184 protein-coding genes and 69 pseudogenes (1 of these 253 running past the window's edge) are annotated in these 230,686 nt (G+C 49.7%); 129 read left to right on the top strand and 124 right to left on the bottom strand.

What is annotated here, in order from left to right; translation table 11 throughout:
• Window positions 1-137: 137 nt before the first annotated feature.
• A complete protein-coding gene (locus LU633_RS13725; protein WP_046371791.1) occupies window positions 138-1,178 on the top strand; it encodes an IS481 family transposase in 1,041 nt (346 codons plus the stop codon).
• A gap of 471 nt (window positions 1,179-1,649) precedes the next feature.
• On the opposite strand, the gene LU633_RS13720 is transcribed toward LU633_RS13725, so the two are convergent.
• The 5 genes from LU633_RS13720 to LU633_RS13700 form a co-directional block, all read right to left on the bottom strand.
• On the bottom strand, window positions 1,650-3,140 hold the full coding sequence (locus tag LU633_RS13720) for a pyridoxal phosphate-dependent decarboxylase family protein (RefSeq protein ID WP_233485062.1): 1,491 nt from the start codon (window positions 3,138-3,140) through the stop codon (window positions 1,650-1,652).
• 14 nt (window positions 3,141-3,154) lie between these two features.
• Complete coding sequence (locus LU633_RS13715; protein ID WP_233485061.1) at window positions 3,155-4,540, bottom strand: diaminobutyrate--2-oxoglutarate transaminase; 1,386 nt, start codon at window positions 4,538-4,540, stop codon at window positions 3,155-3,157.
• Between the two features lie 457 nt (window positions 4,541-4,997).
• The gene (locus tag LU633_RS13710; RefSeq protein WP_233485060.1) at window positions 4,998-7,388 is read right to left on the bottom strand and encodes a virulence factor SrfC family protein; all 2,391 of its coding nucleotides are present in this window, start codon (window positions 7,386-7,388) and stop codon (window positions 4,998-5,000) included.
• On the bottom strand, window positions 7,385-10,366 hold the full coding sequence (locus LU633_RS13705; protein WP_233485059.1) for a virulence factor SrfB: 2,982 nt from the start codon (window positions 10,364-10,366) through the stop codon (window positions 7,385-7,387). The genes LU633_RS13710 and LU633_RS13705 overlap by 4 nt, the downstream gene beginning before the upstream one ends.
• Before the next feature lie 2 nt (window positions 10,367-10,368).
• Window positions 10,369-11,757 carry an SrfA family protein gene (locus tag LU633_RS13700; protein WP_233485058.1) on the bottom strand — a complete coding sequence of 463 codons (1,389 nt, stop codon included), beginning with the start codon at window positions 11,755-11,757 and terminating at the stop codon, window positions 10,369-10,371.
• 676 nt (window positions 11,758-12,433) lie between these two features.
• Here LU633_RS13700 and LU633_RS13695 point away from each other — a divergent pair.
• From LU633_RS13695 to LU633_RS13680, 3 genes and pseudogenes are all read left to right on the top strand, one after another.
• Window positions 12,434-13,756, top strand: coding sequence for a methyl-accepting chemotaxis protein (locus tag LU633_RS13695; protein WP_325175724.1), 1,323 nt, complete (start codon window positions 12,434-12,436; stop codon window positions 13,754-13,756).
• An 87-nt stretch (window positions 13,757-13,843) separates the two neighbouring features.
• A pseudogene (locus tag LU633_RS13690) lies at window positions 13,844-14,132 on the top strand (alcohol dehydrogenase catalytic domain-containing protein); the annotation flags it as partial.
• Window positions 14,133-14,336: 204 nt separating this feature from the next.
• Window positions 14,337-14,620, top strand: a pseudogene (locus LU633_RS13680) (alcohol dehydrogenase); the annotation flags it as partial.
• A 106-nt stretch (window positions 14,621-14,726) separates the two neighbouring features.
• Here the strand turns inward: LU633_RS13680 and LU633_RS13675 are convergent.
• A protein-coding gene (locus LU633_RS13675; RefSeq protein ID WP_233485057.1) for an IS1 family transposase occupies window positions 14,727-15,424 on the bottom strand; the annotation gives its coding sequence in 2 pieces (ribosomal slippage) (window positions 14,727-15,175 and window positions 15,175-15,424; 699 coding nt in all).
• 783 nt (window positions 15,425-16,207) lie between these two features.
• Between LU633_RS13675 and LU633_RS25945 the strand changes: the two genes are divergently transcribed.
• Together LU633_RS25945 and LU633_RS13660 are read left to right on the top strand one after the other, a co-directional pair.
• Window positions 16,208-18,157, top strand: a complete 1,950-nt coding sequence (locus tag LU633_RS25945) for a family 10 glycosylhydrolase (RefSeq protein ID WP_325175723.1) — start codon at window positions 16,208-16,210, stop codon at window positions 18,155-18,157.
• Between the two features lie 166 nt (window positions 18,158-18,323).
• A complete protein-coding gene (locus LU633_RS13660; RefSeq protein ID WP_233485056.1) occupies window positions 18,324-20,054 on the top strand; it encodes an FAD-dependent oxidoreductase in 1,731 nt (576 codons plus the stop codon).
• A gap of 610 nt (window positions 20,055-20,664) precedes the next feature.
• Here the strand turns inward: LU633_RS13660 and LU633_RS13655 are convergent.
• A protein-coding gene (locus tag LU633_RS13655) for an IS1 family transposase (RefSeq protein ID WP_233485055.1) occupies window positions 20,665-21,362 on the bottom strand; the annotation gives its coding sequence in 2 pieces (ribosomal slippage) (window positions 20,665-21,113 and window positions 21,113-21,362; 699 coding nt in all).
• 114 nt (window positions 21,363-21,476) lie between these two features.
• On the opposite strand from LU633_RS13655, the gene LU633_RS13650 reads away from it, so the two are divergent.
• The 6 genes from LU633_RS13650 to LU633_RS13620 all read left to right on the top strand — a co-directional run bounded on the left by LU633_RS13650 (window position 21,477) and on the right by LU633_RS13620 (window position 23,980).
• On the top strand, window positions 21,477-21,800 hold the full coding sequence (locus tag LU633_RS13650; protein WP_233485054.1) for a hypothetical protein: 324 nt from the start codon (window positions 21,477-21,479) through the stop codon (window positions 21,798-21,800).
• Complete coding sequence (locus LU633_RS13645) at window positions 21,779-21,979, top strand: DUF3164 family protein (RefSeq protein WP_233485053.1); 201 nt, start codon at window positions 21,779-21,781, stop codon at window positions 21,977-21,979. The genes LU633_RS13650 and LU633_RS13645 overlap by 22 nt, the downstream gene beginning before the upstream one ends.
• Window position 21,980: 1 nt before the next feature.
• A complete protein-coding gene (locus LU633_RS13640) occupies window positions 21,981-22,214 on the top strand; it encodes an ANR family transcriptional regulator (RefSeq protein ID WP_046372180.1) in 234 nt (77 codons plus the stop codon).
• Between the two features lie 249 nt (window positions 22,215-22,463).
• Window positions 22,464-22,685: a hypothetical protein gene (locus LU633_RS13630; RefSeq protein ID WP_233480662.1), complete on the top strand. Its 222-nt coding sequence runs from the start codon at window positions 22,464-22,466 to the stop codon at window positions 22,683-22,685.
• A 2-nt stretch (window positions 22,686-22,687) separates the two neighbouring features.
• Window positions 22,688-23,359 carry a DUF2786 domain-containing protein gene (locus LU633_RS13625; protein ID WP_233485052.1) on the top strand — a complete coding sequence of 224 codons (672 nt, stop codon included), beginning with the start codon at window positions 22,688-22,690 and terminating at the stop codon, window positions 23,357-23,359.
• A gap of 255 nt (window positions 23,360-23,614) precedes the next feature.
• The gene (locus tag LU633_RS13620; protein WP_233485051.1) at window positions 23,615-23,980 is read left to right on the top strand and encodes a DUF4406 domain-containing protein; all 366 of its coding nucleotides are present in this window, start codon (window positions 23,615-23,617) and stop codon (window positions 23,978-23,980) included.
• Between the two features lie 26 nt (window positions 23,981-24,006).
• On the opposite strand, the gene LU633_RS13615 is transcribed toward LU633_RS13620, so the two are convergent.
• Entirely contained in the window at window positions 24,007-24,270 is a 264-nt protein-coding gene (locus tag LU633_RS13615; RefSeq protein WP_233485050.1) for a hypothetical protein, read from the bottom strand.
• Between the two features lie 218 nt (window positions 24,271-24,488).
• Here LU633_RS13615 and LU633_RS13610 point away from each other — a divergent pair, with 218 nt between their 5' ends.
• Window positions 24,489-25,529: an IS481 family transposase gene (locus LU633_RS13610; RefSeq protein ID WP_046371813.1), complete on the top strand. Its 1,041-nt coding sequence runs from the start codon at window positions 24,489-24,491 to the stop codon at window positions 25,527-25,529.
• A gap of 34 nt (window positions 25,530-25,563) precedes the next feature.
• On the opposite strand, the pseudogene LU633_RS13605 reads toward LU633_RS13610, so the two are convergent.
• Window positions 25,564-25,910, bottom strand: a pseudogene (locus tag LU633_RS13605) (DUF2778 domain-containing protein).
• A 307-nt stretch (window positions 25,911-26,217) separates the two neighbouring features.
• Here LU633_RS13605 and LU633_RS13600 point away from each other — a divergent pair.
• The 14 genes from LU633_RS13600 to LU633_RS13535 all read left to right on the top strand — a co-directional run bounded on the left by LU633_RS13600 (window position 26,218) and on the right by LU633_RS13535 (window position 34,561).
• On the top strand, window positions 26,218-26,613 hold the full coding sequence (locus LU633_RS13600) for a gp16 family protein (protein WP_016169775.1): 396 nt from the start codon (window positions 26,218-26,220) through the stop codon (window positions 26,611-26,613).
• Window positions 26,613-27,062: a hypothetical protein gene (locus LU633_RS13595; protein ID WP_016169774.1), complete on the top strand. Its 450-nt coding sequence runs from the start codon at window positions 26,613-26,615 to the stop codon at window positions 27,060-27,062. The genes LU633_RS13600 and LU633_RS13595 overlap by 1 nt, the downstream gene beginning before the upstream one ends.
• Before the next feature lie 83 nt (window positions 27,063-27,145).
• Window positions 27,146-27,601, top strand: coding sequence for a lysozyme (locus LU633_RS13590; protein WP_016169773.1), 456 nt, complete (start codon window positions 27,146-27,148; stop codon window positions 27,599-27,601).
• Window positions 27,602-27,618: 17 nt separating this feature from the next.
• Window positions 27,619-27,870 (top strand): DUF2644 domain-containing protein, encoded by a 252-nt coding sequence (locus LU633_RS13585; protein WP_232426794.1) that lies wholly within the window; start codon window positions 27,619-27,621, stop codon window positions 27,868-27,870.
• Window positions 27,848-28,324, top strand: a complete 477-nt coding sequence (locus tag LU633_RS13580) for a hypothetical protein (RefSeq protein WP_232426793.1) — start codon at window positions 27,848-27,850, stop codon at window positions 28,322-28,324. Before LU633_RS13585 ends, LU633_RS13580 begins: the two co-directional genes overlap by 23 nt.
• A gap of 31 nt (window positions 28,325-28,355) precedes the next feature.
• The gene (locus LU633_RS13575) at window positions 28,356-28,517 is read left to right on the top strand and encodes a hypothetical protein (protein ID WP_233481919.1); all 162 of its coding nucleotides are present in this window, start codon (window positions 28,356-28,358) and stop codon (window positions 28,515-28,517) included.
• Window positions 28,518-28,519: 2 nt separating this feature from the next.
• The gene (locus tag LU633_RS13570) at window positions 28,520-28,786 is read left to right on the top strand and encodes a hypothetical protein (protein ID WP_016169770.1); all 267 of its coding nucleotides are present in this window, start codon (window positions 28,520-28,522) and stop codon (window positions 28,784-28,786) included.
• Window positions 28,786-29,307, top strand: a complete 522-nt coding sequence (locus LU633_RS13565; protein ID WP_016169769.1) for a DUF1804 family protein — start codon at window positions 28,786-28,788, stop codon at window positions 29,305-29,307. Before LU633_RS13570 ends, LU633_RS13565 begins: the two co-directional genes overlap by 1 nt.
• The gene (locus LU633_RS13560; RefSeq protein ID WP_016169768.1) at window positions 29,300-29,530 is read left to right on the top strand and encodes a hypothetical protein; all 231 of its coding nucleotides are present in this window, start codon (window positions 29,300-29,302) and stop codon (window positions 29,528-29,530) included. Before LU633_RS13565 ends, LU633_RS13560 begins: the two co-directional genes overlap by 8 nt.
• A gap of 10 nt (window positions 29,531-29,540) precedes the next feature.
• A complete protein-coding gene (locus LU633_RS13555) occupies window positions 29,541-30,404 on the top strand; it encodes a hypothetical protein (protein WP_232426791.1) in 864 nt (287 codons plus the stop codon).
• Window positions 30,323-31,234: a phage terminase large subunit gene (gene terL, locus LU633_RS13550; RefSeq protein WP_232426790.1), complete on the top strand. Its 912-nt coding sequence runs from the start codon at window positions 30,323-30,325 to the stop codon at window positions 31,232-31,234. The genes LU633_RS13555 and terL overlap by 82 nt, the downstream gene beginning before the upstream one ends.
• The gene (locus LU633_RS13545) at window positions 31,235-32,791 is read left to right on the top strand and encodes a DUF935 domain-containing protein (RefSeq protein ID WP_016169767.1); all 1,557 of its coding nucleotides are present in this window, start codon (window positions 31,235-31,237) and stop codon (window positions 32,789-32,791) included.
• Window positions 32,784-34,235 carry a phage minor head protein gene (locus tag LU633_RS13540; RefSeq protein ID WP_016169766.1) on the top strand — a complete coding sequence of 484 codons (1,452 nt, stop codon included), beginning with the start codon at window positions 32,784-32,786 and terminating at the stop codon, window positions 34,233-34,235. Before LU633_RS13545 ends, LU633_RS13540 begins: the two co-directional genes overlap by 8 nt.
• A complete protein-coding gene (locus tag LU633_RS13535) occupies window positions 34,235-34,561 on the top strand; it encodes a hypothetical protein (RefSeq protein WP_016169765.1) in 327 nt (108 codons plus the stop codon). The genes LU633_RS13540 and LU633_RS13535 overlap by 1 nt, the downstream gene beginning before the upstream one ends.
• A gap of 52 nt (window positions 34,562-34,613) precedes the next feature.
• Here LU633_RS13535 and istB read toward each other — a convergent pair.
• Together istB and istA are read right to left on the bottom strand one after the other, a co-directional pair.
• A pseudogene (istB, locus tag LU633_RS13530) lies at window positions 34,614-35,159 on the bottom strand (IS21-like element helper ATPase IstB).
• A gap of 63 nt (window positions 35,160-35,222) precedes the next feature.
• On the bottom strand, window positions 35,223-36,602 hold the full coding sequence (gene istA / locus LU633_RS13525; protein ID WP_233481918.1) for an IS21 family transposase: 1,380 nt from the start codon (window positions 36,600-36,602) through the stop codon (window positions 35,223-35,225).
• Between the two features lie 208 nt (window positions 36,603-36,810).
• Here istA and LU633_RS13520 point away from each other — a divergent pair.
• From LU633_RS13520 to LU633_RS13510, 3 genes and pseudogenes are all read left to right on the top strand, one after another.
• Window positions 36,811-37,445 (top strand): annotated as a pseudogene (locus tag LU633_RS13520) (phage tail protein); the annotation flags it as partial.
• Window positions 37,442-38,014 carry a tail fiber assembly protein gene (locus LU633_RS13515; protein ID WP_040465250.1) on the top strand — a complete coding sequence of 191 codons (573 nt, stop codon included), beginning with the start codon at window positions 37,442-37,444 and terminating at the stop codon, window positions 38,012-38,014. The pseudogene LU633_RS13520 and the gene LU633_RS13515, both read left to right, overlap by 4 nt.
• A gap of 60 nt (window positions 38,015-38,074) precedes the next feature.
• A complete protein-coding gene (locus LU633_RS13510) occupies window positions 38,075-38,227 on the top strand; it encodes a DUF1378 family protein (protein WP_016169759.1) in 153 nt (50 codons plus the stop codon).
• Window positions 38,228-38,296: 69 nt separating this feature from the next.
• On the opposite strand, the gene LU633_RS26230 is transcribed toward LU633_RS13510, so the two are convergent.
• Both LU633_RS26230 and LU633_RS13505 read right to left on the bottom strand, forming a co-directional pair.
• A complete protein-coding gene (locus LU633_RS26230) occupies window positions 38,297-38,425 on the bottom strand; it encodes an acyltransferase (protein ID WP_407647041.1) in 129 nt (42 codons plus the stop codon).
• 25 nt (window positions 38,426-38,450) lie between these two features.
• Window positions 38,451-38,807, bottom strand: a complete 357-nt coding sequence (locus tag LU633_RS13505; RefSeq protein WP_016169758.1) for an LbetaH domain-containing protein — start codon at window positions 38,805-38,807, stop codon at window positions 38,451-38,453.
• Window positions 38,808-39,009: 202 nt separating this feature from the next.
• Here LU633_RS13505 and LU633_RS13500 point away from each other — a divergent pair, with 202 nt between their 5' ends.
• Window positions 39,010-39,795: a DNA adenine methylase gene (locus LU633_RS13500; RefSeq protein WP_016169757.1), complete on the top strand. Its 786-nt coding sequence runs from the start codon at window positions 39,010-39,012 to the stop codon at window positions 39,793-39,795.
• Here LU633_RS13500 and LU633_RS13495 read toward each other — a convergent pair.
• Both LU633_RS13495 and LU633_RS13490 read right to left on the bottom strand, forming a co-directional pair.
• Window positions 39,764-40,000 carry a hypothetical protein gene (locus LU633_RS13495; RefSeq protein WP_016169756.1) on the bottom strand — a complete coding sequence of 79 codons (237 nt, stop codon included), beginning with the start codon at window positions 39,998-40,000 and terminating at the stop codon, window positions 39,764-39,766. The two genes, LU633_RS13500 and LU633_RS13495, sit on opposite strands and share 32 nt — an antisense overlap.
• Window positions 40,001-40,219: 219 nt before the next feature.
• Window positions 40,220-40,423, bottom strand: a pseudogene (locus LU633_RS13490) (hypothetical protein); the annotation flags it as partial.
• 303 nt (window positions 40,424-40,726) lie between these two features.
• On the opposite strand from LU633_RS13490, the gene LU633_RS13485 reads away from it, so the two are divergent.
• Window positions 40,727-40,930: a cupin domain-containing protein gene (locus LU633_RS13485; RefSeq protein WP_157275201.1), complete on the top strand. Its 204-nt coding sequence runs from the start codon at window positions 40,727-40,729 to the stop codon at window positions 40,928-40,930.
• A 12-nt stretch (window positions 40,931-40,942) separates the two neighbouring features.
• The gene (locus LU633_RS13480) at window positions 40,943-41,971 is read left to right on the top strand and encodes an SMP-30/gluconolactonase/LRE family protein (protein WP_016169754.1); all 1,029 of its coding nucleotides are present in this window, start codon (window positions 40,943-40,945) and stop codon (window positions 41,969-41,971) included.
• 59 nt (window positions 41,972-42,030) lie between these two features.
• Here LU633_RS13480 and ydfG read toward each other — a convergent pair whose 3' ends face one another.
• Window positions 42,031-42,783, bottom strand: coding sequence for a bifunctional NADP-dependent 3-hydroxy acid dehydrogenase/3-hydroxypropionate dehydrogenase YdfG (gene ydfG / locus LU633_RS13475; RefSeq protein ID WP_016169753.1), 753 nt, complete (start codon window positions 42,781-42,783; stop codon window positions 42,031-42,033).
• A 435-nt stretch (window positions 42,784-43,218) separates the two neighbouring features.
• Between ydfG and LU633_RS13470 the strand changes: the two are divergent.
• A pseudogene (locus tag LU633_RS13470) lies at window positions 43,219-44,220 on the top strand (IS110 family RNA-guided transposase).
• Between the two features lie 113 nt (window positions 44,221-44,333).
• Here the strand turns inward: LU633_RS13470 and LU633_RS13465 are convergent.
• A pseudogene (locus tag LU633_RS13465) lies at window positions 44,334-45,021 on the bottom strand (transposase).
• Window positions 45,022-45,413: 392 nt separating this feature from the next.
• Here LU633_RS13465 and LU633_RS13460 point away from each other — a divergent pair.
• A complete protein-coding gene (locus LU633_RS13460) occupies window positions 45,414-47,081 on the top strand; it encodes a methyl-accepting chemotaxis protein (protein WP_016169749.1) in 1,668 nt (555 codons plus the stop codon).
• A gap of 246 nt (window positions 47,082-47,327) precedes the next feature.
• A pseudogene (locus LU633_RS13455) lies at window positions 47,328-47,559 on the top strand (L-rhamnose/proton symporter RhaT); the annotation flags it as partial.
• Window positions 47,560-47,597: 38 nt separating this feature from the next.
• Here LU633_RS13455 and rhaR read toward each other — a convergent pair.
• Together rhaR and rhaS are read right to left on the bottom strand one after the other, a co-directional pair.
• Window positions 47,598-48,455, bottom strand: coding sequence for an HTH-type transcriptional activator RhaR (rhaR, locus tag LU633_RS13450; protein ID WP_016169747.1), 858 nt, complete (start codon window positions 48,453-48,455; stop codon window positions 47,598-47,600).
• An 8-nt stretch (window positions 48,456-48,463) separates the two neighbouring features.
• On the bottom strand, window positions 48,464-49,291 hold the full coding sequence (gene rhaS, locus LU633_RS13445) for an HTH-type transcriptional activator RhaS (RefSeq protein WP_016169746.1): 828 nt from the start codon (window positions 49,289-49,291) through the stop codon (window positions 48,464-48,466).
• A gap of 300 nt (window positions 49,292-49,591) precedes the next feature.
• Here rhaS and rhaB point away from each other — a divergent pair, with 300 nt between their 5' ends.
• The 4 genes from rhaB to rhaM are packed head-to-tail and all read left to right on the top strand — an operon-like array spanning window position 49,592 to window position 53,473.
• On the top strand, window positions 49,592-51,064 hold the full coding sequence (gene rhaB / locus LU633_RS13440) for a rhamnulokinase (RefSeq protein ID WP_016169745.1): 1,473 nt from the start codon (window positions 49,592-49,594) through the stop codon (window positions 51,062-51,064).
• The gene (locus LU633_RS13435) at window positions 51,061-52,317 is read left to right on the top strand and encodes an L-rhamnose isomerase (protein WP_016169744.1); all 1,257 of its coding nucleotides are present in this window, start codon (window positions 51,061-51,063) and stop codon (window positions 52,315-52,317) included. Before rhaB ends, LU633_RS13435 begins: the two co-directional genes overlap by 4 nt.
• Window positions 52,318-52,326: 9 nt before the next feature.
• Window positions 52,327-53,169: a rhamnulose-1-phosphate aldolase gene (gene rhaD / locus LU633_RS13430; RefSeq protein WP_016169743.1), complete on the top strand. Its 843-nt coding sequence runs from the start codon at window positions 52,327-52,329 to the stop codon at window positions 53,167-53,169.
• Entirely contained in the window at window positions 53,159-53,473 is a 315-nt protein-coding gene (gene rhaM / locus LU633_RS13425) for an L-rhamnose mutarotase (RefSeq protein ID WP_016169742.1), read from the top strand. The genes rhaD and rhaM overlap by 11 nt, the downstream gene beginning before the upstream one ends.
• 65 nt (window positions 53,474-53,538) lie before the next feature.
• Here rhaM and LU633_RS13420 read toward each other — a convergent pair.
• Window positions 53,539-53,768 (bottom strand): annotated as a pseudogene (locus LU633_RS13420) (sugar transporter); the annotation flags it as partial.
• Window positions 53,767-53,907, bottom strand: a pseudogene (locus tag LU633_RS13415) (sugar transporter); the annotation flags it as partial. The pseudogenes LU633_RS13415 and LU633_RS13420, both read right to left, overlap by 2 nt.
• 384 nt (window positions 53,908-54,291) lie before the next feature.
• On the opposite strand from LU633_RS13415, the gene LU633_RS13410 reads away from it, so the two are divergent.
• The gene (locus LU633_RS13410) at window positions 54,292-54,738 is read left to right on the top strand and encodes an RrF2 family transcriptional regulator (protein ID WP_016169740.1); all 447 of its coding nucleotides are present in this window, start codon (window positions 54,292-54,294) and stop codon (window positions 54,736-54,738) included.
• Between the two features lie 123 nt (window positions 54,739-54,861).
• Window positions 54,862-55,052: pseudogene (locus tag LU633_RS13405) on the top strand (helix-turn-helix domain-containing protein); the annotation flags it as partial.
• A gap of 33 nt (window positions 55,053-55,085) precedes the next feature.
• Here the strand turns inward: LU633_RS13405 and LU633_RS13400 are convergent.
• From LU633_RS13400 to LU633_RS13390, 3 genes and pseudogenes are all read right to left on the bottom strand, one after another.
• On the bottom strand, window positions 55,086-56,294 hold the full coding sequence (locus LU633_RS13400; protein WP_046371893.1) for an IS256 family transposase: 1,209 nt from the start codon (window positions 56,292-56,294) through the stop codon (window positions 55,086-55,088).
• Between the two features lie 439 nt (window positions 56,295-56,733).
• A pseudogene (locus tag LU633_RS13395) lies at window positions 56,734-57,775 on the bottom strand (helix-turn-helix domain-containing protein).
• A gap of 151 nt (window positions 57,776-57,926) precedes the next feature.
• Window positions 57,927-58,199, bottom strand: coding sequence for a putative quinol monooxygenase (locus LU633_RS13390; protein ID WP_016169738.1), 273 nt, complete (start codon window positions 58,197-58,199; stop codon window positions 57,927-57,929).
• A 349-nt stretch (window positions 58,200-58,548) separates the two neighbouring features.
• Between LU633_RS13390 and LU633_RS13385 the strand changes: the two genes are divergently transcribed.
• Complete coding sequence (locus LU633_RS13385) at window positions 58,549-58,821, top strand: putative hemolysin (RefSeq protein WP_016169737.1); 273 nt, start codon at window positions 58,549-58,551, stop codon at window positions 58,819-58,821.
• 42 nt (window positions 58,822-58,863) lie between these two features.
• Here the strand turns inward: LU633_RS13385 and LU633_RS13380 are convergent.
• Window positions 58,864-59,106 (bottom strand): annotated as a pseudogene (locus LU633_RS13380) (2-hydroxyacid dehydrogenase); the annotation flags it as partial.
• Between the two features lie 235 nt (window positions 59,107-59,341).
• Here LU633_RS13380 and LU633_RS13375 point away from each other — a divergent pair.
• Both LU633_RS13375 and LU633_RS13370 read left to right on the top strand, forming a co-directional pair.
• Window positions 59,342-60,046, top strand: a pseudogene (locus tag LU633_RS13375) (IS6 family transposase).
• Window positions 60,047-60,242: 196 nt separating this feature from the next.
• Window positions 60,243-60,779 (top strand): annotated as a pseudogene (locus LU633_RS13370) (Rpn family recombination-promoting nuclease/putative transposase); the annotation flags it as partial.
• Between the two features lie 122 nt (window positions 60,780-60,901).
• On the opposite strand, the gene LU633_RS13365 reads toward LU633_RS13370, so the two are convergent.
• The 6 genes and pseudogenes from LU633_RS13365 to LU633_RS13345 form a co-directional block, all read right to left on the bottom strand.
• Window positions 60,902-61,315 (bottom strand): carbohydrate binding domain-containing protein, encoded by a 414-nt coding sequence (locus LU633_RS13365; RefSeq protein ID WP_040465248.1) that lies wholly within the window; start codon window positions 61,313-61,315, stop codon window positions 60,902-60,904.
• Window positions 61,316-61,346: 31 nt separating this feature from the next.
• On the bottom strand, window positions 61,347-61,757 hold the full coding sequence (locus LU633_RS13360) for a carbohydrate binding domain-containing protein (protein WP_016169732.1): 411 nt from the start codon (window positions 61,755-61,757) through the stop codon (window positions 61,347-61,349).
• 147 nt (window positions 61,758-61,904) lie between these two features.
• Window positions 61,905-62,093, bottom strand: a complete 189-nt coding sequence (locus tag LU633_RS13355; RefSeq protein ID WP_152664162.1) for a hypothetical protein — start codon at window positions 62,091-62,093, stop codon at window positions 61,905-61,907.
• A 393-nt stretch (window positions 62,094-62,486) separates the two neighbouring features.
• Window positions 62,487-62,573 (bottom strand): annotated as a pseudogene (locus LU633_RS26225) (IS1 family transposase); the annotation flags it as partial.
• Between the two features lie 26 nt (window positions 62,574-62,599).
• Window positions 62,600-63,720, bottom strand: a protein-coding gene (locus tag LU633_RS13350; RefSeq protein ID WP_152664161.1) for an IS3 family transposase whose coding sequence is annotated in 2 segments (ribosomal slippage) — window positions 62,600-63,462 and window positions 63,462-63,720 — 1,122 coding nt in all. Because the reading frame shifts where the segments join, the coding sequence is not laid out codon by codon here.
• A gap of 66 nt (window positions 63,721-63,786) precedes the next feature.
• Window positions 63,787-63,891 (bottom strand): annotated as a pseudogene (locus tag LU633_RS13345) (IS1 family transposase); the annotation flags it as partial.
• A gap of 196 nt (window positions 63,892-64,087) precedes the next feature.
• Here LU633_RS13345 and LU633_RS13340 point away from each other — a divergent pair.
• Together LU633_RS13340 and LU633_RS13335 are read left to right on the top strand one after the other, a co-directional pair.
• Window positions 64,088-64,423: a hypothetical protein gene (locus LU633_RS13340; protein ID WP_052734695.1), complete on the top strand. Its 336-nt coding sequence runs from the start codon at window positions 64,088-64,090 to the stop codon at window positions 64,421-64,423.
• Window positions 64,424-64,431: 8 nt separating this feature from the next.
• A complete protein-coding gene (locus LU633_RS13335; RefSeq protein ID WP_046371891.1) occupies window positions 64,432-65,646 on the top strand; it encodes an IS91 family transposase in 1,215 nt (404 codons plus the stop codon).
• Window positions 65,647-65,801: 155 nt separating this feature from the next.
• Here the strand turns inward: LU633_RS13335 and LU633_RS13330 are convergent.
• From LU633_RS13330 to pspF, 4 genes and pseudogenes are all read right to left on the bottom strand, one after another.
• Window positions 65,802-66,316: pseudogene (locus LU633_RS13330) on the bottom strand (IS1 family transposase); the annotation flags it as partial.
• Between the two features lie 186 nt (window positions 66,317-66,502).
• Complete coding sequence (gene sapB / locus LU633_RS13325) at window positions 66,503-67,468, bottom strand: putrescine export ABC transporter permease SapB (RefSeq protein ID WP_016169730.1); 966 nt, start codon at window positions 67,466-67,468, stop codon at window positions 66,503-66,505.
• Window positions 67,462-69,093, bottom strand: coding sequence for an ABC transporter substrate-binding protein SapA (gene sapA, locus LU633_RS13320; protein WP_016169729.1), 1,632 nt, complete (start codon window positions 69,091-69,093; stop codon window positions 67,462-67,464). Before sapA ends, sapB begins: the two co-directional genes overlap by 7 nt.
• A 552-nt stretch (window positions 69,094-69,645) precedes the next feature.
• On the bottom strand, window positions 69,646-70,647 hold the full coding sequence (gene pspF / locus LU633_RS13315) for a phage shock protein operon transcriptional activator (protein WP_016169728.1): 1,002 nt from the start codon (window positions 70,645-70,647) through the stop codon (window positions 69,646-69,648).
• Window positions 70,648-70,811: 164 nt separating this feature from the next.
• Here pspF and pspA point away from each other — a divergent pair, with 164 nt between their 5' ends.
• The 7 genes from pspA (at window position 70,812) to tyrR (ending at window position 76,528) form a co-directional block, all read left to right on the top strand.
• The gene (gene pspA / locus LU633_RS13310; protein WP_016169727.1) at window positions 70,812-71,477 is read left to right on the top strand and encodes a phage shock protein PspA; all 666 of its coding nucleotides are present in this window, start codon (window positions 70,812-70,814) and stop codon (window positions 71,475-71,477) included.
• A gap of 41 nt (window positions 71,478-71,518) precedes the next feature.
• The gene (gene pspB, locus LU633_RS13305; protein ID WP_016169726.1) at window positions 71,519-71,746 is read left to right on the top strand and encodes an envelope stress response membrane protein PspB; all 228 of its coding nucleotides are present in this window, start codon (window positions 71,519-71,521) and stop codon (window positions 71,744-71,746) included.
• Window positions 71,743-72,096 carry an envelope stress response membrane protein PspC gene (gene pspC / locus LU633_RS13300; protein WP_016169725.1) on the top strand — a complete coding sequence of 118 codons (354 nt, stop codon included), beginning with the start codon at window positions 71,743-71,745 and terminating at the stop codon, window positions 72,094-72,096. The genes pspB and pspC overlap by 4 nt, the downstream gene beginning before the upstream one ends.
• 45 nt (window positions 72,097-72,141) lie before the next feature.
• Window positions 72,142-72,366 carry a phage shock protein PspD gene (gene pspD / locus LU633_RS13295; protein ID WP_016169724.1) on the top strand — a complete coding sequence of 75 codons (225 nt, stop codon included), beginning with the start codon at window positions 72,142-72,144 and terminating at the stop codon, window positions 72,364-72,366.
• Window positions 72,367-72,426: 60 nt separating this feature from the next.
• Window positions 72,427-73,824 (top strand): YcjX family GTP-binding protein, encoded by a 1,398-nt coding sequence (locus LU633_RS13290; RefSeq protein WP_016169723.1) that lies wholly within the window; start codon window positions 72,427-72,429, stop codon window positions 73,822-73,824.
• Window positions 73,821-74,861 (top strand): TIGR01620 family protein, encoded by a 1,041-nt coding sequence (locus LU633_RS13285; RefSeq protein ID WP_016169722.1) that lies wholly within the window; start codon window positions 73,821-73,823, stop codon window positions 74,859-74,861. The genes LU633_RS13290 and LU633_RS13285 overlap by 4 nt, the downstream gene beginning before the upstream one ends.
• 92 nt (window positions 74,862-74,953) lie before the next feature.
• Window positions 74,954-76,528: a transcriptional regulator TyrR gene (gene tyrR, locus LU633_RS13280; protein ID WP_016169721.1), complete on the top strand. Its 1,575-nt coding sequence runs from the start codon at window positions 74,954-74,956 to the stop codon at window positions 76,526-76,528.
• Window positions 76,529-76,577: 49 nt separating this feature from the next.
• On the opposite strand, the pseudogene tpx reads toward tyrR, so the two are convergent.
• Window positions 76,578-76,676 (bottom strand): annotated as a pseudogene (gene tpx, locus LU633_RS13275) (thiol peroxidase); the annotation flags it as partial.
• Between tpx and LU633_RS13270 the strand changes: the two are divergent.
• Window positions 76,668-77,106, top strand: a pseudogene (locus tag LU633_RS13270) (enolase C-terminal domain-like protein); the annotation flags it as partial. The pseudogenes tpx and LU633_RS13270 sit on opposite strands and share 9 nt — an antisense overlap.
• Here LU633_RS13270 and mpaA read toward each other — a convergent pair.
• Window positions 77,077-77,795 (bottom strand): annotated as a pseudogene (gene mpaA, locus LU633_RS13265) (murein tripeptide amidase MpaA). The pseudogenes LU633_RS13270 and mpaA sit on opposite strands and share 30 nt — an antisense overlap.
• Window positions 77,796-78,070: 275 nt before the next feature.
• Here mpaA and LU633_RS13260 point away from each other — a divergent pair.
• The 7 genes and pseudogenes from LU633_RS13260 (at window position 78,071) to LU633_RS26505 (ending at window position 82,417) form a co-directional block, all read left to right on the top strand.
• Window positions 78,071-79,681 carry a peptide ABC transporter substrate-binding protein gene (locus LU633_RS13260; protein WP_016169716.1) on the top strand — a complete coding sequence of 537 codons (1,611 nt, stop codon included), beginning with the start codon at window positions 78,071-78,073 and terminating at the stop codon, window positions 79,679-79,681.
• Window positions 79,682-79,786: 105 nt separating this feature from the next.
• The gene (locus tag LU633_RS13255) at window positions 79,787-80,116 is read left to right on the top strand and encodes a hypothetical protein (RefSeq protein ID WP_016169715.1); all 330 of its coding nucleotides are present in this window, start codon (window positions 79,787-79,789) and stop codon (window positions 80,114-80,116) included.
• 204 nt (window positions 80,117-80,320) lie between these two features.
• Window positions 80,321-81,345: pseudogene (locus LU633_RS13250) on the top strand (helix-turn-helix domain-containing protein).
• Between the two features lie 103 nt (window positions 81,346-81,448).
• A pseudogene (locus LU633_RS13245) lies at window positions 81,449-81,628 on the top strand (hypothetical protein); the annotation flags it as partial.
• Window positions 81,629-81,645: 17 nt separating this feature from the next.
• Window positions 81,646-81,768: pseudogene (locus LU633_RS13240) on the top strand (IS91 family transposase); the annotation flags it as partial.
• A pseudogene (locus LU633_RS13235) lies at window positions 81,751-82,146 on the top strand (transposase); the annotation flags it as partial. The pseudogenes LU633_RS13240 and LU633_RS13235, both read left to right, overlap by 18 nt.
• Window positions 82,147-82,258: 112 nt before the next feature.
• Complete coding sequence (locus LU633_RS26505) at window positions 82,259-82,417, top strand: Tn3 family transposase (protein ID WP_016169711.1); 159 nt, start codon at window positions 82,259-82,261, stop codon at window positions 82,415-82,417.
• A 277-nt stretch (window positions 82,418-82,694) separates the two neighbouring features.
• Here LU633_RS26505 and LU633_RS13225 read toward each other — a convergent pair whose 3' ends face one another.
• From LU633_RS13225 to rstA, 6 genes are all read right to left on the bottom strand, one after another.
• On the bottom strand, window positions 82,695-83,510 hold the full coding sequence (locus LU633_RS13225) for a trypsin-like serine peptidase (RefSeq protein ID WP_016169710.1): 816 nt from the start codon (window positions 83,508-83,510) through the stop codon (window positions 82,695-82,697).
• Between the two features lie 113 nt (window positions 83,511-83,623).
• Window positions 83,624-83,704, bottom strand: a complete 81-nt coding sequence (gene ydgU / locus LU633_RS26500; RefSeq protein WP_456151885.1) for a small membrane protein YdgU — start codon at window positions 83,702-83,704, stop codon at window positions 83,624-83,626.
• Window positions 83,705-83,789: 85 nt separating this feature from the next.
• Window positions 83,790-84,077 carry an acid resistance repetitive basic protein Asr gene (gene asr / locus LU633_RS13220; RefSeq protein WP_016169709.1) on the bottom strand — a complete coding sequence of 96 codons (288 nt, stop codon included), beginning with the start codon at window positions 84,075-84,077 and terminating at the stop codon, window positions 83,790-83,792.
• A 187-nt stretch (window positions 84,078-84,264) separates the two neighbouring features.
• Window positions 84,265-85,755, bottom strand: coding sequence for a carboxypeptidase M32 (locus tag LU633_RS13215; RefSeq protein WP_016169708.1), 1,491 nt, complete (start codon window positions 85,753-85,755; stop codon window positions 84,265-84,267).
• Window positions 85,756-85,782: 27 nt separating this feature from the next.
• Entirely contained in the window at window positions 85,783-87,081 is a 1,299-nt protein-coding gene (gene rstB, locus LU633_RS13210; RefSeq protein WP_016169707.1) for a two-component system sensor histidine kinase RstB, read from the bottom strand.
• Window positions 87,078-87,806, bottom strand: a complete 729-nt coding sequence (gene rstA / locus LU633_RS13205; RefSeq protein ID WP_016169706.1) for a two-component system response regulator RstA — start codon at window positions 87,804-87,806, stop codon at window positions 87,078-87,080. The genes rstB and rstA overlap by 4 nt, the downstream gene beginning before the upstream one ends.
• Window positions 87,807-87,983: 177 nt before the next feature.
• On the opposite strand from rstA, the gene LU633_RS13200 reads away from it, so the two are divergent.
• Complete coding sequence (locus LU633_RS13200) at window positions 87,984-88,397, top strand: hypothetical protein (RefSeq protein WP_016169705.1); 414 nt, start codon at window positions 87,984-87,986, stop codon at window positions 88,395-88,397.
• 214 nt (window positions 88,398-88,611) lie between these two features.
• Here the strand turns inward: LU633_RS13200 and ydgH are convergent, their stop codons facing one another.
• Complete coding sequence (gene ydgH / locus LU633_RS13195) at window positions 88,612-89,565, bottom strand: DUF1471 family protein YdgH (RefSeq protein WP_016169704.1); 954 nt, start codon at window positions 89,563-89,565, stop codon at window positions 88,612-88,614.
• Window positions 89,566-89,885: 320 nt separating this feature from the next.
• Here ydgH and LU633_RS13190 point away from each other — a divergent pair.
• The 3 genes and pseudogenes from LU633_RS13190 to pntB all read left to right on the top strand — a co-directional run bounded on the left by LU633_RS13190 (window position 89,886) and on the right by pntB (window position 93,813).
• Window positions 89,886-90,653: pseudogene (locus tag LU633_RS13190) on the top strand (IS5 family transposase).
• Window positions 90,654-90,881: 228 nt separating this feature from the next.
• Window positions 90,882-92,414, top strand: a complete 1,533-nt coding sequence (gene pntA / locus LU633_RS13185) for a Re/Si-specific NAD(P)(+) transhydrogenase subunit alpha (RefSeq protein ID WP_016169701.1) — start codon at window positions 90,882-90,884, stop codon at window positions 92,412-92,414.
• Window positions 92,415-92,424: 10 nt separating this feature from the next.
• Window positions 92,425-93,813, top strand: a complete 1,389-nt coding sequence (pntB, locus tag LU633_RS13180) for a Re/Si-specific NAD(P)(+) transhydrogenase subunit beta (RefSeq protein WP_016169700.1) — start codon at window positions 92,425-92,427, stop codon at window positions 93,811-93,813.
• Between the two features lie 105 nt (window positions 93,814-93,918).
• Here pntB and uspE read toward each other — a convergent pair whose 3' ends face one another.
• The 4 genes and pseudogenes from uspE to LU633_RS13160 form a co-directional block, all read right to left on the bottom strand.
• Window positions 93,919-94,866 carry a universal stress protein UspE gene (gene uspE / locus LU633_RS13175; RefSeq protein ID WP_016169699.1) on the bottom strand — a complete coding sequence of 316 codons (948 nt, stop codon included), beginning with the start codon at window positions 94,864-94,866 and terminating at the stop codon, window positions 93,919-93,921.
• A gap of 380 nt (window positions 94,867-95,246) precedes the next feature.
• The gene (locus tag LU633_RS13170; RefSeq protein ID WP_016169698.1) at window positions 95,247-96,002 is read right to left on the bottom strand and encodes an FNR family transcription factor; all 756 of its coding nucleotides are present in this window, start codon (window positions 96,000-96,002) and stop codon (window positions 95,247-95,249) included.
• A 406-nt stretch (window positions 96,003-96,408) separates the two neighbouring features.
• Window positions 96,409-97,634, bottom strand: a pseudogene (locus LU633_RS26215) (IS91 family transposase).
• Between the two features lie 8 nt (window positions 97,635-97,642).
• Window positions 97,643-97,978, bottom strand: a complete 336-nt coding sequence (locus LU633_RS13160; RefSeq protein ID WP_052734695.1) for a hypothetical protein — start codon at window positions 97,976-97,978, stop codon at window positions 97,643-97,645.
• A 194-nt stretch (window positions 97,979-98,172) separates the two neighbouring features.
• Between LU633_RS13160 and LU633_RS13155 the strand changes: the two are divergent.
• Window positions 98,173-98,823, top strand: a pseudogene (locus LU633_RS13155) (Tn3 family transposase); the annotation flags it as partial.
• Window positions 98,824-98,901: 78 nt separating this feature from the next.
• Window positions 98,902-99,501 (top strand): recombinase family protein, encoded by a 600-nt coding sequence (locus LU633_RS13150; protein ID WP_016169696.1) that lies wholly within the window; start codon window positions 98,902-98,904, stop codon window positions 99,499-99,501.
• Between the two features lie 70 nt (window positions 99,502-99,571).
• On the opposite strand, the gene LU633_RS13145 is transcribed toward LU633_RS13150, so the two are convergent.
• Window positions 99,572-100,612, bottom strand: coding sequence for an IS481 family transposase (locus tag LU633_RS13145; RefSeq protein WP_046371813.1), 1,041 nt, complete (start codon window positions 100,610-100,612; stop codon window positions 99,572-99,574).
• Window positions 100,613-100,755: 143 nt separating this feature from the next.
• On the opposite strand from LU633_RS13145, the gene LU633_RS13140 reads away from it, so the two are divergent.
• The 4 genes from LU633_RS13140 (at window position 100,756) to LU633_RS13125 (ending at window position 105,399) form a co-directional block, all read left to right on the top strand.
• Window positions 100,756-102,234: a PhoPQ-activated protein PqaA family protein gene (locus LU633_RS13140; protein ID WP_016169695.1), complete on the top strand. Its 1,479-nt coding sequence runs from the start codon at window positions 100,756-100,758 to the stop codon at window positions 102,232-102,234.
• 117 nt (window positions 102,235-102,351) lie between these two features.
• A complete protein-coding gene (uilS, locus tag LU633_RS13135; protein WP_016169694.1) occupies window positions 102,352-103,212 on the top strand; it encodes a UilS family quorum-quenching N-acyl-homoserine lactonase in 861 nt (286 codons plus the stop codon).
• Window positions 103,213-103,354: 142 nt separating this feature from the next.
• Window positions 103,355-103,594: a Smr/MutS family protein gene (locus tag LU633_RS13130; RefSeq protein WP_016169693.1), complete on the top strand. Its 240-nt coding sequence runs from the start codon at window positions 103,355-103,357 to the stop codon at window positions 103,592-103,594.
• Between the two features lie 479 nt (window positions 103,595-104,073).
• The gene (locus LU633_RS13125) at window positions 104,074-105,399 is read left to right on the top strand and encodes an MFS transporter (protein ID WP_016169691.1); all 1,326 of its coding nucleotides are present in this window, start codon (window positions 104,074-104,076) and stop codon (window positions 105,397-105,399) included.
• Between the two features lie 91 nt (window positions 105,400-105,490).
• Here the strand turns inward: LU633_RS13125 and LU633_RS13120 are convergent, their stop codons facing one another.
• Both LU633_RS13120 and LU633_RS13115 read right to left on the bottom strand, forming a co-directional pair.
• Window positions 105,491-105,925: a DoxX family protein gene (locus LU633_RS13120; RefSeq protein ID WP_016169690.1), complete on the bottom strand. Its 435-nt coding sequence runs from the start codon at window positions 105,923-105,925 to the stop codon at window positions 105,491-105,493.
• 66 nt (window positions 105,926-105,991) lie between these two features.
• Window positions 105,992-106,651: a class I SAM-dependent methyltransferase gene (locus tag LU633_RS13115; RefSeq protein ID WP_016169689.1), complete on the bottom strand. Its 660-nt coding sequence runs from the start codon at window positions 106,649-106,651 to the stop codon at window positions 105,992-105,994.
• 488 nt (window positions 106,652-107,139) lie between these two features.
• On the opposite strand from LU633_RS13115, the gene LU633_RS13110 reads away from it, so the two are divergent.
• From LU633_RS13110 to LU633_RS13090, 5 genes and pseudogenes are all read left to right on the top strand, one after another.
• Entirely contained in the window at window positions 107,140-107,475 is a 336-nt protein-coding gene (locus tag LU633_RS13110) for a hypothetical protein (RefSeq protein ID WP_016169688.1), read from the top strand.
• Between the two features lie 201 nt (window positions 107,476-107,676).
• Window positions 107,677-108,273, top strand: a complete 597-nt coding sequence (locus LU633_RS13105; RefSeq protein ID WP_046371890.1) for a hypothetical protein — start codon at window positions 107,677-107,679, stop codon at window positions 108,271-108,273.
• A 109-nt stretch (window positions 108,274-108,382) separates the two neighbouring features.
• On the top strand, window positions 108,383-108,640 hold the full coding sequence (locus LU633_RS13100; RefSeq protein WP_051124315.1) for a hypothetical protein: 258 nt from the start codon (window positions 108,383-108,385) through the stop codon (window positions 108,638-108,640).
• Window positions 108,637-108,810 (top strand): hypothetical protein, encoded by a 174-nt coding sequence (locus tag LU633_RS13095; RefSeq protein WP_157275200.1) that lies wholly within the window; start codon window positions 108,637-108,639, stop codon window positions 108,808-108,810. Before LU633_RS13100 ends, LU633_RS13095 begins: the two co-directional genes overlap by 4 nt.
• Window positions 108,811-108,923: 113 nt before the next feature.
• Window positions 108,924-109,965: pseudogene (locus LU633_RS13090) on the top strand (IS481 family transposase).
• Between the two features lie 58 nt (window positions 109,966-110,023).
• Here LU633_RS13090 and LU633_RS13085 read toward each other — a convergent pair.
• A pseudogene (locus tag LU633_RS13085) lies at window positions 110,024-110,831 on the bottom strand (transposase); the annotation flags it as partial.
• A 279-nt stretch (window positions 110,832-111,110) separates the two neighbouring features.
• Between LU633_RS13085 and LU633_RS13080 the strand changes: the two are divergent.
• On the top strand, window positions 111,111-111,317 hold the full coding sequence (locus LU633_RS13080) for a transposase (RefSeq protein WP_152664160.1): 207 nt from the start codon (window positions 111,111-111,113) through the stop codon (window positions 111,315-111,317).
• 165 nt (window positions 111,318-111,482) lie between these two features.
• Here the strand turns inward: LU633_RS13080 and LU633_RS13075 are convergent, their stop codons facing one another.
• Window positions 111,483-111,632 carry a hypothetical protein gene (locus tag LU633_RS13075; RefSeq protein WP_157275199.1) on the bottom strand — a complete coding sequence of 50 codons (150 nt, stop codon included), beginning with the start codon at window positions 111,630-111,632 and terminating at the stop codon, window positions 111,483-111,485.
• A gap of 114 nt (window positions 111,633-111,746) precedes the next feature.
• A complete protein-coding gene (locus LU633_RS13070; protein ID WP_016169684.1) occupies window positions 111,747-113,519 on the bottom strand; it encodes an exopolysaccharide biosynthesis protein in 1,773 nt (590 codons plus the stop codon).
• A 387-nt stretch (window positions 113,520-113,906) separates the two neighbouring features.
• Here LU633_RS13070 and LU633_RS13065 point away from each other — a divergent pair, with 387 nt between their 5' ends.
• The gene (locus LU633_RS13065; RefSeq protein ID WP_016169683.1) at window positions 113,907-114,695 is read left to right on the top strand and encodes a siderophore-interacting protein; all 789 of its coding nucleotides are present in this window, start codon (window positions 113,907-113,909) and stop codon (window positions 114,693-114,695) included.
• 96 nt (window positions 114,696-114,791) lie between these two features.
• Here the strand turns inward: LU633_RS13065 and LU633_RS25780 are convergent, their stop codons facing one another.
• Window positions 114,792-114,920: a hypothetical protein gene (locus LU633_RS25780; RefSeq protein ID WP_016169682.1), complete on the bottom strand. Its 129-nt coding sequence runs from the start codon at window positions 114,918-114,920 to the stop codon at window positions 114,792-114,794.
• 62 nt (window positions 114,921-114,982) lie between these two features.
• A complete protein-coding gene (locus LU633_RS13060) occupies window positions 114,983-116,023 on the bottom strand; it encodes an IS481 family transposase (RefSeq protein WP_046371791.1) in 1,041 nt (346 codons plus the stop codon).
• Window positions 116,024-116,195: 172 nt separating this feature from the next.
• Here LU633_RS13060 and LU633_RS13055 point away from each other — a divergent pair.
• Window positions 116,196-116,387: pseudogene (locus tag LU633_RS13055) on the top strand (hypothetical protein); the annotation flags it as partial.
• Window positions 116,388-116,518: 131 nt separating this feature from the next.
• A complete protein-coding gene (locus LU633_RS13050; protein WP_016169679.1) occupies window positions 116,519-117,538 on the top strand; it encodes an AI-2E family transporter in 1,020 nt (339 codons plus the stop codon).
• Here LU633_RS13050 and LU633_RS13045 read toward each other — a convergent pair.
• A pseudogene (locus LU633_RS13045) lies at window positions 117,531-118,181 on the bottom strand (transposase). The gene LU633_RS13050 and the pseudogene LU633_RS13045 sit on opposite strands and share 8 nt — an antisense overlap.
• A 177-nt stretch (window positions 118,182-118,358) precedes the next feature.
• On the opposite strand from LU633_RS13045, the gene LU633_RS13040 reads away from it, so the two are divergent.
• A complete protein-coding gene (locus tag LU633_RS13040) occupies window positions 118,359-119,681 on the top strand; it encodes an IS4 family transposase (protein WP_046371868.1) in 1,323 nt (440 codons plus the stop codon).
• Window positions 119,682-119,824: 143 nt separating this feature from the next.
• Here LU633_RS13040 and LU633_RS25775 read toward each other — a convergent pair whose 3' ends face one another.
• Both LU633_RS25775 and LU633_RS13035 read right to left on the bottom strand, forming a co-directional pair.
• Window positions 119,825-119,953: a hypothetical protein gene (locus LU633_RS25775; RefSeq protein ID WP_267921496.1), complete on the bottom strand. Its 129-nt coding sequence runs from the start codon at window positions 119,951-119,953 to the stop codon at window positions 119,825-119,827.
• Between the two features lie 83 nt (window positions 119,954-120,036).
• Window positions 120,037-121,088, bottom strand: a pseudogene (locus LU633_RS13035) (phage/plasmid replication protein, II/X family).
• Between the two features lie 167 nt (window positions 121,089-121,255).
• On the opposite strand from LU633_RS13035, the gene LU633_RS13030 reads away from it, so the two are divergent.
• Together LU633_RS13030 and LU633_RS13025 are read left to right on the top strand one after the other, a co-directional pair.
• The gene (locus LU633_RS13030) at window positions 121,256-121,708 is read left to right on the top strand and encodes a hypothetical protein (RefSeq protein ID WP_016169681.1); all 453 of its coding nucleotides are present in this window, start codon (window positions 121,256-121,258) and stop codon (window positions 121,706-121,708) included.
• 87 nt (window positions 121,709-121,795) lie between these two features.
• The gene (locus LU633_RS13025; RefSeq protein ID WP_016169680.1) at window positions 121,796-122,185 is read left to right on the top strand and encodes a hypothetical protein; all 390 of its coding nucleotides are present in this window, start codon (window positions 121,796-121,798) and stop codon (window positions 122,183-122,185) included.
• Window positions 122,186-122,388: 203 nt separating this feature from the next.
• On the opposite strand, the gene LU633_RS13020 is transcribed toward LU633_RS13025, so the two are convergent.
• The gene (locus LU633_RS13020; protein ID WP_046371887.1) at window positions 122,389-123,429 is read right to left on the bottom strand and encodes an IS481 family transposase; all 1,041 of its coding nucleotides are present in this window, start codon (window positions 123,427-123,429) and stop codon (window positions 122,389-122,391) included.
• A gap of 103 nt (window positions 123,430-123,532) precedes the next feature.
• On the opposite strand from LU633_RS13020, the pseudogene LU633_RS13015 reads away from it, so the two are divergent.
• The 3 genes and pseudogenes from LU633_RS13015 to LU633_RS13005 all read left to right on the top strand — a co-directional run.
• Window positions 123,533-123,757: pseudogene (locus LU633_RS13015) on the top strand (hypothetical protein); the annotation flags it as partial.
• Window positions 123,758-123,969: 212 nt separating this feature from the next.
• Window positions 123,970-125,010, top strand: coding sequence for an IS481 family transposase (locus LU633_RS13010; RefSeq protein ID WP_046371813.1), 1,041 nt, complete (start codon window positions 123,970-123,972; stop codon window positions 125,008-125,010).
• Window positions 125,011-125,493: 483 nt separating this feature from the next.
• A protein-coding gene (locus LU633_RS13005; protein WP_152664159.1) for an IS3 family transposase occupies window positions 125,494-126,614 on the top strand; the annotation gives its coding sequence in 2 pieces (ribosomal slippage) (window positions 125,494-125,752 and window positions 125,752-126,614; 1,122 coding nt in all).
• Between the two features lie 57 nt (window positions 126,615-126,671).
• On the opposite strand, the gene LU633_RS13000 is transcribed toward LU633_RS13005, so the two are convergent.
• The 3 genes and pseudogenes from LU633_RS13000 to LU633_RS12990 form a co-directional block, all read right to left on the bottom strand.
• Window positions 126,672-127,100, bottom strand: coding sequence for a WapI family immunity protein (locus LU633_RS13000; protein ID WP_046371885.1), 429 nt, complete (start codon window positions 127,098-127,100; stop codon window positions 126,672-126,674).
• An 8-nt stretch (window positions 127,101-127,108) separates the two neighbouring features.
• On the bottom strand, window positions 127,109-127,783 hold the full coding sequence (locus LU633_RS12995) for a hypothetical protein (protein ID WP_233481916.1): 675 nt from the start codon (window positions 127,781-127,783) through the stop codon (window positions 127,109-127,111).
• 338 nt (window positions 127,784-128,121) lie between these two features.
• Window positions 128,122-128,583: pseudogene (locus LU633_RS12990) on the bottom strand (type II secretion system protein GspD); the annotation flags it as partial.
• Window positions 128,584-128,887: 304 nt separating this feature from the next.
• Between LU633_RS12990 and LU633_RS12985 the strand changes: the two are divergent.
• Window positions 128,888-129,079, top strand: a complete 192-nt coding sequence (locus LU633_RS12985) for a hypothetical protein (protein WP_046371884.1) — start codon at window positions 128,888-128,890, stop codon at window positions 129,077-129,079.
• Between the two features lie 73 nt (window positions 129,080-129,152).
• Window positions 129,153-129,671 (top strand): superoxide dismutase family protein, encoded by a 519-nt coding sequence (sodC, locus tag LU633_RS12980; RefSeq protein ID WP_046371883.1) that lies wholly within the window; start codon window positions 129,153-129,155, stop codon window positions 129,669-129,671.
• A gap of 216 nt (window positions 129,672-129,887) precedes the next feature.
• On the opposite strand, the pseudogene LU633_RS12970 reads toward sodC, so the two are convergent.
• The 4 genes and pseudogenes from LU633_RS12970 to LU633_RS12955 form a co-directional block, all read right to left on the bottom strand.
• A pseudogene (locus LU633_RS12970) lies at window positions 129,888-130,661 on the bottom strand (IS256 family transposase).
• A complete protein-coding gene (locus LU633_RS12965; RefSeq protein WP_046371880.1) occupies window positions 130,600-131,085 on the bottom strand; it encodes a transposase in 486 nt (161 codons plus the stop codon). Before LU633_RS12965 ends, LU633_RS12970 begins: the two are co-directional and overlap by 62 nt.
• Window positions 131,086-131,524: 439 nt before the next feature.
• A pseudogene (locus LU633_RS12960) lies at window positions 131,525-132,566 on the bottom strand (helix-turn-helix domain-containing protein).
• Between the two features lie 560 nt (window positions 132,567-133,126).
• A pseudogene (locus tag LU633_RS12955) lies at window positions 133,127-133,321 on the bottom strand (hypothetical protein); the annotation flags it as partial.
• A 191-nt stretch (window positions 133,322-133,512) separates the two neighbouring features.
• Between LU633_RS12955 and LU633_RS12950 the strand changes: the two are divergent.
• Window positions 133,513-133,602: pseudogene (locus LU633_RS12950) on the top strand (IS5/IS1182 family transposase); the annotation flags it as partial.
• On the opposite strand, the pseudogene LU633_RS12945 reads toward LU633_RS12950, so the two are convergent.
• Both LU633_RS12945 and ttcA read right to left on the bottom strand, forming a co-directional pair.
• Window positions 133,599-133,748, bottom strand: a pseudogene (locus LU633_RS12945) (IS5/IS1182 family transposase); the annotation flags it as partial. The pseudogenes LU633_RS12950 and LU633_RS12945 sit on opposite strands and share 4 nt — an antisense overlap.
• 58 nt (window positions 133,749-133,806) lie before the next feature.
• On the bottom strand, window positions 133,807-134,703 hold the full coding sequence (gene ttcA / locus LU633_RS12940) for a tRNA 2-thiocytidine(32) synthetase TtcA (protein WP_016192643.1): 897 nt from the start codon (window positions 134,701-134,703) through the stop codon (window positions 133,807-133,809).
• A 392-nt stretch (window positions 134,704-135,095) separates the two neighbouring features.
• Between ttcA and LU633_RS12935 the strand changes: the two are divergent.
• Both LU633_RS12935 and LU633_RS12930 read left to right on the top strand, forming a co-directional pair.
• Window positions 135,096-135,585: pseudogene (locus LU633_RS12935) on the top strand (transposase); the annotation flags it as partial.
• A gap of 491 nt (window positions 135,586-136,076) precedes the next feature.
• The gene (locus LU633_RS12930; RefSeq protein ID WP_016192641.1) at window positions 136,077-136,601 is read left to right on the top strand and encodes a phenolic acid decarboxylase; all 525 of its coding nucleotides are present in this window, start codon (window positions 136,077-136,079) and stop codon (window positions 136,599-136,601) included.
• A 70-nt stretch (window positions 136,602-136,671) separates the two neighbouring features.
• Here the strand turns inward: LU633_RS12930 and LU633_RS12925 are convergent, their stop codons facing one another.
• The 4 genes from LU633_RS12925 to LU633_RS12910 form a co-directional block, all read right to left on the bottom strand.
• Entirely contained in the window at window positions 136,672-137,706 is a 1,035-nt protein-coding gene (locus LU633_RS12925) for an alpha/beta hydrolase (RefSeq protein ID WP_016192640.1), read from the bottom strand.
• A gap of 261 nt (window positions 137,707-137,967) precedes the next feature.
• The gene (locus tag LU633_RS12920; protein WP_046371879.1) at window positions 137,968-139,182 is read right to left on the bottom strand and encodes an IS91 family transposase; all 1,215 of its coding nucleotides are present in this window, start codon (window positions 139,180-139,182) and stop codon (window positions 137,968-137,970) included.
• 8 nt (window positions 139,183-139,190) lie between these two features.
• The gene (locus tag LU633_RS12915; protein ID WP_161796965.1) at window positions 139,191-139,331 is read right to left on the bottom strand and encodes a hypothetical protein; all 141 of its coding nucleotides are present in this window, start codon (window positions 139,329-139,331) and stop codon (window positions 139,191-139,193) included.
• Window positions 139,332-139,723: 392 nt separating this feature from the next.
• The gene (locus tag LU633_RS12910) at window positions 139,724-140,356 is read right to left on the bottom strand and encodes a recombinase family protein (protein WP_016192639.1); all 633 of its coding nucleotides are present in this window, start codon (window positions 140,354-140,356) and stop codon (window positions 139,724-139,726) included.
• 167 nt (window positions 140,357-140,523) lie between these two features.
• On the opposite strand from LU633_RS12910, the pseudogene LU633_RS12905 reads away from it, so the two are divergent.
• From LU633_RS12905 to LU633_RS12895, 3 genes and pseudogenes are all read left to right on the top strand, one after another.
• Window positions 140,524-143,493, top strand: a pseudogene (locus LU633_RS12905) (Tn3 family transposase).
• A gap of 291 nt (window positions 143,494-143,784) precedes the next feature.
• A complete protein-coding gene (gene xisR, locus LU633_RS12900; RefSeq protein WP_016192638.1) occupies window positions 143,785-144,033 on the top strand; it encodes an excisionase family protein in 249 nt (82 codons plus the stop codon).
• A 31-nt stretch (window positions 144,034-144,064) separates the two neighbouring features.
• Window positions 144,065-144,571, top strand: a complete 507-nt coding sequence (locus LU633_RS12895) for an Arm DNA-binding domain-containing protein (RefSeq protein WP_052734692.1) — start codon at window positions 144,065-144,067, stop codon at window positions 144,569-144,571.
• Window positions 144,572-144,605: 34 nt separating this feature from the next.
• Here LU633_RS12895 and LU633_RS12890 read toward each other — a convergent pair whose 3' ends face one another.
• Window positions 144,606-145,646, bottom strand: coding sequence for an IS481 family transposase (locus tag LU633_RS12890; protein ID WP_046371791.1), 1,041 nt, complete (start codon window positions 145,644-145,646; stop codon window positions 144,606-144,608).
• Between the two features lie 194 nt (window positions 145,647-145,840).
• Window positions 145,841-147,061 carry an ISL3 family transposase gene (locus LU633_RS12885; protein WP_046371806.1) on the bottom strand — a complete coding sequence of 407 codons (1,221 nt, stop codon included), beginning with the start codon at window positions 147,059-147,061 and terminating at the stop codon, window positions 145,841-145,843.
• A gap of 231 nt (window positions 147,062-147,292) precedes the next feature.
• Between LU633_RS12885 and LU633_RS12880 the strand changes: the two genes are divergently transcribed.
• Window positions 147,293-147,880 carry a tyrosine-type recombinase/integrase gene (locus LU633_RS12880; protein WP_016192636.1) on the top strand — a complete coding sequence of 196 codons (588 nt, stop codon included), beginning with the start codon at window positions 147,293-147,295 and terminating at the stop codon, window positions 147,878-147,880.
• 321 nt (window positions 147,881-148,201) lie between these two features.
• Here LU633_RS12880 and zntB read toward each other — a convergent pair whose 3' ends face one another.
• The 3 genes and pseudogenes from zntB to LU633_RS12865 all read right to left on the bottom strand — a co-directional run bounded on the left by zntB (window position 148,202) and on the right by LU633_RS12865 (window position 151,976).
• Complete coding sequence (gene zntB / locus LU633_RS12875; RefSeq protein WP_046371878.1) at window positions 148,202-149,185, bottom strand: zinc transporter ZntB; 984 nt, start codon at window positions 149,183-149,185, stop codon at window positions 148,202-148,204.
• 117 nt (window positions 149,186-149,302) lie between these two features.
• Entirely contained in the window at window positions 149,303-150,343 is a 1,041-nt protein-coding gene (locus LU633_RS12870; protein ID WP_046371813.1) for an IS481 family transposase, read from the bottom strand.
• A 311-nt stretch (window positions 150,344-150,654) separates the two neighbouring features.
• A pseudogene (locus LU633_RS12865) lies at window positions 150,655-151,976 on the bottom strand (IS4 family transposase).
• 171 nt (window positions 151,977-152,147) lie between these two features.
• Here LU633_RS12865 and bglF point away from each other — a divergent pair.
• The 3 genes and pseudogenes from bglF to LU633_RS12850 form a co-directional block, all read left to right on the top strand.
• On the top strand, window positions 152,148-154,043 hold the full coding sequence (bglF, locus tag LU633_RS12860; protein WP_016192634.1) for a PTS beta-glucoside transporter subunit IIABC: 1,896 nt from the start codon (window positions 152,148-152,150) through the stop codon (window positions 154,041-154,043).
• 2 nt (window positions 154,044-154,045) lie between these two features.
• A complete protein-coding gene (gene ascB, locus LU633_RS12855) occupies window positions 154,046-155,440 on the top strand; it encodes a 6-phospho-beta-glucosidase (protein ID WP_016192633.1) in 1,395 nt (464 codons plus the stop codon).
• A 178-nt stretch (window positions 155,441-155,618) separates the two neighbouring features.
• Window positions 155,619-156,654, top strand: a pseudogene (locus LU633_RS12850) (IS256 family transposase); the annotation flags it as partial.
• A gap of 39 nt (window positions 156,655-156,693) precedes the next feature.
• Here LU633_RS12850 and LU633_RS12845 read toward each other — a convergent pair.
• A protein-coding gene (locus LU633_RS12845) for an IS1 family transposase (protein ID WP_233481915.1) occupies window positions 156,694-157,391 on the bottom strand; the annotation gives its coding sequence in 2 pieces (ribosomal slippage) (window positions 156,694-157,142 and window positions 157,142-157,391; 699 coding nt in all).
• A gap of 375 nt (window positions 157,392-157,766) precedes the next feature.
• Between LU633_RS12845 and LU633_RS12840 the strand changes: the two genes are divergently transcribed.
• Entirely contained in the window at window positions 157,767-160,076 is a 2,310-nt protein-coding gene (locus LU633_RS12840; RefSeq protein WP_016192631.1) for an FdhF/YdeP family oxidoreductase, read from the top strand.
• A gap of 431 nt (window positions 160,077-160,507) precedes the next feature.
• Window positions 160,508-162,439, top strand: coding sequence for an exoribonuclease II (locus LU633_RS12835; RefSeq protein WP_016192630.1), 1,932 nt, complete (start codon window positions 160,508-160,510; stop codon window positions 162,437-162,439).
• Between the two features lie 158 nt (window positions 162,440-162,597).
• Here the strand turns inward: LU633_RS12835 and LU633_RS12830 are convergent, their stop codons facing one another.
• Window positions 162,598-163,134, bottom strand: coding sequence for a tyrosine-type recombinase/integrase (locus LU633_RS12830; protein WP_016192629.1), 537 nt, complete (start codon window positions 163,132-163,134; stop codon window positions 162,598-162,600).
• A gap of 81 nt (window positions 163,135-163,215) precedes the next feature.
• Complete coding sequence (locus LU633_RS12825; protein ID WP_046371876.1) at window positions 163,216-164,538, bottom strand: IS4 family transposase; 1,323 nt, start codon at window positions 164,536-164,538, stop codon at window positions 163,216-163,218.
• A 153-nt stretch (window positions 164,539-164,691) separates the two neighbouring features.
• Here LU633_RS12825 and LU633_RS12820 point away from each other — a divergent pair.
• A protein-coding gene (locus tag LU633_RS12820) for an IS3 family transposase (protein ID WP_152664158.1) occupies window positions 164,692-165,812 on the top strand; the annotation gives its coding sequence in 2 pieces (ribosomal slippage) (window positions 164,692-164,950 and window positions 164,950-165,812; 1,122 coding nt in all).
• A gap of 111 nt (window positions 165,813-165,923) precedes the next feature.
• Here the strand turns inward: LU633_RS12820 and LU633_RS12815 are convergent.
• A complete protein-coding gene (locus LU633_RS12815; protein ID WP_233485092.1) occupies window positions 165,924-166,103 on the bottom strand; it encodes a hypothetical protein in 180 nt (59 codons plus the stop codon).
• A gap of 5 nt (window positions 166,104-166,108) precedes the next feature.
• On the opposite strand from LU633_RS12815, the gene LU633_RS12810 reads away from it, so the two are divergent.
• The 6 genes from LU633_RS12810 (at window position 166,109) to LU633_RS12785 (ending at window position 170,641) form a co-directional block, all read left to right on the top strand.
• Window positions 166,109-166,456 (top strand): DUF1283 family protein, encoded by a 348-nt coding sequence (locus tag LU633_RS12810; RefSeq protein WP_040465817.1) that lies wholly within the window; start codon window positions 166,109-166,111, stop codon window positions 166,454-166,456.
• 52 nt (window positions 166,457-166,508) lie between these two features.
• Window positions 166,509-166,805 carry a DUF1161 domain-containing protein gene (locus LU633_RS12805; protein WP_016192626.1) on the top strand — a complete coding sequence of 99 codons (297 nt, stop codon included), beginning with the start codon at window positions 166,509-166,511 and terminating at the stop codon, window positions 166,803-166,805.
• Window positions 166,806-167,279: 474 nt separating this feature from the next.
• Window positions 167,280-167,942: an ABC transporter permease gene (locus LU633_RS12800; protein WP_016192625.1), complete on the top strand. Its 663-nt coding sequence runs from the start codon at window positions 167,280-167,282 to the stop codon at window positions 167,940-167,942.
• Between the two features lie 18 nt (window positions 167,943-167,960).
• The gene (locus LU633_RS12795; RefSeq protein WP_016192624.1) at window positions 167,961-168,845 is read left to right on the top strand and encodes a glycine betaine ABC transporter substrate-binding protein; all 885 of its coding nucleotides are present in this window, start codon (window positions 167,961-167,963) and stop codon (window positions 168,843-168,845) included.
• A 72-nt stretch (window positions 168,846-168,917) separates the two neighbouring features.
• Window positions 168,918-169,502, top strand: coding sequence for an osmoprotectant ABC transporter permease OsmW (osmW, locus tag LU633_RS12790; RefSeq protein WP_232426914.1), 585 nt, complete (start codon window positions 168,918-168,920; stop codon window positions 169,500-169,502).
• Window positions 169,502-170,641: an osmoprotectant ABC transporter ATP-binding protein OsmV gene (locus LU633_RS12785; protein WP_016192622.1), complete on the top strand. Its 1,140-nt coding sequence runs from the start codon at window positions 169,502-169,504 to the stop codon at window positions 170,639-170,641. Before osmW ends, LU633_RS12785 begins: the two co-directional genes overlap by 1 nt.
• A gap of 47 nt (window positions 170,642-170,688) precedes the next feature.
• Here the strand turns inward: LU633_RS12785 and bioD are convergent, their stop codons facing one another.
• The 3 genes from bioD to LU633_RS12770 form a co-directional block, all read right to left on the bottom strand.
• The gene (gene bioD, locus LU633_RS12780; protein WP_016192621.1) at window positions 170,689-171,360 is read right to left on the bottom strand and encodes a dethiobiotin synthase; all 672 of its coding nucleotides are present in this window, start codon (window positions 171,358-171,360) and stop codon (window positions 170,689-170,691) included.
• Between the two features lie 237 nt (window positions 171,361-171,597).
• Window positions 171,598-172,815, bottom strand: coding sequence for a sugar metabolism global transcriptional regulator Mlc (mlc, locus tag LU633_RS12775; protein ID WP_016192620.1), 1,218 nt, complete (start codon window positions 172,813-172,815; stop codon window positions 171,598-171,600).
• 128 nt (window positions 172,816-172,943) lie between these two features.
• A complete protein-coding gene (locus LU633_RS12770; RefSeq protein ID WP_016192619.1) occupies window positions 172,944-173,102 on the bottom strand; it encodes a type 2 periplasmic-binding domain-containing protein in 159 nt (52 codons plus the stop codon).
• A 102-nt stretch (window positions 173,103-173,204) separates the two neighbouring features.
• Here LU633_RS12770 and LU633_RS12765 point away from each other — a divergent pair.
• Window positions 173,205-174,242 (top strand): annotated as a pseudogene (locus tag LU633_RS12765) (MFS transporter); the annotation flags it as partial.
• 124 nt (window positions 174,243-174,366) lie between these two features.
• Here the strand turns inward: LU633_RS12765 and msrA are convergent.
• Window positions 174,367-174,807: pseudogene (msrA, locus tag LU633_RS12760) on the bottom strand (peptide-methionine (S)-S-oxide reductase MsrA); the annotation flags it as partial.
• Between the two features lie 951 nt (window positions 174,808-175,758).
• On the opposite strand from msrA, the gene LU633_RS12755 reads away from it, so the two are divergent.
• Both LU633_RS12755 and tus read left to right on the top strand, forming a co-directional pair.
• The gene (locus LU633_RS12755; protein ID WP_016192615.1) at window positions 175,759-176,160 is read left to right on the top strand and encodes an H-NS family histone-like protein; all 402 of its coding nucleotides are present in this window, start codon (window positions 175,759-175,761) and stop codon (window positions 176,158-176,160) included.
• A gap of 127 nt (window positions 176,161-176,287) precedes the next feature.
• On the top strand, window positions 176,288-177,217 hold the full coding sequence (gene tus, locus LU633_RS12750; protein ID WP_040465804.1) for a DNA replication terminus site-binding protein: 930 nt from the start codon (window positions 176,288-176,290) through the stop codon (window positions 177,215-177,217).
• Between the two features lie 64 nt (window positions 177,218-177,281).
• Here the strand turns inward: tus and fumC are convergent, their stop codons facing one another.
• From fumC to LU633_RS12735, 3 genes are all read right to left on the bottom strand, one after another.
• Window positions 177,282-178,679 (bottom strand): class II fumarate hydratase, encoded by a 1,398-nt coding sequence (gene fumC / locus LU633_RS12745; RefSeq protein WP_016192613.1) that lies wholly within the window; start codon window positions 178,677-178,679, stop codon window positions 177,282-177,284.
• A 278-nt stretch (window positions 178,680-178,957) separates the two neighbouring features.
• Window positions 178,958-180,172, bottom strand: coding sequence for an IS91 family transposase (locus LU633_RS12740; protein ID WP_046371874.1), 1,215 nt, complete (start codon window positions 180,170-180,172; stop codon window positions 178,958-178,960).
• An 8-nt stretch (window positions 180,173-180,180) separates the two neighbouring features.
• On the bottom strand, window positions 180,181-180,600 hold the full coding sequence (locus tag LU633_RS12735) for a hypothetical protein (RefSeq protein WP_052734691.1): 420 nt from the start codon (window positions 180,598-180,600) through the stop codon (window positions 180,181-180,183).
• Between the two features lie 1,264 nt (window positions 180,601-181,864).
• Between LU633_RS12735 and LU633_RS12730 the strand changes: the two genes are divergently transcribed.
• Window positions 181,865-183,415: a YdgA family protein gene (locus tag LU633_RS12730; protein WP_233485091.1), complete on the top strand. Its 1,551-nt coding sequence runs from the start codon at window positions 181,865-181,867 to the stop codon at window positions 183,413-183,415.
• 414 nt (window positions 183,416-183,829) lie between these two features.
• Here the strand turns inward: LU633_RS12730 and LU633_RS25770 are convergent, their stop codons facing one another.
• Both LU633_RS25770 and LU633_RS12725 read right to left on the bottom strand, forming a co-directional pair.
• Entirely contained in the window at window positions 183,830-183,955 is a 126-nt protein-coding gene (locus LU633_RS25770; RefSeq protein WP_267921519.1) for a hypothetical protein, read from the bottom strand.
• A gap of 215 nt (window positions 183,956-184,170) precedes the next feature.
• Window positions 184,171-184,365, bottom strand: a pseudogene (locus tag LU633_RS12725) (RHS repeat-associated core domain-containing protein); the annotation flags it as partial.
• Window positions 184,366-184,625: 260 nt separating this feature from the next.
• Here LU633_RS12725 and add point away from each other — a divergent pair.
• A pseudogene (gene add, locus LU633_RS12720) lies at window positions 184,626-185,594 on the top strand (adenosine deaminase).
• A gap of 629 nt (window positions 185,595-186,223) precedes the next feature.
• Window positions 186,224-186,514, top strand: a complete 291-nt coding sequence (locus LU633_RS12715) for a pentapeptide repeat-containing protein (protein ID WP_016192607.1) — start codon at window positions 186,224-186,226, stop codon at window positions 186,512-186,514.
• 198 nt (window positions 186,515-186,712) lie between these two features.
• On the opposite strand, the pseudogene LU633_RS12710 reads toward LU633_RS12715, so the two are convergent.
• A pseudogene (locus LU633_RS12710) lies at window positions 186,713-187,117 on the bottom strand (IS481 family transposase); the annotation flags it as partial.
• On the opposite strand from LU633_RS12710, the pseudogene LU633_RS26210 reads away from it, so the two are divergent.
• Window positions 187,016-187,518 (top strand): annotated as a pseudogene (locus tag LU633_RS26210) (hypothetical protein). The pseudogenes LU633_RS12710 and LU633_RS26210 sit on opposite strands and share 102 nt — an antisense overlap.
• Window positions 187,519-187,772: 254 nt before the next feature.
• On the opposite strand, the gene LU633_RS12700 reads toward LU633_RS26210, so the two are convergent.
• Window positions 187,773-188,729, bottom strand: coding sequence for an ABC transporter substrate-binding protein (locus LU633_RS12700; protein WP_016192604.1), 957 nt, complete (start codon window positions 188,727-188,729; stop codon window positions 187,773-187,775).
• A gap of 429 nt (window positions 188,730-189,158) precedes the next feature.
• Window positions 189,159-189,575 carry a cupin domain-containing protein gene (locus LU633_RS12695; RefSeq protein WP_016192603.1) on the bottom strand — a complete coding sequence of 139 codons (417 nt, stop codon included), beginning with the start codon at window positions 189,573-189,575 and terminating at the stop codon, window positions 189,159-189,161.
• Between the two features lie 455 nt (window positions 189,576-190,030).
• Between LU633_RS12695 and LU633_RS12690 the strand changes: the two are divergent.
• From LU633_RS12690 to LU633_RS12680, 3 genes and pseudogenes are all read left to right on the top strand, one after another.
• A pseudogene (locus tag LU633_RS12690) lies at window positions 190,031-190,651 on the top strand (IS256 family transposase); the annotation flags it as partial.
• A gap of 102 nt (window positions 190,652-190,753) precedes the next feature.
• Window positions 190,754-191,794 (top strand): IS481 family transposase, encoded by a 1,041-nt coding sequence (locus LU633_RS12685; RefSeq protein ID WP_046371797.1) that lies wholly within the window; start codon window positions 190,754-190,756, stop codon window positions 191,792-191,794.
• 56 nt (window positions 191,795-191,850) lie between these two features.
• A pseudogene (locus tag LU633_RS12680) lies at window positions 191,851-192,144 on the top strand (transposase); the annotation flags it as partial.
• A 145-nt stretch (window positions 192,145-192,289) separates the two neighbouring features.
• Here the strand turns inward: LU633_RS12680 and LU633_RS12675 are convergent.
• Window positions 192,290-193,327: pseudogene (locus LU633_RS12675) on the bottom strand (IS481 family transposase).
• 100 nt (window positions 193,328-193,427) lie between these two features.
• On the opposite strand from LU633_RS12675, the pseudogene LU633_RS12670 reads away from it, so the two are divergent.
• A pseudogene (locus LU633_RS12670) lies at window positions 193,428-193,721 on the top strand (transposase); the annotation flags it as partial.
• Between the two features lie 46 nt (window positions 193,722-193,767).
• Here the strand turns inward: LU633_RS12670 and LU633_RS12665 are convergent.
• The 7 genes and pseudogenes from LU633_RS12665 to LU633_RS12635 form a co-directional block, all read right to left on the bottom strand.
• Window positions 193,768-194,157: a Mor transcription activator family protein gene (locus LU633_RS12665; protein WP_016192602.1), complete on the bottom strand. Its 390-nt coding sequence runs from the start codon at window positions 194,155-194,157 to the stop codon at window positions 193,768-193,770.
• Complete coding sequence (locus tag LU633_RS12660; RefSeq protein ID WP_040465802.1) at window positions 194,154-194,582, bottom strand: gp16 family protein; 429 nt, start codon at window positions 194,580-194,582, stop codon at window positions 194,154-194,156. Before LU633_RS12660 ends, LU633_RS12665 begins: the two co-directional genes overlap by 4 nt.
• A pseudogene (locus LU633_RS12655) lies at window positions 194,572-194,773 on the bottom strand (hypothetical protein). Before LU633_RS12655 ends, LU633_RS12660 begins: the two are co-directional and overlap by 11 nt.
• Window positions 194,766-195,419, bottom strand: a pseudogene (locus tag LU633_RS12650) (DUF7168 domain-containing protein). The pseudogenes LU633_RS12655 and LU633_RS12650 overlap by 8 nt, the downstream one beginning before the upstream one ends.
• Window positions 195,406-195,669 carry a nucleoside triphosphate pyrophosphohydrolase family protein gene (locus tag LU633_RS12645; protein WP_016192600.1) on the bottom strand — a complete coding sequence of 88 codons (264 nt, stop codon included), beginning with the start codon at window positions 195,667-195,669 and terminating at the stop codon, window positions 195,406-195,408. Before LU633_RS12645 ends, LU633_RS12650 begins: the two are co-directional and overlap by 14 nt.
• Entirely contained in the window at window positions 195,666-195,854 is a 189-nt protein-coding gene (locus LU633_RS12640) for a hypothetical protein (protein WP_016192599.1), read from the bottom strand. Before LU633_RS12640 ends, LU633_RS12645 begins: the two co-directional genes overlap by 4 nt.
• A 77-nt stretch (window positions 195,855-195,931) precedes the next feature.
• A pseudogene (locus tag LU633_RS12635) lies at window positions 195,932-196,339 on the bottom strand (DUF3164 family protein); the annotation flags it as partial.
• Window positions 196,340-196,379: 40 nt separating this feature from the next.
• Between LU633_RS12635 and LU633_RS12630 the strand changes: the two are divergent.
• Window positions 196,380-197,220, top strand: a pseudogene (locus LU633_RS12630) (LysR family transcriptional regulator).
• Between the two features lie 238 nt (window positions 197,221-197,458).
• On the opposite strand, the pseudogene LU633_RS12625 reads toward LU633_RS12630, so the two are convergent.
• The 5 genes and pseudogenes from LU633_RS12625 to eptB form a co-directional block, all read right to left on the bottom strand.
• Window positions 197,459-198,155 (bottom strand): annotated as a pseudogene (locus LU633_RS12625) (carbonic anhydrase family protein).
• A gap of 528 nt (window positions 198,156-198,683) precedes the next feature.
• Window positions 198,684-199,381 (bottom strand): IS1 family transposase gene (locus LU633_RS12620; protein WP_233481913.1). Its coding sequence is split into 2 segments (ribosomal slippage): window positions 198,684-199,132 and window positions 199,132-199,381, totalling 699 coding nucleotides; the frame shifts between segments, so codons are not numbered across the junction.
• Window positions 199,382-199,785: 404 nt separating this feature from the next.
• Window positions 199,786-200,162, bottom strand: a pseudogene (locus LU633_RS12615) (helix-turn-helix domain-containing protein); the annotation flags it as partial.
• Window positions 200,163-200,354: 192 nt separating this feature from the next.
• On the bottom strand, window positions 200,355-201,551 hold the full coding sequence (gene fabV, locus LU633_RS12610; protein WP_016192590.1) for an enoyl-ACP reductase FabV: 1,197 nt from the start codon (window positions 201,549-201,551) through the stop codon (window positions 200,355-200,357).
• A 183-nt stretch (window positions 201,552-201,734) separates the two neighbouring features.
• Window positions 201,735-203,393: a kdo(2)-lipid A phosphoethanolamine 7''-transferase gene (gene eptB, locus LU633_RS12605; RefSeq protein WP_016192589.1), complete on the bottom strand. Its 1,659-nt coding sequence runs from the start codon at window positions 203,391-203,393 to the stop codon at window positions 201,735-201,737.
• Between the two features lie 581 nt (window positions 203,394-203,974).
• On the opposite strand from eptB, the gene LU633_RS12600 reads away from it, so the two are divergent.
• Window positions 203,975-205,249, top strand: coding sequence for a Glu/Leu/Phe/Val family dehydrogenase (locus tag LU633_RS12600; protein ID WP_016192588.1), 1,275 nt, complete (start codon window positions 203,975-203,977; stop codon window positions 205,247-205,249).
• Between the two features lie 476 nt (window positions 205,250-205,725).
• On the opposite strand, the gene LU633_RS12595 is transcribed toward LU633_RS12600, so the two are convergent.
• The 3 genes and pseudogenes from LU633_RS12595 to guaD form a co-directional block, all read right to left on the bottom strand.
• Window positions 205,726-206,172: a DUF441 domain-containing protein gene (locus LU633_RS12595; protein ID WP_016192587.1), complete on the bottom strand. Its 447-nt coding sequence runs from the start codon at window positions 206,170-206,172 to the stop codon at window positions 205,726-205,728.
• 163 nt (window positions 206,173-206,335) lie between these two features.
• A complete protein-coding gene (locus tag LU633_RS12590; protein ID WP_016192586.1) occupies window positions 206,336-206,539 on the bottom strand; it encodes a hypothetical protein in 204 nt (67 codons plus the stop codon).
• A 113-nt stretch (window positions 206,540-206,652) separates the two neighbouring features.
• Window positions 206,653-207,850: pseudogene (guaD, locus tag LU633_RS12585) on the bottom strand (guanine deaminase); the annotation flags it as partial.
• Between the two features lie 156 nt (window positions 207,851-208,006).
• Between guaD and tnpA the strand changes: the two are divergent.
• The gene (gene tnpA / locus LU633_RS12580) at window positions 208,007-208,468 is read left to right on the top strand and encodes an IS200/IS605 family transposase (RefSeq protein WP_046371869.1); all 462 of its coding nucleotides are present in this window, start codon (window positions 208,007-208,009) and stop codon (window positions 208,466-208,468) included.
• A gap of 3 nt (window positions 208,469-208,471) precedes the next feature.
• A pseudogene (locus tag LU633_RS12575) lies at window positions 208,472-209,678 on the top strand (IS256 family transposase).
• A gap of 55 nt (window positions 209,679-209,733) precedes the next feature.
• Here the strand turns inward: LU633_RS12575 and yciH are convergent.
• The 5 genes from yciH to pgpB form a co-directional block, all read right to left on the bottom strand.
• Entirely contained in the window at window positions 209,734-210,060 is a 327-nt protein-coding gene (yciH, locus tag LU633_RS12570; protein WP_016192581.1) for a stress response translation initiation inhibitor YciH, read from the bottom strand.
• Complete coding sequence (gene pyrF, locus LU633_RS12565) at window positions 210,060-210,776, bottom strand: orotidine-5'-phosphate decarboxylase (protein ID WP_016192580.1); 717 nt, start codon at window positions 210,774-210,776, stop codon at window positions 210,060-210,062. Before pyrF ends, yciH begins: the two co-directional genes overlap by 1 nt.
• Before the next feature lie 198 nt (window positions 210,777-210,974).
• The gene (gene lapB / locus LU633_RS12560; RefSeq protein ID WP_016192579.1) at window positions 210,975-212,144 is read right to left on the bottom strand and encodes a lipopolysaccharide assembly protein LapB; all 1,170 of its coding nucleotides are present in this window, start codon (window positions 212,142-212,144) and stop codon (window positions 210,975-210,977) included.
• A gap of 98 nt (window positions 212,145-212,242) precedes the next feature.
• Window positions 212,243-212,485, bottom strand: coding sequence for a LapA family protein (locus LU633_RS12555; protein WP_016192578.1), 243 nt, complete (start codon window positions 212,483-212,485; stop codon window positions 212,243-212,245).
• A gap of 148 nt (window positions 212,486-212,633) precedes the next feature.
• On the bottom strand, window positions 212,634-213,395 hold the full coding sequence (pgpB, locus tag LU633_RS12550) for a phosphatidylglycerophosphatase B (protein ID WP_016192577.1): 762 nt from the start codon (window positions 213,393-213,395) through the stop codon (window positions 212,634-212,636).
• Window positions 213,396-213,624: 229 nt separating this feature from the next.
• Here pgpB and ribA point away from each other — a divergent pair, with 229 nt between their 5' ends.
• Both ribA and LU633_RS12540 read left to right on the top strand, forming a co-directional pair.
• The gene (ribA, locus tag LU633_RS12545) at window positions 213,625-214,212 is read left to right on the top strand and encodes a GTP cyclohydrolase II (RefSeq protein ID WP_016192576.1); all 588 of its coding nucleotides are present in this window, start codon (window positions 213,625-213,627) and stop codon (window positions 214,210-214,212) included.
• Window positions 214,213-214,455: 243 nt separating this feature from the next.
• A pseudogene (locus LU633_RS12540) lies at window positions 214,456-215,456 on the top strand (IS3 family transposase); the annotation flags it as partial.
• Between the two features lie 582 nt (window positions 215,457-216,038).
• Here LU633_RS12540 and LU633_RS12535 read toward each other — a convergent pair.
• From LU633_RS12535 to topA, 4 genes are all read right to left on the bottom strand, one after another.
• Window positions 216,039-216,200 carry a YmiA family putative membrane protein gene (locus tag LU633_RS12535; protein WP_016192571.1) on the bottom strand — a complete coding sequence of 54 codons (162 nt, stop codon included), beginning with the start codon at window positions 216,198-216,200 and terminating at the stop codon, window positions 216,039-216,041.
• 475 nt (window positions 216,201-216,675) lie between these two features.
• Window positions 216,676-217,373 (bottom strand): IS1 family transposase gene (locus LU633_RS12530; protein WP_233481912.1). Its coding sequence is split into 2 segments (ribosomal slippage): window positions 216,676-217,124 and window positions 217,124-217,373, totalling 699 coding nucleotides; the frame shifts between segments, so codons are not numbered across the junction.
• A 72-nt stretch (window positions 217,374-217,445) separates the two neighbouring features.
• Window positions 217,446-218,420, bottom strand: coding sequence for an HTH-type transcriptional regulator CysB (cysB, locus tag LU633_RS12525; protein WP_016192570.1), 975 nt, complete (start codon window positions 218,418-218,420; stop codon window positions 217,446-217,448).
• A gap of 207 nt (window positions 218,421-218,627) precedes the next feature.
• Window positions 218,628-221,240, bottom strand: coding sequence for a type I DNA topoisomerase (topA, locus tag LU633_RS12520; protein ID WP_016192569.1), 2,613 nt, complete (start codon window positions 221,238-221,240; stop codon window positions 218,628-218,630).
• Window positions 221,241-221,644: 404 nt separating this feature from the next.
• Between topA and LU633_RS12515 the strand changes: the two genes are divergently transcribed.
• Both LU633_RS12515 and LU633_RS12510 read left to right on the top strand, forming a co-directional pair.
• A complete protein-coding gene (locus tag LU633_RS12515) occupies window positions 221,645-221,770 on the top strand; it encodes a DUF2498 family protein (protein ID WP_016192568.1) in 126 nt (41 codons plus the stop codon).
• 144 nt (window positions 221,771-221,914) lie between these two features.
• The gene (locus tag LU633_RS12510; protein WP_046371868.1) at window positions 221,915-223,237 is read left to right on the top strand and encodes an IS4 family transposase; all 1,323 of its coding nucleotides are present in this window, start codon (window positions 221,915-221,917) and stop codon (window positions 223,235-223,237) included.
• Here the strand turns inward: LU633_RS12510 and LU633_RS12505 are convergent.
• Window positions 223,225-223,995: pseudogene (locus LU633_RS12505) on the bottom strand (IS630 family transposase); the annotation flags it as partial. The gene LU633_RS12510 and the pseudogene LU633_RS12505 sit on opposite strands and share 13 nt — an antisense overlap.
• A 71-nt stretch (window positions 223,996-224,066) precedes the next feature.
• On the opposite strand from LU633_RS12505, the pseudogene LU633_RS12500 reads away from it, so the two are divergent.
• Window positions 224,067-224,518, top strand: a pseudogene (locus tag LU633_RS12500) (transposase); the annotation flags it as partial.
• 15 nt (window positions 224,519-224,533) lie between these two features.
• On the opposite strand, the pseudogene LU633_RS26495 reads toward LU633_RS12500, so the two are convergent.
• From LU633_RS26495 to LU633_RS12485, 3 genes and pseudogenes are all read right to left on the bottom strand, one after another.
• Window positions 224,534-224,672: pseudogene (locus LU633_RS26495) on the bottom strand (DUF6387 family protein); the annotation flags it as partial.
• A gap of 319 nt (window positions 224,673-224,991) precedes the next feature.
• Window positions 224,992-225,237, bottom strand: a complete 246-nt coding sequence (locus LU633_RS12490) for a hypothetical protein (RefSeq protein ID WP_016192565.1) — start codon at window positions 225,235-225,237, stop codon at window positions 224,992-224,994.
• Window positions 225,238-225,332: 95 nt separating this feature from the next.
• Window positions 225,333-225,778: pseudogene (locus LU633_RS12485) on the bottom strand (DDE-type integrase/transposase/recombinase).
• A gap of 227 nt (window positions 225,779-226,005) precedes the next feature.
• On the opposite strand from LU633_RS12485, the gene LU633_RS12480 reads away from it, so the two are divergent.
• A complete protein-coding gene (locus LU633_RS12480; protein ID WP_152664155.1) occupies window positions 226,006-229,323 on the top strand; it encodes an autotransporter outer membrane beta-barrel domain-containing protein in 3,318 nt (1,105 codons plus the stop codon).
• Window positions 229,324-229,509: 186 nt separating this feature from the next.
• On the opposite strand, the pseudogene LU633_RS12475 reads toward LU633_RS12480, so the two are convergent.
• Window positions 229,510-230,686: pseudogene (locus LU633_RS12475) on the bottom strand (IS256 family transposase) (it continues 23 nt past the right edge of the window).

Below are 230,686 nucleotides of genomic sequence, written 5' to 3'. Positions count from 1 at the left end.
TCCAGTTCGATACGACCGTACGGATTAATATGGTGTGTATTAGTCGCGACTTGATCTGACACTGGACCTTGAAAGGTTGAGAGTTACCGGTTTTGATATGGGTGTCTAATCCTTAAACAAAACGCGAGGTAACTCTCATGATTCATACTAACAATCCCATCATCAAACACAAAGCCGGCCTGCTCAATCTCGCCGAAGAACTCGGTAACGTATCAAAAGCCTGCAAGATCATGGGCGTGTCACGCGACACGTTTTACCGTTATCAGGAACTGGCTGCTGAAGGCGGCATCGATGCGCTGATTAACCAGAACCGCCGCGTCCCCAACCTGAAGAACCGCGCCGACGAAGCCACTGAACGCGCTGTTGTTGAATATGCCGTTGAGTTCCCGGCCCACGGGCAACACCGGACCAGTAATGAGCTGCGTAAAAAAGGCGTGTTTATCTCCGGTAGCGGCGTGCGCTCCATCTGGCAACGGCACGACCTGGAGAACTTCCGTAAACGCCTGAAGGCACTTGAGGAAAAGGTCGCCAGAGAAGGCATCGTGCTTACCGACGCTCAAATCGCAGCGCTGGAGAAGAAGGCCCACGATGACGAGGCCAGCGGAGAAATCGAAACTGCTCACCCGGGTTATCTCGGGTCGCAGGACACCTTCTACGTGGGCAATCTGAAAGGTGTGGGTCGTATCTACCAGCAGACGTTCGTGGATACGTACTCGAAAGTGGCACACTGCAAGCTGTATACGAGTAAAACGCCGATCACCGCCGCAGACCTGCTCAATGATCGCGTACTGCCGTTCTACGAGGCTCAGGGACTGCCGATGCTGAGGATCCTGACCGACAGGGGAACGGAGTACTGTGGTAAGGTGGAGCAGCATGATTACCAGCTGTATCTGGCCATCAACGATATCGACCATACAAAAACGAAGGCGATGTCTCCGCAGACGAACGGCATCTGCGAGCGCTTCCATAAAACTATTTTGCAGGATTTTTATCAGGTTACGTTCCGTAAGAAGTTATACGAAGACCTGGAGAGCCTGCAAACGGATCTGGACAACGGGTTGTGGCATTACAATAATGAGCGAACTCATCAGGGAAAAATGTGCTGCGGGCGTACGCCAATGGCCACGTTACTTGATGGTAAACGAGTCTGGGCAGAAAAAAATCTGAACCAGATGTAATCTGACAGACACCTGTATAAATAACCGGTAACTGTCAGATCAGGTCTGAGCTAGTACATATGGTGCTATGTACCTTCCATCCATAATAATGTGTTTTTCGTAGGTTTCTTTCAAAGAAGAAGAATATGAAGTACACGACCACAGCTGCTATCTGAATCACTATTTGATTAAAAAAATACTTAACGTACATTTTCGTGCGATTGAGCTTCAGGCCCCAAATATGCCGGGGCAGCTTGCCGAACAGGTGACAAAAGAATAACTGAGGCCACTTAAGCAAGTACAGAAAACCAGGAACAACCTTTATCGTTATCTTTTAAAAATGCCATTATGGTTAAAAATGTATCTGGCGTGCGGTTGGATTTTTAAACTCTTCAAGTTCTGGTGTGAATTTTTCTTAGCCATAAAACAGAAAACCCCTAATCGTTGGGTATTCAACTTTCGGGGTTCACGTTAAAGAGGCGGTTTTTACACTTATGCCATCGGGGCAATCATACTGTTTGGCAAGCGCCCGGCGGTTGTTTCCACCAGTTTTAATAGCAATTTAATATCGTCTAAAGTCACTATCGGATTGAGCAGTGTCATCTTGAGGCAGGTTACACCATGATGCTCGGTAACGCCGACGTTGGCCCGACCTGATTCCAGCAGCGCATCACCAATTCTCTGGTTGAGCAACGCGATAGCGGTCTCATCCAGTTCGGCTTGCTCAACGGGACGATAGCGGAACAGTACGCTGGCTAACTGAGGCTCCATAACCAGCTCCAGCGATACCTGGCTGTTTACATACTCAGCAACCTGTCGGGCCAGCGTCACGCCGTGATCGATAATTCTGGCATACTGTTTTTGCCCCAGCGCTTCCAGACTCATCCACAGCTTCAGCGCATCAAAACGGCGGGTAGTTTGCAGCGATTTCGACACCAGATTAGGGACGCCCTGTGCCTCATCAAACTCAGAGTTAAGGTACGCCGCCTGGTAGCGCATTAGCTCATAGTGACGGGCTTCCTTCAGCAAAAACGCGCCACAGCTGATGGTCTGGAAAAATTGCTTATGAAAATCAAGGGTGATTGAGTCCACCAGCTCAATGCCGTCCAGGTAGTGACGATATTGCTCAGACAGGAGTAGCGCGCCGCCCCAGGCCGCATCAACGTGGAGCCAGATAGCATGTTTTTCGGTCAGTGCGGCAATTTCACACAGTGGATCGATAGCACCTGCGTCGGTTGTGCCTGCTGTTGCGACGATAGCCAGAATCTGCTCACCGCGTGATTCTGCCTGTGCCACTTTTTCTTCCAGATCCTTCACGTCCATTCTGGCGAAACGATCGGTCTTCACCTGCGTGACAGACTGATATCCCAGCCCCATCAACGCCATATTTTTTTGAACGGAGAAATGGGCATTTTCAGAGCATAACACTCTAATTTTTCTCAGATCACCTGGAATACCATCCTGCTGCACGGAGTGACCCTGACGTGCGAAGAAAGCATCACGGGCCAGCATCAGCCCCATCAGGTTACTCTGTGTTCCGCCGCTGGTGAAAACGCCCGCGTCGCCAGAGTGATAGCCAACCTGTGCGCGCAGCCATTCGATCAGTTTCATCTCAATAATGGTCGCGGACGGACTCTGATCCCAGCTGTCCATGCTCTGATTAGTGGCGTTGATCAGCACTTCTGCCGCCTGGCTAATCACCAGGCTTGGGCAGTGCAGATGTGCCACGCACTGTGGGTGATGCACCGAGAGACTGTCTTTTAAAAAATACTCGACGGCACGTTCCACAGCAGCCTGGTTGCCCAGGCCCCCGGTGGTGAAATTAAGTTGAATGCGCTCGCGCAGTTCTGCAACAGATTTACCCTGATACATCTCAGGCTGTTGTAGCCACTGCACTACCGCCTCGCTGGTCTGCAGGATGGCGTGCTGATAGGCTTGCGTGCTTTGCGCGCAAGCGGCAAGAATTGGGTTAGGCTGTGACATCAAACTTACTCCATTCACACAGGTTTGATGCCAGCAGCATTGAGAGCCTGCTCCAGCTTATCCATGAAAATTCCCAGCTCTTCGTTGGTGATCAGCAGGGAAGGGAGCAAACGTAAAACATTGCCGTTACGTCCGCCGCGCTCCAGAATTAAGCCGACTTCGAAGCATTTTTTCTGCAACAGCACGGACAGCTCAGGATCGCCAGGATAGCTGCCCATATGATCGGGTGCTTCGTGCGGCTTGACGATCTCAATGCCGATCATCAGACCTAGGCCGCGCACATGCCCCAGCACCGGGAAACGCTTCTGCATTTCAGCCAGTTGGCTTTTTAACCACTCACCCTGAGCCGCCACTTTATCGGCAATATTATTTTCTTTCAGATACTTGATGGTAGTCAGACCGGTTGCCATAGCAAGCTGGTTGCCACGGAAAGTCCCGGTATGATGGCCCGGCAACCAGACATCGATTTCTTTCTTGATGCCCAGAACAGCCAGTGGCAGGCTACCACCCACTGCCTTGGACATCACAATAATGTCTGGCTCAATACCCGCATGCTCATAAGCGAACTGTTTGCCCGTCCGGCAGAATCCAGCCTGAACTTCGTCAAGGATCAGCACAATACCGTGTTCTTTGGTTACTTTACGGATGCGCTGCAGCCATTCTGCCGGTGCCGGATTCGCGCCGCCTTCACCCTGAAGTGCTTCAAGAATGACAGCCGCAGGTTTGCGCACGCCGCTTTCCACGTCATTAATCAGGTTTTCGAAGTAGTAGGAAAGGGCCTGCACGCCAGCTTCGCCGCCAATACCCAATGGGCAACGATACTGATGCGGATAAGGCATAAACTGCACTTCCGGCATCATGCCATTAACCGCCTCTTTGGGGCCCAGATTACCGGTCACCGCCAGCGCACCGTGGGTCATACCATGGTAACCACCGGAGAAACTGATCACACCGGAACGCCCGGTGTATTTTTTTGCCAGTTTCAGCGCGGCTTCTACCGCATCAGCGCCGGAAGGCCCGGTGAACTGCAGGCAATACGCTTTGCCTTCACCCGGAAGCAAAGAAAGCAGGTATTCGGAGAACCGATCTTTTAAGGGCGTGGTCAGGTCGAGAGTATGTAACGGCAAGCCGCTGGTAATGACACTCTGGATGCTTTCGAGTACATCAGGATGGTTATGTCCAAGCGCCAGCGTTCCGGCACCGGCAAGGCAGTCAAGATATTGATTATTCTCAACGTCGGTGATCCATGCGCCTTGTGCTTTCGCAATCGCTAACGGCAATTTACGTGGATAGCTTCGGACATTCGATTCGAATTCAGCCTGTCTGGTTAAATAAGTTTCGTTGTTACCATTTGAGGAAATCGCACCTAAAGTATTAATACGGACTTTATCCGTCATCATATCTCTCCTACAACCGCAGGTTTTCACTAACGCCGCAGTTGAATAAATGAATGAAAAACTACCCTTGTAAAAAACGCGCCCAATATATTGTTTTTCACTCTGTATCTCAATGATTAATTTTGCTCAATAATTCTTATAATTTTATCAATATAATCAATATTTTGATTGTAGTGCAGCTCAGTATATTGTCATCAGCACAATAGCTGGTCATTCCTGCGGCACGAAAAGCGGATTTACGGCATGAAAACGAGCGGTCTTCGCGCTGTGACGAGCAATCTGTGGTGATGAACAGGGCCACGCCGCCAGCAGGATTCTGCGACACGACAAGGGGAAGGGCTGATAATAAAAAAACAGATTCGAACTCATGCTAAATCAAAACACGCAGATATCATCATCGGCAAAACCGGAGTGTTCAGCAATCAACGCTGTAACCCGTAAGCGGATTACGGCGCAAATTTTATCGGCCAATCTGCCTGAGCAGGGTTCCAAGGCGTTCGCGGTGATCGCTATCAATCTCTCCTGCCACTGAATACCCCGCGTTCAGTAAAATCATCTCATTCAGGGCAACTAACCAGTCATAGATGTAACAGGCTGCGTGATTGTTGGGTTTCAGCGACAGCCTGGTTAAACGCTGGGCCGGTCCCAGGCTGGCACTTTGTGATTCGGGTCTGGCAAAAACAGGCTTTCCCCGATGAATTTTACTCTCTGGCCGCTGGCTTTCCGGTATGTGCTGAAAGCCAAGCCATGCGACAAAATCGCCTAAAACGCTCAGTGCCCGCGTTACCTGACGGTCGGCGATCATTTCGGCAGGCGTACCCTGTAGTTCGTGATCATTCAGCATCTTCACCAGCGCCCCCTCAATATCAAGACGAATGCTGGCTGTCACCAGCTCTTCCGTCAGCATTTCAAGGGTAGGTTTACTGACGCCGAGCAGTTCCAGCAGCGCCGAACGATCGGGTAACTGTCGTAGCAGGTTAATCCAGTAGTGATAAACCTGACGAGGAAACTCGGTTTCGGCTTTCTCCCCGGGCAGATTCTCTTCAGGGTTAAGCAGGCCGGGCAAAGGTTGATCACTTAACAAATCGATATGCATACCGATGCCAAAGGGATCGTCTTCCGTGAGCACATGTTCTGCACCCTGAACAACACCCGCAGGTGCACGTTGCAGAAAAAGCTGGCGCAGCCTCTCTCTTTCCGGCAGCAGACGTTCGAGCAGCTCGCCGTGGACGCTCGTGCGCGCCTGTAACGCTTTCAGTAGCGCCGTGGCGATACGTAAACGCTCCTGTGGTTGTTCTTTTTCTGAAACCAGATACCAGTGGCCCAGCAGGTTATCCGTCAGTTCCCGGCGGATTTCGCTTCCCAGTTCCTGAAGGCGAGCCAGTTTCACTTCACGTTTGACTTCGTTGGTCAACCAGCCCGCCATTCGTTTCACCCCCTTATCGTCCATGGCCAGCATGGTTCCCCAGGCCTCACCCGGTGTGCCGACAAAACGCTGAACGGCCGCATCATGATTGTGTCCCTGCGTAATACGCTGGTCGAAGGGAGTGAGCGCCCAAATAAGTCCTGGTTTACGCTGGCTGCGAATTTGACTGCTTTCGCCCTGCGTTTTTTTCACCCAGTTTTCCAGCAGCCGTCCTGTCACCCGTGTATCTGCACGCTGGCAGGCGGCACTGCACACCATCAGCAAACTGATATCGTAGCTGTCAGCAGCGCGGGTAAGCAGAAAAGGACGTTTGGCGGTCAGAAAGCGCAAAGCCAGCTCATGTTGCGTATCATTGGGCACGACGTTTGGTTGCTCATATCCGGGATAATCCAGCAGATCGACCTGCTCGAACAGCTCTTCTCGCGGGGCGCGATAGAGAGGCAACAACATTTCCCGACTAAGTAGCGTCAGCTCCGCAAGCGTCAGATTAACCGACTTGAGACTGCGGTTGTTCTGTTGTGGAACCACCTGAATAACCCGGTCTGCCGCTGCATTAAAATAACGCAGGCCGTGGCTGGTGATCACGTTTAGCGCGGGATCGTCCACCACAGAATAGGGCGCGAACACCACGGATGCGCAGGAAACATGGTGCAGTACATGCGCCAGCTGACGGTACAAATTGCTGAGATCCCGGTCATCCCCCCACAGTAATGAAAACAGGCGGGCGCGGTCATCGACGCCGAGCAGCGGGGCTGTCGCCACCGCCTGTGGCCAGAAGTGGCTCTCCAGTGCCTCATCACAGCAGAGGTGTGCGGTGACAAGCCTGTCCCACAGCGTCACCACATCACTGTCGCTGATGCCGCCGGTTGGCTGGTTTTGCCTGTACATCGCTGTGGTGTTAAGCCGTTCTGTGATTTGCTGCTCGTCCACCACACTGCTGGCGTTAGCATCACGCAGTGCGTACATTTCAGCGATAATCGCAATCAGTTCACTTTCACTCAATAATGCCAGCCGTACCGGCCATTCATTATCAACCCGCGTCTGCTGGCTGCTGATGCGGAGCACCATGGTGCTGGTTTGCTGCTGCGGATTGAACTGGCGATAATCCAGCGTTGCGCCGCCAAGGGCAATTTCCATCCGGCCTTTCTCACTGGCAGCCAGAGCGGAGATCAGATAAGACTTCCCCGCCTGAGAAAGACCAAAAAAACCGATTGCACACTCTTTCGCTGCGGCATCGGTCAGGTAGTCGGCCTTATTGCGCTGGCGGAGGAGTCTGATGCGCAGACGGTCCGCTTCCCTGTCCAGCGAGGGGGCCGTAATGCGGGCGCTGTCCAGCCAGTCAATTGACGCGACGATACTTTTGATTAGCGTATCCAGCTTTTTGCCAAACTGACCTGATAATTGCTTAGGCGTCAACGCTTTCATTTCTTGTATACGCTCCCACTGTCGATCCAGTAATGGGTAAGTCCCGATCCGCTGCTGGCTAAAGTATTGAGTTTAAGTCGCAGATGTTCCAGCGGAACCCGCGTACCATCATCAAGGCTTGCTTCTGCAATTTCAAATCGTTCCGGCCCTGACTCACTGGTGTTCGTCACGGTCAGCCTGATCTTCAGCACTTTGTCCCCGGCAACCCGGCGTGCCAGCTGCGGGTCGGCAACAGAGAGGCTGTACAGCGGTGAGGCAGGCCAGCGGTCGTTATCTAACTGCCGGAAGCCGAGAGTTAACGCCCCGCGTACCTGAAAACGCTGACCGTGATCGAGACTAAATCGGTCATCGTCAAGATCGATATCGCTGTACCAGACATTGTCGTTACTCAGTAAGCCACTGGCATCTAACATGCCAAGATAGCGAATAGTGGAATAGGGCTGAAAATCACCAGCTTTAAACCAGAAGTTTGCCAGACGCAGATCCAGCGATAGCAGGCACAGCATAGCACCGACGACAGCGGTGGATTTTGGATTCTCGATACGCCCCTGTTTATTGAACGGATACCAGTCATTGGTGTGATAGCCGTCCAGTGACAAAATGCGGCTGACGGGCAATGGCTGCAAATGGCGAAACAACGCCTGCACGCCGGGGAAACGGGACGGACGCCCGGTCAGCAACAGCACGTCGCAGTCATAAACAGCCACCACCTCTGACATGGAGCGCAGGCTGTGCGTGATATTCATGCCGGGTGAAAGGAACCCGGCATGAAGTTTACTCAGACTGGCAAGTAACGGCACATGCAGGATATCAAATGGCTCTGCGTCTCCCGGCAGCTCGCGTTGGATTTCACGGTTAAGGTATTTAAGCAGCTTTTGTGTCGGGGGCCGGGGCAGCAGTTCCGCGAAACTGGCTTCAACCTCGGCGTTCAGTTCCAGCGGATCGAAACGCTCGTAGACCTCGAGTATCGCCTGACCGAGAGGGATAAAAATCTGCAGGGTGGCTTGCTGACGCAGCGTGGACTGACCGTCAATGCGCCCTTCATTGCCAAACAGGCGGGCCATCACGCCTTCAGGATTGCCCATCCCCGCCAGTTTAAATGCCGCCTGCAGAGCAGGCAGAATATATTGCTGGATCACATCCAGCAATATGTCATCACCTGCCAGCTTAAAACCTTCGCGAAACAGCAGGCGAGGCATAATTTTAACATTGTTGCCCATACCGTCATCCAGCCGGTATTGGGTTATCGCCAGGTCGGTAGTGCCGCCGCCAATATCAATCGAGGCGATCCGTAAGGTTTTACCCGGCGTCTCATCGGCAGCACGGGGTCTGTCCGGGCGCGCCATACTGCTGAAAAAGGCCTCGGCGCGGCCGCCGAAGTTCACCTGCGTTTCGTTGTAGAGATAAACCATCTGGCCACAGGTCGCTTCATCCCATTCCATTTGCACCGCCGGTACCGGAACCAGGCTTTTGGCTTTGTCTTTATCCGTAGTGAAGTCATCGTCGGCCGGATGCCAGGCCATCGCTTTCCATACCAGCGCAATCGCCTCATGCATCCGGCGACGGAAAATCTCCCTCTCGGGTTTTGGCATGGCAGAGGGTAGCGTCAGAATAATGTTGCGCAGCTGTCGTGGCGCACTGCTGTGCAGCATTTTTTGCCGTTGTGTCGGGCTGTTCATTTGCATCAGGGCCTGGGCCAGCATCTCAGAAAGCATAAAGCTCATCACTGAGCTGCGGCTGTAGTTGGCCGAAAAGACAGGCAGGCGTTCCTCAAGGGGCTGATTATACAACGGCTGCCCTTCATCATTGACCAGGTTTGTCAGCGGCAGGGCGGTAGCAATCGGCTCTTCAGTGCTATTGCCCGGTGTGGCGCTGAAGCGCCACCCGGGCGCGTAGCTCTCTTCATCCCACAGATAGCGGCGCGGGCTTGAGATACCCGTGGTTCCTTCCGTGCCAAGACGTTGCACCGCAAGCTGGCTGGCCTCTCGGCCCACGCGCGCGATGGATGGCCAGATAAAGGCATCATCCCGTCCGCTTTCCACTGAAAAATTTTGTTTACCAAAGCTGGCCTGAGCAAATTCCACACGGCTTTCAAACAGTTCGTTGTAAACCTGCTCCGGCGCACTCAGGTTACGTAAATGCAGTTCATAGGTGTGCCGAAGCCCGTGATGATCGTCGGCATGATCTTCAACCATAATACCGCAGGTGTGAGAATTCCCTACGTCAAGGATGAGGTCGACCGGGATAACAGGCGCCGCAGGCGTCGCGGCGCTGATTTTCAGCTCCGGTAGCAACAGCTGATGGCCAAGCATATGCAGGAGGTTCAGATAGTGAGCCTGATATTCAAATTCGCGTAGCGCCGTGCGGACATTCACCTGTGGACGCTGCTCAACATCTGCAGCGCGTTCGCTGAATACTTCACGCAGCCAGCCGTCAACCCAGGTATGGTCGAGAAACTCACCCAGTTCATCACTGTGATGCGCCAGCGCAAAACTTACCCCGGATTGCGCGTCGCTGATATTCAGGGCCAGCGATTCATCTTCACCTTCGGGCCAGACACGGGTTTCAAATGCCATGCAAACGCGGTGCGTGTGGCCATTGGCGTCGGGCTTGTCCAGCGCAGTAATGCGCAGGCGCGCCCAGTTATCCGGGCCACCAATAAAGGTGCGTGGAGGATTGAAGCGGAAGAAAGGCAGAGGCAGCCAGACGCTGTCCAGCAGCAGCAGAGACTGTGCCAGAGGGAAGCTAAATTCTGGCTTAACCACTTCTGGCGCACCGTCTGTCGACACGGGCAGCATGTATTTTCCACTAAGGGCATTGAAATTGAGCCGCAGAAGTGGGCCATTAGCCGTCTGTCGGACAAATTTTCCCGGTAAGTCAGCCTCCAGCTCAGGCGTCAGTGCAAAGTCCAGAAACTGTATCCCGCTGTTCTGAACCAGTCTCATGTTCGGTTTAATATCAGTGATAGTCGCCAGCATAATCATTTACTCTCGCGCTTCATTGTCATCGGTAATACCGTATTGGCATCGTATTGACCGCTACATTCGGCAGCACCGTTGGTCCCTTGCTTACAGGTCAGGTCGGGCATCTGATAGCGTGAACCATCGCTGCATTTCGCTTTGGTGCGGCTGTTAATGACCAGGTTACCTGACTTCATCAATCCGGCATAAACATCCACTTTACAGACAATACCGTCACCCTGCGTTATCTTCGCGATTCCTTTGCCGTTTTTTATCTGAAAAAGCAGGCTGGGCGGATTACCGAACAGGGGATTTTTGCCACCGATAATTGCCCGCCAGCTACCGTTAAGGAATCGGGTTGAGCCGAGTTTTACCGCATCAGAAGGCAGTGTCAGATCGTCTTTGGCCGCTGGCATGAAGGTGGCGCTTTCTCCGGTTTTGTCTGCTTCCACAGGCGGCGTGACGGCAGCCTGTTGCTGAATCGGCACAACGCTGGCGGGAGCCACTGGCAGCGTTGTTTTTTCGCTAACAACAGCAGGTATGGCGGGTACAGACTGAGGTGCTTTTTCAATATGCTCTGTTTCGCCTGAGGTGCTGGCATGATTTTCCTGCGGTGCGGGTGCTTCACCCGCCACGAAAACATAACTTTTAATTTGCATGCCAAACGCGATAAGTAAGGCTGCTGCCGGGAGCATCCAGCCATAGCGTAGCAGGGGGCGCGACGCGCGTGACGCTACACGGGATGCATCGACTGGCGTTAGCGCAGATTCGCTTTGTGCAATGTCAGAAGGGGGTTCGCTGGCGATGACTGTGGGTTCTGGAGGTACAGCAGGCAAGGGGAGTGAGACAGTCAGCGGATCAGACACCGGGATAGCAGGCGGGGAAACCTCCCCCATTTTGGACAAATTCAGCGGTACCGGGTCGTCTTCAACCTTACGCAGGCAGTCCAGTGAATCCTGTCGTGATTTTTTATCCAGGCTGACAAACCCCCAAAAGGTCAGTACCGGTTTGCCACCAACCAGATAAACAAAGTTTTGATCGGGAAACTGTAAGGCCTTCGCCAGCAATGCGCCGAATAATTTCTGACCACTTTTTTCCGCCTGCAACGCGCGATGACTCATTTCAGCCAGCACCTGCTGGCAGGCAATCAGCTGGTTCAGGGCATGGCTGCGGACGCTCTCGCTGGCTGCCGCCCAGGAGATAACTTTACCATTGATGGGGGCATACCAGTCCAGGCGGGTTCCGGTATCGTTAGGTTGAGGGATCGCAAGGCAGTCAGCTATTTGTTGCTGTTTTCGCAGGCGCAGCGTTTCGCGCAATTGCAGGGCCGAAAGGTAAACAGGCTGCCCGTTTTCGCCAAGGGGCAGAACGGCATCCAGACTTCCGCTGCGTAAAAAGAGTTTAGCCACGCAAATGACCTTTTTTCAGATATCAGAGTTAAAGACAATGTACTGTAAATGTCTTTTTACTGTAGTCGAATGGACTTAAATCAAATGGAGAAATAAGAGGGTAAACAGGTGATTACTTCCTCAATGGAATAGCGGAAAGTCGTTTGTCATGTTAACCGAGAAAAGAAACAGGATGGAGGGTTGCTCTGAAGGTAGCATAAGCACTCCGATCACTTTGCGAAACAGTGCTCCGCTTCGGGTCAGTTCTTGTGGGATAAGAGGTCGGGGTATTTTCACTGCCATCAGGCTCGTCATGCTTCGTTCTGACGCACCTGTCAGATGCACATAAATAGCATGTGTAACGGTATCAGGTGCCGCTATTTACTCAGCGCCGTAGCTTTTTATGCCAGCCGCCAATAGGGGGCTTTTACTTGACCAGTCGTCTGTGTCAATGCTGCGGTCTGACAATTCTCAACGCAGTCAGGACACTCTCAGAAACCACCCTGCCCCGGCACAAAATAGCAGCACCAATCATTACTGCTTAAAATTACCAATACTTTTTGCCGAGCCGCCCCCTCGATTCTACGTTCTTCGAACGGGGTTAATTTTTTACGTACTTAAAGCATCATAATTTTTTCTTATTGCCTGCCGATAAGCAGTGCGGAGATGACAAAAAACATGACTGAAAGGTTACGATATGCGTATTTTAAAACGGTTAGGGTTAGGTTTCCTGAATAAATTTTTTAGGTCTGAAAAACTCTGCCGTACCACGCAGAGTTCGATCCACGGCGCGGTGGCGATAATGGAACTGACTCCTGAGGGGAAAATCCTTAATGCTAATCCCCTTTTTTTACAGAAAATGGGGTACAGGCTGGAAGAAATTGTCGGGCAACATCACCGTATGTTTTGCCCGGAACAGCTGCTTGCTTCTCCTGAATATACCCAATTCTGGCAGCGGCTGGCACGCGGTGAGAGCTTCAGCGATAAGTTTTTACGCCTGACCAAACAGGGTAAAAAAATCTGGTTTGAGGCGAGTTATGTCCCGATACGCAATCGTAAAGGAAAGGTCATAAAAATCGTTGGGCTGGCCTCGGACATTACGGCGCGGACGATTGCTGCTCAGGAACAGAAAGCAATGACCAACGCCATCGATCGCTCCATGGCGATTATTGCATTCAACCTTAACGGTGAAGTTCTGCGCGTTAATGATAACTTTCTGAAAATCACCGGCTACCAGAAGGAAGAGATATTGGGGCATCATCATCGCATGTTTTGTTCGCCTGAGGTTTACAACAGCGCCGAATACAGCCAGTTCTGGCAAAAATTGTGTCAGGGTGATTACGTCTCCGGTCAGTTTGAGCGTGTTGACAGCCGGGGGCGCACTATCTGGCTGCGTGCGACTTACAACCCGGTATTTGACGAAAATAACCGACTGTACGAAGTAGTGAAATTTGCCACCGATGTGACGTCCCAGGTGATCAAAAACCAGAAAGAACGCGAAGCCGCCGAGCATGCGTACAATGCAGCAATTGAAACCAGTCAGAATACGCGCACTGGCGTCGGCGTTATTGAAAACAGTGTGGCAAAAATGAATGAAATTGCCGTGGAACTGAGTAATGTTTCCGGCGGTATTAACGATTTAAGCTCCCAGTCGGCGCTGATTGGCACTATTGTAGAGACCATTCAGCGAATCGCGAATCAGACCAATTTGCTGGCACTCAATGCGGCCGTAGAAGCCGCCAGGGCCGGCACTCATGGTCGCAGCTTTGCGGTCGTGGCCAATGAAGTTCGTAGCCTTGCGTCTAATATCAACAGTGCCAGCCTGGAAATTTCCGAGGTCGTGAAGCGCAATCAGGAACTGGCCGCGTTGGCACAGAAAAATATCTCTGCCAACCTTTCACGCGCCGATCAGGGTGTATCGCTGGTTCGGGAAGCTGGAAACGTCATTTTAAGCATTCAGAACAATTCTGCTCAGGTTGTTGAAGCCATCGGTCACGTCACTGAACATCTGGCGGAGTGAGGGATACCGCGGGGGGACAAATACCTCAGCGCGTTAACTCAGCAAGAAGGGAGTTTACTACACTGTTAACAAAAGCTGAGGTAAAGGATGAAAATCAAAAGCTACGCCGCTATGCAGCCCGGTCAGCTTCTTGAACTATATGAATACGATGCGGCCCCCGCCCCCTTGCTGCCGAATGAAGTCGAGTATTGCGGCGTCTGCCATTCGGACCTGTCCATGATTGATAATGAGAGGGGTATTTCACGCTATCCCACTGTCGCCGCACATGAAGTCATTGGCCGCATTTTGGGCTCTGGGGGAGGCGGCAAAAAACAAAGGATTATCCACCGGGCAGCGTGTAGGTATCGGCTGGATGGCAAAAAGCTGTCACCACTGCGAACACTGCATCAGGTTAACTGTAAAATCACGAACTTCAGTGCCTGTCGCCGGGCAGTCGGGAGGGCGCACAGCCGGATGAACCGGTTTCGCCGGCCTCTGACCCGACGGGAAAAGACGTCTGAGAATGACAGGGTCCTGTTGCATTTTTCCTGTGGTCTTATTGTCTGGAATAAAGCCCTGTTGAGACAGGCTCTTAGCGTAGAAACCTTATTTCGACGCGCTGGCACCGTCTGGAAAATTCCATGCTGTTGGCGCAGTGATGAAGCCATTCCAGGTTTCGGCCTTTGATCTAATTATGGGGGACAAAGCCATTGCAGGTTCTTCTGCTGGCTTTCCTGGCCAGTTGCGTAATCTGCTTACGCTGGCCTCACGTGCAGACATTGCTCCTAAGGTGGAATATTTCCCAATGTCAAAATCAACGATGCTTTGGAACACGTTCATGCTGGTAAGGCCAACTATCGTGTCGTGCTGAAAGTTGATTTCTGATTGTTATCATTTCAATTCTAAATTTCATTTCCGAAAAAATCTGCCTGCATTGCAGGCAGATTTAGCGAAGAACGTGTCGTATCCCTTAATCGGTCGTGACGCATATTTATTGATAATGATGAAGAGTAAGATACCAACCAGTGATCTTATCGTGCATTTCCTCTGACTTCGAAAAGCAAATTGTTCTGCGGGTCAGTCGTTTGATATGTGTGCGAAGATTAAGATTATGTCGTTCTGTCCGTTGGGTATATTTCTTGCTCACCACGTGGCTTGTTGCACTTAACAGAACTTTATAAACTGGCCAGGCATCTGTCATATAAAAGGCAAGGTTAAATTTGCTTAACAGGGCCAGCAATCGTCGCAGGGTCGGGGCATTTCTCGGGCCGAAGACATGGGCCAGAGCACGTTTGCGGATACGGTCATAAGCATAGAACAACCACCGGGGATTGCTTTTACACCGCACGTAAGACCATTGTTCACCGGCTTCACAGCAGATAACAACCTCCGTTTCGGGGTCTATATCCTCAGCTACCTGCTTTGGCGAAATTTTTTTACGTGCCGCAGAACCGTATTGAGGCTGATACCGAGAACCCGTGCGGTATCGCGACATCCGTAACCATTCATGGCCATATTAACAATGGTCTGGTGTGTGTCTGGTTTGGCACCGGAGTAGCTAAAATTGAGCTGAAAGGTCTTTGAACAATGCTTGCAGATGTAACGTTGGGCACCGGATGCTGAATGTCCGTTACATCGTACAGCATGAGTTTCATTGCACTGAGGGCAGACGACATCAACTTTAGCCATATGTTACATTCAAAGCGCAAAGCATACGTGATCAGCAAGTCTGCGTCACGACCCCTTAATCTGTATCAAACACTTTTTGATTGTTTTTTATAAAGATTGCAGCCGTAAAGGTGCTAGTTTACCGTTTATGATTTTATTTTTTTGTTGATATACGCTTTAATTTTTGCGCTTTCTATACTGTATTTTGCAAGAGCAGCGAGAAGAATAACTGTTAATATTAACCACTCAGCCTGAAAGAAATCATTACGAGATAAAAATACGTCAGTAGAAATTAAAAAGCTCGCAATACCAATTGACGCACTATTGAATAAGCTTATCTCAAGTTCTGCCGCAAGCCGTGATTATGATTTAAATATCGGAATGGAAGCCAGAAGAAAATATAAGATGAGTGAAGTAAGCGTTTAAGTTAATTGCTCATGCGTAATGGCGTTTTGCTGTTCATACAAAAAGGCTGAATAGTCTTTTTAACGTCGGACTTTTCATCGCTCCTGAACTTCATTAAAAGAATGAAAACTTAAGGTGGATCTTTGTAACTCAACTGAAATGCATTTTAATTATCAATTATATTATCATTATTTTTCACTGAAATAGTGTTTCTCATAATGATGTGAAAGAGACGATAGACATAAATGAGTGCCTTTGTTGCATGTCTACATTTGACAATCAGAGAGTGCTCACAAAATAAACCGCAGGGTCAGTTGGAAATCAGCCCGTTTCACTTTTGTTTACTCGAAGAATGGTTAATAAGAAAGAAAACATGACAGCTGGATATGGAGAAATACAATGCAAAACAGAAAAATGCGTGCCATGTGGGTAGCCAGCGTTTTTAATCTGGACTGGCCTTCTTCTTCAACACTCGCCATTACCGATGACGATGAACGAGTTAAAAAACAGAAAGACGAACTTACCAGAATTTTGGATGATCTTGCAGCAGTAAATATGAACACCGTTATTTTTCAGGTTGTTCCCTGCGCCGATGCACTTTATTCTTCAAAATTGCTGCCATGGTCAAAATATCTGACAGGATCACTCGGAAAAAATCCGGGATTTGATCCTCTTGAATGGGCAGTAGAGCAGGCTCACGCCAGAAATATTGAGCTGCACGCCTGGATTAACCCGTACCGTATATCAACAAATACAAGCGCTGCTACCGTGGATGAGCTGAATAACTCGTCCCATGACTCGCCTCAAAGCATTTTCAAAACCCACCCCGAGTGGACGGGCGTTGCCTATAACCGCTATGTTCTTGATCCCGGTATTCCAGAGGTTCAGGCATGGGTTACCGGAATCGTTGAGGAAATTGTTTCCAGGTACGATGTTGACGGCATTCAGTTTGATGATTACTTCTATTATGAATCAGCCGATTCTCCGCTAAATGACGATGCAACCTGGCATAAGTTTGGTCAATGTTTTTACAGCAAGGGAGACTGGCGAAGAAACAATACTTATTCCCTGGTCGATGCCTGTCATCGGCGCATTAAGTTTATCAGGCCCACTGTGAGATTTGGTATCAGCCCTGCCGGAGTATGGCGGAACAAAGCTGATGATCCTCTTGGCTCAGACACGCAGGCAGGTGCACCAAATTATGATTCGGCGTACGCGGACACTCGGAAATGGGTACTTGACGGCATCATTGATTATATCGTGCCACAGGTTTATTGGCCTTTCGCCCGCCAGGTCGCCCGATATGATGTAATTACCCGATGGTGGGCTGATACCGTTAGAGGAACAAAGACTGAATTGTACATCGGTATGGCACTTTATAAGGTCGGTATTCCGTCATCTATCGAGCCTGACTGGACAATTGAGGGAGGGGTCCCCGAAATCACCCGACAGCTTAATCTGAATGATTCTCTTACAGATGTGAGCGGATGTATGTTGTTTCGACATCTGTTCCTGAACGAGCCTCAGACGCAGAGGGTTATTAAGTATCTGAAAAAAAGATGGGCTCCGGCTCCGGTACGGAATATGTATCCTATCGATTATAATAGCTACCGTTCTGTGAAGGGCTTTAACCGGCGCGTGCGTTTTCTTGTTATGCATTACACTGCGGTTGATTTTGCTACATCGATAAGGATGCTTGCCGGTGATGGTGTCGCTAGTGCGCATTACCTTGTCCCTGACACGGATGATCAGACCTATATTGCCGCAGGTTTTAATGACATGCGCGTCTTTAATCTGGTGGATGAAAATGAGCGAGCCTGGCATGCAGGGGGGAGTTCATGGGCAGGGCGCAGCAACCTTAACGATACCTCTATAGGAATTGAGGTGGTTAACCTGGCCAGTGATAATAACGGCGTATTCATTTTTCCACCCTACAGCCAGGCCCAAATCGATGTAATAAAAGAACTGACATTCAATATCATCCAGCGCTATCCGAATATTACTCCGGTGAATGTTGTAGGGCACTCGGATATTGCACCGGGCAGAAAAAACGACCCTGGGCCGGCTTTCCCATGGAAAACTCTCTATGAAGCAGGTATAGGGGCATGGTTTGATGAAGAAACTAAGGATAGATATATCCGACAGTTCTGCCATGCATTGCCTTCAAAAGACGAGATAACTACCATGCTCAACAGATATGGCTATGATACATCGGGTTCGGAAAATCACTTCAATTATGCCCAGTTAATTCGGGCATTCCAGTTGCATTTCCGGCCATGCAATTACAGTGGCAAGCTGGATGCTGAAACAGCGGCAATACTTTATTCACTTGTGGAAAAATATACATAAAATTTCTTCACTAAATTGAAGTGCTGGCGTATTTTTACGCTAACGATTATATGATTTTTAAATCTGGCATGTTTATTAGATGTAATATTTACTCGTGAATAATAAGAGTAATAACGCTTGCATACAGAATCATCAGAGAGTCCATAATGTAAAAAAGGAGAATGTTATGTCTGGATATATTTACGTTTCACCTAAAGCCAATAACTACCCAGGTCTTGATCGTGGTTTTAATCAGCGATTTACACTCGAAAATGACCTGACTGAAACAAAAGGGGAAGGCGTTTATTTGGCATCAAGCACAAACGATGTTTTGAACGCTCTTGTTGATATTAATAATAGTCATTCTCCGTTATCAGGTGAAATAAGAGTGATTTCCGGAGGCCATTGCTATGAAGATTTCACTTTTAATCGACGGGTTACGTCTTCAACAAGTAATAAAACTCGCTTTGTCATTGATTTAAGTAATATGCGAAATATCGATGAAGTCACTATAAATGGTACAGACTATATTACCGTTGAACCCGGTGCTTCTAACTGGCTCATTCAACAAACCTTACATTCTAAATATGGAGCTGCACTTCCGGGGGGATCCTGCTATTCTGTCTGCGCTGGCGGACATATTTCGGGTGGGGGCTATGGTTTACTCTCCCGGCTTCATGGCCTCACCGTTGATTATCTCGCTGGCGTCGAAATGGTTATTCCAGATAAAACTGCGGGGTTCGTTATCAGGGCATTTGATGAATCGGATTCAGATGGCCTGAACTGGGCAAGCCGCGGAGGTGGGGCAGGGCACTTTGGCGTCATTACGAAATATTATTTCCGTAAAGATAGGATGCCTGCTGCACCGGAAAGAGCGCTATTTGTTGCTCTACCTGTTCCATGGAGTCTGTTTGCTGATAATACTAATGGAGCAGGTGCAGAAAATTTTGCCCGGTTTATGCAGGCTTACTATACCGCCACCACTAAACTTCCGGGCCAGGCTTTCACGTTAGGCAAGTTTACCTTTATGACAGCAGCAACGGATGTGATGTCCATCGTTATGCAGGTAGTCTACGGTGATAACTCAGGCCATAGCTCAACAATGGGCGGTATTGATATTGCTCCAATCAGTACTGAGGCAGAGGCTTTGGGCGTGATCAGAAGCTTCTGGTCTGAACTCAATGAATGGATAGTGGAGCCCGGAACTTCCCAATGGCATAAGCAACTTTTCAACCTGATTGGGCATCCTGTTTCTGCACAGATATCACTTGATACGGTTTATAACTTACCGTGGATTGATATGACACAATTGCTTAATGGTTCTGGCGAAAACCAGAAAGGGAAATACAAAAGCAGTTATATGATCACTAACTTTACAAATAATGAAGCAACATCAATTTATCAGTTTTTAACCGACAAACAGGCTGGCAATGTTGCACCTGCAGTAGCGGATAAATCACAAACGCTGATACAGATTGACAGCTATGGGTTGCAAATAAATAATATGGATGGCGGGTCTGTGCCAGGTACTGCGATCGCAGCCAGAAGTTCCCTGTTAAAAGCTCAGTATCAAACGTACTGGAAAACATTTGAAGGCACCACGCCAGCACAAGCGCTTCAAAATGAAAGCGATATTGTTACCTGGTTTAATCTGGGATACAACAACATCCATTCCAGTGGGACTGGTGGGGTTTCATCATTTCCGGTTTGGGGGAATAAATATCAGGGCTGTTACTTTAATTATCCCGATCGACAACTTGGGGTGAACAATGGCTATGCTGCTGACCCCGGGGTTTCCTATGGTAACTTTCTGGAGATCTATTTCGGTGAGTCAGTTTCTTATCGACTGAAAGAAATTAAAGCGCAAATAGACCCTAATAATATATTTTCTCATTCGCAATCTGTTTTAAATATATAACTGCCGTGATGGGCTAAATTTTTGTTAGACATTCAATCCACACTTATCATGGCGCTATAACCGGAATAGTGACATGGGTGTATTCAGTTATAGAGTTCCTCAGAATTGCACTTGGTTTAGCTTACTCTAAGGTAGCGTTTCTATCTGGATACAAAATGACATTACTAAATGGTTATCACAACCACAGTGCGCATAATGTCAAAATGTTATATTGAAAAGGTCGCTGCAAAAATCGAATCACGCAGCGGCCTCTTTAGCATAACGGCATTTTGTAAACCCGTGTTATGTTAGTTACACCTGCCACTGGTACTCTATTAAATTCATCATATGGCAATCTAAGTTTATCCTGGATGCTTATGACAATGCTTTTTCCATAGACATTTTAGCACTGTAATTGTATGAACTTAAGATGGAAATTTGCCTTGCAAGCCCAATATATCTTGTTTTTCCAGTGCCCTTTAAGTTATAGACGGAAACCACCCCGCGTAATACGGAGATGATGGTTTAATTTATGTATCCGGGAATGCTTACGGAAATTACGGCAGGAATTTTTCAGATATATGATGACGTTTCATTTATATATATTCCAAAGAACGGTCGTGACGCAGATTTATTGATAATGATGAAGAGTAAGATACCAACCGATGATCTTATCGTGCATTTCCTCTGACTTCGAAAAGCAAATTGTTCTGCGGGTCAGTCGTTTGATATGTGTGCGAAGATTAAGATTATGTCGTTCTGTCCGTTGGGTATATTTCTTGCTCACCACGTGGCCTGTTGCACTTAACAGAACTTTATAAACCGGCCAGGCATCTGTCATATAAAAGGCAAGGTTAAATTTGCTTAACAGGGCCAGCAATCGTCGCAGGGTCGGGGCATTTCTCGGGCCGAAGACGTGGGCCAGAGCACGTTTGCGGATACGGTCATAAGCATAGAACAACCACCGGGGATTGCTTTTACACCGCACGTAAGACCATTGTTCACCGGCTTCACAGCAGATAACAACCTCCGTTTCGGGGTCGATATTCTCAGCTACCTGCTTTGGGGAAATTTTTTTACGTGCCGCAGAACCGTATTGAGGCTGATACCGGGGACCCGTGCGGTATCGCGACATCCGGAACCATTCATGGCCATATTAACAATGGTCTGGTGTGTGTCTGGTTTGGCACCGGAGTAGCTAAAGTTGAGCTGAAAGGTCTTTGAACAATGCTTGCAGATGTAACGTTGGGCACCGGATGCTGAATGTCCGTTACATCGTACAGCATGAGTTTCATTGCACTGAGGGCAGACGACATCAACTTTAGCCATATGTTACATCCAAAGCGCAAAGCATACGTGATCAGCAAGTCTGCGTCACGACCGGTATCAGCGTCAAGTTAATTGAGACTTACGCACAGCTGTTAATTCACTGAGGGAATATTAATGAGCAGCTTATTAAATAAAGAAGTCTCAGCTTTAAAACGTATTTATGTAAGAAATAGTAGCCTATTAACTGCAGGTTATGTTTCAGCGTGGAAGGCATATTTCGGTGATGAACTGAGGCTTTATATCTTTATCGACGGTTATCAGATGGTGCTTGATTGTACACGAAAAGCTGCTGGCTGGGATGTTGACCAGTGGGAAAAAGGAAAGTGTGTTGTTTTTTGGGGAGTAATTCGTTCCTGCCGCGAGTTCCGGCTGATTATGACCACCGCAAGGCGTGCCGCGCTACCGATGCGTTCGACGTGGACAAAGAAGGTAAGCTGAACACGGGGCGTATTATTTCCCTGCGCCAGCTTAATATTCAGGACGACCTCTGGCAGCAGGCAATGGATGCATTAAATAAAGTGCTGGTCGTTTCCGTTACATCCACTTATATCAATTTCAAAGAGCAGGATGAAAGCGGGAAACTGGTTAATATTCCACTGGATATCGCGGGGGTGTGAAATGTCTATGAATCCGGCGAAAGGCCGCCCGATGAATAAGTTTGCGGCGTATGCAATTGGTGCGGTGAAAGCCGAGCGTGAATTTCGTTACAGTGACGCGGCAAAACTCTGGTTCAGTGCGATGTGGTGCCCCTGCAATGCCAAAAACAGAATGTGGGCCGAAATCCGTAACGAATTTTGTGCCGCATCGGCCAAACGGCTGCAGGGGAGGACAAATGCGCGCAAGGGAATTTAACCGGAAATATCCGGTCGGTACACATTTTATTTATCAGCCCTGCGCTGCCTTAAGAGGCGGGGCGGTGATAAAGACGAAAGATGTCGCCCGTGATTTAAAAACATCGACAATAGTTGAAATCAGCGTGAAACCTTATTACGCAAATATTAAATCACTGACGCCTGCGGGCTGAATTTAAAAAATCAATCATCATTTAAATATGGCGTAAACCGTCAGGGGTGGCTTTGCGCCTGATTCGGGAGAATTACAGTGCAAAAATTTCTTAAACGCCTCAGCGTGGACCAGTTTAATACTCTCTATCCATCGGGTAGTAAATTTACTTATTACTCACGTAAAACAGATGAGAAAGGCATTCCATGTACCATCCCCGGCGAAGCCTGGGCGCTGGGTCATGGTGAAGCGGTGGTGCGTGTCGAAGGTGTATCAGGCTGTGTGGCGATTACCCATCTTGTCAAAGGTACGGAGTGCTGATTATGAGCAACGCAAAATACCTCGCCAAAATTAAAAAATTAATGCGACTGGCCCGTGGTACATCTAATCCGGAAGAAGCGGCCAGCGCAATGTCAAAAGCGCAGGCTTTCATGCGTGAATATGGTCTCAGTGAAAATGAGGTTGAACTGTCTGACGTCAGAGAAGCTCGTTCGGCAGGGGCACCCAGCAACGCCGAGAACATGCCGGACTATATGAACCATCTGTGTAACGTGGTCTGCAGAACTTTTGGTGTTGATGCTTATTATACACGTCAGTGGCGTCGCTCAGGCTCATGGAAACGTATCGTCGTTTTCTATGGCCCCGGTGAACGGGGAGAAATCGCTTCTTATGCTTTCGACGTGCTGACCCGGCAACTGAGAGCAGCCCGCAGGGGTTATCAGCAGCGATACTGTAAACGCTGTAAGCCTTCAACTCGCGTGGCGCGTGGCGATCAGTTCTGCGAGGGGTGGGGCGGCGGTGCTGCGGGCGTACTTGAGGCTTTCAGTATGAAACCAGAGGAAAAAAACTGCTCCAGCGCTACACCCGCAAACTTCATGAGGAACATGACTTCCGCGACACCACAACCCGCGAAGCATCTGCGTGTCAGGGGGATGATGATGCAGCGTGTGCCGGGTATCTGTCCGGTAAGAATGCACGTCTCCATCACGGTGTAGATGGTGGTGCCTCTGAAGTGCTGGCAATCGGAGGTCGCTAATGTATCTCTGCGTTTCTGGTTGCGAGCATCGCCGTAATGGACAAGAGCGGTTCTATCACCTCAATGATGGCAGCACCGTGTTAGAGCGTTGTGATTTGCCCGATGTGGCTCGCTGGCAGTGCTGGGACAGCCATAATCACCGCGTTTATAAAAAATCCACGCAGGCCGCAATGAAACAAGCGGCAGAACGGCATAAAAAGAGGTTCAGGTATCAATGAATAATCCAATGCATCCTGCAGAAAAAGTGCCGGTTAATCGTCGTCCGGTCATCTTTATTGCCGGACCCATGGCAGGAAAGCCTTACTTTAACCGCGATGAATTTTACTTCGCAGCAAAGCAGCTGGACGATCTGGATTTTATTGTCCTTAATCCGGCAATATTCCCGGACGGTCTTCGGCACGGGCAGTATATGAAAATGACGCTGGCCATGCTGAAACAGGCTGACGCCATCTATCTGCTGAATGAATGGGAAACAAGCAAAGGAGCCAGAGCTGAGGCTATCAGAGCGCGTGAGCTGGGGTTGATGTTTTACGGGCAGTCGCTGGATACGGTCAAAGGCATCATTACCCTGCAACAGTAACCGCCTTTCACACGGTAAACCGGGCATCAGCCCGGTTTATTTATGCGCTTTTCAATATAGCGGACAAGAACCTTATAACCAATAACCGCCAGTATCAGATTCACCAGAAATGTTGAAAACAGCATAAACCCTTCCAGATCATCATCGCCAAACAGATCCGCCGCCTTACGCCACAGGGTTAACTGCCCGTTACTGACCGGACCTCCTGGCTGGAGTATAAAGCAGATAACTGCAAAAATTCCGGAGAAGATTATCAACTTAAATCCGACCGGGACACGCTTTGCTTCCATTTGCTACCACCTCAATGGTTCCGTAGGATCTTAATCTGTTGCGTAACATAACGGGGCTTGTAGCCAGTAAGGCCTGGCGAATCTGAAGAAAATCTGATCTGTTCACAAAAGTTATGTGTATTAGTCGCGACTTGATCTGACACTGGACCTTGAAAGGTTGAGAGTTACCGGTTTTGATATGGGTGTCTAATCCTTAAACAAAACGCGAGGTAACTCTCATGATTCATACTAACAATCCCATCATCAAACACAAAGCCGGCCTGCTCAATCTCGCCGAAGAACTCGGTAACGTATCAAAAGCCTGCAAGATCATGGGCGTGTCACGCGACACGTTTTACCGTTATCAGGAACTGGCTGCTGAAGGCGGCATCGATGCGCTGATTAACCAGAACCGCCGCGTCCCCAACCTGAAGAACCGCGCCGACGAAGCCACTGAACGCGCTGTTGTTGAATATGCCGTTGAGTTCCCGGCCCACGGGCAACACCGGACCAGTAATGAGCTGCGTAAAAAAGGCGTGTTTATCTCCGGTAGCGGCGTGCGCTCCATCTGGCAACGGCACGACCTGGAGAACTTCCGTAAACGCCTGAAGGCACTTGAGGAAAAGGTCGCCAGAGAAGGCATCGTGCTTACCGACGCTCAAATCGCAGCGCTGGAGAAGAAGGCCCACGATGACGAGGCCAGCGGAGAAATCGAAACTGCTCACCCGGGTTATCTCGGGTCGCAGGACACCTTCTACGTGGGCAATCTGAAAGGTGTGGGTCGTATCTACCAGCAGACGTTCGTGGATACGTACTCGAAAGTGGCACACTGCAAGCTGTATACGAGTAAAACGCCGATCACCGCCGCAGACCTGCTCAATGATCGCGTACTGCCGTTCTACGAGGCTCAGGGACTGCCGATGCTGAGGATCCTGACCGACAGGGGAACGGAGTACTGTGGTAAGGTGGAGCAGCATGATTACCAGCTGTATCTGGCCATCAACGATATCGACCATACAAAAACGAAGGCGATGTCTCCGCAGACGAACGGCATCTGCGAGCGCTTCCATAAAACTATTTTGCAGGATTTTTATCAGGTTACGTTCCGTAAGAAGTTATACGAAGACCTGGAGAGCCTGCAAACGGATCTGGACAACTGGTTGTGGCATTACAATAATGAGCGAACTCATCAGGGAAAAATGTGCTGCGGGCGTACGCCAATGGCCACGTTACTTGATGGTAAACGAGTCTGGGCAGAAAAAAATCTGAACCAGATGTAATCTGACAGACACCTGTATAAATAACCGGTAACTGTCAGATCAGGTCTGAGCTAGTACAAGTTATGCATCCTTCAGATACTCCCATCGGGCCTCGCGGGTGTAACCTGAAATTACCCCGCCTTACACCGTTGATGAATGTGTAATCATCAATTGTACCGTCATTCTGTAAAGCGCGAACCATTCACCCTTGATAACCGGGTAAGATGTGACCCAGGAATAAAAATCGTGGAGATCGGTACGAATGACGCCTTTCCATCCTCCAGTGGGACGATCCACAATATGGTATCTTCCCGGTGGTAGAGGTCCTGCTTTGGGAACGTCGACACATCCGGTCTGATTTCTGAATTCGCCTGAGCCTGAATAAGCTGAGAAGGAACCCATACCATACATAATGAGTTGGGATACTGACTCGTTGTTAATTACAAATCGTCCCTGTAACGCCATGTTAATCCTCCTGGTTGACACATAATTACCAGCATCCGCATAAAGTAAATAATGCTGTCTGTATATCAGAAAGCAGGCTGAGTGGCAGCCAGTTTGACTAAAAATGATTGCCTGAGAGGCAGTTATATGATCCAATTATTCTCAATCTGCTTCACCAAAATTTGTTTATGGCTCAAGCCCCGCCCTGTGCGGGGCTTTTTCGTTCTGGCACTTCCTGTTTTTCACCTCCATCTGAGGCGGACTAATGAAAGCGAATCTGATCCGTATCGTTCACACAGGCAAATCATCCCTCGGCTGGGATGATGAAACCTATCGCGACGTGCTGGCATGCCAGACCGGTAAGCGTTCGGCGCGTGACTGTACCAGCGCCGAACTGGAAAAAGTGGTGCTGCACATGCGCACTCAGGGCTTTGCGCCATCTTCACGTGGTCGCCGTCCCCGCGTGGCAGCAGGCCGTAAAGCCATGTTAAGCAAAGTAGAGGCTATGCTGGCAGAGGCAGGTCGTCCGTGGGGTTATCTGGATGGTATCGTGGAGCGCATGCTGGGCGAGAAAAAGCCGGTGGAGTGGCTGAATGACGATCAGGTGCGTAAGCTGATGCAAATGCTGATTGTTGACGCGAAGCGTCACGGGAGGCTGTAATGCGCGAATTTGACCTTGAATCCCTCGAAGAGCTGCTGCCGGACACCGCCCGTCAGATAGCCGATGTGATTGGTTTTCCCGCCACGCAGCGGTTGATTGAGCGCTTTGGCGGTGCCTGTTTCCCTGTCGGTCGCGGTCTGCGCGGCACTGGCGAGCGTCGTCTGTCCATGCTGCGGGAGGTTATCGGCGACGAGAATACCCGCCAGCTGGTGAAGCGTTTCGGCGGTGACAGCTCGCTGGTGATCCCCCGTTGCGCTGACGCACTGCGCGAGTGGCGCAACCGCTGTTTTCTCGCTGAGGTTGACAGCATGCTGGCTGATGGCGAATCATTACGCATGGCGCTCACCGTGCTTGGCCCTAAGTTCGGCATCGGTAACACCCGCGCATGGGCCATTGTGGCAAGCCGCCGTCAGGCTGTTTCTCCCCCGGCTCAGGGGGCACTCTTCTGATGGTATACCGCTTCACCCCCGTATCATGCCCTGAGTTACGCCACCCATCACAATAACCCTCACAAACTATGTGAGGTTTTTTTATGTCACTTAAAACCAGTGAGAATGGCATTTCGCTGATTAAAGGCTTCGGAGCATTACGGCTTGAAGCCTATCAGGACGCGGTCGGCGTCTGGATGATCGGCTATGGCTGGACTGGGGAAGTTGAAGGTATTCCTGTCCACGGAGGTATGGTCATTTCCGATGATACTGCTGAAATCCTGCTACGAGACGGGTTGCAGCAGTATGAGCGAGCAGTAAACCAACTTGTCACGGCAACACTCAATCAGAACCAGTTTGATGCGCTGGTCAGTCTCGCCTGGAATATTGGCCCGGGAGCCTTTGAGCACTCCACACTGCTGAAAAAACTTAATACCGGGGATATGGACGTCGCAGCAGCTGAGTTTCTTCGCTGGAATAAAGCTGGCGGCAAAGTCCTGCCAGGACTGGTCACGCGCAGGAAGGCTGAGTCCACACTGTTCCAGACGATTCCCGAATGATTCGGGGGATCGTACTGATGGCACTCCTTAACCGCCTGGGCGAGTTGATCACCAACCCGCAGGGCCGTCTGTCCACCACCGACGCCGCCACGATGGTGGCACTGGTTGTCAGCTCGCTGGCACTGCTTGTCTGCGTGGTGATGAACCGGGAGCCGGATACCGCGCTGGGGCTTTACCTCGGTGCCTGGGTGACGCACGCCGGGGTGCAGGTTCACCAGAAGCTGAAGGGACCGGCGCGCGGAGGTGATGATGAACAGCGCAGTCATTAAATGGTTTTTAACCCGCCTCCTGTCCGGCGTTCTGCTGAGTGCGGTGCTGCTCGTCACCGGCTGGCGGCTTTACAGCATCGGGTATGACTCCGGTCATAAAGACGCCAGCGCTGATGGCAACGCCGCGCTGGCCAGTGAGCAAAAAGCCCGTGCGGATGAACGCCAGCAACTGGCACAGGCCGGGCAGCAGGCACTGTTGCAGGCAAGGGATGACGAGCGCCAGCAGCGTGAGCGGGCTGACCAGCTCGCCCAGCGGCTAGCTGATAAAGAATTTGAGCTGACGCAGACGAACCGCCTGCTGCAGCTGGGTATCAACAAGGCGGTCAGCGATGACAATCAGACTTCTGGCTGTGGCTATAACGGGCTTGGGCCTCACAGCCTGCAGCTCTATACCAAAGCCCTCGGATACGTCGGTGGTGGTAACACCCGCGCCGGTAGTCGTTCAGGACAGTAAGCCCCCACGGGCGATGGTCACGGTGGCCCCGATGCCACCCGCGCCCGGCGCGTATGCCGGTAACAGTCCGGGCCTCCCCCCGGACGCCCTGCTGCGGCATGCCACCGACTACGGAGCCTGGTGCCAGACGAACGCCGCAAAACTTCACGCCCTTGAGGCATTTTTCTGGCCCGTGCCGGATAAGGACAAATAGAAATGGACGCAAACCCTCTCGCTGATTTCTGGCAGACCGCTCTGCTTGGGGTGTTTTCATTCGGTTTTACCTTCTGGATCAAAACGCTCCACTCCACGATTAACCGTCTGTGGGAAGAGAACCGCCAGATGTACACCGTGTTTCAGCTCAAATCCGATGCCCTGCGCGATCAGGAGCAGATTATGGCCATGCTCTCGGAAATTAAGCAGTCGATTGAGCGCATGAATGACCGTATAGATCGCCGCACCGATGCCACGGGGGGCCGCTGATGGCGCACCCGAAAGCGGTCAGGGATGCCGTCAGGCGCGATTACATCGCCCAGGGGATCGCCCCCGAAGTGCTGGGGCCGATGCACGGGGTCAGCGTAGCGTCAGTTATCCGCTGGCGTCGTGAGTCGCGGGAGAGCGGCGACGACTGGGACAAGCAGCGTGCGGCCCGTCGCCTGTCGTCCGGTGTGCCGGAGGATATCACCCGTGACCTGCTGCTGGAGTTCCTTGAGCACCATAAGCATGCGATGGAACAGCTGCGCAAGGCCCGTGAAGGCGCAGACGGTCAGGCCGCACTGCCAGCCGATGATTACGCCAGCCTGCTGGCAAAGCTGCAGGACGGCTTCAACAAGATGATCGCCGCCAGCAAGCGCATTCTGCCGGAGACCGACCGTCTGATCGTCGCGGCGGGCGTGGTGGAAGATTTAGCGGCCTTTCTCAGCGATAAGCACCCGGCGCTGATGGCGGGCTTTCTGGACGTGTTACCTGAGTTTCAGCAGATAGTGGAGAAAAAATATGGCTGAAGTTATCAAACCCGTTAAGCAGTTTATTACCCTGAACGATCGCAATGCTGTGCGGGCCGATACCATCGTTCGCGTATACGTGCAAAGCGATTATCTGATGGTACAGACTGAAGATGGCGAGATTCACCAGGCCGATGGTCTTTATGGCAAATCGGTGTGGCACGCAAAATCCGCGTTGCTGGAGCAGATTGAGGCGGCGCTGGCGAACCGCAGCCAGGGCTGAGGGCAGATAAGTGTCGTCCAAATCATCGCTTAAAGCCTTCCGCGAGAAGATTCCCCGCATTCAGGGTGAGCTGCGCGACCGCATAGAGAGCGCAAGCTGTGGTCTGGACAGCAGCCCGGAGGCAATACAGGCTCGCCGGTCACAGGTCAGCGACCCGGTGACCGGGTTTCGCTACTTCGTCAACACCTACTTTAAGCATCACCTCCATCACCCGGAAACCAGTGCGCTGCACGAGTATCTGTATGAGCGCCTGCCGCAGATTGTCACCAGCCCTGAGAGCGAGAATGACGTTATTGCAGCCCCGCGTGGTGAAGCAAAAACCACCCTCGGTCAGCAGCTGTTCGACCTGTGGTGCGTCTTCCTTGAGCTGAAGAAATTCATCATTATCGCCTTCGACACGTCCGCTCAGTCGGCGGAGTCTCTGGAGGTTATCAAGGCCGAGCTGCTCTATAACGCCGGTCTGGCGCTGGACTTCCCTGAGGCCTGCGGACAGGGCCGGGTGTGGCGTATCGGCTGCATTTTGACTGCGTCGGGCATCAAAATTGAATCGGCTGGTCAGGGGCAGAGTCTGCGTGGCCGTAAGCACGGCGCATATCGTCCTGACCTGGTTCACCTCGATGACCTCGAAAACGACGAGAACGTGGTGACGCCAAAGCAGCGTGACAAGCTGGAGAAGTGGCTCAACAGCACGGTACTGCCACTGGGTGGGGCCGGGGTCAAGCTTGATGTTATCTATGTCGGGTCAATCCTGCACTACGATTCCGTGCTGGCCCGCACCATGAAAAATCCGTTGTGGAACGCGAAGCGCTTTCAGGCCATCCTCGCCTGGCCTGGCCAGAGAATCTGGCGCTGTGGGATGAGTGGGAAGCGGTGATGCGTGGTAAGGGCAAGAATGCCGCGAAGGCGTTCTATAACCGCCATGAAAAAGCGCTGCTGAAAGGCTCCCGCGTTTCGTGGGCCGCTCGTCCACTGCTGGCGCTGATGTTGATCCGTGTGCGCGTCGGCACCCGCGCCTTCGACGCCGAATACCAGAATGACCCCGTCAGCGGCGAGCATGCCATCTTCCACGGCTGTATCCATGAGTGGCGGGAGCTGGAGCCTGACCTGATTTACTTCGGTGCCTGCGACCCGTCGCTCGGCAAACATAACAGCCGGGGCAACGACCCCAGCGCGTTGCTGATTGGCGGCTGGCACCGCATAAAAAAAGTGCTGAAGGTTGTACGCGCTGATATCCGCGTGCGCCGCCCCAAAAAGATTATTACCGATGTTATCCAGCTGCAGCGCGAGTTCGGCTGCGTCGCCTGGGCGTTTGAGTCGGTGCAGTTCCAGGACTTCCTGCGCGAGACGCTGATAGAGGAGTCACTGAAAGCCGGTGTGCCCGTTCCGGCCCGCTCGGTCATTCCCTCGACAGATAAGGCCGGACGTATTGAGTCCCTGCAGCCCTTTATGGAGAGCGAGCACATTCTGATCGCCCGTGCGCTGGCCACGTTACGCGAACAGCTGATGCATTTCCCGATGGCCGATCATGATGACGGCCCGGATGCGCTGCATATGCTGTTTGCCATCGCGTCAACCAGCGTGGGCAACTTTGAATTTATTTCAGTCAGCCAGCTGGAGGCCGTGGAGTCTGACTCACCCACGCGCCGCAGGCATGACGATGATGACGACTACGGCTCTGACGGGTTCGGATCGGGAGGATGGTAAATGGACATTAAAACCGCGTTTAAACGCTTTTTCAGCCGCGATAAGACTCAGGACATGCAGAGCAGTGGCGATGATTTTCTTTATAGCGATACCGCCACTCACCCCTCTACGGGGCTGGATATTCAGCGAGTGTATGCATTGTTCAGCGCTGCCGAACAGGGCGACATTCAGGCGCAGAGCGACCTGTTTACCGATATGGAGGAACGCGACGGCCACCTGTTCGCCGAGCTGTCCAAGCGTAAACGTGCGCTGCTGACGCTGCCGTTCTCCGTCAAGCCGCCCCCGGATGCGACCGAGGCGGAAAAGAAAGTCGCGGCGGAGGCCGACTGGTGGCTGCGTCATTTGCCGGGATTCCGCGAAATGCTGATGGATATGCTCGATGCTATCGGCCACGGTTTTTCCTGTATCGAAATCGAGTGGAGCCAGAAAGGCTCGCTGTGGCTTCCGGGGGCTTTTCACAAGCGACCGGCGCGGGCCTTTACCATGCCACAGCACGACCTTGACAGTATCCGGCTGAACCGGGGTGGTGTGGGTGGCGAGGAGTTGTGGGATATGGGCTGGATAGTGCATAAGCACAAGTCCAAATCCGGCCCGGTCGCACAGAGTGGTCTCTTCCGCGTGCTGGTCTGGACGTACCTGTTCAAAAACCTGTCTGCCCGCGACTGGGCGCAGTTCCTGAACCTCTACGGCCTGCCGTTCCGCATCGGTAAGTATGATGCATCTATGACTGACAAAGAGCGCCTGAACCTGCTGCGCGGTATCCGCATGCTGGCCCGCGAGGGCGGCGGCATCATTCCGTCTAACGCGGATATCAAGCTGGAGTCTCCGGCTGCGGGTCAGAGCGCACCTTTCCTCAGCATGATCGACTGGTGCGAGAAAGTGCAATCGAAGGTGATCCTGGGCGGGACATTGACCAGCCAGACGGAGTCGAATGGAAACCGTTCACTGGGTGAGGTTCATAACGAAGTGCGCCACGACCTGCTGGTCGGTGATGCCTGGGTGTCGGCGGAAACGCTGACGCAGCAGCTGCTGTGGCCAGTGCTGGCGATGAACGGGCGTTTTAATCCGGAGCGTGCACCGTATCTGGAGTTTGACGCCCGCGAGTCCGTTGACCTTGAGCGTCTGATGACGGTAGTGAACACAGCCCAGCAGGCGGGCTTTGACATTACCGCTGACTGGGTCTCGGAGAAAAGCGGTATTCCGCTGCCGCAGGAAGGCCAGACCATCCTGAAGCCCCTGGCCAGCCAGCAGGCAGGTGACGCTGCGCTGTCTCAGGCGATGCAGGCCCGTCTTGCGGCCCTCTCTGTGCCGCAGAGTGGAACTGACAACGTACAGCTGCAGCTGGATGCCGCTCCGCAGCTTCTGTCCATTCAGGCTACTGCCGCTGCTGAAGCAATGTTGAAACCGCTTATTACGAAGGTAAAAGCCGCCCGAAGCCCGGATGAGGTTTACGAACTTCTTGCAGCCAGCTATCCAGCGCTGGACGATATGGCCCTGCGCGAGCTGGTCGGTCAGGCGGTCTTTGTCGCAGACTTTATGGGGCAGCAGGATGCCTGATATCAACGCAGGCTTTGCCATGACCCTGCCACCGGCGCGGGCGATAGCTTACTTCCAGTCAAAAGGCTTAACGCCCACCATGAGCTGGAAGGATATGCAGGACGAGGCTCACGCGGTGGAGTTTACGGTGGCCGGTATCACGAAGCTGGACGTCCTCAGTGATATCCAGAACAGCCTGACGCGCTCGCTCACGGAGGGGATGAGCTTCCGCCAGTTCCAGGATGAACTGGAGCCACTGCTGCAGCGTAAGGGCTGGCTGGGGCGCGGGCTGGTTGCCGATGACGATGGTGTGCTGCAGGGCAAAAAGCTGATGCCGTACCGCCTTGACACCATTTTCCGCACCAATATCCAGTCGGCGCATGCAGCGGGTCGCTGGCAGTGGATGGTGGCGAATGCGAAAGAGCGCCCCTACTGGCAGTACAACGCCATCATGGACGGTCGCACCCGGCCTGCGCATGCAGCCCTGCACGGGCGTATCTTTCGCTGGGACGACCCCATCTGGAATGAGCTGTTCCCGCCGAATGGCTATAACTGCCGGTGCTTTGTCAGGGCGCTCACGCAGGCTCAGGTTGATGCGCATCCGGTTGGTGTTGAATCCTCGGAAGCGTACATGACCACAATCCAGCAGCCTTACGGCACTGACGGGGAGATGCGCTCAGTGACAGCGTTTCGTGACCCGAAGACCGGGCGGATGATGGTGCCGGATGCGGGCTTTCACCTCAATCCAGGGCGCGGGTATCTGGCGGGGCTGGGCCAGTCGCTTCTGGAGAAAAGCGTGGACGCCCCTCCACGCCTTGCCGCGCAGGCCGTGTATGAAACGCTGCACAACAACCGACTGGCCTCGGCGATGAACCGCGACCTCGATCGCTGGGTGCGCTCACTGCCTGCACGTCCCGGTAAGGATTTTCGCCGCACCGGCGTACTGTCACCGATAGTACTGGCGGCAATCAGCGACAGTGCAACGTTACCATCGCCGGTGATCACCTTACCGGCACAGACGGCGGTCAGTCTGCGGGAGGCCGGTGCGTCGTGGCTGGGGCGTCTGGCGTCGGCACTTCATTACCCGGTGGCCGTGCTGCAGCGCGGCGAGTCGCTGCTGATGGTGGTGGAGGATTTAGCCGGTTACAGCGTGGTTACGCTTGCCCGAAACGCTGATGGCCTTGAGCCGGAGTTGCTGGGCTATGACGTCACCATCGACGAACCGGAACCATTCCGCTGTGGCCGTAATCGCTGCGGGGACCGTGTGTGGATACCGGAAATTGTCTGGGTCTGGATCGTGAATATTCAGGATGGTCAGGTGCCGGTGTACCGCTTCCGCTGCGGCAGCTCGGCTACAGGTGAGCGTCTGATGTCATTTGGCCAGAATATGCTGGAGAGCATATTCCGCGATTTAAAACCCGCGCACACGCAGGTTGTATTTAATTACGTGGAGAATAAGACGTAATGAAAGATATTGTTGAGCCGGTCGATACCGACGATGGTTTATTTCACGATGGCGACCCGTCAACCGGCGCGGAAGGCACCATCGTTTACGCCAAAATAATTAATGCGCTTCAGGGCGGCATTATTGATATTCAGACCGAGAATAAAAATATTCTGGCTGAAGCTCAGATGACGCCTGACCCATCGAAGAATAACCAACTGGTGGTAGCTATAAAAAGCATAGCAGCTGGAATAGCAGCCTCTGCAATGGCTTCAGCTGTTCCTACAGGAGTGCCTCTTCCGTGGCCTTCTGATACACCTGCGTATTCCGATGATTCCGGTCAGTGATTCCGACGATTTCGATTACGCTTCCCGCGCTGGTTATTTCTTCCTTTAGTTTTTAACCCGTCTGATCGGTTTGCGCCAGTTTACGCATTGATTCGCCCCTGAGCTCAACGCGATGTCCGTTGTGCAGTAGCCGGTCCATCAGGGCATCGGCTACAGTCGGGTTGCCTACCAGCTTGTACCATTCACTCACCGGTAGCTGACTGATGATGATGGTGCTTCCCCGCTGGTATCTGTCCTCCATCACTTCCAGCAGCTCTGAGGCCTGGCGGGTGTTCAGCTTTTAAAGGCCCCAGTCATCAAGGATCAGCAGGTCCTTTTTCGACAGATGCAGCAGTTGCTTCTGGTAACTCCCGTCGGCATGACCGATATTCAGGTCATCAAGCAGTCGTGTCAGCCGGTAGTACACCACCTGGATATGCTGCTGGCAGGCCTGCTCACCCAGTGCGCAGGCAACGTACGTTTTGCCACATCCCGTTGGCCCGGTGTTCAGCACATTCTCATGACGGTGGACATAAGCGCGGGTCAGCAGCTGTACCAGCAACTGCCGGTTCAGCCCCCGTTCCGGCCGGTAGTCAAGCTGTGAAGGCTGCGCATCCAGTCTCAGTTTCGACTGTCTTCGCAGACGGTTGACCTTCGAGACCTCACGCTGCAGCAGTTCGTGCTACAGCGCCTGCTGGCAGGCGTTTTCCAGCCGGGTATCGCCATATTCACGGCTGAGATTGAGCAGACCCAGGCAGGTCCGGTAAGCCTGTTCCGGATGTGCGCGATGGTGCAGGTGCCATGCCACCACGGCACGGGTGGTGCTGCCGATGCTCTCGCCCCACGACACCAGCCGCTCCGGGCTCCATCGCTGTCGGCGATGGGATTCCGGCATATGCTCTGCTTGCGTGGTGAAGCCACCCTGTTGCTGTGCCCGTGGATGCCGGGCTACCAGTGTTCCACGGTGATAGAGGCGGACCAGTCGGGCTCCTGCCTCGATATCGATATGGCTGCCAACCAGCGCGTGAGAGACGGAGTACGCATGTTTGCTGTACAGCACGTGATAGTCCGGGCCGACCTTTGCCCGGCGGATATCAACGTATTCATACCAGTATGGCGGGAGAGCCTTCAGGGCGGGTTTATCCAGTTGTTCATACAGGCTTTTCCTGCAACCCGGCAACCGACGGAACGGCCGCTCATTCAGTTCCTGCAGTAGCTCACTGATGGCCAGATTCAGCGCGGCCAGCGTATGGAACACCTCATGCCGCAACCACATCAGGATCCAGCGCTCCACGACCAGAACGGCATTTTCGACTTTGGGTTTGTCTTTCGGTTTGCGGGGCCGGGCCGGGATCATCGCCGTGTTATAGTGCCGGGCCAGCTTGCGATAGTTCTCGTTCAGCACCGGCTCGTAGCGGTCTGCGCGGCTGACCGCTGCTTTCAGATTATCCGGCACAAGAAGCTGGGGAACACCGCCGAAGAACTCGAACGCCCTGACGTGGGCCATCAGCCAGCTTTCCTGCCGCTGGTTTTCACAGGCCTCAACATAGGTGTAGTTTGAGGCACCGAATGTGGCCACGAAGATGTGAGCCTGCCGGACCTCACCCGTATCCGGGTTGATAACAGGGATCGTCGGCCCGCAGAAGTCGAGGAACAGTTTCTCACCGGCGACATGATGCTGACGCATGCTATGCTTCTGTAGCTTCAGCCAGTCGTTGTAGAGGTTGCAGAACTGGCTGTAGCCGTAGGCATTTTCGCCAGCGTCCTGTTGATATTCCTGCCAGAGCAGGATTTTGGTCATCCCCTTACGCTTCAGTTCCTGGTGGCACAGCGGGAAGTCCGGCATCCGTTTATGGCTGTCGCTGGCGCGTCCGGTATAGAGCAACGCTTCGAGCTGTGATTCCGTCATCTCCTCCGGCAGGGGCCACGCCAGCTGGCTCCCCCTGAAGCGGGTGACCACATCAGATACGGTGCTGCACCCGATATTCAGACAGGCTGAGATGCTCCTGTTGGGCAGGTGACAGTCAAATTTAAGGCGCAGCAGTTCTTTAATTTTACTCATCCGCGTTCTCAGTCTTGCGATGGCGACACGTCTCCGGAAGATGGGTTATCAGGAGAAAGTGTTGTCCATTGTTTTAAAAGTGAAAAGCGCGGGATTCCGACGGATGGCCAAATCTGGCCGGAACAAATCGGAATTCGTGGTCGAATTAAATCGGAAAGTGCGATCGGATTAAATCGGAATCAATGGTCGGTTTGGGTCGGAATACGCAACACCTCCTGATGGTTATGTCATAATGCAAGGACAGCTATTTGACACAATAAAATACCCTAAATTGGCAATGGCTTACCCTTCCGGTAAATTACCGGATATGCGCGGCTGGACGATAAAGGGAAACCTGAAAATGGTAGAACAATACTTTCAGTTGAGCAAGATGGTATTAAATCTCATGCGCACGGTGGTTCAGTAACTGAAGTCGATCTGGGAGCTAAAGCAACTTCATCATATGATCATGGCTCACCTACCACCAGCACCTACGATTATGGTTCAAAACAAACAACTGGTTTTGATTACGGTTCAAAATCAACTGATGTACAGGGACAACATCAACATGAATACAATTTCCTTCAATGGCAAGCGGGCTGGGGATGGCCTTCAGGAAACACCAATATGGGCACTGTTACAGCGGCTACTTCAGCCGCAGGTAATCATGCTCATAGTGTTTATATAGGCGCTCATGACCATTGGGTAGGCATTGGCGCTCATAACCATACAGTTCCAATAGGCGCACATAGTCATACTATTTCACTTGGTAGTCATACTCATGGACTGACTATTACGTCATCGGGTAATACTGAAAATACTGTAAAGAACATTGCATTTAATTATATTGTGAGGCTCGCATGACTTTTAAAATGTCCGACAACGCACAGACCATTAAGGTTTTTAATTTACGTGCAGATACCAATGAGTTTATTGGTGTCGGTGATGCTTATATTGCACCACACACGGGATTACCGGCTAACTGCACTGAAATAGCACCACCGACTATTCCTGTCGACCATGCCGCTATTTTTGATGAAACGAAGCAGTCGCGGTTACTTGCTGAAGACCATCGCGGCGTCACCGTCTATGATATTGCCTCCGGGGCATCTACTATCATCGACTCGCTGGGGCCACTACCGGAGAACGTGGTGACGACAGCGCCCTCCGGGCAGTACGAGAAGTGGGACGGGAAAGCCTGGGTTAAGGATGCAGAGGCAGAGAAAAAGGCTTTATTGACTGAGTCCACGTTAAGGCAAAGCCAGTTAATCACGGATGCCCGCCAAGTTATAGGTGAGTGGCAGACCGCGCTGATGCTGGGGTCCATCTCTGACGTTAACAAAACCAAATTACAGATTTGGCTAGACTATATCGAAGTACTGAAAAATGTCGACCTCAGTAAGCCAGAGTGGCCGGAAAAACCCGAACAATAATGTTGTTCTGCATAGGGGGTACTTCCTCTTTTACATAAACATAAAACTCAGGAATAAAAAATGACTCTGATTCTGACCATGTTGTTGTATGGCAGCGCTGCTGTTTGTGCGATCTATCTGATTTCCGATGGTTATAAAACTATCCGGGCTTATATCAGTAAGAAAATCGACCAAGCAGTTGAAGAGAAAACCGTGCCGGAAAAATTTATTTAAGCAGCCATATGTTTTCTGATGGCGCTGGGATTACAAAAAAACGCCAGTTTACTGGCGTTTTTTCTAAATTTAGTAAGCAAGCGACCGTATTAATTTAGCAGGCGAGCCAGCATAAAGGGAGTTTGCTGGAACATCGCAATTGACTACACTATTGGCACCAATAACGCTGTTATCACCAATGGATACGCTTGGTAAAATTACTGTTCCCGCACCAATCCAGACATTACCCCCCTATACAAATAGGCTTAATAAAATTAATATGCCTCTCGCATGGATTAACGCCGTGAGTAACAGTGCAAATACTAACATTATGGCCAATTAGTGTATTATCCCCAATATTTATTGAAGCATTGTCAAGAAAAGTGCAGCCTGAATTAATGTAAACATTTTTCCCGATGGATATCTTTCCGAATTCATAATAAAACGGAGCGACAATAGTAGACTTCCCTTCAAAGACAATACCTGTTTTTAACAATATTTTATTTTTCTTTTTTTCTGCCATGTGGCTGCTGTTGAAGAAGGCTCTTGCTCTTCTTACAGAGATATGCCTTGAAAAAAGAAGAAACAAATAGTCTAACATTTAACCGGCACCTTTCAATTGAAGAAAGCAAACGGTAATACATTGCTGCACTGTAATCAAAGAGTTTACCCCCCACTCAGGCAAAGCACAGGATGAGAGCTACCTGAGCATAGCAGGCCATGAACTATAACTATGCATATCATCGGGTTTAGCGATCAATAAATTCAAATTGATCAGCAATTCTGATAATGGAGTTAGTTCAATGGTTACAACAGTCATTCCCTGGGTTGGAGGTAAGCGTAAACTGGCTAAGTCTCTCTTACCCATGCTCCCCGCGCATACCTGCTACGTTGAGCCGTTCTGTGGCGGTGCTGCGTTTTTCTTTATGAAAGAGCCATCGAAGGCCGAAGTACTGAACGATATTAATAGCGACATCGTTAACCTTTACCGGGTGATCCAGAATCACCTCGAAGAGTTTATAAAGCAGTTTAAATGGGCTTTAACCAGCCGCGAAATATTCCAGTGGCTCAAGGATACGCCCCCTGAAACGCTGACTGATATTCAGCGAGCGGCCAGATTCTACTATCTGCAAAAATTATCCTTTGGGGCCAAAACAGAGGGACGAACATTTGGCACCAGTGCTACCGGCCCCTCGAAGTTAAATCTGCTGCGGCTGGGAGAAACGCTGTCAGAGGCCTGGCTGCGTCTGCATCGGGTAACAATAGAACATCTGGACTGGAAAACATGTATAACCCGTTACGACAGGCCAGACACGCTGTTTTACCTTGACCCGCCGTACTGGCAAACGCAGGGTTACGGCGTACCGTTCGGTCTTGAAGAGTATGCCGCAATGGCAGAACTGGCACGCAGATGCCAGGGGAAGATGATTATCTCAGTTAACGATCACCCGGACATGCACCGGGTGTTTGAAGGGCTGGAGATGGTAGCGGTTAATACAACATACTCAGTAGGCAGTAATAACGGCCATAAGGCGTCTGAGCTGGTGATATGCAACTTCAGGCTTGAGGTTGATGCATCGAGGCTTTAAACCCTTCTGAAAGGCACCACAGGCCGTTATTTTCGACGACTACATCAAACACCGCCATCTGCTCAAGTATGAAGCGGGTGGCGTGTTCACGTTGTCCAGTTATGTAGGCGATGGCCTGTAGGGTCAGTGAGGCCGTCTGACCGAAAGCTGAGATAACGTCATACGCATCGTCAGTCATGGTCTGGCGAATCTGATAAAAGTTCATGGTCAATTCCTTCCAGGCGACTAAGAAACCTACAGGCCTGTAGTGCGACGCACACTAACTCGGTGGGATCGGACAGTCCAGTGGAAGGAAACATGGAAGGTTAGAGATGTTTTTAGGTTGAAAATTGCGCTGGTTTGGAAGGTATTTGATATGCGCCGGAGGGGTATCACCGCGAATCAAATACCCTTCAAATCAGTATCAAACAATTTTCGCGGCTACATGTCGATGGCCGTGGACAGTGCAAAATTTACCGCCTGCCGGACAGGCTAATTGAGAATTTTCAGCAATCCCAACAGTAACGGTTACGGAGCCTGCATTCTTATCAAGAGAAATGGATTGAACCTGCCATGGAGCGGTCAGGTTAAGGAGAGGGATTTCTCGTCCATGGCGGTAACCTCTGACGATAAAACCTACTGTTATCATGCAGTCAGTCAGCCAGCCGCCAACAACAAGGGAAGCCCCTTTTATGTACAGTAACTCTGATAACAGTTACAAAAAATTGCATATTCTATAGCTCTGTTACCAGCCTTACAGGGCTAACGGAATGTTAATAAGAAAAAATGACATAAAGTAAACTTATGATGTTTGCGGTGTTGTACCACATATCCACGCTGGCCTGTGCAGACAGCCCACTGCGCGGAGCTGTCGCAGAAGTTGCAGCGCCCACGGTAAGTCAGGGAAAAAACAACCTGAGATAAAATACGCCATCCTTTGGGCAGATGGTTAGTGGAAGCGACAGATGGCACAACCCTTGTGCCGGGGCCAGGTGAAGTTCAGTTCAACACGGGTACCCCGTACCTCGCTCGCCCCGGCGATCTGAGGATTAGCCACATGACCAAAACGGTGGGCGATCAACCTAACGTCCAGCTCATTATAAAACTTAAACCCGGTGCCAACAGTGCCCGGATTAAAGGCATTTGTGCCAGTTGAAGAGGAATGACCATGCGCTTTAGCACGAAAAAATCTGTTGTGATGCTGTTTTGGGGAGTGATGTTATCCAATAACGTCGGGGCTGCTGAAAGTTTGACAGAGGTAGAAATCGAGGCGGATAAGCCGCTATTTTCCATCCTGGTCAATAAACACAGTCGTTCACAACTTATCACCAGTAATGCGGTCTGGGCCGAAGGGCCGCTCTGCCTGCCAGATGGCAGCGTGCTCTTTAGTGATGTAAAACAAAATAAAGTTATGATCTGGTCCGAAAAACAAGGACTGAAAGAATGGCTGTCACCTTCAGATTTTCAAAATTGTCATGCCCTGGATTTACAAGGACGTGTCATTGCCGCATCGCACGGCAAACGCGCTTTGCTACGCCAGAATAAGGACGGAAGTTGGGAGATTCTGGCAGACGCCTGGCAGGGAAAACCGCTAAACAGTCCCAATGACGTCACCATCGCACCCGATGGCGCAATCTGGTTTACCGATCCAACCTTCGGTGTGCTGAATAAAAAAGAAAGTTATGGCGGTACGCCAGAACAGGGTGGTGAGTTTATTTATCGCTATGATACTGTCTCGAAAACGCTGTCACGCCTCAACGCACCGGAGACTCACTCGCCGAATGGACTTGCATTTTCTGCTGACGGAAAACGTTTATATGTCGCGGATTCTGAACAGGCGCATGATTTTAATAATACAGCGCTTGCTGAACACATCATTAGCTATCGTGTGAGCAATAACAGGCTTCTGGACGGTAAAGTTTTCGCGGAAATCCCTGTGGGCATTCCAGACGGGATCAAAGTGGACGAAAAAGGCAATGTCTGGAGCTCCAGCAAAGAGGGGGTGCGGATTTACTCATCGGAGGGATTGATGCTTGGCAGAATACTGATACCGTCAGAAAATACCGGCAATCTGGCATTGTGTACGGATGCCAGTAAGCACAAATGGCTGTATGTCACTGCCGCCAATCTGGTGTTACGTCTGCCTGTGCTGGTAAACGGCGGTTCACCGACGCAAAACTTTGCTGTTAGCAGGTAAACGTACCCGTCACAAAAGCATCCGCGTTGCGGTTTGGTGACGGTGTGACGGGGTGAAAATTACTGGCCGGCCTTATGTACTTTGAGACCAGCCAGGGCTTGTCCGACCGGCATCATTTCCAGCGTGTTGATGTTGACATGCTTTGGCAGCGTAGTCACCCAGAAAACGGCTTCCGTAACATCTTCGGCAGTTAACGGCTTGGTTCCGGCATAGACGTTCTCTGCCTGAGTAGCATCCCCTTTAAAACGAACGGTTGAGAATTCGGTGCCTGCAACCAGTCCCGGTTCAATATCCGTCACCCGCAACGCCGTACCATGAAGGTCAGTACGTAAATTCAGGCTGAACTGACGAACAAATGCTTTGGTAGCGCCATACACGTTACCCCCAGCATAGGGCCAGCTGCCTGCCGTAGATCCGATATTAATGATGTGCCCAATATTGCGCTCAACCATGGCTGGTAACACGGCGCGCGTCATAAAGACCAGCCCTTTATTATTCGTATCGATCATCGCTTCCCAGTCTTCTGCACTGGCCTGATGGGCGGGTGCCATGCCCAGCGCCAGTCCGGCATTGTTGACCAGCACATCAATGTTACGCCAGTCGGCCGGCAGGTTGTTAAGAGCGGATTCAATTCCGGTGCGATTTCTGACATCCAGTTGCAGTGTGTAAACCGCGTCACCCATCTCGTTCCTGAGCATCTGTAAACGTTCCTGACGGCGACCGGTAGCGATGACTTTATGACCCGCTGCGACAAAGCGGCGTGTAATGCTCTCACCGCAGCCAGCGGTGGCGCCCGTAACAAAAACAATCATCTCACTGCTCCTCAATATATTTTTTTCACCATAGCACTTTCCCCTGAGTCTGATAAGTGAGGTTGCCGGACTATGCTGATGCACGTTCCGGATGCGCCACAATGCACCATTGCTGCTTAATGGCGCGATTGAGCGTTCCACACTCTCAGTAATACTGTAATGCAATGTGTGGCAATCGATTGCTATTCATTATAAGCGACAATGGTATGCTTAACTTTTTTACAGAGAAAGATAACTAATTAATTATTGTCAATAATATAAAAAACCAGACTGGTATGGAAATTGCCCGGATATCTCAAGTCACCGTCATTGTCGGTAAGTCATTGAGAAGGAATCGCTATGCCACTCGCTGTTACTCAGGCCTTATGCGGCATGGTCCCCATCCCCTGTGAGCGCTACGCTGACAGGGGGTTTTTCTTTCTGGGGAAGGCCATCATGCAAAACGTTACGTGTATTGGTATCCGTTCTCGGCAAGCATTCCTTCCACATTCACTGCCAGGATAAATCAGGCAAGGCATTACTACGTAAAAAGGTTGCCCGTACCAAACTTATTGAGTTTCTCGCTGGCTGCACATCGGCTACCGTTGTGATGGAAGCCAGCGCCGGCGCCCATTTTATGGCTCGCCGGCTCGCTGATTTAGTCCATGAAGCAAAATTGATTTCTCCGCAGTTCGTCCGCCCTTTTGTTAAGAGCAACAGGAACGATTTTGTTGATGCGAAAGCCATATGCGAAGCAGAACCCCGTCCCTCAATGCGATTTGTGCAACCACGAACTGAAGCCCGGCAGGCCATGCGGGCACTTCACCGCGCCAGGGAATCGCTTCTCAGAGATAAAGTCAAAACAAACAATAAGATGCATGCTTTTTTACTGGAATTTGGCAGCAGTATTCCCAATCGGAGCCGCAGTGATAAAACAGCTTTCAACCGTCCTTGCAGAGAATGAACTTCCACACTATCTGGCACAGTTGCTGATGCGCTTACATGCTCATTATCTTTACCTTGTCGAACAGATCACCGGGCCTGAAACGGCCCTGGAGCAGGAACTGAGTTGTGATGAAACAGGACAACGTCTTCAGGCAATATCCGGTGTTGTGCCAGTAACCGCCAGCGTCCTGCCATCGCAACCGGGCGACGGTAAACAACATGCCTGTAGCCGGGATTTTGCTGCCTCAGCTGGTCTGGTGCCACGGCAGTACAGCACGGCGGAAAAAATACGCTTTTAGGGATAAGTAAACGCGGAGACAAAAACCTGCGCCGGTTACTTGCGCGGTGCGCCAGAGTCTTTATTCAGAGAAGAGCTTATCAGTCAGGCTAGCTGGCCGGGTCAGGGCGCTGCTGGCAAAAAAACACCCCTGCGTAGTGTGTTGTGGACTGGCCGACAAATTAGCCCGGATAGCGTGGGCAATCACGACACGGCAGACCGTGTTCGAAAAGTAATGATGACGCCAGCCTGACTGGCAGGTGAATCGTTAATTTAAGTAGTTCCCAGTCTGGTTTTGCGAAGACGGATTATTGAGACCCTGTACATGATTCTGTGTAAATACCTTTTCTCAGTAGTGGCCGTCCGGGCGGTCACCGAACCCGATAATAAAACGGCTCATCGCCATACGCCAGTCCCTCCGTGGCATCGTCCATTTCTGTGATGCGACCTGGATTGCCAGCCACACCTCCTTTTTCACTGCGTCGTCAGTCGGGAACACCTTCCGCTTCTTGATGGCATCCCGGATCACGCTGTTCAGCGACTCGATGGCGCTGGTCGTGTCGAGCGTCTTGCGGATGTCTGCCGGGTAAGCGAAGAACGTCGACAGGCTGGGCCGGTTTGCCTGCCAGCTCCGGTTTATCTGCGGGAAGCGTTCGCCGGTGCCCGGACGGCCACTACTGAGAAAAGGTATTTACACAGAATCATGTACAGGGTCAAATCTGGCTGTCCATCTGCGTGATATGCGTCTGTTTTTTCTTAATTAGCTGAGGTTAAAAGGTATTTTCACGATCACGCGGTGTGCTCAGCTCAATCCCGCCGTCATCGCAAAGCAAGGTTTTTGATGAGTAACCATTACGGGTATTAGAGCCTTTTTTGGGTGCATTTTTCTCATGCCCGAGATGGTCGGTCAGCTCAGTATTGAGTGCGGTTTCGACGGTAAGCTTCGTCAGCATCCGGGAAAACTGGCTAATATCGGCTTCGGTTTTAAGACCTTTAGCCCGTTCAGCAGCCAGCGCTTTGAGTTTCTTTTCGTCCATAATTTTCCTGTCTCCGTTGTCGGAATGAACATATCAAAATCAGGTGATTACACAAATTTATGTACAGGCTCCGGTGTAGAAATCCTTTATTAAAAACACCTTATTTCATAGTGTCTCTGCGCTTAATTCGCCTCCATTCCTTATTTTCTTAAAGAGCCTAAAATGAGGTGCAGAATTCATTTACAACAAAGCAATTTTTTCTTGCAGGCTTTGCTTATTAGCCTGCAAGAAAAAAACTGCCCTTGCAGACACTTACCCCCACACCGCTATCCTTAACATTATGAATCGAAAGAAATTAATACTCAGGTAAAACGACAACGTGTCGATAACACATATAAGCGTCACACTGTCAGGACAAAGTTGACATGTTTTTCATCCGTCACGGAGTTGTTATGAATATATTCAGAAATTTTACCATCCGCAGCGTTATGCTCTGGATCCTCGGGCTGTTCTGCCTGCTGTGGTCAGCCGTGGGCATGTACAGCGTTTATTCACTCAACGCATTGGGTAAAGGGAACGAAGTTAATCGGAAGTTAGTCAACCAGATGACACTTCTTAGTAAAGGTAACGATCAATATTTCCGCTTTATCACCCGACTGAGCCGTGCGACAGATTCTCGTCAGGCTGGCAGTCCAAATGCCGCAATTGACATGGCTTCTGTTCAAAAAGCACTGGATAACATGACCACTTTGCTGGCTGATTTCAAAGCCAGTGTACCTGGACCACTGGATGCCAGCTATTCCTCCGCAGTAATCAATATCTGGGAAAAACTCATCAACGAGGGCGTGCTGCCTCAGATGAAACTGGCACAACAGCCGGTGCTTGATGAATATCGCCGCCATGCTGCAAATGTCACCCCGGCGTTGAGTCGTGAGTTCGGTGCCACCGTAGAGAAGTTTGACGCTGCTGCCAGTGATAAGCTGGATACCACACGGGTAAATGTTGATCGCCTGACCAACGTGACGAAAATCGTCATTGTTCTGGCCGTGATTGCCGGACTGCTGATTCTGTTATTCACCGATCGTTATCTGGTCAACATGCTGGTTCGCCCGCTGGAAATAATGCGTCAGCATTTTCGTTTAATAGCGGATGGCGATCTCAGCCAGCCGTTGCATGAAATTGGTCGTAACTGTGTTGGTAAGTTGGTTCCGCTTTTACAGGCCATGCAGGACAGCTTGTGTGAAGCAGTGACGGCAATCCGTAACGGAACAGACAATATTTACCGTGGAGCAGCAGAGATTTCTTCCGGCAATAACGACCTTTCATCACGAACCGAAGAGCAGGCTGCGGCGCTTGAACAAACCGCGGCCAGTATGGAGCAGCTTACGGTGACGGTTAAATTAAATGCGGATAACGCTGCTCATGCCAGTAAGATGGCTGAGGTGGCATCCCTGACGGCCAGTAAAGGTGGCAAGCTTGTTAGTGACGTTGTCACAACCATGCAAGGTATCGCCGGGAGTTCTCAAAAAATCGGTGAGATCACCAGCGTCATTAACAGCATTGCATTTCAGACCAATATTCTGGCACTGAATGCTGCCGTGGAAGCAGCAAGAGCAGGTGAACAGGGCCGTGGCTTTGCCGTCGTGGCCAGTGAAGTGCGTAATCTCGCACAACGAAGTGCCAATGCCGCAAAAGAGATCGAAGCACTGATCGGTGATTCGGTGAGCAGAGTGGACAATGGTGCACGTCTGGTAAGTCAAGCTGGCAGCACCATGGACGAAATTGTGAGTGCGGTGGGTGAAGTTACGCAAATAATGAAGCAGATAGCGGCAGCCTCTGATGAGCAAAGCAAAGGAATCTCTCAGGTGGGTACGGCTATCACGGAAATGGACAGTGTGACTCAACAGAATGCCTCGCTGGTTGAGCAGGTTTCCGCTGCAGCCAGCACACTTGAGCGCCAGACGGAGGAATTGACACTATCTGTCTCCAAATTCCGCCTGTCGCCAGCCGCAAACAAAGTGGCCCAACTCATACCGGTCGAGATTGCTCCCGCTCGTTTGCTGACGTGTTCGCCAGAGGCAAAATCCTCCGGCGCGGACGATGAGTGGGTTTCATTCTGACTAAGCTTTTGAAGCAGGCCAACCGATTACCGTGTCGGTCTGGCGTCAAGGCTAACCGACATCACACGGCACATTTAAGATAATCCTTTATTATCAGTTGGTAATAAAGATAGTATTTGTGATGGTGGCATTGCCAAACTGCCTGATTTTGCCATCTTTTTTTTCGTCCTGAGGCAGCCAGCATAAGGTTCAGAAAAACGCTTACTTCATAGACCTGGCTCTTACTTTTACCGAAAGGAAGTAAATATGAGCAAGGCTATTTTATCAGGCATTCTTTGGCACCTTGTCGGCGCTGCAAGTGCCGCATGTTTTTATGCACTGTTCAAGAAAGCCCGTCAATGTTCCTGGGAAACCATGTGGTCGGTTGGCGGCATTATGTCGTGGAATCGTCCTGCCCTGGACGGTCAGCGTCATTCTGCTCCCCAGTTTTTGGGGTTATTACAGCACATTTTCCCTGTCTCAACTTATACCGATTTTTTATTTGAATGGGAATGATGTTATGACCCCAACGTTATTTCAGGCATGGGTAATTTTTGCCCTGTGGGCATGCTGTTCAAATTGTTGACGGAATGCGCTTGGTGTCATGCCTGTTTCACGCGTGAACACAACGGAGAAATAGTTGCTGTCATCAAAACCACAGCGAGCAGCAACTTCTCCTATTAAACATGTCGTGCTGCGCAGGAGAAATTTTGCCTTACACAGTCTGAGCTGACGAAGGTACTGCGCGGGCATCATGCCAGTCTGCTGCCGAAACAATTGTTTCAGCGCTCGTTCGGACAGTTGATGCGTCTCGCAAAACATGCTCAGGTCAAAATGGTGTGAAATCTGCCCCCCAATAGCTGACATAAGCAGATCCAGCTGTTCTCCTCCAGGTAATTGCCATGCGCAATCCGCACGGTAACGGTGGCGCTGCAAAATAAGCAAAAGCTGTAAAAAAAGCGTTTCTGCAAGCTGACGTGAAAGTTGATCGCTTTTATGTCCTTCCTGAGACAACTGCAAAATAACCCCTCTTACAAGTGACATGCCGCGTATGGTCAAACGCCAGGCCACCTGTTCATACGGGAAAAAATGCCTAAGATCGACACCCAACTGAAAACGCTCAGGACAGTAAATGATATTGTCCAGAACCAAATCGTGCACCGATTCATAACTATGGCAATCGTCCGTGCCAATATAAAAAAGATCGCCACAGGTAATAAGCCAGGGCTTGTCATTCATCACATGAAGGCCATTACCGCGCCAGACAATCACTAGTTCATTAAATTCATGATTATGAAGGGGAAAGGAGGGCTGTGGACTGCGATCCACAACCACTACGGGCATCAGGTCTGAAGGAAAATAGTCGGCTTTTACAAGACGAAGTGGCGGGTTCAAAATTCACCTCACAGGTTTTTTTGCCTGATATTACGCGGAGATACACCAAATTCCCGCTTAAATAATGTGGAAAAGTGATTGCTGTCACCAAATCCACATTGAAAGGCAATATCGGTGATACGCATTTCACTGTGCCGCAGTAAATGCCGTGCCTGAAGCAGCCGCAGACGATTCAGATAGCGCTGTGGGGTGCTGCCCGTTTGCTGTTTCAACTGCCGATGTAGTGTACGCAACGAAAGGGAAAACTGCTCTGCTAATACCCCCCAGTTCACGTCTTCACTGTAATGTTCTGCCAGCCATTCCAACAGGTCATGCATTTTACCCGGCCGATCATCACCGTGCCGTTCATTTTTACCACTACGCAGCAACAACAGCAGTTGCATAAACCGCATTTCCTGAGCTGCCTGTGCCTCAAGGGTGAAAGAGCCGCTCCCCGTTTTCAGCTCAGAGATAAGCAACCTGACCTGCTCCATCATATTGCTGTTGATCCTGTAATGATAAGGGTAATCCCCATCACATTCTTGCGGAAGCAGATGCTGGAAGCCCGTTATAAAGCGGAATGCTTCAGGCTCTTTGTATAAGACGTTCGTCAGTATCAGACGGTCTGTTTTTTCATAAAGATGCCGATCATGGCTTCGTACAAAACAAACGCAGCCGCTGCAAAGTGGTTTAGGTTCACCGTTAAAAATATGAATGCCCGCACCTTGCTCAACGATCACTATTTCATGAAAGTCATCGTGATGGTGTTCTGGAAATGCATCCTGTGGTGCGCGGGGTTCAATGGCTATTGGGAACCCAGCGTCTGGAAAGAAATCCACACTGTGTAATACGGTCACGACGCGCCCTTATTTATGATTCATCACGGTTGGTAAATCTTACTGACCTGAACGGCTGCTTACCTTTAATTTCCAACAGAAAATACCTTTCCCAACGCTGATTATTAAAGAACCAGCTGGGTTGAATCCAGAATTGCGCACCGTATCACATCATCGACTATCTAAAAATAAAACTGTGAGACTGTTCACGTTCATCTTTGCCGCGCTGCCATTTTTACTGGCATGACTGGCAGTAAAGGGAAGGTACAAAAAGACTCGACTTTTACACTGTTAGTCATTGAATTAACAGGAAGCTAAAGCATGAGTATGCGAAATTGCGTTGCCATTGATTTGGGTGCATCCAGTGGTCGCGTCATGTTGGGGGGCTTTGATGCCCACAGTGGACAACTGGAGTTACGGGAGATTTCCCGAACAAAAAATCGCCTTTTCACGGTTGATGACCAGCAGTGCTGGGATATCGATGCACTGGAGGCATTTATTGTTTCCGCTCTCAATGGCCTGGATGCGGAAGATATCATGGCTGACAGCATTGGCATCGACAGCTGGGGAGTGGATTTTGTGCTACTGGATAAACAGGGTTGTCGCATCGGTCTGCCCGTATCTTATCGCGATGACCGAACCCAGGGCATTCAGCAGCATGCAATCAAAGAACTGGGTCGGGAAAACATCTACTCCCGTACCGGTATCCAGTTTTTGCCATTTAATACGCTTTATCAGCTGCGGGCACTGGCCGCCAGCCAGCCAGGCTGGTTGCAGCACGTGCATCGTGCGCTGCTGGTACCCGATTATTTTCATTACCGGCTGACTGGACAGTTTAATTGGGAGTATACTAATGCCACCACGACGCAACTTCTGAATATCAAAACAGGCCAGTGGGATCGCGATCTGCTGCAGTGGGCAGGCGTCGATGCCAACTGGTTTGGTAAAACATCACAACCGGGAACGCAAGTCGGATGCTGGCGAAGCCCTTCAGGAAAAAACGTGCCTGTCGTTGCGGTGGCGACGCATGATACCGCCAGTGCCGTGCTGGCGGCTCCGCTTACTGGCCCTGATTCTGCGTGGCTGAGTTCAGGTACATGGTCTCTGATGGGCTTCGAAAGTGTTGAACCCTACAACGATGATAAGGCACTGGCAGCCAACATAACCAACGAAGGTGGCGCTGAAGGGCGTTTTCGGGTGTTGAAAAACATCATGGGACTGTGGTTGTTACAACGCATCTGTAGTGAGCTGCTAATTAACGATTTTCACCCGCTGGTTCAGGCGGCAAAGGATCAGCCTGCCTGCCTTGCGCTGATCAATCCCAATGACCAACGCTTTATCAATCCAGTCAGTATGGTTTGTGAAATTCAGAATGCGTGCGTGGAGCAGGGCATGGCACAACCCAGCACGCCCGCTGCGCTGGCCAGATGCATTTTTGACAGTCTTGCTCTGTTTTATCGTCAGGTATTGTACGAACTGGAGCAGATCTGCGGGGCCCCTTTCAGGCGTTTGCATATTGTCGGTGGCGGTTGCCAGAACGCATTACTGAATCAACTTTGCGCAGATGCTTGCGGTATCCCGGTGGTTGCTGGCCCCGTCGAGGCATCAACACTCGGTAATATTGGCTACCAGCTTATTGCCCGTGGTGATTTACGCGATGTCACTCATCTTCGCGAAATAATTAAACAAAATTTCCCCTTAAAAACCTATATCCCACAGGTTAGTGACATGTACCGACGAAACTGGTCTCGTTTTGAGTCACTGACGAATACGGCTAAGGAGCTATGTATATGACCCGAGCAATTGAACAGGCGTTCGATCTGGCAAAGCAGCGTTTTGCCGCAATCGGTATTGATGTTAATGCCGCGATGACCCGGTTGGATAACGTGCCTGTTTCCATGCATTGCTGGCAAGGTGACGATGTGCGTGGCTTCGAGAATCCGCAAGCTGCTTTGACCGGCGGTATTCAGACTACCGGGAATTATCCCGGTGGTGCGCGCAATGCCACAGAGCTTCGTGCCGATCTCGACAAAGCGATGTCATTAATTCCCGGCACGAAAAGAGTAAATTTACACGCAATCTATCTGGAAAGTGATCGTGCCGTTAAGCGAAGTGATATCCGGCCTGAGCACTTTTCACACTGGGTTGAATGGGCGAAAGAAAATCAGTTAGGGCTTGATTTCAATCCGTCATGCTTTTCTCATCCCATGAGCGAAAGTGGTTTTACCCTTTCCAACTCCAGTGAGTCAATTCGACAGTTCTGGATCGAGCATTGTAAAGCCAGCCGCAGGATTTCTGCTTATTTCGGCGAACAGTTGGGCACAGCATCCGTAATGAATATTTGGGTGCCAGACGGAATGAAGGATTTAACCATTGACCGTTTTGCCCCCAGGGAGCGCCTTATGATGTCACTGGATGAAGTAATCAGTGAAAAATTTCATCCCGATCAACATATCGATGCCGTGGAAAGCAAACTCTTTGGTATTGGCGCAGAAAGTTACACCGTAGGCTCGAATGAGTTTTGTTTCGGCTATGCCGCCAGCCGCCAGATTGCGCTGACGCTTGATGCCGGTCATTTCCATCCGACCGAAGTAATTTCCGACAAAATCTCCACGGCCATGCTCTATGTACCGCGACTTTTACTGCATGTCAGCCGTCCGGTTCGTTGGGACAGCGATCATGTGGTGCTACTGGATGATGAAACGCAGGCCATTGCCAGCGAAATTGTCCGTCAGGATCTGTTCGGGAAAGTGCATATCGGCCTGGATTTTTTTGATGCCTCCATCAACCGTATTGCTGCCTGGGTAATTGGGACTCGTAACGCGAAGAAAGCGCTACTGCGAGCACTACTTGAGCCGGTCAATCGTTTGAAACAACTGGAGATTGAAGGTGATTACACCGCACGGCTTGCACTGCTGGAAGAACAGAAGTCTTTGCCCTGGCAGGCGGTGTGGGAAGCATACTGCCTGCAGCACGATGTCCCGGCTGATGCCCACTGGCTGAGTGAAGTACGTCATTATGAACAACAGATTCTCAGTAAACGTTAAGGATTGAATATGCAACACATTCTGACTTCCTGGTTTGTTCAGGGAATGGTCAAAGCGACCAGTGATATGTGGCTTAAAGGATGGGATGAGCGTAATGGCGGTAACGTTAGCCTGCGTCTGCTGGATGAAGAGGTGCAACCTTTTGCCAGCGATTTCTATCCTGAACACCGCATCGTCGAGTTAACTCAGCCCGCTCCCTCGCTGGCTAACTGCTGGTTTCTGGTTACCGGCTCTGGAAAGTTTTTTCGTAACGTGCAACTCGATCCGGCGGACAGTCTGGTTCTGCTGCGCGTCAGTCAAGATGGACGGGCTTACCGCATATACTGGGGCCTGAGCAACGGTGGACTGCCGACCTCCGAACTGGCTTCACACTTTCAGTCCCACGCGGTGCGGATGAAAGTGAGTAATGGGGCTGATCGGGTAATCATGCACTGCCATGCCACAAATTTTATGTCGCTCAGTTATGTGGTGGACCTGGACCCGGCGCGTTTCACGCGTCTTTTATGGGAAGGGAGCACGGAGTGTCTGGTCGTGTTTCCAGATGGCGTTGGCATCGTGCCGTGGATGGTGCCGGGCACCGATGGCATTGGTGACGCAACCGCAGACAGCATGGCTTCACACAGTCTGGTTATGTGGCCTTTCCACGGCATTTTTGGCGCAGGTCCTGGTCTGGATGAAACCTTTGGACTTATTGATACCGCTGAAAAATCCTCGGAAGTCGTGGTGAAAGTGCTGTCGATGGGCGGAATGAAACAAAGTATTACCACTGAAGAGTTGATTGCGCTCGGTGAGCGCTTTGGCGTCAAACCGTGGCAGGCAGCGCTCGAGGCAAGACATCCTTATGTTGCGTAAAGCTTTCGTCATGCAGATCCATCCGGATAAGCATCAGGAGTATCAACAACGTCATAATCCGATCTGGCCGGAACTGGCCTGCGTACTGAAGGAGCACGGGGCGCATCATTACAGTATTTTTCTTGATGCGCCGCGTAACCTGCTGTTTGCTGTGGTAGAGATCGAGTCAGAGCTTCGCTGGAACGCCATTGCACATACGGAAGTGTGTCAAAAATGGTGGCGTTCAATGTGTGAACTTATGCCATCGAATCCAGATTTTAGCCCGGTCAGCACCGAGCTGACGTCGGTATTCTATCTGGCATAAAAAGCGGTTACCGCAAAACAAGCACCGTTGCAAAATATTATGTTGTGCAACGGCGCTTTTATCGATCAGCCATTGACTTGTAGCTGAGGGTAACGGCGCATGCTCCATACACACCATATCAGAGAAATTAAGCCAATCGCTGCGCCAACATAGCCGATGCTGGCCATATCCAACGACAAGCTGACCTGATTGCATAACAGTGCCCCCGATACCGATGTTGTAGATACCTGACAGCAGCGCATGGCAACGTCTGTTGCATCAGGGACAGGGCTAACACCCGCATCTGTACAGCCAACCAACCATACATAAATTGTTAGCATCAGCCCGACCTGAGCTTGAGCTGTCTGCATGGAAAAACTTACCGCAATGTCAAATAACAGACCAGCCGGGACAAATTCAGTGGTATTAAAAATAAACGCAGCGATGGATAACATAATGACACGTAACCATGCAACTTTGCGTGAAACAGTAGTTGATGCATTAGCGTTAACGACTCACTGAGTTTGAATTAATTTCGCACAAACGAAATCACACAAAAGAAAGCATATTGTGTGTGATCTGGCTCAAGGATGACATACAAAATTCATCTTTTTTTACGTTACTGGTTTGAAACGAGGGCGACCTGAACCTGTCGGATGAATAGCTATCGATGAATTTTACTCTTCTGAGAAGAGCAGGGGAACACCATTTAAGGTCTTCACATCACCTTCTAAATTGCAACAGTATTTGTTATATTAAATGGCATATGAAGATTCAACTCACTGATTTTAATAAATTCAATGGCCGTAGTTAATTACATTTGAAAGCAAGGATAAAAAATGCTTGATATCCGTTTTCCTACGGCACTGCAAATGGTGCTCTGTATAGCCCAGTCAGAACAGGAGGGTAAGCGTAGTACCAGCAAAATTCTGGCAGCCGGGCTGGAAGCTAATCCCAGCTTTGTTCGCAAAATGATGGTACCGCTTACTCGTGATGGCATTATTGTCTCAACGCTTGGTCGTGCTGGGACGATCAGATTGGGCAGGCCAGCGGAAAAAATTACGCTATGTGATATATACACCTCCGCTCTTGAGGATAAGCCGCTGTTGGCTGGACGACCTCAAGTTCTGCCACGTTGTCTGGTCAGTGCTAATACCTGTTGGTTTTTTAAAGAGCTGGCGCGTGAAGCAGAGCAGGCCACCAGGGGCGTTTTATCTAAATGCACGGTGGCAGATGCCTTGAAAGAAATTTCAGTGCGAGACCAGCGTTATCCGCAGGGGCGCTAAGTTGTCTCCCGGAATATTGAACACCGAAGTAACACCAGAAAAAAATGAGATATAGTCCCGAAAAGAGGAATCAGATGCCAGTAAACCAGGGGACGACAAGGCCCACAGCCAGATATAATCAAAGTGAGCTATGATGATTTTATTAACGATCTTGTTAAATAGATAGTCATGTCGAAGGAAAAATGAATCTGGATACTGTTACTCATCGGGTTGGCTATTCAAAATGGCATCTGCAAAGAATGTTCAAACAACACACTGGCTATGCGTTGGGTGAATATATCCGTGTGAGCTACATGAAAAAATCGGCCGAACGGACCCTGTACATGATTCTGTGTAAATGCCTTTTCTCAGTAGTGGCCGTCCGGGCGGTCACCGAGCCCGATAATAAAACGGCTCATCGCCATATGCCAGTCCCTCAGTGGCATCGTCCATTGCTGTGATGCGGCCTGGATTGCCAGCCACACCTCCTTTTTCACTGAGTCGTCAGTCGGGAACACCTTCCGCTTCTTGATGGCATCCCGGATCACGCTGTTCAGCGGCTCGATGGCGCTGGTCGTGTCGAGCGTCTTGCGGATGTCTGCCGGGTAAGCGAAGAACGTCGACAGGCTGGCCCGGTTTGCCTGCCAGCCCCGGCTTATCTGCGGGTAGCGGCTGTCCCGGGCACCGGCGAACGCTTCCCGCGCCTGCTGACCTGCTTCTTCCGTGGGGGCCTGACAGATGGCTTTCAGGTCACGGGTGACGGCTTTGTAGCCCTCCCAGGAGACGAACCGCAGACTGTTGCGCACCATATGCACGACGCACAGCTGGACGCGGGCCTGCGGATACACCGCGTTGATAGCGTCCGGGAAGCCCTTCAGACCATCAACACAGGCGATGAGGATATCGTTCAGGCCGCGATTTTTTAATTCGGTCAGCACATGGAGCCAGAACTTCGCGCCCTCGTTTTCGGCCAGCCACATACCCGGCAGTTCTTTCTGGCCTTCGATGTTGATACCCGGGGCAAGGAACACGGATTTATTGATGACGCGACTGTCCTGCCGGACCTTCAGGACGATACAGTCAGGGTAAACGATGGTACAGACCGCATCCAGTGGCCGGTTTTGCCATCCGGTGACCTGCTCCATGACGGCATCAGCTACCTTCGAGACCCGCGCTGGCGAGACATCGGCGTCATACGGCTCTTTGAATGCGGCCGCTATCTCGCGGGTGGTCATACCTTTGGCATACAACGATAAGATCGGGTTATCCATCCCGGTGCTCCGGGTCTGGTTTTTCTTCACCCGTTGCGGTTCGAAAGAGCCATCACGATCGCGCGGTGTAAGCAGCTCCGGCGGGCCATCGCCGGTGGTCACTGTCTTTGTAGAATAGCCGTTGCGGGCGTTGGTCGCCGGTTCTGGCTGATTTTTATCGTCGCCGGGGTGACGGGTCATTTCGGCGTTGAGCGCCGCCCCGACACTGATTTTTTTCAGCAGGCGCTCAAACTGGCTGAGATCGTCAGGGGTTTTGAGATTTTTGGCCAGTTCGTTAGCCAGGGCCTGCGACTGTTTTTCGTCCATAAATTAACCTGCTTTTGATGCTGGATTGAACATGTCAAAATCAGGCAATTACACAAATCTATGTACTGGCTCGGAAACCTTGGCAGCAGCGGCATCACCACCAATTAAATTTTTTTCTTCAAGAATCCCACAAAATTTTGGCGGGTTCCCGCTTACAACCCCAGATAGCATTTTCTTTCGTTACTAATATACAACCGTTCAGATTAATAACCAGCTAATCCAGGCTGGTAAGAAAAACTGGTGAACGCAATGGTACCATCGCTGAGATTGCGAGAGAGCAAAGTTTTTATTAACTTTCAACCTGAAAAAAGATTTCGGGAATTTTTACTCTGTCCAGTTGGTGTAAACGACTATCATATCTTTCCTGTATCACCCTTAATTTGTACTAGCTCAGACCTGATCTGACCGTTACCGGTTATTTATACAGGTGTCTGTCGGATTACATCCGGTTCAGCTCCTTTTCTGCCCGGACACGTTTTCCATCAGATAACCTGGCCACTGGCGTTCGCCCGCCGCACATTTTCCCCTGATGAGTCCGCTCATTATTGTCATGCCATAATCGGTTGTCCGGATCCGTTTGCAGGCTCTCCCGCTCCCTATATGACTTCTTGCGGAACGTGACCTGATAAAAGTCCTGCAAAATCGTTTTATGGAAGCGCTCACCGATGCCGTTGGTCTGTGGGGACATCGCCTTCGTTTTTGTATGGGCGATATCGTTGATGGCCAGATAAAGCTGGTAATCATGCGGCTCCACCTTACCACAGCACTCCGTTCCCCTGTCGGTCAGTCTTCTCAGCACCGGCAGCCCCTGAGCCTCACAGAACGGCAGTACCCGATCATTTAGCAGGTCGGCGGCAGAGTTCGGCGTTTTACTCGTATACCGCTTGCAGTGTGCCACTTTCGGGTACGTATCCACGAACGTCTGCGGGCAGATACGGCCCACACCGTTTAGATCGCCAGCACAGAAGGTGTCCTGCGACCCGGGATAGCCCGGGTGTGCGGTCTCGATTTCGCCACTGGCCTCATCATCATGCGCCTTTTTTCTCCAGCGCGGCGATTGGGGCACCGGTAAGCACGATACCTTCTCTGGCGAACTTTTCCTCAGGCGCCTTCAGGCGTTTACGGAAGTTCTCCAGGTCGTGTCGTTGCCAGATGGCGCGCACGCCGCTGCCGGAGGTAAACACGCCTTTTTTACGCAGCTCATCACTGGTCCGGTGCTGCACGGGGGCCGGGAACTCAACGGCGTATTCAACAACCGCGCGTTCAGTGGCTTCGTCGGCGCGGTTCGTCAGGTTTGGACCCCGGCGGTTCTGGTTAACCAGCGCGTCAATGCCGCCTTCAGCAGCCAGTTCCTGATAACAGTAGAAGGTGTCGCGTGACACGCCCGTGCTCTTGCAGGCTGTTGAGACGTTACCGGGTTATTCGGCGAGATTGAGCAGGCCGGCTTTGTGTTTGATGATGGGATTGTGAGTATGGAGCATCAGGGTGACCTCGTGTTTTGTATAAGGTTTCGACACCCATATCAAAACCGGTAACCCTCAACCTTGCAGGGTCCGCTGTCAGATTACGTCGCGACGAATACAAACAATTTCACCAAAAAGTATTGCGTCGTCTGCACCTCTCATATCAAGGTCAGAATTTCTGACCTTGATATGAGATTACACCCGGATTACTTCTGGTGGTGTGCGGCTGACCGCCGTGGATATCGACGGATTGAGCATCTTTCCATGTCTCATGGAACAGAAAAACGTTGCCATCTTCAACACTGCGATAGAGATCATAATGAAGGCAGCCTTCTTCTGCCCTGGCGGGCTTAATGCCAGCACTCAGTACTTTCTTTAATTCATCAGCCTTACCCGCCGCCGAGATAAATTTTGCGACAATACGAATATTTTTATCTGACATGCTTTTCTCCTGCATAAACTATTCAGATGACTCAATGACATTGAAAACTGCCTGATACACCCAGTACAAGGCGATAATGACATATTCAGATGTGGCACGAAGCTGTTGATATAACTAGTCCTGAATTGGTCGAGCTGAAACAAACAGAAGATAATATCTCTTTTCAGCCATTTTTAATATTTTTATACTTTCTGCTGGTTAGTCTTGCATCGGAAAGAATAATCGAGATCCTGCATTATATATTCAGCTTATTTTAATTGTGTAAAACTTAATGACAGTGCTCGACCAGGGGCAGAACGTCGATTATGCTGACACGCTTACTGTCTGATTACTATCAATTGAGTTCCGGATGAACGCTGCGGCCTTTCTTTTTGCAGGGGTTGTAATATTGCTGTCTGGCTGTAGTACTAACGCCGACAACGAACCGCCACAACAAGCCACGGCAGCTCATGTTCCACTGCGCATTGAAATCTCCAATATTGCGGAAAGCGCCTGTACCAATGCCTGGGGCGTTATTGCATTATCGCGGCAGTTAGACGGCACTTCAGTAGGAATGTGTCAGTTGGCTAATGGTCGTCGCTGTGGTGAAGATGCATTAACCAGTGGTAGCTGCAGACTTTAAGTGTGAACAGGAAAGCAGGACGTCAGCCCTGCCAGAGCGTTATCAGAGGGGCAGTTCATTTGGGCAATATTGTCCCGATACCAGCATCTTCAGGTTTTCCAGAGTTGTTTGTGCGATGCTGGTCAGTGCCTCTGCCGTGAGAAATGCCTGGTGGCCGATGAAAAGGACATTATGATATGCAGACAGGCGGCGAAATATATCATCCTGAATAACATCGTTTTATTTATCCTCAAAGAACAGTGCTTGCTCGTTTTCATAAACATCCATTCCAAGGGAACCGATCCTGGGGGCCGTGCCCGTTTCCTCCAAAAGTCCCATGTTTCACATAAAAAGATTATTTATCATATCGTTAATGGTTTTATTCGTACTCAGTGTCATCTTCATCGCTTAGTGGATCTGCATCCTCCAGAAGACTGTCCAGACTCGTGATCGCAACTCGATCTTCGAAAGAATAATGGCACAGTTGCAAAGATTGCTGCGCTGATAAACTTTGCTGATATTTTCATCAGTAACGCTCCCCATGACCGTATTAAAAGGCCGACATTTCAGTCGTGACATTATTCTGTGGGCGGTACGCGGGTACTGCAAATACGGCATCAGCTACCGTGAACGACAGGAGATGCTGGCTGAACGCGGCGTCAGTGTCGATCACTCCACAATTTACCGCCGGGTCCAGCGCTACGCGCCTGAAATAGAAAAACGACGGCGATGGTGCTGGCGTCAGCCTTCCGGCTTCTGTTCATGGCACCCCGGTGAAACTTATATCACAGTTAACGACAGATGGACTTACCTGTGCCGGGATGTTGACAGCAAAGGACGCACCATCGATTTTTATCTCTCTTCGCGTCGTAACAGCAAAGCGGTATATCGTTTTCCCGGGAAGATTTTAAATAACGTGAAAGGCTGGCAGGTCCCCCGTCTCATCAACACAGATAAGGCTCCCACTTATGGCCGGGCGCTGGCGTGACTGAAACGGGAGGGCCGGTGCCCGCCCGATGTTGAACACCGACAGATTAAGAGCCTGAATAACGTCATTGAATGTGATCACGGCAAGCTGAGAAGGATAATCAGCGCCATGTCAGGATTTAAATCCATAAAGACAGCCTGTGCTACAATCAAAGGGATTGAAGTGATGTGTGCGCTACGTAAAGGTCAGGCCGGGTCATTTTATTGTGGGCATCTCCCGGGCGAGATGCGTCTGGTAAACAGAGTATTTGGAAATTAAGACCTTTCAGTAATACAAAAAGCTGCCTCATCGTGAAACTTGCAACAGTGCCGATTGAACTAATTAGAGGCATCACCCTTTTTGCGCATGGCTATACACGAAAGGTATGTAACCGCCTCTATAATCCCCCCGACGGCCATACTGTTAAGTATGTCCTGAACGGGGACGGCATAGGCTCCTGAAAATGCAGCGCTAAAGATGGCTGGATGAGTTTGACGCTCCGGTGCTGGCAGACAAACTCTAAAGCAGTGCCTTCCCGCTGGTTGATGTTACCGTCATTCCGGATGATGAAATTGCTGGCCATCGCAGCATGGCCGCCCTGACGCTGCTTCAGAAACATATTCATCAGGGAGATCTGGCAGAGCTGGTTGACCGGCTTGCGCCAATTTTACTGGCCGGTTATCTGTCTTCATCGCAGATGATTTCGCTGGTACACTATATAGTGCAGGCAGGCGAGACAGCCGACGCCGAAGCCTTTGTACGCGAACTGGCACAGCGTGTGCTGCAACACGGAGACGCACTTATGACCATCGCACAACAGCTCGAACAGAAGGGTATCGAGAAGGGCATCCAGCTGGGTGAACAACGTGGTATTGAAAAAGGCCGTTCAGAAGGGGAGCGTCAGGCCACTCTGAAAATTGCCCGTACCATGCTGCAGAACGGCATCGACCGCAGTACCGTCATGAAAATGACCGGTCTGACTGAAGACGACCTGGCGCAGATTCGCCACTAATTTTGGCTTTATACTTATATTCGTCAAATGGGATAATCGTATCAGCTGTCGCCAGCGGGGACAAAATTTTTACCCGCTGGCGCTGATTATCACACTATCAAAATAAAATTGAGCTAAAAAAATCAGTTTTCGTAGAATTGGATGTTTGTAATATCAAGATAAACACCATCTATCTGGTCTACCCCTTGGTTCAACATGAAAATCTGTGTCTTTATATCAACTTTGGCACTATGAATTGAAGAAAACACATTAAATTCTCCAGTAATTGGTTCAATTTCATGATTAGTACTATCATTATAACTTCTGGTAGACATAACCCCGTTAGGATCAAAGCCCCCACTTGCTTTGGCCTTAATGGAGAAAGTATATTTCCCCCCAATAGTCAGCGGCGAAATATCCTGAGTTAGGAATGTGCCTGCCGGAATTCGAATAAACGAAATTCCATCTTCTTTCAATACAACAGGTGGTTCACCTGAATACCCCCATCCAGTCAGTCCATTTTCAAAATCACCGTTTGTTACAAGGTTTTTTGTCATGATTTTTTCCTCCATACATTGAACAAATAATTTATTTCTTAATTAAATAAACATCTGTCATATCTGCATATGCATCTTCCGGGTTCGTTTCATTCGGCTCGATCAAGATAAATACATCTATTAATGTATGTAATTTGGTTTCGATGGATATATTATATTCTCTAAATTGCATACTGGGCATTACATCAGTATCATAAGTATTATCTAGAAATCTTCCACCAACATAGACTCTCAATAGGTTACTACTAGTCCTTGCCAGGCAAGAAAACTCGTATGTAGCATCAGGATCAACATTAATATTCTGATGAAAAAAATAACCATTATAAGCGATTCTTGCGAAGTTCAAACCATTTTCCGTGAGAACGCTTACGGACGACTCATATGTGAGTGTCCAGTATTGAAGACCCAATGAAAAATCCCCATTTTTTACTAAGTTATTCATATATTAACCTCTATTAATTTATAAACTATTTAACCTTCATTAGTTGAGAAGGCAGATAATAAAAATATCCAGACCATGACAAAACTAAAATGCCAGAATATTCTATATCAACGTAAAGTTATGCCCCCTTATGGTCTATTTATTTCTTTATATTGTTGTCGATGCATCCTTAACATTATAATTATCATTTTTTTCTTCCTGTACATCTCTAAAATATTTTTTATTGCTTTCATAATCATGACTCATGACCGTAATCACAAACATACTACACGCAAAAGGGCTAACAGCACGCTCACCATGAATTCCTTCAGGAAGAAAAAATCTTATGATGTCCATCGTTGTATCGGTGCCAGTGAACCCCATAAAAGAGGATATGGTGAAATAAATTTTGTTACTTTTTTTGTATTACGACAACTTATAATAAAAGATAAGAACCTGTTGCCGAGGAAAGCATTACTGTAATATCTGATGGCTCCATAAAAAAAGCGTATTCAGCCCCTATATAAACAATGGAAATAGCTACGGAATAAATATCCGAATGGCGGTGCTACATTCATAATGTAACTAGAATCAGACCATATTCCAAATAACTTGATATTAATAATGGATATTAATGATTAGTGATTTATCGTTGATAGTAAAAAACTATCACAACTCATAATATGATCGCTGCAAACTATCTAAAATCTAACTGTAAGTATCCCAGCTCTAACTGGTCGTGACGCAGATTTATTGATAATGATGAAGGGTAAGATACCAACCGATGATCTTATCGTGCATTTCCTCTGACTTCGAAAAGCAAATTGTTCTGCGTGACCTGCCCCCAGTATTAGATACAACCTTCAGTTAGTAATGTCGGTTGGTTTTTCTTCATGTTTCCCGTTTCGCCAGCATGCTGCAAATTCAAGCGGCGTCTGGTAATTCAGCGATGAATGAGGTCTGGACTCGTTATAATCCTGCCGCCAGTCATTAATGATTTTCCGGGCATGAAGAATATCGCTGAACCAGTGCTCATTCAGGCATTCATCCCGAAAGCGTCCGTTAAAACTCTCAATAAATCCGTTCTGTGTTGGCTTACCCGGCTGGATAAGTCGCAGTTCTACACCATGCTCAAAAGCCCACTGTTCGAGCGCACGGCTGGTAAATTCCGGGCCCTGATCGGTTCTTATCGTTGCCGGATAGCCGCGAAACAGCGCGAGGCCGTCCAGAATACGTGCGACCTGAACGCCTGAAATACCGAAAGCGGCGGTGATCGTCAGACACTCCTTCGTGAAATCATCCACGCAGGTCAGGCACTTAATCCGGCGGCCGCTGGAAAGTGCATCCATGACAAAATCCATCGACCATGTCAGGTTCGGCGCATCCGGGCGGAGAAGCGGAAGCCGCTCAGTCGCCAGACCCTTACGGCGTCGCCTGCGTTTTACACCGAGACCGTTAAGGTGATAGATGCGGTAAACCCTCTTGTGGTTGACGTGAAGGCCCTCCCGACGCAATAACTGCCAGATGCGCCGGTAACCAAATCGGCGACGTTCAAGTGCCAGCTCTGTGATACGCAGAGATAGTTGCGCGTCAGCAGCCGGACGCTGAACCGAATAACGGCAGGTTGAAAGGGACAGACCGGCCAGCCTGCAGGCACGACGTTGCGACAGACCCGTTATCTCACACATGACTTCCACGGCTTCCCGCTTCTGGTCTGTCGTCAGAACTTTCGGCCCAGAGCCACCTTAAGCGCCTCCTTATCCAGCATGGCTTCAGCGAGCAGCTTCTTGAGGCGGGCGTTCTCCTCTTCAAGTGACTTGAGCCGCTTCACTTCGGGGACTTCCATGCCGCCAAACTTCTTGCGCCCGGTGTAGAAGGTAGCGTCTGAAATAGCATGCTTGCGGCAGAGTTCCCGGGCCGAAACCCCGGCTTCGGCCTCGCGGAGAATACTGATGATCTGTTCGTCGGAAAATCGCTTCTTCATGGGGATGTCCTCATGTGACTTATGAAGACATTACTAACATCGCGCTGTATTAATCAACGGGGAGCAGGTCATGCGGGTCAGTCGTTTGATATGTGTGCGAAGATTAAGATTATGTCGTTCTGTCCGTTGGGTATATTTCTTGCTCACCACGTGGCTTGTTGCACTTAACAGAACATAGCGCCCTTACAGGGCGAGCGTCACGGCTCTGCCGTTCCGAGGGTGTTCATGACCGGCTCACAGCTTTATACTCTGCGGTATGTTAATTTCTCAGGAAATCATTCACATGGCCCGTAGCAAAGCCCCCAGAAAGCGTAAACCCACGCCCTCGTCCCGACGCGCTATACCCGGATATCCTAAGCGTTTTCTGGTGTCCATTCCGCCCCGGAGCGATTATGACGACCCCGACGAGTTTTTTTACGACACTCCGCAGGATGCCATTCGTCACTGTGTCCACCTGGGGCCACAGTTTTTCCTCGATACACACTTCGACCCGCCTCTCGTCTGCATCATCCGCGGCTTTGAGCCGCCTGACTCACCCGACGGCGATGTCGTCCTTGAGTCCATGCCAGCCGATGTGTTTATTATCGCCACAGAATCCGGCATGCTGCCGGTGACCTTCGCTCCCTGGGATAAACACACCGACAACTGGGCCGATGACTGTGACGACTGGCACTATAATACCGGTGCCACTGCAGAGCGATAATCCGCCGCATGTATATCCCGCGCCCGGCAAAACTGCTGTTCACCACTGATGACGCCTGGAACCGGTATATGGATAAACACGGGGACACCCTCAGCCCCTGGACCGTACTCTGCGTCGAGCGCATGCTCGCCTGCGGCACTGCTGCCATGGGGGTGAAGCGATACTGCTGCGCCTCCCCGGACTGCACCCACACCCGCTTCTTCTGCCAGACCTGTAAATCAAAAGGCTGCAGCTCCTGCGGACATAAGGCCACGGAGCAGTGGATTACAGAGCAACAGCAAATTCTGCCCGACTGCGACTGGCAGCATATCACCTTCACCATGCCCCATCTGCTGTGGCCCTTTTTCAACAATAACTGGCCTCTGCTCAATGCCCTGTTCCGCGCAGCCACCCGCGCCATGCTCCGCTGGGCCAGAAAACAGGGTGTGGAAGTCGGTATCTTCTGCGCCCTGCACACCTACGGTCGCCAGCTCAACCAGCATCCCCACATTCATCTCTCCGTCACCCGCGGCGGGCTTGATATTAAACACGGCGTATGGCGCGACCGCTTCTTTAAAAAGCATGCCGTGGAGGAAATCTGGCGCGGAGCCGTCATCCGGCTGCTGCGCCACAGCTATGACCTGATTAACCCCGGCAGGCTGCCGGGGCTGGGGCATATCCACGACAAAAAACAGTGGCTGCGCTATCTGCAGGCGCAGTACGGGCGCCGCTGGAAGGTCCACTTCGCGAAGAAGACCCGGGGGGCCTGGCGGAGCGTCAAATATCTGGGCCGGTACCTGAAACGGCCCCCCGTGTCGGCGGCGAAGCTGAGGCACTACAGCGGCGGCGCGGTGGTGCACCACTATTACGACCACCGTACGCAGCAGTACCGGCAGCAGACGCTGACGCAGGAAGATATGATCGGACGTTATATCAGCCATATCCCGGCGAAGCATTTTAAGATGGTGCGTTATTACGGTTTTTTATCAAACCGTAAACGGGGTAGCCTGCTGCCGAAGGTGTATGAAGCCCTGGAGATGGAAGCGCGGAAAAAACCGGAGAAGCCCGACTTCGCCGCGCTGATGAAAGAATTTCTGCGCACGGATCCGTACAAATGCATTCTGTGCGGCAACCGACTGCGCTTCAGCAGTGCGCAGGCCGGGAGGCACGCGTCGGAGTTGGTGGCAGAAAGACTGCATAACATCGACCGGAAACGATGGCTTCTGGCACAGACTGCGGGATAAGTGCGTCTGAAAAACAGCTTTCAGGTTAAAAACGCGCCGCAAATGCCATTTTATGACCATAACGTTCCCGATGGCACATCATTACTGCATTACAGACACTGCTGCTCATGGTCAGGAAATTTTTAAAACGATGATTCAGTTTCCTAACCATGAACTTTATAAACCGGCCACGCATCTGTCATATAAAAGGCAATGTTAAATTTGCTTAACAGGGCCAGCAATCGTCGCAGGGTCGGGGCATTTCTCGGGCCGAAGACATGGGCCAGAGCACGTTTGCGGATACGGTCATAAGCATAGAACAACCACCGGGGATTGCTTTTACACCGCACGTAAGACCATTGTTCACCGGCTTCACAGCAGATAACAACCTCCGTTTCGGGGTCGATATTCTCAGCTACCTGCTTTGGCGAAATTTTTTTACGTGCCGCAGAACCGTATTGAGGCTGATACCGAGAACCCGTGCGGTATCGCGACATCCGGAATCATTCATGGCCATATTAACAATGGTCTGGTGTGTGTCTGGTTTGGCACCGGAGTAGCTAAAATTGAGCAGAAAGGTCTTTGAACAATGCTTGCAGATGTAACGTTGGGCACCGGATGCTGAATGTCCGTTACATCGTACAGCATGAGTTTCATTGCACTGAGGGCAGACGACATCAACTTTAGCCATATGTTACATCCAAAGCGCAAAGCATACGTGATCAGCAAGTCTGCGTCACGACCGAGAAAACCAGTTTATTATTAAGTATCCAAAATGATTTTTATGTGTACATAAAAGTGTTATTTTTGCAAAAACTTTTACATTGATGTTTATAACTTATTGAATGTAAATTATTTTAAATTTTATAAGTAAACCCTAGTGGAGTGCATACCATTCTTTATGCTTAAGCGGATTGGTCATGGCACCAAGAATATCAGCCAGCACGTTCACGCTGATAACCAGCCCGCCGACCACCATCACTCCAGCTGAAATTGCCGCGTAATCCTGCTGGCGAATGGCATCCACCAGCCAGCGCCCCAGACCGGGCCAGCTGAACACCACTTCCGTTATGATTGCCAGCGTCAGCATGGTAGAGAACTGTAACCCGAGGCGAGGAATGACCGGGGGCAGCGCGTTGTGAGCCACATGGCGGCGAATAATAACTGGCAGGGAAAGGCCTCGGGTCGCCGCCGCCTTAATATAATTCTGTTCCATCACTTCCCGCGTGCTGATACGCAGCAGTCGTACCACTTCAGTGGTCGGCGCCAGGGCAAGGGTGATCACCGGCAGAATCAAATGGCGCAGGGCGCTGATAAGCATTTCATATCGCCACGGTGAATGACTGAGCCAGGCATCAATCAGTGAAAAACCAGTCATATTCTGGACAGGATAAAGCAGGTCGAAACGACCGGAAACCGGCAGCCAACCGAGCGTCAGCGAGAAAAAAAGCGTCAGCAGCAGCGCCAGCCAGAATACCGGCATAGAGAATCCCAGCAGGGCAAAACCACTGATCAGCCGGTCCGGCCAGCGATTGTGCATTACGCCTGCCGCGATGCCGAGCGGAATACCCGCCAGCATCGCCAGGGTGAAAGCCATGATGCACAACTCCAGCGTTGCGGGAAAAACCTCTCTGATTTGCGCACCAATCGGCTCGCCATTGATCGTTGAAACACCGAAATCGAGCTGAAACAGCCCCTTGTACCAGAACAACATTGCATCAACCGCCGACACACCTTGTAACGGCGCATGGGGCGTGAAAAAACACAGGCTAAAACCAACCAGTGTCAGCATCAGAATCGTCACCAGCCACAGTACCAGACGGCGCAGCGCATAAATTACCATGATGATTTATCCCCATTATTGTCACGCCAGACCCCGGCAAATGAGGCATTACCAAACGGACTCAGTACAAGACCGTGAATATCGTAACGGTAAGCCTGTAGCCGCAAAGATGACGCCAGCGGTAAAACCGGCAACGATTCTGCCAGCAGCATCTGAGCTTGATTGTAATAGTCGATGCGCGAGGAGAGTTGTTGAGAAAGCAGCGCCTTGTATAAGGTTTCATCAAAAGCGGCATCGCACCAGTGAGCAAAATTGGTTTGTGAGCCAATTGCGGCACAGCTCAATAGCGGCCGGAAAAAACTGTCCGGATCGTTACTGTCGGTGGCCCAGCCGGTTAGCGTTAAATCATGATTCATCGCCATCAGTCGTGCCTCCTGGAAACGCCCCTCCACCGGAACGATGGTGACCCGAACACCGACCTGTGCTAAGTCGGCCTGAAGTAATTCTGCCGTCTTAAGCGGGCTGGGATTCCAGGACTGAGACGCGCTGGGAACCCAAAGTGTCAGGTGAAGATTAGCGATCCCCAGCGCCCGCAATTGCTGACGCGATTTTTGCGGATTATATTCAGTCACTTTCGCATTATTATTGTATGCCCATGACGCGCGGGGCAAAATCGAGGCTGCCGTTTCTGACGTGCCGTAATAAATTGCCGCCATCAGGCGTTCATTATTGATAGCCAGCGCCAGTGCGTGGCGTACCTCAGGCAGATCCAGCGGTGCCTTGCGGGTATTAAAAGCCAGATAGGCAATATTCATTCCAGCACGCAGCGTCAGACGCAGCCGCGGATCGTTACGAAGAACAGCCAGCTGACTGGCTGCCGGATAGGCCAGTACATCGCACTCGCCGGTAAGCAGTTTGGACAAGCGACCCGTTCCGCCAGCGCCCATATCGATCACCACCTGCGGCATCCGGGGTAATCCTTTCCAGTAGTCTGGATTACGAGCCAGACGAATATACTGGCCAGTACGGTACTGACTCAGCTGAAAAGGGCCGGTACCGACAGGCTGGTGGTCCAGCTGTTCCTGGCGCCCGGCTTTGGTGAGTTGCGCGGCATATTCTGCCGACAGCACTGGGGCATAGTGTGTTGCCAGATGCCAGAGAAAGGATGCGTCCGAACTCTTTAACCGAATATCAACGGTGTAGTTATCTCGCTTTCTGACGCTCTGCACCGTGTCGGTAAACTGCAGGCTGTCAAAATAGGGATAGCTGCCGCCATTAACGTTATGCCAGGCAGAATGACGGTCAAAAATGCGTTGAAAACTGAATACCACATCGTCTGCATTCATCAAACGGCCGGGAGTGAACCAGTTTGTTTTCTGAAAAGCAACCTCGCGCCGCAGATGAAAACGATAGGTCGCCCCATTATCCAGCACCTCCCAGCTTTCAGCTAGCTCAGGAATTAACCGATAGGTGTAGGGGTCGACATCGAGCAGCCGATCGTACAACTGAACAGCCAGCGTATCAACCACCAGCCCGCCACTAACCATCTGCGGGTTAAAAGTGGTCACAGTACCATTCACGCAATAGACAAAGCCGCTTTGGCGGATATCACCCGGTGAGGATGACCAGGCTGACATATTGACGATGCTCAGGCCCATCAGAAGGGGAATCAGGTATGTGCGCATTGAGTTATCTGGGATTGCAGGCAATTACCAGAGTATACCTTACTCTCTGGTTGCACCCCAAATTGGCCAGCAGACTGCCTGTTTTTAACCCGGATTATCCGCGGCGGCAATGAAAAGTGTGCAAAATGCCCCCGATTACGCTGTGGAAATGAGAAAAATTCTCAACAAAATACTTTACAAGTGATATTGAGAATGATTACTATTCACCTGCACTTCGACGGTGGCTCTACCGAAGAAGAGCGCGACATTGCTCACATTGCTTCCAGTATTTTTCGGCCCGCCTTGCGCGGGCTTTTTTTTATCAAAGGCATATCCCATCGTAGGGACGCAATTTATTGACCGGTATTATTTTTCACGGTTCCAAAATGGCTGCTCTCAACCTCTGTAAAGCTTTGAAGTGCATTTCACGCGGCCTCCTTCACGAAATGCTGAGTCAATCAGCCACCGCAAAGGAAAACCGGAGCTGTTTTAATTGAATGGAATGTTGAGCGTGTAATATCACAACCTTGAGCATCAGGCGACACGCAGATTCTTCCTTTCATCAGCGTTTGGTCACTCCTCGCTGGTTTTCACATCGACGTTATGCTTTTTCATCATGGCCCGCAGCTGGTGATAGGTCAGCCCAAGCAATGCAGCGGCTCGACGCTGATTAAAGCGCGACTGTTGAAGGCTTTTTAATAACAACGCTTTCTCCTGCTGATTTTGCCAGTGGCGTAGATCGAAAGGCAATGCAGGTAATTGCACCTCATGCACATCGCTCTCCGTGTTTTGTGTATAAGGCTCCTGCTGAAAAGGATTGATAATGATACGATCCACGGGCCGATCCGTGACGCCATGGCGATACAGCGAACGTTCGACCACATTTTTCAACTCGCGCACATTACCAGGCCAGTCATATTCCAGCAGCTTCTGACGTGCCGTGGTTGAAAAACCGGGAAACAGTGGCAGTGTCAGTTCGCGACACATCTGAATGGCAAAGTGTTCAGCAAGCAGCAGAATATCGCTGCGACGCTTGCGCAGTGGGGGCAGTTGCACCACATCGAAAGCCAGACGATCAAGCAGGTCGGCGCGAAACTTCCCTTGCCTTGCCAGCAGCGGAAGATCATCATTGGTTGCACAAACCAGCCTGACGCTGACCTGTAACGGCTGGCTGCCGCCAACGCGTTCAAGTTGCCCGTACTCAATGACGCGCAGCAGTTTTTCCTGCACCAACATTGGTGCGGTTGCCAGTTCATCAAGAAACAGGGTGCCACTGTCAGCCCGCTCAAAGCGACCTAAATGGCGTTTTTGCGCGCCGGTAAACGCCCCGGCTTCATGGCCGAAAAGTTCTGAGTCGAGCAGACTTTCATTCAGCGCGGCGCAGTTCAGTGAGATAAACGGCCCCTGCCAGCGTTCAGAAAGATAGTGAAGCCGGCTGGCAATCAACTCTTTTCCCGTTCCGCGTTCGCCAATCACCAGCACTGGCTTATCCAGTACCGCGACGCGCGATACCTGTTCCAACACTTCCAGAAAATTATTCGCTTCGCCCAGCAAACTGTCGTTAAATTCGCTCATCAAATTAATCAAAAGTTAGTGAATAAAACCACGTTAACGCAGCATTTCACTAAGGTAAAGTCATTATTTAACAATAAAATCATTGCGATAAAAAATGGCATGTAATTTGCCTAATAACAGCCAGCACGGTGTGCAATCAGACTTAACCAATGAGGATTATGATTATGGGTATTTTTTCTCGCTTTGCCGATATTGTTAACGCCAATATTAATTCCCTGCTTGAAAAGGCTGAAGATCCACAAAAACTGGTGCGCCTGATGATTCAGGAAATGGAAGACACGCTGGTTGAAGTTCGCTCCACTTCCGCCAGAGCGCTGGCGGAAAAGAAACAGTTGATGCGTCGCATCGCTCAGGCAGAGACCCAGCAGGCGGAATGGCAGGAAAAAGCGGAACTGGCCCTGCGCCGTGAAAAAGATGATTTGGCACGCGCCGCGCTGATTGAAAAACAAAAGCTGACTGAACTGACCACATCGCTGAAAAGTGAAGTGGATCAGGTGGAAGAGACGCTGACCCGCATGAAGGGAGAAATAGTTGAGCTGGAGAAAAAACTCAGTGAAACCCGGGCCCGTCAGCAGACTTTATCTTTGCGTCATCAGGCGGCCTCATCTTCACGTGATGTTCGTCGCCAGCTTGACAGCGGTAAAATCGACCAGGCAATGGCACGTTTCGAATCGTTTGAACGCCGTATTGATCATATGGAAGCCGAAGCGGAAAGCCAGCGTTTTGGCAAACATAAAACATTGAATCAGCAATTTGCTGATTTGCAGGCGGACGATGATATCGGTGAACAGCTGGCAGCGTTAAAAACCAAAATGAACTGCAGTGAGTAATACGATTTCATACAGGCAGGGCTAAATTTCAAGGAGAGTCAATGAGCGCGTTATTTCTGACCATTCCACTGACCATATTTGTGTTGTTTGTGGCACCGGTCTGGTTATGGCTTCACTACAGCAATCGCCAAAGTAACAGCGATGAGTTGTCACCCGGAGAACGCCAGCGGTTGCAACAGTTAACTACGGATGCAGGCCAGATGCGTGAGCGTATTCAGGCGCTGGAAGAGATTCTGGATGCTGAACATCCAAACTGGAGGCAACAATGAAAGGAGGTAAAAAGCTGTACCGCATTCCGGTGCGCGGGAAACTGAAAGGCGTTTGTGCGGGAATTGCTGATTATCTCGATATTCCGGTGCAACTGCTGCGGGTGATTGTGGTGCTGTCGATGTTTTTCGGCTTATTTATGTTCACTCTTATCGTTTACTTTGTACTGGCGTTTGTGCTTGATGAACAGCCGGAAGAGGTTGTCGCACGGCATGGCAGCGAACCGTCAGTACATCAACGGCTTGAACAGTTAAGTCGCGAACTGCAAAGCGGAGAGCACAGCCTGCGCAATATGGAGCGTTATGTCACGTCAGAAACCTTTAGCGTGCGCCGTCGTTTCCGTCAGCTATGATGAGCGGCCCACCTGCGGGTCCTGTTTCTTTTCTGGAGAACAGCCATGCGTAACGGTTATTCGGCAGTCAGGCGTCACATCAAACCCGTGCTGAAAAAGACCGGTAAATTTGTTTTAATCGGCGTGCTTACATACGCTCCGGCAGGCCTGACAGGTCTGCTGGTGAAGTCGGTTACGCGCCAGCCGTTGAAAATCGCACTGGCCTGGGCGCTGGAGCCATTAATTCGACGTACCATGCGCGGTGCGATCTCACGCTGGCATAAATCCTGAATCGCGTTATAGCTGGTTTGGTGGAGACAGAACACGGATGTATAACAAGGACAGCGGGTGATGAAACGACTGCAGAATGAACTCTTGTCGCTGGTCAATCGGGGTACTGATCGCCATTTACGGCTTGCGGTAACCGGCCTCAGTCGCAGTGGTAAAACCGCTTTTATCACCTCTTTGGTTAATCAGTTGCTTAACGTCCATGCCGGTGCTCGCCTGCCGATGTTTTCGGTGGTGCGCGAGGATCGTCTTCTGGGGGTTAAGCGCATGCCACAGCGGGATCTTGGCATTCCTCGCTTCACCTACGATGAAGGACTGGTGCAGCTTTACGGCACGCCGCCAGCCTGGCCAACACCGACGCGTGGCGTCAGTGAAATGTGTCTCGCTTTACGCTATCGCTCACGTAAATCGCTGCTACGGTATTTTAAGGACATCGCCACGCTTTATCTCGATATTGTCGATTATCCGGGGGAGTGGCTGCTTGATTTACCGATGCTGGCGCAGGATTACTTTAGCTGGTCACGTCAGATGACCAGTCTGCTTCAGGGTACGCGTGCCCAATGGGCGCTTGAGTGGCAGCAGAGCTTTGAGGGGCTTGATCCTTTTGCTCCGGCAGATGAAAACCGGCTCGCCGGTATCGCGGCAGCCTGGACCGATTACCTGTTGAAATGCAAAGAAGAGGGAATGCATTTTATTCAGCCCGGTCGCTTTGTGCTGCCCGGCGAAATGGCAGGGGCTCCGGTGCTACAGTTTTTCCCCTGGCCGCAGGTGGAGACGCCAGCAGAAGTCCGGCTGGTACAGGCTGCTGATACCAGCAATATAGGTGTGCTTCGCGCCCGCTACCGCTATTACTGTCAGCATGTGGTAAAGGATTTCTATAAAAACTATTTCCTGCGTTTTGATCGGCAAATTGTGCTGGTTGACTGCCTGCAGCCACTCAATAGCGGACCTCAGGCTTTCAACGATATGCGACTCGCGCTGACACAACTGATGCAAAGCTTCTCTTACGGACAGCGAACGCTGTTCCGCCGCCTGTTTTCACCGGTTATTGATAAATTGCTGTTTGCGGCCACCAAGTGCGATCACGTTACCAGCGACCAGCACGCCAGCCTGGTTTCTCTGCTGCAACAGCTGATTCAGGATGCCTGGCAAAACGCTGCATTTGAAGGCATCAATATGGACTGCGTCGGGCTGGCTTCGGTGCAGGCAACCCAAAGTGGTTTCGTTGATCATCAGGGCAATAAACTACCCGCGCTGCGTGGGCACAGGCTGGCAGATAATCAGCCGCTAACAGTCTACCCCGGAGAAGTGCCGCCACGCCTGCCTGATCGGGTCTTTTGGCAGCAGCAGGGCTTTCATTTTGAACAGTTCCGGCCACAGCAGCCGGAAATCGAACATCCATTACCACACATCCGCCTGGATGCTGCACTGGAATTTTTACTGGGGGATAAGCTGCGATGAGCGAACCGTTAAAGCCACGCATAGATTTTACTGAACCGCTGGAAGCGGATAACGTACCTTCCCTGAAGACGACACAGTTTTTTGACCACGAGCAAAGCCAGTTTATCGCTGTCGACGCGGAAGAAAACAATGTGGTCGGGGAGGGAGCTGGCGAGCAGGCGGTTGAAGCCGCTCTGCGACCCCAGCGCAGCCTGTGGCGAAATATGGTCAAGGCCGGACTGGCCATCGTGGGTGTCAGCGTGGCTGCACAGGGCGTGCAGTGGGCGCACAGCGCCTGGCTTCAACAGGACTGGATTGCATTGGTGGGCTGTGCAGCGGGTGGATTGATTGTGTGTGCGGGCGCGGTTTCACTGATTGCCGAGTTGCGACGACTCTGGCGCCTGCGTGAACGTGCTGAGGAGCGCGATCTGGCGCGTGCCTTAATGAGTGGTCAGGAGAGGGATAAAGGCCGCGCCTTTTGTGAAAAACTGGCGGAGCGGGCAGGAATCGATCGCAGTAATCTGGCTTTGCAACGCTGGCATGCTTCGCTGCATGAAACGCAAAACGATCGTGAGGTCATTGTTCTTTATGCACAGCTGGTTCAGCCCATATTGGACAAACAGGCTCGCTATGAGATTGGGCGAAGTGCCGCTGAATCGACACTAATGATTGCGGTCAGTCCGCTGGTGTTGGTGGATATGGCGTTTATCGCCTGGCGTAATTTACGTCTGATTAACCGAATTGCCATGCTGTACGGCATCCAGCTGGGTTATTTAAGTCGTCTCAGACTGTTTCGTATGGTGATGATGAATATTGCCTTTGCCGGTGCCTCCGAACTGGCGCGGGAAGTGGGAATTGACTGGATGTCACAGGATCTTGCGGCCCGTTTTTCAGCCAGGGCAGCACAGGGTATTGGTGCTGGTTTACTGACGGTGCGCCTCGGAATTAAGACCATGGAACTCTGTCGTCCGTTACCATGGCTGGAAGATGATAAGCCTCGTTTAGGTGACTTTCGACGGGATCTGATCGCCAGATTAAGGGAAACGCTGCAGAAATAGGCGGCTGTCAACAATTCCTTCCATACTGCTTCTGGCCACGGCACGAATAGAGTATCATCGTGGACCGCCCGCTATGATGAAGGTTACAACGTATGCGTCTGGAAGTGTATTGCCAGGATCGACTGGGTCTTACCCGTGAGCTGCTTGATTTACTGGTGGCACGTGGCATTGATTTACGGGGTATTGAAATTGCGGCCACCGGGCGTATCTACCTCAATTTCTCCACTGTGAATTTCGAACAGTTCAGCCTGCTAATGGCAGAAATACGCCGTATACCTGACGTGACAGATGTCAGGACAGTGGCATTTTTACCTTCCGAACGGGAACACCGGGCGTTGAGTGCTTTGATGGTGGCGCTACCGGAGCCTGTATTCTCCATCGATCTGAAATGTAAAATCGAGCTGGCAAATCCGGCCGCACAGATGCTGTTTTCCCTCGACGAAGAAAAAATGCGGCACACTAACCCTGACGCATTGATCGCTCATTTTAATTTTCAGCGCTGGGTTGAGAGCGGACAGCTTACGCCGCAGATCCATCACGTTGTTATTCAGGGCGGTGATTTTCTTATGGAGATCACCCCAATTTATGATGAGGAGACTCAGGATGCGCCTGGAAGCGCAGTTGGGGCCGTGGTGATGTTGAAATCTACCGCCAGAATGGGGCAGCAGTTGCAAAATGTCGCGGTGAATGATGACAGTGAGTTTCAGCATATTGTGGCGGTAAACCCAAAAATGCGTCAGCTTGTCGAACAGGCGCGCAAGCTGGCTATGCTGGATGCGCCTTTGCTGATTACAGGTGATACCGGCACCGGTAAGGATATGCTGGCACGGGCCTGCCATCTGCGAAGCGCACGCGGTAAAAATCCGTTTCTGGCGTTAAATTGTGCTTCACTTCCCGATGATGTGGCTGAAAGTGAGCTGTTCGGCCATGCAGCAGGCGCTTATCCAAATGCGTTGGAGGGGAAAAAAGGCTTCTTTGAGCAGGCCAATGGCGGTTCGGTATTGTTGGATGAAATTGGTGAGATGTCGCCGCGAATGCAGACAAAGCTGCTGCGGTTTCTTAACGATGGCACCTTTCGTCGGGTAGGCGAAGAGCACGAAGTGCATGTTGATGTCCGTGTCATTTGCGCCACGCAAAAAAACCTGACAGCGCTGGTGCAACGCGGCGAGTTCCGTGAGGACCTCTTCTACCGGCTTAATGTATTGACCTTGAACCTTCCGCCGTTGCGCGATCGTCCTCAGGATATTATGCCGTTAACCAGCCTGTTTGTTGCTCGCTTTGCCTATGAGCAGGGGCTGGTGCGTCCCCGACTCTCGCCACTGCTCAATGTTTTTCTCTGCCGATATAACTGGCCGGGCAATGTGCGTCAGTTAAAGAATGTTCTCTATTGCGCATTAACGCAGCTTGAAGGAGAGGAGCTGCGGCCTCAGGATATTGTGCTGCCAGAATTTTCTGTTGATATGCCAATGGATGAAGACGTGCTGGAGGGATCGCTTGATGAGATCACCAGTCGCTTTGAGCGTTCCATTCTGATGCGGCTTTATCTCTCTTATCCCAGCACGCGCAAGCTGGCAAAACGGCTGAACGTCTCTCATACCGCCATTGCCAATAAGCTGCGTGAATACGGGCTGGGTCAGAAGAAAAACGACGCGGAAGAACAAGGGTAGTTGGGGAAAAAGGCCAGCAGCGACATGCTGGACTGAGTTTAACGCGCTGTTATTTGAGTGCAGCCAGAGCGGCGTCATAATCAGGTTCAGTGGTGACTTCTTCCACCAACTGGCTGTAAAGTACGCTATCTTTCTCATCCACCACCACTGCCTGACTGTATGCTGCCAGTTTTTGGCTGACCTAGGTATAGCCATGCTGAACAGCCCCTGCCAGGGGGTAATGATGCTGTGCTGGAAAACTTTATCCATCCGCTGCCAATTTGCGGCGATGAGAGTTGCCACACCAGGGAACGTCTGCCGGGTCTGATGGGCCGTTATGACATGGTGAATATTAAGCCCGACAAAACGGGGGGACTGGTGGAAGCGCTGCTGCTGGCGTCAGAGGTTAAAAATCGGGGTTAGACATAATGTTATGCTGTATGCTTTGCACCTCACGGGCTATCCGCGCAACTTTACTACTGGTCAACGTCGCCCGGTACATCGACATCGACGGTCCCGTATGGCTTGCTGTCAATGTCGGACCTGCCCTGGCGTTCAGCTGTGGCACGCTAGCCCTGACCGGGTTGCCAACGGAGTAGAGCGACCTGCGTTGCCAGATATTTTTCGCTGGCTTCATCGGCAGAGACAGGCGGTAATTCAGCGGTGATGAACAGCCTGCCGTATTGCACACGCCAGCTGCCAAACGATCCGGGTGTGTCGTAACCCGGCGAGCTTACCCGTGGCAGGTTCATTCTGTCGGCAAGCCAGTGCCCCAGCGAACTGCACTGCGGATCATCGTCAATACAGGCCAGTGGCCCATGAAAAGTGGCAATCCATGCCGGCCGCGGTTGTTCAATCAGATCGCACAATGCACGGGTTTCCGGCTCCGATGCAGGTTGTGCTCCAGATGACAGCACAACATCTTGCTTTTCGGCTCTGCTGTTCCAGCGGTATAGAGTATCGCTGGGTTGCCAGTCATCAACCAGGAAATTACGATTTAAATCCACACCACGAACATTCGCCCGCAGGCCGAGCTGCAGCCATCCGGGTTCATTGCCAGCACGACATGACGACGACGATGTTCATCCTTCAGCGTGCGCATGGCACAGGAAAGTGCCACTACCGACGCGGTTTCATCACCGTGGGTGCCGGCGAGAATCAGTCCACGTGTTTCATCGGTAGCTGGAGCCGGAAACCATAAAAGAGGTGCTCATGGCACACTGTAGCCGTAGATCTGACCTGTTGCCGTGAGTGTGCCATGCTGTGAGCGGTGGTGGGTCAATGACATATCGTTTTTCTCCGGGAGATTTTATCCAGGTTGACATAAAACATCAGAGAAAAAAGTGGCTGATGATGCGTTTTTAACGGGTTGATACGCCGTCTGCACGGACTGTTACCTTACATAAATCAACCTGTTTTATCGTAAGTCATGAGCGATTTTCTTCTTAACGCATTGTGGCAGGGCCGTCAATTAAAGGAAAAATGACTAATCCATTTCAATAATTTGCGCTAAAGTTCCTGCTATAAATTTATTTTGTTTACAGCAGGCTAGGTATACCGATGATGAAATCACATTTCAGGCTGGCTGCATTGTTTCTGACTGTCAGTTCGTCCGTCTTTGCCGCAGATATCCCTCCAGGCACACAGCTTGCAGCCAGACAGGAGATTGTTCGTCATATTAAAGACGAGCCAGCCTCACTCGATCCCGCCAAAGCGGTGGGCTTGCCCGAGATCCCGGTTATTCGCGATCTGTTTGAGGGACTGACTAATCAGGATGCCGAAGGGGATATCGTGCCCGGCGTGGCCACACATTGGCAAACCAGTGACAACAGAACCTGGATTTTTACCCTGCGTAAAGATGCTCACTGGGCAAATGGTGACACTGTCACGTCGAATGATTTTGTATCAAGCTGGCGGAGATTGGTGGACCCGCAGACAGGCTCAACGTTTGCCTGGTTCGCTGCACTTGCCGGAATTGAAAATGCCACGGCCATCACTAAAGGTGAAATGGCACCGGACAAACTTGGGGTAACAGCGCTGGATGATTATCATCTGAAGGTGACGTTAGATCGTCCCGTGCCTTATTTTGCTCGTTTGACCGCGAGCTTTAGCCTCTATCCCATTCTGGCAAAGATTATTGAAAAATATGGCAAGGAATGGACGCGCCCCGGTAATCTTGTCGGTAATGGTGCCTATAAGTTGCAGGAGAGAGTGGTCAATGAAAAGCTGGTACTGACACGTAATGAACACTATTGGGATAACGCACACAGCGTGCTCAATAAGGTCACATTTTTACCCATCAGTGAGGAGTCCAGCGCAACGAAACGTTACCGGGCCGGTGATATCGACATAACTGAATCTTTCCCGAAAAATATGTATGAAATGCTGAAAAAGCAGATTCCGGATCAGGTTTATACGCCAGATCAGCTGGGTACCTACTATTACGCCTTTAATACTCAGAAAGGTCCAACAGCAGACGTACGCATACGTCAGGCACTCTCATGGAGTATTGACCGGAAAATTATTGCTGAAAAGGTGTTAGGAACCGGTGAAAAACCGGCCTGGCACTTTACGCCAGATGTGACCGCCGGGTTCACGCCCCAGGCTGACTTTTTGCAGCAGCACAGCCAGGATGAATTGAATACGCAGGCCAGAGCGTTACTGAATTCGGCTGGCTATGGTCCGGGTCACCCGCTGAATCTTACGCTGCTGTATAACAACTCTGAAAATAACCAGAAAATTGCTATTGCAGTGGCGTCTATGTGGAAAAAAAATCTTGGGGTAAATGTTCAGTTGCAAAATCAGGAGTGGAAAACCTACATCGACAGTCGCACCAGCGGCAATTTTGATGTAATCCGTGCTTCATGGGTTGGAGACTATAATGAGTCATCTACTTTTCTTAGTCTGCTGACTTCAACGCACAGCGGCAATATCGCGCAGTTTAAAGACAAAAATTATGATGCGTTACTGGAAAAAGCAAGCTTGGAAACGAATAATACGAAACGTAATGATGATTATAATCGCGCAGAGCAAATCATTGCGGATCGGGCACCCATCGCGCCGCTTTATCAATTTACCAATGGTCGTTTGATTAAACCCTGGGTGAAAGGTTATCCTATAACCAATCCGGAGGATATGGCTTACAGCCGGATGATGTATATTCTGAAACATTAATAATATCAGTCGGATGTGAACACATCCGCCCTGGAATATGGCCCATTTCCTGAACAGGCTGTCATTCCGTTTTATGGGGTTGTCCCGTCATCGTCAGGGTATCCTATGATAAAGCTGCCGTTTGTTATTGCCGTTGTTGTATTATTCTCAGCCTGTGCGGTGAAACATTACCCTTCCTCTCTGCCGGTCAGCGCGGTTGAGAGCACGCAGCTGGACTGTGAGGGTGTCAGAAAAGCGATTGTTGATCAGCAACAGGTTCAGAACAGAATTGACAGGACAGGCGAATTTGATGACCTGACGGTTCTAGGTTTTATGGGGGACTTTGGCATCGGCAATGGTATAGCGAAAAATCAGGCGCAAAAACATGCCGTTCAGCGAATGACCGGGCTTAAACAACTCGAGCAAATGCGTTGCAAGGTAGCGCAACAGGGATGAGATTGTGCAAATTCCGGGATGGTTCATATAACTTCATCATCAGGCTTGAGCTCAGGGTATAATCAACTAAGACTCTGTCTCAAAAGGCGTTATCGTATAATTTGTATTAGTCGCGACGTGATCTGACACCGGACCTTGCAAGGTTGAGGGTTACCGGTTCTGATATGGGTGTCGAATCCTTAAACAAAACGCGAGGTCACCCTCATGCTCCATACTCACAATCCCATCATCAAACACAAAGCCGGCCTGCTCAATCTCGCCGAATAACCCGGTAACGTCTCAACAGCCTGCAAGAGCACGGGCGTGTCACGCGACACCTTCTACTGTTATCAGGAACTGGCTGCTGAAGGCGGCATTGACGCGCTGGTTAACCAGAACCGCCGGGTTCCCAACCTGACGAACCGCGCCGACGAAGCCACTGAACGCGCGGTTGTTGAATACGCCGTTGAGTTCCCGGCGCCTGTGCAGCACCGGACCAGTGATGAGCTGCGTAAAAAAGGCGTGTTTACCTCCGGCAGCGGCGTGCGCGCCATATGGCAACGACACGACCTGGAGAACTTCCGTAAACGCCTGAAGGCGCCTGAGGAAAAGTTCGCCAGAGAAGGTATCGTGCTTACCGGTGCCCCAATCGCCGCGCTGGAGAAAAAGGCGCATGATGATGAGGCCAGCGGCGAAATCGAGACCGCTCACCCGGGCTATCCCGGGTCGCAGGACACCTTCTGTGCTGGCGATCTGAACGGTGTGGGCCGTATCTGCCCGCAGACGTTCGTGGATACGTACCCGAAAGTGGCACACTGCAAGCGGTATACGAGTAAAACGCCGAGCACTGCCGCCGACTGCCGTTCTGTGAGGCTCAGGAGCTGCCAGTGCTGAGAAGACTGACCGACAGGGGAACGGAGTACTGTGGTAAGGTGGAGCCGCATGATTACCAGCTTTATCTGTCCATCAACGATATCGCCCATACAAAAACGAAGGCGATGTCCCCACAGACCAACGGCATCGGTGAGCGCTTCCATAAAACGATTTTGCAGGACTTTTATCAGGTCACGTTCCGCAAGAAGTCATATGGGGAGCGGGAGAGCCTGCAAACGGATCCGGACAACGGATTATGGCATGACAATAATGAGCGGACTCGTCAGGGGAAAATGTGCGGCGGGCGAACGCCAGTGGCCAGGTTACCTGATGGAAAACGTGTCTGTGCAGAAAAGGCTCTGAACAGGGCAGCCTGACGGCTGCAAATTGAAAAACATGACCGTCTGCCAGGCCCGTAGTTGCCATACGCTGAGTGAAATATGTATGATCTGACTACATATTTTGCTCAGAGCCTTCCCCATGATGACCCGTAAAAGCATCGATACCATCCTGCTCTCCGTTGCCGCGGATAAGCTCTCTCAGCGTGAATGGGACTGGATGAAGATGCTCAAACCCATGGACCCGCCGCCTGTTATGGTCGCCAGGTCTATACTGGAGCGCCGGGGCGACACCGCCGCGCTTGCCCGTCTGCAGACAACTGAAGCTCAATCTGTCCCGTGCTGTCCGGTTTTACCCCGCGACCACTTAAAAAACTCTTTACGGCCAACCCGTGCTGGACCTCCTTCCTGGATGCCGGCGGGCTGCGTGATATCGAGGTCGGGGCCGTCACCCGTGACCTGAAAGCCATCTGTCAGGCCCGCACGGAAGAAGCAGGTCAGCGGGCGCGGGAAGCGTTCGCCGGTGCCCGGGACAGCCGCTACCCCCAAATAAGCCGGAGCTGGAAGGCAAACCGGGCCAGCCTGTCGACGTTCTTCGCTTACCCGGCAGACATCCGCAAGACGCTCGACACGACCAGCGCCATCGAGTCGCTGAACAGCGTGATCCGGGATGCCATCAAGAAGCGGAAGGTGTTCCCGACTGACGACGCAGTGAAAAAGGAGGTGTGGCTGGCAATCCAGGCCGCATCACAGAAATGGACGATGCCACGGAGGGACTGGCGCATGGCAATGAGCCGCTTTATTATCGGGTTCGGTGACCGCCCGGACGGCCACTACTGAGAAAAGGCATTTACACAGAATCATGTACAGGGTCATTTAACGCGATATCTTCTCACCGTCTTAATTTTTGGAAAAAACAGAGCCACACTGGGATGATATCCTGCGGCTGATTGTGTCCCTCAAACCTGGGCGACTGAACGTTATGTCCATCATGAAAACACGGCAAACTGGTGACGGGCCAACCCGCCTGGCGCAGGCTATAGCCGAAACAGGCCGCGCCGATAAAACTATCCATATGATGACTTACTTTGCCTTGGATCATATCCCATAAATGATCTTCTTGGGATCCTTTCAGTCTGCGAGTAATCTCTTGCTCTGTAAACGAAAAAACGCCTTTTCCATGCGAACGCATTTTGTGCACTCAAAAAGCTTCAGCTTACGCTAAAGAAACGGGATATTTATGCCACGCCCAGCGGGTGTTATGCCAAACCACGGGCAGGACTTATTGAAGGGACTAAATGGGAGACTCTACGCTCCATAGTATGCCCATTTTGGTGTGGGTCGCCGGATGCCAGGGTAATAGCAGACACTGCGTGCAACGGTCGGAATTAATGATTTTCTGAGGACAATGCCTGCAGGTTATCGCGGAAAGCGTTCACGGCAATGGCTCGATTATCGGCAAGATATCGATCTTTTGCTGCTGGTGCCGAACTCTGAACAGCAATTAACTGCCATGCATTATCCACTTTCATTAACAAAGGCGAGCCGCTGTCACCGGACAACGTATCGCACTGATGTGAAAGCACGTCTTTTTGCGCCCAGCCAGTGACGATACAGTCATTATGCGCATAAAGCGAATCAAGATGATCGAGAGGATAGCCTGCCTGAGTTACTTTTTGGTCGACATTTTTCAGTGCGGCGGTGAGATCGTCACGATTGCCACTAAAAATCGGGATCGGCACAATACCAGCAGGGGGATTATGTAAAATGATCAGGCCATAATCATAGGGGGCAGCAGAAGCAGGGATAATCCAGCCATCGCCGTCCACTTTTAGTTTTTTACCGAGTTCCGGGTCAACCCGGCTTTCAATATCGTGGATTTCATAGTGCCAACCACCCTTGCCATTGGAAATAAAACGAAGAGCAGTGGCTTTATCCGGTTTACCCGGAGGAGCAAACAGACAATGTCCAGCTGTGAGCGCCAGATGTGCTGAAATAAGCGTTGCCGTACACAGATTACCGCTGGTTGTTTCAAGTTGGCCGATAGCTTCCCAGGGTTGTCTGGCAGTTGTCGTAACAGGTTTACGATCATCCTTTCCAAAAAACAAGGCTTTTACTTCTGCCGGATCGGGACCGTCAGCAGCAGCGTAGGTTTGAAGTGAAAAGGTTACACAGCTCATTAAAACGAAAGCAGTCAGGCGCATGTTACTCTCAGCGTGGAGAAATATCAGAAGTTCTGGAACCAGCAGTGAGGCTAACTATAGTCGTTCAGTAGGAAAAAAGGGAGCACAACTTGGAATGTTTACCACTCACAAGATTAAAGATAAAAGCTGACCGTGACGACGCCACAAATAATCATTAATCCTAGAATAATTTCGAATAAATAGCGACGTACCATCATCCGATACTCCAGAAAGAAACACCCGGTTCGTCCGGGTGTTTAAGTTGTCAGTATGAGAGGGGAGTGTTTCCCGCTTCATTAATTACGCTTTTGGTGCAGCTGCTTTTTTGTGGTGAACTTTTTTAGCAGCCTGTGCTTTCTGAGCGGCTGCTTTTTTGTGGTGAACTTTTTTAGCAGCCTGCGCTTTCTGAGCAGCAGATTTCTTGGCAACTTTTTTATGGTGCTTTTTAGCTGTTTCAGTTTTAGCCGGTGCAGCAGTTGTTGCAGAAGCGGCAGGTGCCGCAGCCGGAGCAGTAGTGGTATCAGCGGCAAAAGCAACTGAAGACATACCCATAGCAGCGGCTACAACCAGAGCAAATAATTTTTTCATTGCAAAATCCTCAAAGTTTATTTCACGTGTCAGCCCACTGCGGGGCCGATGAAACAACTATATGAGATGGCGTCAGTAGTTTCCGTGAGTGATTGGTATCGGCATGTAACGGATTGTACAAAGCGGATAAGCAACGGGCCGGGAATTGATACTGCCGCCATATTCTTATGACGGCATTGCTACTTAATCAGCAGTTGTGCAAATAGCGATTTTCAAGATGCTTTTTAAAAAACAATGGGTTGAGATCCTCACCCGTTGCATTTTCAAAAAGCTGTCGGGTAGTGAAGCGACTGCCATGTTGCCAGATATTTTGTTGCAGCCAGTCAAATACAGGTTGCAAATTACCCTGGCACAACAGGTTTTCCACATCGGGAAGCGTTTTTTTAACAGCCTGAAAAAGCTGTGCGGCATACATCGCACCCAGGGTATAGGTAGGAAAGTAACCAAAAGAGCCGTCTGTCCAGTGGATATCCTGCATGCAGCCATCACGATAGTTTCCACTGGTATCAATACCTAATAGTGTTTGCATCTTTTCCTGCCACAGCGCTGGAATATCATCAACTTCAATATCACCGACAATCAGCGCTTTTTCTATTTCATATCGAAGAATAACGTGCGCAGGATAGCTGACTTCATCGGCATCAACGCGGATCAACCCAGGCTTAACGCGCTGATTAAGTCTGATAAAGTTACGCTCCTCGAATTCAGGCAGATCGCCAAATAATGCCCTGACGTGAGGCAAAAGCAGCATTAAAAAGCTAGCGTTACGACCAAGCTGTTTTTCAAAAAACAGACTTTGAGACTCATGGACCGCCGTCGAACGGGCCAGTGCAACCGGCTGGCCAGCCCATTGTTTCGGCAAATTTTGTTCATAGCGTGCGTGGCCGGTTTCGTGAATTACGCCCATCATGGCGCTGATAAATTCATTTTGATTGTAGCGCGTGGTGATACGCACATCTTCCGGTACGCCACCGCAAAAGGGATGAGCGCTAACATCAAGACGCCCCGCATTGAAATCAAAACCCAACAGTTTCATTACTGCCAGTCCCAGCTGTTTTTGTGATTCAACCGCGAAGGGGCCAACCGGTATTGCGATCTTTTCCTGAGACTGCTTATCAACAATTTGCTGCAGCAAAGAGGGTAGCCACTGTTTAACCTCGCCAAATGTGGCATCAAGTCTGGCACTGGTCATTCCCGGTTCGTACAGGTCCAGCAGGGCATCGTAGCGGGAGCACCCCTCCGCCTGGGAACGAATTTCGGCTTCCTGTCGGCTTAGTTTGACCACTTCTTTCAGATTGGCAGAGAAGCCTGCCCAGTCGTTAGCCGGACGCTGTTGCCGCCATGCATGTTCGCAGCGTGAACCTGCGACGGATTTCGCTTCCACCAGCGAGGCAGGCAATAAAGATGCCTGTTGCCAGCTGCGATGCATTTCAGACAGGTTAGCACACTCAATATCGTTGAGAGGCAGTTGCGCAGCCTCATCAAGCCACAGAGCAACATTTTTACCGGTGAGGATTTCGTGCCTCAACACGCTTAATTCTGCCAGTGCAGCCCCACGGGCCTGACTTCCGCCCAGTGGCATCATGGTCATCATATCCCAGCCGGCAATGGCTGCGAGATGTCCAAATCGTGAGAGGCGGGTAAACATCCGGGTAAGATTTGTATAAGCAGATGACATGAAGATCCTTAAATTAACGGGTTAAAATTAGGCTACGTGAGGCGGTAAATCAACGTCAACTGGCCAGCAAAAGCGAACGCTTGCACCTCCCAGTGGGCTGGTATCAATCAGCACATGTCCGCCAAAGGCCTGCGCCACGGAGTGAACAATGGCCAAGCCCAGACCACATCCACCGGTCGCACGATCGCGACTGGGATCGAGTCGCACGAAAGGTTCAAATACCCGTTCCCTTTCTGCAACCGGAATGCCAGGCCCATCATCCTCAACCTGCAGACAGGCGAGGCTGCCATCAAACCATAAACCAACACGCAGTCGTTGACCGCCATACCGTAACGCATTGTTGACGAGATTATCCAGAACCCGTTCCATCAATCTTGAATCAACCATACCAATATTGTGGCGCTGCGGCGTGTTGAGTTCGATTAAAAAATCGGTGTGAACCGAGCGAATATCATCCAGTCTTTCAGCCAGCCAACCGGCCAGATCCATGGACTGTAAGTTAAGTTCAACTTTGGGACGGTCAAGCCGTGCATAGGTCAGCAATTCTTCAATCAATGATTCCAGCTGTTCAATATCCCGATTAAGAGTCACTGCTTCGGTATCGCTGATGTTGTCACTTATTTCAAGGCGATAACGCAGTCGTACCAGCGGCGTCCGTAATTCGTGGGCAATACTGTCTATCAGCTGTTTTTTGCTCACAACCAGAGTGTGGATATTATCCGCCATTTGATTGAAAGCCACCCCAAGTCTGAGCAGGCCTGAGGCGTTATCAAAGTGAATTCGCTCGTCCAAATGCCCCTGCCCAAGCCGCTGGGCGGCAGATTCCAGCCGCAGCATATCTTTCCAGTGTGGTCGCATCCAGATAAATACGGGCAGCGCCAGTGAAATGCCAATCACGGCCAGCAGTGCAATATCAAGAATGCGCATTTCATGCAGAAAGAAGAGGTAGGGAATAGGGCCGACGGCCAGAACATAGTGACTGCGCGGAATGTGCTGAATAAAGGTATATTCATTATCCAATGCAACGATTTCCCCGGCACGCAGGCGTCGAAAAGTCACAGGATCGAGTTGATACTTACTCATCGGCTCAATGTGAAGCTTGAAAGATAGGTTCAGTTCAAGGTTATCAATGGTTTTATCCCAGTCACGCGGTGGAATCTCTCTTAGTTCACTGCGCATCAGATACAGCGAACTTTTCATCAGATCGTCCATTGATTGTCGTCCGGCACGCTCCGCGGTGAACTTATAAACCAGTCCCACCAGCATCGCCATGACCAAAAAGCAGACGAACAGCATCAGATAAAACTGAATAAATAACTTCTTCATTTTTCATCCCATGCGTGCGGGGCGAAAAGATAACCTTTATTGCGTATTGTTTTAATGCGATAGGGTTCGGTTGCGTTATCGAGCAACTTTTTTCTCAGTCGAGAGATAGCGACATCTATACTGCGATCCATGCCATCGTAGCTGACACCTCGCAGCGTTTTTAACAGGGCATCACGATTCAAGATGGAGCCAGCATGGGTGGAAAGTTCCCATAAAAGATCAAAGTCGGCAGTGGACAGTGCGATAATTTCTTTGCCGAGAGTAACCTGCCTGTTGACGGGGTCGACGCTGAGTGTGCCGAATGTCAAAGCTTTTTGAGCCGAAATGGCCGGAGCAATTTCTTCGCTTTGATTCTGCGTGCCAGCCTGCCGTAAATGCAGACGAAGGCGGGCCAGCAGAACGGCAGGGGGCGTGGTTTTAAGAATGTAATCATTGGCGCCCATTTCAAGTGAAAGAATATGATTCATATCGCTGTCGAGAGAGGTCAGCAAAACAATTGGCCCTGACCAGATATTATTAGCGCGCAAATCCCGGCACAGCGTCATCCCGTCTTTTCCTGGCAGCATGATATCCAGCATAACCAGATCGGGACTGGTTGTTGCAATAGTAGCTTCCGCGCGGTCACCGCGACTTTCTATAATAACTTCAATATCATGACGGCTCAGATAGGCTGCGATCAGTTCACCTACATCACAATCGTCTTCAACAAATACAATTTTATTCATAGCGCTATTTATCTGTAGAGGAAACACCAGACTACCCTTTGTTAACCCATACTACTATGATTCGGCGCTAATTAATTCCTGACAGATAGTATAAGATAAGTAAAATATGCCATTATGGTTAATGTGCCGATTTTGGTTGTCCTGTAAGTGCTGTAACGATGTGGGGAGGATGCACAGGTGTCTGAGAAAAAACTGGCTTCAACGTTGGAGAGTGAGGTCATATGCCTGAATTACATCGATTTTCTTTCCGCATCCTGCAAAAAACGTTGGAGCTTTGTTGATGCAATTTACGGTGTGATGCCCATCTTCGGCATGGTGACTAAAAGCGCATCAAATCTGTCTGATGCGACGTCAGAGAGACTTAAGGCTCTCGCTTTGCAAATCATTTCTACACAGGTCAGTGATGAGATCAATATTTCCCGATTGATAATCCTTGCTGAACAACAGCACATTAATCAATTCGATATTTTATTACCTTATCCACTATCAGAGTTTCAGCTTGAAGCTATTCGTCAGGAATACAGTCGCCCCCTCGAACTCAGACAGGCTAATGATATTTTATCTGTGAAGACCTTTAGTTTATCTCATTGAATTATTCAAATAATCTTTAACAGCGCCTGTGTGAACGATAATTTGAAACGCTCTCTATAGCCGAAATATATCTGGTGCGGAAAGACGGCCTAACCACATGACAAGTATACGAATTTACAGCAGATGTAGTGTGGTCAGAAACAATTACTTCAGCAAGAAGTACCGTTACAGCATAAAACTCAAAAGCCGGAGGCCTGCACCTCCGGGCTCATTTTTATTTGAAAAGATCGGCAGAAATCGTGATGTTGCCACCGCTCTGATTCGACCACTGACGGGTGATGTGATAATACTTCGCTCCTTTGGCAATCGCGGCACGGCCAACCGCTTCCGATACCTCAGTGGGCGTACCGAAATGACCGGTGAAGGTCACACTGTCAAATGGCTGCATCTGTGCGGCAGTGACGGCATTAAGCTCCTGCACGCTTTTTCCGCCCGGCGTTTTAACCGTATAGCGCTCAACGTTTGTCGTCTGGGTTTCAAAGAAACGTCCGACTTTGGTGCTGGGTGATTCAGACGAAGCCACGCCGGGAATTTGCACTGTTTTAGAGGCAGCGCCACCCGTTGCCAGCGCCGTTTTTCCTGCCTCAGAATCAGCCGGAATCAGATCAGGTGACTGAACTTTACGTTTGGGCGCATCCGCTTTGTATATGTAGGCGGTAATGTACTGATTGCCACCACCGCTGTTGGCATCAACCTGGCGGATGATATAAAAAGAAGCGGCGCCTTTAGATTTCGCCAATTTAGTGACAGCATCATTCACATCTGGCTGGCTGCGATAAAAACCACTCAGGCTGACGGTATCGTAGGGTTCCAGGCTAAAGGCTTCATTTTTTAACAATTCGCGAACACCATTAATCACACGATCTTTGTTTTTTGGCGCTGCGGGTGCGTTGGTATGATAAAGATCGGCAACCACACGCCAGTTTCCACCATTACCATTCGTATCATTGATTCCCTGGATATAGTAGGCGGCAGCACCCAGCTCATCGGCACGTTTCGAAACTGCCGCCGCCGCATCACCAATAGAGTTGAAGCGGCCTGAAACAGCGATACGATCAAACGGTTCAAGGGCAGATGCTTTTTCAGGGGGCAGTTCCTGAGCTGTATGCGCGGTTATTGATGTAAGCGACAACAGTACCGATGCCAGAATGGTAATCTTCAGCTTCATAAAATAATCCTTTGCCTTACGCAAAAATGGGTACGAAAACGTTCTGGATTGTTGATGTGTAACGGATTAGCTGCCGATTATTGCATGTAACAATGTCTTCTGTCTCAGCCATTTTGGTCAAGGGTTAATGGATGGTAAAAAATAGCTATTATTTTTTTAAAAAATATTAAATATAAGGTTTTATTAATATTAACATTATCAGGTCTTCATATTTACACATCTAAAGACTCAACCTGTTGTTATTTAAAATCTTTAAATTTAGATTCTGTCCCAAAAGGCGTTATCGTATAATGCATCCCGGTCATATCTGAGGGCAAAGTATGGCAGGCGGTAAAGGGCAGATTAGCGATGAACTCCGGGACAAAATCGCTCCGCTTATCCCGGAACACAAAACCCGCCATCCTCCGGGTACACGCCGAAAACGTGTTGATAATCGGGCCGCAATGAACGCCATTTTCTTCGTCCCCAGCACAGCCTGTCAGTGGAATGCACTCAATGCCACCGGGATAGGTTCATCAGCTTCTGCGCCCCGGCGCTTCAAGGAACGGAGAGGCGCAGGTGTCTTCGGGCGTTTCTGGCAGAACGGATCACTGGCCTGTGAGCACCCGGACGGCACGGACTGCTCATGGATGGGGGTATGACAACATCACCGCTGTCAGGGACAAAAAACAGGACGCAACCCCACGGACAGAGGGAAACAGGGCGTAAAGCCCAGTCTGATGACAGATGCCGGGGGGCTTCCTCTGCCACGGGTCGTTGCAGCAGCAGACAGGCATGACATCAAACTGGTGGCGGACACACCCGGTGCTCTTCAGACTGGGTACCCGGGCAAAACAGACCGGTTGAGCCGTCGTGACGAGCCTTATATCCCGCCCCGTAAAGAGGAATGAGATGCCAGTAAAACCACGAACTTCAGTGCCCGTCGCCGGGTCATCGGGAGGACGCACAGCCGGATGAACCGGTTTCGCCGGCCCCTGACCCGACGGGAAAAGACGTCTGAGAATGACGGGGCCCTGTTGCATTTTTCCTGTGGTCTTATTGTCTGGAATAAAGTCATATTGAGACAGGCTCTTAATTATAATCAATAAAAATATCATCTAACATTTTAAATATGAAAAATTAACTATTTAATAATAATTTGGCTTATTAATTGTGTTTAAATTGTTGTTTAAATAAGAAAATGAAAACCCAAAGCTGCAATAGCTGGATCGCTATTCATATTTTAAGTAGTTTATAACAGATTATTTTAGTCCTGCCGGGCCAATGGTCTGGACAGTGAAGACCACTATCATCTCATCTCTGATGAAGGGAATATTATGCTAATTGGAATAACCAAAGAGCGACTGCCCAATGAAGCGCGAGTTGCTGCAACGCCCAAAACGGTTGAGCAGCTACTGGCGCTGGGCTTCGAGGTCACTATTGAAAGCGGGGCAGGAAAGCTGGCGAACTTTGAAGATGCTGCTTACCTTGCTGCCGGAGCAACGATTTCTGACGACACCAGCATATGGCAGTCCGAAATTATAATGAAGGTGAATGCTCCAGCAGACGATGAAATAGCGCGCATTCGTGAAGGCAGTTTATTGATTAGTTTTATCTGGCCTGCACAAAATGCGGATTTACTTGAAAAACTCGCCGCGCGTAACATTACCGTGATGGCGATGGACTCAGTACCACGTATTTCCCGTGCCCAGTCTCTGGATGCACTGAGTTCGATGGCCAATATTGCTGGCTACCGGGCCATCGTGGAAGCCGCGCACGAATTTGGCCGTTTTTTTACCGGACAGATTACCGCCGCAGGAAAGGTTCCTCCTGCAAAAGTAATGGTTATCGGTGCTGGCGTGGCTGGTCTGGCGGCCATTGGTGCTGCGGGCAGCCTTGGCGCTGTTGTCCGCGCATTTGATACCCGTCCTGAAGTGAAAGAACAGGTTCAAAGTATGGGTGCCGAATTTCTTGAGCTTGATTTTGAGGAGGAGGCAGGCAGTGGTGACGGCTACGCTAAAGAGATGTCCGACGCCTTTATCAAGTCTGAGATGGATCTTTTTGCCGCTCAGGCTGAAGATGTAGACATCATCGTCACTACGGCCTTAATCCCCGGTCGTCCGGCGCCAACGCTCATCACATCCGAAATGGTTTCCAGTATGAAGCCAGGCAGCGTCATTGTTGACCTTGCAGCACAAAACGGCGGCAACTGTGAATTGACCGTAGCAGATCGCGTGGTTACTTCTGATAATGGCGTCAGGATAATCGGCTATACCGATTTACCAAGCCGTTTGTCCACTCAGGCTTCCCAGCTTTATGGCACTAACCTTGTCAATCTGTTCAGGCTGCTTTGTAAAGAGAAAAACGGCGAAATAGTCGTTGATTTTGATGATGTGGTGATTCGCGCTGTCACAGTGGTTCGCGAGGGCGAAATAACCTGGCCTTCGCCCCCTGTTCAGGTATCCGCTGCGTCAAAAGCCGCCTCTGCTGCGGTAACGCCGCCGGAAAAACCGCATAAAAAACCAATGCCGACTTTACAAAAATACGTACTGATTGCGCTGGGAATAGTGCTGTTTGGTTGGTTAGCCAATGTCGCGCCACCCGCTTTTTTATCGCACTTCACCGTATTCGCGCTTTCCTGCGTAGTTGGCTACTACGTTGTCTGGAACGTCAGTCATGCACTGCATACGCCGTTGATGTCCGTAACGAATGCCATTTCCGGCATTATCGTTGTCGGCGCAGTGCTGCAAATCGATGACGGTGGCTGGGTCACTTTCCTGTCCTTTATCGCCGTACTGATTGCCAGCATCAATATCTTTGGCGGATTCACCGTCACTCAACGCATGCTGAAAATGTTTCGCAAAAAATAAGGGGTAATGAATGTCTGGTGGATTAGTAACAGCAGCATACATTGTTGCCGCAATTCTTTTCATTTGCAGTCTGGCGGGTTTGTCGAAGCACGAAACGGCTAAACAAGGTAATTTATTCGGCATTAGCGGGATGACCATTGCGCTGCTGGCAACCATTTTGGGTCCTGACAGCGGCAATATCAGTTGGGTGATAGTGGCAATGGTGATCGGTGCTGCGATCGGAATCAGGTTGGCAAAAAAAGTTGAAATGACCGAAATGCCGGAGCTGGTTGCCGTTTTGCACAGTTTTGTAGGGCTTGCTGCAGTGCTGGTTGGTTTCAACAGCTATCTTGCTCACGCTCCAGGTCTGGATTCAGTGCTTGAAAATATTCATTTTACAGAAGTCTTTCTCGGTATTTTCATTGGTGCCGTCACCTTTACTGGCTCGCTGGTCGCCTTTGGCAAGCTCTGTGGCAAAATTTCGTCCACGCCACTGATGTTGCCCCATGGTCACAAGCTTAATCTTGCTGCACTGGTAGTTTCGCTCTGCCTGTTAATTATTTTTGTTCGCACGGAGAACGGGGGGACAGAATTTTTTGCGCTCATCGTCATGACGCTTATTGCCCTGGCTTTCGGCTGGCATCTTGTGGCTTCGATCGGGGGGGCGGATATGCCAGTAGTGGTATCGATGCTTAACTCTTATTCTGGATGGGCAGCGGCAGCGGCAGGTTTTATGCTGAGTAATGATTTGCTTATCGTCACGGGGGCGCTGGTCGGTTCAAGTGGTGCGATCCTCTCTTACATTATGTGTAAGGCGATGAATCGCTCATTTATCAGCGTCATCGCAGGTGGCTTTGGCACTGAAAGCGGTGTAAGCAGCGAACATGCAGAAACAGGTGAGTTTCGTGAAATTGACATTCAGGACACAGCTGAACTGCTCAAGAATTCTGAGACGGTTATTATCACTCCCGGTTATGGTATGGCTGTGGCGCAGGCCCAATATCCTGTTGCTGAAATCACCGAGAAACTACGCAAATATGGCGTGAAGGTCAGATTTGGCATCCATCCGGTTGCAGGACGTTTACCGGGGCATATGAACGTACTGTTGGCAGAAGCGCACGTCCCTTACGATATCGTGTTAGAAATGGATGAAATCAATGATGATTTCTCCGGGACTGATACCGTGCTTGTCATTGGGGCGAATGATACTGTCAACCCGGCTGCGCAGGACGATCCACACAGCCCGATTGCGGGTATGCCAGTACTTGAGGTGTGGAAAGCGCAAAATGTTGTGGTGTTTAAACGCTCAATGAATACCGGCTATGCCGGTGTGCAAAATCCACTGTTTTTCAAAGAAAATACACAAATGCTGTTTGGTGATGCAAAGGCAACCGTCGAGGCTATTTTGAAAGCATTATAACGACTACTTTTGACGATTCGAAATGAGGTAAGGCCCCTGTTTGTATCGGGGCCTTTATTGCAGAACAATCCTGGTTTCAGATTAAAAGTCCGTATTAGACGCGCTTCAGTTATCTTCCTGATCAAGATCGATGGGGGAAACAAACCCATCGGGCTTTATAGCCAGCAGGTCGCAGCGAAGATGGTCGATAACCTGTTCCGCCGTGTTACCCAAAAAAGCAGCGGACAGGCCGGTGCGGCCTATTGTTCCTAATACCACGATGCCTGCGTCAAGCTGTGCAGCCTGATCGGGTATGACCTCTTCAGGCAACCCTTTGTCTACATGCGTGAACTTTTCATCAATGGCGAATTTCTGCCTGAGTGCCTTCATGGCTAACAGATGCTGACCGCGTATCGCATCATTATACACGCTGGGGTCAAAATCAGGCAACTCAATAGCAATATTAAACGGTGTCGGAGGATAGGAACCCACCAGATGGACCTCTGTGTGATTTACCAGTTCAGCCAGTTCAAGCGTTTCCTGAACCAGTTTTACATTGAGCGGATCGTGATGGGGCTCTCCACTCGCGAGTTTAACAGCGACCACTGCTTTACCACCCTCTGGCCAGGGCTGGTCCTTAACCATCCATACCGGACAAGGACATTTGCGCAGGAGATGCCAGTCTGTAGGGGTAAACACCACCGCCTGTAATCGATCGTGCTGATGAGCCATCTTTAACAGCAAATCGTATTGACCATTTAGCACTTCCTGAATAATCGCTTCGTACGGGCGATTGTGCCAGATAACGTTAATATCAATGGCAATTCCAGCTTCAAGGTAGGCTTTAGCCTGGTCGCGAATCCACTCTGTACGCTGGCTTACCACGCCTTTGCGCATCGTCGAGCGCTCTCCGGGCGAAAGCAGGGTGGTCATTTCATAAGAAAAATCATAAACAGGCAGAAACGCAGTAATACGTCCACCAAGTCGTTGATTCAGATAAACGGCGCGGCGAAGTGCTGGCTGATCGTCTTGTTCAGGATCGACAACCACAAGAATGTTCTGATATTTGGCCATAACAGATTCTCCATAGGCAGACTGCTTTAAGATAGCGCAATCACAGGCCGGGCAGAAGGAAAAAATTATTGAGAATCCGGCGGTGTCGCGCTGCTGAACAATACCGAATGCCAACTTTGGCATAACAGATTCATTTAGTTACTTTTAGGTAGTGAGTTTTAAAATTAATCGATTATTTATATTTAATATTTGGCAGTACACTAGATAATGGTTTTTATTCAGAAAGTATTTTAAATAAATACGCTCAAATCGCTTATAAAAAGGCTGAGCCTGCGTGGAAACAAACTCAGTATGAAACCTTTCTCAAATGAGGAGGGTAAATAGTGCTTCGAGAATTTCAATATGGACAGATATTAATAAAATATCATTTTAATGCTGCATCATGCGATGGCACGACTCTGACCAGCCAGCTGAGATAAAACAGCATGATCTTCAATAGTAATATATTTACCTTTTACAGCAAGCATTCCACTTTTTTGAAAACGCCCAAGCAGGCGACTAATGGTTTCTACGGTAAGACCAAGATAATTACCAATATCACCCCGTGTCATGGTTAAACGAAACTCACGCTGGGAGAAACCTCGCTCGCCAAAACGGCGGGACAGGCCATAAATAAATGCCGCCAGGCGTTCTTCAGCATTTTTCTTAGAAAGCAGCAGGATCATCTCCTGATCACCTTTAATTTCACTGCTCATTAAGCGCATCATTTGTTGGCGCAGGCTTGGCATTTTTCCGGATAAATCGTCCAGCGTTTCAAATGGGATCTCGCAAACCATTGCGGTTTCAAGTGCCTGAGAGAAACTGGGGTGAACACCTGCACTGATAGCATCAAAACCAATCAGGTCGCCAGCCAGATGAAATCCGGTAATTTGCTCGTCTCCTTGCTCGGTGATGGTATAGCTTTTAATTGTACCGGCACGAATGGCATAAAGTGATTTTAGATCATCGCCTGCTTTAAACAATGTCTGACCTTTCTGGATGGGCTTTTTACGCTCAATGATATTGTCCAGCTGATCAAGTTCATGCTCGTTCAGCGTGAAGGGAATACAAAGCTGACTAATGCTGCAATCCTGACAGTGAATAGCACAACCGCCTGACTGAATACGCCTGCTAAAAACTCGTTTTTCAGTGATCATAGTAATGGACTCGATTGATTATTGATTATTGATTAAAGTCAATTTTATCACTTTTTCCTGATTGAAGGAAACGTCACGGTATAATTTTGGTCTCTGGCAAATTATTTATATCGAACTTAGTGCCATTCTTTTTAAATTTTATCAGAAAATTAACATTTCGGTTTTTTTGCAATAATATTGCATCGCAATTACATAAACTCTTTGCATTGCTGCTGTAAAAAATATTGTGAGAATCGCTTCTTTCCAGGAAATCAGTAACAAATAGGCCTAGTGGGAGCGAAGCTGAAAAATGCGACATCTATAATAACTCATTGTTATAACTAAATTTTAACCGCATTTCGTTTGAGACACTTAATTGTCCGAAAATGGTGTACGAATGGGATGACGCGTCCGAAAGTCATTTTGCTTAGTTTCGGACGGCACCGTTATGGCTGTCCGATACCGACCGTTTCCGGTCGATGTTATGCAGTCTTTCTGCCACCAACTCCGACGCGTGCCTCCCGGCCTGCGCACTGCTGAAGCGCAGTCGGTTGCCGCACAGAATGCATTTGTACGGATCCGTGCGCAGAAATTCTTTCATCAGCGCGGCGAAGCCGGGCTTCTCCGGTTTTTTCCGCGCTTCCATCTCCAGGGCTTCATACACCTTCGGCAGCAGGCTACCCCGTTTACGGTTTGATAAAAAACCGTAATAACGCACCATCTTAAAATGCTTCGCCGGGATATGGCTGATATAACGTCCGATCATATCTTCCTGCGTCAGCGTCTGCTGCCGGTACTGCTGCGTACGGTGGTCGTAATAGTGGTGCACCACCGCGCCGCCGCTGTAGTGCCTCAGCTTCGCCGCCGACACGGGGGGCCGTTTCAGGTACCGGCCCAGATATTTGACGCTCCGCCAGGCCCCCGGGTCTTCTTCGCGAAGTGGACCTTCCAGCGGCGCCCGTACTGCGCCTGCAGATAGCGCAGCCACTGTTTTTTGTCGTGGATATGCCCCAGCCCCGGCAGCCTGCCGGGGTTAATCAGGTCATAGCTGTGGCGCAGCAGCCGGATGACGGCTCCGCGCCAGATTTCCTCCACGGCATGCTTTTTAAAGAAGAGGTCGCGCCATACGCCGTGTTTAATATCAAGCCCGCCGCGGGTGACGGAGAGATGAATGTGGGGATGCTGGTTGAGCTGGCGACCGTAGGTGTGCAGGGCGCAGAAGATACCGACTTCCACACCCTGTTTTCTGGCCCAGCGGAGCATGGCGCGGGTGGCTGCGCGGAACAGGGCATTGAGCAGAGGCCAGTTATTGTTGAAAAAGGGCCACAGCAGATGGGGCATGGTGAAGGTGATATGCTGCCAGTCGCAGTCGGGCAGAATTTGCTGTTGCTCTGTAATCCACTGCTCCGTGGCCTTATGTCCGCAGGAGCTGCAGCCTTTTGATTTACAGGTCTGGCAGAAGAAGCGGGTGTGGGTGCAGTCCGGGGAGGCGCAGCAGTATCGCTTCACCCCCATGGCAGCAGTGCCGCAGGCGAGCATGCGCTCGACGCAGAGTACGGTCCAGGGGCTGAGGGTGTCCCCGTGTTTATCCATATACCGGTTCCAGGCGTCATCAGTGGTGAACAGCAGTTTTGCCGGGCGCGGGATATACATGCGGCGGATTATCGCTCTGCAGTGGCACCGGTATTATAGTGCCAGTCGTCACAGTCATCGGCCCAGTTGTCGGTGTGTTTATCCCAGGGAGCGAAGGTCACCGGCAGCATGCCGGATTCTGTGGCGATAATAAACACATCGGCTGGCATGGACTCAAGGACGACATCGCCGTCGGGTGAGTCAGGCGGCTCAAAGCCGCGGATGATGCAGACGAGAGGCGGGTCGAAGTGTGTATCGAGGAAAAACTGTGGCCCCAGGTGGACACAGTGACGAATGGCATCCTGCGGAGTGTCGTAAAAAAACTCGTCGGGGTCGTCATAATCGCTCCGGGGCGGAATGGACACCAGAAAACGCTTAGGATATCCGGGTATAGCGCGTCGGGACGAGGGCGTGGGTTTACGCTTTCTGGGGGCTTTGCTACGGGCAATGTGAATGATTTCCTGAGAAATTAACATACCGCAGAGTATAAAGCTGTGAGCCGGTCATGAACACCCTCGGAACGGCAGAGCCGTGACGCTCGCCCTGTAAGGGCGCTATGTTCAGCGATGTTTTGGGGTTCGATTTATTGCCGCGCCTGAAAGCTATCGCCCGACAGAAACTGTATGTGTGTGAAAAGGAGGATGCATCGTTGTACCCGCAACTTACCCCGATTTTAACCCGGGGGATCGACTGCGAACTGATTGCACAGCAGTATGACGAAATAATCAAATATACAGCGGCACTTAAAGTCGGAACAGCCGAACCCGAGGCAATATTGAGGCGATTCACCCGCAATAACATCCAGCATCCAACCTATAAGGCACTGGCTGAGTTGGGCAAAGCGATTAAGACCATCTTCCTCTGCCGTTATTTGCATGATGAGTCGCTACGTTGCGAAATTAATGCGGGTCTCAATGTTGTGGAAAACTGGAACAGCGCCAATAATTTTATTTTTTATGGCGAACACGGAGAATTCACCAGCAACCGGACTGCGGATCAGGAGCTATCTATGCTCTCATTACACCTGTTGCAAATCAGTCTGGTCTACATCAATACGTTGTTGATCCAGAATGTGCTCTCGGAGCCGACCTGGCGTCAGCGAATGACCGAAGAAGACTGGCGTGGTCTGACGCCATTGATATACCACCATGTTAATCCGTATGGCCGTATCGAGTTGAACATGGATCAGCGGCTGGCATTGGCCGCCTGATGGTGTACGAAAGTTAGTGAAATTAGTTTCGGACATGCATTATGATTCGTACATCCATTCCGTACAGAAATTTTCACTATGTCACGAGTTTTTGCCTACTGCCGGGTCTCCACGCTTGAACAGACTACTGAAAACCAGCGCCGGGAAATTGAGGTGGCTGGTTTTGCCGTCAATCCTCAGCGATTGGTTGAGGAACACATTAGTGGATCGGTGGCGGCCAGTGAGCGGGCTGGATTTATCCGGCTGCTTGATCGTATGGAAAATGGTGACGTGCTGATTGTCACCAAACTGGATCGCCTGGGACGTAATGCGATGGATATAAGAAAAACGGTGGAGCAACTGGCGGCATTAGACATTCGGGTTCACTGCCTGGCATTGGGCGGCGTGGACCTGACCAGCCCGGCTGGAAAAATGACCATGCAGGTGATTTCAGCGGTGGCCGAGTTCGAACGTGACTTGCTTCTTGAACGCACACATTCAGGTATTGCACGAGCCAGAGCTTCAGGAAAACGCTTCGGACGTCCTTCGACCTTCAATGAAGAGCAGAAACCGGCTGTGCTGGAACGTATTAACGCAGGAGCAAGCATTAGCGCTGTTGCCAGAGAGTTCGGCACCTCACGGCAAACTGTTATTCGTTTGCGGGATAAGGCCAGGGTTAATATGAGGCATGATGGTTAGTAGCCTGTGATGTGTACTAGCTCAGACCTGATCTGACAGTTACCGGTTATTTATACAGGTGTCTGTCAGATTACATCTGGTTCAGATTTTTTTCTGCCCAGACTCGTTTACCATCAAGTAACGTGGCCATTGGCGTACGCCCGCAGCACATTTTTCCCTGATGAGTTCGCTCATTATTGTAATGCCACAACCAGTTGTCCAGATCCGTTTGCAGGCTCTCCAGGTCTTCGTATAACTTCTTACGGAACGTAACCTGATAAAAATCCTGCAAAATAGTTTTATGGAAGCGCTCGCAGATGCCGTTCGTCTGCGGAGACATCGCCTTCGTTTTTGTATGGTCGATATCGTTGATGGCCAGATACAGCTGGTAATCATGCTGCTCCACCTTACCACAGTACTCCGTTCCCCTGTCGGTCAGGATCCTCAGCATCGGCAGTCCCTGAGCCTCGTAGAACGGCAGTACGCGATCATTGAGCAGGTCTGCGGCGGTGATCGGCGTTTTACTCGTATACAGCTTGCAGTGTGCCACTTTCGAGTACGTATCCACGAACGTCTGCTGGTAGATACGACCCACACCTTTCAGATTGCCCACGTAGAAGGTGTCCTGCGACCCGAGATAACCCGGGTGAGCAGTTTCGATTTCTCCGCTGGCCTCGTCATCGTGGGCCTTCTTCTCCAGCGCTGCGATTTGAGCGTCGGTAAGCACGATGCCTTCTCTGGCGACCTTTTCCTCAAGTGCCTTCAGGCGTTTACGGAAGTTCTCCAGGTCGTGCCGTTGCCAGATGGAGCGCACGCCGCTACCGGAGATAAACACGCCTTTTTTACGCAGCTCATTACTGGTCCGGTGTTGCCCGTGGGCCGGGAACTCAACGGCATATTCAACAACAGCGCGTTCAGTGGCTTCGTCGGCGCGGTTCTTCAGGTTGGGGACGCGGCGGTTCTGGTTAATCAGCGCATCGATGCCGCCTTCAGCAGCCAGTTCCTGATAACGGTAAAACGTGTCGCGTGACACGCCCATGATCTTGCAGGCTTTTGATACGTTACCGAGTTCTTCGGCGAGATTGAGCAGGCCGGCTTTGTGTTTGATGATGGGATTGTTAGTATGAATCATGAGAGTTACCTCGCGTTTTGTTTAAGGATTAGACACCCATATCAAAACCGGTAACTCTCAACCTTTCAAGGTCCAGTGTCAGATCAAGTCGCGACTAATACATGTGATGAATGAATTTTATTTTTCCATAAAAGGATTCAATGATGAAAATCAGAAAATTATGTCTTGCCATGTTGTTTATCTCGCCAGCCTGTCTGGCGTTGTCTTCTGGAGAAAAGTATAAAAATACAAATCTGACTCACGTCATTTCTGATTACCGGATATCACTTGCGGCACTTCCTCTCGATTATTCTCTCCTGGAAAAAAAACAACTCCCCGGGGTTATGCTGCAAAGGTATAACCTGAATTCACAGGTGTGGTCCCCGCAAGGCGTCGTATCTCCGGAACGCTGGCAGAACGGGGTGGATATATATATTCCTGATTCAGCCAGAGAAAATAATGCACTTGTTGTTATCAATAACGGCAGCAACAATAATGGTTCAGGCAGTCCTGTGATACCCACAAACTTCAGTGAGGAAGAACTTTCACGTATTGCGATCGCTACACGAACTGTTGTGATATCTGTCAGTAACGTTCCTAATCAGGTTCTCAGTTATCAGGGGGTTACAACACCGCTGGCCGAAGATGACAGTGTGGCATATTCCTGGAAACTGTTTATCGGAGATACTCAGAAATATCAGAACGCATCCCTCCATATTCCAATGGCTGCGTCGGTGTCGCAGGCTTTCAGGCTGGCAAAGAAAGAACTGACACACCAGAACATCACTAAATTCATTGTCACCGGCGTCTCCAAACGTGGATGGGCCGCATGGCTGACAGCGCTGTCGGACCCTGACGTCGATGCGGTTGTCCCTTTCGTTATGGACCTGCTGGATACTAAAAAATCTCTTGAACACATGTATCAGTCGTACGGTAAAAACTGGCCAGTAGCCTTTTATCCCTATTATAAACAGGGTGTTGACCAGCAGATTGATACGGATGGATTTGCAAGTCTGATGACGCTGGAAGACCCGCTTACTTATCTGAATACTGATATGGGCAACCGCCTTAATATTGATAAATATATTATTAATGCCAGCGGTGATGATTTCTATGTGCCTGACAACAGTCATTTTTATTATGATCGGTTACCCGGCTCGAAATCCCTGCGGGTTGTACCGAACTCCACACATAACGGAATTCTGGCCGTTGCGGAGCAGTCGCTGATCATCTTTGTTAACCGTTTTCAGGGGCAGCAAAAGCTTCCTGAGATTACAGAAAAAATACAGAACGGCGAAAACGGCGGAAAAGAGCTGACGGTCAGTTTCTCAGAGAAGCCGGCAGCCGTTTTACAGTGGACAGCTAAGAATCCAGCGGCAAGGGATTTTCGCTATGCGTGCGATGTTAAATACAGTTCAGCCCCCGTCAGTCCGACTGGCGGCGGTGAGAAGTTCAGCATCCCGCTGATAATCCCAGACAGCGGATGGCAGGCAACCTACGTTGAAGCAACTTTCAGCGATGGGTATGTTGCCACAACACAGGTGTATATCACGCCAGACGGAAAATATCCGGAAACTGCGCCCCCGTCGACAGGGGCTGCCTGTCAGACTCTTCCTGGTCGGGGACTGATCCCACATCTGTGAAACAGTAATGTCACAACCACAATTCACGTTTGTAAACCCGGTAGCCACAGCTGCCGGGTTTACATTTTTTCATATTATCGCTTCGCGCACGTTAAGCTTAAAAGGACATATATATTGATGGAAATTTCAACGCATAAGCTTTCTGACGGCATCGTTCTGACGCTTCGCTCTCCCGCCGAGAGTACAAAAAGCCCGGCGATCATTTTGTGCCATGGCTTCTGTGGTATCAGAGAAATTCTGCTACCTGATTTTGCTGAAGCATTTACCCGGTCCGGATTTACCACCATCACGTTTGATTACCGTGGTTTCGGGGACAGCGAAGGCGAACGCGGTCGTTTAGTTCCTGCTATGCAAATTGACGATATTATTTCTGTTGTTAACTGGGCAAGAGAACAGTCATCCCTAGATGCGCAGCGTATTGGCCTGTGGGGAACATCATTTGGGGGATGCCACGTATTTGGTGCAGCGGTCAGAGACCCGGGAATAAAATGTATCGTCAGTCAGCTGGCTTTTGCAGACGGTGAAGAAATCGTCACCGGCAAGATGAATGATGCAGAGAAAGAGGCTTTTCTTTTAACCCTGGATAAGATGGCTGAAAAGCAGAAGAGTACTGGCAAAGAAATGTTCGTGGGGGTCAACCGGGTACTGAGCGATGCAGAATCAAAATCATTTTTCGAAGAAAACAGAGCGCAGTATCCAAAGATGGACATCAAAATACCGTTTCTTACGGTGAGGGAAACCCTTCTGTACAAACCTGCATTGAATGACTCACAGGTGACGTGCCCCACTCTGGTCGTTATTGCTGGTCAGGATACTGTTAATCTCCCGGAACAGGGACGGGCATTATTTGACGCAGCAGGGGCCAAAGAGAAAAGGTTATATGAGGAAAGCAGCGCCCGTCATTACGACATTTATGCAGGAGAGCACTTTAAGCAGGTTATCAGCATTCAGACAGAATGGTTTAAAACGCACCTGTAATTTTAGATGACGATTAACGGCGGGTTCAACAGAGCCCGCCGCTATAATAGACGTCAAATGTCGTATTTTGTAGCTTCGCTTCCACTGGGCCAAATAATATTGTTATACACGTGTTTTGTATGTCAGCGTTGGGAGAGGCGAAATGAATTACGAAGATAAAAAGCTATTCAGAAAAGAAATGAAAGATGCGGTGCCACTGAAGGATAGTGTACTTACTAACTGGTCAAAAACGCCTCTAACCAAACCTTTCAATAATGAGATGGAAGATAAACACTCAGATAATCCCCTGGTAAGCGGTTGTATCGATATCGTGCCTCTTACCATGCCGATTGCGTTCAAAGCAGAGGGCATTCAACAAGCGTTTTTATATTATATTTTGTGACGTTGTCACAAAATATCACAGACATGGCAGATGTGTTATCTGTTGTACAATCGGCATCAACGGCAATAGTGCGATATTTTTTGGGGCGGAGACTTGCCACTATTTACTTGTCTACATGTAACATCCAGTTACACCGGTTGAACTATCCCCAGCCTGTTTCTAATGCAGGACAATGTTCTCAACTTACTGTCATCATCAAAGCGTCTGCTTATTGTCAACATCATTGATTTATTTTTGGTTCCCTCTGACTGTTTGTTGCGGTGGACCTGCGACCAACATCTGATAACGTGGCAGGTCAAACTCACCATAGCTAAAAATTCTTTCTTTTTAATCAGGGATGCTGCTGTCCTGCCAGTGATTTTTACTGCATTTGAGGGCTGTAATTTAGCAAGTGAACTTCCTTACAATCCGTTATCATAGCCGTCACGTTTAAAACCGACGCCAGCCTGCCAGATGACAGTGGCCTGTGGAGCATTATTGTGGAAAGTCTAGCCGCGGCGGATGTGAGAACCCTAATTAATGAGGGGAGTATCAGCCGTTACCAGCTTCGAATTATTATTCTCTGTTTTGCCGTTGTGGCAATGGATGGGATAGATATTGCCGTAATGGGATTTATTGCTCCTTCTCTGAAAGCGATGTGGGGCGTCACTATGCAACAGCTGGGGGTGGTGATCAGCGCAGCGCTAATTGGTCTTGCCTTAGGGGCCATGCTGGCAGGCCCGCTGGCAGATCGTTTTGGCCGCAGGATGATTATCATCAGTAGCGTTTTTTTCTTTGGCCTGTGGACCCTGATATCCGCATTTTCACAAGACATTGACCAGATGGTGTTATTCCGCTTTCTTACGGGATTAGGGCTGGGTGCCGCCATGCCAAATGTTGGCACACTGATTGCGGAGTATTCCCCGGCGCGCAAACGGGCTTTTATTATTACCGTGGTTTTTTGCGGTTTTACTCTTGGTGCGGCAGGTGGTGGATTCGCGGCATCATGGCTTATTCCAACATTTGGCTGGCATGCCGTGTTGATCGTGGGCGGGCTGTTACCGCTACTCATTGTGCCAGTACTGATCTCATGGTTACCGGAGTCAGTGCGTTTTCTGCTTGCTCACAATGCCTCGTCCGCACAAATCCATCGTATTGTTGAAAAAATGGCACCTGGTAAAGTCAGACCAGGCTGCGAATTTACGCTGTCTGAAAGGTCTGAGCGCCACAGTTCAGTACGCCTGGTAACAACCCGCCCTTATTTACTGGGCAGCACCATGCTCTGGGGTGGTTACTTTATGGGGCTTTTTCTCGTGTATCTGATCGGCAGCTGGCTGCCATCGCTGATTAAAGATATGGGAATGACCGTGACCCAGGCCGCGCTAATTACTGCAATGTATCAGGCTGGCGGCACAGTCGGTTCGCTTTTCGCAGGCTGGATGATGGACCGTTTCAATGCCAATCTTGCCCTGGCTTCGATCTACTTTGTCGGTGCTATTGCAACAGTTTCTATCGGGTATGCACCTGCGCATACGCTGACACTTAGTCTGGTTGCCTTCAGCAGCGGGTTCTGTCTCAATGGCGCAAATACGGGTATGAATGCGCTTTCCGCAAGCTATTATCCCACCCATGCTCGTGCAACAGGTTCAAGCTGGATGCATGGGGTTGGTCGTATCGGGGCTATTCTTAGCGCGTTCGCGGGTGCGGAAATGTTATCTATGGGCTGGAATATCACCCAAGTTTTTACCAGCCTGGCAATACCAGCCACACTCACTTCGTTAATGTTGTTAGTTAAGTACAGGTACGCGTATCATCGTAGTAGCTGAGGTGTATTTCCTTGCTAAAGATAAAATCTAAGTACCGTGTTCTGCCGTCACAGGATAATAAAAATACCAACCAGGGCGTGGACCTTAACGGCTAATGCAGGCTGCTGTTGCGCACTAAAACGTATTTTCCTGGCCCCAGCAGCATAATGGCAAATGCGCAAAAGAAGTAGAATGCTTCACTTTCTAACGCCCAGGCACCAACGCTGTTTCTGTCCCATGCGGCACCAGTTTTCACCAGTAGGATGGCAAATGCCAGATTTATCGCAATAACAAATGCAGCCGGGCGCGTCATTAAGCCAATAATAAGCATGACTGGGGCAATCACTTCACCGATATAAGCGCCCCAGGCAACGAACCCCGGAATGCTATGCGCTTTTAACAAGGCCGTAATCCAGTCCGTACCATGGATCACTTTGAATTCGCCGTGAAACAGAAGCAGACCACCCAGCGTCAGGCGTAACAGAAGTTTGCCAAAATCCGGGCGATCGAAAAGACGGGTAAAACTGCTGTTGATTGCAGAAAACATAGGTGTTCCTTAGCAAGTGAGCGTAAACAATGTGATGAGCGAAAAGACGAAAAGGAATTCGCAATCTTAATTCTTATTCCGCGCGGCAAAGAGCGCTACTGTACCGTGAAGCTGGATGTCTACCTCGCGAAAATGGCGTTGCAGCGCTGCTTTCAAGTCTGGCAGCGAATCACTCTGATTGCTAAAAATCCCCTTTTTGTTATAAACGGTCATTAGCCTGCGTCCAAACGTATTATGTTCCACACCGCGGCCAAGAATAGTGGCACCATAAACTGTTCCGTTTTGCGTAACGGCTGATTTGATATTCTCCAGCACCTTTGCCTTAAGCGCCATGTCACCTGGAAGGCAGTGCAAAAGGTAAAAAATCGAGACCGAATCATAGCGGTCTGCCATTTCAGCAGGAAAGGGGACAAACACATCATGTCGAATAGATTCAGTCAGGCGCGCCGTTCCGATACGTTGAGCTGCTGAGTGGAGACTGAAAGAATTGAGGTCCAACAACGTGATTTTTTTTAATAAATCAGACGATTGAGCCGGGTAATATCCCGTACCTACGCCGATGTCGAGATGATTAGTAGCAAGATAACGCTGAAAATGGGGCAACAGTATCTGTTCTGTCGGGCAGCGCCAGACAAATCGATTGGATATACTTAAAACCCACCAGTCATACAGCTTGAGTGTGAGTGGAGTATATACCTGAGAACCTCTTGCGCTATCAACACGCATCCTTTTCCCTTAATAATCATCTGTGTTTTTTGTCTCTGTAAGGTAATGGAATTGTTGGCCTGATTGCAACAATTATCTCAAATTAAGTCACATAAGTAAAATCCCTGCCGGAACACGATAACATAATCTATATTAAGGCTAAAGACGGGAGCCGCCACATGTAATACGGTGAGGACGGGTGAATGAGCATGTTTTTGAAAACTACGACGAGACATACGATGACGTTTCATTTTAAATATCCTCCAAAGGATTAAAAGTCCAAAAAAACAAAAAAAGGTACTAAAATCAAGATAAGGCGCAAATCACTCATTTTTGACACGTCCCTCTTTAAGAGCTTTATACATCTCCAAAATACTTAAAGCTCCACCTCTAACAGGGCCAGGCAGACCAGACTGCTGAAGCCCGTAAGCGGGAAATCCCATATCAGTCTTCCAGAACTTAGCCTCAATTATCCTGTTAATGAGGTAAGAGCTAAAGACCTTGCCCCGGTGATTGATGTATTCCTTAAAGGGGATAACATCGTAGGTACAAAAGTATTCCCTTTTGATGGAGCCAATATACTTGCAGTGACTGCATCGGCTTCACAACATAAACAATTGAAAGAATTTTTCTCTTCGGTTGATGTATCCAGGATTCAGGTTCTTGTTGAGTCAGTTATTTTCGAAACATCTGCTTCTGACGGTTTTGATTTTTCATTTGCTGCCGGAGATCCATCAGGCCATCCAATCCGGACGAATCTTTATTTTTCAGCTACTGCCATCGCTGGTTATTCTTTTTTTGATGCCGTCAGGCATGGGAGGTGCTTTGCGGCGGAAGCACCGTAGCGAAGCGAGGACTCAGAAAGTGTTATGGCGTCAGCCATAATATGTCACTGCAAAGCCTGTTTTTTGCGGCCGCAGGTCATTCAGGCAATCGACATGGACAGTTGATGAAATTGAAGCCTTACAGCGTGTGTGAAAGAATGATAATCGTCGGTGTTCAGGATGAACGGCCAGCTATTAATTCTGATATGAGGGATTTGCTTTATGACAACAGGATTTGCAGTAACGGAAGAACCAAGGCACCATTGCATTTTTCAGTCGCGATTACCACAAGGGGAATATTTTGAAATCCGTCCCCGACTTTTACCCCACAATGCTAAACCCATAACCGATGACGAAAGCGGGATGTGTATCGGTTATTCCGTTTCACATGCTCCCGGTCTTTGGCGAATTTATGACACCGATGGAATTTTTGTCAGACTGGAAGAAGTACCGCTGGAATCACCGCTGATTGACCCGATTGATATTGCGTTACTCGCAGTAGGTGTTTTTCGCATCTTCTTTGCGGGCAGGGCACTGCTGCAAAGCGGAGTCAGAACGTCCATCACGGTAAAGCTCAGTCAGGGAACGGTCAGTTTCTTGCGAAGCCGGTTAAAAATGGGTCTGTCAGCCCGTAATCTTAAAATGACAGAAACGGCTGCGAAGCATATGTATAACCCTGGACGCTATGTGCCTTTGCAGCTTCAGGAGAAAGCTATTCGCTATGGTCGAAGAATGGCTGATCCCGACAAAGTACCTGGCTTATACCAATATGAGACAAAGATGTTCAGACTTGTCGAGGATAAGAGCCGTAGAGGATAAGAGCCGTAAAGGGAGGTATCTTTATAAAGAATACAGACTGGAAATACTTGTTCGGGAAAAAGATTGGACAATTCACCATTTCCAGTACAAGCCGTGAGAGAACTTCGTCATGTTTGATATAATTAGTGGAGCCAGACGATTTAAACTTGCTCCTTATGAAAGGTTACCAACGCCAGAAGAACCATTATATGACTGGATAAAAGTCTGGGTGGAGTTTTTACTACCGGGGCTAAATACAGCTTTTTCAGCATCCTTTACTATTGTCGAACTTCGGCGTCTTAAAGACCGGTTACAGACTCTCTATGAATCCATTCTTCACCAAAAAAAAGCCATGCGGTTTTTTTTAATAGCAGAGAAAATCAGGTGATACTTGAGTTTCATAAAACCGAATTTGGCGAAGCTGTTGTGGTTAATCTTCTGCTCAGACCCGAAGATAATGCAGATAGTGCAGAGGTTAAAGATTTTTTTTGCATAGATGAGAGCTACTTTCCGGCGTTGCTGTCCGGCCTTGACGAGATGATTAACTGGCCTGAATGAAACAGTTTAACTGTATTAGTCGCGACTTGATCTGACACTGGACCTTGAAAGGTTGAGAGTTACCGGTTTTGATATGGGTGTCTAATCCTTAAACAAAACGCGAGGTCACTCTCATGCTTCATACTCACAATCCCATCATCAAACACAAAGCCGGCCTGCTCAATCTCGCCGAAGAACTTGGTAACGTATCAAAAGCCTGCAAGATCATGGGCGTGTCGCGCGACACGTTTTACCGTTATCAGGAACTGGCTGCTGAAGGTGGCATCGATGCACTGGTTAACCAGAACCGCCGGGTTCCCAACCTGAAGAACCGCGCCGACGAAGCCACTGAACGCGCGGTTGTTGAATATGCCGTTGAGTTCCCGGCCCACGGGCAGCACCGGACCAGTAATGAGCTGCGTAAAAAAGGCGTGTTTATCTCCGGCAGCGGCGTGCGCGCCATATGGCAACGACACGACCTGGAGAACTTCCGTAAACGCCTGAAGGCGCCTGAGGAAAAGCTCACCAGAGAAGCCATCGTGCTTACCGGTGCCCCAATCGCCGCGCTGGAGAAAAAAGGCGCATGATGATGAGGCCAGCGGCGAAATCGAGACGGCTCATCCGGGTTATCTCGGGTCGCAGGACACCTTCTACGTTGGCAATCTGAAAGGGGTGGGCCGTATCTACCCGCAGACGTTCGTGGATACGTACCCGAAAGTGGCACACTGCAAGCGGTATACGAGTAAAACACCGATCACTGCCGCCGACCTGCTAAATGATCGGGTACTGCCGTTCTGTGAGGCCCAGGGGCTGTCGGTGCTGAGAATACTGACCGACAGGGGAACGGAGTACTGTGGTAAGGTGGAGCCGCATGATTACCAGCTTTATCTGGCCATCAACGATATCGACCATACGAAAACGAAGGCGATGTCCCCACAGACGAACGGCATCTGCGAGCGCTTCCATAAAACGATTTTGCAGGATTTTTATCAGGTCACGTTCCGCAAGAAGTGATATGGGGACCTGGAGAGCCTGCAAACGGATCCGGACAACGGATTATGGCATGACAATAATGAGCGAACTCATCAGGGAAAAATGTGCTGCGGGCGAACGCCAATGGCCACGTTACTTGATGGAAAACGGGTCTGGGCAGAAAAGGAGCTGAACCGGATGTAATCTGACAGACACCTGTATAAATAACCGGTAACTGTCAGATCAGGTCTGAGCTAGTACAGCTGATTTGTGGATATTTGTCATCCCAATCTTCGGCGAACGCAGCCAGCGCCATCCGTGCGGCCGCTTCTGTTGGTGCCTGATAAACGGTTTTCAGCCTGCCCGTGACCGCTTTGTGGATGATGCACAGCTGGATGTGAGTCTGCGGATAGACGCTGTTTATCGCATCCGGGAAGCCCTTCAGGCCATCCACGCAGGCAATCAGGATGTCCTGAAGGCCGCGATTTTTAAGTTGCGTCAGCACGTTCAGCCAGAACTTTGCACCTTCATTTTCAGCCAGCCACATCCCCGGAAGCTCTTTCCGGCCTTCGGTATTGATGCCCGGCACCAGGAACACCGCTTTGTTAATCACGCTGCCATTCGGCGACCTGCTCTTTAACGGCATCCGTGACTTTTGATATCAGGGCCGGTGACACATCAGCATCGTACATCTCTTTGAACGTATCGACGATTTCCCGCGTGGTCATGCCTTTGGCATACAAGGATAAAATCTGGCTGTCCATCTGCGCGATACGCGTCTGATTCTTCTTAATCAGCTGAGGTTCAAAGGTATTTTCCCGGTCGCGCGGCGTGTTTAGCCCGATTTCACCGTCGTCGCACAGCAGCGTTTTCGAAGAGTAGCCGTTGCGGGTATTGGTGCTGGTTTTAGGGGCATTTTTCTCATGCCCGAGGTGGTCAGTCAGTTCTGCATTGAGTGCCGTTTCAACGGTCAGCTTCGTGAGCATGCGGAAAAACTGATTAAGGCCGGCCTCAGTTTTGAGGCCTTTGGCCAGTTCAGCAGCAAGGGCCTTAAGTTTCTTCTCGTCCATAATTTGCCTGTCTCCATTGTTGGAGTGAACATATCAAAAACAGGCAATTACACAATTTTAATTACAGTCTCCACAGGACTGTTTTTCTCCATCTGTCATATTGGTGCGCATAATGTGCCACACGTTATGTTAAAGAGGCCGCTGCGAAAATCGAATCCCGCAGCGGCCTCTTTAATATAACGTCATTGTGCGAACATGTTGGAAGGTTGTAGTGGCACACTGAATTTGGCCATCTGAGTTGAGGTGATATGCCCACCTCAAAATTTCACAGGTGAACCAATGAGCAAGGTATTTACTGCTGAATTTAAACTTGAAGCGGCAAAGCGGGGCCTCGACCAGCACTACACACACGGTGAAGCTGCTAAGACGATGAATGTCAGTCTTTCTGCCATCAACCGGTGGGTAAAATCGTTACGTCTGCAGCGTCAGGGAAAAAAACATCGGGGCTGCCTGTCACTCCTGAGCAAACTGAACTCAGGGAAATGAGAAAACGTATACAGCGCCTTGAAATGGAAAACGAAATCCTAAAAAAGGCTACAGCGCTCTTGATGTCGGACTCCCTCAACAGTTCTCGATAATCGACAGTCTGAGGGCGCAGTACCCGGTTGCCTCATTGTGCCGACTGTTCGGTGTTCACCGCAGCAGTTATCGCTACACACGTAAAAACAGTACTGAGCCTGATGCTGACCGTGCCGTTAAACGCCGTCTGGTCAGCGAGGTCTGGAACGCCAGTGGGGGTTCCGCCTGTGCCAGAATTTTGGCCAGTTCGTTAGCCAGGGCCTGCGACTGTTTTTCGTCCATAAATTAACCTGCTTTTGATGCTGGATTGAACATATCAAAATCAGGCAATTACACAAATCTATGTACAGGCTTACGGCGGAAGCCCGACGGCGCGTCGTCGGGTCTCAGTGCACGTTAAAGGCGATTTATCGGAATGCCGAAGCGCTGTCCGTTAATCCTGACCATCAGTTGATTATTCTCAATTCTACCGCGGAACAGCAGTTCATTATCATTATTGTAACCAAATCCAACCCGGGCATTTCCCATCCACGTCTGGTTGAAACAGTTCACCGGCGCATTTTCCAGTTCATTTAGCTTAGTTTGGTCGGTTACCAGCTCATATTTTTTGTCGAAGCGGAAGGTCACCCCAGAGTTGAAGCGGTCTGGCGAGGTGGTGGTAACAAACGCTTTGGCCCATGAGGTAAATTTGTTGATCTTAATATATATATTCACCCTGTTGTTGCCGGCTTTTTCAACATGAACACGAGTAACAGGCGAGGAACCCACACACGACCAGCATCCCCTTACTGTTCCCTGCACATTATGCAGAAACAGGTCAGCGCGCCCTTCTGGCGTATGGGGACTAAAGTCGACCTGAGTGGGGGGGACAGATGCCCACTCGGACGTGCCCACTATTTTAATTAACGTCTGCGACTGCCATCTCTCCATATGCATATGGCCGAGGAAGAACCAGGCTCCATTCTCCTTTTCGTTATGCATATACTCAGTTGACGAGATATAGTCATAACTCAGCGACCCTTCGATACGCGCGCCATAGTTTTCATACCACCCCCGGCCCATTTCCCATTCATTCAGCCATCTTTCACCCTGATCGCTGGTGTCTATACGGCTGCCCGACTGCAGGTTTAGTTGCGTTGACACTATCCGACAATAGTGCGCTTTGAGTGGGTTCTGGCAATTTTCAATACTTAACGCGTTAATTGTCCACTGGCCGTTGGAGATATCGCCGGGGAATTCCGTGTGTTCAATCCAGCCATTCCAGATAAGTGACTGTGTTGAACGCGGCAAGTCAATCATCGGGTGCTCACGACCATTCTGAATATTAAAGTTACTCAGTTCTACCGCAGTCACATGGTCCCATACGCCAATAACCTGATCGGACCACTTAGCGTAAACCACTGTTTCATGGCAATCTCTTGCATACCACTGGTCAATTTTACAGTCGAGGGTATCCAGCAGGCTCAGGCCACGCCCCCCCATATTGGCGAATGTCACGCAGGATACACGTAAAAACTGACCTCCGGGGTTGGTATTTTCATAAAAGCCTTTTCTGTTACGCTGACCATTAACGTTGCTGCGCCCGTCAATCGCCAGTCCGGTGATCTCAACGAATCGAGCTCTCACTCTGAACATGTAGTTGCTGTCATTGTTGGATACCAGGAAGGTATTATTGTGGTAACCAAAATAAACGTTTTCACCGACCAGACGGAATTTTGTGGCATCCCACGTGGGAAATTCACTCACAACATCGAATGAGGAAATAAAGAAGCGACCGGCAGGAAATTTGATGCCAATATCCTCATTGATGCGCACGCCGTCCTGTACAATACGTGACCAGCGCCACATCCTGGTTACGGCTGCAAGGCAGTCGGTTTTACCATCGGGAACGGCACCAAAATGCACGATATTCAGATGGTTGAGATCGCTTACGTAGCGTCGCCAGCGCTTCCCTCCACGAGTAATGAACACATAACCACCGTCATCACGGGAGGTCCTGTCAGTCATGTCATAAACAAATAAGCCTCCACCCGCCATGGTGCCTGTATTATATTCCAACAAAATGACAATTTCGCCGTGTTCTTTCGGCTCATGAGCACGTAATTCAACAACATTCTTTAATGTGAAGACTGCGCTTGGCGTATTTCCTGTCAGGACGGTTGGTGTCATGATCATACCCTCATTATTAATTATGCAGGCTGATTATAACTGGGGGGAGGTGCTTAAAAAACCCAATACCAGCAATAAGTTAACGGTATAAACTGGAAGTTCATCAGCAATAATTAGCATTTCAACCCGAGCGGGACTGACTTCATCAAAACGAAGGATAAGGACGGGCGATAAAGCGGAATATTCGGAGCCATACTCAGTCTGGTACTGGGATTGTATCGGTAACGATAAGAGACGGTATGATTTTTAACATTATGTGTCATTTTTGACATGACGCCTCGATTACTTGCGCTGCTGACTTGTGAGTAAGTTATATCGAAAATATATTCTAAGCAGTCATTATCAAGAATTCAGCGAAACGCCCCAGTTTTAAAAAGGAAAATAACATTGTCTGAACAAATCGATCACATACCACGCCGTGTAAGAAACGAACTGCATTTTCGTCCGGTTGAAGTGATATCCAAAACATTCATAGCCAATAGTTTTTACCGTGTTGAACTGGGTGGCGATGCGCTGAATGGCTTCGCTTCACATGGGTTCGACGACCATATCAAAGTGTTTTTCCCGGATGCGGAAACCGGTATTTGTAACCTGCCCGAGATCACCGGCGGAGGCGTGGTGTGGAAAGAGGGTGCCAGGCCTGCTGCTCGCGATTATACCCCACTGTTTTTTAATGGCATTGACCGTCTCACTGTCGATTTCTATATACATAAATCAGGCCTTGCCAGCGACTGGGCGGTGAAAGCCAGACCGGGCGATCTGCTGGCCATTGGGGGACCGCGTGGTTCTCTGATCGTTCCGGACGACTATCAATTTCAGCTTTACGTTTGCGATGAAAGTGGATTACCTGCTTTTCTGCGCCGTTGTCAGACCATGAAGGGAAAGTCAATCAGGCTCTACGCTTTTGCTGAAGAGAACATGGGACGCTGCTATCTGGGTGAACGACCTGATATTGAAATTTTCTGGCTGGGTAGTGGCACAATGTACGGCGAAAGGATGAAGACACTGATGACTGAACTGAATAACCTGGCGTTACCAGCAAAGGATTATTTCATCTGGCTGACGGGGGAAGGTGCAGTGGTAAAACAGCTCAGTGACTACTTTATTGTTGAACGTCAGCTGCAGCCAGATTTTGTTCGTGCCGTCGCCTACTGGCATAAAAAGAATGCTATCTGAACGACGGTTATTATCATCATGGGATAATAATGAAGGCAAGAGGTACCTCAGCACCGTCCTGCACACGAAGAAAGTGCCGTATGCAAAGGCGGGATGTCAGCCCTGTCTCCGGGGGGTTGTTGTACGTTTACCGCGCATGAGGCGCTCAAACTGACTGAGATCGTCAGGGGTTTTGAGATTTTTGGCCAGTTCGTGAGTCAGGGCCTGCGACTGTTTTTCGTCCATAAATTGTACTAGCTCAGACCTGATCTGACAGTTACCGGTTATTTATACAGGTGTCTGTCAGATTACATCTGGTTCAGATTTTTTTCTGCCCAGACTCGTTTACCATCAAGTAACGTGGCCATTGGCGTACGCCCGCAGCACATTTTTCCCTGATGAGTTCGCTCATTATTGTAATGCCACAACCCGTTGTCCAGATCCGTTTGCAGGCTCTCCAGGTCTTCGTATAACTTCTTACGGAACGTAACCTGATAAAAATCCTGCAAAATAGTTTTATGGAAGCGCTCGCAGATGCCGTTCGTCTGCGGAGACATCGCCTTCGTTTTTGTATGGTCGATATCGTTGATGGCCAGATACAGCTGGTAATCATGCTGCTCCACCTTACCACAGTACTCCGTTCCCCTGTCGGTCAGGATCCTCAGCATCGGCAGTCCCTGAGCCTCGTAGAACGGCAGTACGCGATCATTGAGCAGGTCTGCGGCGGTGATCGGCGTTTTACTCGTATACAGCTTGCAGTGTGCCACTTTCGAGTACGTATCCACGAACGTCTGCTGGTAGATACGACCCACACCTTTCAGATTGCCCACGTAGAAGGTGTCCTGCGACCCGAGATAACCCGGGTGAGCAGTTTCGATTTCTCCGCTGGCCTCGTCATCGTGGGCCTTCTTCTCCAGCGCTGCGATTTGAGCGTCGGTAAGCACGATGCCTTCTCTGGCGACCTTTTCCTCAAGTGCCTTCAGGCGTTTACGGAAGTTCTCCAGGTCGTGCCGTTGCCAGATGGAGCGCACGCCGCTACCGGAGATAAACACGCCTTTTTTACGCAGCTCATTACTGGTCCGGTGTTGCCCGTGGGCCGGGAACTCAACGGCATATTCAACAACAGCGCGTTCAGTGGCTTCGTCGGCGCGGTTCTTCAGGTTGGGGACGCGGCGGTTCTGGTTAATCAGCGCATCGATGCCGCCTTCAGCAGCCAGTTCCTGATAACGGTAAAACGTGTCGCGTGACACGCCCATGATCTTGCAGGCTTTTGATACGTTACCGAGTTCTTCGGCGAGATTGAGCAGGCCGGCTTTGTGTTTGATGATGGGATTGTTAGTATGAATCATGAGAGTTACCTCGCGTTTTGTTTAAGGATTAGACACCCATATCAAAACCGGTAACTCTCAACCTTTCAAGGTCCAGTGTCAGATCAAGTCGCGACTAATACACATAAATTAACCTGCTTTTGATGCTGGATTGAACATATCAAAATCAGGCAATTACACAAATCTATGTACAATTGATGTAGCAATTTCATTCGGTTTCGATTCACAGCAATCTTACAATCGCAGCTTCAAGCGACAGTTTGGCAAGCCTCCCGGAGCAACGGCAATTCCAGACATGTTGTTGATGGCCTTAAACGTCCGCCCGGCAATCATGTTTAATCATTTTTTCCAACAAAATGTGTCTTGTATGACTTTATCATCCTGACGCTGCGCCATCTGACGACGGATGCAGGGCAGGGTAATCGTTAAATGATTCTGCTGCGGATGCTAAAAAGAGCCTCGCAATGAGTACACTATGAATTACAATGCGTTTTTACTTCTCGGTCAGGAAATGTCATGTCGCTACAATCGCTCAACAGGCAACGGGTTTGTGAGTTGACCAGTTATTTATTAATTGCTCTTGCCTTATTTTCAATCTTTCCTCTGCGACTGCTACCATGTTTTTTGGCAGGCTTTATCGTTTATGAAACCATTCTTGCTCTGACTCCCTGGGTTGAAAAGTGGGTTAAAGGACCGCTGGCACGTTGGATTATCATTTTCTTTCTTACTTTGTTAGTGGTGGTATCGCTAGTTTTAGGAATAACCAAAGTTATCGGCTTTTTGCTTAATGACTTTCAAAATCCTGCGGCGTTTCACGCCGCGGCAAGCAAGCTACTTGAAGACGCTCAACGAACGTTATCCCCTGTAATCACACGCTATTTGCCAGCAGATATCGATGAATTACAGCATCAGTTGGTAATGTGGTTGCGGGAGCATCTGGTGGTGGTGCAAACGTTTGGAAAAAGTGCAGCCCATACTTTTGCAACTATGCTTATTGGCATGTTGCTTGGTGCGATTATTTCATTACGTGTTAGCGGTAGCGACCAACATAATGCGCCATTAAAGCATGAATTGCTTGAGCGACTCAGCAGGCTTGCCGCATCTTTTCATGATGTGGTTTTTGCCCAAATTAAAATATCTCTGGTAAATACCGTACTCAGCGCAGGCTTTTTATTCGGCATTTTACCCTTGTTCAATCTGCATTTCCCGTTTGCAAAGACAATTGTGGCGGTGACATTTATTGCCGGACTTCTGCCTGTTATTGGCAATCTTATTTCTAACACGATCATAGTACTAATTGGCCTCTCAATATCACTTGAAGCGGCATCTATAGCGCTAATATTTCTTATTCTGGTGCACAAACTTGAATATTTTATCAATGCCAGAATTTTCGGTACCCGAATTAATGCCAAAACGTGGGAAATACTGCTGGCAATGCTGGTATTTGAATCAGCCTTCGGTCTGACGGGTGTTGTGGCTGCGCCCGTGTATTACGCCTATTTCAAATCAGAATTATGTCATGCGAAGCTTATCTGAGCGGCAGGACAGGCAACAGACTCCCGTAATTCTCAGTCGTCTTTCCCCGTCGGGTCAGGGTCCGGCGACGGGCACTGAAGTTCGTGGTTTTACTGGCATCTCATTCCTCTTTACGGGGCGGGATATAAGGCTCGTCACGACGGCTCAACCGGTCTGTTTTGCCCGGGCGCTTCGTCGCCTTTGTCCGGGCAGGGTCCGTTTTTTTACCCCGGACGCCCCGTCTGAAGAGCACCGGGTGTGTCCGCCACCAGTTTGATGTCATGCCTGTCTGCTGCTGCGACGACCCGTGGCAGAGGAAGCCCGCCGGCATCTGTCATCAGACTGCGCTCGACAACCATGAGCAGTCCGTGCCGTCCGGGTGCTCACAGGCCAGTGATCCGTTCTGCCAGAAACGCCCGAAGACACCTGCGCCTCTCCGTTCCTTGAAGCGCCGGGGCGCAGAAGCTGATGAACCTATCCCGGTGGCATTGAGTGCATTCCACTGACAGGCTGTGCTGAGGACGAAGAAAATGGCGTTCATTGCGGCCCGATTATCAACACGTTTTCGGCGTGTACCCGGAGGATGGCGGGTTTTGTGTTCCGGGATAAGCGGAGCGATTTTGTCCCGGAGTTCATCGCTAATCTGCCCTTTACCGCCTGCCATACTTTGTCCTCAGATATGACCGGGATGCATTATACGATAACGCCTTTTGGGACAGAGTCTTAATGTCTTACAAGAAAAAGATGAGGGAAGGGTTAATGCCGATCATTTAAGGATCGGTTGACCGATCCGGTTTATGCGGTAAAAAGGGTTCTATGTTCATCATGGAACCCTTTTTAAATGGAACTTTCCCAGGCCCTCGGCATCATCAATGCCGCCACTCCTGAGCGCGCCCGTAGTCTCGCCGACCTTATTCCTCCCGAGCTTATTCAGCAGGCGCTCACCCTGACCGATACCGTTACTTTGCGTAAACGTAAACTTTCCCTCGAATCCATGATTTGGCTTGTCGTTGGGATGTCCATTTTTTGCGATCATCCGATGACCGAAATCGTCAATCTGATGGATATTACTGACCGGACCGGAGCTCCTTTTACCGCACGCAGCGCTGTCATTCAGCGCCGTAAGACTCTGGGTGAAAATGCAGTGCGGGAGCTTTTTGATATCACACAGCAGCACTGGAATCAGCAGGCTGCACATCCAAAATGGCACGGTCTGAATCTGTTTGCTGTCGACGGCGTGGTCTGGCGTACCGCCGATACGCCGGAAAACAGAGCCGTCTTCAGTAAACACAGCAGCCAGTACGGCGAAGGCGGCTATCCTCAGGTGCGAATGGTTTGTCTGATGGAGCTGAGCAGCCATCTGATCGCCGCCAGTGCATTCGACAGTGAAAAAGTCAGTGAAATGCGGCTGGCTGAGCACCTGACGGAGAAAACCCCGAATAACAGTATCACCCTGTTCGATAAGGGATTTTATTCGATGGGTCTGCTTCATCACTGGCAGACAGCAGGAGAACACCGTCACTGGTTGTTGCCGTTGAAAAAACACGTACAGTATCAGGTGGTTCGCCGTTTGGGGCGTGGAGATGAACTGATATGCCTGAAAACCAGTCCACGAGCCAGGAAGCAATGGCCAGGGGTCCCGGAAGAAATGGTGGCAAGACTGCTGACCCGCAGGGTAGACGGTAAAGAGAGGCAGGTGCTGACGTCACTGACAGACCCGAATCGCTATCCGGGTAAAGATATCAGCGAGCTATATCGCCACCGCTGGGAAACAGAACTGGGCTACCGGGAAGCAAAGCAGGGTATGCTGGACAGCCGGTGGACATTACGCAGTCGCCTGCCGGAGCTGGTGAGACAGGAGCTATGGGGGGTACTGCTGGCTTATAACCTGGTGCGATATCAGATGGTGCAGATGGCGTTCCATCTGAAAGGAGATTACCTGCCTTACCAGCTGAGCTTCAGTGGAGCGATAAGCGAAATAATCCGGATGCTGATAACCCTGCCCTGGGCTTCGCCGGGAAAAATGCCGGGAGAACTGAGAACCCTGTATGAACAGGCGAAATGGCTTGTGTTACCGGGTAGAAGAGAGCGAAGTTACCCGAGAGAGTTGAGGGTAAAGAGCAGGAAATATCCGGATAAAAAGGTTGCTGGTCACCTTAAGTGACCAGCATTAAGGGAAGGGTAAACATATGTTTGGTCGTTATCTGCACATGGTTATGCACTGAACGACATTCAGGTTTAATTTAACATAATTATGATTATGCGCACCAATGGTGGGGATGGCGGGAACTGGCGTTCCCGGTGCTGTCATTGGTCGTTCAGGTTGTCTGAATCAAACACGACTTCTTCTGTACCATCATCATGATGCCGGACAATCTGATAACCGGATTCAGGAATATGATTATCAAACTGAATATCAAATTTTGACGTATCCATAGTCAGCCTTTGATTTCAACAATTCCGCCATCTGAGGAAATTACCTTTTACGAAAAGACCATAATTAGACATATCACACTCCTTTAATGCCAGTTGCTGGCATGTGAAATACGGTTGTAATCAAAAATAAACCCTTTCTCATAAACCCATGCAGGAATTTGGGCTGGTTTGGCCTCAAGGGTTCTCACTAATGGAACAACGTTATTTGAATTAGGTGATTCACAATAAAAATTAATATCTATCCCAAAAGACAGGAGTTCTTTTCGGTGCCTGTAGAATGTTGGCTTGGGAAGCATTTCTTTCATATTTTCGCCCTGCTTCCACAATAAATAGGTGGATTGTATTTTTCTCGGCAGCTTAATTATTTTTTCATCAGTTAAAATGGCATTTTGATTCATTTCTATTCTGCCTACATAGTCAGAGAATAATTTATTGGGAGTCTCGATATTCCAGTTACTGCCAAGCGTAAGATTTAAGTCAATTAATTCAGTTGTTCTTAGTGTTAATTCAATTCGTAACTTGTCTTTAGACCAGTCAAGCAAGCCAGCCTTAACGAATTCTTCAGCTATCTGGTGCCCTTTTTTACCAGAAGTATGTTCATCATATTTTGAATAAAATTTCAGGCTCCATCGCCGGGAGTTTTTCCTAAGTAAACGGTACCACCTTTGCCACAGGCACGACCGTGGCGAGTTTTAGCCTTAAATTCTGCGGCATAAAGCCATGCGCGGACATTTTCCAGAGTTGATAGTGAATACATGTAGTTAATATCAATGCGCGAGATCTTAAATTGCCCTGCCATAACCTGACGATAGGATGGAAGGTCGTGAGGAATATGCAGTAAGGCCAGTATTCTGGCGTAGGCCGTTAATACCAACCCTTGTAAATCATCAGAACCGATAACAGAGTGACCCTGTAAAAACTTTGATGGATTGCCGTCAATATAAATATGGGTTGCCCGGCCTTCCCCGTCAGAACCTACAGACCTGACTTTCATTGTTGACTCATACGAGCCTCTCACCGTTAACCGTTTTACCGTTTCCCACTCAATCGCCCCGTCAGCATCAACGCTGACGACACTACCGGCCAGTAACGGTCGGTGTGTGCAAGGTAGGATTCCGGTAAACCAGTCAATCATGTATCGCCTCAGAGAACAATTTTGTGACCAGGAAGCGTGTCAAGAGCTTATTAGTACCAATTCAGTTGCATAAATGTACCACCCAAGATCTTGCCTCTCAAGTGATTTTGTACTGAATAAGTGACATATTTGTTCTTTTGAAATGGGTCAAAAAAGTAGGAGATAGAATGAGCAATAACCTCAATAGCAATGGCTACCCGGAAGAAATGGCAGAAGACATAGACTTACAGCGGGCCGAAAGGATAAAAAAAGCGATCCTGGGAAAGTTCACATACGAAAGGATGGAAGAGCTGTCTGGCATCAACATAGGTACACTGAAAAGGATCGCAAACGCACAGAGGGATGCGAAAATCAGTGAGCTGGAAAAAATTGCTGAAATCACTCAGACGGACATCTTCGAACTGATTTTTGGCTCCAGTAACAGCGATATCTACGATTCCAGCAAGCGCTTCTTTGAGACGAGAAGCAAAGATGCAGCTCAGGCTGCTCACTTTATCATCTACAACCTTCGTACCCTCGATGATGAGGACATTCTTTGTCTGGGGAGAGTTTCGAGCGCCCTGCAAACAGCAACAACGTCAAGAAAATGGGATGAGCTTTTCGGGAAGAAGAAAGGCTGAGTCTCAGGAATGAGACAAACGTGCAGTATTACCAACACTGCACGTTCTGGATTGTGCGATTTTTAAACACAAGGAAAAGGTTAAATTATGAACAAAACCGTGTATGTACCAAGCTACTTCCAACCTATCTACAAAGAGGTAACGGTCAAAGTTCCCACCGGAAATACAAAACGATTTCTTGGATTTATTGATATTGAAGAAAAAATCCGCAAAAAAGAAGTAGTACAGGAAGGATGGTCAGATTGCCAGATTGACGGCGAAAGATTGAATGAAGATGTTACACGCGCAGTAGATAAGCTCAACCAAGACGGATTTGAAGTTATTAGCATAACGCCAGTAACATCCGGGAACTGGGGATTTAAATATGACTCAGGGTCTATCAACAATGGAACCGGCAGAGGTGGGTATGGTTACGGATATGGTTACTCTTATACCGAAGGTGTTTTAATCGTCGCAAAGGAAAAGGGAGCTAATTAATATGGAGTTTTTGCGAAAAACCTTAGGGGGTTTAAAAGCAAGTTATTATATTCGTCATTTCATTTTTGGCGTGATAATTTCAGCGTTCTTTATTTACATCTCTATGCAGAATCCTTCCGGGATGAAGGTTGGGAATGTAATATTCTGTACTAGCTCAGACCTGATCTGACAGTTACCGGTTATTTATACAGGTGTCTGTCAGATTAAATCTGGTTCAGATTTTTTTCTGCCCAGACCCGTTTACCATCAAGTAAAGTTGCCATTGGCGTACGCCCGCAGCACATTTTACCCTGATGAGTTCGCTCATTATTGTAATGCCACAACCAGTTGTCCAGACCTGCCTGCAGGCTTTCCAGGTCTCCATATAACTTCTTGCGGAACGTAACCTGATAAAAATCCTGCAAAATGGTTTTATGGAAGCGCTCGCAGATACCGTTCGTCTGTGGAGACATCGCCTTCGTTTTCGTATGGTCGATATCGTTGATGGCCAGATAAAGCTGATAATCATGCTGCTCCACTTTACCACAGTACTCCGTACCCCTGTCGGTCAGTATTCTCAGCATCGGCAGTCCCTGAGCCTCGTAGAACGGCAATACGCGATCATTGAGCAGGTCGGCGGCGGTGATCGGCGTTTTACTTGTATACAGCTTGCAGTGTGCCACTTTTGAGTACGTATCCACAAACGTCTGCTGGTAGATACGGCCAACCCCTTTCAGATTGCCAACGTAGAAGGTGTCCTGCGAGCCCAGATAACCCGGATGTGCCGTCTCGATTTCTCCGCTGGCCTCGTCATCGTGGGCCTTCTTCTCCAGCGCTGCGATTTGGGCATCGGTAAGCACAATGCCTTCTTTAGCGACTTTCTCCTCAAGCGCCTTCAGGCGTTTACGGAAGTTCTCCAGGTCGTGTCGTTGCCAGATGGAGCGCACGCCGCTGCCGGAGATAAACACGCCTTTTTTACGAAGTTCATTGCTAGTCCGATGCTGACCATGAGCCGGGAACTCAACGGCGTACTCAACAACCGCACGTTCCGTGGCCTCATCGGCGCGGTTCTTCAGGTTGGGTACCCTACGACTTTGATTAACCAGCGCATCAATACCGCCTTCTTCAGCCAGTTCCTGATAACGGTAAAACGTGTCTCGCGACACGCCCATGATCTTACAGGCTTTTGATACGTTACCGAGCTCTTCGTCCAGATTGAGTAAACCGGCTTTGTGTTTGATGATGGGATTGTTAGTATGAAGCATGAGAGTTACCTCGCGTTTTGTATAAGGATTCGACACCCATATCAAAACCGGTAACTCTCAACCTTTCAAGGCCCATTGTCAGATCAAGTCGCGACTAATACAAATATTCTTTGTTATCAATGCGTTACTTTACCCATATGCAAGATTCGTATATGAGCAGATTATTTCGTTCATAATGGGTGAAAATATCTTCTTCATCAATGCGATAGTGATGTTAATGGCTAAGGTCATCACAATGTGCTTATGTTGGATATTTTCAATATTCATAGCGCCAGTTGGATTAATATATCTCTACTATTATCATTCAAAAGCTGAGAAACAATTATAGAGGAAAATAACATGAGCATGGAAATAGGGGTGGCTATAATTATCTTGCTTGTGATTGTTGGTAAACTTATAGGGCTTTGAAATAAAACTGGTTCGCACAATGACGTTATGTGTATTAGTCGCGACTTGATCTGACAATGGGCCTTGAAAGGTTGAGAGTTACCGGTTTTGATATGGGTGTCTAATCCTTAAACAAAACGCGAGGTAACTCTCATGATTCATACTAACAATCCCATCATCAAACACAAAGCCGGCCTGCTCAATCTCGCCGAAGAACTCGGTAACGTATCAAAAGCCTGCAAGATCATGGGCGTGTCACGCGACACGTTTTACCGTTATCAGGAACTGGCTGCTGAAGGCGGCATCGATGCGCTGATTAACCAGAACCGCCGCGTCCCCAACCTGAAGAACCGCGCCGACGAAGCCACTGAACGCGCTGTTGTTGAATATGCCGTTGAGTTCCCGGCCCACGGGCAACACCGGACCAGTAATGAGCTGCGTAAAAAAGGCGTGTTTATCTCCGGTAGCGGCGTGCGCTCCATCTGGCAACGGCACGACCTGGAGAACTTCCGTAAACGCCTGAAGGCACTTGAGGAAAAGGTCGCCAGAGAAGGCATCGTGCTTACCGACGCTCAAATCGCAGCGCTGGAGAAGAAGGCCCACGATGACGAGGCCAGCGGAGAAATCGAAACTGCTCACCCGGGTTATCTCGGGTCGCAGGACACCTTCTACGTGGGCAATCTGAAAGGTGTGGGTCGTATCTACCAGCAGACGTTCGTGGATACGTACTCGAAAGTGGCACACTGCAAGCTGTATACGAGTAAAACGCCGATCACCGCCGCAGACCTGCTCAATGATCGCGTACTGCCGTTCTACGAGGCTCAGGGACTGCCGATGCTGAGGATCCTGACCGACAGGGGAACGGAGTACTGTGGTAAGGTGGAGCAGCATGATTACCAGCTGTATCTGGCCATCAACGATATCGACCATACAAAAACGAAGGCGATGTCTCCGCAGACGAACGGCATCTGCGAGCGCTTCCATAAAACTATTTTGCAGGATTTTTATCAGGTTACGTTCCGTAAGAAGTTATACGAAGACCTGGAGAGCCTGCAAACGGATCTGGACAACTGGTTGTGGCATTACAATAATGAGCGAACTCATCAGGGAAAAATGTGCTGCGGGCGTACGCCAATGGCCACGTTACTTGATGGTAAACGAGTCTGGGCAGAAAAAAATCTGAACCAGATGTAATCTGACAGACACCTGTATAAATAACCGGTAACTGTCAGATCAGGTCTGAGCTAGTACACGTTATGCTAAAGAGGCCGCTGCGGGATTCGATTTTCGCAGCGGCCTTTTCAACATAACGAGTCGTACATTATGCGCACCTTTGCCATGACCGATACAGGATTATCGTGACGAATCACGCAATTGCCGGAACCGCAAAAGCCGACCTTGCAACCGCCGGGAATATTATGGCAGCGCCATAATGCTTTCTGAATCCTCGCTTCGCTGCGGGGCCTCCGGCGCGAAGCGCCTCCATGCCTTGCGGCATCAAAACAGAAAGCTTCGGACCACGTAAGTTTGTTAGTTTCTTCATTATTTTCTTGCGTCACTGGTCAGAGGCTACCGAAATGCGCACCTGCGCCACAGGAAGCCAGAGTGACCTGCTCCCCGTTGATTAATACAGCGCGATGTTAGTAATGTCTTCATAAGTCACATGAGGACATCCCCATGAAGAAGCGATTTTCCGACGAACAGATCATCAGTATTCTCCGCGAGGCCGAAGCCGGGGTTTCGGCCCGGGAACTCTGCCGCAAGCATGCTATTTCAGACGCTACCTTCTACACCGGGCGCAAGAAGTTTGGCGGCATGGAAGTCCCCGAAGTGAAGCGGCTCAAGTCACTTGAAGAGGAGAACGCCCGCCTCAAGAAGCTGCTCGCTGAAGCCATGCTGGATAAGGAGGCGCTTAAGGTGGCTCTGGGCCGAAAGTTCTGACGACAGACCAGAAGCGGGAAGCCGTGGAAGTCATGTGTGAGATAACGGGTCTGTCGCAACGTCGTGCCTGCAGGCTGGCCGGTCTGTCCCTTTCAACCTGCCGTTATTCGGTTCAGCGTCCGGCTGCTGACGCGCAACTATCTCTGCGTATCACAGAGCTGGCACTTGAACGTCGCCGATTTGGTTACCGGCGCATCTGGCAGTTATTGCGTCGGGAGGGCCTTCACGTCAACCACAAGAGGGTTTACCGCATCTATCACCTTAACGGTCTCGGTGTAAAACGCAGGCGACGCCGTAAGGGTCTGGCGACTGAGCGGCTTCCGCTTCTCCGCCCGGATGCGCCGAACCTGACATGGTCGATGGATTTTGTCATGGATGCACTTGCCAGCGGCCGCCGGATTAAGTGCCTGACCTGCGTGGATGATTTCACGAAGGAGTGTCTGACGATCACCGCCGCTTTCGGTATTTCAGGCGTTCAGGTCGCACGTATTCTGGACGGCCTCGCGCTGTTTCGCGGCTATCCGGCAACGATAAGAACCGATCAGGGCCCGGAATTTACCTGCCGTGCGCTCGAACAGTGGGCTTTTGAGCATGGTGTAGAACTGCGACTTATCCAGCCGGGTAAGCCAACACAGAACGGATTTATTGAGAGTTTTAACGGGCGCTTTCGGGATGAATGCCTGAATGAGCACTGGTTCAGCGATATTCTTCATGCCCGGAAAATCATTAATGACTGGCGGCAGGATTATAACGAGTCCAGACCTCATTCATCGCTGAATTACCAGACGCCGCTTGAATTTGCAGCATGCTGGCGAAACGGGAAACATGAAGAAAAACCAACCGACATTACTAACTGAAGGTTGTATCTAATACTCGGGGCAGGTCAAGAGGGCTAAATCAGCCCTCTGGTGTCGTCATTCAGGCCAGTTAATCATCTCGTCAATACCGGACAGCAACGCCGGAAAGTAGCTCTGGTCAAGGTAAAATGTGTCAGTGATTTTGACGCTATCTGCATTATCTTCAGGTTTCATCACGATATTTATTTCCGCAATATCATGAAGGCCAACCTGCCTTATTTGCAAACTGAAATTATGCTCTAAACTGTCAAAAACAATATCAGAATGAGGGGTTTGTTTAAGTACACTCTCATAAAGAGATTGCAGTTCTCTTTTTAAATCAATAAGTTCAGGAACAGTAAATGTAGTGCTATACTGTGTCGTTAATACTGGCAACTTGTATTCTATAAACGTTATTATTGAGTCATCTGTTAGATCTTCTTCTGCAATTTCTCTTTCATATGGTGACAATTGAAATTGCAATGTACCAACTTCTATATTTACCATAATAATCTCTAAAAATACTGAAAATGACTAATTGTCCAGTCTTTTTCTCGGACAAGGACCTCAAGAATATATTTTTTATAATAATATGTTCTTTTTTCCTGCTTATTCTCAACAAGCCTATACATTTCAATTTCATAGCGAAAAAGCCCCGTTTTTTTCTTTGGATCAGGCATTCGTTTGCCATAGCGGATAGCTTTCTCCTGAAGCTGCAAAGGCACATAGCGTCCGGGGTTATACATATGCTTCGCAGCGGTTTCTGTCATTTTAAGATTACGGGCTGAAAGACCCAATTTTAACTGGCTTCGTAAGAAACTGACCGTTCCCTGACTGAGTTTTACCGTGATGGCCGTTCTGACTCCGCTTTGCAACAGTGCCCTGCCCGCAAAAAAAATGCGAAAAACACCTGCTGCGAGTAACGCAATATCAATCGGGTCAATCAGCGGTGATTCCAGCGGTGCTTCTTCCAGTCTGACAAAAAGTCCATCGGTGTCATAAATTCGCCAAAGACCGGGAGCCTGTGACACGGAATAACCGATACACATCCCGCTTTCGTCATCGGTTATGGGTTTGGCATTGTGGGGTAAAAGTCGCGGACGGATTTCAAAAAATTCCCCCCGGGGCAACCGGGACTGAAATGTATAATATCGACCGGGTTCTTCTCTGGCTGCAAATCCTGTTGTCATAAAATATTCCCTTCTGGTTAATCAGCTCCAGAGAAATCATATAACACTTTCTTCAACACGACACCACCCGTTGACACTGGCCGTCAACTGGCTACTATTGGTGCTGATTCATAACCATCCGTTTACTCCATAACGAATCAGAATCAAACGTCAATCCGCAGTAAATGAACAGGCCTGACCTCACCAGTCAGACCTGTTCAATCCCGTCTAATACCCGCCACTCACCCGTTAACTTTGGTAAATCTGTACCTGATGCGTGCGAATCAAAAACAATTTCTTCAGTACCATCAATATGATACCGGACAATCTTATAGTACGTTAAATTACCCCCCCCTGAATCAGTTCAGGTTGCCCCGGAACAGGTCTCCGCTCCTCGCGGCGCTGTGGGGCGCCGCCCTGCTCCGGTCAACCTTTCTGACCTGAAGCATGACCATAATATCTGTCTTGCTGTTCTCACGGGGGCGGGAACCGAAAAAGCTCCAGCCGGAACGGGCAGTACTGTCTTTCTGTTCAGCCAGACCACCCAGCATAATAATATCACCATCAGCGAGGCTCACTTCTGTCGTGACATCACGCTTGATAAGCGTGGGTGAGTTATTGACGCCGGTTTCCGTGGTGACAAAGTTTGAAAGCTGTTGCTCAATTTTAAGGTCCATTGTCCGGCTTTTTAGTGACGGCGTCACGTTAAACAGCACCCCGCTGGAGCGATACTCTACCGATTGCGTGGTGACATTATTATTCACCGTGACACTGCCCAGCACCGGCACATCAGAACCCACCGAGAACGATGCAGAGGCATTTCTGTTTTTATTACTGATTGTGGTGAGAGGATACTTCAGGACCGGAGCTGGTGTGACAGGTACAAAGCGACATTACCAGCGAAGGAGCGTTACAACGCCTTTTGAAACGATAGGAGAAATAGCATTGATATTTTTGTTTATAATACCATATTGTGACGCCTCACATTTTTAATACGTTGATGAATATTTTTTCGAAAAGCCTTTTGATATCACTGTCAGGGGGAGCTTATCTCTCTTCACGAGGCTACCCTTGGTGTGAACAGGTTCAGCTGAGGCTGCAAAAGGACAGCTGGAATAATTAATTATGGCGCAACAGAGATCGCAGAATGATCGTTGGTTCGCACCCTGGCCTGCGCTGGCGAACCGAAACATTCGTGCTAATGTCATTAGTCCGGGGCCGATTGAAACATCGATGATGCATCTACTTAAGAAAGATAAGGTTCAAATGATGATTGGCGGTATGCCTGTGGGAAAGCAGGCAATAATAATGAAGTAACTAAGGTGGCTTTGTTTCTGGCTTCTAACGATCCCAGCTTTACAACATGCACAGACATAAAAGGAGATAACGTATGAAAAAAAAACTTATTTTTATCTTGCTGATGACATTAGCAGGAAGTACACAAGCGGCTTCAAAAGTTGTGACGTTACATGAAGTGAACGATCAAGGTATTGGCAATGCCATCGGTAAGGTCACGATTAGCGAAACCCCTTATGGACTGAAATTTTCACCTGAATTAACAGGGTTGGAATCCGGTATTCACGGTTTTCATGTTCACGCTAACGGTAGCTGTGAGCCTGCTAAATCCGGTTCAAAAAATATCGCGGCGGGAACAGCCGGAGGGCATTTTGACCCGGAAGGCACAGGTCAGCATCTCGGCCCTTATGGTGAAGGACACTTAGGTGATTTACCTGCTCTGTATGTGGCTGCCGATGGCCAGGCCACTTACCCTGTAGTCGCCCCGCGATTAAAGTCCATTCACCAGATCACAGGAAAAGCGCTGATGGTCCATGCAGGGGGTGACAATCACTCGGATAAACCACATCCCCTTGGTGGTGGAGGTATACGTGTAGCCTGTGGGGTAATTTGACGGAAGAGTGAATCTACGTTGGCAATCTGAAAGGCGTGGGCCGCATCTATCAGCAGACGTTTGTGGATACGTACCCGAAAATGGCTCACTTGTATTGGTCGCGACTTGATCTGACACTGGACCTTGCAAGGTTGAGAGTTACCGGTTTTGATATGGGTGTCCAATCCTTAAACAAAACGCGAGACCCTGTACATGATTCTGTGTAAATGCCTTTTCTCAGTAGTGGCCGTCCGGGCGGACACCGAACCCGATAATAAAGCGGCTCATTGCCATGCGCCAGTCTCTCAGCGGCATTGTCCATTGCTGTGATGCGGCCTGGATTGCCAGCCACACCTCCTTTTTCACTGCGTCGTCAGTCGGGAACACCTTCCGCTTCTTGATGGCATCCCGGATCACGCTGTTCAGCGGCTCGATGGCGCTGGTCGTGTCGAGCGTCTTGCGGATGTCTGCCGGGTAAGCGAAGAACGTCGACAGGCTGGCCCGGTTTGCCTGCCAGCCCCGGCTTATCTGCGGGTAGCGGCTGCCCCGGGTGCCGGCGAACGCTTCCCGCGCCCTGCTTCTTCCGTGGGGGCCTGACAGATGGCTTTCAGGTTACGGGTGACGGCTTTGTAGCCCTTCCAGGAGACGAACCGCAGACTGCAGACTGTTGCGCACCATATGCACGACGCACAGCTGGACGCGGGCCTGCGGATACACCGCGTTGATAGCGTCCGGGAAGCCCTTCAGACCATCAACACAGGCGATGAGGATATCGTTCAGGCCGCGATTTTTTAATTCGGTCAGCACATGGAGCCAGAACTTCGCGCCCTCGTTTTCGGCCAGCCACATACCCGGCAGTTCTTTCTGGCCTTCGATGTTGATACCCGGGGCAAGGAACACGGATTTATTGATGACGCGACTGTCCTGCCGGACTTTCAGGACGATACAGTCAGGGTAAACGATGGTACAGACCGCATCCAGTGGCCGGTTTTGCCATCCGGTGACCGGCATCAGCTACCTTCGAGACCCGCGCTGGCGAGACATCGGCGTCATACGGCTCTTTGAATGCGGCCGCTATCTCGCGGGTGGTCATACCTTTGGCATACAACGATAAGATCGGGTTATCCATCCCGGTGCTCCGGGTCTGGTTTTTCTTCACCCGTTGCGGTTCGAAAGAGCCATCACGATCGCGCGGTGTAAGCAGCTCCGGCGGGCCATCGCCGGTGGTCACTGTCTTTGTAGAATAGCCGTTGCGGGCGTTGGTCGCCGGTTCTGGCTGATTTTTATCGTCGCCGGGGTGACGGGTCATTTCGGCGTTGAGCGCCGCCCCGACACTGATTTTTTTCAGCAGGCGCTCAAACTGGCTGAGATCGTCAGGGGTTTTGAGATTTTTGGCCAGTTCGTTAGCCAGGGCCTGCGACTGTTTTTCGTCCATAAATTAACCTGCTTTTGATGCTGGATTGAACATGTCAAAATCAGGCAATTACACAAATCTATGTACTGGCTCGGAAACCTTGGCAGCAGCGGCATCACCACCAATTAAATTTTTTTCTTCAAGAATCCCACAAAATTTTGGCGGGTTCCCGCTTACAACCCCAGATAGCATTTTCTTTCGTTACTAATATACAACCGTTCAGATTAATAACCAGCTAATCCAGGCTGGTAAGAAAAACTGGTGAACGCAATGGTACCATCGCTGAGATTGCGAGAGAGCAAAGTTTTTATTAACTTTCAACCTGAAAAAAGATTTCGGGAATTTTTACTCTGTCCAGTTGGTGTAAACGACTATCAGATCTTTCCTGTATCACCCTTAATTTGTACTAGCTCAGACCTGATCTGACCGTTACCGGTTATTTATACAGGTGTCTGTCGGATTACATCCGGTTCAGCTCCTTTTCTGCCCGGACACGTTTTCCATCAGATAACCTGGCCACTGGCGTTCGCCCGCCGCACATTTTCCCCTGATGAGTCCGCTCATTATTGTCATGCCATAATCGGTTGTCCGGATCCGTTTGCAGGCTCTCCCGCTCCCTATATGACTTCTTGCGGAACGTGACCTGATAAAAGTCCTGCAAAATCGTTTTATGGAAGCGCTCACCGATGCCGTTGGTCTGTGGGGACATCGCCTTCGTTTTTGTATGGGCGATATCGTTGATGGCCAGATAAAGCTGGTAATCATGCGGCTCCACCTTACCACAGCACTCCGTTCCCCTGTCGGTCAGTCTTCTCAGCACCGGCAGCCCCTGAGCCTCACAGAACGGCAGTACCCGATCATTTAGCAGGCCGGCGGCGGTGTTCGGCGTTTTACTCGTATACCGCTTGCAGTGTGCCACTTTCGGGTACGTATCCACGAACGGCTGCGGGCAGATACGGCCCACACCGTTCAGATCGCCAGCACAGAAGGTGTCCTGCGACCCGGGATAGCCCGGGTGTGCGGTCTCGATTTCGCCACTGGCCTCATCATCATGCGCCTTTTTTCTCCAGCGCGGCGATTGGGGCACCGGTAAGCACGATGGCTTCTCTGGTGAGCTTTTCCTCAGGCGCCTTCAGGCGTTTACGGAAGTTCTCCAGGTCGTGTCGTTGCCATATGGCGCGCACGCCGCTGCCGGAGGTAAACACGCCTTTTTTACGCAGCTCATCACTGGTCCGGTGCTGCCCGGGGGCCGGGAACTCAACGGCATATTCAACAACCGCGCGTTCAGTGGCTTCGTCGGCGCGGTTCGTCAGGTTTGGACCCCGGCGGTTCTGGTTAACCAGCGCGTCAATGCCGCCTTCAGCAGCCAGTTCCTGATAACGATAGTAGGTGTCGCGTGACACGCCCGTGCTCTTGCAGGCTGTTGAGACGTTACCGGGTTATTCGGCGAGATTGAGCAGGCCGGCTTTGTGTTTGATGATGGGATTGTGAGTATGGATCATGAGGGTGACCTCGTGTTTTGTTTAAGGATTCGACACCCATATCAAAACCGGTAACCCTCAACCTTGCAAGGTCCGGTGTCAGATCACGTCGCGACGAATACACTTAATTATATGCCAGACTTATTATAACATTCAGACTACTGCCAATTATTTGTATGCGCAGTGTATTTTTTACCTTAGTGGCTTCCGGCTCTTAAAATTCGTTTTTGTTATGCGTGGACATTACTAAAGAACATTTATTTTTCTTCGTTCTGAATCACTCATTCCAGACGGTCTGTGTACTTTTATTCAAGATATTAAAGCGGCTTCGTTTTCATTGCAGACTTTCAGTAACTTTTCATATAATACTTTTGAATTCGCAAAAATAATTGAGTGCTGAATATCAGAAATATCATAGTGGGTCCTGTTATTACTCAGTGTAAGAGGTCGCTCTACTATGCAGAAAAGTGCATGACAATAAGAAATCCCGTGAAATAAACGACATTATTTTAAATGTCCGCAGTGACGTTCCACTATATCCGTAAAAAGTAATGCTTTGACGATATAAGAAACGCGGGTATTCATCCGCGAAACAAAGAAAGGATTTGAATATTAAAAGCCTGTATCAACAGGCGTTTATTCCAGACAATAAGACCACAGGAAAAATGCAACAGGGCCTCGTAATTTTCAGACTTCTTTTCCCGTCGGCTCAGGGTCCGGCGAAACCGGTTCATCCGGCTGTGCGTCCTTCCGACGACCCGGCGACGGGCACTGAAGTTCGTGGTTTTACTGGCATCTGATCGACGGGATATAAGGCTCGTCACGACGTCTCAACCGGTCTGTTTTCAGCCCGCTCGCTTCGTCTCCTTTGTCCAGGCAGAGTCCGGGTTTTAACCATGAACAGTCAGGGCCGCCCGGGTGTTCACAGGCCAGTAATCCGTTCTGCCAGAAACGCCCAAAGATACCTGGTTGTCAGTGGAATGCACTCAATGCCACAGGGATATGTTCATCAGGTTCTGCGCCCCGGCGCTTCCAGGAATGGAGAGACGCAGGTCTGAGGACGAAGAAAATGGCGTTCATTGCGGCCCGATTATCGACACGTTTTCGGTGCATACCCGGAGGATGGCGGGTTTTGTGTTCCGGGATAAGCGGGGCCATTTTGTCCCGGAGTTCATCGCTAATCTGCCCTTTACTGCTTGCCATACTTTGCCCTCAGAAATTACCGGGATGCATTATACGCTAACCTCTTTTGGGGCAGACTCTAAGCAATATTTGTTATATCAATATATAACGACGCATCGATATTACTTGAGGATACTGTCGCTTCACTAAAGGCATATTCAGCCCGCTCTCCTGTGCGATCCAGCGGTAGTTCAACAAAATTAAATAAATTTTTGTCGGCTAATTGGCTGGGAATAACGTTTTGCAAAGATTTAAACACGCTTTCCACACGGCCAGGATCTTTTTTATCCCATTCTGCCAGCATTGCTTTTACCGACTGGCGCTGCAGGTTTTCCTGCGAACCGCATAAGTTACATGGAATAATTGGGTAATTTTTATGCTGTGCATAGCGAATTAAATCTTTTTCACGGCAGTAGGCAAGTGGCCTGATTACCACATTTCGTCCATCATCAGATCGAAGTTTTGGTGGCATTGCTTTCATTTTTGCACCATGAAACATATTGAGAAACAGTGTTTCAACAATGTCATCCATATGGTGGCCAAGGGCAATTTTGGTCGCGCCAATTTTTTCAGCGAATGAGTACAGCGTACCGCGACGAAGCCGTGAACATAATCCGCAAGTGGTTTTGCCTTCAGGAATTTTTTCTTTCACCACTGAATACGTGTCTTTATCCACAATGTAGTAAGGGATATCAAGTTTCCCTAACCAGTCAGGCAAGACGTGCCCGGGGAACCCCGGCTGCTTTTGATCCAGGTTGACCGCAATAACCTCAAAATTGACTGGAGCAGTTTTTTTGAGGTTTAACAAAATATCAAGCATGACAAAAGAGTCCTTGCCGCCACTCATGCAGGCCATAACGACATCGTCCTCTTCTATCATGCCGTAATCTGCGATGGCACGACCGACATTTCTTCTTAATCGTTTCTGAAGTTTATTGAACTCCAATGTCTCTTTTCTGATATTTCCCTGGTTCATCATCTTCAATTCGAAGACCGTACTGACGGCCTGTGTGACGTGGTTACGACGAGTATACGGTTTTTCAAAAGACATTTAAATAAGATGCGTCATTGCGAAAGTACAGTTTCCGCGGAGTGATCTCCCTGCCGTTTTTGTGCCGCGTAACACACTGGTTCAAAACATACAAGGGCAGGCATAAGCCGGGATGGTGGTAAATTCGGGAATGGACTCTGTACATGAATTTGTGTAATTGCCTGATTTTGATATGTTCAATCCAGCATCAAAAGCAGGTTAATTTTATGGACGACAAACAGTTGCAGGCTCTGGCTAACGAACTGGCCAAAAATCTCAAAACTCCTGAGGATCTCAGCCAGTTCGTTAGCCTGCTGAAAAAAATCAGTGTCGGGTCGGCTCTCAACGCGGTGTATGCGCAGGCCCGCATCCAGTTATGCATCGTACACATGTGCGTAACAGCCTGCGGTTTGTCTCGTGGAAGGACTACAAAGGCGTCACCCGCGGCCTGAAAGCCATCTGTCAGACTCCTGCGGACGCAGCAGGTAGCAGGCGCTGGAAGTGTTCGCCACTGCCCGGGACAGACGATATCCGCAGATAAGCCGGAGCTGGCAGGCAAACCGGGCCAGCCTGTCGACGTTCTTCGCTTACCCGGCAGACATCCGCAAGATGCTCGACACAACCAGCGCCATCGAGTCGCTGAACAGCGTGATCCGGGATGCCATTAAGAAACGTAAGGTGTTCCCGACTGACGACGTAGTGAAAAAAGAGGTGTGGCTGGCAATCCAGGCCGCATCACAGAAATGGACGATGCCACTGAGGGACTGGCGTATGGCGATGAGCCGTTTTATTATCGGGTTCGGTGACCGCCCGGACGGCCACTACTGAGAAAAGGCATTTACACAGAATCATGTGCAGGGTCCGCGTTGCGGTCAGTTGCCGGGAAATGTCGATCGGAAATCATCAGCGCCACGAAAGGCAAGCCTAAATCTGAGCACGACCGCATAACCACCCTTCTGTTAGAAAAATACACAAAACAAATCACCGCGCTGCCGCCTGGCCAATTCCGCCCCCGGAATTGGCTTGTCTACTTCGTGCGCGTGGTGGATAAGGAGATTCGAGCGTGAGCGAATATATATGCTGCCTGTGCAAGAAAGCTATCAATGGTATCGAGGCGTATGAATACCGGGGATTTACATCTTGTGATGAGCATTTTGATGAGGTAGGGGTCAGTTTGGATATCGAAAATTATTGTACGTTAAGGCTGTTTTTTGAACATTGTTAGCGCGAAGATTCTTTATGCGTACCGCCATTTTCTGTCAAAAGACATATAATATATAAGCGTATATTGGTTATTTAAACATAATATCGGAGATGTTATGACTGACATTACACAAGCTGATCATACTCTCTATCTTTCTGAGTTCATCGGTACACATTTCGTTTATACTTACGACAATGGATGGAAGTACGAATGGTATGCCCGCAACGATAATACCTGCGATTATCGTATTCATCAGGGGCTTGTTGGTGGCAGTTGGGTGACAAACCAGAAGATGAACGCCGTACAATTCGCTCCCGGAATTTACAAAGTTGACTGGCATGAACCCACGGGTACCTGCGTAAGTCTGTTATTCGATCTGAAAAGGAAGCTGATCCACGGGACAATTTTCTTTCCACAGTGGATTGCAGGTGAAGGGCAGCATCCTGAGAAAACGATTTGTTATCAGAATGAATTCATCGAGGATATGCATAAATTTCGCGATGAAGGCCCGGCCTATCCTTATGTCGTCATTCCTGAGTTTGCCAGAGTCACTTACATGAAAAATGAAGGCCCCGATAACGATGCGGTGATAAACATGCCGCCGGGACAATTACCTGATGATTTTTTTGATGGTAAATGATACCGACCACATAGTACGTTTCAGTCTCTCGCGCGTGCGGGAGACTGAACACTGCTGACACGCACGTGTGTCAGAGATTTGCGTCAGGATCTGCTGTTGTTTTAGCCTTTTGTTTTTCCGGAGTGCCCAGCGTCTGGCGGAACCAGTCAACAACCCTGTTGATGATCTCCGGCTGGTACCAGTGATAATCGCCATGTTCAGCCCCTTCAACTAGCACATAGTCTGCGCGAACCCCCGATTTCCTGAGAGCGTCATAAAGCTGAGCACTCTGCTCAGGTGATACCAGAGTATCCTTACTGCCGTGCATAATCAGGAAAGGGGACTTGCTTCCGCCAAGATGTCCGACGGGGCTCGCACTGAGGGCCTTCTGCGGTGTGGATGTGATGGGGGCGCCAGCAAAGTTTCTGAAGGCCGCACCATTAACCAGCAGAGCTTCAGTTGCAGCCGGGGACTGATGAACTTTCTGTATGTCCTCCGGGAATCCCTCACCTATGTTGCGCAGGTCAGAAATTCCATAAAGTGTGGCGACGGCCTGAACATCAGAGGACTGACTGAGAAAATCACCTTTATCAAAAGATTTATCGCCATTGGTTGTCCCCAGCATCTGAACCAGCCATCCTCCGGCAGAATCGCCAAGTACTCCGATACGTCCGGGGTCAATACCATAGTCAGTCGCATGCTGACGAAGGTACCTTACCGCCGCTTTGGCATCCACAACTGGTGCCGGAAAGGTGTCGGGAATTGTCCGGTATTCTGCTGCTGCAACGACATAGCCGGCACTGGCCAGAGCCATACGCATCTCAATGAACTTGTCGTGTTCAGCCGTGGTGAAACCTCCACCGGGGAAATAGATGATGGCCGGCTTCAAATCATTGTTTCGGGGAACGAGAACAGACATATGTAGCGGTCTGACTGAGCGTATGCTTTTGACCTGCTCGTAGACCACATAACCGATGTTATCTATCTGACTTTTATTGGTATTTACCTGAATAACATCTGCGCCCTGAACGTATCCCGGGAGGTTATTTCTATCGGAAGCTATCGCCCCTGTTACTGCTGAAATCATAAAAAAACCACCTGTCAGGCAGATATGTAAGTATCTCATATTTTGTATCCTTTCCTGTTTTAAAACCTATTATATTTTCTGTTACTCATGCAAAAAAAGTATTGCTGAATTATCAGTATTCACTGCAATAAAAAGCCTGCCTTTCGTTCATGGTTAGGAAACTGAATCATCGTTTTAAAAATTTCCTGACCATGAGCAGCAGTGTCTGTAATGCAGTAATGATGTGCCATCGGGAACGTTATGGTCATAAAATGGCATTTGCGGCGCGTTTTTAACCTGAAAGCTGTTTTTCAGACACACTTATCCCGCAGTCTGTGCCAGAAGCCATCGTTTCCGGTCGATGTTATGCAGTCTTTCTGCCACCAACTCCGACGCGTGCCTCCCGGCCTGCGCACTGCTGAAGCGCAGTCGGTTGCCGCACAGAATGCATTTGTACGGATCCGTGCGCAGAAATTCTTTCATCAGCGCGGCGAAGCCGGGCTTCTCCGGTTTTTTCCGCGCTTCCATCTCCAGGGCTTCATACACCTTCGGCAGCAGGCTACCCCGTTTACGGTTTGATAAAAAACCGTAATAACGCACCATCTTAAAATGCTTCGCCGGGATATGGCTGATATAACGTCCGATCATATCTTCCTGCGTCAGCGTCTGCTGCCGGTACTGCTGCGTACGGTGGTCGTAATAGTGGTGCACCACCGCGCCGCCGCTGTAGTGCCTCAGCTTCGCCGCCGACACGGGGGGCCGTTTCAGGTACCGGCCCAGATATTTGACGCTCCGCCAGGCCCCCCGGGTCTTCTTCGCGAAGTGGACCTTCCAGCGGCGCCCGTACTGCGCCTGCAGATAGCGCAGCCACTGTTTTTTGTCGTGGATATGCCCCAGCCCCGGCAGCCTGCCGGGGTTAATCAGGTCATAGCTGTGGCGCAGCAGCCGGATGACGGCTCCGCGCCAGATTTCCTCCACGGCATGCTTTTTAAAGAAGAGGTCGCGCCATACGCCGTGTTTAATATCAAGCCCGCCGCGGGTGACGGAGAGATGAATGTGGGGATGCTGGTTGAGCTGGCGACCGTAGGTGTGCAGGGCGCAGAAGATACCGACTTCCACACCCTGTTTTCTGGCCCAGCGGAGCATGGCGCGGGTGGCTGCGCGGAACAGGGCATTGAGCAGAGGCCAGTTATTGTTGAAAAAGGGCCACAGCAGATGGGGCATGGTGAAGGTGATATGCTGCCAGTCGCAGTCGGGCAGAATTTGCTGTTGCTCTGTAATCCACTGCTCCGTGGCCTTATGTCCGCAGGAGCTGCAGCCTTTTGATTTACAGGTCTGGCAGAAGAAGCGGGTGTGGGTGCAGTCCGGGGAGGCGCAGCAGTATCGCTTCACCCCCATGGCAGCAGTGCCGCAGGCGAGCATGCGCTCGACGCAGAGTACGGTCCAGGGGCTGAGGGTGTCCCCGTGTTTATCCATATACCGGTTCCAGGCGTCATCAGTGGTGAACAGCAGTTTTGCCGGGCGCGGGATATACATGCGGCGGATTATCGCTCTGCAGTGGCACCGGTATTATAGTGCCAGTCGTCACAGTCATCGGCCCAGTTGTCGGTGTGTTTATCCCAGGGAGCGAAGGTCACCGGCAGCATGCCGGATTCTGTGGCGATAATAAACACATCGGCTGGCATGGACTCAAGGACGACATCGCCGTCGGGTGAGTCAGGCGGCTCAAAGCCGCGGATGATGCAGACGAGAGGCGGGTCGAAGTGTGTATCGAGGAAAAACTGTGGCCCCAGGTGGACACAGTGACGAATGGCATCCTGCGGAGTGTCGTAAAAAACTCGTCGGGGTCGTCATAATCGCTCCGGGGCGGAATGGACACCAGAAAACGCTTAGGATATCCGGGTATAGCGCGTCGGGACGAGGGCGTGGGTTTACGCTTTCTGGGGGCTTTGCTACGGGCCATGTGAATGATTTCCTGAGAAATTAACATACCGCAGAGTATAAAGCTGTGAGCCGGTCATGAACACCCTCGGAACGGCAGAGCCGTGACGCTCGCCCTGTAAGGGCGCTATGTTCTTTACTGCCTTTGATACTGTGCCTGAATACGGCATACCTGAGACAAACTGTACCCCGTTGCCTCTGCGGTTTCACGGATACTGAGCTTTTTTACCTGCCGGTAGTACAGCACTTTTTGGTGCCGCTCATGATCGGCCTGTTTGCCCCGGTATTTACCCAGCGTATGCGCCCGTTCAATACCCTGTTTTTGTCGCTGGCGACGGCTCAGCCAGTCCTTATGCGACATTGCGGCCATCAGGTCGATAAGCATATTGTTGATGGCGGTTATCACGGCGCGGGTGATCGGATCCGCCTGCGAAGGGTCTTTATCTGACAGTGCCTGCCATGATGTAGGTACATCCAGGCTGACAATCCGCAGCTCGTGTTGTTCTATCTGCTTTTTCAGCGTCATCCAGTCGCTGTTACTCAGACGGGTCAGGCGGTCTATCTGCTCGACCAGTAAAATATCATTGCGGTGACTGTCTATCAGTAGGCGTCCCAGTTCCGGGCGGTCAAGCTTTGTACCGCTGATGTTCTCCCGGTAGCAACTGGCTATTTTATGTCCCCGCTCCTGAACAAACTGCTCCAGCATCTCTTTTGCCCGATCGGCAAACTGATCTTCCGTCGATGCCCTTAAATAAGCTCTGATGAACATTTTTTCACCACGTTATCGCATTTAGATTATTGCATTTATTCTATCGCATATAGGTTATGTCATTCATCGTGTGGCGTCACGTTTTAGGTCTGGCGTCAGGGTGTACCCTTATGCGATAACCATTTTTGTTAAAAATACCGAATCAAATAATTTACGAGGGAAACTATATGGCAAGGAGGCAGATTCTTTCGCTGTCGGAAAGAGAATCATTACTGGCACTACCGGACGATGAATTAACGTTGACCCGAATGGCGTATTTCAGTGAACATGATCTGGCACTTATTTGTGCCCACAGTAAACCCGCCAGCCGTTTTGGTTTTGCCGTCCTTCTTTGCTATCTGAAAAATGTCGGCTTTGCCCCGGATAAAAAAGTCCCGCCCTCTGATGCGCTGCTGAAGCATATCGCCAGCAGGCTAAAACTTACCGGAGATCTCTGGCCTGCTTACCTTTCCGGCAGGGATACCACTCGACGCGAGCATTTAACCGAATTGTACCGCTATCTTGGCGTAAAGGCGTTCACCGGCAAAATACAGCAGGACTGTATTACACACCTGCTGCCGATGGCGACGCGCACCGATAAGGGTATTCTCCTGGCCGAAGAGTTACTGGCCTGGCTCTGGCAGAACAACGTGATGATCCCCGCGATTGATGTCGTGGAGCGTACCTGTGCTGAGGCCATGGCTGGCGGCGATAAAATCGTATTTCAGACCCTGAATGCCCCGTTAACTCCGGCTCACAGGGATGCTCTGGATCGTTTACTTGAGTCCTCAGATAATCAGTCTTCCAGGCTGACATGGCTTCTGCAACCGCCGGGTAAAATCAATGGTAAGAACGTGCTGCAGCATCTTGATCGGCTCAGTAGCATTGAATCGCTGGCATTACCTGAAGGTATAGATCGTACCATTCACCAGAACCGATTGCTTAAACTGGCGCGGGAAGGCCGCAAGATGAGCAGCCGGGATTTGACCCGATTTTCAGCAACACGGCGCCATGCGATCCTTGTGTGCGTACTGGAAGAAGCCAGGGCCACACTGACAGACGAAGTGATTGAGCTGCATGAGCGCATGCTGAACAGTCTTTTCAGCAAAGTCAAAAGAACCCAGGCCGAGCGCTTTCAGCAGACCGGAAAGCTGATCCAGTCAAAAATGAGGCAGTACATCGATGTCGGTCAGGCGCTATCTGATGCCCGTGATTCCGGTGGCGATCCCTAGCTTACAATAGAAAACATACTCTCATGGCCGGAATTTGTCGCCAGTCTGGAGGAAACACGCCATCTCGCCAGAAAAAATAATTTTGAACCGCTGCATATTATTACCGAGAAATACAGCACATTACGGAAATATGCCCCGCGCATGTTGTCCGCTTTACAGTTGGTCGCAACTCCGGCAGCGCAACCACTGGCTGATGCGCTGGTTGTGATCAAGGATATGTACCAGAAGCAGTCACGTAAAGTTCCGGCGACAGCGCCACTTGAGTTTGTTCCCGAAAGCTGGCGCAAGGTTGTGATTACACCTGCGGGTATTGACCGGCAGTACTATGAATTTTGTGCGCTCAGCGAGCTTAAGGGGGCGTTGCGCTCCGGGGATATCTGGGTTAAAGGCTCACGCCGCTACAAAAATTTTGATGATTACCTCATTCCCGAAAAGGACTTTGACAAACTCATACCGGCGCTGCCCCTGCCCGTATCTGCTGATTATCATGATTACATTACCAGCCGTATGACCCTGCTTCAGTCCAGACTTGAAGAGGTCAATGCCATGGCTGCCCTTGGTGAACTGCCTGATGTGGAGATTTCCGACAGGGGAGTAAAAGTCTCTCCGCTGGATAACTGCGTTCCGGTGCAAGTTTCACCGCTGGCGGAGCTGGTTTACAGCATGCTACCGCGCCCCAAAATTACGGAAATTCTCGATGAGGTAAACAGGTGGACGACGTTTACCCGACATTTTTCGCATATAAAAAATGACATTACCCGTCCCGATACCCGCCTGCTCCTCACCACCATTCTTGCGGATGGCATCAATCTTGGCCTGACCAAAATGGCAGAAGCCTGCCCCGGGAGCACCAAATCATCACTCGAAGATATTCAGGCATGGTACATCCATGATGAAACTTATTCAGCCGCCCTTGCAGAGCTGGTAAACGCACAGGGAAAAAGGCCGCTGGCGGCATTCTGGGGAGACGGGACAACATCATCATCAGATGGACAGAATTTCAGAACAGGCAGCGCAGGCCGCTACGCAGGTCAGGAGGAGCCCGGACGTCAGTTTTATATCCATATTTCGGACCAATACAGCCCGTTTTACACCTGCATAATCAGTCGGGTCAGGGATTCAACACATGTGCTCGATGGCTTGCTGTACCACGAAAGCGACCTGGAAATCAGGGAGCATTACACCGATACAGCGGGTTTCACCGATCATGTCTTTGCCCTGATGCATCTGCTGGGATTTGCGTTCTGTCCACGAATTCGGGATCTCCACGACAAGAAGCTATTTATCAAAGGGAAAGCGGACCAATATCCGGCGCTTCAGTCACTGATATCAACAACCAGCCTGAATCTGAAAGAAATTGAAATTCACTGGCGTGAAGTGCTACGTCTGGCGACCTCGATAAAGCAGGGAACCGTGACGGCATCCCTGATGCTGAAAAAGCTTGCCAGCTACCCTAAGCAAAACGGACTTGCCAAAGCACTGAGAGAAATTGGCCGTATTGAACGAACGCTGTTTATGCTCGACTGGTTCCGCGATCCGGCACTTCGTCGGCGGGTACAGGCGGGACTGAATAAAGGAGAAGCCCGTAACGCGCTGGCGCGTGCGGTATTCCTACACCGGCTGGGTGAAATCAGGGACCGAAAACCGGAAAATCAGAGCTACCGCGCCAGTGGACTAACGCTGCTGACGGCAGCTATCTCGCTGTGGAATACCGTCTATATGGAAAGAGCGGTCGAGGCCTTGAAGCGTAAGGGGCTGAAGATCAACGAGCAACTGTTGTCACATTTGTCCCCGCTAGGCTGGGAACACATCAATCTGACAGGCGATTATATCTGGAAGAGTAACCGGATACCGGCTTCCGGTAAGTTTCGTCGGCTGAGGCCTGCTAAAGTAGAAAGGTCAAAAAATAACCTTAACGTACAATAATTTTCGATATCCAAACTGACCCCAGGTAATTAAAAAGGTAGATGCCAAGCGACAAGATTTAATTTATCGAGAACAAGCACGTTTAAAGTCACTTAAACATCTGGACATTAGCCCTGATACAGTTATTGGTAAAGCGAACAGAGAGCTACTCTCTAACGTTATCGAAGCGGCAGGAAAGGAGTCCTTTATTGAGACGGAGTATCGTGCCGGAAAACTATGATCACCCTCCCTGAAATCCCAATCGCAATCATCGTATGGGTGTTATTCGCCTGAATTAATACAGAAGTAAATATGGATAATGTAATCCAGCTCGTTCCGAGCAAATGGGTCGCTGAATCATTGCTCATAGCAATCACCGGCCTTAAGAAGAACACCATTAAAGCCGCTCGCGATCATTCATGGATGGAGGGTCGGGAGTACAAGCATGTTTCGGCAAACGGTCAGCCATACGACAACAGCATGTGTTTTTACGACTGGAAGCTGATTGAAAAGTGGATTGAACGACAGCCGGCAGCGATCCCCCGTAAGAAATCTGCTTAAATGCTTATCCCTTTCAACAGGAGTTAATGATATGGCTAAGTACCCAACGGGAGTGGCTCCAAACAAGAATCATCTACGAATATGGTTCATGTATCAGGGAAAGAGGATGTGGGAAGCTTTAGGTGTGCCGGACACACCCAAGAATCGCAAAATGGCGGGAGAGTTGCGCGATAATATTGTCTATCGCATAAAAATAGGAAATTTTGATTACCGGTCACAATTTCCTGATTCACCCGTATTTAAAAATGAATTGGCTTGTAGCTTTAAGGTAGCTATCCGTGAGGTTGCCGATCTCTGGCTCAGGCTAAAAAAACCAGAACTTGCTAACAACACTTACACAGTTACAGCAAGAAGACTGAGAGCGACTATTGAAAAAATTGGGGAATCAAAAAACATACGAACAATCAGGCATCAGGACTTATTAAGCCTGAGAGTTGAGCTTCTGACCGGGAGCTATTTTGTCGGCAGGAAGCGGAATATAGAGAAGAAGGGGCGCACCGCTGCAACGGTGAACTGTACTAGCTCAGACCTGATCTGACAGTTACCGGTTATTTATACAGGTGTCTGTCAGATTACATCTGGTTCAGATTTTTTTCTGCCCAGACTCGTTTACCATCAAGTAACGTGGCCATTGGCGTACGCCCGCAGCACATTTTTCCCTGATGAGTTCGCTCATTATTGTAATGCCACAACCCGTTGTCCAGATCCGTTTGCAGGCTCTCCAGGTCTTCGTATAACTTCTTACGGAACGTAACCTGATAAAAATCCTGCAAAATAGTTTTATGGAAGCGCTCGCAGATGCCGTTCGTCTGCGGAGACATCGCCTTCGTTTTTGTATGGTCGATATCGTTGATGGCCAGATACAGCTGGTAATCATGCTGCTCCACCTTACCACAGTACTCCGTTCCCCTGTCGGTCAGGATCCTCAGCATCGGCAGTCCCTGAGCCTCGTAGAACGGCAGTACGCGATCATTGAGCAGGTCTGCGGCGGTGATCGGCGTTTTACTCGTATACAGCTTGCAGTGTGCCACTTTCGAGTACGTATCCACGAACGTCTGCTGGTAGATACGACCCACACCTTTCAGATTGCCCACGTAGAAGGTGTCCTGCGACCCGAGATAACCCGGGTGAGCAGTTTCGATTTCTCCGCTGGCCTCGTCATCGTGGGCCTTCTTCTCCAGCGCTGCGATTTGAGCGTCGGTAAGCACGATGCCTTCTCTGGCGACCTTTTCCTCAAGTGCCTTCAGGCGTTTACGGAAGTTCTCCAGGTCGTGCCGTTGCCAGATGGAGCGCACGCCGCTACCGGAGATAAACACGCCTTTTTTACGCAGCTCATTACTGGTCCGGTGTTGCCCGTGGGCCGGGAACTCAACGGCATATTCAACAACAGCGCGTTCAGTGGCTTCGTCGGCGCGGTTCTTCAGGTTGGGGACGCGGCGGTTCTGGTTAATCAGCGCATCGATGCCGCCTTCAGCAGCCAGTTCCTGATAACGGTAAAACGTGTCGCGTGACACGCCCATGATCTTGCAGGCTTTTGATACGTTACCGAGTTCTTCGGCGAGATTGAGCAGGCCGGCTTTGTGTTTGATGATGGGATTGTTAGTATGAATCATGAGAGTTACCTCGCGTTTTGTTTAAGGATTAGACACCCATATCAAAACCGGTAACTCTCAACCTTTCAAGGTCCAGTGTCAGATCAAGTCGCGACTAATACAGGTGAACACCTGCATGGGTGACCTTTATGCCGTTATGAAGTTCGCTCAGAGTAATGGTTATATTGGGGACTTCCCCGATCATGGTGGGAGACTCAGAACGCCATGTTCAGCTTCCCGTAGTGGAACATTACGCCCAGCTTGAACCGTTCTTTATTCCTGAAGCCCCGTGACTTGATCCTCAGCAACCGTATTTTACTGTTCAGAGACTCCGCATTGCCGTTCGATACCCGGTTTTTCATCGCATTCAGAATGCCGTAAAGCCGCTTTGCCACCATGCGGGCAATGCTGACCATGAGTGGTATGCCGGTGTCTTTAGCCATCGCCATCCATTCCTGCCACAACTTACGGCTATGGTCGTCATAGCGGCGGTGCCACAGATCGCGGGCAAGCTCTTTCATTACCCAGCACTGGTTCGTTTGCGGTAACACCAGCCGGGCAACTTCTAACCTCTCAGCGCGGCGCCCAAAGCGATTTTGTTTGCTGTAAAACCATAAGTAGCGTGAGCGGTGGGCGTCTTTCCTGTCTGACGACGGGATCTGTTTCATCTCAGCCTGACGGGTTTTATCAACGATGGCGCACAACATTTTTGCCACATGGAAGTGATCGAAGGCGATTTTATCCACGGCATTGGGGAGATGGATGCGTGCAGCACTGATATAGGCCGTGTTCATGTCCATAGACAGCGTTTTTATCTCTTCAAGCTGGTGATCTCTCAGGCTACGCAGATAACTGGCAAGACTTTCTACACCGCGATCGTCGGTCAGTTGCAAAGCGCGTCCCTGCCTGTCAGAGATAACGGTGACGTACTGGTGTCCTTTTTTGAACCCGACTTCATCCACGCAGAGATGACGGGCCGATAAGGGTTGTTTTATCCGGGCCAGGCCTCGTTTTACTGCGCGCATCATGATGCCGTCCACGGCATTCCAACTGAGTTTGAGCTGCTTTCTGACAGCATCCACGGTGCTAATTTTCAGCCATGAAAGAACAAAGGCTTCGAACAACAGGGTGTAGCGGCTGCCTGGCCCCGCCCACGGAACCGGCAGTGTCTGGCAACCGTGCTCGGGGCAGTCAATGCGGGGTACATCAGCTTCAACCAGCGTGGTGAATTGACAGGTATCGAGGTGACGCCATTTGCGACGCCGGTGGTCATGTATGGGGCAGGATTTACCGCATGTTGGACAGGTCAGTTGAGTGTGCCCGACAATGCCGACAATCACAGTCACTGAACCAGATTTTTCATCAAGAGAAAGGGATTTTACCTGCCACGGTGCGGACAGGTTAAGGATATGGGCATAGAGGGACTTTTCGTCCATGGCAGACTCCTCAGAAAATCAAGACTGCCATCATAATGCCCTTAGCCACCACAACAGGGGAAGACCCTTATATTGACATAAATCCGATGGAAAATATCAGCCCTCTGAAAAAGGTGAGCAAAAAACCTGATCCAATACTGAGGGAGGAATTTCCCAGGCTCATAAGTGCGTGTAAAAGCCGCCAGATAGCAAACCTCTGGTCATTAGTAATAATGACAGGGCTGCGCCACGTTGAGCTTTGCGCACTGGCATGGGCAAGATATCAATCTTGCTGCAAAGACTATTACAGTAACACGTAATCTGACATCTCAAGGGCTGTTCACTCCTCCAAAGACTGAAGCGGGAAACAACAGAGTTGTGAGCTTGGTTGATGCGGCCATTGCAGTATTACGCGACCTGCTTGCTCTTACCCGAATGCTACCTCAATCAAGAATTGAATTTCATACCAGGGAGTATGGGCAAACTTTCCCTGATGAGAAAACATTTGTCTTTAACCCGTCTGTAAACGCCACAAACGGGCGATGTGGATCTCACTACGCTGTTGACTCTATAGGGCAAACATGGGACGCAGCTATAAGAAAAGCCGGATTGAGGCACAGGAAGGCCTACCAATCGCGGCACACCTATGCCTGCTGGTCTTTGTCGGCCGGAGCAAACCCAAACTTTGTTGCCTCTCAAATGGGACACGCAGACGCCCAAATGGTGTACCGGATATACGGCACATGGATGGTGGAAAACAACACCCAACAACTGACGTTGATGAACGCCAAATTAAATGAGTTTGTGCCACATGCGTGCTACGACAAGGAAGCTATGTAGTTATATCCTATTTAATCATAAACTTACCACACCAGATCTGCATATTCCCATGAGTAGCATTACTGGCAGAGCCAACTTATTGCTGACCACCTGCATAGGAGGTGGTGTTCATGCAGGGATAAAAAAAGCCGGTAAAAACCGGCTTGTATGAATCAAATATGCTATGCAATAATTCAAAAAAGGAAGTAAGACAATATGGAGCGCAACGCCCATCGCTTGACGTTGCATTCACCTGCGGAAAGAATTTTCCCCCAACCAGCGAGGGGATTTATTGATGCCGATCAGCTTTTTCATTCCTTTCATGACCTTTATCGGGCCTGATTACAACCATTTACGTCGCCGCAACCACCAGGCAACACCTAGCACCAGACATATCAACAATAAACAAAAAAAACCAAAACCATAGCGCCAGCTTCCCCCCGGAATTCCGCCCAGGTTTACACCAAATAATCCCGTCAGAAAGGTTGTCGGCAGGAAAATTACCGCCATCATTGACATGGTATAGGTCCTTCGGTTCATTGCTTCTGCCATCATCGAGCTTATCTCATCAGCCAGTACAGCCGTTCTGGAAACGCTGGCATCGAGATCATCCAGTCCGCGTCCCAGCCTATCGGAGATATCCTGCATTCTTCGGCGATCGTCATCATTCATCCACGGCAGCCGTTCGCTGGCAATGCGCGAGAACACATCGCGCTGAGGAGCCATATAACGGCGCATGATGATCAGCTGCTTACGAATTAATGCCAGCTCTCCACGCGGCGGGACTTTCTGGTCGACGACCGCATCTTCCAGCTCAATAATATTATCGTGTAGCTGCTCAATAAATTCGCTGGTGTGATCGGTCAAGGCATCACAAACGTCAACCAGCCAGCTGCCTGCATTAACAGGCCCGTTTCCATTTTGTAAATCGGTCAACACTTCATCGATAGCGAAGACCTTTCGTTGTCTGGTAGAAACAATCAGCTTCTCGTTAATAAATACTCTTACCACGACCAGTTGATCTGGCCGTGACTCACTGTTCAGGTTTACGCTGCGCAGGGTGATCATAGTGCCATCACCAAGACGGTTAACCCGGGGTCGCAAACTGTCTCCCCCGAGCGCATCCCTTACTGAGTCGGGGATCAAAGGAGTTGATACCAGCCAGTCGGCACTTTCACGGTGGGTATAATTCAGATGTAACCAGCAGGGTTTATCACAATGAATAACATCTTTATCCTCAATGGGGGTTAACCCACCTTTACCATCGAGTTGACAGGAAATAATGGCGTCGGAAATCTGTAATGTTTTGCCTTCAATGACGTCCACAATCACTCCATATTCAGATCAATCAGTGCGAAACAGTCTAGCGTGAGCCATCATTGATGTGTACTAGCTCAGACCTGATCTGACAGTTACCGGTTATTTATACAGGTGTCTGTCAGATTACATCTGGTTCAGATTTTTTTCTGCCCAGACTCGTTTACCATCAAGTAACGTGGCCATTGGCGTACGCCCGCAGCACATTTTTCCCTGATGAGTTCGCTCATTATTGTAATGCCACAACCAGTTGTCCAGATCCGTTTGCAGGCTCTCCAGGTCTTCGTATAACTTCTTACGGAACGTAACCTGATAAAAATCCTGCAAAATAGTTTTATGGAAGCGCTCGCAGATGCCGTTCGTCTGCGGAGACATCGCCTTCGTTTTTGTATGGTCGATATCGTTGATGGCCAGATACAGCTGGTAATCATGCTGCTCCACCTTACCACAGTACTCCGTTCCCCTGTCGGTCAGGATCCTCAGCATCGGCAGTCCCTGAGCCTCGTAGAACGGCAGTACGCGATCATTGAGCAGGTCTGCGGCGGTGATCGGCGTTTTACTCGTATACAGCTTGCAGTGTGCCACTTTCGAGTACGTATCCACGAACGTCTGCTGGTAGATACGACCCACACCTTTCAGATTGCCCACGTAGAAGGTGTCCTGCGACCCGAGATAACCCGGGTGAGCAGTTTCGATTTCTCCGCTGGCCTCGTCATCGTGGGCCTTCTTCTCCAGCGCTGCGATTTGAGCGTCGGTAAGCACGATGCCTTCTCTGGCGACCTTTTCCTCAAGTGCCTTCAGGCGTTTACGGAAGTTCTCCAGGTCGTGCCGTTGCCAGATGGAGCGCACGCCGCTACCGGAGATAAACACGCCTTTTTTACGCAGCTCATTACTGGTCCGGTGTTGCCCGTGGGCCGGGAACTCAACGGCATATTCAACAACAGCGCGTTCAGTGGCTTCGTCGGCGCGGTTCTTCAGGTTGGGGACGCGGCGGTTCTGGTTAATCAGCGCATCGATGCCGCCTTCAGCAGCCAGTTCCTGATAACGGTAAAACGTGTCGCGTGACACGCCCATGATCTTGCAGGCTTTTGATACGTTACCGAGTTCTTCGGCGAGATTGAGCAGGCCGGCTTTGTGTTTGATGATGGGATTGTTAGTATGAATCATGAGAGTTACCTCGCGTTTTGTTTAAGGATTAGACACCCATATCAAAACCGGTAACTCTCAACCTTTCAAGGTCCAGTGTCAGATCAAGTCGCGACTAATACAATTGATGCAATACAACGAACCTGAATACAAACGTTAAGAAACGTGTCAGCGCATCTGGAAAGTTCGATCTGCTTCACGTAACTGAAATCATCCGAACACCTTATCTTGCCATTTATGGGTGATTGATAAACTATTCTCTGCAGAGCTTCAGGATTGTTACTGTTAAATCAGGCAAAACCTAAATCGTTTATCTCTGTTACTAATGCTGGTCACTTAAGGTGACCAGCAACCTTTTTATCCGGATATTTCCTGCTCTTTACCCTCAACTCTCTCGGGTAACTTCGCTCTCTTCTACCCGGTAACACAAGCCATTTCGCCTGTTCATACAGGGTTCTCAGTTCTCCCGGCATTTTTCCCGGCGAAGCCCAGGGCAGGGTTATCAGCATCCGGATTATTTCGCTTATCGCTCCACTGAAGCTCAGCTGGTAAGGCAGGTAATCTCCTTTCAGATGGAACGCCATCTGCACCATCTGATATCGCACCAGGTTATAAGCCAGCAGTACCCCCCATAGCTCCTGTCTCACCAGCTCCGGCAGGCGACTGCGTAATGTCCACCGGCTGTCCAGCATACCCTGCTTTGCTTCCCGGTAGCCCAGTTCTATTTCCCAGCGGTGGCGATATAGCTCGCTGATATCTTTACCCGGATAGCGATTCGGGTCTGTCAGTGACGTCAGCACCTGCCTCTCTTTACCGTCTACCCTGCGGGTCAGCAGTCTTGCCACCATTTCTTCGGGACCCCTGGCCATTGCTTCCTGGCTCGTGGACTGGTTTTCAGGCATATCAGTTCATCTCCACGCCCCAAACGGCGAACCACCTGATACTGTACGTGTTTTTTCAACGGCAACAACCAGTGACGGTGTTCTCCTGCTGTCTGCCAGTGATGAAGCAGACCCATCGAATAAAATCCCTTATCGAACAGGGTGATACTGTTATTCGGGGTTTTCTCCGTCAGGTGCTCAGCCAGCCGCATTTCACTGACTTTTTCACTGTCGAATGCACTGGCGGCGATCAGATGGCTGCTCAGCTCCATCAGACAAACCATTCGCACCTGAGGATAGCCGCCTTCGCCGTACTGGCTGCTGTGTTTACTGAAGACGGCTCTGTTTTCCGGCGTATCGGCGGTACGCCAGACCACGCCGTCGACAGCAAACAGATTCAGACCGTGCCATTTTGGATGTGCAGCCTGCTGATTCCAGTGCTGCTGTGTGATATCAAAAAGCTCCCGCACTGCATTTTCACCCAGAGTCTTACGGCGCTGAATGACAGCGCTGCGTGCGGTAAAAGGAGCTCCGGTCCGGTCAGTAATATCCATCAGATTGACGATTTCGGTCATCGGATGATCGCAAAAAATGGACATCCCAACGACAAGCCAAATCATGGATTCGAGGGAAAGTTTACGTTTACGCAAAGTAACGGTATCGGTCAGGGTGAGCGCCTGCTGAATAAGCTCGGGAGGAATAAGGTCGGCGAGACTACGGGCGCGCTCAGGAGTGGCGGCATTGATGATGCCGAGGGCCTGGGAAAGTTCCATTTAAAAAGGGTTCCATGATGAACATAGAACCCTTTTTACCGCATAAACCGGATCGGTCAACCGATCCTTAAATGATCGGCATTAATCTCTGTTACGGTTGAACAGAAATAAACGATTTAGGTTTTTTTTGGGCGCAACATTCTCTCAATAAGCAGCAACGGAGTGAACGCGATGAAATATCAGCAGCTGGCACGACAGATACTGGCCGGGGTGGGTGGCAGGGAAAATGTTAAGTCAGTGGTGCATTGTGCCACACGGCTTCGCTTCCATTTAGCGTCCCCGGACAAAACGGATCTGACCGGACTGAAACAAAATGGTGATATCATCGCTGTCGTGGAAAGCGGTGGGCAGTTTCAGGTAGTGATAGGTAACTACGTTAATGAAGTTTATCAGGCGCTGCTAGAGGAAGGTAATCTGGACGATGCGGAGAAAGATAACGATGATGCTCAGGAAAAACAGACTGTTTTTGCAAAATTCATCGATATTGTCTCCGGTATTTTCACACCATTTATTGGTGTTATGGCCGCCTCAGGCATTTTAAAAGGTCTGTTGGCTATCTCACTGGCTTTCGGGCTGATGGATGAACAAGATGGCAACTATAAAATACTGTTCGTTGCCAGTGATGCCTTATTTTATTTCCTTCCGATAGTTCTGGGTTATTGCGCGGGCAAAAAGTTTGGCGGTAACCCTTTTATCTGTATGACCATTGCTGGTGCATTAATTCATCCGACCATACTGGCAGCATTCAGGCAGGCGCAGTCGGGGGATTCTGCCATGAGTTTCTTGGGTATCCCCGTCATTTTGATAAACTATGCTTCTTCAGTTATTCCCATAATTCTTGCTTCCTGGGTTTCTTGCCGGACAGAGCGGTGGTTAACCCCCAGACTACCAGGAGCGGTGCGTAATTTCATTACGCCATTATGCTGCCTTGTACTGGTTGTCCCACTGACCTTTCTGATCATTGGGCCGCTTGCCATCAAGTTCAGCCATCTGTTAGCAAATGGTTATCTCTGGATTTACGCCCTCAGCCCACTGGTAGCCGGGTTATTTCTTGGCAGTTTATGGCAAGTTCTCGTTATCTTTGGCCTGCACTGGGGAATGGTTCCATTGATGCTTAATAACCTTAGCATCTATGGGCAGGATTCGATGCTACCACTCCTGACGGCGGCGGTGCTTGGTCAGACCGGGGCAACGCTGGGGGTTTTATTGCGCACCCGCGACAGTAAATTGAAAGGAATTGCTGCTTCAGCATTCAGCGCATGCTGGTTCGGCATCACTGAACCGGCGGTATATGGTGTTAACTTACCTAAACGCCGTCCTTTTATTTTGGGTTGCATTGGCGGCGCTCTGGGCGCGGCCATCATCGGTTATTACCAGGCCAAAGTGTACTCATTCGGGCTGGCTAATATATTTACTCTGTTTCAGACGATTCCTGATACGGGCATTGATGCTTCCGTCATTGCTGTTTTCGCAGGGGCGCTTGTGGCCCTGGTATTTGCCGCAGTGTCAACCTGGTTATTTGGTTTGCCTGACGAAAAATCGGTCCCTGTTGCTGGTGCCGAGAGTCCACACCCAACCACCCCACTTCTGAAAACAATAGTGTTAAACAGCCCGATGGCAGGAAAGGTAATTCCTCTGGAGAATGTACCAGGCCAGACATTTGCCAGTGGCCTGTTAGGTAAAGGCGTCGGTATTGTTCCGGCCAGTGGCAGAGTTATTTCGCCTGTCAATGGCAAGGTCGTCTCTCTGTTTCATACTGGTCATGCGATTGGATTGCTTTCAGATGATGGGGTGGAGTTTCTGATCCACATTGGTCTGGATACCGTAAAGCTTGCAGGAAAATACTTTATCCCCCATGTCAGCGAGCTACAGCGGATTCGCTGTGGTGATGTACTCGTTGAGTTTGACCTTGCAGCTATCCAACAGGCAGGTTATGACCTGACCACTCCCATTATTATCAGCAACAGTGATGATTACCTGGATGTAATACCTGCAACCGAACAAGAAATCATTCAAGAAAACATGCCGTTAATGACTGTATTTTTGCAATCAAAGACAAGGAGTTAATTATGTCAAAACCTTTTCCCGATTCATTTTTATGGGGTGGTGCAGTGGCAGCAAATCAGGTGGAAGGTGCCTGGCAGGAACAGGGGAAAGGCCTTTCAACGTCAGATGTTTTACCCAACGGCGTCTTTGGCCAGCGTGTTGAGCGTAAGCCCGGTGTCACCAGTCTTAAAGATGTCGCAATCGATTTTTATCATCGCTACCCTCAGGATATAGCGCTTTTCGCAGAAATGGGATTTAACGTGTTACGCACTTCCGTCGCTTGGAGTCGCATTTTTCCGCAGGGTGATGAGAGCCACCCCAGCGAAGCGGGACTGGCGTTTTATGACCGTCTTTTTGACGAGATGGCAAAGTACAATATCCAGCCGCTGGTTACCCTTTCCCATTTTGAAATGCCGATGGGTCTGGTAGAAAAGTATGGCGGCTGGGGTAATCGTAAAACGATCGAATTTTTTACCAACTATGCTGAAACGGTATTCAACCGCTATAAAAATAAAGTGAAATACTGGCTGACTTTTAACGAAATTAATATGTCCTTGCACGCACCATTAACTGGCGTCGGCCTGCCTGAAAATAGCAGTAACCAGGAAATCTATCAGGCCATTCATCATCAGCTTGTTGCCAGTGCGCTGGCGGTTAAGGCGTGTCATCAGATTGTGCCTGGTGGAAAAATTGGTAATATGTTACTGGGTTGCATGCTTTATCCAATGACGTGTAAACCAGACGATATGATCGAGGCAATGCACAAGAATCGCGACTGGCTTTTTTTCGGCGACGTACAGGTTCGCGGTTATTATCCGGCCTATATGACACGTTTTTTCCGCGAACAGGGCATACGTCTGACCATAACCGAACAGGATAAAGTGGACCTCAATCAGTCCGTTGATTTTATCTCATTTAGTTATTACATGACCGGATGCGTCAGCACTGATGCTGACCAGGCGCGTCGTCGTGGCAACGCCCTTGATATGATACCTAATCCTTATCTGGAAAGTTCAGAATGGGGCTGGCAGATCGACCCTCAGGGGCTGCGTCTGCTAATGAACACACTCTACGATCGTTACCAAAAACCCTTGTTCATAGTTGAAAATGGATTGGGCGCAAGGGATATCGTTGAATCCGATGGCAGTATTAATGATGACTACCGTATCAGTTACATCAACGATCATTTGTTACAGGTAAGTGAAGCCCTTGACGATGGTATCGAGGTCTGGGGTTATACCAGTTGGGGACCCATCGATTTGGTCAGTGCCTCAAAGGCCGAGTTTTCTAAACGCTACGGTTTTATTTATGTTGATCGTGATGACGATGGGCAAGGAACCCTTGAACGCAAACGTAAAAAAAGCTTTTGGTGGTTTCAGCAGGTCATTCATTCTAACGGTGCGTCGTTAACAAAATAAACTGTTTTCAGCAATAGCAATCTAACCTGCTCTTACTGCTTTCTTTTATACGCAAAGTAATGCGGTAATAAAATTGTCTAGGTCGTCCGTCAATAGGTTCTGGAAAGAGCCAGTACATAGATTTGTGTAATTGCCTGATTTTGATATGTTCAATCCAGCATCAAAAGCAGGTTAATTTATGGACGAAAAACAGTCGCAGGCCCTGGCTAACGAACTGGTCAAAAATATCAAAACCCCTGACGATCTCAGTCAGTTTGATCGACTGCTGAAAAAAATCAGTGTCGGGGCGGCGCTCAACGCCGAGATGTCCCACCATCTGGGCGACGATAAAAATCAGCCCAGACCGGCGACCAACGCCCGCAACGGCTATTCCACAAAGACAGTGACCACCGGCGATGGCCCGCCGGAGCTGCGTACACCGCGCGATCGTGATGGCTCCTTTGAACTGCAACGGGTGAAGAAAAACCAGGTCCGGAGCACCGGGGTAGATAACCCGATCTTATCGTTGTACGCCAAAGGGATGACCACCCGCGAGATAGCGGCCGCGTTCAAAGAGCTGTATGACGCCGATGTCTCGCCAGCGCGGGTCTCAAAGGTAGCTGTAGCTGATGCCGTCATGGAGCAGGTCACCGGATGGCAAAACCGGCCACTGGATGCCGTTTGTCCCATCGTTTACCCTGACTGTATCGTCCTGAAGGTCCGGCAGGACAGTCGCGTCATCAATAAATCCGTATTCCTTGCCCCGGGTATCAACATCGAAGGCCAGAAAGAACTGCCGGGTATGTGGCTGGCCGAAAACGAGGGCGCGAAGTTCTGGCTCCATGTGCTGACCGAATTAAAAAATCGCGGCCTGAACGATATCCTCATCGCCTGTGTTGATGGTCTGAAGATCTTCCCGGACGCTATCAACGCGGTGTATCCGCAGGCCCGCGTCCAGCTGTGCGTCGTGCATATGGTGCGCAACAGTCTGCGGTTCGTCTCCTGGGAGGACTACAAAGCCGTCACCCGTGACCTGAAAGCCATCTGTCAGGCCCCCCACGGAGCGGGAAGCGTTCGCCGGCACCCGGGACAGCCGCTACCCGCAGATAAGCCGGAGCTGGCAGGCAAACCGGGCCAGCCTGTCGACGTTCTTCGCTTACCCGGCAGACATCCGCAAGACGCTCGACACGACCAGCGCCATCGAGTCGCTGAACAGCGTGATCCGGCATGCCATACCAATACTGTTTCTGCCTTTTTTCGGTCGTGACGCAGATTTATTGATAATGATGAAGAGTAAGATACCAACCGATGATCTTATCGTGCATTTCCTCTGACTTCGAAAAGCAAATTGTTCTGCGGGTCAGTCGTTTGATATGTGTGCGAAGATTAAGATTATGTCGTTCTGTCCGTTGGGTATATTTCTTGCTCACCACGTGGCCTGTTGCACTTAACAGAACTTTATAAACCGGCCAGGCATCTGTCATATAAAAGGCAATGTTAAATTTGCTTAACAGGGCCAGCAATCGTCGCAGGGTCGGGGCATTTCTCGGGCCGAAGACATGGGCCAGAGCACGTTTGCGGATACGGTCATAAGCATAGAACAACCACCGGGGATTGCTTTTACACCGCACGTAAGACCATTGTTCACCGGCTTCACAGCAGATAACAACCTCCGTTTCGGGGTCGATATTCTCAGCTACCTGCTTTGGCGAAATTTTTTTACGTGCCGCAGAACCGTATTGAGGCTGATACCGAGAACCCGTGCGGTATCGCGACATCCGGAATCATTCATGGCCATATTAACAATGGTCTGGTGTGTGTCTGGTTTGGCACCGGAGTAGCTAAAATTGAGCAGAAAGGTCTTTGAACAATGCTTGCAGATGTAACGTTGGGCACCGGATGCTGAATGTCCGTTACATCGTACAGCATGAGTTTCATTGCACTGAGGGCAGACGACATCAACTTTAGCCATATGTTACATCCAAAGCGCAAAGCATACGTGATCAGCAAGTCTGCGTCACGACCCATTTTTCAATATTTACGCTGAAATCACTGGCTCAATATCCCATTCGTACCGTTTATATTTAAAAACCAGAGTGTCAATAAGCTACGCAACAAATCCTTTGCTGCGCAAGCTAAACAGACGGAAGCGTTGTTGAAATGATTATGGTCAAATACACATCGCAACTTAACAAAATCAAAGTGCTCTGTATCAGCGCGCTTCTGTTTTCACAGCGGAGGTTAACTGGCGTATTCAACGATATTTTTGGCTTATAACTGAGCAATTTCATCAAATCAGGCATACACTGTGTGTCACAGCCAACACTTTCACAGTCAGCATAACACTATGAAATTTAAAATGAAAATCAAACCCTATGAAGCCTCTGCGGGTGGCTGGGGTTCTCTTGAGGCCACCACGCGCTTCGTTTTCGACAGCAAACAGGTCATTAAAAATATGCGTAATTTGATGCGCATGAATAAGGCCAGGGGTTTTGATTGCCCCGGCTGTGCATGGGGTGATGACAATAAAAGCACCTTGAGTTTTTGCGAAAACGGTGCAAAAGCCGTCACCTGGGAAGCCACCCGCCGCTATGTGGACGCAGCTTTTTTTGCCAAACATAGCGTGACAACGTTATATCAGCAAAGTGATTATTTTCTCGAATACCAGGGGCGCCTGACCGAACCCCTCCGCTATAACCGCGAAACCGATCACTACGAACCTATTAGCTGGGACGACGCGTTTCGGCTGATTGCCCGCCATATTCACGCCATGGCGAGTCCGGACCAGATGGAGCTGTATACCTCCGGCCGCGCCAGTAACGAGGCATCATGGCTTTATCAGCTATTCGGGCGGATGAACGGTAGCAATAATTTTCCTGATTGCTCGAATATGTGCCACGAAGCCAGCGGCACCGGGTTGAAACGCAGTATCGGTGTGGGGAAAGGCACGGTGCGTCTTGATGATTTTGATCATGCAGATGCCATTTTTGTCTTTGGTCAGAATCCCGGTACCAACCATCCCAGAATGCTGCACAGCCTGCGCCATGCGGCAGATCATGGTGCAAAAATTGTCACCTTTAATACGCTTCGTGAACGCGGTCTGGAACGATTTGCCGATCCACAAAAGCTGCTGGAAGTGGTAACCAGCAAAGCCGGAACGATCAGTTCAAGCTACTATCAGCCAAACCTGGGCGGCGATATGGCAGCAATCAGGGGCATGGTAAAAGCATTAATGGAAGCGCATCGTGCCAGCCTGGAAAAAGGTGAAAATGGGATTTTCGACACGGATTTTATTGAGATGCACACGGAAGGAATGGATGCATACCTTAACGTGGTGGACGCGACCAGCTGGCAGAACATTACGCAACAGTCCGGTTTGAGTGAAATACAGATTCGTGAAGCGGCTGCTATTTATCAACATGCAGATCGCGTGATTTGCACCTGGGCGATGGGCATTACGCAGCATAAACATTCTGTGGCAACCGTACGGGAAATCGTCAATCTGCAGCTGCTGTTTGGTCAGTTAGGCAAAAAAGGTGCGGGGCTTTGCCCGGTGCGCGGCCACAGTAATGTTCAGGGAAACCGTACCATGGGCATTTATGAAAAGCCCTCCGCCGAGTTTCTTGACAGTCTGGCCCGCCATTTTGACTTTGAACCCCCTCGCAAAGCTGGCCATAACACGGTTGAAGCACTGGAAGCGATGCTACGTCACGAGGTAAAAGTGCTGATAGCACTGGGAGGCAACCTTGCTGCTGCACCGGACAGCCCTCGCACGGAAGAGGCGCTGCGCCGCTGTGCGCTTACCGTACACATTAGCACCAAGCTCAATCGTAGCCACCTCTGCCCCGGTGCGGTGGACGCGCTGATCCTGCCGACACTGGGCCGCTCGGAACAGGATTGCCAGTCTGGCGGACCGCAGTTTATTACGGTGGAGGATTCCTTCAGTATGGTGCACGCCTCTGAAGGTATCGGTAAGCCGATTGCCGACACACAACGTTCAGAAACAGCCATCGTCGCCGGTATTGGCAACGCCGTGTTGGGCAGTCAAAAAGTTGACTGGCTGGCGCTGACGGGTGATTACAACAAAATCCGCGATCATATTGCGGCAACTATCCCAGGATTTAGCAACTTTAATGCCCGCTGTGACATTAAAGGGGGCTTCTATCTGGGCAATGCCGCTGCAGAGTTATGTTTTAATACGCGCAATAACAAAGCCCAGTTCAGCGATGCCTGCCTGCCGACATCACTGTTTCCCCAACTTGATAACGATGTCAGTGTTCCCTTTACTCTGCAAACGCTGCGCTCCCACGACCAGTACAACACCACTATTTATGGTCTGGACGACCGGTATCGCGGCATTTATGGTCAGCGCGAAGTCCTGTTTATCAACGCCGACGATATGGCAATGCTTGGCCTGGAAGCAGATGATAAAGTGGATATCGAAACGCTGTGGAATGATGGCATCGTACGTAAAGTCAGCGCTTTCAAGTTGGTGCCCTACAATATTCCACGGGGGAACCTGGCAGCTTATTACCCGGAAACCAATCCGCTGGTGCCTCTCTCCAGTTACGGCGACGACAGCGGCACGCCGACGTCAAAATCAATTCCGGTGAAAATTGTCCTTTCTGCGGTTAAAGCGAGCCAGCGTATCGCCTGAGTAACGATATACTGATTGCCAGCAGGGTCAGAGAGTCCGGTTTTGCTGGCTTCTGGCCCTTTCTCACGCATTTCCTGCAGCCATACGCAATCTTAAACGGCTTTGCCGGAAACGCCTCGCTGCGTTTTGCCAGTCATCACAGATTATCGCTGTGAATATATGTTGCCTGACCTCTGAACCATCATCGTTCGCGGTTCAGAGGGAAGCACGTTGCAAAAAAAAGTATCCGGCAGCCTCAACACTTTCTGTTTCTGCGTCGTTGGCACCCACTCTAAAGCACTTGCCACAACCCGCCCGTCACTGCATCCAACGGTGATAAACCTAATCAGGCATTGCCTCCAACCCTCGGTTGTCGGGCTTTTTACTTGCCGCAGACGTGTTAATCGCGTAAAACTGTCTGCCGTTTACAGGCCACGAAAACGATTGAGATTATGTTCCAGGATAACCCGCTGCTTGCGCAGCTCAAAGAGAAACTCCACTCCCAAACGCCGCGTGTTGAAGGTGTGGTAAAGGGCACTGAAAAAGGCTTTGGCTTTCTGGAAGTCGACCCGCAAAAAAGCTACTTCATCCCCCCTCCGTTTATGAAAAAAGTGATGCATGGCGATCGTGTGGTTGCGGTGCTGCAAACCGATAAAGATCGTGAAGTTGCCGATCCGGAGACACTGGTTGAGCCTTTTCTAAGCCGCTTTGTAGGGCGTATACAGAAAAAAGATGATCGCCTGTCGATTGTTCCCGATCATCCGCTACTGAAAGATGCAATTCAGTGCCGTGCTGATCGTAATCTTAAACATGATTTTCAGAATGGGGACTGGGCCGTCGCTGAAATGCGTCGTCATCCTCTGCAAGGCGATCATACTTTTTACGCCGAGCTGACTGCATTTGTCACCAAAGGTGATGACCATCTGGCACCCTGGTGGGTGACGCTGTCACGTCACAATCTGGAGCGGGAAGCCCCGGAAGGCGTCGCGGTTGAAATGATTGATGAAAATCTGACGCGTGAAGACCTGACCGCGCTGGAATTTGTCACGATTGACAGTGCCAGCACCGAAGATATGGATGACGCACTTTACGTGGAGGAAACCGCTGACGGTGAGTTGTCGCTGACCATCGCTATAGCCGATCCGACCGCTTATGTTGCGGCGGGTAGCCCACTGGACGATATCGCCGCACAGCGTGCTTTCACCAACTACCTGCCCGGTTTTAATATTCCAATGTTGCCGCGTCAGCTCTCTGACGATGTTTGCTCCCTGCGTCCTCATCAACGCAGACCGGTAATGGCCTGCCGCGTCACGGTAGCCGACGATGGCTCAATGGGCGAACCTCATTTCTTTGCCGCCTGGATTGAATCAAAAGCCAAACTGGTTTATGACAACGTTTCTGACTGGCTGGAGAACAGCGGCGAGTGGCAGCCAGAAACCGAGTTCATCGCCAGACAGATAGAACTCCTGCATCGCCTCTGCCTCAGCCGCGTTGCATGGCGTCAGACTCACGCGCTGGTATTTAAAGATCGCCCGGACTTCCGCTTCCTGCTGGGTGAAAAAGGTGAAGTACTGGATATCATTGCTGAACATCGACGTATTGCTAATCGTATCGTTGAAGAAGCGATGATCGCCGCCAACATCTGCGCGGCATCCGTATTGCGTGACCAACTTGGCTTCGGGATTTACAACATTCATCCCGGCTTTGATGCCGCCAATGCCGAACTGGCCGCCGCCGTGCTGGCCAATCACGGCGTTCAGGCCGATCCGCTGGCGATTGCCACGCTGGACGGTTTTCGGGTATTACGCCGCGAACTGGACGCACAGCCCACGCAGTTCCTTGACAGCCGCATCCGTCGCTTTCAGTCGTTTGCAGAAATTGGCACCGAGCCAAGGCCACACTTTGGCCTTGGGCTGGAGGCGTATGCAACCTGGACATCACCGATTCGCAAGTATGGAGATATGATCAACCATCGCCTGCTGAAATCGATTGTTCGGGGTGAAAAAGCAGAACGTCCACAGGATGACATCACCATCAGAATGAGCGAGCGTCGCCGTCTCAACCGTATGGCAGAGCGCGATGTGGGTGACTGGCTTTATTCCCGTTTTCTGCAAAGTGCGGCGGGGACCGATCAACGTTTCAGCGCAGAAATTATTGATATTTCCCGTGGTGGAATGCGTGTACGTCTGACTGATAACGGCGCTGTGGCCTTTGTCCCTGCCCCGTTCATTCATGCGGTACGTGATGAGCTGGTATGTAGTCAGGAAAACGGCACCGCGCAGATTAAAGGTGAAGTGGCTTACCGCGTGACAGACATCATTGATGTCACCGTTGCTGAAGTGAGAATTGAAACCCGCAGTATTGTGGCGCGTCCCGCTGCATAAACGCCGTTTGCTGGATAGCCGTGTTGTATTATATAACGATGACTTAAAAATAACGCCGCGCAAAACGGCGTTATTTTTTGGGTCTTCCCCTTAATGGTGGGATTAGTAACCCCGTAGCCACCTAAGTGACTACGGTAAATCAATAAGTTATAACCCCATTACCCCCCACTTACCCCCTTTTGACCTGATAACTGTGGTCGCAATGTGGACACTTCAGATAACGGGTTAAAGCTTACCGCATCTGCTAAATAGTCCGGGGAAAAATGTGCATAGGTCATGGTCTGCGATACGTCTGCATGACCAAGTATTCTTTGCAGGGTTATGATGTTCCCGCCCTTCATCATAAAGTGAGTGGCAAAGGTATGCCGTAGTGCATGGGCCGCCTGTCCCTTTGGCAGATTAGGTTTCGCTGCCTTCATCATTTTGCGAAAACGGCTGTAACTGACTTTGAACAACCGCCCTGACTCGTGCATTTTAACAATATCAGCCACCTCCTGCGAGACTGGAACAACGCGCTTTTTCCCATTTTTGGTATGAGGAAACATAACGTTGTTGTGGATGATATGTTCTGCCTTGAGTCCGTAAGCCTCCCCCCATCGCGCCCCTGTCGCTAAACAAAGAACGGCTATCCTGTAATAATCACCCTTTACTGAGCCAAGAAGAGTGTTAATCTCGTTCTCAGTAAGGTATGACATTTCGGATTTTACTTCCCGGAGTGGTGTCAGCGTGGCAACATGGTTTTCCCCATAGAACTCTGACCTGCTCCCTAATGCTGGTCACTTAAGGTGACCAGCAACCTTTTTATCCGGATATTTCCTGCTCTTTACCCTCAACTCTCTCGGGTAACTTCGCTCTCTTCTACCCGGTAACACAAGCCATTTCGCCTGTTCATACAGGGTTCTCAGTTCTCCCGGCATTTTTCCCGGCGAAGCCCAGGGCAGGGTTATCAGCATCCGGATTATTTCGCTTATCGCTCCACTGAAGCTCAGCTGGTAAGGCAGGTAATCTCCTTTCAGATGGAACGCCATCTGCACCATCTGATATCGCACCAGGTTATAAGCCAGCAGTACCCCCCATAGCTCCTGTCTCACCAGCTCCGGCAGGCGACTGCGTAATGTCCACCGGCTGTCCAGCATACCCTGCTTTGCTTCCCGGTAGCCCAGTTCTATTTCCCAGCGGTGGCGATATAGCTCGCTGATATCTTTACCCGGATAGCGATTCGGGTCTGTCAGTGACGTCAGCACCTGCCTCTCTTTACCGTCTACCCTGCGGGTCAGCAGTCTTGCCACCATTTCTTCCGGGACCCCTGGCCATTGCTTCCTGGCTCGTGGACTGGTTTTCAGGCATATCAGTTCATCTCCACGCCCCAAACGGCGAACCACCTGATACTGTACGTGTTTTTTCAACGGCAACAACCAGTGACGGTGTTCTCCTGCTGTCTGCCAGTGATGAAGCAGACCCATCGAATAAAATGCCTTATCGAACAGGGTGATACTGTTATTCGGGGTTTTCTCCGTCAGGTGTTCAGCCAGCCGCATTTCACTGACTTTTTCACTGTCGAATGCACTGGCGGCGATCAGATGGCTGCTCAGCTCCATCAGACAAACCATTCGCACCTGAGGATAGCCGCCTTCGCCGTACTGGCTGCTGTGTTTACTGAAGACGGCTCTGTTTTCCGGCGTATCGGCGGTACGCCAGACCACGCCGTCGACAGCAAACAGATTCAGACCGTGCCATTTTGGATGTGCAGCCTGCTGATTCCAGTGCTGCTGTGTGATATCAAAAAGCTCCCGCACTGCATTTTCACCCAGAGTCTTACGGCGCTGAATGACAGCGCTGCGTGCGGTAAAAGGAGCTCCGGTCCGGTCAGTAATATCCATCAGATTGACGATTTCGGTCATCGGACGATCGCAAAAAATGGACATCCCAACGACAAGCCAAATCATGGATTCGAGGGAAAGTTTACGTTTACGCAAAGTAACGGTATCGGTCAGGGTGAGCGCCTGCTGAATAAGCTCGGGAGGAATAAGGTCGGCGAGACTACGGGCGCGCTCAGGAGTGGCGGCATTGATGATGCCGAGGGCCTGGGAAAGTTCCATTTAAAAAGGGTTCCATGATGAACATAGAACCCTTTTTACCGCATAAACCGGATCGGTCAACCGATCCTTAAATGATCGGCATTAACCTGCTCCCCATTGATTAATACAGCGCGATGTTAGTAATGTCTTCATAAGTCACATGAGGACATCCCCATGAAGAAGCGATTTTCCGACGAACAGATCATCAGTATTCTCCGCGAGGCCGAAGCCGGGGTTTCGGCCCGGGAACTCTGCCGCAAGCATGCTATTTCAGACGCTACCTTCTACACCGGGCGCAAGAAGTTTGGCGGCATGGAAGTCCCCGAAGTGAAGCGGCTCAAGTCACTTGAAGAGGAGAACGCCCGCCTCAAGAAGCTGCTCGCTGAAGCCATGCTGGATAAGGAGGCGCTTAAGGTGGCTCTGGGCCGAAAGTTCTGACGACAGACCAGAAGCGGGAAGCCGTGGAAGTCATGTGTGAGATAACGGGTCTGTCGCAACGTCGTGCCTGCAGGCTGGCCGGTCTGTCCCTTTCAACCTGCCGTTATTCGGTTCAGCGTCCGGCTGCTGACGCGCAACTATCTCTGCGTATCACAGAGCTGGCACTTGAACGTCGCCGATTTGGTTACCGGCGCATCTGGCAGTTATTGCGTCGGGAGGGCCTTCACGTCAACCACAAGAGGGTTTACCGCATCTATCACCTTAACGGTCTCGGTGTAAAACGCAGGCGACGCCGTAAGGGTCTGGCGACTGAGCGGCTTCCGCTTCTCCGCCCGGATGCGCCGAACCTGACATGGTCGATGGATTTTGTCATGGATGCACTTTCCAGCGGCCGCCGGATTAAGTGCCTGACCTGCGTGGATGATTTCACGAAGGAGTGTCTGACGATCACCGCCGCTTTCGGTATTTCAGGCGTTCAGGTCGCACGTATTCTGGACGGCCTCGCGCTGTTTCGCGGCTATCCGGCAACGATAAGAACCGATCAGGGCCCGGAATTTACCTGCTGTGCGCTCGAACAGTGGGCTTTTGAGCATGGTGTAGAACTGCGACTTATCCAGCCGGGTAAGCCAACACAGAACGGATTTATTGAGAGTTTTAACGGACGCTTTCGGGATGAATGCCTGAATGAGCACTGGTTCAGCGATATTCTTCATGCCCGGAAAATCATTAATGACTGGCGGCAGGATTATAACGAGTCCAGACCTCATTCATCGCTGAATTACCAGACGCCGCTTGAATTTGCAGCATGCTGGCGAAACGGGAAACATGAAGAAAAACCAACCGACATTACTAACTGAAGGTTGTATCTAATACTGGGGGCAGGTCAATTCGGCTCGCCTGGCTTTTCAAAAAAGCCGTAAGAGCGGAATCAACGGGATGCGAAACCCTGCGCCCCCTAAAACAACGATTCACGACCCGGCAATGGCAATGGCAATGGCAATGGCAATGGCAATGGCAATGGCAATGGCAGCGTGTGTTCTGAAACCGGGTGAGACAACTGACCCGAGTGCGCACCGCTGCGATAGGATGATATAGTGCAAGCCACAATAGTAGCCAACGGCTACACCGTAATTGTTCTGAGGAACCAATAATGATGGTGACAATGAAAAAATGGCAAAAAAAGTGCGCTATGGCGCTGTTTATCTCAGGTGCGCTGTTCGGCCTTGAGCAAAGTGCCGTGGCAAAAAGCGATACCTTGATCATTCAGGATGGCAGTAGTGCGCTGAGTAATGAACAAGCCCGTCAACAGAAGCTTCAGTGGAATCAGACTCAGCGTTTGCGCAGTAAAGAAAATCTGCGCGATGAAAAGAATTTCGACAAAAATGACCGCGCGATTGACAACCGCGATGCCTGTGACCAGAGCCTTAACGTCAATGCTTACTGGGAACCTGGCACCCAGCGTTGTCTGGACCGCCGCACCGGCCGTCCTGTCGCATCGTGATATTCAGAATGCTGCTATAATTATTGTCGGATAAATGCAAAAGGAAAAGATAATGAAAAATATTATGTGGACACTCGGTGCCTTAATTATTGCCGCTCCGCTCATGGTACAGGCGTCGTGTGAATCGGTAAAAGCTGATATTAACCAGAAAATCATCAACAACGGCGTTCCTTTGGGAAGTTTTTCGCTTGAAATTGTACCAAACGATCAGGCCGATCGCGCCAGCGGCCAGGTTGTCGGGCATTGCGATAGCGATACGCAGAAAATTGTTTATAAACGTAACGACGGCGAGAGTGATACCACTTCTCCTGCCCGGGCTGGCTCGTCACAAGATGCCCCGTCATCCTGAGGCATTACTGGCATCATGGGGCTATCGTTAGTCATAAAGGCCAGGCCGCCTGGACGTGATGATCGTTCCGCTTTGCACAGGGCTGTCTGGGCAGCCCTCCATCCCCTCAGGCACTTCCACTGTTTCCAGACCTTTCCCCACTGAAAGACATTGCGCTGATAATCACAAGTAAATCCAGTTAACACCATAAAATTCCAGTTATATGACGCTGTCACAAACATTACGATAAATATCATTTATCGTAACCAGGTCAGTATTTGTCGGGGCTGGAGCGAAATATGGTTGATTTCTATCCTGCTGATTTCCAGCCTTAAACTGGCATCTGTACGGGAGAACTGCTATAGCTTTTAGTGATTATTTTACTTTTTAATAACAAAAGTGCCATAAGTTGTATTAATTGACCATCAGGGAGAATGCATTACATGCAAAACGCATCGCTTATGCGGCGAGCTTTGCTTGCCATGCTTTATTGCCATGGTGATCGGCCCGCTCATCTACGGACTGGGCCTCGATACCATCAAGGCGCGTCAGGTTGACCTGATTTACCTCGGGAAAAAGCACATGCTGCTGGTTTTCTTGTCGATGCTGGCAACACTTATTGTTGGCGTTCCCAGCGGGATCATTCTTAGCCGCCCTTTCGCCCGGCGCTGGGCTGAATTTGTTATGCAAATCTTCAATATCGGCAATACTCTCCCGCCGCTGGCAGTGCTTGCTATGGCGATGGTGATCATTGGTATTGGTGAACGGGCAGCAATTATTACACTCTTTCTGGCGTCACTGTTACCCATTGTCCCTAATACGTATTCGGGTTTATGCGCGGTTCCGGCCTCGTTACTCGAAGCCGCGAACGGCATCGGTATGACCAAAAGCCAACGTCTGTATAAAGTAGAGTTGCCAAACGCTTCACCTGTGATTATGTCGGGTATTCTTATCGCTACGGCTATCAACGTCGGAACAGCGCCACTGGCATTTTTAATTGGCGCAAGCAACTATGGCGAACTGATCTTTCCCGGCATCTATCTCAATGATTTTCCAACGCTGATTTTGGGTGCGGTAGCAACTGCCCTGTTTGCGCTCATCCTTGACATGTTGCTGGCCGGTCTGAACCGTTTACTCAGTCCGCACGTTACAGCATAAAAAAATAAGGAATAGATTATGGCGCAGACCACTCATCTGACCCGTTGGGTTTTTAAAACGGCATTGGTACTTGGTATGCTGGCAGGCTCGACAAGCATTGTCAGTGCTGCCGCTCCCATAGTAATGGCCACGCAAAGCTATACGGAACAGCACGCCCTGTCAGCAATGACCACACTTTATCTGAATAAAAAAGGGTTTCAGATTGAACCTAAAACCAACATCGCGACCACGATTAGCCGTAATGCAATGATCAATAAACAAATTAATATGACCTGGGAATATACCGGCACCTCGCTGATTATTTTTAACCATATCAATAAACCGATGTCGTCTGAAGAAGACTGGCAGACGGTTAAAAATCTTGATGCCCGACTTGGTCTGGTCTGGCTGAATCCGGCACCGATGAATGACACCTATGCGTTTGCAATGCAGCGCAAGCGCGCCGAGAAAGAGCACATCGACACCCTGTCGCAGCTGGTTGCTAAGATTGAAAAGGTACGTCGTGAAGACCCGGATCATAACTGGACACTGGGGCTTGATCTTGAGTTTGCAGGGCGAGCTGATGGCCTTAAGCTATTGCAGAAAGTTTATAATATGCCGCTGGATCGCCCCCAGATCCGCCAGATGGACCCCGGTCTGGTGTATACCACTGACGGCAGGGTTAAAGGATTCGATCTCAAAGTGCTGAAGGATGATAAAGGTTTTTTCCCAAGCTATGCCGTAACGCCAGTACTGACGCAAGAAACGCAGGATTCACCCCCCGGGCTGGAAGAGGCGCTGAATGCGCTGTCTCCCTTGATCACCAATGAAGCAATCACAGAAATGAACAAGCGCGTAGATATTGACCACCAGTCACCGCAACAGGTGGGCTGCGATTTCCTGAAATCAAAAGGTTTACTCTAAGGAGGCCGCATGGATACTATCCACTATTTCATTGATAACTGGGGTTATTTAGCCGCACTCACCTTTTAGCATCTGTGGTTGGTTAGTCTGGCCGTAGGAATGCCGATTGTGATTGGCGTTCCGGTAGGGATTCTGATTGTCCGTTATAAGTGGCTGGAAACCCCGGTACTCGGTCTGGCCACCATTATACTCACCATTCCGACTATTGCACTGTTCGGTATGATGATTCCACTTTTTTCACTGATCGGCCAGGGGATTGGGGTTCTGCCCGCCGTAACGGTCGTGTTTCTTTATTCCCTGCTGCCTGTCGTACGCAATACCCATACCGCGCTTGAAAATCTGCCGGACGAACTGCGCGAGGCGGGACGGGGCATCGGCATGACCTTCTGGCAGCGTTTACGCTGGGTAGAGATTCCAATGGCGCTGCCGGTTATCTTTGGTGGCATCCGTGCCGCCGTAGTGATGGACGTCGGCGTCATGGACATTGCTGCGGTAATTGGTGCCGGCGGGCTTGGCCTTCTGCTGCTGGATGGAATCAGCGGTAGCGATATTCGTTTGCTGATTACAGGCTCAGTGATGATTTGCCTGATGGCGATAATTCTCGACTGGCTGCTGCACCGCCTGCAGCTGGCGATGACACCAAAGGGGATTAGATAATGATAAAATTGGAAAACCTCACCAGGACGTTTACCCAGGAAAATGGCACCACGATAAATGCCGTGGATAACGTCAGTCTGAACGTACCCGAAGGGGAAATGTGCATACTCCTTGGCCCTTCCGGCTGTGGTAAATCCACTACGCTTAAAATGATTAACCGGCTTATTCTCTCAACCAGCGGTAAAATTCTAATTAACGGTGAAGACACCAGCGAACTGGATACGGTGGCCCTGCGCCGCAATATTGGCTACGTCATTCAGCAGATTGGTCTTTTTCCCAATATGGCCATCGAAGAAAATATTACCGTTGTGTCCAAAATGCTGGGTTGGGATAAGAAGCACTGCCATGTACGTGCCAGTGAACTGATGAGCATGTTCGCACTGGACCCGAAAAGTTTCCTGCACCGCTACCCCAGAGAGATGTCGGGTGGTCAGCAACAGCGTATCGGTGTGATCCGTGCTCTGGCGGCAGATCCACCAGTTTTATTGATGGATGAACCTTTTGGTGCGGTTGACCAGATTAACCGTGAGGTTATCCAGAATGAATTTCTTGATATGCAGCGCCAGCTGAAGAAAACGGTGATGCTGGTCAGCCATGACATTGACGAAGCACTCAAGCTGGGTGACCGGATTGCGGTCTTCGACCAGGAAAAAATTGTACAGTGCGCCAGCCCTGATGAGTTGCTGGCTACGCCCCGTAATGATTTCGTCGGTTCCTTTGTCGGCCAGGACCGTACTCTCAAGCGTCTGTTACTGGTTTCAGCCAGTGATGTTACCGATCAACAACCTACGATTACCGTGCAGCTGTCTACCCCGCGGTCTGAAGCCTTTGGCATGATGGATGATAATGATATGCGCTCCATTACCGTTGTGGGCCAGGAACAACGCCCGCTGGGTTATGTGAAACGTCGGGAAGCTCGCGCAATCGCCGGAAGCTGTAGCGATATACTGCATACCTTTAAGGTAACGGGACGAGCGGAAGAAAATCTGCGGGTGGTGCTGTCAAAACTCCACGAACATGACACCACCTGGATGCCAATTGTGGATGAAGAGGGCCGTTACAGTAGCGAGATTTCCCAGGATTATATTGCCACTTATCTCAGCTCTGGCCGTACACGCCGTGCGCTGAATCTGGTCTAAGCATGACAGACGGCAGGGACGCCGCCTTTTGCCGAAACCATACGTAATCAGTTATGCGCGACCTGACTAAGGTCGAAATAGTTTGCCAGCTCCCGCGTCTCAATTTTCGGTAAGTAAGGCAGTTCAGCCATTAATGGCGAGGGAATGCTTTTACTCAACACCTCTATAATTTCCGTGTAATTAGCTAAACCAGGATTAATACGGTTTGCCACCCAGCCGATCAGTGGCAGACCATCATTCGCTATCGCCTGCGCGGTCAACAGCGCATGGCTGATACAGCCCAGTTTGATGCCTACCACCATGATGACTGCCAGCTTTTCCGACACCACCCACTCAGACAGAGGCCGCATGTCATTCATCAGACTACGCCATCCCCCGGTCCCTTCGACCACCACATGGTCTGTCTGCTCACTCAAGGCGTTCAGACTTGCGCTTAACAGCCGGTAATCAACGCCGCCATGCTCGCTAATGCTAATTTCGTCATCCTGTAACGTGATGGGATTAACAGCAGAATAAGGAAGCGCCAGCGATGAAGCGGCCTGTAAAATTAATGCATCATTATTTCGCAAGCCTCTGTCAGTACGCTGGCTGCCTTTTGCGACGGGTTTAAAACCCGCTACGCATCTGTTCCCGCCAGACAGTTTTTGTAAAAGTGCGCGGCTGATTACCGTTTTCCCCACGCCAGTGTCTGTTCCGGTGACAAATAAACGCTTTAACATGCTGCTTTCCACAGTCAGGCCCTCAACAGAAATAATAAGCATTGGTAAAGAAAGAAGAGGAAATATCTTAGGAGAAGCCGCTCAAAAGCGGCTTGCGTTAGCGCAAGATTTTTGGCAATAGCTCGCAGGGTTACTGGCGTTTATCGCGAAAGCCACAGGCCTAAACACGGTCAGGGAAGAAAGTTGTTAATGTCTGTATGGGCAAGTGAACAGGACTGGCACCCGCGTAAGAAAATTTCAGCCCTGCAAAAGACGAAGCAACAGCGAACCATTGTAAAGGGCGTCTTTTATCAGCGCCGCGCCAGGCAACGTTCCCTCATTCTGGAAGCTGGTTTCCTGTACGACTACCCCGGCGCTGTAGGAAGGGAATGCCTGCCGTCGAATGCAGTCAGTAATCGCGGGGTACAAAACGGCCTTTGCCGCATTGAGCGGCGAGCCAATCAGAATCTTTTGAGGGTTGAGCAGGTTAACCATGACGGCAAGAATACGACCAACATTATATCCCACGTCCGTAATGATATCTTTTGCCCAGCGCTCTCCCGCGACTGCGGCTTCACATAAGCTTTCAATCGTCACGATGTTTAACGGCTCCTGACGGCTGTTTGATGTGCGTATTCTGGATGATGCCATTGCGAGTATACTTTCACAACTGGCCACGGTTTCGAGGCAGCCCTGGTTACCGCAGTAGCATTGCTTGCCATAGGGTTCAACCTGCGTATGGCCGATTTCAACCAGCAGTTTGCCTCCTCCGTGCAACAGGCGTCCCCCGACTATCGCGCCAGCCGTGACGTGATGATCAATCACCACCTGAATAACTTCGCTGGTATCTTTTGCAGCGCCAAAAAATGATTCAGCCAAAAGCCATGCACAGACATCATGCTGCAGGTAAACGGGCAGGCCGGTTCGACTTTTCAGCTCAGGCCCAAGTGGTATATTGTCGGCCTGATAAAAAGGCAGATGATGGATGATGCCTTTTTCAGCGTCCACAATACCTGGCAGGGTGACGGCAATCGCGGTAAGCCGCTCCAGTTTTTCCTGATGACGGTTAAAAAAACCATCAATCTCAGAGATAATTCTGATCAGCAGCGGCTCAGAGGCAGTAACCGGAAGCGGCAAGACATCTTCCACCAACAACACGCTACTCAAATCTCGCAGCGCCAGCGTGATGGTACCATAACCGATGCGTACCGAAAGATAGTGCCATGCGACGGTGTCAAGCGTCAGGGCCACGGCAGGCCGCCCACGGCTACCCAATTCCTGGAATTCGGTTTCCTGAACCAGATGCGCATCCACCATTTCACGCACAATTTTGGTGATGCTGGCAGGTGCCAGATGCGCTTTTCTGGCAAGGTCAATGCGTGAAATCGGACCATAGCGATCGATTAGCCGATAAACGACGCCTGCATTGATTTGTTTGATCTGGTCTATGTGGCCAGGTTGACTGTCCGTTATCACGCCCTGCCCTCGTTATTTATTTTCGCGGTTCTAAATAAATCCGTGGAACATGGTGAAACACTTCCTTTACTTCGTCAACTATTTGACCAGCAATGTGATTTAGTGCACATATAAGTGCTGCTTTTTCATTATGATCCGCCAGGCAACCATTTTTTCATATTTATTAATGCGGCGCTGGCCTCGCGCGGTCTGGCCCAGGCCAGACAGACTTCTGACAAGGCATCCTGTTCATCCAGGGCAAGCCAGCTAAGATTTTCCAGTCTTGCACGACGAAAAGATGCAGGCAAATAACTTATTATTTTTCAGTAAATTAGATTGAATAATCCGTCACAGACTGCACCCGTTAGCGCTCGTGATCTGCGGGTTTCCTCTGAGGTTGCCTCCGATAGCGACAAGGAACACCGCAATTTATCCGGGTAACGCTGGCGCTTTTTTACCGCCGGCCTGGCTACTTTTGCACTGCTTTATTGTGTGCAGCCCATACTCCCAATGCTTTCTCAAGAATTTAAGGTCGACCCTGCAACCAGCAGCCTCTCACTTTCTGTTGCAACGGGAATGCTGGCTTTCGGGCGGCTGATAACCGGGCTGGTTTCAGACACCGTTGGGCGTAAACCCGAATGGTGACTGGCCTGCTGTTGGCATCGGTTTGTACACTGGCTTCGGCAACCATGGGCAGCTGGCATGGAATTTTAATCACAAGAGCATTGACCGGGCTGTCTCTTAGTGACGTGGCGGCAGTGGGCATGGCCAGGCTAAGTGAAGAAGTGACCCTGGCGTCATCACCTTTTCAAGGGGGCTGTACATAAGTGGCAACTCCATCGGCGGCATGACGGGTCGCCTTCTAAACGGGGTGGTCACCGACTTCACTACATGGCGCATCGCCATTGGCTTTCTGGCGCTTGCTGCCGCGCTGAAACCACGCTGCCTGATGATTAATTTTCGTCTTCACTGGCAAGATCCCAGTCTACCCCTGCTGTTTGCAGAAGGTTTTTTGCTAATGGGTACCTTTGTTACCCTCTTTAATTGCATCGGATATCGTTTACTGGGGCCGCCTTATTCGCTTTCACAAGCCACGGTTGGATTATTATCGCTGGTCTATCTCACCGGGTCGTAGAGTTCACCCAGAGCAGGAGTCATGACGGCAAAATATGGTCGCGCGGCAATACTGCTTTTTTCAACCGCCGTAATGGTGTGTGGCGTATTGATCACTTTGTGTAGTTCAATCTGGGCGGTCATGTTGGGAATGATGCTGTTCGCGGCAGGGTTCTTTGCCGCGCACGCTGTGGCCAGTGGCTGGATTGGGCCCCGCACACGACGTGCAAGAGGACAGGCCTCTGTTCAACTACTATCTGGGATCGAGCTTCGACGGGACACCGGGCGGTGTATTCTGGTACTACTATGGCTGGTACGGCATCAGTACGTTCATTACTAAATACGCTGCTACTGCTGGCGTTGTGGATTGCATCGAGATAAAAAAAACAAAAATCTCTGAGGGTGAAATCCCCTGTTGTGCGCAGACCAGCAAATCTGGCCTGCACGATTTTTCCTTTAACCTATCCAATAATTTTGGTGGTAATCCTCAGCCGGATACCACTCTCCACGTTCAAGGGTGGTTACAACCGGCTTGTGATATTCACTCTGTACACGGGCAATCGCCGCTTTAGCCTCGATAGCCTGCTCTTCATTTAGTGGAAAAATGGCCGATCGGTACTGTGTGCCCATATCATTGCCTTGCCTGTTAAGCTGGGTGGGATCGTGGGTGGCAAAACTGATATCCAGTAACTCGCCATAGCTGATTTTTTGCGAATCAAAACGAAGGCGAATCGCTTCTGCATGTCCAGTATCACCATTGCATACTTGACGGTAAGTGGGATTAGGCAACTGGCCGCCAATATAGCCGCTTTCCACTGATTCAACACCGTTGATCTGCCTGAATACGGCTTCCGTGCACCAGAAGCAGCCTCCTGCAATAATGGCATACTCAATTGTCATATGTGTTTCCTCTTTAATCTGCCCGTGCGCAAGTAACCTGATTCAGTCAGTTGAACACTCATCATTCCAGCACAGCCACATTAATATTGCCATTGGTTTACTCTTTTCTGATTTAAGCCGCCCCGCTGATAACGCAAAAAAGCTGACTGTTTTTATCGGGTAACGCCCTTTTTTCTGGCATTGTTACCAATAAAAACCGTAAATTCAGTAAGGCATTTTGTGCGCTATCTCCACAGGTTATGCATGCTAAATAGCTATACATGCCATTTATGGACATCTGACAGGCACATTAGAACGGAGTATGACAAGCCTGATGTAACACCACATGGCAGCGAAAATACCTTAATCCCCTATCTCATAAGGGCTGATCATAAGTAGAGTACTATTCTGGCGGGTTATTTAGTTTGAATGCATCACTTACCGCTACGCCGGGCCAGTCAAATTGCTATTGTTAATGCTACTTCTTGAGCGATTCATTAGTATGTTGTAACTAAAAACGTATTAGTATATTACTTATCACCCAGCCTGAATTCTTCAGATATTTTACCGCTATTCATTTAATGCATCAAAAAGCTTATTGCCTGTGAAATAAGGATAAAGAAAATCACCACACGTTTGCCTGCCGGAAAGAGGTAATTTAACTGATTACCAACCTGAACATTGATTACCTGTGTTAATTTCCTACGAATTGCTTACGTGATGTTGTATTAATACCGGCACAGAATTTTCACTCAATTGGTGAAGTAACCTCAGCATAAGCCACTTAGGACTAATCTTAATATTGCAATTATATTCCCGAAAGTCTTCTGGCATTCGCAAAAAATATGAAAAAGCGGGTAAATAAAGAAATATTTTCTGCGATGGGTATGTTTAACTGCTAAATTTCTATGTACACTGTTTATCGTTTCATACACAGATTAACTTTAAACCATTACGCTACGGACTCCTTATATGAGCGAAACACTGAAAGTATTAAATAACATTCGAACTCTTCGTGCTCAGGCTCGTGAGGTTTCTTTAACAGAACTCGAAGATATGCTGGAGAAACTCGAAGCGATTGTTAATGAGCGCCGTGAAGCTGAAGCAGCTATCGCTTCTGAAATCAAGGAAAAAGAAGAAAAGCTGGCGAAATATCGTCAGATGCTGTTAGACGATGGTATTGATTTAAGCGAACTCACCTCTGCTGAAAGCACTTCTGGTAAAACACGGGCAAAACGTGCGCCGCGTCCGGCGAAATATCAGTACACCGATGAAAATGGTGAAGTCAAATCCTGGACGGGACAGGGACGTACTCCTGCCGTCATTAAACAGGCACTTAATCAGGGTAAGCCTCTGGACGATTTCCTGATCTAACAGATTAACGATAAGCCACGCTGCAATTATTCAGCGTGGTAATTCCCCCTGTCCTTACGCCGTTCCTGTCAGTGTTTTGACACGTTAATTTGAACTTTTTGACATGTCGTAACTAAGGAAATAGATCATTAGAAAATATGAAACCGTCGAGAATCTCCGCTGCTGCATGGCAGACCTGGAAGATGCCCTACTTTCATTCGCTAAAGAGATACAACAGTGTGATCTTCTCGCAGCAAGAGTATTCGAATTACCGCCGGTTAAAAAAGGAGAAGATCATCAGAAAGTGACCGGAATTAACGTTGTTACGCATCAGGGTGGACAGGCGTTAATCATGGCGCTGGCACATTATGGTCGCCTGTTTACGCAACATCAGTCAGAAACACTCAGTACTAAGTCGGCGGTTCGTCTTCCCGGCGCAATTTGTATTAAGGCCGGTGTTGAACAGGCGGTGCTTATCAAAAAACAGGTCATTTACATCAATAATCTCAAGCAAAAGCTAGAAAAGATAATAACCGTTGAGTCTGGCGTGAACAGTGAAGAAAGATTTGAGTTTGTGCATCAACAACTGCGTGGTCTGATTACCCTTAACGCTTACCGCACAATAACATTGTTGGATAACGTCGACTCTGTTCGATTTGGCTGGGCAAATAAAAACATCATTAAAAATGTTTCTCGGCAAGCCATTCTTGAAAAACTTAAAAAGAGCATTCAGACTGGCAGAGGGTCAGCCAGCTGGACACATGAACAGTGGGTTGCGAAATTACAGGACGAGATAGCAACGATTAATTCTTTACCTGAAAAAGCCCGACTGAAGATTAAAAGACCGGTAAAAGTACAACCCATAGCACGAGTATGGAATAAGCAACAACAAAAACAAACACAGCTCGCCTGCCCTTCCCCCTTGCTGGTGCTTTGCGCCGATGAACGTGCGTTACCAAAATTAGGCGAGTTATTAAATTATGATGCAATACGTGTAGTACATCGTTTCAGACCTGAAGCAGAAACTCTGTATTCTGTTATTCCGCGTATGCATCTTTATAGCGACACGTTAGGTTGAGACCGCTGCGGCATACCTGAAACGTAGAATGAGCGAAATATTTTCCGCTCTTAATGTGAACGTATTACAACTTCATGCTGCCAACCATATCTTCAGGGCGTACCCAGGCATCAAACTCTTCTTCCGAGAGATACCCTAATTTCAACGCCGATGCTTTCAACGTCAGCCCTTCTTTATGCGCTTTTTTAGCAATCTCCGCTGCTTTATCATAACCAATATGTGTATTTAATGCGGTCACCAGCATCAGCGATTCGTTCAGCAATTGTGAAATACGATCGCGGACAGGCTCAATTCCCGTGGCGCAGTGATGATTAAAACTTTCAATACCGTCAGCTAACATTCTTACGGTCTGTAAAAAATTATGAATAATCATTGGACGATAAACATTCAGTTCAAAATTACCGGAAGCACCACCCATATTAATCGCAACATCATTGCCTAAAACCTGACAACAAAGCATCGTGATTGCTTCACACTGCGTGGGATTCACTTTGCCCGGCATAATTGAGCTGCCCGGTTCGTTTTCCGGAATTGCGATTTCTCCAATACCGCAGCGTGGCCCCGATGACAGCCAGCGGATATCATTAGCTATCTTCATTAAGGAGGCAGCAAGCCCTTTGAGCGCACCATGTGCATGTACCAGCGCATCACAGGTTGCCAGCGCTTCAAATTTGTTAGGTGCCGTCACAAACGGCTGCCCTGTAATTTCTGCAAGTTCTTTCGCTACCCGCACCGCATATTCAGAATGCGTGTTCAGCCCGGTTCCCACCGCTGTGCCACCCAGCGCCAGTTCAGCAAGATGGGGGATGCTTTGTTCAATATGCTTCAGGTTATGGCTCAACATCGCCACCCAGCCGGAAATCTCCTGGCCAAGGGTTAGCGGTGTCGCATCCTGAAGATGGGTACGGCCAATTTTGACGATATCCATAAACGCTTCCGCTTTATGGTTAAGCGTTTTGTCCAGTTCACGCAATGCGGGTAGTAAACGCGACTGAACCGCAATAACCGCGGCAACATGCATAGCTGTCGGGAAAACGTCATTAGAACTCTGACTTTTATTTACATCATCGTTTGGGTGAACCCGCCGTGCCATGCCACGCTCGCCACCTAAAAGCTCACTGGCACGGTTGGCGAGAACTTCATTCATATTCATGTTGCTCTGCGTGCCGGACCCCGTCTGCCAGACAGCCAGTGGAAATTCACTGCTGTGTTTTTCAGCCAGTACTTCGTCAGCGGCAGTAATAATGGCAGCGACCCGCTCTTGTGGAAGTAAGCCTAAGTCCTGATTGACCTTAGCAGCTGCACGCTTAGTCAGAGCCAGCGCATTAATCAGTTCGGCAGGCATTTTTTCCGTTGAAATACGAAAATGTTCCAGCGATCGCTGAGTCTGTGCCCCCCAAAGCTTTTCCGCGGGTACATCAATCGGGCCCATTGAATCTTTTTCAACACGATTAACTGCCATAAATCTCTCCTCTTATAAATTGGCAGGAATAATATTTTTAACCATGCCGCTGGCTGACCAATTCGGGTAGTAGTTTTGCATACAATAATTTAACATTATGCGATCTGTACAACTTTTTCTGGCGTTCATGGTTAGGAAACTGAATCATCGTTTTAAAAATTTCCTGACCATGAGCAGCAGTGTCTGTAATGCAGTAATGATGTGCCATCGGGAACGTTATGGTCATAAAATGGCATTTGCGGCGCGTTTTTAACCTGAAAGCTGTTTTTCAGACGCACTTATCCCGCAGTCTGTGCCAGAAGCCATCGTTTCCGGTCGATGTTATGCAGTCTTTCTGCCACCAACTCCGACGCGTGCCTCCCGGCCTGCGCACTGCTGAAGCGCAGTCGGTTGCCGCACAGAATGCATTTGTACGGATCCGTGCGCAGAAATTCTTTCATCAGCGCGGCGAAGCCGGGCTTCTCCGGTTTTTTCCGCGCTTCCATCTCCAGGGCTTCATACACCTTCGGCAGCAGGCTACCCCGTTTACGGTTTGATAAAAAACCGTAATAACGCACCATCTTAAAATGCTTCGCCGGGATATGGCTGATATAACGTCCGATCATATCTTCCTGCGTCAGCGTCTGCTGCCGGTACTGCTGCGTACGGTGGTCGTAATAGTGGTGCACCACCGCGCCGCCGCTGTAGTGCCTCAGCTTCGCCGCCGACACGGGGGGCCGTTTCAGGTACCGGCCCAGATATTTGACGCTCCGCCAGGCCCCCCGGGTCTTCTTCGCGAAGTGGACCTTCCAGCGGCGCCCGTACTGCGCCTGCAGATAGCGCAGCCACTGTTTTTTGTCGTGGATATGCCCCAGCCCCGGCAGCCTGCCGGGGTTAATCAGGTCATAGCTGTGGCGCAGCAGCCGGATGACGGCTCCGCGCCAGATTTCCTCCATGGCATGCTTTTTAAAGAAGAGGTCGCGCCATACGCCGTGTTTAATATCAAGCCCGCCGCGGGTGACGGAGAGATGAATGTGGGGATGCTGGTTGAGCTGGCGACCGTAGGTGTGCAGGGCGCAGAAGATACCGACTTCCACACCCTGTTTTCTGGCCCAGCGGAGCATGGCGCGGGTGGCTGCGCGGAACAGGGCATTGAGCAAAGGCCAGTTATTGTTGAAAAAGGGCCACAGCAGATGGGGCATGGTGAAGGTGATATGCTGCCAGTCGCAGTCGGGCAGAATTTGCTGTTGCTCTGTAATCCACTGCTCCGTGGCCTTATGTCCGCAGGAGCTGCAGCCTTTTGATTTACAGGTCTGGCAGAAGAAGCGGGTGTGGGTGCAGTCCGGGGAGGCGCAGCAGTATCGCTTCACCCCCATGGCAGCAGTGCCGCAGGCGAGCATGCGCTCGACGCAGAGTACGGTCCAGGGGCTGAGGGTGTCCCCGTGTTTATCCATATACCGGTTCCAGGCGTCATCAGTGGTGAACAGCAGTTTTGCCGGGCGCGGGATATACATGCGGCGGATTATCGCTCTGCAGTGGCACCGGTATTATAGTGCCAGTCGTCACAGTCATCGGCCCAGTTGTCGGTGTGTTTATCCCAGGGAGCGAAGGTCACCGGCAGCATGCCGGATTCTGTGGCGATAATAAACACATCGGCTGGCATGGACTCAAGGACGACATCGCCGTCGGGTGAGTCAGGCGGCTCAAAGCCGCGGATGATGCAGACGAGAGGCGGGTCGAAGTGTGTATCGAGGAAAAACTGTGGCCCCAGGTGGACACAGTGACGAATGGCATCCTGCGGAGTGTCGTAAAAAAACTCGTCGGGGTCGTCATAATCGCTCCGGGGTGGAATGGACACCAGAAAACGCTTAGGATATCCGGGTATAGCGCGTCGGGACGAGGGCGTGGGTTTACGCTTTCTGGGGGCTTTGCTACGGGCCATGTGAATGATTTCCTGAGAAATTAACATACCGCAGAGTATAAAGCTGTGAGCCGGTCATGAACACCCTCGGAACGGCAGAGCCGTGACGCTCGCCCTGTAAGGGCGCTATGTTCACCGTCCGATTGTATCGCGGCTATCTGCTTAAATAACCGCGGCCGTCACCGAATTAATAATGCGTTGTTGTGTAAAATTAATTCATAACGAAATTATATACAGGACAACCATCCTGTCCTGACTACATGCCGCATAAAATTATTGCTGATCCTCTCGCGGGAATACGAGGCATTAAATAACTGTTCAGAATACCGCTACACCTGAACAAGCTTATTAGAAATCAACCTGTTTGGTCTGCTGAATATAAGGCCATGGTATGCCTGCATTCCCTGCCAGTCATGAGCAGCGCCTGACCTGGCAAGGCCGGATACGAAGTGAAGCACAATCAGGAACGCTTATTTAGTAAAGCGATTTTGATAAATGACACTTTCTGTTGAAAGCGTTAAGCAACGACGGTTTTCTGGGCGCGGGTTAGCGGGAAAATGCAGCCAGAATGCCAACTTCTGAGTTTAGCGAAAAGCACACTGGTCAGTTTTTTATCATGATGCGCAGCGCTATTGGTGTAAATATCTGCAGGCCTGAGCAACCCTGCCACTGACAGGTAATGTGGCTGGTACCCGCCTTTTTGTCGCCTGTTAAAAAAGACCCTGCACGAGGAAATCACCTTTTTTCCATTGTCGGTAACGGATTTTGCTCTTTTAAGGGACAATCTGTACGAGACTGCCTGAACAACATGTCGCTATTATCATGTGTACTGATGGGCAGGCATATAATGCGCAACAACCGGCAACAGCTAACGCTCGTGCCGGTTAAATTATGTTATGTTTCCTCGGGCAACTTACCCGACATGATCTGTTGAAAGGTGCTCACGGCCTGCCCGGAGATTGCGGCTGACGTAAATAGCCACAATTGCTATTATCAATCAGGTTATTATGCTTGCTGTTCCGCCAGAGGGTGATACGGCCCCTCCTTGTGGAGGAAAGAAACCATTTTGGTCATTTTGCATGCCCGTTTATTCGGCGTCGATGTTAAAAAAAATGCAGAATACTTCTGCATCTCATTTTTACCGTACAGGGACGCACAAAGACTTATTCAGAGAGGGACAGGGATAACGTCTGAAACATGAGTATGGCGTTTTTGCTTCGTGAAATATGATCGGCGGTTTTCCTGCTCCGGTATACGCGACTTTTAATAAAGGATAACGTTACAGATGAAAAAAACGAAAATAGCGATTGGCGTAGTGATTGCGCTTGGGGTGGTATGGACGGGTACCGCATGGTACACCGGCAAACAGTTAGAACAAAATATGGGACAGGTGATTCAGGATGCGAATGCACGCATCAACGAAATAGTGCCGGAGGGTCGCCTGCATCTAAGCTATCAGGATTACCAGCGTGGCGTGTTCAGTAGCCGTTTACGTGCCGTGCTACAGTCCAGTTCCCAGACAGAAGATAACAGCCTGATCAAACCCGGACAGAGCATCGTACTGGAAGAAAAAATTGACCATGGTCCCTTTCCCTTTGCACAGCTGAAGAAATTTAATCTGATCCCTGCGATGGCTTCCGTGCACAGTCAGCTGGAAAATACCGATGCGGTAAAAAAGCTTTTTGAAATTACCAAAGAGCGGTCGATTGCGCAGATAGAAACGCGTGTAGGCTATGATGGTGGCACCCACTCAGACATCACGCTGCTCCCGATTGATTATAATAATCCTCAGACCAGCGAACGTTTTGCCTCCAGCGGCGGCACCATTAACATCAGGGCCGACAGCCAGGGGAACAAAGTTGATTTCAGCGGCAAACTCGACAGTGTGACACTTACCTTAAAAAACCAGTTCGATATCCCGGTCGTCTTTACCGGTAACGGACTTGATATCAAAGCCGACACGCGACTCAGTCCGGAAGGCGTGCGCATTGGCGAACAAAGTATCACGCTGAGAAATCTGGCGGCCACAGTAAGCGATATTCGCGCATTTGATATGCAAGGGATCAACGGCAGCTCTTCTTTTAACGCTCAAAATAGTTTGATCTCCGGTATGATCAACTATTCCGTAAACTCTCTCAACGTACAGGATCAGAATTTTGGCCAGGGCAAACTGGTTTTGAAGCTGGCTAAATTCGATGCTAATGCGATGAAAGCTTTTTCAGAAAACTACAATCGTCAGACTCAGGCATTAATGACGGATCCGACATTAAGAAACGATCCCATTCTCTATCAACAGCGCGCCAGTCAGGTATTCAGTGCCAACTTGCCGCTGCTGCTGAAGGGTAATCCCCATGTGGACATTGCGCCGCTCAGTTGGAAAAATGCCAGGGGTGAGAGCAGTTTGAATCTGGCCGTACAGTTTAAGGATCCGGCAACCGGCCCTGCCCGGCCGCAAAATACCACTGAGGCGGTAAATAAATTCCTCAAAACACTGGACGGTAAATTGTCTGTCTCCATGGATATGGCCACCGAACTGATGACACATGTGGCACTGGCTGAGGGGCATCAAAAAGATGAAGCGGCCAAACTGGCAGATCAGCAGGTTAAAGGCATCGCTGCAATGGGGCAGATGTTCCGACTGGCCACGCAGAAGGACAATAACATTACCACCACACTGCAATATGCTGACGACCAGGTAACAATGAACGGTGAAAAAATGACGCCTGACCAGTTCTTCGCCCGCTATATGCTGGGTGGCGTTACTCCAGGGCAAGCACCAGCACCAGCACCAGCACCAGCACCAGCACCAGCACCAGCACCAGCACCAGCACAATAGACCATACCGTTGACAGATTTTAAACTTATCAGGGCGCAACGTTTGCGCCTTTTTTATTGCCAATGAAAATCACATCCTGTATACCTGCCATCACCCTGTTTTGGCCCTGCCTTAATCTCGTTCGATTTAAATCTGACAGCATAAATAGGGGAGTCAGTACATCACAGTGCTGCCCGGTCAACGCCATCTTCTGCTGAGGTTAACAGGATGCCTCGTCCCGCCGACAAGGGCATAAACAGGTTCAGGCTATAATTCAATTTACCGAAGGGGTAAAGACTTCCCTGATATTGAGGCCCTCGCTTTGCGGTCTGCACGAAGCGACTTTGACGGAAAGCCAACCGGGTAACTGTTATCGGACTGATGACCGCCTGGACGGACACCTCTGAGAGAAAGCGGTTATCTAAAACCAGAGAATTACTTCAAAGAACTTATTTTAATAGTATTGACAGAGATATTTTTTCTTTGAAAATGCTTCATTTCTGAGAAGGTAATTGGCAGACAGGAAGCCACTCTTTTTTGCTTTGTAGTTTTTTCTGCCATTAACTTCCTCTTGCTTTCACCAAAATCCATCCTGGTACTTCGGTCTGAGGAGAGTCCAGAATCTGCTTTAACAGCAGGGGTAAATGTCCCTTCTATAAAGGCAATATCGATATTTTCCCGCTGTTGTGCCCAGTCAAGACACAGCTTTGACGTCTTAGGAAAAAAAGTTGTCCGACATTTCCCCTCTCAGACGCTATAGCGTTGACCAGTAGCTAGAGGCTGTCACAAACATAGATTTCAGGCACCACTTTCTGGTTGTGCAATAAACGGGGTTCTTCGGCATCGTTGTTAATTTTCAGCACATTGGCCACCGGATCATACGTATAGCGCAGATCCTGAAGCATCTTCGTACCAGCGGCATATTCTGCAGGGCGTTCCGTTCGGATACCGCTAAGGCGCTGCCTCTCAGTACCGTAAATGTGCGCGGCTCGACAAAATTTTGAGATATTGCATACCAACAGTCAATCAGCTGTATGACCACAGGAGATAAAAAGCGGTTTGTATAAAGTATGTTGTGCTATGCACACTGATTTTGTTTGCTCTTTATACCCACAACAACCGGTTCAAATAACCCGCAGTTAACCCACCGATCGCGCAATGTTCTGGCAGATCAGCCCAGAATGTTTTTATACTCTTATGCACTTTACCGAGAACAACCGGGTGCCTCCGCATGATTGACAGCCAGCTTTCCCTTGCCGATATTCATCGCCATCTTGATGACAACATTCGTGCGCAAACCATTTTAGAACTGGGCCGTCAGTACAAGTTACTCTCCCTGCCAGCACGCTGGAAACACTGCTTCCACATGTTCAGGTCACTGAAAACGAACCGGATCTGGTTAACTTCCTGCACAAACTGGACTTTGGCGTTAACATACCGGGTTCTCTGGATGTATTCCACCGCGTGTCGCTGGAAAGCCTTGAGGACGCCGCCCTCACGGGAATTCACTACACAGAACCGCGGTTTTCCCCCAGCTATATGGCGATGGCTCATCATCTGCCGATAGCGGGCGTGGTTGAAGCGGTCATTGATGGCATCCGTGCTGGCTGCCAGCAGCATGATATTGATGTGCGTCTGACTGGCATTATGAGCCGCACCTTTGGTGAAGAAGCCTGCCTGCGTAGGCTGGAAGCACTGCTGGCGCACCGTGACGGCATCACCGCGCTGGATCTGGCTGGTGATGAGCGGGGTTTTCCGGGAAGCCAGTTTCTCAGCCACTTCAACCACGGGTGAGATGCAGGTTCCCGTATTACCGTCCATGCTGCGGAAGCAGCCAGGCCGGACAGCGTCTGGCCGCCGCTCCGCAAGCTGGGTGCCGAACGCATTGGTCATGGCGTAAATGCGGTTGAAGATCCGGCGCTGATGGACTTCCTGCCTGATCTCTAATATTCAGACCAGCACTGTCGCCTCTCTCGCCTACCACCCGCCTGCAGCCTTCCTCAATCACGGCATCCTCGCCACCATTAATACCAGCGATCCGGCGATTCAAGGCATCGAACTGGCGCATGAATATCAGGTCGTGACCCCGGCTGCGGGATTCTGCCGGGCTCAGATCCACACAGTACAGGACAACGGACTGAAAATTGCTTTTCTGAGCGAAAAAGAAAAGCAGGCAATCCGCGCCAAAGTAGCGGGCTGATATAAATTCCAGATGGCACCATTCTGCGAGACACAATCATCCACACGCAGATGAAAGCAATACGGATAGTCATCACTGCCACACAGCAACGTAAAAAACTGCCGCCTGCGCGGCAGTTTTTTTGTGCAGCAGAATAACGAAGCTGAGGCCATGAAGCTGAGGCCATAGTGAATAAACCCATAAATCCACGATTGCTTAAAAATATTCTTCGTGTAGTGTTTCAAATCAAAACAGGTTTTTTAATACCGAACAGACATTGTTTTTTATTAACCATCATAGTAAACTCGTTTATCGGAGAATAAAAATAAATTAACATTATATTTCACCATCTATCATGCAAGCATGTTAATGAAATTAATTTTCTGATTACAATTTAAATCAGCAAATGGTCATATAGCGTTAATTCGAAAGTAATTTTATAGACAACTTATATTACTGAGAAGCCTCCTGCGCTCAGGACATTTCCTCTGTAATAGTGCAGTCGTTACTAAACATAACAGTTAATTTTAAAATCATTTTTTACCAATCCTGTTCAGGAAGAAAATGTTAAAAATTAAAATACCCAAACACTAACAACATAACATATTTATTTCTCTATAAAAACATCTGGCAAACTATATCCATGCATTATGGAAAGTGCAAATTTGTTTGGGGCAAACCTCGCAAGAGCAAACCTTTCAGGTGCAGAACTTGCTGAGGCAAACCTGGCAGGCGCAGACCTTGCTGGAGCAAACCTTCAAGATGCTAACTTAACAAGAGCAAAGTTTAGCGATGCCAATTTGCGCGATGCGATTCTTTTTAATGTCTGTATGACAGAAGCAGACCTTTCAGATGCAAATCTAATCGGTGCTGATCTTTTCAATGTGGATCTGACCAGGGTAAATCTGTCAAATACCAGGCTAACAGAGACTGACCAGTGAAAAGTGCGATAAGTTTCTCGCCATAAATCCGCAAACCAGCGTTAGTGCGTGCAAGATGGGGCACTGACAAGATAGCCTGAAAACGTTTGCCGTAACTGAGGTCGGATCACACTGCCTTAGCAAAAGCAGCAAATGTTGAGTGTACCCGCTCAGACCTGATCTGACCGTTACCGGTTATTTATACAGGTGTCTGTCAGATTACATCTGGTTCAGCTCCTTTTCTGCCCGGACCCGTTTTCCATCAGGTAACCTGGCCACTGGCGTACACCCACAGCACATTTTCCCCTGATGAGTTCACTCATTATTGTCATGCCACAACCCGTTGTCCGGATCCATTTGCAGGCTCTCCAGGTCTGTATATCGCTTCTTGCGGAACGTAACCTGATAAGATTCCTGCAAAATGGTTTTATGGACGCACTAGCAGATATCGTCCGTCTGCGGTGACATCGCCTTCGTTTTCGTATGGTCGATATCGTTGATGGCCGGGCAGAGCTGATAATCATGTTGCTCTGTTTTACCGCAGTACTCTGTGCTCCTGTCGGTCAGTCTTCTCAGCATCGGCAGCCCCTGAGCCTCACACGGCAGTACCCGATCATTAAGCACACACTGATTGACGTCCAGTATCTGGGGATCGGCGGTAAAGCAGACCCGGCAAGATTGATTTTCTCCACGCCAGCGTCATCGATATGGGGGATCGTTTCCGGCTGCTGGTCAATGTGGTCGATGCGATTGAGCAACCAGGGGCATTGCCCAAACTGCCGGTGGCCCGTGCGCTGTGGAAGGCACAGCCCTCGGCTGGCAACCGCATCGGAAAGCTGGATATTGGCAGGCGGCGCATATCGTCCGTGTTCAGCCAGGCGCTGACCACGGACGATATGCGTCGGTACGGTGAGATGCACGTCATTGAGGTTCTGGTGATTGACGATACGACCACGCTGCACGGTTTTAGAGATGCACTGCGCTGGAACGACGCCTTTTGTCGGCTCAATCAGCGCGGTGGCTGACGGTGCCTGGCATTGCCTGCCATGCGAGCGGGCAATTCTGTGAACCCTGTTGACCAACGCAGCAGGGTTGTCGTCCGGTGCCACCTGCTATAACGCCGTGTCTGAAAGCCACCCCGCATGAAAAGCCCATCAGACTTCCGGTCAGCAATCTTATAGCCTGGCACATCGTCAGGCCACGCTGTCAGTCAGCACGCGGGGCAGCGTCTCCAGACAGCGGTGACATACGTATGTTAAATTGCCAGGGGGTCAACAGGTCAGTAACCCATTCCCGATCGGCGGTTTAGCTGGAACTGAGCATCGGCAGGCAAATCAAGGCGTGAATCAGTCTTAATGATTCTGGCGGGTTGCGTGCCGTCTTTTTTGAATTTCTCCAGCGCATCAAAAGCTGGCCCAGCCATATTGGTGGTCAGTTCAACGGTAGCATTAGCTTCCCCTGCCAGCATTGCCCGATAGATATCCGGTACGCCGTCAATGGAACCGATAAGGATATCTTTGCCTGGCGTCAGCCCTGCTTCTTTTATCGCTTCAATGGCGCCCAGTGCCATATCATCGTTATGCGCAAACACCATACAGATATTTTTGCCGTTATTTTCTGCGTGAATAAAACGCGCCATCACCGCTTTACCGCCGCTTCGGGTATAGTCGCCGGATTCACTTCGAATAATCCTGAGATGAGGTGCGGAGGCAATAGCATCGGCAAAACCTTTCTGGCGATCAGTCACCGCACTGGCACCTGCCGTACCCTGCAATTCCACCACATTACAGGGCTTGCCAGACCGCGTTTTCTCCAGCCAGTCGCCTATCAGCTTGCCTTCGTAGACGTTATCAGCGGTTACCAGAGACAGATAAAGGGATTTATCCTGAACCACAACGGGACGCCCAAGCAGAAAAACCGGAATCCTGGCTTTTTTGGCCTGCGTCAGTACGCCGTCCCAGCCGGATTGCCCAACAGGCGCGATAAATATCGCATCAACGTGTTGAGTGATAAAGGAACGCACCGCATTGATCTGGTTTTCCTGCTTCTGCTGCGCGTCATCTATTTTTAACCTGATGCCCCGCCTGCTGGCCTGAATACTGGCTTCACGGGTTTCTGCCGCCCGCCAGCCAGACTCCGAACCAACCTGAGCAAACCCTACTGTGAGGGGCACTGCGCGGGCGCTGGTGTTCATGCCTGCAAAAACAAAGAGAAGTAACAGCGAACGCTTCCACATGGTTCGTATTCCTTTGATGGAATGTTATTCCGGGTAAACCGATAACTGACGAAATAAGACAGTCTGAACGGACCAGCAGATCATTGAGGTTGGCACGCTGCGCGCCCACACGAAGCAAAAGCAATAATAGCAGATGACGTTAAAAAAATGTAACAGGAAAACACCCTTAACAATGGCTGGGTAATGCGAAATCCATCAATTTTCCATATTTTTCCGTCGCTCAAACGCTGACGATAGTTCAGCGCTTTATTCAATCAGTGCAGAATTGATTCCCTCTCCAGGCATAACGCGCACCCAATCAAGCCCGGAGAGGACACCGTTTGTTATTAATCACGACGCTTATCTATTTCATTATTCTGAGGACCCAGTCCCACAACAGATAAAAAGCTGTTGTGGGCTGATTAAGCTAACGTTCCCGTTGCTTTTCACTCAACCACCAGCCAGTACATCCCTGTCCAGCATCGGCAGCATTACAACGCTTTCCGGGTCACAGGCATCGGTTCGGGAAATCACCACCGTCGCCTGGGTATCGGTGTTGTTATAAGGAAGATGCGGCAGATTAGCCGGGATATACAAAAAGCTGCCTTCCGGCACCTCCAGATCATGCTGTAAATTTTCACCATAGCGAACGCGGGTCGTGCCTTTTAGCGCGTAGATAGACGTTTCATGATGCTCATGCTTGTGCGCCCGCGCCTGAGAATGCGGCGGGATCAGCGCCAGTTGCATATGAATTCCCTGGGCACCGGTGGTATGGCGCGAGATTCCCTGCTGATAAATCAGCCCCTGTACCCCTTCAGCTACGGGTTGCGGGGTAACTAAACGGCATTCGACTTGATTTTTTTCCACGTCAGCGGCTCCAGGTTAAATTGCCTGCAGATTTTTTAACACAAATCTTACAAAAAAAGCCACAACAGAGCGGATTTGAAAGCACATTGAGCAGTTGGGACAACGATGAGAGCACAAATTCAGCGAAGCAGGACATGGGTTACTGCGAAAAATGTGAGCATTTTTTTCAGATTATCTTCAGGTAAGCGCACTCGGCTCTGCCAGCCAGATAAAGGGATCTTCGACCGATGCTACATCATTGCATAACTGAACCTAAGCAGATGAAAATCTGCATTTCTCTGACACAACTCGCTGGTTACTACAAACGTGCACCCTGTTGAATAGATTGGCACACGGATACCTGACTGCCCATGATAAGGATTAAGCCTGATGCAAAGCCGTCTCTCACACGCGTCGCGCTACGATGCAAAGATAATTAAACACTGAAGACGCCACAAATGAGCGATTGTGAGTGCTCTTCGAAAACGCTGCTGTGCGACGACGGTGAAATCGGGCTAAACACGCCGCGCGACCGGGAAAATACCTTTGAACCTCAGCTGATTAAGAAGAATCAGACGCGTATCACGCAGATGGACAGCCAGATTTTATCCTTGTATGCCAAAGGCATGACCACGCGGGAAATCGTCGATACTCCCATTGTTTATCTGGACTGTATTGTTGTTAAGGTTCGTCAGAATGGCAGCGTGATTAACAAAGCGGTGTTCCTGGCGCCGGGCATCAATACCGAAGGCCGGAAAGAGCTTCCGGGGATGTGGCTGGCTGAAAATGAAGGTGCAAAGTTCTGGCTGAACGTGCTGACGCAACTTAAAAATCGCGGCCTTCAGGACATCCTGATTGCCTGCGTGGATGGCCTGAAGGGCTTCCCGGATGCGATAAACAGCGTCTATCCGCAGACTCACATCCAGCTGTGCATCATCCACATGGTGCGTAACCGCCTGAAATACGTGGCGTGGAAGGACTACAAAGCGGTCACGGGCGGGCTGAAAACCGTTTATCAGGCACCAACAGAAGCGGCCGCACGGATGGCGCTGGATGCGTTCGCCGAAGAATGGGATGACAAATATCCACAAATCAGCTGTATTAGTCGCGACTTGATCTGACACTGGACCTTGAAAGGTTGAGAGTTACCGGTTTTGATATGGGTGTCTAATCCTTAAACAAAACGCGAGGTAACTCTCATGCTTCATACTAACAATCCCATCATCAAACACAAAGCCGGCCTGCTCAATCTCGCCGAAGAACTCGGTAACGTATCAAAAGCCTGCAAGATCATGGGCGTGTCACGCGACACGTTTTACCGTTATCAGGAACTGGCTGCTGAAGGCGGCATCGATGCGCTGATTAACCAGAACCGCCGCGTCCCCAACCTGAAGAACCGCGCCGACGAAGCCACTGAACGCGCTGTTGTTGAATATGCCGTTGAGTTCCCGGCCCACGGGCAACACCGGACCAGTAATGAGCTGCGTAAAAAAGGCGTGTTTATCTCCGGTAGCGGCGTGCGCTCCATCTGGCAACGGCACGACCTGGAGAACTTCCGTAAACGCCTGAAGGCACTTGAGGAAAAGGTCGCCAGAGAAGGCATCGTGCTTACCGACGCTCAAATCGCAGCGCTGGAGAAGAAGGCCCACGATGACGAGGCCAGCGGAGAAATCGAAACTGCTCACCCGGGTTATCTCGGGTCGCAGGACACCTTCTACGTGGGCAATCTGAAAGGTGTGGGTCGTATCTACCAGCAGACGTTCGTGGATACGTACTCGAAAGTGGCACACTGCAAGCTGTATACGAGTAAAACGCCGATCACCGCCGCAGACCTGCTCAATGATCGCGTACTGCCGTTCTACGAGGCTCAGGGACTGCCGATGCTGAGGATCCTGACCGACAGGGGAACGGAGTACTGTGGTAAGGTGGAGCAGCATGATTACCAGCTGTATCTGGCCATCAACGATATCGACCATACAAAAACGAAGGCGATGTCTCCGCAGACGAACGGCATCTGCGAGCGCTTCCATAAAACTATTTTGCAGGATTTTTATCAGGTTACGTTCCGTAAGAAGTTATACGAAGACCTGGAGAGCCTGCAAACGGATCTGGACAACTGGTTGTGGCATTACAATAATGAGCGAACTCATCAGGGAAAAATGTGCTGCGGGCGTACGCCAATGGCCACGTTACTTGATGGTAAACGAGTCTGGGCAGAAAAAAATCTGAACCAGATGTAATCTGACAGACACCTGTATAAATAACCGGTAACTGTCAGATCAGGTCTGAGCTAGTACAAATCAGCAAAAGCTGGCGTGCGCACGGGGAAAACCTCAATACGTTCTTCGGCTATCCGTCTGACATCCGAAAAGCTATCTACACCACGAATGCCATTGAGTCGCTGAACAGCGTGATCCGTGCCGCCATTAAGAAACGCAAGGTATTCCCGACGGATGACTCAGTGCGAAAGGTTATTTACCTGGCAATCCAGTCGGCATCGAAAAAATGGAATATGCCGGTCCAGATCTGTCGGCTGGCGATGAGCCGCTTTATTATTGAGTTCGGTGGCCGCCTGAGCCTTCACCTTTGACGTGGTGGCAGTTACACAGAATTATTTACAGGGTCGTCCTGTGGTGTGAATCAGTCATACAACCAGCGGCCAGCTCTGGCGTTAAACTGTACTAGCTCAGGCCTGATCTGACAGTTACCGGTTATTTATACAGGTGTCTGTCAGATTACATCCGGTTCAGATCCTTTTCTGCCCAGACCCGTTTTCCATCAAGTAACGTGGCCATTGGCGTTCGCCCGCAGCACATTTTTCCCTGATGAGTTCGCTCATTATTGTCATGCCACAACCCGTTGTCCAGATCTGCCTGCAGGCTCTCCAGGTCCCCATATCACTTCTTGCGGAACGTAACCTGATAAAAATCCTGCAAAATCGTTTTATGGAAGCGCTCGCAGATGCCGTTGGTCTGTGGGGACATCGCCTTTGTTTTCGTATGGTCGATATCGTTGATGGCCAGATACAACTGGTAATCATGCGGCTCCACCTTACCACAGTACTCCGTTCCCCTGTCGGTCAGTATTCTCAGCATCGGCAGCCCCTGAGCCTCACAGAACGGCAGTACCCGATCATTTAGCAGGTCGGCGGCAGTGATCGGCGTTTTACTCGTATACCGCTTGCAGTGTGCCACTTTCGGGTACGTATCCACGAACGTCTGCGGGCAGATACGGCCCCCCTTTCAGATTGCCAGCACAGAAGGTGTCCTGCGACCCGGGATAACCCGGATGAGCCGTCTCGATTTCGCCGCTGGCCTCATCATCATGCGCCTTTTTCTCCAGCGCGGCGATTGGGGCATCGGTAAGCACGATGGCTTCTCTGGCGAGCTTTTCCTCTGGTGCCTTCAGGCGTTTACGGAAGTTCTCCAGGTCGTGTCGTTGCCAGATGGCGCGCACGCCGCTGCCGGAGGTAAACACGCTTTTTTACGCAGCTCATCACTGGTCCGGTGCTGCCCGGGGGCCGGGAACTCAACGGCATATTCAACAACCGCGCGTTCAGTGGCTTCGTCGGCGCGGTTCTTCAGGTTGGGAACCCGGCGGTTCTGGTTAACCAGTGCATCGATGCCACCTTCAGCAGCCAGTTCCTGATAACGGTAAAACGTGTCGCGCGACACGCCCATAATCTTGCAGGCTTTTGATACGTTACCAAGTTCTTCGGCGAGATTGAGCAGGCCGGCTTTGTGTTTGATGATGGGATTGTGAGTATGCAGCATGAGAGTTAACTCGCGTTTTGTTTAAGGATTAGACACCCATATCAAAACCGGTAACCCCCAACCTTGCAGGGTCCGGTGTCAGATCACGTCGCGACGAATACAAATCAGCAAAAGCTGGCGTGCGCACGGGGAAAACCTCAATACGTTCTTCGGCTATCCGTCTGACATCCGAAAAGCTATCTACACCACGAATGCCATTGAGTCGCTGAACAGCGTGATCCGTGCCGCCATTAAGAAACGCAAGGTATTCCCGACGGATGACTCAGTGCGAAAGGTTATTTACCTGGCAATCCAGTCGGCATCGAAAAAATGGAGTATGCCGATCCAGAACTGTCGGCTGGCGATGAGCCGCTTTATTATTGAGTTCGGTGACCGCCTGAGCGTTCACCTTTGACGTGGTGGCAGTTACACAGAATTATTTACAGGGTCGATTGCAGATATTACTCCTTTTTCCCCGTATCTGCATTGGGTTCACCATCAAACAGCTTACCCTGCATCCGATCCAGTTCTTTTTTTCTGACCCGTTTAACGATGCTGTAGACCCAATGCAGCGAAACACCAAATTTGCGGGCTAGTTCGTGATGGTTACGCCCGTCAAACTCGTGGAAGATTTCCCGGTCGCACTGGCTGACCTTCCAGACCATCCCCATCGGGAAATAGACGTTCTGCCCACCCCAGACCTGCATCATGCGGTTCGCGACAGCCTGACCAATCTGGTCGGCAACTGCGGGTTCGATATCAATAATCTCGCGGACGGTCTCAGAAGTGTGCTGTGCCAGTTCCACCAACAGTTCCGGCCCTTTACTACGAAACTGATTCAGGTCGCTCATTGTTTCACTCCCGCAACTCTGCGCTGCCACTTCTTCAGTTTCTCAATAACGCTACTTCCCTGCTCATTGCTAAGCCAGCGTAACGCGCTGATGCCCGTTTCCCGTTTAACCCACAGTGCCAGCGCCTGCTCTGAACAGTCACGGACGACGCCTGCCGCAGCCATTTCAAGCCATAGTGCACGGATTTTCTTTGACTGCGGATAGCTATCCAGCGGTAAGCTGGACCTGGCTTTCCCGGCAGGCGTAATGCGAAAGCCTTTCTTTTTCATGGATTCCCGCGCGCGGTTTAGCTGTGGGGTATCCATCCCTTTAGTTGAGGCTTTGCCGGTCAGACCCTGTAGCATCTGGCGGTAGGTGTCCTCATCCATCTGGAGATCGCTGCGGGCAATATGAATAAGTTGAATAAGACGCTGTTTAGTCATCATCGCCACTCCGTTTACCTGCGCCAACGATATAATCGACGCGCGACAGGCCAGCACAGGAACATAACGGCCCAACTGATCCAGTGTCCGGCACCGCTGTAATGTGAGTAAAACTCTGAACGGCGGTGCAGTTCAGCAGTACACCACCCCACGAGACCATACCAGAACAGGGCACATACAATAGATTCAGCCACTCCCCAGCTTCCGCTGTTCCTGCCCGCCGACGGGCTGATGCAGGCGGACGTTTTCCCCTTCCCTGTAACCGATGTAGCGGGACATGCCTGCGTCAAGTGATTTCCCGGCTCCACGGCCCGTTGTTGTGCCTGAGTCAGGGTATTTTTGTTCAAGCCAGAGGCTTGCCAGCTCCCGTTCTTCGCGGGACATAGCAAATAAATGAATCTCACTGCGCACAGCCAGCACCCAGCCTTCGGCAAATTTGTCACCACGGCTGGTCCTGGTCGTGCTTTTAATTCTTTTATTCTGCTGGCGGATATAGTTTTTACGGGCCACGATTAATTATCTGGCCAGTACTTCCCATGTATATGAGGCCAGTTCAATCCGGTCTTTATTACCGTAAAAACCAACGCTGGGTTTAAAGCCGGAGTGAATAATAGACTTAACGCCAAATGTCACCTGGATAATATCCAGCAGACCCAGCATGTAACACGGCGGATTAACGCTACCTGCAGCCCAGTAGTTACTGACGCTTTCATCAATATCACTGAGTGCGAGGTCAGCCTGGGTGATGTTATAGGCCTGCATCAGTTTCTGGGCGCGTTGCAGGGCCAGCGCCAGCAGCTTTTTTAACTTTTCTAGCAGCTTTTCATTATCCTGCGACATAAGTCACCCCCAGACGTTCCAGCTTTTTCTGCTTATGAAAGTCAATCATCAGGCCCATCCCGTTGAGGCGGAACTGTTCAATCATGATTTCAACATCAGCCAGCTCACCAGCCAGATCAACTTCATTGCCCAGTCCGTTCATGTTGCGGGCGGCTTCCTCCATCAGTTTCAGCGCCTGTACTTCAGGGCCAAAGGTTTTCAGGACCAGATTGTAGATCGTCGAACGGTTATATAATTTCATGCCTTTCATTGTTTTGCCTCGCAGGGGATGAACTCAATGGCAGGGACTTCCGTGTAGTAGTGCTGGCTGCAGTGCGGGCATACCAGCGTGATGAGAACGGCTGGCACATGGTATTTGCCAGAGTTAATGACGCTGGCGTCGCTGAACTTCAGAGTGGTGATACCTTTCTGGCAGTTAATACATTTGATGGGCATAATTATTCCTCAATACTGTTTTCGGCGTGCGGAAGCCCACGGCGCTGACGCCGAAATAAAAAGAAATTGATATAAAATTAAATGGCAGCGATATCTAACGGAATATTAATCAGCTTTCCGTGTTTATCTTTCTCCCGGAAATTAATATAGGTTTTGGACATTGCCACCTGCAGTGATTCCGATATGGCCTCCATTGCCCGGTTCCAGCACTCATCCTGAATCTTGACGCGGCGCAGGGACAGGATTCGCCCGGTATTGAGCTGCCCCTCTTTGTCCACCTGGAAAGCATCGCTAATGATGGCCCGCTGGTTGGCGTTCGCGCCTTCCGACCACTCGGTGGCACACTCGTCAATCAGGTCTTTGGCAATCTGCAGCTCTGGCCCGAACGTCAGGGTTTCCTGCACGCGGATGGTGATCTGCTGAGCACCGCCGCGCGTTCTGCCGTACTTCTCGGCCACAAGGTCAAGCCAGGCATAGCACTCGTCCAATAATAATGAAAATGATCTGCTCAAAATGAGAATAACTATGGACTTGACTCAGCTTGAAATTTTCCGCGTTATCGCCGAACAGGGTAGCGTTACGGCGGCGGCAGAGCGGCTTCACCGTGTGCCATCGAATATTTCTACCCGGCTTCGTCAGCTTGAGGAAGAGTTGGACACCAAGCTGTTTACCCGCGAGAAACTTCGACTACACATTACTGATGCCGGAAAAACCCTTCTGGATTATGCCTGCCGTATTCTGGTGCTTACCGAAGAGGCACGGCAGCGTGTTTCTGACCAGCAACCGGCGGGGATCTTCACACTTGGTGCGATTGAAAGCGCCGCAGCTGTCCATCTGCCGCCACTGATCACCCGCTATCATCAGACATGGTCGGACGTGGAGCTGGACCTGTCCACCGGACCATCAGGGGATATGATAGACGGATTGTTGGCCGGTTCTTATAGTGCGATCTTTATTGACGGGCCGCCTAAGCCCCCGCGGCTGGAAGGCGTGTCGGTTTTCCCTGAGGAAATGGTCATTATCTCCGCACTTAGCCATCAGCCGGTCACCAGTGCAAAAGTGATTTCAGGTGCGACAGTGTACGCTTTCCGGGCCAATTGCTCTTATCGGAGGTTGTTCGAGAACTGGTTCGCACGGGTCGGTTCGGCACCGGGCAAAATATTCGAACGGCATTGTTGCCTGCGTCAGCGCCGGAGCTGGATTGGCGATGATCCCGCTAAGTATGCCCGGCAGAGACAGCGTTCAGGCATGGCCCGTCGCTGAACAAATGGGAAAGATTTCTATCTGGCTGGTATGGCGTAAGGGTTACGCGTCGGCCAATTTACAGGCAATGATAAACTTGCTTGAAAGCGACGTGTCAAGATGAATTAATCCTCTCAGAAGAATATAAAATAAATCGCCGACCCGGAAAGGGGTCGGCGATGGTGCAGATAATAACGAAGTCATTCCCTTTACCACGTTATTAACGATGTGTCGCTACATACAAATAACTCGCCTCAGATATGGGGTTGACAGGGAATGGCAGGTTTGATTTAACTACCTGCTAGCGATTGCTCTCTAGCGTCCGCTTATGCCGGCCACTAAAGAAATTCCAGTCGGCCACCCTAAAGGTGATACATTGTGCCGACTATTTTAACTTTTCCATCTTTTTCAAGTTTATTCAGAATCGCGTTTTTATTTCTGATATTATCCATTGTCAGTTGCACATTGGTCCGGGCAACGGCATCGATATATTTATAGCCATTGACATCTTTCTCACCAGAAAAGTTTGTTTTTTCAATTGCTGGTTTTATTTTTTCTAACAGGGAAGTCAGATTACCTAATTTTGCATCCGAGGCAGCACCTTTGATGGCACCACATTTAGTATGCCCCATCACCAATTTAGCGCCAGAAAGCGAACAGGAAAATTCCGGACTTCCCATGATATCATCATTCTCAATATTCCCGGCCAGGCGGCAGTTAAACAGCTCACCGATGCCCGTATCGATGAGCTGTTTCAGCGGGCGTTCTGGAATCAATGCAGCCCAGGATCACTGCAACGGGATACTGGCCGCCGGTACTGATTCGCTTCTGAGTCTGAGAGAGAAAGTCATGTTCAGGCTTTTCACATTTCCGGAAACGATCATTACCGCTTTTAATCATTTCAATCACTTCGGCAGGAGAAAGCTCATCGCGCTCTTGTTTACTGAACAGTTCAGACCTCGCCTCTGCAGAAAAAGGAAGCCCCGTGAGCAAACTGGTGGCAATGACTGTTGAAAAAAGCGTGGCTTTCTTAATGAAGAGTCTTCTTTCAGACTCCATGAACACCTCATGTTGATTAAGTTAATAATGATGAGCACAATAAAGTTGAATAATGTAACTCACCGGACAGCCTGCTTCCTTATTGACTGTGAGGATATATTATTAATCCTTGCCCGAAGATGTACAGCTGCGCGTGTGAAAGCATAATGTTAGTTCAAATCATAGTTCAGGGGAATTAAAAATCAGGGAAAAATTATATTTTTTCATCTTTTTTATTTGTTAATTTTATCAACAGGAAAACACCGTATTAATACATGGCACAGAATTATAATAATGAGTGGTTTGTATCAGGAGTAAAAAACAACATAATCAGAAAAAAGAAACTTGGTGATAGTTTTTTTCTGCAAGAACATGCATGCCATAATTAATTATAAAAGCAAACCCTTAATATGAAAAAACCAATCAAGATAGGAAATATTTTGTTTCATTTCCATGTGCAAAATATTTTTAAAGATATAAACACCACCACAAGAAAAATTAAGACTCTGTCCCAAAAGGCGTTATCGTATAATGGGTCGTGACGCAAATTTATTGATAATGATGAAGAGTAAGATACCAACCGATGATCTTATCGTGCATTTCCTCTGACTTCGAAAAGCAAATTGTTCTGCGGGTCAGTCGTTTGATATGTGTGCGAAGATTAAGATTATGCCGTTCTGTCCGTTGGGTATATTTCTTGCTCACCACGTGGCCTGTTGCACTTAACAGAACTTTATAAACCGGCCAGGCATCTGTCATATAAAAGGCAAGGTTAAATTTGCTTAACAGGGCCAGCAATCGTCGCAGGGTCGGGGCATTTCTCGGGCCGAAGACGTGGGCCAGAGCACGTTTGCGGATACGGTCATAAGCATAGAACAACCACCGGGGATTGCTTTTACACCGCACGTAAGACCATTGTTCACCGGCTTCACAGCAGATAACAACCTCCGTTTCGGGGTCGATATTCTCAGCTACCTGCTTTGGCGAAATTTTTTTACGTGCCGCAGAACCGTATTGAGGCTGATGCCGAGAACCCGTGCGGTATCGCGACATCCGGAATCATTCATGGCCATATTAACAATGGTCTGGTGTGTGTCTGGTTTGGCACCGGAGTAGCTAAAGTTGAGCAGAAAGGTCTTTGAACAATGCTTGCAGATGTAACGTTGGGCGCCGGATGCTGAATGTCCGTTACATCGTACAGCATGAGTTTCATTGCACTGAGGGCAGACGACATCAACTTTAGCCATATGTTACATCCAAAGCGCAAAGCATACGTAATCAGCAAGTCTGCGTCACGACCTTATAATGCATCATGGTAATATCTGAGGGCAAAGTATGGCAGGCAGTAAATGGCATGGGTCAGCTGCTGTGCAAATAGCCGTGTTGATTTTTTCATTCTCCTGGCCCCAAAAGATGCTTCATCTCCTGTTTATCAGAATTAACAATAACCTGCATAAGGATGAAGTTATTATTACTATTCACAAATGGACCTGATCTTATTTTAAATCGCCCTGCCAGTATTCATAAAAGATTAACCCCAAAAATGACGGTACAAAATTTCAATCAACGTATGGATACATAATCAAAACGCAACTGCATGATGTGGCGAAAGCAAAGATATATCGTGGTGGTAAAAGCGTTGCAGGTGGGCGATCCCCTTCATGCGGTTACGGAAGTTCTCCAGGTCATGTCGTTGCCAGATGGCACGCACAGCGCTGCCGGAGATAAACACGCCTTTTTTACGCAGCTCATCACTGGTCCGGTGCTGACCGGGGGCCGGGAACTCAACGGCGTACTCAACAACCGCCCGTTTAGTGGTTTCGTCGGGGCAGTTTTTCAGGTTGTGCCCCGACGGTTTTGATCAACCAGCGCGTCAATGCCACCTTCTTCAGCCAGCTCCTGGTAGCGGTATAAGGTGTCACGTGACACGCCCATGCTCTTGCAGGCTGTTGAGACGTTACCGGGTTCTTCGGCCAGATTGAGCAGGCCGGCTTTGTGTTTGATGATGGGATTGTGAGTATGAAGCATGAGAGTAACCTTGTGTTTTGTATAAGGATTCGACACCCATATCAAAACCGGTAACTCTCAATCTTTCAGGGTCCGGTATCAGATCACGTCGCGACTAATACAGATAAAAACTGTTCGTCATCGTGCGGTGCCTGTCGTTTGCAGGTGACGAACAGCTGGCCGTCGTCCATTTATTCACGAAAGCGATAAAGATTACATCTGGACCAGATTGTTGATCTTCACATCTGCATTGACGTCTGCGTCGTAATCAACCCCCTCAAGGCCGAAGCCAAACAGATGCATGAACTCTTTTTTATAACCTGCGAAATCGGTCAGCTCATTGAGATTTTCGTTGGTGACGGTCGGCCACAACCGCACGACTTCGTCCTGAACCTCTGGCTCAAGCTCTTTGTAATCAGCACGCAGGCGACCAACGTCATCGACGATCGGCGAAGCACCATATAAACTGTCTTTGAACAGGCCATAGACCTGTTCAATACAGCCTTCGTGAGTGCCTTTTTCTTTCATTACTTTGAAAAGCAGTGACAGATAAAGTGGCATGACCGGGATAGCGGAGCTAGCTTGGGTCACCACCGCTTTCAGTACCGACACACGGGCATCGCCAGCGATTTCCGCCAGCGACTCACGAATGCTCAGTACGCGCTTATCGAGGTCTTTCTTGGCCTCGCCAATCGAACCGTTCCAATAAATATCATGGGTAATCTGCTCACCCAAGTAGGTAAAGGCGGTGGTTTTTGCACCGTCGACCAGCACACCCGCTGATTTAAGGGCATCAATCCACATCTGCCAGTCTTCGCCGCCCATTACCGCCACTGTACCCGCAATCTCTTCTTCTGAAGCAGGCTCAAGCGTGATGTCGGTAATGGTTTCTTTATCGGTGTTTAAGCCGCGGGTAACCAACGTTTTGCCTACTGGCTTAAGGGTAGAATTGAACACTTCACCCGTGACAGGATGGATGCGTCGCGGGGCCGCCAGGCTGTATACGACCAGGTCGACCTGTCCCAGATCTTGTTTAATCAGCTCAATGGTCTTTTCTTTGACTTCATTGGAGTAGGCATCACCATTGATACTGGTCGCATACAGACCTTTTGCCCGCGCCGCGGCTTCAAATGCAGCAGAATTATACCAGCCAGCGGTTGCCGGCTTGCTTTCTTCGCCAGGGCGCTCGAAAAACACACCCAGAGTAGCGGCGTCACAGCCAAACGCGGCAGAAATACGCGCCGCAAGGCCATAACCAGTTGAAGCGCCAATCACCAGAACTTTTTTCGGACCACCGCTAATCTGACCGTGGCGGGCAACGTAATCGATTTGTTTCTCAACATTGGCTTTGCAACCCGCCGGATGGGCAGTAACACAGATAAAGCCACGGATGCGTGGTTTAATAATCATCTCGACCTCAATGGAAGCTGTCTTGGTAAATTCGGCAAACAGAATACCTGCTTGTCACGACGGAGGCAAAGATGACAGTCGCTTAATGCCTCAAGTCAGCCTGTTTTGCTCTCTGTTCACCCATGATGATCGCCTCTTGCGCACGGTGAAATCCGCCAGCTTGCTGTAACGTACCCGCCGTTTTTATTTGCTAACGTGACACCAGCTACGCAGCGGATTTATGCCGCCATCAGGTGAGGTAAAACCGCTACAGCCCAGGATGCTGTCAAACAACTTTTCATGGAATACCGGCGTTTTATTCTTTGCCAGGGTTTGCAGCTGGTTGAATGCCGCCGCGTTCTCTGGCTGCTGCAAAAATTTATCCGAGGCCCACACCATAATTGGTATCGATCTTTGTTCGACGGGTGCCTGATTGCGCGGCGTACCGTGAAAATGCGTGTTTTCTGAGATTGATTCGCCATGATCGGAGGCATAAAATACAATGGCATTACGATCTCTGAGCTGATTAAACACTTGCTCAAGCATATAATCAGTGTAAAGCAGGCTGTTATCGTAGGCGTTAATCATCTCCTCGGCTGAACAGCTGTTGTCAATACCTTTGCACTCAGGCTGATAACGGGCAAATTCACGCGGATAGCGTTCGGTATACAGGTAATGCGAACCTTTGGTATGCAGCACGACCAGATGTTTTCCCTGCGGATGGCGGTCCAACGAGTCCTTCAGTTCGCTGACCAGCGCCATATCGTCAATGGGTTTACCCACGTTGCGCTTCTCAGACTGAATGGTTTCACGCAGCGCGTAGTCATCGGCCATCACTTTGTTGTAAAACCAGGCCTCGCTCTGCATGGAAAACAGCTCAGAAGAGAAGCCCTTTTTTTTCATCACCGAGAAAACATTCATCTCTTTCAGTGTACGCTCAGGCGCTTCGGAGGCACCGCCTTCACGAACAAACATACAGCGTAATGACAGCTTGGTGGAAGTATCGCAGGAGTACCCCTGCAGTGCTGCAAGATGCGGTTCTTTATCAAGGTAAGGCGTATTATCGCGACTGTACCCGTAAACGCCCATATGGTCGCGTCGTGCGCTTTCACCAATCACGAAAACGACGTAAAGATCGTTAACATCTTTCGGTGGGGTATAGGTAAAATGAGCTGCGGGGTCAAAAAGATGCCGGTTGTCTTCGGCCTGACTCCAGTTACTGTAAGCAAGGAGACCCATGCCGGAGAGCCAGTTTGACGGAGAATAACTTCCGGCAACCACGCCGCCATAGCTGGCCATCATCCGGTTATGCTGCTTATCAAGATCCTGCTGGTGATTACCCATCACTTCCAGCGGCAGCCAGCAGCAGAGTCCTGCCATAATCATCACCCCACCACGGCAAAGAAATGCAAGACGATTTCGGCGATGAAGGGCTGCCTCAGGTAATGGTGTCAGCCAGAGCATCAGCAACGGTAACAGGCTGACAAGGATGAACCAAAGCGTAAAATTCCAACCAACGGACTCTTTTGATAAATCCAGGCTGTCAGTGGCCATCGCTGCAGCGATGATGCCGTAACCGATATTAATATTGAAAAAAATCATGTAATAACTGGCCGTTATGGAGATAAGCACCAGTAGTGTGAGTAAAACGCGAAATAGCAAGCGGCCAGTTAAGGAGACCAGGAGAGTGATAAAAAGGACCAGCGAAAAGGCGGCAACCACTTCAATGGCCGTTGACAGTACAGCATCGTAGCGTAACTGGAGAAAACGGCGAAAAAAGATCGGCAGATTTAAAAGAATTCCGACGTAAAAGGCGATAAAACAACAAACCCGATACTGGGTCAGAAAATGCAGTTTTTTCATCTGAGTCTTCGTTGTTATTGCAGGTGAATGTGATGTCAGAAAACAGACCAGATTTGCTCTGCATACTGCCACGTCAAAGGTAGACAAGGCCAGGGGCAGGGGGTTTACTGTCAATAAAAGAAACCGTAACCTTAATTTGTAACAAAAAGTGTTATGAATGTATTGGTATTGTGATAAGCCAGCCTGAAAACACGATGACAGCGATATTCAGGGGCATAAAGTCGATTTTTTCACCTGTGGATTAGCAGGTAATTCCTTATAAAGCGTGGCATTGCGCTGCACTCACCTTTGACATAATTTGATCGCATTCAAAGTTCTGTGAAATAACGACCCAAAAATAAAAAATCATTTTTATTGCAAATAAATTCACTCAAGCGTTTTTAAGCAATAATTAATGAATATTAATTCATTATTTTGCACATAAAGCATCCGTAAATATAAATTTCACATTAATTCAAAAACACAAGAACATAAATTTAGTGGTAGATTCGGTCGCGTTCGATATACATAAACTGATTTTTAAGCCTCTACTCAGAATATTTATCTAATCTCACTAAAGTTTTTTATGGATAAGGTTTTTTATGGATAAGCTATCTTATGTTTCTGAAGGCAGCACAACCGCCTGGTCTACTTATCTTGCACAAATCGATCGCGTCGCGCCTTATCTTGGTGAACTGAACCGCTGGATCGACACCCTGCGTCATCCGAAACGGGCATTAATTGTTGATATCCCGTTACAGATGGATGATGGCACTATTCGCCATTTCGAAGGGTTCAGGGTGCAGCATAATCTCTCGCGCGGACCAGGCAAAGGCGGCATCCGTTTTCACCCGAATGTTGACCTGAACGAAGTTATGGCCCTTTCCGCATGGATGACCATCAAATGTGCCGCAGTAAATCTGCCCTATGGCGGTGCCAAAGGGGGGATTCGCGTCGATCCATTCAAATTATCAGAAGGTGAGCTGGAACGTCTGACCCGACGCTACACCAGTGAAATCGGTCTGATTATTGGCCCACAGAAAGATATCCCGGCACCAGATGTTGGCACAAATGCCCGGGTGATGGCATGGATGATGGATACCTACTCCATGAATCATGGCACCACAATTACGGGTGTGGTCACTGGAAAACCCATCCATCTGGGTGGCTCGCTGGGGCGTGAAAAAGCCACGGGTCGCGGCGTATTTATCACCGGACGTGAAGTGGCAAACCGCCGCAATATTGAAATCAGCGGTGCCCGCATTGCCGTCCAGGGGTTTGGTAACGTAGGCAGTGAAGCAGCACGGCTCTTTGCTGACGCCGGCGCGAAAGTGGTGGTGGTCCAGGATCATTCCGCCACCCTGTTCAATCATGACGGTATTGATTTGACTGCATTGAGCGACTGGCAGACCCGCAACAAAGTAATAGCCGGTTTTAGCGGCGCTGAAGAGATTGACAGCGAAGCGTTCTGGGATGTGCAGATGGATATATTGATCCCCGCAGCGCTGGAAGGGCAAATTACCAGGGAACGTGCGGAAAAACTCCGCTGCAAACTGGTACTTGAAGGGGCCAACGGCCCTACCTACCCTGATGCTGACGATGTACTCAGTTCACGCGGTATAACGGTGGTCCCGGACGTTATTTGTAACGCAGGCGGCGTGACCGTCAGTTATTTTGAATGGGTACAGGATATGGCAAGCTTTTTCTGGAGTGAAAACGAAATTAACGATCGCATGGACAGGATTATGATCGATGCCATGACTCACGTTTGGGACAAAGCCAGAGAGAAAGAATGCAGCCTTCGCACTGCTGCATATATTGTCGCCTGTGAACGTATTTTAATGGCGAGGAAGGATCGCGGTATCTACCCCGGCTAACCCCCCACCCCCGTCTCGAAAACAGGCGGGGTTAATCCCTTTCTGTAATGACCAGAGCACTATTTAACGCTGGAAAAATTATTTTAATATGATTAGCATAAAATAACACTTATTTTTCAGCCAGTTAACTCTGTGGATGAACGATTAAATTTATATCCCTGCCGCGTCGGTTAAGAGCACCTGTCCATCACAGGCAAAGTAAACGTTACGTGAACAGTGAATTAAATAAAATTGGGTGATTCTGACTAATCAATGAAGTTTTAATCCAGAGAAAAATTTGGCACTAAAAAAAGAAAAAGGGTAATAAAATCAGCAGCCATTTTATAATTTACCCAACTAAAACAGCCACATCCTGACCGAAAAAATCATATTGCCCTACCACGACGATCCACGATTTATTTCAGCCACGGGGCAAATTCGCGCCTGCCTGCGGGTTTCTGTCAATGTCATACCTCAAGTTTACGCGATCATCACGACTACATTTTACCAATAAATAATGAAACCAGCCCGGCGGCGATAAGTGGGCCTACCGGCACGCCACGAAACAGTGAAACACCGATAATCGTACCGATCAATAATCCACCGACGACGGAAGGCTGTGCGCTCATCAGTGACACTCCCCTTCCTCCCACCCAGGAAACAAATATACCAATGGCGATCGCCAGCAGTGATTTCCAGTGCAGGAAAGAGTGCATAAGTGTGCTGCCAGACAGGGTGCCGCTGGCAATGGGCGCCATCACGCCGATAGTCAGAATAATAATGCCTACAGTCACGCCCTGTTTTTCAATCCAGGGAAAGAAGGTGTTAAGCGGTGTCATCCTGATAATAATTAGCACTAACAGGGCAATGGCAACGGTCAGGTTGTGGCTGAAATAACTGAGGCCAACCAGTAAAAGCAATATAAACAGGGTAAGATCAAACATGATTTTTCCACAATGGCAGTTAACTAATTGAGAATGAGGATTAAAACCTTTTATCATGTCTCTCTGGTTTTTTTCATCTTAACCCTGCCAATCGCTGAGAGCAGGCTCACCGATGGCACGGTCAGTACCGACACAGTGGTGTCGATCAGGTGTTCTGCGCCCGTCATTGAACTTTGTGCCAGGACAATACAGGCTGGCGGACATAAGCGGCAATATCCTGCTGCATAAAACGCTGCCACGCACCGGGAATCAGCATAACCGAAAGACGATGTTCATCGATAAATGCGCTGAACAGCCCCCGGGTTGAAGCCATTGTTTCAGGCGCGGCGCATAGCACCGTAATCTGACCTGCATATTGTGCGTCCATTTCACATCAACACGCAACACAGGTTTGCTAAACAGTGTGTCATCTGCCACGTGCTCCCGGCAACCTCGCTGCACGCCCTGCCAGTCCTGCTGACATGGGCAAACAGCTCACTGTTTCTCCCAGATATCGCAACTGTTGGCGTAACGCAGCTTTTGTAACGGAGAAACGGCCAGATCCAGCACCACAAAATCGGCCTCTTTACCCGGCATAAAGTTACCAATACGCACGTGCAAATCAAGCGCATGAGCGCCACCCAGCGTGGCGTGGTAAAAAGCTTCACAGGCGCTCAACCTATATTTTGTTTCAACTGCCTTACTTTATAAGCTTCTCCAAGGGGTTACAGCATACTAAGGTGGTTCCCGTACCGATATCGGCACCCATTCCAAGTTTGACTTTTTTGTCCAGCAGGTGTGCAAAGCAAATAAACCGCTGCCAAGAAACATATTTGAGGTCGGGCAGAATGCGGCAGCTGAATGAGTATGCTGTAAACAGTCCCATTCCTGTTCCTCAAGATGCAAACAACGCTGCGCTGCCCCGTCAGCCCGTACTGGTGACAGACATCAAGGAAGCCATTATGGTCGGGAAAAAGCGCTTTCACCCACGCAATTTCCTCTTTGTTTTCGCTCAGACGGGTTTGCATTCAGATACCGGGAAAGGCGTTTTTTAACTGACAAACCTTTTCCAGCAGAGCGCCAGAACAGGTTGGGGCAAAACGAGGGGCAGTGCATACAAGATGGCCTCGGTTGTGCCGGCGTTCGATGAACTCATGTGTTTGCTGATAGCTTTCTTCGGGCATCTCAATCAGGTCATCTGGCGCGTTTCGGTCCATCATCACCTTCCCGGCGATCAGGCGCATTCCCTGCTTTTCTGCCGTACTGAACAGCGCCTCAACAAGCTGAGAATGGACGGTGCCAAAAAATAGCGCGGTGGTTGTGCCATTACTGAGCAGCTGATGCAAAAAGAAAGACCACATTCTGTCCGCATGGGCAGGACCGCGATACTGGCTTTCTACCGGAAAAACATAATGTTCCAGCCACTGCAACAATTGTTCACCAAAGGCACCTGTCATTTCCGTTTGCGGATAATGAATATGGGTGTCAACAAACCCCGGCATAATCAGTTTACAGCGGTAGTCAGCAAGTCGAATCGAGTGGTCAAGCTGCTGTTCCCCTTCCTGCCAGCTTTTTAAGAAACAATTTCCCTCTTATTAAGCAGTAAGAAGCCATCAGGCACGTAGCAGACATATTCAGGAAGTTGTCCGGGGTCACTATGGGCATGGAGGCCCGCGTCCCGATGAGTTCCGCACCTGATTAACCTTAAAAACCGCACGGCTTCAGAGAGCCATTTTTTATCCCTGCATGAACACCACCTCCTGTGGAGGTGGTCAGCAATAAGTTGGCTCTGCCAGTCATGCTACTCATGGGAAAATCCGAATCTGTTATCCCCATAACTGCCAGGGATTTAACCATGAGCAGATTCCAGAAAGCATCTCATGTGCTCTGGTGTTGTCAATATCATATCGTATGGACACCCAGGTACCGGTTTCGCATCCTCAGGAACAATGTTGGTAAAGAGGTCTGTAAGCCGATAAGGATCTCAGGTGAGCAGCCCGGGATAGAAGTAGTGGAGCTGAATGTCCAGACAGACCATGTCCATTTGCGGGTAAAAGTGCCTTCACGGCTTTCGATTTCCCATGTAACAGGCGACTTAAAGGGTAAAACAGCCCTTCGATTGTTCAGTAAATTTCCCTGCCTGCGTAAGAACAAGCAGTGGGGGAATGGTTTTTGGGCAAGAGGTTATTGTGTCGATACCGTAGGTATAAACGAAGAAATGATAAGAATGAAGGGAAGGCTCACTGAGGAGCCAGTACATAGATTTGTGTCATTGCCTGATTTTGATATGTTCAATCCAGCATCAAAAGCAGGTTAATTTATGGACGAAAAACAGTCGCAGGCCCTGGCTAACGAACTGGCCAAAAATCTCAAAACCCCTGACGATCTCAGTCAGTTTGAGCGCCTGCTGAAAAAAATCAGTGTCGGGGCGGCGCTCAACGCCGAAATGACCCGTCACCCCGGCGACGATAAAAATCAGCCCAGACCGGCGACCAACGCCCGCAACGGCTATTCCACAAAGACAGTGACCACCGGCGATGGTCCGCCGGAGCTGCGTACACCGCGCGATCGTGATGGCTCCTTTGAACCGCAACGGGTGAAGAAAAACCAGACCCGGAGCACCGGGGTAGATAACCCGATCTTATCGTTGTACGCCAAAGGGATGACCACCCGCGAGATAGCGGCCACATTCAAAGAGCCGTATGACGCCGATGACTCGCCAGCGCTGGTCTCAAAGGTAGCTGATGCCGTCATGGAGCAGGTCACCGGATGGCAAAACCGGCCACTGGATGCCGTTTGTCCCATCGTTTACCCTGACTGCATCGTCCTGAAAGTCCGGCAGGACAGTCGCGTCATCAATAAATCCGTGTTCCTTGCCCCGGGTATCAACATCGAAGGCCAGAAAGAACTGCCGGGTATGTGGCTGGCCGAAAACGAGGGCGCGAAGTTCTGGCTCTATGTGCTGACCGAACTAAAAAACCGTGGACTGAACGATATCCTCATCGCCTGTGTTGATGGTCTGAAGGGCTTCCCGGACGCTATCAACGCGGTGTATCCGCAGGCCCGCGTCCAGCTGTGCGTCGTGCATATGGTGCGCAACAGTCTGCGGTTCGTCTCCTGGGAGGGCTACAAAGCCGTCACCCGTAGCCTGAAAGCATTGTCAGACCCCCAGGGAAGAAGCCGGTCAGCGGGCGCGGGAAGCGTTCGCCAGCCCCCGGGACAGCCGCTACCCGCAGATAAGCCGGAGCTGGCAGGCAAACCGGGCCAGCCTGTCGACGTTCTTCGCTTACCCGGCAGACATCCGCAAGATGCTCGACACAACCAGCGCCATCGAGTCGCTGAACAGCGTGATCCGGGATGCCATTAAGAAGCGGAAGGTGTTCCCGACTGACGACGCAGTGAAAAAGGAGGTGTGGCTGGCAATCCAGGCCGCATCACAGAAATAGAGGATGCCACTGAGGGACTGGCGTATGGCGATGAGCCGTTTTATTATCGGGTTCGGTGACCGCCCGGACGGCCACTACTGAGAAAAGGCATTTACACAGAATCGTGTACAGGGTCGTCTGAGTGGGTACACCTTATTCACCCACCTGCCAATTTCACCTTAAAACCTCTGGTTTCAAGTAGCGATTTAATCAATTCGCGCTTGTTTCCCTGAATTTCAATCACACCATCCTTTAAAGCGCCACCGCATCCACACTTTTTCTTTAATTCTGCTGTAAGTTTGCTCAGATCATCATCGGGTAGATCGATACCGGTAACAACGCAAACCCCTTTCCCTTTTCTTCCACTGGTCTGCCGTTGAATACGCACGATACCATCACCAACGGGTCGCCTGACAACAGGAGAAGGTTCGTTGATTCGACCGCTTTCTGTAGAATAAACAAGACAACTGTTATTATCAGACATTACGGCTCCTGCAAAGATTTCAGAATATCGTTAAGGGCTGCCGCCGGGTCGCTGGATTGAGTAATCGGTCGCCCTATTACCATATAATTCACACCAGCCTGTATCGCTTTCTGAGGCGTCATGATTCGCCGTTGATCGCCAGCGTTACTTCCGTATGGACGAATACCTGGAGTAACAAGGCAAAAATCGCTTCCAATTATCTGTTTCAGCCTCTCTGCTTCATGTGCAGAACAAACTACGCCGTTTAACCCACATTGATGAGTAAGCAACGCAAGTCGTTCAGTGTGTTCTGCTGGAGTAGTATCGATACCTTTTCCTTTAAGATCTTCCGCTTCCATGCTGGTAAGGACAGTTACTGCGATCAGTAAAGGAGCATCATCACCGAAAGGGATCAGGGCCTCGCGCGCAGCATTCATCATTCTTGCCCCACCGCTGGCATGGACATTGACCATCCAGACACCCAAATCCGCCGCGGCTGCAATGGCTCTAGCTGTAGTATTGGGAATATCATGAAATTTCAGATCAAGAAACAGTTCAAATCCACGCGCTTGCAAGTCGCGCACCAGCTGTGGACCAAAGCGTGTGAACATTTCCTTGCCCACTTTCAGACGACATTGACGAGGATCAATTTGGTCTACGAAAGACAGGGCACGGTTAAGGTCAGCATAATCTAGTGCAATCAGAATGGGGGAATCGCCTGCCTGGGATGAATGCATGAAAAAACCTTCATAAAATAAAGCACCTTCAGGTGCAGTAGATAAACGGCAGGCATTTTACCTGTGGCTTCGGTAAATTCACAGTTTAACGTCAGCGTTTTACTCTATATGTTAATGTTGCAGGAAATATTATAGGTTAAATAAACAGTATGTTGTAACTAAAAAATGACATCAGAGAGCAATGACTGCGTACAAAATTTACTGCCCATCTAATCCTTTAATCGGTTTAACCGACGACCATGTACGGCATGAGGGGCAATGCCAATACAGAGCATGTGCGGTAAAACCACATTTCAGACATCGATAGCGGGGTTTTGTCCGAATTTGTTCTCCTACCATATCCCTGAGTACCATCAGGCTCTCTTTGGCCCTACCATCTTCGGCCTCATTAAGATGGAAGTCGATCAAACGATGAAAAACCCGCATGGTGGGGTTACGTTGTAACTGCCGGTTAATATAGAGCTGTGCGGATTCGCCGCCCTCTTCGCGTTCAATAATATCAGAGAGGTAAAGCTCGGCAGCAGCCCCTGTGTTTTCTTCAACGCAACGGCGAAGATAGGCAGCCCAGTCGTCAGGCTGCTGTAACTGTGCATAACAACTTTCCAGCATTTCCAGTGTTTCACTGACAAGATCCTTATCCTGTTCAATAACCCGCAGAAGAACGTCGACGACACACGGGTAATCCCCTTTTGCCATGGCAATGCGTCCCATCATGATTGAAACACGCGCACTCTGACGATCCGCCACTTCAGCTTTTTTGAGCAAACTCATGGCACGCTCAAGGTCGTCACTGCCCATAGACTGTAAGGCAAGTTCGCAATAAAAGTGGGCAATTTCCATGCGCTGCCGTTCTTTGCCGAGTTTAACAAGGCGTTCGGCAACCTCAATGGCTTTCGGCCAGTCGCTGGTTGCCTGATGAATAGCTAATAGCTGTTGCAGGGAGCTGACACGAAAGTCCGTTTCATCGATGAGTTGGCTGAACATGCTTTCTGCCCGATCGTAGAAACCGGCCACCATATAATCCCGACCAAGCTGCTGAATGGCAAGCAGGCGCTGGTCATAAGTAAGTGAGGCACTTTCCATGAGTGCCTGATGAATTCTGATGGCACGATCCACTTCGCCACGAGAGCGAAACAGATTACCCAGCGTAAGGTGGGCTTCAACTGTTCCGCTGTCTTCTTTAAGCATATCGAGGAATAAATCTACTGCTTTATCCTGCTGATTAGAAAGGAGGAAGTTAACTCCCGTGACATAATCACGCGACAGCCGGCTTGCTTCCTGCTGCTTGTCCTGTTGTGCACTTCTGCGCCCCATATACCAGCCATATGCAGCGGCTACGGGTAATAACAGAAACAGCAGTTCCAGCATAAGAGATTATTCCTTTGCAATACAGACAGGTGACATTGTCACATTTTCTTCAGTCTGCGTTTGCTGCTGCAAACGTTTAAGCTTGCGCTGCGTATGAGCTAACGTTTAAGCTTGCGCTGCGTATGAGCTAATGAAACCCACAGGCGTAGCCAAAATAAACCGCAAATCGCCCAGCCAAGAATAAAACCAACGGCAAACAGGGTTGCCACTAATGTAGATATTCTGAACTCCCCTTGCGCAAGCAGGTAGTTAAATGAGATTACCTGATCGTTATGTGCGCCAAGAGTGATTGAGATAATAAAAATTGCCAGGATGAGTAAAAAAATAAGCAAGTATTTCACAGTCCGTCCCGTAGTCTGGTGATAACCAGACGAATTATGCCAAAAAAGCTTGCTCGTTGCTTGTGTGATGAAACAACAAACTTTAACGCAGAAAGATCATCACCCCGCATTGGTATCCATGCTATGGTGTCATCCATGAAAATAACAATCATCCCTTTTTGCGTTTTTCAAACTTCTTTTGATCCGTTGATTCTACTCTGAGCGGAACGCGCCATTTTTGTACCAGCCACATCGCGAGAGTGATTAAAAACCATCCGATCAGTGTTGAGGCAACCAGATCGCGGGGCCAATGCATTCCCAGTACCAACCTGCTGCCCATAACGCCAATGGCCCACATAAATATCAGCACGACAGTTACAGTACGACGCCGTGGCCACAATAAACTAACCGCCAGTAAAGCCCAACTTGCAGCAAACATAGTGTGCCCGGAGGGAAAAGCATAGTCCGTTTCAAATGCCCAGTGTGATTTTAACCAGGCAGGGATACGATTTTCATTGGCAACGCCCCGCTCGACCAGTTCACTGCGCTCTTGACGATTTTTTTGATAAAACGACTTTTCTTCCAGCAGATGATTCTTTTCCAACCAAATTACATAGGGCCGAGGTTCCTGAACGTGTTCTTTGATAACGGTTGTAACGTATTGTCCGGAAGCTATCGCCAGAATCATAATAATCAGCAGGACCAAACCGGGTTTCAATCTTAATCGCAGGCACCAGATGAACCATACGCAGAAGAGGCCGCTGGTCACTGTCCCCCAAGGACTGCTCACCGTTTCTGTTACCCCAAATAATATTCTTTGCCAGGGTCCCACAGTGCCGGGTTGCCATTGCCAACCCGAAAGCCAGACAATAATGGGCATAATGAGCAGCACTAAAGCGCCTGACGTCGTGCGTATAAGGATATCAAACATACCATCCCCTAGCTGAAATTAATATTTTGGCAACTTTAAGATAATGATATAAATAAAATAATAACATATACTGGAAAAGGATGATAATTCTGCAGTATTACAACAATCGATCCAAGTTGTTAACTGACACTGGAGGGATTGTGGCAATATACTGACTATTACTTTTTTCAGCACGCCTGCGAACCCTTTTCAGGATGCTGGCGCAATAAACGTTAATCTGGAGAGTTGCATGCAGCTTAAACGCGTGGCAGAAGCCAATCTGCCCACACCGTGGGGAGATTTCCTCATGGTTGGATTTGAAGAACTGTCAACTGGTCGCGAACATCTGGCACTGGTTTATGGTGATATTAATGATAGTCAAGCCGTTCTCGCCCGTGTCCATTCAGAATGTCTGACAGGTGATGCCTTATTCAGTTTGCGTTGTGATTGTGGATTTCAACTCGAAGCCGCCCTTAGTTGTATTGCAGAAGAAGGTCGGGGAGTGTTGCTTTATCATCGGCAGGAAGGACGTAATATTGGCCTGTTAAATAAAATTCGCGCTTATGCATTACAAGATGAAGGCCTTGATACGGTGGAAGCAAACCATAAGCTGGGCTTTGCCGCTGACGAACGCGATTTTACTCTATGTGCTGATATGTTCAAATTACTCGGCGTGGACGAGATTCGTTTACTGACAAACAATCCTCATAAAGTTGAAACTCTCAGTGAAGCCGGGATCAATATCATTGAACGGGTTCCGCTTGTTGTAGGGAGAAACCCGGCAAATGCAAATTACCTTGACACTAAAGCAGCCAGGATGGGGCATCTGTTGCCTTGAACCGCTGCACTTATTTGTCCTGATGCTGCCGGAAATCATAAGATTTATTTATCATGCGTAGACAGGCTACTCTCACGCATGATTATTCAATTGCATATTTTATACTCCAACACCCCCGTAATGCATATCTGTAAAATATCGCCTCAGAAAATGCCTCGCTATAGTGTAAGTATCCCCTCAAAACGGCCCATTCACTTTTAGAGATCTTCCGACATACTGATTATCTCCTCTGAGGAGATCGCCATGCGTAAAGCCCGATTCTCTGAGCACCAGAGCATCGCCGTTCTGAAATCGGTAGAAGCTGGTCGAACCGTCAAAAATGTCTGCCGTGAGACCGCTATATCCGAAGCCAGCGACTACAACCGGAAGGCTGAATATGGCGGGATGGAAGCCGCAGATACCAAAAAGATAAAAGACCTTGAAGACGGGAATCGCCGCCCGAAGCTGATGTTTGCCGACCTGGGTCCGGAATGCCGGGCGCTGAAGGACGTTATCGAAAAAAAGTGTTAAAACCAGCGATGAAGCGTGAGCCCGTCAGCTATCTGACCACACAGTTTACGATGGGCATACGCCAGGCATGCAGGACGTTATCGCTGAACAGGATTGTGTTTCATTATCAGCCGGACACGTGACGTGATGAACCGGTGATCCAGAGCCTGACTGAGGCGGCTGAACGCTATCCCCTCTACGGATTTAAGCAGCTTTTTCAGGTGCTTTGCAGGCAGGGTCACGTCCGGAACCACAGGCGTGTACACCGGATTTATTGTCTGCTAAAACTCAATTTTCGTCGTCAGGGTAAACAGCGCCTGCCGGTGCGCAATCCAGCTACGCTGGAAGCGCTCAACCAGAGCTGGTCGACTGATTTTATGCACGACGCGCTGACATGTGGCCGACGTTTTCGGACCTTCAACGTCGTGGATGATTTTAACCGCGAGGCTCTGGCGATAGAAATTGACCTTAATATCCCGGCGCAGCGGGTCGTGCGTGTGCCGGACAGGATTGTGGCACAGCGTGGATACCCGCTGAAAATGCGGATGGACAAGGGGCCAGAGCTGATATCACTGGCCCTGGCGCAATGGGCTGAGGACCATGGCGTGATGCTGGAATTTATCAGGCCGGGTAAGCCAACGCAGAACGGCTTTATCGAACGGTTTAACCGAACGTACCGGACAGAAATACTGGATTTTTACCTGTTCAGAACGCTGAAGGATGCACGGGAAATCACAGAGCGCTGGCTCCCTGAATAACCTTATGCCGGAAGAATAACGGCTGATAGCTGGAAACCCGGAAGTTAGAGCGGGGATACTTACAGGTGCAGGGATCTTTGATTAAAAAAACGCTCACTGTTAATGGCAGTGGATGCGTTTTCATAAAAGCTGGTGAGCTATGCAAACTTTATGCATAATCAGAGAGAATTGCGATGGAAAACTGCGCTATGGGAAATGAAGCAATTATTGACGTTAAGTATCAAATTCAGCTAAATATAAAAATTATTTAATGTAATTAAAATAAGTCAAATTTACATTTCTTTGCAGGTTCTACACAAACAACATTGCCATGAAGACTTTTGACATTCAAAATGTAATTTACATTTTGATAAACGGAGTCAAAGAAATAAGAGAGTGTAACAGTGGCAAACAATATACCTGATGCTTAACTCTGCGATTTACTTTTTTTATCTATGATCGAATCAATAAAACTGAGCTGAAGTTCGTTAAGATTCCACGAATCAGGAATCTTAACGACTTCAGCATCATTACTCTTATAAAAGCGCTGCTTAACTTTAGTTTGCAGCTGTGGTTTCTGATTAAACGTCTCAAGCTGCATTATTTTCCCCACATGTGCCAAACCATCAGCGCAACAGACAGCCAGAACAGTACTGAAACAGCGAAAACTGCCATCCACGCTTTGCGTTTCAGGTTTTTTTTACGCTGAACCGGAACGATTTCATGTCCAAAGTTGGGTTCTACAGATAGTCTGGTAGTCATAGTTATCAATAATCACTCTCGTTGGGAAGGATTGACCAGGTCAATCAGAATCTAGGATGAATCCTAAGCATTTTTTAATATCAAATCCAGTTATTTTTATTGAACTAAACGATTAAGGACATTTATCAAAACCAATCAATTTTATTAAATTAAAAACGAGCTAAACTTATCAGAACGTAACTAAAATCTGTATTTCAACTAAATTAGCTGATTTAACTAATAACTATCATCTTGTTTAAAACTCTTTAGAAAGATACTTTTCATGTATTCTTATAATAGAATTATAAGAATACTCCTGGTATACTGCAAAAGCACGCATTCAAAAGTGTGCACTGTTTCTCATTTAAGGAATAAAAAAGAAAAAACCTGCAATACGGGTTTTAATAATAAAAATTTGTTACCCGAATTTATAAACCAGACCAGTCTTTACCAGAGTGGCCGGATGAATAACATAAAATCCGGTCGTGACGCAGATTTATTGATAATGATGAAGAGTAAGATACCAACCGATGATCTTATCGTGCATTTCCTCTGACTTCGAAAAGCAAATTGTTCTGCGGGTCAGTCGTTTGATATGTGTGCGAAGATTAAGATTATGTCGTTCTGTCCGTTGGGTATATTTCTTGCTCACCACGTGGCCTGTTGCACTTAACAGAACTTTATAAACCGGCCAGGCATCTGTCATATAAAAGGCAATGTTAAATTTGCTTAACAGGGCCAGCAATCGTCGCAGGGTCGGGGCATTTCTCGGGCCGAAGACATGGGCCAGAGCACGTTTGCGGATACGGTCATAAGCATAGAACAACCACCGGGGATTGCTTTTACACCGCACGTAAGACCATTGTTCACCGGCTTCACAGCAGATAACAACCTCCGTTTCGGGGTCGATATTCTCAGCTACCTGCTTTGGCGAAATTTTTTTACGTGTCGCAGAACCGTATTGAGGCTGATACCGAGAACCCGTGCGGTATCGCGACATCCGTAACCATTCATGGCCATATTAACAATGGTCTGGTGTGTGTCTGGTTTGGCACCGGAGTAGCTAAAATTGAGCTGAAAGGTCTTTGAACAATGCTTGCAGATGTAACGTTGGGCACCGGATGCTGAATGTCCGTTACATCGTACAGCATGAGTTTCATTGCACTGAGGGCAGACGACATCAACTTTAGCCATATGTTACATCCAAAGCGCAAAACATACGTGATCAGCAAGTCTGCATCACGACCTAAAATCCGGCATGGTTATTTATTTTGCGGGTAGCTTAATGTCTTTAAACATGGCTTCAATATCGTCGTTGGATCGTAATCCCACTGCAGTATCAACCACATCGCGGGTCAAATGGGGAGCAAAGCGTTGTATGAAGTCATACATATAGCTGCGTAGAAACGTGCTGCGACGAAAGCCTATTTTTGTAGTGCTAAAGCTGAAAACATCCGTTGCTTCAATTCTGACCAAATCAGGGTCAGACACTGGATCAACCGCCATGCTGGCAATGACCCCTACCCCCAAACCCAAACGAACGTATGTTTTAATCACATCAGCGTCAGTAGCAGTAAAGACAATTCTGGGCGTCAGCCCTGCCCGGTTAAACGCAGTATCGAGTTCTGAGCGGCCCGTAAAACCAAAGGTATAAGTGACTAAAGGAAACTCGGCAAGCTCCTCTATTGAGACTTTTTCTTTTGATGCCAAAGGGTGATCCGGCGTGACCACAATAGATCTGTTCCAGTGATAGCAAGGCAGCATAATTAAATCGTCGTATAAATGGAGCGCCTCAGTGGCAATAGCAAAATCCGCATTCCCCTTTGATACGGCTTCCGCAATCTGGGTTGGCGATCCCTGATGCATATGCAGAGAAACTCGTGGATAACGTTCAATGAAACCTTTGATTACGCCAGGTAGTGCGTAGCGGGCCTGTGTATGGGTTGTGGCAACATAGAGAGAACCTTTATCAGGCCAGGTATGTTCCCCGGCGACTGATTTTATAGCATCCACTTTAGAAAGCACTTCGCGAGCGATGCGGATAATTTCCTGTCCCGCTGGAGTAACTTGCGTCAGATGCTTTCCGCTTCGGGCAAAAATCTGAATGCCAAGTTCATCTTCCAACATACGCACCTGTTTGCTGATACCCGGTTGGGAAGTATAAAGTCCTTCGGCCGTCGATGAGACATTGAGGTTGTGATTAACTACCTCAACAATGTAACGCAGCTGTTGCAATTTCATGTTGATTCCATCTAAAGGTTTTAAGCCACGCTCCCTCGCTTTACTGTCAGATGCAGAGCACAACAGCATGAGATTTAAGGGGATGTCAGATTAATGCGATTTGATAATAAGAAAAGTTATTTCTATAACAAATATATCAAAACCAGGAATGATGTGAAGCAGAGAAAAGTACAAAAAGTTATGGCCAGCACAGTCTGGCCATAACGATTATTTTTTTGCAGCGGTTTTACTGGTTATCTGCCATTTACCATCAACATAGAAAGCAGACCATCCTGTTGCTTTTCCGTCCTTATCCGTACTGACATATTGCTGCTTGGTTTTGCGACTGTATCGAACGACAGTTTTGTTGCCCTGATCGTCGGCGACAGGCGCATCAGCAAGATAACGTAGTTTTTCAGGCAGGCGTTCGCGAAAACGAAGCAGTTCTTCAACCAGAGGAGCACGCGTTTCCCGGGATTTAGGAAAGGTGCTGGCAGCCAGAAAGACACCAGCAGCGCCGTCACGCAACACAAAATGAGCATCGGACTTTTCACATGCTAGTTCTGGCAGCGGAACTGGATCCTCTTTGGGTGGAGCAATGTCACCATTACGCAGAATCTTACGTGTGTTTTTACATTCGTCATTGATGCAAGCCATGTATTTTCCAAAACGCCCCATTTTCAGGTGCATCTCAGAACCGCACTTTTCGCACTCTACAATTGGACCGTCATAGCCTTTGATACGAAATTCGCCCTGTTCAATCTCGTAACCATCACAACCTGGATTGTTACCGCAAACGTGAAGCTTGCTCTGATTATCAATCAGATAACTGTCCATCGCCGTACCACATTTCCCACAGCGACGACGAGCACGAAGCGCATTAGTCTCTGCATCTTCTCCCTCGAGCACATTAAGCACTTCATTTTCAGGAATAAGATTGATGGTTTGTTTACAGCGCTCTTTTGGAGGTAACGCATAGCCGGAACAGCCAAGAAACACGCCCGTGCTGGCAGTACGAATTCCCATTTTCCGTCCGCAGGTAGGACAGTCAATCGAGGTGAGGATCATTTGATTAGGCTGCATACCGCCCTCTTCCGGATCCTTATCGGCTTTTTCCAGCTGCTGGCTAAAATCGGTGAAAAAGGTATCCAGCACACTTTTCCACTGGGCTTCATTATTGGCCACCAGATCGAGATTATTTTCCATATGCGCAGTGAAATCGTAGTTCATTAGCTCACGAAAGTTTTCCTCGAGGCGATTGGTGACAATCTCTCCCATCTTTTCGGCATAAAAACGACGGCTGTCAACCCGGACATAGCCGCGATCCTGAATGGTCGAGATAATGGACGCGTAGGTGGAAGGTCGCCCAATCCCCCGTTTTTCAAGCTCACGGACCAGCGATGCCTCGCTAAACCGGGCCGGAGGTTTGGTAAAATGCTGACTGGGTTTCAGTTGCAGCAAAGTCAACGCTTCCCCCACCTCAATGAGTGGCAGGGAACGGTCTTCATCTCCTTTTCTCAACGCTGGCATGACCCTGGTCCAGCCGTCAAAACGAAGGGTGCGCCCCCTGGCTTTAAGTTTGAAATCACCAGCATTAACGGTCAAGGTGGTTGCATCATATTTAGCTGGCACCATCTGACAGGCGACAAATTGCCGCCAGATCAGCTGGTAAAGTTTTTGGGCATCCGCTTCCATGTCTTTAAGCTGCTCAGACAGTACGTCAACATCAGAAGGGCGGATAGCTTCGTGCGCTTCCTGTGAGTTATCTTTGCTGGCATACACATTGGGATCTTTCGGTAAATACTGAGTACCAAATGCGTTATCAATATAATCACGAACCATACTGAGCGCATCCTGACTGATGTTCGTCGAGTCAGTACGCATATAAGTGATATGTCCAGCTTCGTAAAGACGCTGGGCCATCATCATGGTTTTCTTCACCCCATAACCTAAACGGGTACTGGCAGCCTGTTGCAACGTTGAGGTAATAAACGGTGCTCCTGGCTTGCTACTGGTTGGCTTATCTTCACGTTCAGCAACCCGATACAAGGCATTTTCCAGAAGGCTGACCGCGGCCTGAGTCTGTTCACTGTTAACGGGTTTAAAAGGACTGTCATGGTGATGGGTAACCTCCATCAAAAGATCGTTACCCCGAGGCGTGTTCAGGTTGGCATGTAGCTCCCAATATTCTTCCGGGACAAAAGCCTTGATTTCATGTTCACGCTCAACAACCAGACGGACAGCAACCGACTGCACACGACCCGCAGATAACCCTCGGGCGATTTTCTTCCAGAGCAGCGGAGAAACCATATAACCCACCACGCGGTCCATAAACCGACGCGCCTGCTGGGCATTGACCCGACTGATATTCAACTCACCTGGTTTGTCAAACGCCTGGCGAATCGCATTTTTGGTAATTTCATTAAAGACCACCCGGCTGAAGCGTGAATCATCACCGCCGATGACTTCCCGCAAATGCCATGCAATAGCTTCCCCTTCGCGGTCAAGATCGGTGGCGAGATAGATATGGTCAGCATTTTCCGCCAATGCCTTAAGCTCCGAGACCACTTTCTCTTTCCCGGGCAGAATCTGATAGTTAGCGTCCCAGCCATTGTAGGGGTCAACGCCCATGCGGCTAACCAGTGCCGCTTTCTCATCTTTCTTAACTTTTTTAGTCGTTTTACTGGTTGTAGAGTCAGTGCTCTTTTTAACCGTTGAACCACTGGTCGGCAAATCCCGAATATGACCGACGCTGGATTTCACCACGTAGTCATTTCCCAGATATTTATTGATCGTTTTGGCTTTTGCCGGGGACTCAACTATTACGAGAGCTTTACCCATATTTACCTTTACCTGATTGAAAGATCGGAGAGTAAAATGTGCCGTTTAGCAAAGAAAACCGACGCATTTACAAAATCATCGCCGAGACTGCCTTTTTCATTCCTGCTGTATTTTGCATTTAAGCTCCTGCCAGTCAACAGGCTAATTTATTGATTGAAAAAACTTTTTTTAAACAGCAGCACAGTGTATCCACAAGGCGTAATGACAGTTTTACATCCGGAACCCGAAACGCCCACACTCTACCTGATAAAATCTGATACGCAACTTAATTAGCACCTGCCAGCCGTTTGTGCCATAGCAGGCAAAAAAAGGCCGCAGCCAGACGAACTTCATACAAATTGAGGTTTGGTTTAGCATAAACGTAGCAGGATCGCAGTTGGCAACAATTATCAGAGAGGAATGATATGAATCAGACTGAAGTAATCGATAAGGCCAGTTTGTTACAAAAAACAAACGAAACGATCGCGCAGCATGAATGCTATTTCCCGGCCCTTTCCGCAACTGGCGTTGAACAAAAGCAGGGGTACTAACTAACTGATCCTAATATCGCTACACTTTAGCCAGCCCATGTTTTCCACCGGGGAATGGGCTAATGCCGATCATTTAAGGATCGGTTGACCGATCCGGTTTATGCGGTAAAAAGGGTTCTATGTTCATCATGGAACCCTTTTTAAATGGAACTTTCCCAGGCCCTCGGCATCATCAATGCCGCCACTCCTGAGCGCGCCCGTAGTCTCGCCGACCTTATTCCTCCCGAGCTTATTCAGCAGGCGCTCACCCTGACCGATACCGTTACTTTGCGTAAACGTAAACTTTCCCTCGAATCCATGATTTGGCTTGTCGTTGGGATGTCCATTTTTTGCGATCATCCGATGACCGAAATCGTCAATCTGATGGATATTACTGACCGGACCGGAGCTCCTTTTACCGCACGCAGCGCTGTCATTCAGCGCCGTAAGACTCTGGGTGAAAATGCAGTGCGGGAGCTTTTTGATATCACACAGCAGCACTGGAATCAGCAGGCTGCACATCCAAAATGGCACGGTCTGAATCTGTTTGCTGTCGACGGCGTGGTCTGGCGTACCGCCGATACGCCGGAAAACAGAGCCGTCTTCAGTAAACACAGCAGCCAGTACGGCGAAGGCGGCTATCCTCAGGTGCGAATGGTTTGTCTGATGGAGCTGAGCAGCCATCTGATCGCCGCCAGTGCATTCGACAGTGAAAAAGTCAGTGAAATGCGGCTGGCTGAACACCTGACGGAGAAAACCCCGAATAACAGTATCACCCTGTTCGATAAGGGATTTTATTCGATGGGTCTGCTTCATCACTGGCAGACAGCAGGAGAACACCGTCACTGGTTGTTGCCGTTGAAAAAACACGTACAGTATCAGGTGGTTCGCCGTTTGGGGCGTGGAGATGAACTGATATGCCTGAAAACCAGTCCACGAGCCAGGAAGCAATGGCCAGGGGTCCCGGAAGAAATGGTGGCAAGACTGCTGACCCGCAGGGTAGACGGTAAAGAGAGGCAGGTGCTGACGTCACTGACAGACCCGAATCGCTATCCGGGTAAAGATATCAGCGAGCTATATCGCCACCGCTGGGAAACAGAACTGGGCTACCGGGAAGCAAAGCAGGGTATGCTGGACAGCCGGTGGACATTACGCAGTCGCCTGCCGGAGCTGGTGAGACAGGAGCTATGGGGGGTACTGCTGGCTTATAACCTGGTGCGATATCAGATGGTGCAGATGGCGTTCCATCTGAAAGGAGATTACCTGCCTTACCAGCTGAGCTTCAGTGGAGCGATAAGCGAAATAATCCGGATGCTGATAACCCTGCCCTGGGCTTCGCCGGGAAAAATGCCGGGAGAACTGAGAACCCTGTATGAACAGGCGAAATGGCTTGTGTTACCGGGTAGAAGAGAGCGAAGTTACCCGAGAGAGTTGAGGGTAAAGAGCAGGAAATATCCGGATAAAAAGGTTGCTGGTCACCTTAAGTGACCAGCATTAGGGAATGGGCTGACGGTATCCATAAAGTGACGAATCTTTTTCAGCAGTTGCCACATTGAACGGCACTGATGATTTCGGGTTATTGTGCCTCATGAAGCGCCTGCCACAACCGTTCCACATGACTGACCCGCGCGGAGTAACCCGGCTGATAAATCACCCTGAACTTTGGGTTTGCTTTCAGCCAGCGCAATGTTTCACGGCTTTTGTGAATGATGTGGTTATCGACAATGAGCGTAATCGTTTTTACCCGCCGGCATGTCGCCTTCATATGCACTAAGACACGGATAAATAAGTAGTAACTTTTACTGCTTACACCAATGTAGCTGACTTTTTCCGTGCGACTGTGTAACGCTCCGGTCAGACAGTATTTTTCATTCTGTCCCGGCGTAACCACGCGCTTTTGCTGCCCGCGCAACTGCCAGTCCGCACCGATTTTGGGATTGAGATGGATATCCACCTCATCTTCGTAAAACACTGGGTGTTCAGCGCGACAACTGGCTAATGCCACATTAATCGCTGCCATTTTTTCTTCTTTGTTGCGGGTCGCGGATACAGAGTGTTGGCGCGGCCCTGCGCCATACGAGTCCGGCCGCAGATAACCACCGCCGGATGGTTGAGGCATGTAGAGGACAACCGGTGAAATCACAGATTTTTATCGCCAGCAGTTCGGTATTCCAGCGGGAACGCTGATAACCAAAATCGCCGGGAGAATGCTTAACAAGTTCACGCAGTAATGCGCAAATATGTTGAGCCAGTACATAGATTTGTGTCATTGCCTGATTTTGATATGTTCAATCCAGCATCAAAAGCAGGTTAATTTATGGACGAAAAACAGTCGCAGGCCCTGGCTAACGAACTGGCCAAAAATCTCAAAACCCCTGACGATATCAGTCAGTTTGAGCGCCTGCTGAAAAAAATCAGTGTCGGGGCGGCGCTCAACGCCGAAATGACCCGTCACCCCGGCGACGATAAAAATCAGCCAGAACCGGCGACCAACGCCCGCAACGGCCACACCCAAAAGACGGTTATCACCGGCGATGGACCGCCGGAGCTGCGTACACCGCGCGATCGTGATGGCTCCTTTGAACCACAACGGGTGAAGAAAAACCAGACCCGGAGCACCGGGTAGATAACCCGATCTTATCGTTGTACGCCAAAGGGATGACCACCCGCGAGATAGCGGTCGCGTTCAAAGAGCTGTATGACGCCGATGTCTCGCCAGCGCGGGTCTCAAAGGTAGCTGATGCCGTCATGGAGCAGGTCACCGATTTCATCCCAGAGTTTCATCATCCGCCAGGCCACAACCCGGTTGTCCATCCGGGTAAAAAGCTGTTCAACCGTCAGGCCATGGAGCACGCTATAGTTGTCCATAGTTGTCCATGCAGAACCAGGCCTGCACCGCTTTTTCAATCTCAGCTTTAATCATGATATTCCTGATGGCTTTACTTATCTGGCGGGTGTCTTATCCATAACCTTACCTTACCGTATTTAATGAAGCCAATCTATTGAACAGGATAAGGGGAAGGTTGCAGGCATTCAGGTTAAACATTCTTGTTGCTCAGTGCAGTTCATAGAAGATTTTTACGTAACTAATTGAATGAAATTGACTTTTATTTTCTTGATATCTATAAATTGATGGTGTAAAGGTTAGTATAAAACAGGTAATTATGAAAATTATCAACAATATTTATGTAGTTAATGGATTTTTCGATTTCGAGTCCGAAACAGCGTTGCCTTCTGTTCAGTCACACTAAGATGCATATTCTTTTCCAGAAGACTCCATCCTCATCACTCCCGGGACGAAAATCAGCTTCACTACTGCGGGACTTCTTCATCCCCAGCCTTCTCGCCATTATTTTAACTGACATTGCATTCCTTCCAGGCAGACGCGCAGTTACCAACATTCCCATCCGGGGATAGTCCGCTTTAAGTATATCGAGTTCCACCTCCCGCCAGAAACGAACACTTTGCACTCCCAGTGTCTCAGCCATTGAAAAGATCGCACTAATACTTCTTCCTGGTATTAGTTGTGTCGGCTCTGTTGCAAAGTTCGTGATGAGGTAACCTTTGGCATTATTGAAAAGTGTTATATTTCAAACACCCTTCTCACCAGACGCATCTCGCCCGGGGGATGCCCACAATAAAATGACCCGGCCTGACCTTTACGTAGCGCACACATCACTTCAATCCCTTTGATTGTAGCACAGGCTGTCTTCATGGATTTAAATCCTGACATGGCGCTGATTATCCTTCTCAGCTTTCCGTGATCACATTCAATGACGTTATTCAGGCTCTTAATCTGTCGGTGTTCAACATCGGGCGGCCCGTTTCAGTCACGCCAGCGCCCGGCCATAAGTGGGAGCCTTATCTATGTTGATGAGACGGGGGACCTGCCAGCCTTTCACGTTATTTAAAATCTTCCCGGGAAAACGATATGCCGCTTTCACAGTAGCTGATGCCGTATTTGCAGTACCCGCGTACCGCCCACAGAATAATGTCACGACTGAAATGTCGGCCTTTAAATACGATCATGGGTAGCGTTACTGATGAAAATATCAGCAAAGTTTATCAGCGCAGCAATCTTTGCAACAGTACCCGATCGTTTATAAAATAATGGAAGATGAGGCTATCGCAGAGCAAAGACACCTGTTGTTATAAATTATCAAGTCATATCGATAATTATTATATTTTTTATGATTTATTGAGTTCAGGTGTGAACTTATATTGACGGACGTAGAAGATTACTTTTTCACACAAGGATGGTTGATATGAAAAGGTTTTTTATGACGACTGCATTAATTGGTTTATTAGCCAGTAATAATTCGTATGCAGGAGAAAGCTATCTGGTCTATAACCCACAAAATATTGCTGTGTTTCAAGTGCGTTTCTTTAATGTTGGCGACGGCCCCTTTATGCCGGACTGGCCGGGAGCTTATGAGTCAACCTGGGATTTGGGTCAGCAACAGAAAGAAAAAATACTCGATGCCATGCGTTACTGGGCTGAAGTTATCACTCCCAGACCAGGGCAATTGCCCGCCATTATCAATGTGGGGACGTTTAATGACGAGAATGCCGAAGGTTCCAGCGATTCAGTTACCGATAGCATCATAAGTCTGACGCAGTTGCAGGGAGCGCTGAACAGCATTGATACCGGAGAGTTGACCTTCGGCTCTCATGCCCAGTTCATCATGGGCAAAATGGATTTTGACGACGTTCCCTATGTGCCTGCGCAATTGCCGCGTACAGGAAAGACTGATCTGGTCAGCGTCGCTGTTCATGAGCTGGCCCATGGTCTGGGAATATCCAATATGGTTACCGATCTGCAAGGAAGTGGCACATTCACACCCACTTTTAATACCGAGCCTTTTGGTTCCTGGACCAGCCATTTGCGCGACAATCGTGGTAATCCTGCGCGACCAGGGCAAGTAATACTGTGTAATGGATGCAATAACCCATGGGATCCACAAGGCTTTGATGTACGGCTCGATAAAGGCTATTTCACTGGCAGGCACGTAGATGAAGTGCTTGCAGGCACCATGCCTGGCGTGCCGGTGAAAATGTTAGGGGATGACGGTTCGGTCGATGATAACTACATGAGCCATATCGAGCTGAAGAACAGCATGATGAGCCACCAGAACTACCGCAATTACACAACTTTTATGGAAGCGGGGCTGGCGTTGCTGCAGGACATGGGGTATCAGATTGACCGACGTAACTTTTTCGGTTTTTCGCTATATGGCAATGGGCAAACGCTTATTAACCGTAATGGTTATTTTCTGCGTAATCAGCAGGGGGATGGCTACCTGGCAGGGCAATATAACACCGCAACGCTGGGGGTTGGCCTGCATGTGTATGGCAGCAATAACCATATCTTTCAGCAAGCGGATCTGTTGACACAAGGGGCTGGCGGCGCGGGTGTCCGCATTGATGGGCAAAATAACACCCTGAGCATCGAACCCGGAACACGGGTTTACGCCGATGGTCTCAATGGCCGTGGGGTGATGTTTTCCTATGGTAAACAGCATAACCTTATTCAACGTGGCGACATTCAGGCGTTAGGAGCTAATGGCGTCGCTATCAGCTTTAATTTTGGCAATAACCTCCTGGGTAACGAAGTGGATTATCGTGGATCCTGGCTCCATATCGTAGACGGGTATAACGAGGCATTATTACCCGAGTTACAGGGAGCCCTGGTAGATAATGCCGACATTAGCGGACGCGTTGCCGGTAAAGGCGCGGCGATTTATATTTCGCCAAATGCGCTGGTCAGTAATATAAATATATTAAATGGTGCCCGGCTGGAAGGTGATATTTACGCGGACTATGCCCAGCGAGATGCCTACGGCCAACAGCGGTTGACACAGCTTACCTTCGGTCGGAAGGCCAATGCGTATGGGCAGGCGACGGAAGCTGCTGATTCTGATTTCAGCTTTACTTACCGTGGAAACATTGAAGGTATCAATAATCTGGTACTGAACGCGCACGGAGGGAAAACCTCGCTTAATGGCGATTTTCAGATTTACAGCATGACTATCGCGCCGGGTGCCATACTATCCGGCAACGGCAGCTACACCCTGAACGAGGAAGGCCGCTTTGTAAATAGCGGGATCCTCGCGCCAGGTAATTCACTTGGGCAAATCAATATATCAGGCGCTTATCAACAGACGGATACCGGGCAGTTGTTGTTAGAAGTCGACGGGCGCGGCAGGCATGATACTCTACGAGTGGATGGTCACGCACAATTCAGCGGTCAACTGACGTTTGTGCCGCAGCCGGACTGGTATACGGCAAACTGGCGGCTGGATTCGCAAGATTTGCTAAAAACGGATTCGTACAGCGGCGAATTCAGTACGGTGAACAGCTTGCTCCGCTCACCCACGCTAACGCTGCAGACAATGCATCAGGGAGAGAACAGCTGGCAGCTCTCGATACGGCGCGCTTCCAACGCGTACAGCCAGTATGCGCAGGACGATAATGCGCTGCAGGTGGGGCAAGCGCTGGATAAAATTGTGGCAGAAGCTAATTCGGATATACAACCGCTGTACCGTACTCTGGATTTCTCAGCCACTGATGGCGGGAGTATCAGCAATGCCTTGCCGCAACTTTCTGCGGGAGCCTACAGCGCCATGTTCGCAAGTTCCCTTCACCGTGAACAGCAGATAACGCGGATCATTGGCGGGCCTGATCCTGTGGTTATGCCGAAACAACTGGTGGAAGGCGAATGGCGCAGCTTTGCCATACCCTTTGGCGGCGGCTTCTGGCAACAGCGCCAGGGGGACAGTGTAGGGTACGAAGCCAGCAGTTATGGTATGGTATTCGGTGCCGAAAAACAAAACGATCAGAATCACAACTGGATTTATGGCTTTCATGGTGCGGTCAGCGGCCAGTCGGTGACAGTGAAATCACCAGAAACCGCGACCGGGAAAACCACTGCTTTCGATCTGGGTATTCATGCTCGTTACGGCGCTGAAAGGTCCGAAGGCATGTATTTATTCGGCACTGGCCGATTTGGTATTGAAGAAAGCTGGCTTGATAGAAACATTCATGTAGAAACTTACGAAGCAAGCCACCATGCCACCTGGACCGGATTGTCAGGCTCTGTTACGGCTGGCGGGGGCTATCGGTGGGCGCTGAATGATAATGTAAACGCCGGACCGATAACTTCATTAAATTACACCATATTACATCGCCCTGGCGTGAAGGAAAATGGCAATGACGGCAGCCGACTGGTGCTAGGTTCAGAGACCTTCAATACTCTGCGATCAAGTATCGGGGTGAATGGCAACTGGAATGTGCCGCTCGCTTCAGGAGCGTCGATCGCAGCGGAGTTGCAGCTTACCTGGGATCATGAACTGCTGGATGGCAATGTAGTGCAACAAGCTTCTTTCGCCCACTATCGCAGCACAGGGTTTAGTTCCAGGAATCAGGTGACTGGACGTGACACTCTGGGTGTTAAGGCTGGAATGAGCTATAAAATCAACACTGATGTCGAATTGGGCATCGGGATTGAAAGCGAATTGTTTCATTCTGGCTATGACTCGATCATAGGTAATCTTTCAGCTACCTGGCGTTTCTGATATCTGAGGATGAGAAATAATACGGCTGGCCGTCATTAAATTCACCGCTTCCCCGGCTTTGCCGGAGTGTTCCGAAAGGTTTGACCTTTAAGACAGCCGCACGAGTCTGTTTCTGTTCAAGCAACTCTTAGAGTTTCTTTGTCCTTTCTCATGACCCTGTACACGATTCTGTGTAAATGCCTTTTCTCAGTAGTGACCGTCCGGGCGGTCACCGAACCCGATAATAAAACGGCTCATCGCCATACGCCAGTCCCTCAGTGGCATCCTCCATTTCTGTGATGCGGCCTGGATTGCCAGCCACACCTCCTTTTTCACTGCGTCGTCAGTCGGGAACACCTTCCGTTTCTTGATGGCATCCCGGATCACGCTGTTCAGCGGCTCGATGGCGCTGGTCGTGTCGAGCGTCTTGCGGATGTCTGCCGGGTAAGCGAAGAACGTCAACAGGCTGGCCCGGTTTGCCTGCCAGCTCCGGCTTATCTGCGGGTAGCGGCTGTCCCGGGTGCCGGTGAACGCTTCCCGCGCCTGCTTCTTCCGTGGTGGCCTGACAGATGGCTTTCAGGCCGCGGGTGACGGCTTTGTAGCCCTCCCAGGAGACGAACCGCAGACTGTTGCGCACCATATGCACGACGCACAGCTGGACGCGGGCCTGCGGATACACTGCGTTGATAGCGTCCGGGAAGCCCTTCAGACCATCAACACAGGCGATGAGGATATCGTTCAGGCCGCGATTTTTTAATTCGGTCAGCACATGGAGCCAGAACTTCGCGCCCTCGTTTTCGGCCAGCCACATACCCGGCAGTTCTTTCTGGCCTTCGATGTTGATACCCGGGGCAAGGAACACGGATTTATTGATGACGCGACTGTCCTGCCGGACCTTCAGGACGATACAGTCAGGGTAAACGATGGGACAAACGGCATCCAGTGGCCGGTTTTGCCATCCGGTGATCTGCTCCATGACGGCATCAGCTACCTTTGAGACCCGCGCTGGCGAGACATCGGCGTCATACAGCTCTTTGAACGCGACCGCTATCTCGCGGGTGGTCATCCCTTTGGCGTACAACGATAAGATCGGGTTATCTACCCGGTGCTCCGGGTCTGGTTTTTCTTCACCCGTTGTGGTTCAAAGGAGCCATCACGATCGCGCGGTGTACGCAGCTCCGGCGGTCCATCGCCGGTGATAACCGTCTTTTGGGTGTGGCCGTTGCGGGCGTTGGTCGCCGGTTCTGGCTGATTTTTATCGTCGCCGGGGTGACGGGTCATTTCGGCGTTGAGCGCCGCCCCGACACTGATTTTTTTCAGCAGGCGCTCAAACTGACTGATATCGTCAGGGGTTTTGAGATTTTTGGCCAGTTCGTTAGCCAGG

Origin of the sequence: Erwinia tracheiphila (genome assembly GCF_021365465.1) — a bacterium.
GTDB lineage: Bacteria > Pseudomonadota > Gammaproteobacteria > Enterobacterales > Enterobacteriaceae > Erwinia > Erwinia tracheiphila.
This window is presented reverse-complemented; position numbering and strand designations above follow the sequence as displayed.

What these genes read in the sequence shown, in the direction of transcription:
- rhaB (WP_016169745.1), top strand. Translation starts at nt 49,592, where the DNA reads ATGAGTATGCGAAATTGCGTTGCCATTGATTTGGGTGCATCCAGTGGT.
- LU633_RS13040 (WP_046371868.1), top strand. Translation starts at nt 118,359, where the DNA reads ATGGAACTTTCCCAGGCCCTCGGCATCATCAATGCCGCCACTCCTGAG.
- fumC (WP_016192613.1), bottom strand. Translation starts at nt 178,679, where the DNA reads ATGGCAGTTAATCGTGTTGAAAAAGATTCAATGGGCCCGATTGATGTA.
- LU633_RS12920 (WP_046371879.1), bottom strand. Translation starts at nt 139,182, where the DNA reads ATGTATATCCCGCGCCCGGCAAAACTGCTGTTCACCACTGATGACGCC.
- pspC (WP_016169725.1), top strand. Translation starts at nt 71,743, where the DNA reads ATGAAAGGAGGTAAAAAGCTGTACCGCATTCCGGTGCGCGGGAAACTG.
- pspA (WP_016169727.1), top strand. Translation starts at nt 70,812, where the DNA reads ATGGGTATTTTTTCTCGCTTTGCCGATATTGTTAACGCCAATATTAAT.
- LU633_RS13000 (WP_046371885.1), bottom strand. Translation starts at nt 127,100, where the DNA reads ATGGTAAATATAGAAGTTGGTACATTGCAATTTCAATTGTCACCATAT.
- ydgU (WP_456151885.1), bottom strand. Translation starts at nt 83,704, where the DNA reads ATGGTACGTCGCTATTTATTCGAAATTATTCTAGGATTAATGATTATT.
- LU633_RS13580 (WP_232426793.1), top strand. Translation starts at nt 27,848, where the DNA reads ATGATGAACAGCGCAGTCATTAAATGGTTTTTAACCCGCCTCCTGTCC.
- LU633_RS13145 (WP_046371813.1), bottom strand. Translation starts at nt 100,612, where the DNA reads ATGATTCATACTAACAATCCCATCATCAAACACAAAGCCGGCCTGCTC.
- asr (WP_016169709.1), bottom strand. Translation starts at nt 84,077, where the DNA reads ATGAAAAAATTATTTGCTCTGGTTGTAGCCGCTGCTATGGGTATGTCT.
- LU633_RS13120 (WP_016169690.1), bottom strand. Translation starts at nt 105,925, where the DNA reads ATGTTTTCTGCAATCAACAGCAGTTTTACCCGTCTTTTCGATCGCCCG.
- LU633_RS12785 (WP_016192622.1), top strand. Translation starts at nt 169,502, where the DNA reads ATGATAAAATTGGAAAACCTCACCAGGACGTTTACCCAGGAAAATGGC.
- LU633_RS13030 (WP_016169681.1), top strand. Translation starts at nt 121,256, where the DNA reads ATGAGCAATAACCTCAATAGCAATGGCTACCCGGAAGAAATGGCAGAA.
- LU633_RS13355 (WP_152664162.1), bottom strand. Translation starts at nt 62,093, where the DNA reads ATGGACATCATAAGATTTTTTCTTCCTGAAGGAATTCATGGTGAGCGT.
- bioD (WP_016192621.1), bottom strand. Translation starts at nt 171,360, where the DNA reads ATGTTAAAGCGTTTATTTGTCACCGGAACAGACACTGGCGTGGGGAAA.
- LU633_RS12730 (WP_233485091.1), top strand. Translation starts at nt 181,865, where the DNA reads ATGAAAAAAACGAAAATAGCGATTGGCGTAGTGATTGCGCTTGGGGTG.
- LU633_RS13460 (WP_016169749.1), top strand. Translation starts at nt 45,414, where the DNA reads ATGAATATATTCAGAAATTTTACCATCCGCAGCGTTATGCTCTGGATC.
- LU633_RS12510 (WP_046371868.1), top strand. Translation starts at nt 221,915, where the DNA reads ATGGAACTTTCCCAGGCCCTCGGCATCATCAATGCCGCCACTCCTGAG.
- LU633_RS12700 (WP_016192604.1), bottom strand. Translation starts at nt 188,729, where the DNA reads ATGTGGAAGCGTTCGCTGTTACTTCTCTTTGTTTTTGCAGGCATGAAC.
- LU633_RS13225 (WP_016169710.1), bottom strand. Translation starts at nt 83,510, where the DNA reads ATGCGCCTGACTGCTTTCGTTTTAATGAGCTGTGTAACCTTTTCACTT.
- LU633_RS12965 (WP_046371880.1), bottom strand. Translation starts at nt 131,085, where the DNA reads ATGGACGAAAAACAGTCGCAGGCCCTGGCTAACGAACTGGCCAAAAAT.
- lapB (WP_016192579.1), bottom strand. Translation starts at nt 212,144, where the DNA reads ATGCTGGAACTGCTGTTTCTGTTATTACCCGTAGCCGCTGCATATGGC.
- yciH (WP_016192581.1), bottom strand. Translation starts at nt 210,060, where the DNA reads ATGTCTGATAATAACAGTTGTCTTGTTTATTCTACAGAAAGCGGTCGA.
- LU633_RS13600 (WP_016169775.1), top strand. Translation starts at nt 26,218, where the DNA reads ATGAAAGCGAATCTGATCCGTATCGTTCACACAGGCAAATCATCCCTC.
- LU633_RS13130 (WP_016169693.1), top strand. Translation starts at nt 103,355, where the DNA reads ATGAATTACGAAGATAAAAAGCTATTCAGAAAAGAAATGAAAGATGCG.
- LU633_RS13140 (WP_016169695.1), top strand. Translation starts at nt 100,756, where the DNA reads ATGAAAATCAGAAAATTATGTCTTGCCATGTTGTTTATCTCGCCAGCC.
- LU633_RS13010 (WP_046371813.1), top strand. Translation starts at nt 123,970, where the DNA reads ATGATTCATACTAACAATCCCATCATCAAACACAAAGCCGGCCTGCTC.
- LU633_RS13640 (WP_046372180.1), top strand. Translation starts at nt 21,981, where the DNA reads ATGTCTATGAATCCGGCGAAAGGCCGCCCGATGAATAAGTTTGCGGCG.
- topA (WP_016192569.1), bottom strand. Translation starts at nt 221,240, where the DNA reads ATGGGTAAAGCTCTCGTAATAGTTGAGTCCCCGGCAAAAGCCAAAACG.
- LU633_RS13410 (WP_016169740.1), top strand. Translation starts at nt 54,292, where the DNA reads ATGCTTGATATCCGTTTTCCTACGGCACTGCAAATGGTGCTCTGTATA.
- LU633_RS13715 (WP_233485061.1), bottom strand. Translation starts at nt 4,540, where the DNA reads ATGATGACGGATAAAGTCCGTATTAATACTTTAGGTGCGATTTCCTCA.
- LU633_RS13710 (WP_233485060.1), bottom strand. Translation starts at nt 7,388, where the DNA reads ATGAAAGCGTTGACGCCTAAGCAATTATCAGGTCAGTTTGGCAAAAAG.
- LU633_RS12910 (WP_016192639.1), bottom strand. Translation starts at nt 140,356, where the DNA reads ATGTTCATCAGAGCTTATTTAAGGGCATCGACGGAAGATCAGTTTGCC.
- LU633_RS12915 (WP_161796965.1), bottom strand. Translation starts at nt 139,331, where the DNA reads ATGCCAGCCGATGTGTTTATTATCGCCACAGAATCCGGCATGCTGCCG.
- sapB (WP_016169730.1), bottom strand. Translation starts at nt 67,468, where the DNA reads ATGGTAATTTATGCGCTGCGCCGTCTGGTACTGTGGCTGGTGACGATT.
- LU633_RS13435 (WP_016169744.1), top strand. Translation starts at nt 51,061, where the DNA reads ATGACCCGAGCAATTGAACAGGCGTTCGATCTGGCAAAGCAGCGTTTT.
- LU633_RS13565 (WP_016169769.1), top strand. Translation starts at nt 28,786, where the DNA reads ATGGCGCACCCGAAAGCGGTCAGGGATGCCGTCAGGCGCGATTACATC.
- pspD (WP_016169724.1), top strand. Translation starts at nt 72,142, where the DNA reads ATGCGTAACGGTTATTCGGCAGTCAGGCGTCACATCAAACCCGTGCTG.
- LU633_RS13215 (WP_016169708.1), bottom strand. Translation starts at nt 85,755, where the DNA reads ATGTCATCTGCTTATACAAATCTTACCCGGATGTTTACCCGCCTCTCA.
- fabV (WP_016192590.1), bottom strand. Translation starts at nt 201,551, where the DNA reads ATGATTATTAAACCACGCATCCGTGGCTTTATCTGTGTTACTGCCCAT.
- rhaM (WP_016169742.1), top strand. Translation starts at nt 53,159, where the DNA reads ATGTTGCGTAAAGCTTTCGTCATGCAGATCCATCCGGATAAGCATCAG.
- LU633_RS13385 (WP_016169737.1), top strand. Translation starts at nt 58,549, where the DNA reads ATGAACGCTGCGGCCTTTCTTTTTGCAGGGGTTGTAATATTGCTGTCT.
- LU633_RS13290 (WP_016169723.1), top strand. Translation starts at nt 72,427, where the DNA reads ATGAAACGACTGCAGAATGAACTCTTGTCGCTGGTCAATCGGGGTACT.
- LU633_RS12640 (WP_016192599.1), bottom strand. Translation starts at nt 195,854, where the DNA reads ATGCCCATCAAATGTATTAACTGCCAGAAAGGTATCACCACTCTGAAG.
- LU633_RS12480 (WP_152664155.1), top strand. Translation starts at nt 226,006, where the DNA reads ATGGTTGATATGAAAAGGTTTTTTATGACGACTGCATTAATTGGTTTA.
- LU633_RS12490 (WP_016192565.1), bottom strand. Translation starts at nt 225,237, where the DNA reads ATGGCTGAGACACTGGGAGTGCAAAGTGTTCGTTTCTGGCGGGAGGTG.
- eptB (WP_016192589.1), bottom strand. Translation starts at nt 203,393, where the DNA reads ATGAAAAAACTGCATTTTCTGACCCAGTATCGGGTTTGTTGTTTTATC.
- LU633_RS13625 (WP_233485052.1), top strand. Translation starts at nt 22,688, where the DNA reads ATGAGCAACGCAAAATACCTCGCCAAAATTAAAAAATTAATGCGACTG.
- LU633_RS13575 (WP_233481919.1), top strand. Translation starts at nt 28,356, where the DNA reads ATGCCACCCGCGCCCGGCGCGTATGCCGGTAACAGTCCGGGCCTCCCC.
- LU633_RS13115 (WP_016169689.1), bottom strand. Translation starts at nt 106,651, where the DNA reads ATGCGTGTTGATAGCGCAAGAGGTTCTCAGGTATATACTCCACTCACA.
- pntA (WP_016169701.1), top strand. Translation starts at nt 90,882, where the DNA reads ATGCTAATTGGAATAACCAAAGAGCGACTGCCCAATGAAGCGCGAGTT.
- LU633_RS13720 (WP_233485062.1), bottom strand. Translation starts at nt 3,140, where the DNA reads ATGTCACAGCCTAACCCAATTCTTGCCGCTTGCGCGCAAAGCACGCAA.
- LU633_RS13620 (WP_233485051.1), top strand. Translation starts at nt 23,615, where the DNA reads ATGAATAATCCAATGCATCCTGCAGAAAAAGTGCCGGTTAATCGTCGT.
- LU633_RS12810 (WP_040465817.1), top strand. Translation starts at nt 166,109, where the DNA reads ATGGTGACAATGAAAAAATGGCAAAAAAAGTGCGCTATGGCGCTGTTT.
- LU633_RS13595 (WP_016169774.1), top strand. Translation starts at nt 26,613, where the DNA reads ATGCGCGAATTTGACCTTGAATCCCTCGAAGAGCTGCTGCCGGACACC.
- LU633_RS12795 (WP_016192624.1), top strand. Translation starts at nt 167,961, where the DNA reads ATGGCGCAGACCACTCATCTGACCCGTTGGGTTTTTAAAACGGCATTG.
- LU633_RS12800 (WP_016192625.1), top strand. Translation starts at nt 167,280, where the DNA reads ATGGTGATCGGCCCGCTCATCTACGGACTGGGCCTCGATACCATCAAG.
- ascB (WP_016192633.1), top strand. Translation starts at nt 154,046, where the DNA reads ATGTCAAAACCTTTTCCCGATTCATTTTTATGGGGTGGTGCAGTGGCA.
- LU633_RS12890 (WP_046371791.1), bottom strand. Translation starts at nt 145,646, where the DNA reads ATGATTCATACTAACAATCCCATCATCAAACACAAAGCCGGCCTGCTC.
- LU633_RS12645 (WP_016192600.1), bottom strand. Translation starts at nt 195,669, where the DNA reads ATGAAAGGCATGAAATTATATAACCGTTCGACGATCTACAATCTGGTC.
- LU633_RS13725 (WP_046371791.1), top strand. Translation starts at nt 138, where the DNA reads ATGATTCATACTAACAATCCCATCATCAAACACAAAGCCGGCCTGCTC.
- LU633_RS13050 (WP_016169679.1), top strand. Translation starts at nt 116,519, where the DNA reads ATGTCGCTACAATCGCTCAACAGGCAACGGGTTTGTGAGTTGACCAGT.
- LU633_RS13075 (WP_157275199.1), bottom strand. Translation starts at nt 111,632, where the DNA reads ATGGACGAAAAACAGTCGCAGGCCCTGGCTAACGAACTGGCCAAAATT.
- LU633_RS13105 (WP_046371890.1), top strand. Translation starts at nt 107,677, where the DNA reads ATGACAACAGGATTTGCAGTAACGGAAGAACCAAGGCACCATTGCATT.
- LU633_RS12870 (WP_046371813.1), bottom strand. Translation starts at nt 150,343, where the DNA reads ATGATTCATACTAACAATCCCATCATCAAACACAAAGCCGGCCTGCTC.
- sodC (WP_046371883.1), top strand. Translation starts at nt 129,153, where the DNA reads ATGAAAAAAAAACTTATTTTTATCTTGCTGATGACATTAGCAGGAAGT.
- LU633_RS13705 (WP_233485059.1), bottom strand. Translation starts at nt 10,366, where the DNA reads ATGCTGGCGACTATCACTGATATTAAACCGAACATGAGACTGGTTCAG.
- LU633_RS13390 (WP_016169738.1), bottom strand. Translation starts at nt 58,199, where the DNA reads ATGTCAGATAAAAATATTCGTATTGTCGCAAAATTTATCTCGGCGGCG.
- cysB (WP_016192570.1), bottom strand. Translation starts at nt 218,420, where the DNA reads ATGAAATTGCAACAGCTGCGTTACATTGTTGAGGTAGTTAATCACAAC.
- LU633_RS12735 (WP_052734691.1), bottom strand. Translation starts at nt 180,600, where the DNA reads ATGGCCCGTAGCAAAGCCCCCAGAAAGCGTAAACCCACGCCCTCGTCC.
- LU633_RS13615 (WP_233485050.1), bottom strand. Translation starts at nt 24,270, where the DNA reads ATGGAAGCAAAGCGTGTCCCGGTCGGATTTAAGTTGATAATCTTCTCC.
- pntB (WP_016169700.1), top strand. Translation starts at nt 92,425, where the DNA reads ATGTCTGGTGGATTAGTAACAGCAGCATACATTGTTGCCGCAATTCTT.
- LU633_RS12535 (WP_016192571.1), bottom strand. Translation starts at nt 216,200, where the DNA reads ATGACTACCAGACTATCTGTAGAACCCAACTTTGGACATGAAATCGTT.
- LU633_RS13695 (WP_325175724.1), top strand. Translation starts at nt 12,434, where the DNA reads ATGCGTATTTTAAAACGGTTAGGGTTAGGTTTCCTGAATAAATTTTTT.
- ydgH (WP_016169704.1), bottom strand. Translation starts at nt 89,565, where the DNA reads ATGAAGCTGAAGATTACCATTCTGGCATCGGTACTGTTGTCGCTTACA.
- LU633_RS12830 (WP_016192629.1), bottom strand. Translation starts at nt 163,134, where the DNA reads ATGTCATACCTTACTGAGAACGAGATTAACACTCTTCTTGGCTCAGTA.
- LU633_RS12840 (WP_016192631.1), top strand. Translation starts at nt 157,767, where the DNA reads ATGAAATTTAAAATGAAAATCAAACCCTATGAAGCCTCTGCGGGTGGC.
- LU633_RS25780 (WP_016169682.1), bottom strand. Translation starts at nt 114,920, where the DNA reads ATGGACGAAAAACAGTCGCAGGCCCTGACTCACGAACTGGCCAAAAAT.
- LU633_RS13610 (WP_046371813.1), top strand. Translation starts at nt 24,489, where the DNA reads ATGATTCATACTAACAATCCCATCATCAAACACAAAGCCGGCCTGCTC.
- LU633_RS25775 (WP_267921496.1), bottom strand. Translation starts at nt 119,953, where the DNA reads ATGGATACGTCAAAATTTGATATTCAGTTTGATAATCATATTCCTGAA.
- LU633_RS13365 (WP_040465248.1), bottom strand. Translation starts at nt 61,315, where the DNA reads ATGACAAAAAACCTTGTAACAAACGGTGATTTTGAAAATGGACTGACT.
- LU633_RS13170 (WP_016169698.1), bottom strand. Translation starts at nt 96,002, where the DNA reads ATGATCACTGAAAAACGAGTTTTTAGCAGGCGTATTCAGTCAGGCGGT.
- rhaD (WP_016169743.1), top strand. Translation starts at nt 52,327, where the DNA reads ATGCAACACATTCTGACTTCCTGGTTTGTTCAGGGAATGGTCAAAGCG.
- tyrR (WP_016169721.1), top strand. Translation starts at nt 74,954, where the DNA reads ATGCGTCTGGAAGTGTATTGCCAGGATCGACTGGGTCTTACCCGTGAG.
- LU633_RS12825 (WP_046371876.1), bottom strand. Translation starts at nt 164,538, where the DNA reads ATGGAACTTTCCCAGGCCCTCGGCATCATCAATGCCGCCACTCCTGAG.
- LU633_RS13540 (WP_016169766.1), top strand. Translation starts at nt 32,784, where the DNA reads ATGCCTGATATCAACGCAGGCTTTGCCATGACCCTGCCACCGGCGCGG.
- LU633_RS13285 (WP_016169722.1), top strand. Translation starts at nt 73,821, where the DNA reads ATGAGCGAACCGTTAAAGCCACGCATAGATTTTACTGAACCGCTGGAA.
- LU633_RS13545 (WP_016169767.1), top strand. Translation starts at nt 31,235, where the DNA reads ATGGACATTAAAACCGCGTTTAAACGCTTTTTCAGCCGCGATAAGACT.
- LU633_RS12590 (WP_016192586.1), bottom strand. Translation starts at nt 206,539, where the DNA reads ATGGACGCACAATATGCAGGTCAGATTACGGTGCTATGCGCCGCGCCT.
- sapA (WP_016169729.1), bottom strand. Translation starts at nt 69,093, where the DNA reads ATGCGCACATACCTGATTCCCCTTCTGATGGGCCTGAGCATCGTCAAT.
- LU633_RS13660 (WP_233485056.1), top strand. Translation starts at nt 18,324, where the DNA reads ATGTCTGGATATATTTACGTTTCACCTAAAGCCAATAACTACCCAGGT.
- LU633_RS13060 (WP_046371791.1), bottom strand. Translation starts at nt 116,023, where the DNA reads ATGATTCATACTAACAATCCCATCATCAAACACAAAGCCGGCCTGCTC.
- LU633_RS13025 (WP_016169680.1), top strand. Translation starts at nt 121,796, where the DNA reads ATGAACAAAACCGTGTATGTACCAAGCTACTTCCAACCTATCTACAAA.
- LU633_RS13585 (WP_232426794.1), top strand. Translation starts at nt 27,619, where the DNA reads ATGGCACTCCTTAACCGCCTGGGCGAGTTGATCACCAACCCGCAGGGC.
- LU633_RS13500 (WP_016169757.1), top strand. Translation starts at nt 39,010, where the DNA reads ATGGTTACAACAGTCATTCCCTGGGTTGGAGGTAAGCGTAAACTGGCT.
- LU633_RS12595 (WP_016192587.1), bottom strand. Translation starts at nt 206,172, where the DNA reads ATGTTTGATCTTACCCTGTTTATATTGCTTTTACTGGTTGGCCTCAGT.
- pyrF (WP_016192580.1), bottom strand. Translation starts at nt 210,776, where the DNA reads ATGCATTCATCCCAGGCAGGCGATTCCCCCATTCTGATTGCACTAGAT.
- LU633_RS13255 (WP_016169715.1), top strand. Translation starts at nt 79,787, where the DNA reads ATGATAAAGCTGCCGTTTGTTATTGCCGTTGTTGTATTATTCTCAGCC.
- pspB (WP_016169726.1), top strand. Translation starts at nt 71,519, where the DNA reads ATGAGCGCGTTATTTCTGACCATTCCACTGACCATATTTGTGTTGTTT.
- rstA (WP_016169706.1), bottom strand. Translation starts at nt 87,806, where the DNA reads ATGAATAAAATTGTATTTGTTGAAGACGATTGTGATGTAGGTGAACTG.
- ribA (WP_016192576.1), top strand. Translation starts at nt 213,625, where the DNA reads ATGCAGCTTAAACGCGTGGCAGAAGCCAATCTGCCCACACCGTGGGGA.
- pspF (WP_016169728.1), bottom strand. Translation starts at nt 70,647, where the DNA reads ATGAGCGAATTTAACGACAGTTTGCTGGGCGAAGCGAATAATTTTCTG.
- LU633_RS13070 (WP_016169684.1), bottom strand. Translation starts at nt 113,519, where the DNA reads ATGACACCAACCGTCCTGACAGGAAATACGCCAAGCGCAGTCTTCACA.
- LU633_RS12835 (WP_016192630.1), top strand. Translation starts at nt 160,508, where the DNA reads ATGTTCCAGGATAACCCGCTGCTTGCGCAGCTCAAAGAGAAACTCCAC.
- istA (WP_233481918.1), bottom strand. Translation starts at nt 36,602, where the DNA reads ATGAGTAAAATTAAAGAACTGCTGCGCCTTAAATTTGACTGTCACCTG.
- LU633_RS13080 (WP_152664160.1), top strand. Translation starts at nt 111,111, where the DNA reads ATGAGCAAGGTATTTACTGCTGAATTTAAACTTGAAGCGGCAAAGCGG.
- tnpA (WP_046371869.1), top strand. Translation starts at nt 208,007, where the DNA reads ATGAGCAGATTCCAGAAAGCATCTCATGTGCTCTGGTGTTGTCAATAT.
- LU633_RS12685 (WP_046371797.1), top strand. Translation starts at nt 190,754, where the DNA reads ATGCTTCATACTAACAATCCCATCATCAAACACAAAGCCGGCCTGCTC.
- LU633_RS25770 (WP_267921519.1), bottom strand. Translation starts at nt 183,955, where the DNA reads ATGGCAGAAAAAACTACAAAGCAAAAAAGAGTGGCTTCCTGTCTGCCA.
- LU633_RS12515 (WP_016192568.1), top strand. Translation starts at nt 221,645, where the DNA reads ATGAATCAGACTGAAGTAATCGATAAGGCCAGTTTGTTACAAAAAACA.
- LU633_RS12715 (WP_016192607.1), top strand. Translation starts at nt 186,224, where the DNA reads ATGGAAAGTGCAAATTTGTTTGGGGCAAACCTCGCAAGAGCAAACCTT.
- LU633_RS12805 (WP_016192626.1), top strand. Translation starts at nt 166,509, where the DNA reads ATGAAAAATATTATGTGGACACTCGGTGCCTTAATTATTGCCGCTCCG.
- LU633_RS12885 (WP_046371806.1), bottom strand. Translation starts at nt 147,061, where the DNA reads ATGGACGAAAAGTCCCTCTATGCCCATATCCTTAACCTGTCCGCACCG.
- LU633_RS13590 (WP_016169773.1), top strand. Translation starts at nt 27,146, where the DNA reads ATGTCACTTAAAACCAGTGAGAATGGCATTTCGCTGATTAAAGGCTTC.
- ttcA (WP_016192643.1), bottom strand. Translation starts at nt 134,703, where the DNA reads ATGAACCAGGGAAATATCAGAAAAGAGACATTGGAGTTCAATAAACTT.
- LU633_RS13510 (WP_016169759.1), top strand. Translation starts at nt 38,075, where the DNA reads ATGACTCTGATTCTGACCATGTTGTTGTATGGCAGCGCTGCTGTTTGT.
- LU633_RS13150 (WP_016169696.1), top strand. Translation starts at nt 98,902, where the DNA reads ATGTCACGAGTTTTTGCCTACTGCCGGGTCTCCACGCTTGAACAGACT.
- LU633_RS13495 (WP_016169756.1), bottom strand. Translation starts at nt 40,000, where the DNA reads ATGAACTTTTATCAGATTCGCCAGACCATGACTGACGATGCGTATGAC.
- uilS (WP_016169694.1), top strand. Translation starts at nt 102,352, where the DNA reads ATGGAAATTTCAACGCATAAGCTTTCTGACGGCATCGTTCTGACGCTT.
- LU633_RS12985 (WP_046371884.1), top strand. Translation starts at nt 128,888, where the DNA reads ATGGCGCAACAGAGATCGCAGAATGATCGTTGGTTCGCACCCTGGCCT.
- LU633_RS12995 (WP_233481916.1), bottom strand. Translation starts at nt 127,783, where the DNA reads ATGACAACAGGATTTGCAGCCAGAGAAGAACCCGGTCGATATTATACA.
- LU633_RS13515 (WP_040465250.1), top strand. Translation starts at nt 37,442, where the DNA reads ATGACTTTTAAAATGTCCGACAACGCACAGACCATTAAGGTTTTTAAT.
- LU633_RS12740 (WP_046371874.1), bottom strand. Translation starts at nt 180,172, where the DNA reads ATGTATATCCCGCGCCCGGCAAAACTGCTGTTCACCACTGATGACGCC.
- pgpB (WP_016192577.1), bottom strand. Translation starts at nt 213,395, where the DNA reads ATGTTTGATATCCTTATACGCACGACGTCAGGCGCTTTAGTGCTGCTC.
- LU633_RS13400 (WP_046371893.1), bottom strand. Translation starts at nt 56,294, where the DNA reads ATGGACGAAAAACAGTCGCAGGCCCTGGCTAACGAACTGGCCAAAAAT.
- LU633_RS13650 (WP_233485054.1), top strand. Translation starts at nt 21,477, where the DNA reads ATGAGCAGCTTATTAAATAAAGAAGTCTCAGCTTTAAAACGTATTTAT.
- LU633_RS12660 (WP_040465802.1), bottom strand. Translation starts at nt 194,582, where the DNA reads ATGATGACTAAACAGCGTCTTATTCAACTTATTCATATTGCCCGCAGC.
- LU633_RS13020 (WP_046371887.1), bottom strand. Translation starts at nt 123,429, where the DNA reads ATGCTTCATACTAACAATCCCATCATCAAACACAAAGCCGGTTTACTC.
- LU633_RS13535 (WP_016169765.1), top strand. Translation starts at nt 34,235, where the DNA reads ATGAAAGATATTGTTGAGCCGGTCGATACCGACGATGGTTTATTTCAC.
- LU633_RS12665 (WP_016192602.1), bottom strand. Translation starts at nt 194,157, where the DNA reads ATGAGCGACCTGAATCAGTTTCGTAGTAAAGGGCCGGAACTGTTGGTG.
- LU633_RS13260 (WP_016169716.1), top strand. Translation starts at nt 78,071, where the DNA reads ATGAAATCACATTTCAGGCTGGCTGCATTGTTTCTGACTGTCAGTTCG.
- LU633_RS13360 (WP_016169732.1), bottom strand. Translation starts at nt 61,757, where the DNA reads ATGAATAACTTAGTAAAAAATGGGGATTTTTCATTGGGTCTTCAATAC.
- rstB (WP_016169707.1), bottom strand. Translation starts at nt 87,081, where the DNA reads ATGAAGAAGTTATTTATTCAGTTTTATCTGATGCTGTTCGTCTGCTTT.
- LU633_RS13100 (WP_051124315.1), top strand. Translation starts at nt 108,383, where the DNA reads ATGTTTGATATAATTAGTGGAGCCAGACGATTTAAACTTGCTCCTTAT.
- LU633_RS13570 (WP_016169770.1), top strand. Translation starts at nt 28,520, where the DNA reads ATGGACGCAAACCCTCTCGCTGATTTCTGGCAGACCGCTCTGCTTGGG.
- LU633_RS12925 (WP_016192640.1), bottom strand. Translation starts at nt 137,706, where the DNA reads ATGAGATACTTACATATCTGCCTGACAGGTGGTTTTTTTATGATTTCA.
- LU633_RS13505 (WP_016169758.1), bottom strand. Translation starts at nt 38,807, where the DNA reads ATGTTAGACTATTTGTTTCTTCTTTTTTCAAGGCATATCTCTGTAAGA.
- uspE (WP_016169699.1), bottom strand. Translation starts at nt 94,866, where the DNA reads ATGGCCAAATATCAGAACATTCTTGTGGTTGTCGATCCTGAACAAGAC.
- LU633_RS13480 (WP_016169754.1), top strand. Translation starts at nt 40,943, where the DNA reads ATGCGCTTTAGCACGAAAAAATCTGTTGTGATGCTGTTTTGGGGAGTG.
- LU633_RS12895 (WP_052734692.1), top strand. Translation starts at nt 144,065, where the DNA reads ATGGCTAAGTACCCAACGGGAGTGGCTCCAAACAAGAATCATCTACGA.
- LU633_RS12755 (WP_016192615.1), top strand. Translation starts at nt 175,759, where the DNA reads ATGAGCGAAACACTGAAAGTATTAAATAACATTCGAACTCTTCGTGCT.
- LU633_RS25945 (WP_325175723.1), top strand. Translation starts at nt 16,208, where the DNA reads ATGCAAAACAGAAAAATGCGTGCCATGTGGGTAGCCAGCGTTTTTAAT.
- ydfG (WP_016169753.1), bottom strand. Translation starts at nt 42,783, where the DNA reads ATGATTGTTTTTGTTACGGGCGCCACCGCTGGCTGCGGTGAGAGCATT.
- xisR (WP_016192638.1), top strand. Translation starts at nt 143,785, where the DNA reads ATGGATAATGTAATCCAGCTCGTTCCGAGCAAATGGGTCGCTGAATCA.
- LU633_RS12930 (WP_016192641.1), top strand. Translation starts at nt 136,077, where the DNA reads ATGACTGACATTACACAAGCTGATCATACTCTCTATCTTTCTGAGTTC.
- LU633_RS13335 (WP_046371891.1), top strand. Translation starts at nt 64,432, where the DNA reads ATGTATATCCCGCGCCCGGCAAAACTGCTGTTCACCACTGATGACGCC.
- LU633_RS12600 (WP_016192588.1), top strand. Translation starts at nt 203,975, where the DNA reads ATGGATAAGCTATCTTATGTTTCTGAAGGCAGCACAACCGCCTGGTCT.
- bglF (WP_016192634.1), top strand. Translation starts at nt 152,148, where the DNA reads ATGAAATATCAGCAGCTGGCACGACAGATACTGGCCGGGGTGGGTGGC.
- LU633_RS13560 (WP_016169768.1), top strand. Translation starts at nt 29,300, where the DNA reads ATGGCTGAAGTTATCAAACCCGTTAAGCAGTTTATTACCCTGAACGAT.